Source organism: Streptomyces humicola (assembly GCF_024436035.1).
GTDB classification, from domain to species: Bacteria; Actinomycetota; Actinomycetes; order Streptomycetales; family Streptomycetaceae; genus Streptantibioticus_B; species Streptantibioticus_B humicola.
Genome location: NZ_JANFNG010000007.1, coordinates 56739 through 249081 on the forward strand (window position 1 = coordinate 56739; position 192343 = coordinate 249081).

General features: G+C 69.1%; 191 protein-coding genes, 4 tRNA genes and 3 pseudogenes (1 of these 198 running past the window's edge). 144 read left to right on the forward strand and 54 right to left on the reverse strand.

Going from position 1 to position 192343, the window contains the following annotated elements; translation table 11 throughout:
• Positions 1-517 carry the 3' portion of a c-type cytochrome biogenesis protein CcsB gene (gene ccsB, locus NGB36_RS11735; protein ID WP_255920151.1) on the forward strand. It extends 578 nt beyond the left edge of the window, so 517 of the gene's 1095 nt are visible here — the last part of the coding sequence; the start codon falls outside the window, past its left edge; the stop codon is at positions 515-517.
• 33 nt (positions 518-550) lie between these two features.
• On the opposite strand, the gene NGB36_RS11740 is transcribed toward ccsB, so the two are convergent.
• Positions 551-874, reverse strand: coding sequence for a PLD nuclease N-terminal domain-containing protein (locus tag NGB36_RS11740; RefSeq protein WP_255920152.1), 324 nt, complete (start codon positions 872-874; stop codon positions 551-553).
• 98 nt (positions 875-972) lie between these two features.
• Here NGB36_RS11740 and NGB36_RS11745 point away from each other — a divergent pair, with 98 nt between their 5' ends.
• The 8 genes from NGB36_RS11745 (at position 973) to NGB36_RS11780 (ending at position 8393) form a co-directional block, all read left to right on the forward strand.
• Positions 973-2433, forward strand: coding sequence for a menaquinone biosynthesis decarboxylase (locus NGB36_RS11745; protein ID WP_255920153.1), 1461 nt, complete (start codon positions 973-975; stop codon positions 2431-2433).
• Positions 2430-3353: a menaquinone biosynthesis prenyltransferase MqnP gene (mqnP, locus tag NGB36_RS11750; protein ID WP_255920154.1), complete on the forward strand. Its 924-nt coding sequence runs from the start codon at positions 2430-2432 to the stop codon at positions 3351-3353. The genes NGB36_RS11745 and mqnP overlap by 4 nt, the downstream gene beginning before the upstream one ends.
• A 49-nt stretch (positions 3354-3402) precedes the next feature.
• Entirely contained in the window at positions 3403-4200 is a 798-nt protein-coding gene (locus NGB36_RS11755) for a UbiX family flavin prenyltransferase (RefSeq protein ID WP_269470079.1), read from the forward strand.
• Between the two features lie 84 nt (positions 4201-4284).
• A complete protein-coding gene (locus NGB36_RS11760; protein WP_255920320.1) occupies positions 4285-4740 on the forward strand; it encodes an Lrp/AsnC family transcriptional regulator in 456 nt (151 codons plus the stop codon).
• A 68-nt stretch (positions 4741-4808) separates the two neighbouring features.
• Complete coding sequence (mqnE, locus tag NGB36_RS11765; RefSeq protein ID WP_255920155.1) at positions 4809-5972, forward strand: aminofutalosine synthase MqnE; 1164 nt, start codon at positions 4809-4811, stop codon at positions 5970-5972.
• 109 nt (positions 5973-6081) lie between these two features.
• A complete protein-coding gene (locus NGB36_RS11770; RefSeq protein WP_372509415.1) occupies positions 6082-6600 on the forward strand; it encodes a GNAT family N-acetyltransferase in 519 nt (172 codons plus the stop codon).
• 59 nt (positions 6601-6659) lie between these two features.
• The gene (locus NGB36_RS11775) at positions 6660-6974 is read left to right on the forward strand and encodes a DUF4229 domain-containing protein (RefSeq protein WP_308288837.1); all 315 of its coding nucleotides are present in this window, start codon (positions 6660-6662) and stop codon (positions 6972-6974) included.
• A 93-nt stretch (positions 6975-7067) separates the two neighbouring features.
• Entirely contained in the window at positions 7068-8393 is a 1326-nt protein-coding gene (locus NGB36_RS11780; RefSeq protein ID WP_255920157.1) for a dicarboxylate/amino acid:cation symporter, read from the forward strand.
• Between the two features lie 274 nt (positions 8394-8667).
• Here NGB36_RS11780 and NGB36_RS11785 read toward each other — a convergent pair whose 3' ends face one another.
• Both NGB36_RS11785 and NGB36_RS11790 read right to left on the reverse strand, forming a co-directional pair.
• Positions 8668-9087, reverse strand: a complete 420-nt coding sequence (locus tag NGB36_RS11785; RefSeq protein ID WP_255920158.1) for a VOC family protein — start codon at positions 9085-9087, stop codon at positions 8668-8670.
• A gap of 67 nt (positions 9088-9154) precedes the next feature.
• Entirely contained in the window at positions 9155-9802 is a 648-nt protein-coding gene (locus NGB36_RS11790) for a hypothetical protein (protein ID WP_255920159.1), read from the reverse strand.
• Positions 9803-10098: 296 nt separating this feature from the next.
• Between NGB36_RS11790 and NGB36_RS11795 the strand changes: the two genes are divergently transcribed.
• The gene (locus NGB36_RS11795; protein ID WP_255920160.1) at positions 10099-11997 is read left to right on the forward strand and encodes an AMP-dependent synthetase/ligase; all 1899 of its coding nucleotides are present in this window, start codon (positions 10099-10101) and stop codon (positions 11995-11997) included.
• A 115-nt stretch (positions 11998-12112) separates the two neighbouring features.
• On the opposite strand, the gene NGB36_RS11800 is transcribed toward NGB36_RS11795, so the two are convergent.
• The 3 genes from NGB36_RS11800 to NGB36_RS11810 form a co-directional block, all read right to left on the reverse strand.
• Positions 12113-13297 carry a lipase family protein gene (locus NGB36_RS11800; RefSeq protein ID WP_255920161.1) on the reverse strand — a complete coding sequence of 395 codons (1185 nt, stop codon included), beginning with the start codon at positions 13295-13297 and terminating at the stop codon, positions 12113-12115.
• A gap of 94 nt (positions 13298-13391) precedes the next feature.
• Positions 13392-14441 carry an AraC family transcriptional regulator gene (locus NGB36_RS11805; RefSeq protein WP_255920162.1) on the reverse strand — a complete coding sequence of 350 codons (1050 nt, stop codon included), beginning with the start codon at positions 14439-14441 and terminating at the stop codon, positions 13392-13394.
• 157 nt (positions 14442-14598) lie between these two features.
• Positions 14599-14802: a cold-shock protein gene (locus NGB36_RS11810; RefSeq protein ID WP_255920163.1), complete on the reverse strand. Its 204-nt coding sequence runs from the start codon at positions 14800-14802 to the stop codon at positions 14599-14601.
• A gap of 299 nt (positions 14803-15101) precedes the next feature.
• Here NGB36_RS11810 and NGB36_RS11815 point away from each other — a divergent pair, with 299 nt between their 5' ends.
• On the forward strand, positions 15102-15965 hold the full coding sequence (locus NGB36_RS11815) for a menaquinone biosynthetic enzyme MqnA/MqnD family protein (RefSeq protein ID WP_255920164.1): 864 nt from the start codon (positions 15102-15104) through the stop codon (positions 15963-15965).
• A 72-nt stretch (positions 15966-16037) separates the two neighbouring features.
• On the opposite strand, the gene NGB36_RS11820 is transcribed toward NGB36_RS11815, so the two are convergent.
• Complete coding sequence (locus NGB36_RS11820) at positions 16038-20435, reverse strand: FtsK/SpoIIIE domain-containing protein (protein WP_255920165.1); 4398 nt, start codon at positions 20433-20435, stop codon at positions 16038-16040.
• Positions 20436-20818: 383 nt separating this feature from the next.
• On the opposite strand from NGB36_RS11820, the gene NGB36_RS11825 reads away from it, so the two are divergent.
• Positions 20819-21118 carry a WXG100 family type VII secretion target gene (locus tag NGB36_RS11825; RefSeq protein WP_255920166.1) on the forward strand — a complete coding sequence of 100 codons (300 nt, stop codon included), beginning with the start codon at positions 20819-20821 and terminating at the stop codon, positions 21116-21118.
• Positions 21119-21212: 94 nt separating this feature from the next.
• Here NGB36_RS11825 and NGB36_RS11830 read toward each other — a convergent pair whose 3' ends face one another.
• Complete coding sequence (locus tag NGB36_RS11830) at positions 21213-22868, reverse strand: serine/threonine-protein kinase (RefSeq protein WP_255920167.1); 1656 nt, start codon at positions 22866-22868, stop codon at positions 21213-21215.
• Positions 22869-23995: 1127 nt separating this feature from the next.
• On the opposite strand from NGB36_RS11830, the gene mqnC reads away from it, so the two are divergent.
• From mqnC to NGB36_RS11860, 6 genes are all read left to right on the forward strand, one after another.
• Positions 23996-25192, forward strand: a complete 1197-nt coding sequence (gene mqnC / locus NGB36_RS11835; RefSeq protein ID WP_255920168.1) for a cyclic dehypoxanthinyl futalosine synthase — start codon at positions 23996-23998, stop codon at positions 25190-25192.
• Positions 25193-25201: 9 nt separating this feature from the next.
• Positions 25202-25855 carry an amidohydrolase family protein gene (locus NGB36_RS11840; RefSeq protein WP_255920169.1) on the forward strand — a complete coding sequence of 218 codons (654 nt, stop codon included), beginning with the start codon at positions 25202-25204 and terminating at the stop codon, positions 25853-25855.
• Positions 25856-26169: 314 nt separating this feature from the next.
• Complete coding sequence (locus tag NGB36_RS11845) at positions 26170-27576, forward strand: GlnX family signal transduction membrane protein (protein WP_255920170.1); 1407 nt, start codon at positions 26170-26172, stop codon at positions 27574-27576.
• Positions 27577-27636: 60 nt separating this feature from the next.
• Positions 27637-28329: a demethylmenaquinone methyltransferase gene (locus NGB36_RS11850; RefSeq protein WP_255920171.1), complete on the forward strand. Its 693-nt coding sequence runs from the start codon at positions 27637-27639 to the stop codon at positions 28327-28329.
• Positions 28330-28439: 110 nt separating this feature from the next.
• Positions 28440-29759: a geranylgeranyl reductase family protein gene (locus NGB36_RS11855; protein ID WP_255920172.1), complete on the forward strand. Its 1320-nt coding sequence runs from the start codon at positions 28440-28442 to the stop codon at positions 29757-29759.
• A 211-nt stretch (positions 29760-29970) separates the two neighbouring features.
• Complete coding sequence (locus tag NGB36_RS11860; RefSeq protein ID WP_255920173.1) at positions 29971-30663, forward strand: DUF4232 domain-containing protein; 693 nt, start codon at positions 29971-29973, stop codon at positions 30661-30663.
• A 112-nt stretch (positions 30664-30775) separates the two neighbouring features.
• Here the strand turns inward: NGB36_RS11860 and NGB36_RS11865 are convergent, their stop codons facing one another.
• Positions 30776-31603, reverse strand: a complete 828-nt coding sequence (locus NGB36_RS11865; RefSeq protein ID WP_255920174.1) for a C40 family peptidase — start codon at positions 31601-31603, stop codon at positions 30776-30778.
• 600 nt (positions 31604-32203) lie between these two features.
• On the opposite strand from NGB36_RS11865, the gene NGB36_RS11870 reads away from it, so the two are divergent.
• The 18 genes from NGB36_RS11870 (at position 32204) to NGB36_RS11955 (ending at position 53595) form a co-directional block, all read left to right on the forward strand.
• Entirely contained in the window at positions 32204-32563 is a 360-nt protein-coding gene (locus tag NGB36_RS11870; protein WP_255920175.1) for an NADH-quinone oxidoreductase subunit A, read from the forward strand.
• Positions 32564-32615: 52 nt separating this feature from the next.
• On the forward strand, positions 32616-33170 hold the full coding sequence (locus NGB36_RS11875; protein WP_255920176.1) for a NuoB/complex I 20 kDa subunit family protein: 555 nt from the start codon (positions 32616-32618) through the stop codon (positions 33168-33170).
• The gene (locus NGB36_RS11880) at positions 33167-33910 is read left to right on the forward strand and encodes an NADH-quinone oxidoreductase subunit C (RefSeq protein ID WP_255920177.1); all 744 of its coding nucleotides are present in this window, start codon (positions 33167-33169) and stop codon (positions 33908-33910) included. Before NGB36_RS11875 ends, NGB36_RS11880 begins: the two co-directional genes overlap by 4 nt.
• Positions 33910-35256, forward strand: coding sequence for an NADH-quinone oxidoreductase subunit D (locus tag NGB36_RS11885; RefSeq protein WP_255920178.1), 1347 nt, complete (start codon positions 33910-33912; stop codon positions 35254-35256). The genes NGB36_RS11880 and NGB36_RS11885 overlap by 1 nt, the downstream gene beginning before the upstream one ends.
• A 235-nt stretch (positions 35257-35491) precedes the next feature.
• Positions 35492-36226, forward strand: coding sequence for an NADH-quinone oxidoreductase subunit NuoE (gene nuoE, locus NGB36_RS11890; protein ID WP_255920322.1), 735 nt, complete (start codon positions 35492-35494; stop codon positions 36224-36226).
• Entirely contained in the window at positions 36226-37578 is a 1353-nt protein-coding gene (nuoF, locus tag NGB36_RS11895) for an NADH-quinone oxidoreductase subunit NuoF (RefSeq protein ID WP_255920179.1), read from the forward strand. Before nuoE ends, nuoF begins: the two co-directional genes overlap by 1 nt.
• Complete coding sequence (locus NGB36_RS11900; RefSeq protein ID WP_255920180.1) at positions 37575-40085, forward strand: NADH-quinone oxidoreductase subunit G; 2511 nt, start codon at positions 37575-37577, stop codon at positions 40083-40085. Before nuoF ends, NGB36_RS11900 begins: the two co-directional genes overlap by 4 nt.
• Before the next feature lie 41 nt (positions 40086-40126).
• Positions 40127-41446: an NADH-quinone oxidoreductase subunit NuoH gene (gene nuoH / locus NGB36_RS11905; protein WP_255920323.1), complete on the forward strand. Its 1320-nt coding sequence runs from the start codon at positions 40127-40129 to the stop codon at positions 41444-41446.
• Positions 41447-41546: 100 nt separating this feature from the next.
• Positions 41547-42125 carry an NADH-quinone oxidoreductase subunit NuoI gene (gene nuoI, locus NGB36_RS11910; protein ID WP_372509419.1) on the forward strand — a complete coding sequence of 193 codons (579 nt, stop codon included), beginning with the start codon at positions 41547-41549 and terminating at the stop codon, positions 42123-42125.
• Positions 42122-42970, forward strand: a complete 849-nt coding sequence (locus NGB36_RS11915) for an NADH-quinone oxidoreductase subunit J (protein WP_255920182.1) — start codon at positions 42122-42124, stop codon at positions 42968-42970. Before nuoI ends, NGB36_RS11915 begins: the two co-directional genes overlap by 4 nt.
• Positions 42967-43266 (forward strand): NADH-quinone oxidoreductase subunit NuoK, encoded by a 300-nt coding sequence (gene nuoK, locus NGB36_RS11920; RefSeq protein ID WP_255920183.1) that lies wholly within the window; start codon positions 42967-42969, stop codon positions 43264-43266. The genes NGB36_RS11915 and nuoK (NGB36_RS11920) overlap by 4 nt, the downstream gene beginning before the upstream one ends.
• Before the next feature lie 15 nt (positions 43267-43281).
• The gene (nuoL, locus tag NGB36_RS11925) at positions 43282-45177 is read left to right on the forward strand and encodes an NADH-quinone oxidoreductase subunit L (protein ID WP_255920184.1); all 1896 of its coding nucleotides are present in this window, start codon (positions 43282-43284) and stop codon (positions 45175-45177) included.
• Between the two features lie 5 nt (positions 45178-45182).
• Complete coding sequence (locus NGB36_RS11930; RefSeq protein WP_255920185.1) at positions 45183-46796, forward strand: NADH-quinone oxidoreductase subunit M; 1614 nt, start codon at positions 45183-45185, stop codon at positions 46794-46796.
• A complete protein-coding gene (gene nuoN / locus NGB36_RS11935) occupies positions 46793-48475 on the forward strand; it encodes an NADH-quinone oxidoreductase subunit NuoN (RefSeq protein ID WP_372509416.1) in 1683 nt (560 codons plus the stop codon). Before NGB36_RS11930 ends, nuoN begins: the two co-directional genes overlap by 4 nt.
• A gap of 238 nt (positions 48476-48713) precedes the next feature.
• Positions 48714-49961 (forward strand): carboxylate--amine ligase, encoded by a 1248-nt coding sequence (locus tag NGB36_RS11940; protein WP_255920186.1) that lies wholly within the window; start codon positions 48714-48716, stop codon positions 49959-49961.
• Positions 49958-51124 carry an FAD-dependent oxidoreductase gene (locus NGB36_RS11945; protein ID WP_255920187.1) on the forward strand — a complete coding sequence of 389 codons (1167 nt, stop codon included), beginning with the start codon at positions 49958-49960 and terminating at the stop codon, positions 51122-51124. Before NGB36_RS11940 ends, NGB36_RS11945 begins: the two co-directional genes overlap by 4 nt.
• 132 nt (positions 51125-51256) lie before the next feature.
• Positions 51257-52258 (forward strand): polyprenyl synthetase family protein, encoded by a 1002-nt coding sequence (locus NGB36_RS11950; RefSeq protein ID WP_255920188.1) that lies wholly within the window; start codon positions 51257-51259, stop codon positions 52256-52258.
• 125 nt (positions 52259-52383) lie between these two features.
• The gene (locus NGB36_RS11955) at positions 52384-53595 is read left to right on the forward strand and encodes a LolA family protein (RefSeq protein WP_255920189.1); all 1212 of its coding nucleotides are present in this window, start codon (positions 52384-52386) and stop codon (positions 53593-53595) included.
• A 33-nt stretch (positions 53596-53628) separates the two neighbouring features.
• Here the strand turns inward: NGB36_RS11955 and rarD are convergent, their stop codons facing one another.
• From rarD to NGB36_RS11985, 6 genes are all read right to left on the reverse strand, one after another.
• Complete coding sequence (gene rarD / locus NGB36_RS11960; RefSeq protein WP_372509420.1) at positions 53629-54534, reverse strand: EamA family transporter RarD; 906 nt, start codon at positions 54532-54534, stop codon at positions 53629-53631.
• A 152-nt stretch (positions 54535-54686) separates the two neighbouring features.
• Positions 54687-56669 carry an APC family permease gene (locus tag NGB36_RS11965; RefSeq protein ID WP_255920191.1) on the reverse strand — a complete coding sequence of 661 codons (1983 nt, stop codon included), beginning with the start codon at positions 56667-56669 and terminating at the stop codon, positions 54687-54689.
• Between the two features lie 84 nt (positions 56670-56753).
• Positions 56754-57833 carry a 2-oxoacid:ferredoxin oxidoreductase subunit beta gene (locus NGB36_RS11970; RefSeq protein ID WP_255920192.1) on the reverse strand — a complete coding sequence of 360 codons (1080 nt, stop codon included), beginning with the start codon at positions 57831-57833 and terminating at the stop codon, positions 56754-56756.
• Positions 57820-59742 carry a 2-oxoacid:acceptor oxidoreductase subunit alpha gene (locus NGB36_RS11975; RefSeq protein WP_255920193.1) on the reverse strand — a complete coding sequence of 641 codons (1923 nt, stop codon included), beginning with the start codon at positions 59740-59742 and terminating at the stop codon, positions 57820-57822. Before NGB36_RS11975 ends, NGB36_RS11970 begins: the two co-directional genes overlap by 14 nt.
• A gap of 209 nt (positions 59743-59951) precedes the next feature.
• Positions 59952-60611, reverse strand: coding sequence for a response regulator transcription factor (locus NGB36_RS11980; protein WP_255920325.1), 660 nt, complete (start codon positions 60609-60611; stop codon positions 59952-59954).
• 101 nt (positions 60612-60712) lie between these two features.
• Entirely contained in the window at positions 60713-61876 is a 1164-nt protein-coding gene (locus NGB36_RS11985) for a sensor histidine kinase (RefSeq protein ID WP_255920194.1), read from the reverse strand.
• 196 nt (positions 61877-62072) lie between these two features.
• Between NGB36_RS11985 and NGB36_RS11990 the strand changes: the two genes are divergently transcribed.
• The 11 genes from NGB36_RS11990 (at position 62073) to htpX (ending at position 72508) form a co-directional block, all read left to right on the forward strand.
• The gene (locus NGB36_RS11990) at positions 62073-62471 is read left to right on the forward strand and encodes an NADH-quinone oxidoreductase subunit A (protein ID WP_255920195.1); all 399 of its coding nucleotides are present in this window, start codon (positions 62073-62075) and stop codon (positions 62469-62471) included.
• Positions 62462-63082, forward strand: coding sequence for an NADH-quinone oxidoreductase subunit B (locus NGB36_RS11995; protein WP_255920196.1), 621 nt, complete (start codon positions 62462-62464; stop codon positions 63080-63082). The genes NGB36_RS11990 and NGB36_RS11995 overlap by 10 nt, the downstream gene beginning before the upstream one ends.
• Positions 63079-63909: an NADH-quinone oxidoreductase subunit C gene (locus tag NGB36_RS12000; protein WP_372509417.1), complete on the forward strand. Its 831-nt coding sequence runs from the start codon at positions 63079-63081 to the stop codon at positions 63907-63909. The genes NGB36_RS11995 and NGB36_RS12000 overlap by 4 nt, the downstream gene beginning before the upstream one ends.
• The gene (locus NGB36_RS12005) at positions 63906-64868 is read left to right on the forward strand and encodes a complex I subunit 1/NuoH family protein (protein ID WP_255920197.1); all 963 of its coding nucleotides are present in this window, start codon (positions 63906-63908) and stop codon (positions 64866-64868) included. Before NGB36_RS12000 ends, NGB36_RS12005 begins: the two co-directional genes overlap by 4 nt.
• Positions 64865-65440: a NuoI/complex I 23 kDa subunit family protein gene (locus NGB36_RS12010; protein WP_255920198.1), complete on the forward strand. Its 576-nt coding sequence runs from the start codon at positions 64865-64867 to the stop codon at positions 65438-65440. The genes NGB36_RS12005 and NGB36_RS12010 overlap by 4 nt, the downstream gene beginning before the upstream one ends.
• Positions 65437-65985 carry an NADH-quinone oxidoreductase subunit J family protein gene (locus NGB36_RS12015; protein WP_255920199.1) on the forward strand — a complete coding sequence of 183 codons (549 nt, stop codon included), beginning with the start codon at positions 65437-65439 and terminating at the stop codon, positions 65983-65985. Before NGB36_RS12010 ends, NGB36_RS12015 begins: the two co-directional genes overlap by 4 nt.
• Positions 65985-66389: an NADH-quinone oxidoreductase subunit NuoK gene (nuoK, locus tag NGB36_RS12020; RefSeq protein WP_255920200.1), complete on the forward strand. Its 405-nt coding sequence runs from the start codon at positions 65985-65987 to the stop codon at positions 66387-66389. The genes NGB36_RS12015 and nuoK (NGB36_RS12020) overlap by 1 nt, the downstream gene beginning before the upstream one ends.
• Entirely contained in the window at positions 66386-68389 is a 2004-nt protein-coding gene (locus tag NGB36_RS12025) for an NADH-quinone oxidoreductase subunit 5 family protein (protein WP_255920201.1), read from the forward strand. The genes nuoK (NGB36_RS12020) and NGB36_RS12025 overlap by 4 nt, the downstream gene beginning before the upstream one ends.
• A gap of 3 nt (positions 68390-68392) precedes the next feature.
• Complete coding sequence (locus tag NGB36_RS12030) at positions 68393-69976, forward strand: complex I subunit 4 family protein (RefSeq protein ID WP_255920202.1); 1584 nt, start codon at positions 68393-68395, stop codon at positions 69974-69976.
• Positions 69973-71517 (forward strand): NADH-quinone oxidoreductase subunit N, encoded by a 1545-nt coding sequence (locus tag NGB36_RS12035; protein WP_255920203.1) that lies wholly within the window; start codon positions 69973-69975, stop codon positions 71515-71517. Before NGB36_RS12030 ends, NGB36_RS12035 begins: the two co-directional genes overlap by 4 nt.
• A 130-nt stretch (positions 71518-71647) precedes the next feature.
• Positions 71648-72508: a zinc metalloprotease HtpX gene (gene htpX / locus NGB36_RS12040; RefSeq protein ID WP_255920204.1), complete on the forward strand. Its 861-nt coding sequence runs from the start codon at positions 71648-71650 to the stop codon at positions 72506-72508.
• Positions 72509-72584: 76 nt separating this feature from the next.
• Here the strand turns inward: htpX and NGB36_RS12045 are convergent, their stop codons facing one another.
• The 5 genes from NGB36_RS12045 to NGB36_RS12065 form a co-directional block, all read right to left on the reverse strand.
• Positions 72585-72986, reverse strand: a complete 402-nt coding sequence (locus NGB36_RS12045; protein ID WP_255920205.1) for a YccF domain-containing protein — start codon at positions 72984-72986, stop codon at positions 72585-72587.
• A gap of 480 nt (positions 72987-73466) precedes the next feature.
• Positions 73467-75128: an ABC transporter ATP-binding protein gene (locus NGB36_RS12050; RefSeq protein WP_255920206.1), complete on the reverse strand. Its 1662-nt coding sequence runs from the start codon at positions 75126-75128 to the stop codon at positions 73467-73469.
• Between the two features lie 288 nt (positions 75129-75416).
• Positions 75417-75548, reverse strand: coding sequence for a hypothetical protein (locus tag NGB36_RS12055; RefSeq protein WP_255920207.1), 132 nt, complete (start codon positions 75546-75548; stop codon positions 75417-75419).
• 224 nt (positions 75549-75772) lie between these two features.
• The gene (locus NGB36_RS12060) at positions 75773-76222 is read right to left on the reverse strand and encodes a hypothetical protein (protein ID WP_255920208.1); all 450 of its coding nucleotides are present in this window, start codon (positions 76220-76222) and stop codon (positions 75773-75775) included.
• Positions 76223-76268: 46 nt separating this feature from the next.
• The gene (locus NGB36_RS12065) at positions 76269-77555 is read right to left on the reverse strand and encodes an LCP family protein (protein ID WP_255920209.1); all 1287 of its coding nucleotides are present in this window, start codon (positions 77553-77555) and stop codon (positions 76269-76271) included.
• Between the two features lie 288 nt (positions 77556-77843).
• Between NGB36_RS12065 and NGB36_RS12070 the strand changes: the two genes are divergently transcribed.
• Positions 77844-78479: a LuxR C-terminal-related transcriptional regulator gene (locus NGB36_RS12070; RefSeq protein WP_255920210.1), complete on the forward strand. Its 636-nt coding sequence runs from the start codon at positions 77844-77846 to the stop codon at positions 78477-78479.
• On the opposite strand, the gene NGB36_RS12075 is transcribed toward NGB36_RS12070, so the two are convergent.
• Positions 78470-78958, reverse strand: a complete 489-nt coding sequence (locus NGB36_RS12075) for a YajQ family cyclic di-GMP-binding protein (protein ID WP_255920211.1) — start codon at positions 78956-78958, stop codon at positions 78470-78472. The genes NGB36_RS12070 and NGB36_RS12075 overlap by 10 nt on opposite strands.
• Positions 78959-79126: 168 nt before the next feature.
• Here NGB36_RS12075 and NGB36_RS12080 point away from each other — a divergent pair.
• A tRNA-Tyr gene (locus NGB36_RS12080) sits at positions 79127-79212 on the forward strand.
• A 166-nt stretch (positions 79213-79378) separates the two neighbouring features.
• A complete protein-coding gene (locus tag NGB36_RS12085; RefSeq protein ID WP_255920212.1) occupies positions 79379-79690 on the forward strand; it encodes a hypothetical protein in 312 nt (103 codons plus the stop codon).
• Positions 79691-80053: 363 nt separating this feature from the next.
• Here NGB36_RS12085 and NGB36_RS12090 read toward each other — a convergent pair whose 3' ends face one another.
• From NGB36_RS12090 to NGB36_RS12100, 3 genes are read right to left on the reverse strand one after another with little or no spacing between them, the layout of a single operon-like run.
• Complete coding sequence (locus tag NGB36_RS12090) at positions 80054-80851, reverse strand: inositol monophosphatase family protein (RefSeq protein WP_255920213.1); 798 nt, start codon at positions 80849-80851, stop codon at positions 80054-80056.
• Positions 80844-81704, reverse strand: a complete 861-nt coding sequence (locus tag NGB36_RS33415) for a DUF5919 domain-containing protein (RefSeq protein WP_255920214.1) — start codon at positions 81702-81704, stop codon at positions 80844-80846. Before NGB36_RS33415 ends, NGB36_RS12090 begins: the two co-directional genes overlap by 8 nt.
• A gap of 15 nt (positions 81705-81719) precedes the next feature.
• Complete coding sequence (locus NGB36_RS12100) at positions 81720-82205, reverse strand: winged helix-turn-helix domain-containing protein (RefSeq protein WP_255920326.1); 486 nt, start codon at positions 82203-82205, stop codon at positions 81720-81722.
• A 182-nt stretch (positions 82206-82387) separates the two neighbouring features.
• Between NGB36_RS12100 and NGB36_RS12105 the strand changes: the two genes are divergently transcribed.
• From NGB36_RS12105 to NGB36_RS12160, 12 genes are all read left to right on the forward strand, one after another.
• Positions 82388-82717, forward strand: coding sequence for an SCO3933 family regulatory protein (locus tag NGB36_RS12105; RefSeq protein WP_255920215.1), 330 nt, complete (start codon positions 82388-82390; stop codon positions 82715-82717).
• Between the two features lie 4 nt (positions 82718-82721).
• Positions 82722-84098, forward strand: coding sequence for an FtsK/SpoIIIE domain-containing protein (locus tag NGB36_RS12110; RefSeq protein WP_255920216.1), 1377 nt, complete (start codon positions 82722-82724; stop codon positions 84096-84098).
• An 84-nt stretch (positions 84099-84182) separates the two neighbouring features.
• Positions 84183-84377 (forward strand): hypothetical protein, encoded by a 195-nt coding sequence (locus NGB36_RS12115; RefSeq protein WP_255920217.1) that lies wholly within the window; start codon positions 84183-84185, stop codon positions 84375-84377.
• 32 nt (positions 84378-84409) lie between these two features.
• Positions 84410-85075: a DUF2637 domain-containing protein gene (locus NGB36_RS12120; protein WP_255920218.1), complete on the forward strand. Its 666-nt coding sequence runs from the start codon at positions 84410-84412 to the stop codon at positions 85073-85075.
• 14 nt (positions 85076-85089) lie between these two features.
• Positions 85090-85278, forward strand: a complete 189-nt coding sequence (locus NGB36_RS12125) for a mobile element transfer protein (RefSeq protein ID WP_255920219.1) — start codon at positions 85090-85092, stop codon at positions 85276-85278.
• 20 nt (positions 85279-85298) lie between these two features.
• Entirely contained in the window at positions 85299-85649 is a 351-nt protein-coding gene (locus NGB36_RS12130) for a hypothetical protein (RefSeq protein WP_255920220.1), read from the forward strand.
• A gap of 92 nt (positions 85650-85741) precedes the next feature.
• Entirely contained in the window at positions 85742-85924 is a 183-nt protein-coding gene (locus NGB36_RS12135) for a hypothetical protein (protein WP_255920221.1), read from the forward strand.
• Positions 85925-85929: 5 nt separating this feature from the next.
• Positions 85930-86127: a hypothetical protein gene (locus tag NGB36_RS12140; protein ID WP_255920222.1), complete on the forward strand. Its 198-nt coding sequence runs from the start codon at positions 85930-85932 to the stop codon at positions 86125-86127.
• Positions 86124-87512, forward strand: coding sequence for a replication initiator protein RepSA (repSA, locus tag NGB36_RS12145; protein WP_308288839.1), 1389 nt, complete (start codon positions 86124-86126; stop codon positions 87510-87512). The genes NGB36_RS12140 and repSA overlap by 4 nt, the downstream gene beginning before the upstream one ends.
• A gap of 2 nt (positions 87513-87514) precedes the next feature.
• On the forward strand, positions 87515-87739 hold the full coding sequence (locus NGB36_RS12150; protein WP_255920223.1) for an excisionase family DNA-binding protein: 225 nt from the start codon (positions 87515-87517) through the stop codon (positions 87737-87739).
• Positions 87739-88962 (forward strand): tyrosine-type recombinase/integrase, encoded by a 1224-nt coding sequence (locus NGB36_RS12155; RefSeq protein WP_255920224.1) that lies wholly within the window; start codon positions 87739-87741, stop codon positions 88960-88962. Before NGB36_RS12150 ends, NGB36_RS12155 begins: the two co-directional genes overlap by 1 nt.
• 307 nt (positions 88963-89269) lie before the next feature.
• Positions 89270-89668, forward strand: a complete 399-nt coding sequence (locus NGB36_RS12160; protein ID WP_255920225.1) for a GNAT family N-acetyltransferase — start codon at positions 89270-89272, stop codon at positions 89666-89668.
• 336 nt (positions 89669-90004) lie between these two features.
• Here NGB36_RS12160 and NGB36_RS12165 read toward each other — a convergent pair whose 3' ends face one another.
• Positions 90005-91066, reverse strand: a complete 1062-nt coding sequence (locus tag NGB36_RS12165) for a protein kinase domain-containing protein (protein WP_255920226.1) — start codon at positions 91064-91066, stop codon at positions 90005-90007.
• A gap of 65 nt (positions 91067-91131) precedes the next feature.
• On the opposite strand from NGB36_RS12165, the gene NGB36_RS12170 reads away from it, so the two are divergent.
• Entirely contained in the window at positions 91132-91902 is a 771-nt protein-coding gene (locus NGB36_RS12170) for a transposase (protein WP_255918566.1), read from the forward strand.
• On the opposite strand, the gene NGB36_RS12175 is transcribed toward NGB36_RS12170, so the two are convergent.
• The gene (locus tag NGB36_RS12175) at positions 91886-92503 is read right to left on the reverse strand and encodes a serine/threonine-protein kinase (RefSeq protein WP_255920227.1); all 618 of its coding nucleotides are present in this window, start codon (positions 92501-92503) and stop codon (positions 91886-91888) included. The genes NGB36_RS12170 and NGB36_RS12175 overlap by 17 nt on opposite strands.
• A 505-nt stretch (positions 92504-93008) precedes the next feature.
• Between NGB36_RS12175 and NGB36_RS12180 the strand changes: the two genes are divergently transcribed.
• Positions 93009-93590 (forward strand): SH3 domain-containing protein, encoded by a 582-nt coding sequence (locus NGB36_RS12180; RefSeq protein WP_255920228.1) that lies wholly within the window; start codon positions 93009-93011, stop codon positions 93588-93590.
• A gap of 1295 nt (positions 93591-94885) precedes the next feature.
• Here the strand turns inward: NGB36_RS12180 and NGB36_RS12185 are convergent.
• Entirely contained in the window at positions 94886-95158 is a 273-nt protein-coding gene (locus tag NGB36_RS12185) for a PAS domain-containing protein (protein WP_255920229.1), read from the reverse strand.
• Here NGB36_RS12185 and NGB36_RS12190 point away from each other — a divergent pair.
• The 4 genes and pseudogenes from NGB36_RS12190 to NGB36_RS12205 all read left to right on the forward strand — a co-directional run.
• Positions 95156-95609: pseudogene (locus tag NGB36_RS12190) on the forward strand (cation diffusion facilitator family transporter); the annotation flags it as partial. The gene NGB36_RS12185 and the pseudogene NGB36_RS12190 overlap by 3 nt on opposite strands.
• Before the next feature lie 45 nt (positions 95610-95654).
• On the forward strand, positions 95655-95963 hold the full coding sequence (locus NGB36_RS12195) for a thioredoxin domain-containing protein (RefSeq protein ID WP_255920328.1): 309 nt from the start codon (positions 95655-95657) through the stop codon (positions 95961-95963).
• Between the two features lie 47 nt (positions 95964-96010).
• On the forward strand, positions 96011-96667 hold the full coding sequence (locus NGB36_RS12200) for a class I SAM-dependent methyltransferase (RefSeq protein ID WP_255920230.1): 657 nt from the start codon (positions 96011-96013) through the stop codon (positions 96665-96667).
• A complete protein-coding gene (locus NGB36_RS12205; protein WP_255920231.1) occupies positions 96664-96960 on the forward strand; it encodes a sulfurtransferase TusA family protein in 297 nt (98 codons plus the stop codon). The genes NGB36_RS12200 and NGB36_RS12205 overlap by 4 nt, the downstream gene beginning before the upstream one ends.
• Positions 96961-97611: 651 nt before the next feature.
• On the opposite strand, the gene NGB36_RS12215 is transcribed toward NGB36_RS12205, so the two are convergent.
• Complete coding sequence (locus tag NGB36_RS12215) at positions 97612-97866, reverse strand: hypothetical protein (RefSeq protein WP_255920232.1); 255 nt, start codon at positions 97864-97866, stop codon at positions 97612-97614.
• 94 nt (positions 97867-97960) lie between these two features.
• A pseudogene (locus tag NGB36_RS12220) lies at positions 97961-98164 on the reverse strand (site-specific integrase); the annotation flags it as partial.
• A 443-nt stretch (positions 98165-98607) separates the two neighbouring features.
• Here NGB36_RS12220 and NGB36_RS12225 point away from each other — a divergent pair.
• Complete coding sequence (locus NGB36_RS12225) at positions 98608-99402, forward strand: right-handed parallel beta-helix repeat-containing protein (RefSeq protein WP_255920233.1); 795 nt, start codon at positions 98608-98610, stop codon at positions 99400-99402.
• Between the two features lie 239 nt (positions 99403-99641).
• Here NGB36_RS12225 and NGB36_RS12230 read toward each other — a convergent pair whose 3' ends face one another.
• Positions 99642-100511, reverse strand: coding sequence for an SDR family NAD(P)-dependent oxidoreductase (locus NGB36_RS12230; protein ID WP_255920234.1), 870 nt, complete (start codon positions 100509-100511; stop codon positions 99642-99644).
• A gap of 58 nt (positions 100512-100569) precedes the next feature.
• On the opposite strand from NGB36_RS12230, the gene NGB36_RS12235 reads away from it, so the two are divergent.
• Positions 100570-101286 carry a TetR/AcrR family transcriptional regulator gene (locus NGB36_RS12235; RefSeq protein ID WP_255920235.1) on the forward strand — a complete coding sequence of 239 codons (717 nt, stop codon included), beginning with the start codon at positions 100570-100572 and terminating at the stop codon, positions 101284-101286.
• A 479-nt stretch (positions 101287-101765) separates the two neighbouring features.
• On the opposite strand, the gene NGB36_RS12240 is transcribed toward NGB36_RS12235, so the two are convergent.
• Positions 101766-102314, reverse strand: coding sequence for a DinB family protein (locus NGB36_RS12240; RefSeq protein ID WP_255920236.1), 549 nt, complete (start codon positions 102312-102314; stop codon positions 101766-101768).
• A 487-nt stretch (positions 102315-102801) separates the two neighbouring features.
• Between NGB36_RS12240 and NGB36_RS12245 the strand changes: the two genes are divergently transcribed.
• Positions 102802-103083: a hypothetical protein gene (locus NGB36_RS12245; RefSeq protein ID WP_255920237.1), complete on the forward strand. Its 282-nt coding sequence runs from the start codon at positions 102802-102804 to the stop codon at positions 103081-103083.
• A gap of 126 nt (positions 103084-103209) precedes the next feature.
• Here the strand turns inward: NGB36_RS12245 and NGB36_RS12250 are convergent, their stop codons facing one another.
• Positions 103210-103854, reverse strand: coding sequence for a methyltransferase family protein (locus NGB36_RS12250; protein ID WP_255920238.1), 645 nt, complete (start codon positions 103852-103854; stop codon positions 103210-103212).
• A 136-nt stretch (positions 103855-103990) separates the two neighbouring features.
• Positions 103991-104342, reverse strand: a pseudogene (locus NGB36_RS12255) (class I SAM-dependent methyltransferase); the annotation flags it as partial.
• 22 nt (positions 104343-104364) lie between these two features.
• Between NGB36_RS12255 and NGB36_RS12260 the strand changes: the two are divergent.
• Entirely contained in the window at positions 104365-105381 is a 1017-nt protein-coding gene (locus NGB36_RS12260) for an MASE1 domain-containing protein (protein ID WP_255920239.1), read from the forward strand.
• Positions 105382-105589: 208 nt separating this feature from the next.
• Here the strand turns inward: NGB36_RS12260 and NGB36_RS12265 are convergent, their stop codons facing one another.
• A complete protein-coding gene (locus NGB36_RS12265; protein WP_255920240.1) occupies positions 105590-105802 on the reverse strand; it encodes a hypothetical protein in 213 nt (70 codons plus the stop codon).
• On the opposite strand from NGB36_RS12265, the gene NGB36_RS12270 reads away from it, so the two are divergent.
• Positions 105801-106175, forward strand: coding sequence for a DUF4232 domain-containing protein (locus tag NGB36_RS12270; RefSeq protein WP_255920241.1), 375 nt, complete (start codon positions 105801-105803; stop codon positions 106173-106175). The two genes, NGB36_RS12265 and NGB36_RS12270, sit on opposite strands and share 2 nt — an antisense overlap.
• A gap of 91 nt (positions 106176-106266) precedes the next feature.
• Here the strand turns inward: NGB36_RS12270 and NGB36_RS12275 are convergent, their stop codons facing one another.
• The 3 genes from NGB36_RS12275 to NGB36_RS12285 form a co-directional block, all read right to left on the reverse strand.
• Positions 106267-108624 carry an ArnT family glycosyltransferase gene (locus tag NGB36_RS12275; protein WP_255920242.1) on the reverse strand — a complete coding sequence of 786 codons (2358 nt, stop codon included), beginning with the start codon at positions 108622-108624 and terminating at the stop codon, positions 106267-106269.
• Between the two features lie 75 nt (positions 108625-108699).
• Positions 108700-109365: an NAD(P)H-binding protein gene (locus NGB36_RS12280; RefSeq protein WP_255920243.1), complete on the reverse strand. Its 666-nt coding sequence runs from the start codon at positions 109363-109365 to the stop codon at positions 108700-108702.
• A 91-nt stretch (positions 109366-109456) separates the two neighbouring features.
• Entirely contained in the window at positions 109457-110821 is a 1365-nt protein-coding gene (locus NGB36_RS12285; RefSeq protein ID WP_255920244.1) for an amidohydrolase family protein, read from the reverse strand.
• Positions 110822-111060: 239 nt separating this feature from the next.
• Between NGB36_RS12285 and NGB36_RS12290 the strand changes: the two genes are divergently transcribed.
• The 7 genes from NGB36_RS12290 (at position 111061) to NGB36_RS12320 (ending at position 115364) form a co-directional block, all read left to right on the forward strand.
• Positions 111061-111133: transfer RNA gene (locus tag NGB36_RS12290), tRNA-Thr, on the forward strand.
• A 47-nt stretch (positions 111134-111180) separates the two neighbouring features.
• Positions 111181-111253 (forward strand) — tRNA-Met (locus NGB36_RS12295).
• An 88-nt stretch (positions 111254-111341) separates the two neighbouring features.
• Positions 111342-111506, forward strand: a complete 165-nt coding sequence (gene rpmG / locus NGB36_RS12300) for a 50S ribosomal protein L33 (protein WP_004571794.1) — start codon at positions 111342-111344, stop codon at positions 111504-111506.
• A gap of 143 nt (positions 111507-111649) precedes the next feature.
• Complete coding sequence (locus NGB36_RS12305) at positions 111650-112102, forward strand: MaoC family dehydratase N-terminal domain-containing protein (RefSeq protein ID WP_255920245.1); 453 nt, start codon at positions 111650-111652, stop codon at positions 112100-112102.
• A 2-nt stretch (positions 112103-112104) separates the two neighbouring features.
• Positions 112105-112539 carry a MaoC family dehydratase gene (locus NGB36_RS12310; protein WP_255920246.1) on the forward strand — a complete coding sequence of 145 codons (435 nt, stop codon included), beginning with the start codon at positions 112105-112107 and terminating at the stop codon, positions 112537-112539.
• 323 nt (positions 112540-112862) lie between these two features.
• Entirely contained in the window at positions 112863-113927 is a 1065-nt protein-coding gene (locus tag NGB36_RS12315; protein ID WP_255920247.1) for a UDP-N-acetylmuramate dehydrogenase, read from the forward strand.
• Between the two features lie 126 nt (positions 113928-114053).
• On the forward strand, positions 114054-115364 hold the full coding sequence (locus tag NGB36_RS12320) for a hypothetical protein (RefSeq protein ID WP_255920248.1): 1311 nt from the start codon (positions 114054-114056) through the stop codon (positions 115362-115364).
• A 2-nt stretch (positions 115365-115366) separates the two neighbouring features.
• Here NGB36_RS12320 and NGB36_RS12325 read toward each other — a convergent pair whose 3' ends face one another.
• Positions 115367-116380 carry an adenosine deaminase gene (locus NGB36_RS12325; protein WP_255920249.1) on the reverse strand — a complete coding sequence of 338 codons (1014 nt, stop codon included), beginning with the start codon at positions 116378-116380 and terminating at the stop codon, positions 115367-115369.
• Between the two features lie 99 nt (positions 116381-116479).
• Positions 116480-117718 carry a pyridoxal phosphate-dependent aminotransferase gene (locus tag NGB36_RS12330; protein ID WP_255920250.1) on the reverse strand — a complete coding sequence of 413 codons (1239 nt, stop codon included), beginning with the start codon at positions 117716-117718 and terminating at the stop codon, positions 116480-116482.
• A 221-nt stretch (positions 117719-117939) separates the two neighbouring features.
• Between NGB36_RS12330 and NGB36_RS12335 the strand changes: the two genes are divergently transcribed.
• The 48 genes from NGB36_RS12335 to truA all read left to right on the forward strand — a co-directional run bounded on the left by NGB36_RS12335 (position 117940) and on the right by truA (position 156351).
• Positions 117940-118012: transfer RNA gene (locus NGB36_RS12335), tRNA-Trp, on the forward strand.
• A 125-nt stretch (positions 118013-118137) separates the two neighbouring features.
• Positions 118138-118440 (forward strand): preprotein translocase subunit SecE, encoded by a 303-nt coding sequence (gene secE, locus NGB36_RS12340; protein ID WP_255920251.1) that lies wholly within the window; start codon positions 118138-118140, stop codon positions 118438-118440.
• 76 nt (positions 118441-118516) lie between these two features.
• Entirely contained in the window at positions 118517-119413 is an 897-nt protein-coding gene (gene nusG / locus NGB36_RS12345) for a transcription termination/antitermination protein NusG (RefSeq protein WP_255920252.1), read from the forward strand.
• A 237-nt stretch (positions 119414-119650) separates the two neighbouring features.
• Positions 119651-120121, forward strand: coding sequence for a helix-turn-helix transcriptional regulator (locus tag NGB36_RS12350; RefSeq protein WP_255920253.1), 471 nt, complete (start codon positions 119651-119653; stop codon positions 120119-120121).
• A gap of 10 nt (positions 120122-120131) precedes the next feature.
• Positions 120132-120542: a VOC family protein gene (locus tag NGB36_RS12355; RefSeq protein ID WP_255920254.1), complete on the forward strand. Its 411-nt coding sequence runs from the start codon at positions 120132-120134 to the stop codon at positions 120540-120542.
• A gap of 162 nt (positions 120543-120704) precedes the next feature.
• Positions 120705-121139, forward strand: a complete 435-nt coding sequence (gene rplK / locus NGB36_RS12360) for a 50S ribosomal protein L11 (protein WP_255920255.1) — start codon at positions 120705-120707, stop codon at positions 121137-121139.
• Between the two features lie 87 nt (positions 121140-121226).
• A complete protein-coding gene (gene rplA, locus NGB36_RS12365; RefSeq protein WP_255920256.1) occupies positions 121227-121949 on the forward strand; it encodes a 50S ribosomal protein L1 in 723 nt (240 codons plus the stop codon).
• A 552-nt stretch (positions 121950-122501) separates the two neighbouring features.
• Positions 122502-123062, forward strand: coding sequence for a 50S ribosomal protein L10 (gene rplJ, locus NGB36_RS12370; RefSeq protein ID WP_255920257.1), 561 nt, complete (start codon positions 122502-122504; stop codon positions 123060-123062).
• A gap of 90 nt (positions 123063-123152) precedes the next feature.
• Positions 123153-123542: a 50S ribosomal protein L7/L12 gene (gene rplL, locus NGB36_RS12375; protein ID WP_255920258.1), complete on the forward strand. Its 390-nt coding sequence runs from the start codon at positions 123153-123155 to the stop codon at positions 123540-123542.
• Positions 123543-124155: 613 nt separating this feature from the next.
• Positions 124156-127641 (forward strand): DNA-directed RNA polymerase subunit beta, encoded by a 3486-nt coding sequence (gene rpoB / locus NGB36_RS12380; RefSeq protein WP_255920259.1) that lies wholly within the window; start codon positions 124156-124158, stop codon positions 127639-127641.
• A gap of 169 nt (positions 127642-127810) precedes the next feature.
• Positions 127811-131710 carry a DNA-directed RNA polymerase subunit beta' gene (locus tag NGB36_RS12385; RefSeq protein ID WP_255920260.1) on the forward strand — a complete coding sequence of 1300 codons (3900 nt, stop codon included), beginning with the start codon at positions 127811-127813 and terminating at the stop codon, positions 131708-131710.
• Between the two features lie 102 nt (positions 131711-131812).
• Entirely contained in the window at positions 131813-132511 is a 699-nt protein-coding gene (locus tag NGB36_RS12390; protein WP_255920261.1) for a DUF4097 family beta strand repeat-containing protein, read from the forward strand.
• 843 nt (positions 132512-133354) lie between these two features.
• On the forward strand, positions 133355-133726 hold the full coding sequence (rpsL, locus tag NGB36_RS12395; RefSeq protein ID WP_031519741.1) for a 30S ribosomal protein S12: 372 nt from the start codon (positions 133355-133357) through the stop codon (positions 133724-133726).
• Positions 133727-133729: 3 nt separating this feature from the next.
• Positions 133730-134200 carry a 30S ribosomal protein S7 gene (gene rpsG, locus NGB36_RS12400; protein ID WP_255920262.1) on the forward strand — a complete coding sequence of 157 codons (471 nt, stop codon included), beginning with the start codon at positions 133730-133732 and terminating at the stop codon, positions 134198-134200.
• A gap of 38 nt (positions 134201-134238) precedes the next feature.
• Positions 134239-136341, forward strand: coding sequence for an elongation factor G (gene fusA, locus NGB36_RS12405; protein WP_255920263.1), 2103 nt, complete (start codon positions 134239-134241; stop codon positions 136339-136341).
• Positions 136342-136550: 209 nt separating this feature from the next.
• A complete protein-coding gene (gene tuf, locus NGB36_RS12410; RefSeq protein WP_255920264.1) occupies positions 136551-137744 on the forward strand; it encodes an elongation factor Tu in 1194 nt (397 codons plus the stop codon).
• A 493-nt stretch (positions 137745-138237) separates the two neighbouring features.
• Positions 138238-138546: a 30S ribosomal protein S10 gene (gene rpsJ / locus NGB36_RS12415; protein ID WP_073492397.1), complete on the forward strand. Its 309-nt coding sequence runs from the start codon at positions 138238-138240 to the stop codon at positions 138544-138546.
• A gap of 13 nt (positions 138547-138559) precedes the next feature.
• Entirely contained in the window at positions 138560-139204 is a 645-nt protein-coding gene (rplC, locus tag NGB36_RS12420; RefSeq protein ID WP_255920265.1) for a 50S ribosomal protein L3, read from the forward strand.
• Between the two features lie 8 nt (positions 139205-139212).
• Positions 139213-139890 carry a 50S ribosomal protein L4 gene (gene rplD / locus NGB36_RS12425; protein ID WP_255920266.1) on the forward strand — a complete coding sequence of 226 codons (678 nt, stop codon included), beginning with the start codon at positions 139213-139215 and terminating at the stop codon, positions 139888-139890.
• On the forward strand, positions 139890-140225 hold the full coding sequence (rplW, locus tag NGB36_RS12430; protein WP_255920267.1) for a 50S ribosomal protein L23: 336 nt from the start codon (positions 139890-139892) through the stop codon (positions 140223-140225). Before rplD ends, rplW begins: the two co-directional genes overlap by 1 nt.
• 50 nt (positions 140226-140275) lie before the next feature.
• Positions 140276-141112, forward strand: a complete 837-nt coding sequence (rplB, locus tag NGB36_RS12435; RefSeq protein WP_255920268.1) for a 50S ribosomal protein L2 — start codon at positions 140276-140278, stop codon at positions 141110-141112.
• A 12-nt stretch (positions 141113-141124) separates the two neighbouring features.
• Positions 141125-141406: a 30S ribosomal protein S19 gene (gene rpsS, locus NGB36_RS12440; RefSeq protein WP_004571826.1), complete on the forward strand. Its 282-nt coding sequence runs from the start codon at positions 141125-141127 to the stop codon at positions 141404-141406.
• A 46-nt stretch (positions 141407-141452) separates the two neighbouring features.
• A complete protein-coding gene (gene rplV, locus NGB36_RS12445; RefSeq protein ID WP_255920329.1) occupies positions 141453-141800 on the forward strand; it encodes a 50S ribosomal protein L22 in 348 nt (115 codons plus the stop codon).
• Positions 141800-142639, forward strand: a complete 840-nt coding sequence (rpsC, locus tag NGB36_RS12450; RefSeq protein WP_255920269.1) for a 30S ribosomal protein S3 — start codon at positions 141800-141802, stop codon at positions 142637-142639. The genes rplV and rpsC overlap by 1 nt, the downstream gene beginning before the upstream one ends.
• Before the next feature lie 5 nt (positions 142640-142644).
• A complete protein-coding gene (gene rplP / locus NGB36_RS12455) occupies positions 142645-143064 on the forward strand; it encodes a 50S ribosomal protein L16 (RefSeq protein WP_255920270.1) in 420 nt (139 codons plus the stop codon).
• Positions 143064-143288 carry a 50S ribosomal protein L29 gene (rpmC, locus tag NGB36_RS12460; RefSeq protein ID WP_255920271.1) on the forward strand — a complete coding sequence of 75 codons (225 nt, stop codon included), beginning with the start codon at positions 143064-143066 and terminating at the stop codon, positions 143286-143288. Before rplP ends, rpmC begins: the two co-directional genes overlap by 1 nt.
• Positions 143288-143572 carry a 30S ribosomal protein S17 gene (gene rpsQ, locus NGB36_RS12465; protein WP_255920272.1) on the forward strand — a complete coding sequence of 95 codons (285 nt, stop codon included), beginning with the start codon at positions 143288-143290 and terminating at the stop codon, positions 143570-143572. The genes rpmC and rpsQ overlap by 1 nt, the downstream gene beginning before the upstream one ends.
• Before the next feature lie 101 nt (positions 143573-143673).
• Complete coding sequence (rplN, locus tag NGB36_RS12470; RefSeq protein ID WP_255920273.1) at positions 143674-144042, forward strand: 50S ribosomal protein L14; 369 nt, start codon at positions 143674-143676, stop codon at positions 144040-144042.
• A 3-nt stretch (positions 144043-144045) separates the two neighbouring features.
• A complete protein-coding gene (rplX, locus tag NGB36_RS12475) occupies positions 144046-144369 on the forward strand; it encodes a 50S ribosomal protein L24 (RefSeq protein ID WP_255920274.1) in 324 nt (107 codons plus the stop codon).
• On the forward strand, positions 144369-144929 hold the full coding sequence (gene rplE / locus NGB36_RS12480) for a 50S ribosomal protein L5 (RefSeq protein ID WP_255920275.1): 561 nt from the start codon (positions 144369-144371) through the stop codon (positions 144927-144929). The genes rplX and rplE overlap by 1 nt, the downstream gene beginning before the upstream one ends.
• A 2-nt stretch (positions 144930-144931) precedes the next feature.
• Positions 144932-145117 carry a type Z 30S ribosomal protein S14 gene (locus tag NGB36_RS12485; protein ID WP_003956452.1) on the forward strand — a complete coding sequence of 62 codons (186 nt, stop codon included), beginning with the start codon at positions 144932-144934 and terminating at the stop codon, positions 145115-145117.
• A 210-nt stretch (positions 145118-145327) separates the two neighbouring features.
• Positions 145328-145726, forward strand: coding sequence for a 30S ribosomal protein S8 (gene rpsH, locus NGB36_RS12490; RefSeq protein ID WP_255920276.1), 399 nt, complete (start codon positions 145328-145330; stop codon positions 145724-145726).
• 22 nt (positions 145727-145748) lie between these two features.
• Positions 145749-146288 (forward strand): 50S ribosomal protein L6, encoded by a 540-nt coding sequence (gene rplF, locus NGB36_RS12495; protein ID WP_255920277.1) that lies wholly within the window; start codon positions 145749-145751, stop codon positions 146286-146288.
• Positions 146289-146291: 3 nt separating this feature from the next.
• On the forward strand, positions 146292-146675 hold the full coding sequence (gene rplR / locus NGB36_RS12500; protein ID WP_255920278.1) for a 50S ribosomal protein L18: 384 nt from the start codon (positions 146292-146294) through the stop codon (positions 146673-146675).
• A 46-nt stretch (positions 146676-146721) separates the two neighbouring features.
• Positions 146722-147327, forward strand: a complete 606-nt coding sequence (rpsE, locus tag NGB36_RS12505; RefSeq protein WP_255920279.1) for a 30S ribosomal protein S5 — start codon at positions 146722-146724, stop codon at positions 147325-147327.
• A 2-nt stretch (positions 147328-147329) separates the two neighbouring features.
• On the forward strand, positions 147330-147512 hold the full coding sequence (gene rpmD / locus NGB36_RS12510; RefSeq protein ID WP_255920280.1) for a 50S ribosomal protein L30: 183 nt from the start codon (positions 147330-147332) through the stop codon (positions 147510-147512).
• A 1-nt stretch (position 147513) separates the two neighbouring features.
• Positions 147514-147969, forward strand: coding sequence for a 50S ribosomal protein L15 (gene rplO / locus NGB36_RS12515; RefSeq protein ID WP_255920281.1), 456 nt, complete (start codon positions 147514-147516; stop codon positions 147967-147969).
• A gap of 326 nt (positions 147970-148295) precedes the next feature.
• On the forward strand, positions 148296-149615 hold the full coding sequence (gene secY, locus NGB36_RS12520) for a preprotein translocase subunit SecY (protein WP_255920282.1): 1320 nt from the start codon (positions 148296-148298) through the stop codon (positions 149613-149615).
• Positions 149615-150274, forward strand: a complete 660-nt coding sequence (locus tag NGB36_RS12525; protein ID WP_255920283.1) for an adenylate kinase — start codon at positions 149615-149617, stop codon at positions 150272-150274. Before secY ends, NGB36_RS12525 begins: the two co-directional genes overlap by 1 nt.
• A 97-nt stretch (positions 150275-150371) precedes the next feature.
• The gene (gene map, locus NGB36_RS12530; protein ID WP_255920284.1) at positions 150372-151208 is read left to right on the forward strand and encodes a type I methionyl aminopeptidase; all 837 of its coding nucleotides are present in this window, start codon (positions 150372-150374) and stop codon (positions 151206-151208) included.
• 170 nt (positions 151209-151378) lie between these two features.
• Positions 151379-151600 carry a translation initiation factor IF-1 gene (gene infA, locus NGB36_RS12535; protein WP_014144336.1) on the forward strand — a complete coding sequence of 74 codons (222 nt, stop codon included), beginning with the start codon at positions 151379-151381 and terminating at the stop codon, positions 151598-151600.
• Positions 151601-151660: 60 nt separating this feature from the next.
• Positions 151661-151774: a 50S ribosomal protein L36 gene (gene rpmJ, locus NGB36_RS12540; protein ID WP_003956441.1), complete on the forward strand. Its 114-nt coding sequence runs from the start codon at positions 151661-151663 to the stop codon at positions 151772-151774.
• Positions 151775-151964: 190 nt separating this feature from the next.
• Entirely contained in the window at positions 151965-152345 is a 381-nt protein-coding gene (gene rpsM / locus NGB36_RS12545; RefSeq protein WP_255920285.1) for a 30S ribosomal protein S13, read from the forward strand.
• Between the two features lie 69 nt (positions 152346-152414).
• Positions 152415-152819: a 30S ribosomal protein S11 gene (gene rpsK / locus NGB36_RS12550; protein WP_014144338.1), complete on the forward strand. Its 405-nt coding sequence runs from the start codon at positions 152415-152417 to the stop codon at positions 152817-152819.
• Between the two features lie 26 nt (positions 152820-152845).
• Entirely contained in the window at positions 152846-153472 is a 627-nt protein-coding gene (gene rpsD / locus NGB36_RS12555) for a 30S ribosomal protein S4 (protein WP_255920286.1), read from the forward strand.
• 165 nt (positions 153473-153637) lie between these two features.
• A complete protein-coding gene (locus tag NGB36_RS12560) occupies positions 153638-154657 on the forward strand; it encodes a DNA-directed RNA polymerase subunit alpha (RefSeq protein ID WP_255920287.1) in 1020 nt (339 codons plus the stop codon).
• A 95-nt stretch (positions 154658-154752) separates the two neighbouring features.
• Positions 154753-155265 carry a 50S ribosomal protein L17 gene (gene rplQ / locus NGB36_RS12565; protein WP_255920288.1) on the forward strand — a complete coding sequence of 171 codons (513 nt, stop codon included), beginning with the start codon at positions 154753-154755 and terminating at the stop codon, positions 155263-155265.
• 231 nt (positions 155266-155496) lie between these two features.
• On the forward strand, positions 155497-156351 hold the full coding sequence (truA, locus tag NGB36_RS12570) for a tRNA pseudouridine(38-40) synthase TruA (RefSeq protein WP_372509421.1): 855 nt from the start codon (positions 155497-155499) through the stop codon (positions 156349-156351).
• On the opposite strand, the gene NGB36_RS12575 is transcribed toward truA, so the two are convergent.
• Positions 156348-157295, reverse strand: coding sequence for a hypothetical protein (locus NGB36_RS12575; protein ID WP_255920290.1), 948 nt, complete (start codon positions 157293-157295; stop codon positions 156348-156350). The two genes, truA and NGB36_RS12575, sit on opposite strands and share 4 nt — an antisense overlap.
• 90 nt (positions 157296-157385) lie before the next feature.
• Between NGB36_RS12575 and NGB36_RS12580 the strand changes: the two genes are divergently transcribed.
• The 5 genes from NGB36_RS12580 to NGB36_RS12600 all read left to right on the forward strand — a co-directional run bounded on the left by NGB36_RS12580 (position 157386) and on the right by NGB36_RS12600 (position 162499).
• Positions 157386-159176 (forward strand): ABC-F family ATP-binding cassette domain-containing protein, encoded by a 1791-nt coding sequence (locus NGB36_RS12580; RefSeq protein ID WP_255920291.1) that lies wholly within the window; start codon positions 157386-157388, stop codon positions 159174-159176.
• Positions 159177-159402: 226 nt separating this feature from the next.
• Complete coding sequence (gene rplM / locus NGB36_RS12585) at positions 159403-159846, forward strand: 50S ribosomal protein L13 (RefSeq protein ID WP_255920292.1); 444 nt, start codon at positions 159403-159405, stop codon at positions 159844-159846.
• Positions 159847-159935: 89 nt separating this feature from the next.
• The gene (gene rpsI / locus NGB36_RS12590; RefSeq protein ID WP_372509422.1) at positions 159936-160391 is read left to right on the forward strand and encodes a 30S ribosomal protein S9; all 456 of its coding nucleotides are present in this window, start codon (positions 159936-159938) and stop codon (positions 160389-160391) included.
• A gap of 151 nt (positions 160392-160542) precedes the next feature.
• Entirely contained in the window at positions 160543-161901 is a 1359-nt protein-coding gene (gene glmM, locus NGB36_RS12595; RefSeq protein ID WP_255920294.1) for a phosphoglucosamine mutase, read from the forward strand.
• Positions 161902-161971: 70 nt separating this feature from the next.
• Positions 161972-162499: a hypothetical protein gene (locus NGB36_RS12600; protein ID WP_255920295.1), complete on the forward strand. Its 528-nt coding sequence runs from the start codon at positions 161972-161974 to the stop codon at positions 162497-162499.
• Between the two features lie 13 nt (positions 162500-162512).
• On the opposite strand, the gene coaA is transcribed toward NGB36_RS12600, so the two are convergent.
• Positions 162513-163478 carry a type I pantothenate kinase gene (gene coaA, locus NGB36_RS12605; protein WP_255920330.1) on the reverse strand — a complete coding sequence of 322 codons (966 nt, stop codon included), beginning with the start codon at positions 163476-163478 and terminating at the stop codon, positions 162513-162515.
• 34 nt (positions 163479-163512) lie between these two features.
• The gene (locus NGB36_RS12610; RefSeq protein WP_255920296.1) at positions 163513-164976 is read right to left on the reverse strand and encodes an NAD(P)H-hydrate dehydratase; all 1464 of its coding nucleotides are present in this window, start codon (positions 164974-164976) and stop codon (positions 163513-163515) included.
• Between the two features lie 784 nt (positions 164977-165760).
• Here NGB36_RS12610 and NGB36_RS12615 point away from each other — a divergent pair.
• Positions 165761-166393 (forward strand): HAD family hydrolase, encoded by a 633-nt coding sequence (locus NGB36_RS12615; protein ID WP_372509418.1) that lies wholly within the window; start codon positions 165761-165763, stop codon positions 166391-166393.
• Here the strand turns inward: NGB36_RS12615 and NGB36_RS12620 are convergent.
• A complete protein-coding gene (locus NGB36_RS12620) occupies positions 166354-166650 on the reverse strand; it encodes a hypothetical protein (RefSeq protein ID WP_255920298.1) in 297 nt (98 codons plus the stop codon). The genes NGB36_RS12615 and NGB36_RS12620 overlap by 40 nt on opposite strands.
• Positions 166651-166860: 210 nt before the next feature.
• Here NGB36_RS12620 and NGB36_RS33140 point away from each other — a divergent pair, with 210 nt between their 5' ends.
• Positions 166861-167244 (forward strand): cold-shock protein, encoded by a 384-nt coding sequence (locus tag NGB36_RS33140; protein ID WP_308288841.1) that lies wholly within the window; start codon positions 166861-166863, stop codon positions 167242-167244.
• A 26-nt stretch (positions 167245-167270) separates the two neighbouring features.
• Here the strand turns inward: NGB36_RS33140 and NGB36_RS12630 are convergent, their stop codons facing one another.
• Genes NGB36_RS12630 through NGB36_RS12645 form a run of 4 tightly spaced genes read right to left on the reverse strand, consistent with a single transcriptional unit; the run spans position 167271 to position 170718 of the window.
• Positions 167271-168122, reverse strand: coding sequence for a 1,4-dihydroxy-6-naphtoate synthase (locus NGB36_RS12630; RefSeq protein ID WP_255920299.1), 852 nt, complete (start codon positions 168120-168122; stop codon positions 167271-167273).
• Positions 168119-168823 carry a futalosine hydrolase gene (locus NGB36_RS12635; RefSeq protein ID WP_255920331.1) on the reverse strand — a complete coding sequence of 235 codons (705 nt, stop codon included), beginning with the start codon at positions 168821-168823 and terminating at the stop codon, positions 168119-168121. The genes NGB36_RS12630 and NGB36_RS12635 overlap by 4 nt, the downstream gene beginning before the upstream one ends.
• Positions 168824-168843: 20 nt before the next feature.
• The gene (locus tag NGB36_RS12640) at positions 168844-169308 is read right to left on the reverse strand and encodes a hypothetical protein (protein ID WP_255920300.1); all 465 of its coding nucleotides are present in this window, start codon (positions 169306-169308) and stop codon (positions 168844-168846) included.
• A gap of 27 nt (positions 169309-169335) precedes the next feature.
• Positions 169336-170718, reverse strand: coding sequence for an MFS transporter (locus NGB36_RS12645; RefSeq protein WP_255920301.1), 1383 nt, complete (start codon positions 170716-170718; stop codon positions 169336-169338).
• Positions 170719-171073: 355 nt separating this feature from the next.
• Between NGB36_RS12645 and NGB36_RS12650 the strand changes: the two genes are divergently transcribed.
• The 3 genes from NGB36_RS12650 to NGB36_RS12660 all read left to right on the forward strand — a co-directional run bounded on the left by NGB36_RS12650 (position 171074) and on the right by NGB36_RS12660 (position 176750).
• Positions 171074-171970, forward strand: a complete 897-nt coding sequence (locus NGB36_RS12650; RefSeq protein ID WP_255920302.1) for a DUF3027 domain-containing protein — start codon at positions 171074-171076, stop codon at positions 171968-171970.
• Positions 171971-172064: 94 nt separating this feature from the next.
• Complete coding sequence (locus NGB36_RS12655; protein ID WP_255920332.1) at positions 172065-175226, forward strand: sacsin N-terminal ATP-binding-like domain-containing protein; 3162 nt, start codon at positions 172065-172067, stop codon at positions 175224-175226.
• A gap of 90 nt (positions 175227-175316) precedes the next feature.
• Positions 175317-176750 carry an APC family permease gene (locus tag NGB36_RS12660; protein ID WP_255920303.1) on the forward strand — a complete coding sequence of 478 codons (1434 nt, stop codon included), beginning with the start codon at positions 175317-175319 and terminating at the stop codon, positions 176748-176750.
• Between the two features lie 84 nt (positions 176751-176834).
• On the opposite strand, the gene NGB36_RS12665 is transcribed toward NGB36_RS12660, so the two are convergent.
• On the reverse strand, positions 176835-177641 hold the full coding sequence (locus NGB36_RS12665) for a G1 family glutamic endopeptidase (protein WP_255920304.1): 807 nt from the start codon (positions 177639-177641) through the stop codon (positions 176835-176837).
• 338 nt (positions 177642-177979) lie between these two features.
• Here NGB36_RS12665 and NGB36_RS12670 point away from each other — a divergent pair, with 338 nt between their 5' ends.
• Positions 177980-178981 carry a DISARM anti-phage system protein DrmE domain-containing protein gene (locus NGB36_RS12670; protein WP_255920305.1) on the forward strand — a complete coding sequence of 334 codons (1002 nt, stop codon included), beginning with the start codon at positions 177980-177982 and terminating at the stop codon, positions 178979-178981.
• 24 nt (positions 178982-179005) lie between these two features.
• Here NGB36_RS12670 and NGB36_RS12675 read toward each other — a convergent pair whose 3' ends face one another.
• From NGB36_RS12675 to NGB36_RS12685, 3 genes are all read right to left on the reverse strand, one after another.
• The gene (locus NGB36_RS12675) at positions 179006-179608 is read right to left on the reverse strand and encodes a YbhB/YbcL family Raf kinase inhibitor-like protein (RefSeq protein ID WP_505016738.1); all 603 of its coding nucleotides are present in this window, start codon (positions 179606-179608) and stop codon (positions 179006-179008) included.
• Between the two features lie 84 nt (positions 179609-179692).
• Positions 179693-182107: an HAD-IC family P-type ATPase gene (locus tag NGB36_RS12680; RefSeq protein WP_255920308.1), complete on the reverse strand. Its 2415-nt coding sequence runs from the start codon at positions 182105-182107 to the stop codon at positions 179693-179695.
• A 13-nt stretch (positions 182108-182120) separates the two neighbouring features.
• Positions 182121-182375 (reverse strand): DUF2530 domain-containing protein, encoded by a 255-nt coding sequence (locus NGB36_RS12685; RefSeq protein WP_255920333.1) that lies wholly within the window; start codon positions 182373-182375, stop codon positions 182121-182123.
• A gap of 250 nt (positions 182376-182625) precedes the next feature.
• Between NGB36_RS12685 and NGB36_RS12690 the strand changes: the two genes are divergently transcribed.
• A complete protein-coding gene (locus NGB36_RS12690; RefSeq protein WP_255920309.1) occupies positions 182626-184086 on the forward strand; it encodes an NCS2 family permease in 1461 nt (486 codons plus the stop codon).
• A 72-nt stretch (positions 184087-184158) separates the two neighbouring features.
• Here NGB36_RS12690 and NGB36_RS12695 read toward each other — a convergent pair whose 3' ends face one another.
• Positions 184159-184362, reverse strand: a complete 204-nt coding sequence (locus tag NGB36_RS12695) for a BrnA antitoxin family protein (protein WP_255920310.1) — start codon at positions 184360-184362, stop codon at positions 184159-184161.
• A gap of 135 nt (positions 184363-184497) precedes the next feature.
• Here NGB36_RS12695 and NGB36_RS12700 point away from each other — a divergent pair, with 135 nt between their 5' ends.
• Genes NGB36_RS12700 through thpR form a run of 3 tightly spaced genes read left to right on the forward strand, consistent with a single transcriptional unit; the run spans position 184498 to position 186967 of the window.
• A complete protein-coding gene (locus tag NGB36_RS12700) occupies positions 184498-184938 on the forward strand; it encodes a MarR family winged helix-turn-helix transcriptional regulator (protein ID WP_255920311.1) in 441 nt (146 codons plus the stop codon).
• A 46-nt stretch (positions 184939-184984) separates the two neighbouring features.
• Complete coding sequence (locus tag NGB36_RS12705; protein WP_255920312.1) at positions 184985-186364, forward strand: MFS transporter; 1380 nt, start codon at positions 184985-184987, stop codon at positions 186362-186364.
• Between the two features lie 30 nt (positions 186365-186394).
• Positions 186395-186967 (forward strand): RNA 2',3'-cyclic phosphodiesterase, encoded by a 573-nt coding sequence (gene thpR, locus NGB36_RS12710; protein WP_255920313.1) that lies wholly within the window; start codon positions 186395-186397, stop codon positions 186965-186967.
• 182 nt (positions 186968-187149) lie between these two features.
• Here thpR and NGB36_RS12715 read toward each other — a convergent pair whose 3' ends face one another.
• Positions 187150-188133: an aldo/keto reductase gene (locus tag NGB36_RS12715; RefSeq protein ID WP_255920314.1), complete on the reverse strand. Its 984-nt coding sequence runs from the start codon at positions 188131-188133 to the stop codon at positions 187150-187152.
• A 102-nt stretch (positions 188134-188235) separates the two neighbouring features.
• Entirely contained in the window at positions 188236-189354 is a 1119-nt protein-coding gene (gene serC / locus NGB36_RS12720) for a phosphoserine transaminase (RefSeq protein ID WP_255920315.1), read from the reverse strand.
• 91 nt (positions 189355-189445) lie between these two features.
• Between serC and NGB36_RS12725 the strand changes: the two genes are divergently transcribed.
• Positions 189446-192268, forward strand: coding sequence for an FAD-binding and (Fe-S)-binding domain-containing protein (locus NGB36_RS12725; RefSeq protein WP_255920316.1), 2823 nt, complete (start codon positions 189446-189448; stop codon positions 192266-192268).
• Positions 192269-192343: the final 75 nt, after the last annotated feature.

Sequence of the window (192343 nt, forward strand, 5' to 3'; positions counted from 1 at the left end):
CCTGTACGCCGCCTCCGACCAGCTGGTGCCCGCCCTTCACTCGTACTGGCTGTGGATCCACGTCAGTTGCGCGATGATCTCCGGCGCCATGTTCATGCTCGGGGCGCTGGCCACCTTCCTCTACCTCTTCCGGGACCGGTATGAGATCAAGGTGGCGGCCGGTCAGGGCTGCGGCAGGTTCGGCTCGATGTGGGAGCGGCTGCCGGCCGCCTCGACGCTGGACAAGTTCGCCTACAGGGCCAACGCGGCAATCTTCCCGCTGTGGACGTTCACCATCATCGCCGGGTCGATCTGGGCCGAGGCGGCGTGGGGCCACTACTGGCAGTGGGACCCGACGGAGACCTGGTCGTTCATCACCTGGGTCGTCTACGCCTGCTACCTGCACGCCCGTGCCACCGCCGGGTGGAAGGGCCGCAAGGCCGCCTACATCTCCCTGGTGGGCTTCGGGTGCTTCCTGTTCAACTACTTCTGCATCAATATCTTCGTCGTCGGCATGCACTCGTACGCCGGCGTATGAGGCATAGGAACGGTACGAACAGCTGACGCCGCGTCACTCGTTCCGGTCGCGGCGAAGCCGTTCGTCGAGCGAGCGCAGGAACTCGGGGTTGTCGTCGGGAGCGACCCAGTGGACCGGCTCGGCGGGCGGCACGTGCTCGTCGTGGAGGGGATCGTGCCGCCTCGCGCGGCTGCGCGGCCGTCCCGCGACGAGCCAGGCGACCGGGCCGACCAGTACCGGGCCGAAGAGCAGAATCACGATCACCCACGCGGGCTTGGGCAGATGGCGGATCTGCCCGTACGGCGTGCCGAGGCAGTCGACGAACGCATAGATCCACACCGCGAGCAGCATCAGCAGGGACGGCAGATAGCTGGTCATCCTCGAAGCTCCCCCGTGCAGCGGCATTACCGGTTGCGTCGGACCGTGCCCGGCCCCCGTGGCAACTCCAGGTTAATGCGTGGCGGATACTGGAACGCATGGCTTACGACGATCTTCGCTCGTTTCTGAGGGCGCTCGAGAGGGACGGCGACCTCAAGCGCGTCAAGGCCGAGGTCGACCCGTATCTGGAGGTCGGCGAGATCGTCGACCGGGTGAACAAGGCCGGCGGCCCCGCCCTGCTCTTCGAGAACGTACGCGGCTCGTCGATGCCGCTCGCGATGAACGTCTACGGCACCGACCGCCGGCTGCTCAAGGCGCTCGGGCTCACGTCGTACGACGACATCAGCGAGAAGATCGCCGGACTGCTCAAGCCCGAGCTGCCGCACGGGTTCACCGGTGTGCGCGAGGCATTCGGCAAGCTCGCCGGGATGACGCACGTGCCGCCGAAGAAGGTGAAGGCCGGTGACGCGCCCGTCCAGGAGGTCGTGCTCACCGGCGACGAGGTGGATCTGGAGCGGCTGCCCGCGCTGTTCACCTGGCCGCAGGACGGCGGGTCGTTCTTCAACCTGGGCCTGACCCACACCAAGGACCCGGAGACGGGCATCCGCAATCTGGGCCTGTACCGGCTGCAACGGCACGACCGCAACACGATCGGCATGCACTGGCAGATCCACAAGGACAGCCGCAACCACTACCAGGTCGCGCAGCGGCGCGGCGAGCGGCTGCCGGTGGCGATCGCGTTCGGCTGCCCGCCGGCGGTGACGTACGCGGCGACCGCGCCGCTCCCCGGCGACATCGACGAATACCTCTTCGCCGGTTTCGTGCAGGGCAAGCGGGTCGAGATGGTCGACTGCAGGACGGTGCCGCTGCAGGTGCCCGCGGCCGCCGAGGTCGTCCTGGAGGGCTGGCTGGAGCCGGGGAAGACGCTGCCCGAGGGGCCGTTCGGCGACCACACCGGTTTCTACACGCCGCAGGAGCCGTTCCCCGCGCTCACCATCGACTGCGTGACGATGCGCAGACGCCCGCTGCTGCAGTCGATCGTCGTCGGGCGCCCGCCGACCGAGGACGGCCCGCTGGGGAAGGCGACCGAGCGCTTCTTCCTGCCGCTGCTGAAGATCATCGTGCCGGACATCGTGGACTACGACCTGCCGGAGGCAGGCGGTTTCCACAACTGTGCGATCGTCTCGATCGACAAGAAGTACCCCAAGCACGCCCAGAAGGTGATGCACGCCATCTGGGGTGCGCACATGATGTCGCTCACCAAGCTGATCGTCGTCGTCGACGCCGACTGCGACGTGCACGACTACCACGAGGTCGCATGGCGGGCCTTCGGCAACACCGACTACGCGCGCGACCTGACCGTCGTCGAGGGGCCTGTCGACCACCTCGACCACGCCTCGTACCAACAGTTCTGGGGCGGCAAGGCGGGCATCGACGCCACCAGGAAGCTGCCCGAGGAGGGCTACACCCGCGACGGCGGCTGGCCCGAGATGGTCCTGTCGGACCGGGAGACCGCCGCCAAGGTCGACCGCCGCTGGAAGGAGTACGGGCTGACGTGAGTGCGGATTCAGCAACCTCAGATCTCTTCGACCCGGAACCGGCACCGCCGGGGAAGGTCAGGGCCTTCCTGCGGCTCGTCCTCATCGAGCACTCGGTCTTCGCCCTGCCGTTCGCGTACATCGCCTCGCTGACGGCGATGCAGCGCGAGACCGCCTCGGTCCACTGGTGGCAGTTGTTCCTCGTCACCGTGGCGATGGTGGGGCTGCGCACCTTCGCGATGGCGTGCAACCGGATCATCGACCGCGAGATCGATGCCCGCAATCCGCGCACCGCCGGGCGTGAACTGGTCACCGGCGCGGTCTCGGTGCGCTCGGCATGGACGGGCGCGCTGGTGGCCGTCGTCCTCTTCCTCGGCGCGGCGGCGCTGCTCAACCCGCTGTGCCTGGCGCTGGCGCCGATCGCCGTCGTGCCGATGGTGGTCTATCCGTACGGCAAGCGGTTCACCAACTTCCCGCACGCGATCCTCGGGCTGGCCCAGGCGATGGGGCCGGTCGGTGCCTGGCTCGCGGTCACCGGCACTTGGTCGTGGCAGGCGGTGATCCTGGGGCTCGCCGCCGGCGTCTGGATCGGCGGCTTCGACCTGATCTTCGCCTGCCAGGACGTCGCCGCCGACCGCGCGCACGGCGTCAAGTCCGTGCCGGCGCGATTCGGCATCGCCGCGGCGCTGTACGGCGCGCGCGCCTGCCATCTGGTGACATCGGTGCTGCTCGCCTGGTACGGGGTGGCCACCGGCGCCGGCACCTTCTGGTGGATCGGCCTGATCATCGTCGTCGTGGCGTTCCTTTACGAGCACTCGATCGTCAAGCCGCACGATCTGTCCCGGCTCAACAGGGCGTTCTTCACCGTCAACGGATTCATCGGCATCGCCCTGTTCCTGTGCGCGCTGCTCGACCTGATGGTGCGCGGCCTCGCGCTGTGACGCCGGCGGATAGGCTCGCGGTGTGGACGGTGTCGGCGGTGTGCACGGTATGCACGGTGTGGGAACGCAAGGCGAGGGGCGCATCCTGAACCAGGAGCGCCGGCCCTGGATCGTCGGGGTCTCGGGCGCCTCGGGCACGCCGTACGCGGCCGCCGTGCTCCGTGCGCTGTTGCACGCGGGCGAGGCCGTCGACCTGGTGATCAGCCGTGCCGCCCGCCTCACCCTCCTTGACGAGACCGGCATCTCCTTCCGTGACGCGCACTGGCGCGAGGATCTCGGGCGCTGGCTGGCGCGCGGCGCCGACGGCACCCCGGACGCGTTCGGCACCGGCCCGTCGGACCTGCCGGGCCTGTCGCACGTGCGGTACTGGGCCGCCGGGGATCTCGCCGCCGGGCCGTCCTCCGGCTCGTACCCGGCAAAGGGGATGCTGATCGTCCCGGCCAGCACCGCGTGCGTCGCCGGGGTCGCCCTCGGCCTGTCCAAGGACCTGCTGCAGCGCGCGGCCTCGGTGACGCTCAAGGAGCGCCGCCCGCTGGTGGTGGCCGTGCGCGAGACGCCGCTCGCCGGGCAGACGCTCCGGCACCTCGTCGCGCTCGACGAGGCGGGTGCCGTGGTGCTGCCGGCCTCCCCTGCCTTCTACGCCGGTGCGGTCACGGCGCAGGATCTGGTGGATTTCGTCGCGGGACGGGCGCTCGACGCCGCCGGTGTGCAGCACAAGCTGTACCGCCGCTGGGAGGGCGAGATCGGCGGAGGCCGCCCCCACCGGAGCCGGCCGGACGGCCACCAGGTCGATCAGCAGGACCACCAGGAGGACGGCCAGCAGGACGACCAGGATGCGGTTACCTGACCCGACGTGCCTTAGATTCTTATCGGCACCTTCGATTCCTCGGTAGGTGCCGGACCAGCGATGCGATGGGAAGGCTCCGGGTACATGGACGCGGTGGACAGGCAGCTCATCCAGGCTCTCCGCGAGAACGGAAGGGCCTCCTACGCCGAGCTCGGCCGGCTCGTCGGACTCTCCGGCCCCAGCGTCACCGATCGCATCAACCGGTTGGAGCAAGCCGGGGTCATCACCGGCTATCGGGCCACCGTCAACCCGGCGGCGCTCGGCCTCGGAGCCACCGCTCTCGTCGGCATCCAGCTGAGCGACGCCGCCGATCACGAGGACGTGGCCCAGCGGATGAACGATCTGGAGGAGATCGAGGACTGCTGGTTCATCGCGGGTGACGATTCGTTCATGCTCAAGGTCCGCGTCCCGGACGTCGACGGGCTCGAACACACCATCAGGCGGCTCTCCGGAATCAAGGGCGTGGCACGGACCCGTACCACCGTCGTGCTGTCGACGAAGTGGGAGAACCGGGTCGGGGAGCTGCCCAGCGAGGCCTGACCGGTGGGGGGTCGGAGGCAGGGCGTAGTCTCGGTCGGGCAGTGTGATTGAAGGAGGCGGGAGACGGCATGGACGCTGGGCTCAAGCGTGAGCTGGAGGAGAAGGTCTACGCGGGGGAGCGGCTCTCCCGCGAGGACGGGATCGCCCTCTACGAGTCCGACGATCTCGCCTGGCTCGGCGGTCTCGCCCACCACGTGCGCATGCAGAAGAACGGTGACGTCGTCCACTTCAACGTCAACCGTCATCTGAACATGACGAATGTGTGCACCGCCTCCTGTGCGTACTGCTCGTTCCAGCGCAAGCCGGGCGAGAAGGACGCCTACACGATGCGCATCGAGGAGGCCGTCCGCCTCGCCAAGGCGATGGAGGGTGACAACCTCACCGAGCTCCACATCGTCAACGGCCTTCATCCGACGCTGCCGTGGCGCTACTACCCGCGCTCGCTCAAGGCGCTGAAGGAGGCGCTGCCGAACGTCTCGCTGAAGGCGTTCACCGCCACCGAGATCCACCACTTCGAGACCATCTCCGGCCTGTCCGCCTCCGACATCCTCGACGAGCTCATCGACGCCGGGCTCGAATCGCTTACCGGTGGCGGCGCGGAGATCTTCGACTGGGAGGTGCGGCAGCACATCGTCGACCACGCCACCCACTGGGACGACTGGTCACGCATCCACCGCCTGGCACACTCCAAGGGGCTGAAGACCCCGTCCACCATGCTCTACGGGCACATCGAGGAGCCGCGCCACCGTGTCGACCACGTGTTGAGGCTGCGCGAACTGCAGGACGAGACCGGAGGCTTCCAGGTCTTCATCCCGCTGCGCTACCAGCATGACTTCGTCGACATGAAGGACGGCAAGATCCGCAACCGGCTGCAGGCGCAGACCACGATGGCTTCGGGCGCCGAGGCGCTGAAGACCTTCGCCGTCTCCCGGCTGCTCTTCGACAACGTGCCGCACGTGAAGGTGTTCTGGGTCATGCACGGCCTCGCGACGGCGCAGCTCGCGCTCAACCACGGTGCGGACGACATGGACGGTTCGGTGGTCGAGTACAAGATCACGCACGATGCCGACGACTTCGGCACGCCGAACAAGCTCACCCGTGAGGACATCCTGGAGCTGATCCGGGACGCCGGCTTCCGCCCGGTCGAGCGCAACACGCGCTACGAGGTCATCCGCGAGTACCCGGGTCCGGACCCGGAACGGCGCGAGTCGCCGCAGCCGATGCGCGTCTGACGTTCGACACCGTCCGACCGTCGGACGTACGTCACCATCTGTTACGTCACCATCTGTTCTGCGAAACGCGTTGGACGACCGCGTGGCGCGTAAGGGATACTCGGCGCTGATGTCTCTTACCTTCCTCCGTGACCCCGACCTCACGCCCGAGCGCCGTGACGAGATCGTCCGCCTGTGGACCGAGGTCTCCACCGCGGGCGGCGCGGTCGGCTTCGTCCCGCCGGTGACCCTCGACGAGGTCCGCGCGGTCGCCGATGTGCAGCTCGACGCCACCGCGCGCGGCGCCCTGCGACTGCTCACCGCGTACGAGGACGGCCGCCTGGCGGGCACGGTCTTCCTCAAGCTCAATACGCACCGGCTGATGCAGCATTGGTGCACCTTCGTCACGGTCATGATCGACCCCGCCCTGCAAGGCGGCGGGCGCGGCGACCAGATGCTGCGCGAGGCCATCCGCATGGCGCGTGACCTGGGATTCCTCGCCGTTCAGCTGGACTGCCGGGGCGGCACCGGCGTCGACGCGTTCTATGCGCGCTTCGGCTTCAAGGAGGTCGGCCGGGTTCCGGAGATGATCCACATGGGCGGCGGGGAATACCGTGACTCCATTGCCATGTGGCTCCCGCTGAATTGATCGACACCGTTCCATGCTTCACTGGTGGGGACCGAACGGAACGAAAGAGTGGAATCGCCGTGAGCTGGAAGCCGAGCCCCATGCTCCGATACACCGCGATGCGCGCGGGACTTTTCGTCGTGTGCTTCCTCGCCATCTGGGGCCTGGTCTACCTGCACGTTCTCCCCGCCGGACTCGGCAAGTCCAACCTGCTGTGGGTGATGCTGCTCGCGCTCGTCATCTCCGCCCCGCTCAGCTACGTGCTGCTGCGCGGCGCCCGTGACGAGGCGTCCGTGCAGGTCTCGGAGCGTGTGGAGCGCACCCGGCAGGCCTTGGCCAGTCAGGCGAGCGTCGAGGACGAAGCGGACGAAGCGACCCGTAGCACGCAAAGCTGACTTATGTGATGTGACGGTGCTCACCGTCCTCCGTCGCCTCAACTCAAAGAATCACTTTGGGTTTGTCAAAGACGGAGTGTTAGCGTGCGATCCATGTCCAATACATCCAGTCGCCCCGATGCGCCCGCGTCCCGCCGAATACCCCGGATGCCCTTCTGGGCTCAGATCCTCCTCGGCCTGGTGTGTGGCGCGCTGCTCGGCTGGATCGCACACAGCCAGGACGTCCTGTGGCTTGGCGCGACGTTGAAGCAGACCGGCTCGCTCTTCATCCAACTGCTGAAGCTCGCGATCGCCCCGCTGGTCTTCTTCGCCATCGTTGTCTCCATCACCAACCTGCGGAACGTCTCCAACGCCGCACGGCTGGCCACCCGCACCCTGCTGTGGTTCATGGCCACCTCGCTCATCGCGGTGATCATCGGCCTGGCCATCGCCCTGATCACCCACCCGGGCGCAGGCACCGGCCTGACCGCCGCGAACGGCGCCAAGCCGCAGCACACCGGTTCCTGGCTCGACTTCATCACCGGCATCGTCCCGACCGACGTGATCACGCCGTTCACCCAGCTCAACGTCTTGCAGATCGTGTTCATGGCCGCCGTCGTCGGTATCGCGGCGCTGCAACTCGGTGAGAAGGCCCAACCGTTCCTCACCCTCAGCGAGACGACCCTCGCGCTGCTGCAGAAGGCGCTGTGGTGGGTCATCCGCCTCGCCCCGCTGGGCACGCTCGGCCTCATCGGCAACGCGATCAACGCCTACGGCTGGGGGCTGATCAAGCAGTACGCGACCTTCACCGCCGACGTCTACGTCGGCTGCCTGCTCGTGCTCTTCGGCGTCTACCCGCTGCTGCTCACGCTGGTCGCCAAGGTCAGCCCCGTTCAGTTCTTCCGCGGCGCGTGGCCGGCGATCCAACTCGCCTTCGTCTCCCGCTCCTCGGTGGGCACCATGCCCGTCACCCAGAAGGTGACCGAGCGGCTCGGCGTGCCCCGCGAGTACGCCTCGTTCGCGGTGCCGTTCGGCTCGACGACGAAGATGGACGGCTGCGCCTCGATCTACCCCGCGCTCGCATCGGTCTTCATCGCCGAGGTCTTCGGCGTCCACCTGGGCATCCGCGACTACCTGCTGATCGTCTTCGTCTCGGTCATCGGCTCCGCCGCCACCGCCGGCCTGACCGGCGCAACGGTGATGCTGACGCTCACCCTGTCCACCCTGGGCCTCCCGCTCGCCGGCGTCGGCCTCCTGCTGGCGATCGACCCGATCCTGGACATGATGCGGACGGCCACGAACGTTGCCGGCCAATCGGTATGCACGTTGCTGGTCGCCGCGCGGGAGGGAATCCTGGACCGCGACAAGTTCGGCTCGGTGCACGGGGATCTGGACTTGGACCGGACGGGGGAGGCTGAGTCGGCTGCGGTTGCCGTGTAGCGAGGGCGTGACGCGCTCGCCACGAGTGTTCGCTCCGGGATGGTCAGAAGCCGGCCCGAAAAGGATATACCACGCGGGTGACATGCAACGATCGACCGAACATACCTAGAACGGCTAACACAATGAGGTGGGCCGGCCTGATGGCCGTGTTATCGGTCCCGCTGAGCGGCATGGCGAGCAGGGCCGTGGCCGGCTCGGGGATCGTTCCCCATGGCGTCACCATGGCGATGCCCCCCGGGTTCGCCGCGCGCGGCGTCGCGTCGCGTGTCGGGCGTCAGGCCGCGCAGGCGGCGACCAGTTCGATCTCGAAGCCGTCGTCGTTCTCCAAGTACGCCGCGTAGCGCAGGTCGCCTCCCGCGTGCGGGTGGCGGTCGGGGAAGAGGAGGCGCCAGCCGTGGTGCTGGGCCTCGGCGGTCAGGGCGTCGACCGCGGCGGCGTCGGCGACGTGGAAGGCCAGATGGTTCAGGCCCGGGCGGAGGCGGTCATGGTGGTCGGCGCTCATCGCCGGTGACTCCTCGACGACCAGGTAGGTCGCGCCGAGCCGCCAGCTGCGCCCGCGGTCCCACTCCTGGTACGGGGTGTAGCCGAGCGCGCCGAGCGCGCCGAGCAGCCAGCTGAAGCTGGTGATGGCGCGCTGCAGGTCGGGCACCCACAGCTCCACGTGGTGGAGCGTTCCGGTGACGTGATGCGGCATTGCGCCATTGTGCCGAAGGGGCGCCCGGCCGGAAGCCGGGCGCCCCTTCGCGGGAGGTTACGGGGTGTCAGCCGTTGCCGCCGACCTCGGTGGGCATGCCGGACGTCCTGCTCTGCTCTTTCTGCAACTCGCTCTGCAGCTCGTTCTGCATGTCCTGCTGGGTCGCCTGGCTCAGCTGGTTCTCCAGGCTCTGCGCGTTCAGAGCGCCCTGCCCGCCCTGCTCGCCCTGCGACTTCTGCAGGGCGAGCGGGTGGTGGCCGTGGTGCTTGACGACGTGGCGGTGGTGGTGCTTCGCCTTGGGGTGGTGGCGGCGCGGCCCGGTGGTGTGGACGAGCCCATCCTTGCGGTGGTGGAGGCGGCGCGGGTGGACCACTTTCCCGTGGCGTGCGCACCAGACCGGGGACTTGTCGACGCGTGAGATGAGGACGGAGCTGATCCACATCGCGGGACGTTCGTTCAGCCTGTACCAGAGCCGGTGACCGCGCACCGACTGCCCGCTGGTCCTGCACAGCAGCGGAACGATCTGGCCGTCACGCAGATGCGCGATAACCGTGTAGTTGGTGCCGGGCCCGGACCTGGCCACGCCCCCGTGGTGGGCGAGGACTTTGCCGCGGGCCAGCGGCGGGGTGTGCTCGGCCTGTGCGGCCTGAGCCGGGATTGCGGAGACGCAGAGGAGCGCGGCGACTGCGGAGGCTGCTGCGGCTAGGCGACGCATTGTTACCTCAGTTCCTGGGTCGAAGCCTAATGTCGAAGGGGTGTGCCCAGCATGCGCGGGCAACGTCACCGAATGCCCTCAGTCGGGCCGGGGGACACGTCCAATCGCCCGGACGGGCGTAGCGATTCACGCTCTTGGGGGGCTCGCGGTGGTGGTGGCCTGGTGGTGGGGGCGTGGTGGCGGCGGGGTGGAGATCGCCGCTGATCCATTGGCGGGACCTGTACCCAGGAGTAAGTTTCCGGCAGTAACCACCTCGGCCGACCGCGGGCCGCAACGCCGCGCCACCGGAGACGCCCATGTCCCGTACCGTGCCACCGAACACCACATCTCCCGAGCCGGAGCTGACCCGCGAGGGCGGCCGCGTCGTCGGTGCGGCCACGCCCGCGCTCGTACCGCCCGTCACCTCCGGAAGCCTCGCCGAGATCCCGTTCCGCAACGCGGAAGAGGCACCCGCCGAGGTCGTGATCAGCCGCAAGGATGACTCCGGCATCTGGCACGACGTCACCTGCGCGGCCTTCCGGGAAGAGGTGCTCGCCGTCGCCAAGGGCCTGATCGCCTCCGGGGTCGGGCCCGGCGACCGGGTGGCGATCATGGCTCGTACCACCTACGCCTGGACGCTGCTCGACTTCGCGGCCTGGGCGGCGGGCGCCATCACCGTCCCCATCTACCCGATCTCCTCGGCCTCCCAGGCCGCCTGGATCCTCGAGGACTCCGGCGCGACCGCATGTGTCGTGGAGAACGTCGAGCAGGCGCGGCTCATCACGGGCATACGAGGCCAGCTCCCGGCGCTGCGCGAGCTGTGGCAGATCGACACCGGGGCGATCTCTCAGCTGATCTCAGCAGGTTGGGGCACCGCCGACACCGAGGTCGGCCGGCGCAAGGCGGCCGTCGGCCCGCAGCACATCGCCACCCTCATCTACACCTCCGGCACGACCGGCCGTCCCAAGGGCTGCGTGCTCACCCACGGCAACTTCTTCGCCGAGGTCGACAACGCCGTCGAACTGCTCTTCCCCGTCTTCAAATCCGTCAGCAGCGAGCCCGCCTCCACGCTGCTCTTCCTCCCGCTGTCGCACGTCTTCGGCCGGATGGTGGCGGTAGGTTGTCTGCGGGCGCGGGTGCGGCTCGGGCACGCAGCGAGCATCGCCACCGAGGACCTCCTCGCCGATCTCGCCGGTTTCCAGCCGACGTTCCTGCTGGCGATCCCGTACGTCCTGGAGAAGGTCTACAACACCGGCCGCGCGACCGCCGAAAGGATGGGCCGGGCCTCCTCCTTCGACCGGGCCGCGCGGATCGCCCGGCGGTACGGGGAGGTGCTCACCGCGCAGGTGGCCGACGGGGGACCGCCCCCGCCGATGAAGCTGCGCGCCGCGCACGCCCTGTACGACCCGCTGGTCTACCGGCGGATCCGCGCCGCGCTCGGCGGCAAGGTGCGCTACGTGATCTGCGGCGGTTCGCCGCTCGGCAAGCGGCTCGCAGCGTTCTACGCGGGCGCCGGCGTCGAGGTGTTCGAGGGCTACGGCCTCACCGAGACGACGGCCGCCGCCACCGTCACTCCTCCGCTGAAGCCGCGGCTCGGCACGGTGGGCCGTCCGCTGCCCGGCAGCGCGGTGCGCATCGCCGACGACGGCGAGGTGTGGCTGAGCGGTGGCCAGCTCTTCGCCGGTTACTGGAACGGCGGCGAGCTCCAACCTGCCGACCGGGGCGGCTGGTTCGCCACCGGGGACATCGGAGAGCTGGACGACGACGGCTACTTGGCGATCACCGGCAGGAAGAAGGAGATCCTCATCACGTCCGGCGGGAAGAACGTCGCTCCCGCGCCGCTCGAGGACCGGATCCGGGCTCATCCGCTCGTCGGCCAGTGCATGGTCGTCGGCGACCACCGCCCGTACGTGGCCGCGCTGATCACCCTTGATCCGGACGGGCTCGCGCACTGGCGCAGCGTGCGGAAGAAGGAGACGCTCAGCCTGGAGGCGATCACGCACGACAGGGATCTGCTCGCCGATCTGCAGCGTGCGGTGGACGAGGCGAACTCGCTGGTGTCGAGGCCCGAGTCGATCCGGAGGTTTGTGGTGCTGGCGGAGGAGTTCACCGAGGACAACGGGCGGCTTACCCCGTCGATGAAGCTCAAGCGGAGGGTGATCGCCGCGGACTTCGCCAAGGAGATCGAGGGGCTCTACGCGCAGGACGCGCGCTGAGCCCCTCGGGGTTCTCGGTTCCTCGTTGCCGGCTCTCGGGCCTTGGCCCTTGACCCTTGGCCCTTGGCTCCTGGCCCTCGGGCCTCGTTCCTTCGTTCCTTCGTTCCTTCGTTCCTCAGCAGTTTCCGTTCGTCGGTTCGGAGGCGAAACGGTCGGCCAGCCAGTTCATCGCCGGCGGTGATCCCACGATGGCGCCCTCGACGTGGCCGAGGAGCGGCAACGCCTGCCACTGCACATCGGCTCCCTTGGCGCACCAGTCACTGCGCAACTGCGCGCCGACGGCGTACGGGATGAGTTCGTCGGCGGTCGCCTGGTAGAGGTAGACGGGGGCGTCGGGGGCGCGTGTGCCGAGCTGGTCGGCGCGCAGCGCACGCAGCCAGTCGGGCTGGTAAAGCGGGTTGGTCACCGTCACCTGGTCGATGCTCTTGAACGCTTCTGCCACCGCGTCCTCCCCCACGCACTGCGTTTTGTCGAAGGCGACGTAGGCGCGGCTTTCTGCGTTGAGGTACTTGGCGAGGTCGAGTTGCGGATACGCGGTGTCGTGGCCGATTGCGGCCATGAGGATCAGGCCTGCGCCGATGCCGCCGTTGTTGTAGTCGGCGACCTTGAGCAGATCGGCCGGGACGCCGCCGGTCGCAGTGCCTTTGACGTTCAGGTCGGGTGCGTACGAGCTGTGCAGCTCCGCTGCCCAGCTGGAGGCCTGCCCGCCTTGCGAGTAGCCCATGATCCCGACCGGACTGCTTGCGTCGAGGCCGGTGCCGGGCAGGCGCTCGGCCGCGCGGGCGGCGTCGAGGACGGCCTGTCCCTCGGCGCGGCCGACGGTGTACGTCTCCACGCCCGGACTGCCCACCAGCTCGTAGTCGGTGACGGCGACGGCCCAGCCGCGCAGCAGTGCCTGGTTGATCAGCGTGCCCTCGGCGGTGGTGCCGGTCGGGAACCCGGCGGACGGCACGCACTGCGGTGCGATGCCGACGGTTCCGACGGCGTAGGTGACGAGCGGGCGCGGGCCGGTTCGGCCGTCGTCCGGGACGAGCACCGTGCCGGAGACGACGTTCGGCTGCCCGGTCGCGCTCGTCGAGCGATAGAGGATTTTCCATGCCTTGGCGTTCGACGGGGTGACGGGATTCGGCATGAAGCGGATCGGCTGGGCGCTGACGACGTCACCGGGTGCACCGGCAGGCTGCGCGGCGGCGGAGGGCGTGGGGCCGGTGAGCGCCGCCGTCAGGGTGACGGTCAGCAGGGCGGCCGCGGCCGTCAGCGCGCGTGCGCGACGCATGCGTCGTGCGGGGCTGCTGTGCATGCGGGCTCTCCCTAGTGTCGGCGGGACGATGGGGAAGACTCGTGGCCCAAGGACCGTAGTGAGCGGCGAACCGGAAGCGGGCTGACCGGGCAGCTCAGCTTCGTTGATCCTGGATCGCACCGGCGCCGTACGCGCCGCGGAACGCGCCGGGTGTCGTGCCCGTCCAGCGGCGGAACGCCCTGAGGAATGCGGTGTCCTCGGAGAAGCCGAGCCGCGCGGCGAGCTCGGCGATCGGCTCACGCCCCTCGACGAGCCCCGCGATCGCGGCCTCCTGGCGCGCCTGGTCCTTCAGCCGCTGGAACGACGTGCCCTCCTTGAGCAGCCTGCGCCGCAGCGTCGCCGGGCTCACGGCAAGACGCGCCGCAACCTCGGCGGCCTGCGGCAGGCGGCTCGTGGCCGCATCGGCGCGCAGTGGGCGGGCGAGGGCGGAGCGCACCTGCTCTGCGACGGTGGTGTCGTAGGAGCGCCTGCTCAGAAGATCGGCGGGTGCGCGACGGAGCAATTCGTCGAGCTCGTGCTCGTCACGTACGACGGGTGCGGTCAGCCAGTGCGCGTCGAAGGCGGCGCCGGTACGGGGCGCGCCGAAGCGGACGGGGCAGCCGAAGAGCGCCTCGTACTCCTCGCGGTGCGGCGGCGGGGGATAGGCGAAGTCGGCGCGCAGCAGTGGAATGCGGTGGCCGATCAGCCAGTTGGAGAGGCGGTGCCAGATGACGAGGAGGCACTCGGCGAGGAAGTGGTCGGGGTCGTCGCCGAGCCGGCTGCGGACCGTGAACCGTGCCTCCCCGCCGACATCGGCGGTGGTGACGGCGAGGTCGGGACCGCCGGGGAAGAGCCCGTAGAAGCGGACGGCGCGGTCGAGGGCGGCGCCCAGGTCGCGGCAGGACAGGCTCGCGCAGCACATCATGGCGAAGGTGCCACGGCGGCTCGGGACCCTGCCGAGTCCGAGGAATTCATCATCGGTCGCATGGAACAACACCCTGATCAGACGGGTGAATTGGTCGGGTGTGACGCGGCCGCAGTCGTTGCCGACGAGTAATGGCGGGATGCGGGCGCGCTGCAGCAGCGGGGCGGTGTCGAGACCGAGGCGCTGCGCGCCGCGCAGGGCCGCCCGGACCCGGTGCACCGAGATGGATTGCATGGCCATGACGTCAACGTGCCCGTGGCGAGCGGCGAGGTCAATCGGCATGACGCTCCGCGCGCGGGACGAACCTGGACGGGGAACGAACCTGGACGGGGAACGAAACGGCAGGAGCCCCGCGCCGTGCGCGGGGCTCCTTGGGTACTGCTGGTCGATGACGCGATTACGCCGGGGTGACGTTCTCCGCCTGCGGGCCCTTCGGGCCCTGGGTGACGTCGAAGGTCACGACCTGGTTCTCCTCGAGGGAGCGGAAGCCGCTCGCGTTGATCGCGGAGTAGTGAACAAAGACGTCGGGGCCCCCGCCGTCCTGGGCAATGAAGCCGAAGCCCTTTTCAGCGTTGAACCACTTCACGGTTCCGGTAGCCATAAAGCCCTCCTTGGGCCAAGGGTTGCCCTAGCTCCAGAACCTGCGATGAAGTCTGAAAACTACAAAAGCCTGCGGCGTCACATGCTCCGCAGGCTCTGTACTGCAAGGGAAACCAAACTGCAACTTGCGGACGAGAGTAGCACGGGGGATCTCGGCGCGGAAGGGTCCGAAGATCTCCTGTCCTCGTCGTGTCGCGGTCGGTCGTGTGGTCGTGTCGCACGGCGTCGTTTCGCGCGGCGTCGGCGCGGGAGGCGTGGCCCGGCGGCAGGAGCCACAAGGGCCGGGTCTAGCCTCCTCATGTGGATACGGCAACCCCTCACCCCCGGCCGACCCGCCCCCGCGTCGGCCACATCCAGTTCCTCAACTGTCTCCCCCTCTACTGGGGGCTCGCCCGAACGGGGACGCTGCTCGACCTGGAGCTGACCAAGGACACCCCGGACGAGCTCAACGACAAGCTGGTCCGCGGCGAGCTCGACATCGCCCCGATCTCGCTGGTCGAATTCCTCCGCAACGCGGACGATCTCGTTGCCCTCCCCGACATCGCCGTCGGCTGCGACGGCCCCGTCATGTCGTGCGTGATCGTCAGCCAGGTCCCGCTGAGCGAGCTCGACGGTGCGCGGGTCGCCCTCGGCTCCACCTCCCGTACCTCGGTGCGCCTCGCCCAGCTGCTCCTCGCCGAGCAGCACGGCGTCGCGCCCGACTACTACACGTGTCCGCCCGACCTCGCGGAGATGATGCTGGAGGCGCAGGCCGCCGTGCTCATCGGCGACGCGGCGCTGCGGGCCTCCCTCCACGACGCGCCGAGGCTGGGCCTGCAGGTCCACGACCTGGGGCAGATGTGGAAGGAGTGGACCGGGCTGCCGTTCGTCTTCGCCGTCTGGGCGGCCCGCCGCGACTATCTCGCCCAGCGGCCGCGCGCAGTGCATGAAGTGCACAAGGCGTTCCTCGCCTCCTGCGAGCTGTCGCTCGAAGAGGTCGAGAAGGTCGCCGAGCAGGCCGCGCGGTGGGAGCCGTTCGAGGCGGAGCTGCTGCGGCGCTACTTCACCACGCTCGACTTCTCGCTCGGCGCCGAGCAGCTCGTCGGCATCCGCGAGTTCGCCCGACGGGTCGGCGAGACCACCGGCTTCCCGGCCGACGTCAAGGTCGAGCTCTACCGCCCTTGATGTCGGCCGATCCGCGGCCGTAGCCCGCCCGCGGCCGCCGGAGGGCCCGTGCGTCCAGGTGCCGCCGCGCCGCTACAGCGCGGTGAGCGGCACCTGGACCGTACGGGCCTCGCCGTCGCCGAGGTGCAGCAGCCCGCGCCCGGGCTGGACGGCCTGGCCGATCGCGCTCCGCTGCAGCCGGACGCCGATCAGGTCGGCATCCGACATGTTCTGCGGCGAGAGCAGCAGACCACGCCGGGCCTTCTTCATCTCCACCTGCCACCCGGAGAAGCCGCCGCACACGTCGTCCGCGTCACCGGCGATCACCACGGCGATGTCCTTGCTCATCGAGCGGCGCACCACCTGGCTGAGGAGCTCGCCCGCATCGCACTGGCGCAGCAGCTCCGCGTCGTCGACGATGATCGCCGCCGGGCCCTGCACCCGGTCCAGCGCCTCCTGCATCTCGGCCTCGGAGATCTCCTCCTCCGTGAAGTAGCCGATCACGCCCGGTGCCTGCTTCAGACGGCGCAGCGGAGACTGGCGGCGCGGCGCCGCCAGGATCACCTGGGTGCCGACCGACATCAGCGAGCGCGTCATCGTCAGCAACGCGGTGGAGCGCCCCGAGCGCGGCGGGCCGGCGATGACGAACGCCGGATTGCCCTGACGCAGATCCGGGCCCATGGCGGTGAGCTGGTCGCCGCCGACCGCGGTCAGCGCCCACAGCGGGCTGCTGACGGCCTGGTCGGCGACGTCCCGCAGCTCCCACGCCTCCTCGAAGCTGATCCGGCTCGGCAGCACGTCCACCCGGAACGGGCGGCGCGACCGCGGCACGTTCGCCCAGCGGCCCTTCGCCCATTCGGCGATGGTGCCGATCGCCGCCGCCTGTGCCTGACCGCTGGGGTCCTCGGTGAGCAGTGCGACCTGTGCCTCGACGGCGCCCTGACGGAAGGCGCGGCCGGGCGCCATCTTCTCCGGGACCTTGCGCGGGTTGAGACCGATGACGGAGAAGTCGGACGGGTCGCTCAGCTGGAACGCCAGCTTGTTCTCGGTCAGCGTCGAGATCCGGCCGATGAGCACCGTGCGGTCACCGGAGATGATCACGTGGATGCCGACCGAGGCACCTTCACGCATCAACTGGAAGATGGTGTCCGTGAGCGCACCCGAATTCATCTCGCCGAGCGAGGGCAGGAAGCCCTCCCAGCGGTCGAGCAGCAGCACGATGTGCGGCAGCCGCTCGTTCTCCGGAACGCCGAGACGCTGCTCGTTGATGTCGGTGAAGCCGCGCTCACCGAGCCGCGCCATGCGCCGCTGCACCTCGGCCGACAGGTTGTTGATGAGCCGTTCAGCGCGATCGGGCTCGTTGGCCCTGACCACGGCACCGCAGTGCGGCAGCTGGGTCAGCGCAAGCAGCGCACCGTTGCCGCAGTCCAGACCGTAAAGGTGCAGATCCGCGGGCGAGTTGGCGCGCGTGAGCGAACCCGCGATGGTGCGCAGCGCTTGCGAGCGGCCGCTGCGCGGCGAACCCGCGATGATCAGGTGGCCGAACGTCGGCAGCTCGATCGAGGTGGTGCGGCGTGCCTGCTGCGAGGGCAGGTCCTCGACGGCGAACGGCGCCGGGAGCAGACCGTCCCGCGACAGGTAGCGCGGCGGCTCCAGGTCGTCCAGCGTGGTGGACTCGGGGAGCGCGGGCAGCCACGGGCTGTGCTGCGGCGGCAGCCCCAGCTGCTCGTTGGCGCCGATGATCGCGTCGACGAGAACCGCGAGGTCGGTGAGCAGATCGTCGTCGTTGGACTTCGGGCCCTGCGGGCGCTCCGGCGCCGGCTTGCCCAGCGCCTCCCACCCGACCGGAACCGTGAACGGCGTGGGGGCCGTCGTTGCGACCTGGCCCGGCCGCCGGCCGCCGACCCGTCCCGACTGGAACGGCAGCAGCGAGGAGGCGCCGAGGCGCACATATGCGCGGCCCGGCGTGGACTTGGCGATGTGGCCGGCGTCCGGCGCGTCGATGACGTCCGAGGACTCGGAGGCGTCCGTCACGCGCAGTGCGATCCGCAGGTTGGTGTTGGCGCGGATCTCGGGCGAGACGACGCCGGACGGGCGCTGCGTGGCCAGGATCAGGTGAATGCCCAGCGAACGACCTCGCTGGGCGATGTTGACCAGACCCGTGACGAAGTCCGGCAGCTCGCGCGCCATCGATGCGAACTCGTCGATGACGATGAGCAGACGCGGCATCGGCGCGAGCGACGGGTTGGTGCGCATCGCGACGATGTAGTCCTCGAGATCCTTGGTGCCGGCCGCGGCGAGGATGTGCTCACGGCGGCGCAGCTCCGCGCCGAGTGACTCCAGCGCCCGCTCCACCAGGTGCGTGTCGAGGTCGGTGACCATGCCGACGGTGTGCGGCAGCTTCACACAGTCCTTGAACGCCGATCCGCCCTTGTAGTCGACGAGGACGAAGGTCATCGCGTCCGGCCGGTTGGCGACGGCGAGCGAGGCGACGATGGTCTGCAGCAGCTCCGACTTACCGGAACCGGTGGTACCGGCGACCAGGCCGTGCGGCCCGTCCCGCACCAGGTCGATGGCGAACGGCCCGTCGAAGGATGCGCCGACCACCGCGCTCGTGGAGCGGCCGCTGAGCGACCAGCGCGCCGCGATCCCGGCCGTCGTCGGCGGCTCGAGGTCGATGACGTCGAGCAGCCGGCAGGCGTCGGGCAGCGCCGCGCCGTCGTCGCCGCTGACGTCACGTATCGGGGCGATCGAACGGGCGACCTGCTCGCACCACTCGGGCGAGACGCAGTCGGGACGCACCTGGGCGACCGGCTCCCGGCCGGCCATCGAGACCGACAGCAGCCCGTAGTAGTCCTCCTCGACCAGCGCCTGGCACTCCTCGGGCAGCAGCCGCCGGTCGGCGTCGAGGCAGATCAGATGGATTCCGACCTTCGGGCCGTCGCGCAGGATCTGCGTCAGGCCCGGCAGCGCGCGCAGCCGCCGCGAGCCGTCGAGGACGACGAGCGTGGTCGGGCCGCTCCAGATCTGGTTGGCCTGCATTCCCGCCTCACGTGCCGCGTCCTGACGGGCGGTGACCTGGGCGAGCAGCTCGCTGATGCGGCGGGCCACGCTGTCGGCGTCCGTGCCGATCAGCGCCATCGCCGACTGGCCCTCACGGGCGCGGGCGTGCGGCAGCCACCGTACCCACTCCCAGCTGTGCCGCCCGCTCGGGTCGGTGAGCACGCAGACCGAAAGGTCGGCAGGGGAGTGAAGCACCGCGGCCTGGGCTATCAGCCAGCGGCCGATGGCCCGCGGCACCTCACCGCGTCCCGCGATGCCGAGCACGCCGTGGACCGTCATCGGCACCGCGACCGGCACGTCCATCAGGTTGCGGTGCGAGGTGCGCCGGTGCTCCTCCTGCGCCGGGTCGGAGACCTCGACCTCCGACGGCAGCGTGCCCGTGCCGACCCGCAGCAGCCCGTAGTCGGCGTCGGCGCGCCGACGCTCCCACAGCCGCATGCCGGGCCCGGTCGCGGTGATCAGCACCTGGGCCGGGTCGGGGCACAGATCGCGCGCCGCGCCTGTCTCGGCGGCGATCGCCTTGCGTGCCTGCCGCTCGATGGAGTCCTTCTGCTTCTCGTAGTCGGCGAGGGTGTGACGGAACGACTTCTTGCCGTGCTTACGGTCGTTGACGTAGTTGCCCACCATGGTCAGAGGGCTCAGGAGTGCCATGAACAGATACGTCGTCTGATGCATCGTCATGGCCATCACGCCGGAGCCGACGAGCGGCACCGCCGCCATGATCCACGGCAGGGGACGCGCCTCACCCTGCTTGGGCTTGGCCGGCAGGCTGAACTTCGTCGGGCGCGGCGGCGGGGTGATGCGTGGCGGCCGGTTGTAGTCCAGGCCCGTGCCGTCCTCCGAGGGCTTCAGCGCGGCATCGGGGAACGACGGATGCTGCAACTCGATCAGCGACTGGCCCACGCCGATGACGCTGCGCCGCCGCCAGGGCTTGGTGGAGGTGAGCGGCTCGCCGTCGAGTGTGACGGAAGCGCCCGCCGACGGGTGCACGGTCACCGTGCCGTCGATCGCGACGTCCACCTCGACTGCGGTCTGCGGCAATTGCGGGTCGGCGAGGCGGATCCACGCATCGGCTCCGGAGCCGACGACGGCCACGCCGGGCCCGAGCCGGTACACGCCACCGGCATCGGGGCCGCCCACGACCCGTACCTCGACGGTGCCCTGGGCATCGGGCGACTGCACCGGCGCCGGCGCGGCTATCGAGACCAGCGCTCCGTCCCGTACGGGCGAGGCGTCGAGGCTCACCTCGGGGTCGAGCATGAAGCCGTTGATGTGGAGGGCGGGCGGGCCCTGCCCGTCGTCGGGCCGCCCGAGCTGCTGGGCGATCTCGGTGGCGAGCGCGCCGACCGGCGCCGCGGGATCGGCGTCGACCAACATGTCCGAACGGTCCGCGCGGACCGGGTCGATGACGCTGAGCTGCAGTTCCACGGCCGTCCCCCTGGGCGATGAATCTTGATGCATACGTGCGTGCGCGATGCCTGCGCGGCGCCTGCGCATGTCTGGTGCATGTGTGTGCGAAGCCGCTCGGCATGTGGTGAGGACCATGATGCCTGACGGGTACGACAGCCGCCCAGGCGAGGCCGGGGGAAGACGTGTGGGAACGTGGGGGAAAGGTGAATGTGTGTTGACGGTATGGGGACGGTGCCTGGCTGCGGCCGCGCGGCCGGAACTGGGGGATGCAGCGCCGCGTCCCCATCCGTAAGCTGAACAACCGGCAAGGCCAAGCAGGTTGTCATGAAACCTGCTAAAAACGATGTAGCCAGGAGCCACGGGGGACAGGCCCTGAGGCGTGAATTGAGGGGTTAGCCGAGATGGCAAACGTAAATGTCACTTACGAAGAGATGCAGGCAGCTGCCACGAAGCTGACCAACGGGCAGAACGAGATCACCAATCAGTTGCACGCGCTTCAGAGCTACGTCCAGCAGTTGGTGCAGCACGGCTACGTGACTGACCGCTCCTCGAAGGCGTTCGAGCAGTCGTACGCCGAGTTCAACAAGGGCGCGACGCAGACCATCGACGGCCTGACCGGCATGGCGAAGTTCCTGCAGCAGGCGGCCGACGCCTTCCGCCAGGCCGACGAGAGCCTGGCCCACGGCATCGGCAAGGGCTGAGCACGCATCTGGGTACTGGCGCGCAGGCGCTGGCACGTTGAACGGTGCGCCGCCGAGGCATTGGCCTCGGCGGCGCACCGCCGTCTTTTCGGGGTCATCCCCCCGACACGTTGCAGATCTCGGGCGCAGCCGCATACTCCAACTGCCCGTTCGCAGCCTTCACGACCGATGCGGCGACGTAGCAGTCACCGGACTGCACGTCCTCGGCCGCGGTGAAGACCGCCTCGGGATTGGCCGGCGACGTCTCCTTGAGCTGGCCGCCCTGGGTGCCGATCGCCGCCTGCGCGGCGTAAGCAACCACCGATTGCAGGCTCTTCGGGGCCTTCCACGTCACCTGCACGGTCCCGTTCACCTTCCGCGCTGTCACGTCCTGGGGCATCAGCGCGGCCAGTTCGCTCTGCGGCACGGACTTGCCCTGCGCGGGAAGCGCCGGAAGCGCTGAGCTGCCGGACGCGGATGCCGACGCCGACGGCGACGCAGATGCGTGCGCGTTGGCCTTCGACGCCTTGTTCTGCTGCAGATACCACGTGATCCCCGTGGCCGCCGCCGCGAAGAGGACCAGGACCGTGCCCGAGACGATCCACATGCGGCGGCGCCGCTGCGCCTCCGCCTCCGCCTCCGCGCCTATCCGTTCCGCCTCCGCCTGCTCCTCCGGCGTGATGTCGTCCGCAGGGTCCCAGCCCGGCAGCATCGGCTCGGGCTCCGGTTCCGGATCCAGCGCCGGTACCCGCGCGGCGTACCCGGCGGGCAGCATCATGCGGAGCACGCGGTGCACCTCGTTGAGCGGAGGGCGGCCCTCCGGGTTCACCGACATCATGCGCGTGATGAGGTCGAAAAGCTGCGGCGGTACGTCATGCCGGTTCGGCGGCGGGAACTCGCCGCGCAGCACCTCGTTGTAGAGCGCGGACCAACTGGTGCTTCCAGCCTCGGCATAGGCCGGAAGGCCGTTGAGAAGCGCGTACAGCGTCGCGCCGAGGCTGTAGATATCGGCGGACGGGCCCGGCTTCTCCCAGCCGAACATCTCGCGCGCCGCATACATCGGGTCGAAGAGGGCACCGAGCTGCGGTGCGGACCGCTGAATGATGCGCGCGATGCCGTGATCGGCGAGCAGCGCGTCGCCGGCCTCGTTGAAGAGGACGTTCGACGGGCGTACGTCCAGATGCAGGACGCCACGGCGGTGCGCGGAACTCAGCGACAGCGCCAGCCGTATACCGATGACGATGGCCTCGTCCACCGGGAAGGGACCCGAGTTGTTCAGCCGTGACTGGGCATTTCCTCCCTGGCAGAACTGCTCCACGAGATAGGGGCGGTTGTCGGGGGTGAACCCCGCATCCTCCACCACCACGGAGCACGGGTGCTTCGCCGCGGCACCCGCGGAGAGCAGCTCGGAGTGCGCGGCCAGGCGCAGTCCCTCGTCCTCCACCGTCAGATTGAGGACTTTCAGTGCGACCTCCTGCCCGGTCGCGTCCTCGCGGCAGAGCAGCACGCTGCTGTGCCGGCCGGTTCCGGCCCGCCGCAGCAGTTGAAACCCTTCCGGCAGCCGGCCGGACAACCCGTCCGCCTCAGCGGCGAGCCCGGCGTAACCCCCGCCGCCCGACGACCCCGTGCCGTAATCGGCCCGTTCGGCCCACGCGCCGCCACCGGTCCCGCCGGGGCCACCCACCCCGGCGCCACCGCCGAAGCTTCTGTCCCCACCCAGGCTCCCGGCGCCGCCCATGTCATTCCGGCCCCATCCCGGCGTCCGGTCCACTGACCCTCCCGTACCTACGCACTTCAATGCTCAACGGCCCCCGTATGCCCGGCCGCGCGCCCAACGTACCGCGCACGGCGTGCCACCTGGTCAGTCAAGGGGCCCCGCGGACTTGTTCGGTACACGATCGGAATCAGCCGTCCCACCGGCCGGAGGCCAGGGGGAGGATGACGGCGCCGTCACGGATCGGCCTCGCGCGGCTGAGTCCCGCAGCGCGGGCATGCCCAAGTGATGCAAGTATTCGATGTTCCCCCGTCCCCTGATGAGGATCTGCTGATGTCTCAGCCGCCGCGGCCACCGCCGTCGGGACAGCCGTCGTACGGCTACCCCAGCATGGCCAGCGGCCAAGTCCTCAGGGGTGGGGTACACCAAATCCCTACACACAGTCCGGTCAATATCCTCAGGCCGGGTACCCGCAGCAGCAGCCGTGACTCCGTATCTGTACCTCCCGGCCGACACGATCAGTGTCGAACAGACCGCATATGGGCAGGGCCCCGGAATACCCGGCAGTGAAGTGCTGTGGCAGAACGACACCCTTGTTGTGGCGGCTACATCTGATGCTGCAGGTCAAACCGGTGACTATAACGTCGGGGTTGCGGTATTCCGTTGACGACGAGGGGTCGAGTCATCCGGGCTGGTGACGAACCCGAAAGCACCTCTGCAGGCCATCGAGGCCGCAGGGATCGAGCCAACGTGCGCCGTAACCACTGAATTCGGTCGGGGCTCGGTTGTCCGAAGGGGATCGGTGTGTCCAGCCACGTGTACCGACTGTCAATTCTGCAGGCGCCCGGTCTCGGCGGTCGTCGGCTGGGTGGGAGAGATTCCCGGGTGCCGGCTCGTCCGGTCCTTGTCGCCGACTGACTGATTCACATCATGCTCAGCTGAGCGCGGCCGACGCCTCCGATCGCCTCGTAGGCGGCCCGCGGCGGTACGACGCGGTCGGCACCCCTGGGGGCCGGGTCGCGCGCATTTCGGCGGAGTCTCCCCCTCAGGGCTGCAGACGTGGGTTCCCGCAGGGTCGGCGGCGCCGCCCGTGAGGCCGGAACGACGGCGCCCGGTGGCCCCCGAAAGGGCCTGGCGTAGTCTGGGCACGTCCGTCGCATGACCCCTCCCGAAAGGACGCCGCGGTGCCCGACAAGGCCGACCTGCAGTCCGTACTCGACCGTGCCGTCGCAGGGGGGCGGGTCACGCCTGAGGAGGCGCTGGAGCTGTACCGGCATGCGCCGCTGCACGCGCTGGGGCAGGCGGCGGACGCGATCCGCCGCCGCCGTTACGCAGGTGTCGAGCACATCGCCACGTACATCATCGAGCGCAACATCAACTACACCAATGTCTGCGTGACGGCCTGCAAGTTCTGCGCCTTCTACGCGCCGCCGAAGAGCGACAAGGGCTGGACCCGCGATCTCGACGACATCCTGCGCCGGTGCGCCGAGACGGTGCAGCTGGGCGGTACGCAGATCATGTTCCAGGGCGGGCATCACCCTGACTTCGGTGTCGAGTACTACGAGAAGCACTTCGCCGCGATCAAGAAGGAATTCCCGCAGCTGGTGATCCATTCGCTGGGGGCGTCCGAGGTCGAGCACATGGCGAAGGGCTCGGGCGTGAGCGTTGAGGAGGCGATCCGGCGCATTCACGCCGCGGGGCTCGACTCATTTGCGGGGGCGGGTGCCGAGCTGCTGCCGGAGCGGCCGCGTACGGCGATCGCGCCGCTGAAGGAGTCCGGCGAGCGGTGGCTGGAGATCATGGAGACCGCGCACCGGCTCGGGGTCGAGTCGACGTCGACGATGTTGATGGGCACGGGCGAAACGAACGCCGAGCGGATCGAACATCTTCGGATGATCCGAGACGTACAGGACCGCACAGGAGGCTTCCGTGCGTTCATTCCGTACACCTATCAGCCGGAGAACAATCATCTGCGCGGACGCACGCAGGCGACGATCTTCGAGTATCTGCGGATGATCGCGATCGCTCGCATCTTTCTCGACAATGTGGCGCACATCCAGGGCTCGTGGCTCACTGTCGGCAAGGAAGCCGGGCAGCTGTCGCTGCACTACGGCGCCGACGACCTGGGGTCGGTGATGCTGGAGGAGAACGTGGTCTCCTCGGCCGGCGCCAAGCACCGCTCCAACCTGATGGAGCTGATCCATCTGATCCGTACGGCAGGGCGGGTGCCGGCGCAGCGCGCGACCACGTACGAGCACCTGGTCGTGCACGACGACCCGGCCAATGACCCGGTCGACAAGCACGTCGTGTCGCATCTGTCCTCGACCGCGATCGAGGGGGGCACCGCCCACCCCGAGCTCAGGCTCATCGACGCGAACTGAGGGACCTCCGTGCTGACGATCCACGCGGCGAGCTTCGTGCTGCCGTTCGGCGGCGCGGAGCCGCTGTCCGATGGCGCGGTGGTGATCGATGGTGATCGGATTGCCGGATTCGGATCGTACGAGCACGTGGTGAGCGAATGGCCGTCCGCGCGTGTGCGGCGGTGGCCGGGCGTGTTGACGCCGGGGCTGGTCAACCGGTTCGGGCCGGAGCTGCTCGAAGCCGCCTACCACCCCGATCCACGGGAGGCGGATGCCCTGGGTGAACGCCCCCTCATGGGCGAGGAGTTGACGGCCCTCGCGCTCACCGATGCCCGATGGGGCGAGAGCGCGCGGCGCGGACTGCAGCGCATGCTCCGCCACGGCACGACGGCAGTTGCCGGACCCTTCAGCCGCGCAACGGTACGGGCCGCCGTGGCGCGCTCGGGTCTCGTGGTGGTCGCGCGGACGGCCGCACCCCAAGGGACACCGGATCCCGACCCGTTGACGGGAGGCGTGGACCCCGCCGCCGTCGTGACCGGACCGCTCGTCGCCGGCGGCCACGCCGACCTCGCCGCCTTCGACGTGCTGGTGAGCGGTGACCCGTATGCAAGCCTCGCGGAGCGGGGCGCGGGCAGCTGCGCGGCCACTGTCCTCGCCGGGCGGCTTGCCTTCCGACGCAGCTGACGATGCGAGGGGCGTCAACGACTCGTCAATATGGAGGCATTGAGCGCTAAGGGCCTGTCAAGAGACGGCGCAACCCCGTGCCCGGGTCGGCAAGGTGATCAGCCGGAACGGCTGAGTGGCCGGATTCCGAGGGGCGACGGGGGAGGCGCAGCACGATGGCTGGGACCATCACTGCGGGGTCCGATGGTGCCGTTGGCGTTCCGCTGCCGCAGGGGCCGGCGGCCGCTCGGGGGCCCGTCCAGCCGCCGCGGCCGCCGCAGCCGCCACCGCGACCGGCTGCGCGGCCGCCGCACCGCCGAGGCCCGTCCGGCCCGTTGGCCCGCGCCGTCCGCATCCGCTGGACGACCCCGGCTATCCTGCGCGCCGCGCTCACCGGCTGTCTCGCGCTGACCATCGCCCTCGGCGCGCTCTGCTCCGTCGTCCCGCTGCACACCGGCGGCAGCTGGAACACGATCAAGCAGCAGCTGGCGCCGCAGGTCCGGGATGCGTCGAGCCTGTATCTCGCGCTCACGGACATGGACGCGCAGACGGCGAACATCCTCGTGTTCGGCGACAACAAGTCGCTCGCGTCACAGCGCGCGAAGGCGAACACCATCTACGGCCAGGACCTCCACACGGCGAGCACCGCCCTGCAAGGCGCCACCGTCTCGGCCGGCAGTAACGCTTCCGCACAGGCCACGCTCGTACAGATCCTCGACGGGCTCGGCCTGTACGAGGCGCTCTCCTCCCGTGCGACCTCGCTCAACGACGAGGCGAGGGCCCCGAGCGGGCGCCCGTCCCCCGACGCCCTCGACGCGTACCGCCGGGCCACCGATCTGATGCGGACCCAGCTGCTGCCGTCGGCCCAGAAGCTCATCGACGCCAACAACTCCGCGTTCACCTCGACCTACGGCGACGAGCGCGGACTCCTGTCGGACGTCCGCCTCGCCGCGCTCGCCCTCGGGCTGCTCACGCTCGCTGCGCTCGTGGCCCTCCAGCTCTTCCTGGCCCGCCGCTTCCGCCGCCGGATCAACCCCGCGCTCGCCGCCGCGACGCTGCTGTGCCTGACCGTCATCGGCACAACGTTCAGCCTGGCGGGCGACGAGCGGTACGAGCTGTACTACACCCGGCACGAGGCCTTCGACTCCGTGGTCGCGCTCTCCTCCGCCCGCGCCCTCGGCTACGACGCCAACGCCGACGAGAGCCGCAACATCCTCGACCCGGCGATGTCGGGGCAGTACTCGAACGCGTTCCTCGAAAAGTCGCAGCAGATCGCCGACCTGAGCGGCGCCGACCTGGCGACGTACTCGACTCGGATCGCCGCCGCCCGACGGGCCTACCTCGCCAACCATGACGACGTGCGCTTCACCGGCTATCTCGGTGCCGAGTTCCGCAACCTCACCTTCACGGGTGAGCGTGCGGCGGCGGAGAAGATCCTCAGCGCCTGGGTGCAGTACCAGGGCGACGACCACACCACCCGCGGCTACCTCGCCGCCGGGCAGCTGGACCGCGCCATCGACTACAACACCAGCTACGCGGTGGGCGGCTCCAACTGGGCCTTCGACCAGTGGGACGCCGCCATGCAGGTGGACATCGCCATCAACGCCGACGCCTTCTCCTCCGGCGTCTCGGACGGCGAAGGGGAGCTCGACACCGGGCTCGTCGTGATCGCCGTCGCGACGGCGGCGGCGCTCGCCCTCGCGGTGATCGGCGTACGGCCGCGGCTCGCCGAGTTCCGCTGAGACGGGAGCCCGTGCGACCCCTGCGCGTCCTGGCACGCGGCCGACGTGAAGAATGGGAGCGTGACCCGAGCCTCCCTGGAGAAGCAGCCGTCGGAAGTCGCCGCGATGTTCGACGGCGTCGCGGCCCGCTACGACCTGACCAACGACGTGCTGTCCCTGGGCCAGACGCGGCTGTGGCGCAAAGCGGTCGCTGCCGCCGTCGGCGCACGGCCAGGCGACCGGGTGCTCGACCTCGCGGCCGGTACGGGCACCTCGTCCCTCCCCTTCGCGGCAGCCGGCGCCCAGGTCGTGCCGTGCGACTTCTCGCTCGGCATGCTGCGCGAGGGCAAGAAGCGGCACCCCGGTCTGCCGCTGACCGCGGGCGACGCGACGAGGCTGCCGTTCAAGGACGGCGCCTTCGACGCCGTCACCATCTCCTTCGGCTTGCGCAATGTCCACGACACGGACGGCGCGCTCGCCGAGATGCTGCGGGTGACCCGTCCCGGCGGCCGGATCGTGATCTGCGAATTCAGCCACCCGACGTGGCGGCCGTTCCGAACCGTCTACACCGAGTACCTGATGCGGGCGCTGCCCCCGGTGGCCACCGCGGTCAGCAGCAACCCGGACGCGTACGTCTACCTCGCCGAGTCCATCCGCGCCTGGCCCGACCAGCAGGGGCTCGCCGCCCGCATGGGCAGGGCCGGCTGGTCGCGTGTGGCCTGGCGCAACCTGACCGGTGGCGTCGTCGCACTTCACCGGGGCATCCGCCGGTGATACCCCGGGAATAGCCCCATAGACTCGACCCGCATCCGCAGCAAGCATCCACAGCAAGTGCCAGCACTTGTCAGCGCCAGAAGCCCCCTCGCGTCCCGGGAGAGCCCATCGTGACCGACACCGTCGCAGCCCCCTCCGAGCACCGCGCCGATGTGATCGTGGTCGGGGCCGGGCCCGCCGGCTCGGCCACCGCCTACCACCTCGCCAAGTCGGGGCTCGACGTCCTGCTCCTGGAGAAGACGGCGTTCCCACGCGAGAAGGTGTGCGGTGACGGCCTGACGCCGAGGGCGGTCAAGGAGCTCGTCGGCATGGGCATCGACATCTCCGAGGAGGCCGGCTGGCTGCGCAACAAGGGGCTGCGCATCATCGGCGGCGGCGTCCGGCTCCAGCTCGACTGGCCGGATCTCGCCTCCTACCCGGACTACGGGCTGGTCCGCAAACGCGACGACTTCGACCAGCAGCTCGCCCGCAACGCCGAGAAGGCCGGGGCGCGGCTGTACGAGCGGTGCAACGTCTCCGCGCCGATCCGCGACCCGCGCACCGGCCGGATCACCGGTGTCGAGGCGAAGCTGGGCGAGGAGAAGGCACCGGCGGCCTTCCACGCCCCGCTCGTCGTGGCCGCCGACGGCAACTCCACGCGCCTGTCGCTCGCCATGGGCCTGCACCGGCGCGAGGACCGTCCGATGGGCGTCGCCGTCCGTACGTACTTCACCTCGCCGCGCCACGACGACGACTATCTGGAGTCGTGGCTGGAGCTGTGGGACCGGCGCGGCGGCCAGGACGGGTCCCCCATGTCGAAAGACCAGGGCAGGTTGCTGCCCGGCTACGGCTGGATCTTCGGCATGGGCGACGGCACGTCCAACGTCGGGCTCGGCGTCCTCAACACCTCTCCCGCCTTCAAGGACCTCGACTGGCGCGAGATTCTCAAGGCGTGGTGCGCCTCGATGCCCGAGGACTGGGGCTACACCCCGGAGAACATGACCGGGCCGATCCGCGGCGCGGCGCTGCCGATGGCCTTCAACCGGCAGCCGCACTACACGCGCGGTCTTCTGCTGGTCGGTGACGCTGGGGGTCTGGTCAACCCGTTCAACGGTGAGGGCATCGCCTACGCCATGGAGTCGGGCCGAATCGCCGCCGAGGTCATCGTGCAGGCGCACGCCCGGGCCACGACCGCTCAGCGGGAGCTCGCCCTGCGCTCGTACCCGCGCATCCTCAAGGAGACCTATGGCGGGTACTACACGCTCGGGCGCGCCTTTGTGAAGGCGATCGGCAATCCGACGATCATGAAGATGATCGCTCAGCGTGGTCTGACGCATCCGGTGCTGATGAAGTTCACACTGAAGCTGCTGGCGAACCTGACGGATCCCACGGACGGCGATGCGATGGACCGCATCATCAACGCGCTCACCAAGGTCGCACCGAAGGCCTGAGCCCGAGCCTGAGCCCGGGCGGCCGCCGGTAGCGGCCGGTAGCCGCCGGGGTCCGTCGGTCGCCACCGGTGTGTCGTAAGTGTCCCGGTGTCGGCCGGGTTCTGCTACAGCCGGGTAACTGGGGTGGTCATCGCACTTCTGTGCGGGCATGGTCGTAAGAGGGGACCAGCCCGTTTCACAGGGGATTCACCCGTTCAGAGGGGAAAGACCGATGCGCTCCATGACCACCAACCGGGGGATACGTTCCGCCGCGACTCAGGTCGCCGTGCTCGCCGCAGCAGCGCTCGCGCTGACGGCTTGTTCGTCGTCAGGTACGTCCGGTTCGTCCGCCGCGGCGTCCTCGCCGTCGGGCGCGGCCTCGTCCGCGTCGGGCGCGGGCGGCACGGGGGCGTCGAGCGCCACCAACGCCTCCGCCACATCCTCGGGCTCCACAGGGGCCGCAGGCTCCGGCGCGACGGCCATTCAGGGCCGCTCGGCATCGGGTGTCGCAGGGTGTTCGTCGAGCCAGCTCAAGGTGGCCCAGGAGAACCCCAGCGTGGGCGCGGGGCAGTACTACTCCACGCTGGTCTTCACCAACGTCTCGGGGACGACGTGCACCCTGACGGGGTACCCGGGCGTCTCGTACGTCGCCACCGGCGGCGTTCAGTCGGGCAATGCGGCAGTGAGGGCAGGCGGCAGCGTCGCCACGGTCACCCTCCGCCCGGGAGGGACGGCGAGCGCGACGCTCCACGACAGCAACGGCATTTCCGGATATTCGCCCCAGCAGTGCGACCTTTCGCCCGCCCAGGGGTTGCGCATCTACCCGCCGAACCAGAAGGCGGCGCTCTTCCTCCCCTGGAAGACGCAGCACTGCGCGGGCCTGAGCATCCACCCGCTGACCATCGGGCCGGTGCAGAAGAGCTGAAAAGAAGCTGAAAAGGGCGTAAGCAGAGCTGAAATACACGAAGGGCCGTCAATCCGGGCAGGATTGACGGCCCTTCGTCATGCTTGAGCGGATTTGTGATGCATACCCAAGATCAGGCGACGTGGGTGGCGAAGTCCGGCTCGGAGTAGCTCAGCGGCTTGAGGACGATGCCTTCGCTCGGGTTCTGCGCGGCGATGAAGTTGCCGTTGCCGACGTAGACGCCCACATGGTAGGCGCTGCCCTGGCCGCCCCAGAAGAGCAGGTCGCCGGGTTGGAGGTTGCTGAGCGAGACGGGGGTGCCGGTGTCGGACTGGTCCTGCGAGGTGCGCGGCAGGTCGATGCCGATCGTCTTGAACGCCGCCTGCGTCAGGCCGGAGCAGTCGTACGAGTCGGGGCCGGTCGAGCCGTAGACGTACGGCTTGCCGACCTGGGCCTCGAGGAAGCTGATGACGCCGGCGATGGAGCCGCTCGCCGAGGAGACCGAGCTCGAGACGGCGGAGGAGGCCGAGGAGGCGCTGGACTGGGCCTGCTGGGCAGCCTTTTCCGCGGCGGCCTTCGCGGCTGCCGCGCGCTGCTGGGCGGCCTTCTCGGCCGCGGCGCGCGCCTGGTCGGCGGCCTTCTGTGCCTGCGCGGCCTTCAGGGCGTCGGCGGAGGCCTGGTCCTGGGCGGCCTGCAGCTCGTAGTTGACGGCCGCTTGGGCGGTGGCGTCGGCGGCGCGCAACTGGGAGAGGTCGAGCGTCTGGGTGACCTCGTTGATGGCGGGCAGTTCGCCGGTGGTCTCCGCCGAGGCGGGAGAGGCCGCCGCGGTCAGCGCGGCGACGGAAAGGACTCCGCCGGCAACGCCCGCTCTTTTCGCCCAGTTTGGGCGCGTATGTCGGGCATGCCGGCGGCTGCGTATGCGGGGTTCGGACGTCGCGATCCGGTTCTCCGTGAGGGACATGGCAAATATGGCTACCAGGAAATCTTGGTTGCTTACAAAAAACGTAACCTTCACCACAGTTGTCGCCGACCGGGTTGCAATGTCCGATCTTGATCTTGTGGCGAAACGGTGAACGGGTAAGCGGAGGTGGCGATTCCGGTAGCTCGTGCACGCGTTCACGCGGGTCAGCTCGGCGAGTCGCGATTCACTCGGATGGACGGCTGCGCCTCTATCACGTGTGCCGCGTCCGCCGCCAATTTTGCGCGCGTGCCAATGACTTGATAAAGGGCCAGCCTTCCCGACCTGCGGTTACCCGGCCGAACGTGACCGGAAGTGATCGTTTGGGAGCTTCACGTATGAGGATCGACGCTCATGCGACTTCATGATCGTTCACCAGGTGGTGGAGATCACAAAGCTGTTGGCGTATCCCGTGTCGCAGATCACAGAGGTGGAGGCATAGGATGCAGGCGGTTCGGGCTTGTGAACTGCCTCACATGGGCACGATCACCGGTGCGCTTGGTCCGCTTCGCGCACTTCGTGAACTTCGTGCTGTGAGAAGGAACATGGGTCCGTGCTCGGTCCGTCATGTCAGTCAACGCCGACTGGAAGGAGCGGAGGACGGTGAACGCCTACGCGCCCATCCTCGTGCTCGGAGGCCTCGCCGCGGGGTTCGCGATCTTCTCCGTGGTCATGGCTTCGCTCACTGGCCCGAAGCGGTACAACCGGGCCAAGTTGGACGCCTACGAGTGCGGTATCGAGCCGACCCCGCAGCCGGCCGGCGGCGGGCGCTTCCCCATCAAGTACTACCTGACGGCGATGCTCTTCATCGTCTTCGACATCGAGATCGTCTTCCTCTACCCCTGGGCCGTCAGCTTCGACTCCCTGGGGCTCTTCGGGCTTGTCGAAATGCTGCTGTTCGTCCTCACCGTCTTCGTCGCCTACGCCTACGTGTGGCGCCGCGGCGGCCTGGAATGGGACTGAAAAGCAGGAGCAAAATAGAAGAAGCCAGGCATTTGAGACAGGGGCACATCGCATGGGTATCGAGGAGAAGCTGCCGAGCGGCTTTCTGCTCACGACGGTGGAGCAGGCGGCCGGCTGGGTGCGGAAGGCGTCGGTGTTCCCGGCGACCTTCGGTCTGGCCTGCTGTGCGATCGAGATGATGACGACGGGCGCCGGGCGCTACGACATGGCCCGCTTCGGTATGGAGGTCTTCCGCGGATCGCCTCGCCAGGCCGATCTCATGATCGTCGCGGGCCGGGTGAGCCAGAAGATGGCCCCGGTGCTGCGGCAGGTCTACGACCAGATGCCGAACCCGAAGTGGGTCATCTCGATGGGCGTGTGCGCGTCGTCCGGCGGGATGTTCAACAACTACGCGATCGTCCAGGGCGTCGATCACATCGTCCCGGTCGACATCTACCTGCCCGGCTGTCCGCCCCGCCCCGAGATGCTGCTGGACGCGATCATCAAGCTCCACCAGAAGATCCAGGGCGAGAAGCTCGGGGTCAACCGTGAGCAGTCGGCCCGCGAGGCGGAGGAGGCGGCGCTCAAGGCGGTCCCGACGATCGAGATGAAGGGGCTGCTGCGATGACTGACGGCAACGGCGCCAACGGCGTGAACCCGGACAAGGATGTCAACGCGACCAACCTTCCCGGACAGCGAGGCGAGGCCGGCGAGGCGGTGCGCGTCCAACGCGGCATGTTCGGCGCCGACAACGGCGGTGACACCTCCGGCTACGGCGGCCTCGTGCGGCCGGTCCGGATGCCGGGCCCGGCCGTCCGGCCGTACGGAGGAGACTTCGACGAGATCGCCGACGAGCTCGAAGGCGCCCTGGAAGAGCAGAGCCTGCTCCCCGAGAACGCCATCGAGAAGACGGTCGTCGACCGCGGCGAGATCACCTTCCACATCGCCCGCGAGCACCTGCCCCGCGTCGCGAAGACCCTGCGTGACGACCCGGCGCTCCGCTTCGAACTGTGCACCGGCGTCAGTGGCGTCCACCTGCCAGGTGACAAGGGGCGCGAGCTGCACGCCGTGTACCACCTGCGATCGATCACTCACAATCGGCTGATCCGCCTGGAGGTATCGGTTCCGGACGCCGACCCGCACATCCCGTCGATCGTCTCCGTCTATCCGACCAACGACTGGCACGAACGCGAGACGTACGACTTCTTCGGGATCGTCTTCGACGGCCATCCGGCACTGACCCGGATCATGATGCCCGACGACTGGCAGGGCCACCCGCAGCGCAAGGACTACCCGCTCGGCGGCATCCCCGTCGAGTACAAGGGCGCCCAGATCCCGGCTCCGGACCAGCGGAGGTCGTACTCCTGATGACCGCATCGAATGCAACCCCGCACGCTCCGCAGCAGGCGGAGGAGCGCGAGACCACCGAGGGCCGGGTCTTCACGGTCACCGGCGGTGACTGGGACGAACTCGCCGAAACCCTGGGCAAGGCCGACGACGAGCGGATCGTCGTCAACATGGGCCCGCAGCACCCGTCCACCCACGGGGTGCTCCGCCTCATCCTCGAGATCGACGGCGAGACCGTCACCGAGGCCCGCTGCGGCATCGGCTATCTGCACACCGGCATCGAGAAGAACCTCGAATACCGGACGTGGACGCAAGGCACCACGTTCGTGACGCGCATGGACTACTTGACGCCGCTGTTCAACGAGACCGCCTACTGTCTCGCCGTCGAGAAACTCCTCGGCATCACCGACCAGATCCCGGACCGCGCCAACGTCATCCGCGTGATGATGATGGAGCTGAACCGAATCTCCTCGCACCTCGTCGCCATCGCGACCGGCGGCATGGAGCTCGGCGCCACCACGATCATGATCTACGGCTTCCGGGACCGGGAGCTGATCCTGGACGCCTTCGAGCTGATCACCGGCCTGCGGATGAACCACGCGTACATCCGTCCCGGCGGCCTGGCCCAGGATCTGCCGCCCGGCGCTGTTGATCATGTGCGCGAGCTTGTGAAGAAATTCCGTAAGAACCTGCCGGAGTACGACAAGCTCGCCACCGGTAACCCCGTCTTCAAGGGCCGCATGCAGGACGTCGGCTACCTCGACCTGGCCGGCTGCATGGCGCTCGGTGCGACGGGGCCGATCCTGCGCGCCGCGGGCCTGCCGCACGACCTGCGCAAGGCGCAGCCGTACTGCGGATACGAGACCTACGACTTCGAGATCCCGACCGCCGACACCTGCGACTCCTACGGGCGCTTCCTCGTCCGGCTCGCCGAGATGCACGAGTCCCTGCGGATCATCGAGCAGTGCCTGGACCGGCTGGAGCCGGGCCCGGTCATGGTCGCGGACAAGAAGATCGCCTGGCCCGCGCAACTCGCGCTCGGCCCGGACGGCCTCGGCAACTCCCTCGACCACATCAAGAAGATCATGGGCACCTCGATGGAGGCGCTCATCCACCACTTCAAGCTGGTCACCGAGGGGTTCCGGGTCCCGCCGGGACAGGCGTACTCGGCCGTCGAGTCGGCCAAGGGCGAGCTCGGTGTGCACGTCGTGAGCGACGGCGGCACCCGGCCGCAGCGGGTGCACTTCCGTGACCCGTCCTTCACCAACCTGCAGACCATGGCTGCGATGTGCGAGGGCGGCATGGTCGCCGACGTCATCGTCGCGGTGGCGTCCATCGACCCCGTGATGGGAGGCGTCGACCGGTGAGCGACACGTCCCTGGCCTTCGGCATGGGGAACCCCACGGCCCCTGGGCCGCAGATGACGACAGGGGGCACTCCCGGACGGAGTCTGGGGCAGGCCGCACCTCTGCGCCGCGGGGGCGGCCGTGCCCGTGGCGGAGCCTCCCCCTGCCTGCGGCGGGAGGTACCCCCTGATGGTGCCAGTAGCCGCTGGCGCGGCGGAGCGAAAGAGGAGGCGCTGTGACGGACGTGCATCTGGGGATGCCTGAGCTCCCCGCCCCGGACTACCCGGCGGACGTACGGGAACGCCTCGAAGCGGACGCACGCGAGGTGATCGCCCGCTACCCCGACTCGCGTTCGGCGCTGCTTCCGCTGCTCCACCTCGTCCAGGCGGAGGAAGGGCACGTCACCCGCACCGGCATCCGCTTCTGCGCAGAGATGCTGGGGCTGACCACCGCCGAGGTCAGCGCCGTCTTCACCTTCTACACGATGTACCGGCGCAAGCCCTCCGGCGACTACCAGGTCGGCGTCTGCACCAACACCCTGTGCGCGGTGATGGGCGGCGACGCCATCCTCGAAGCGCTCCAGCAGCACCTCGGCATCGGCAACGGCGAGACCACCGAGGACGGCAAGATCACGCTCGAGCACATCGAGTGCAACGCGGCCTGCGACTACGCACCCGTCGTCATGGTCAACTGGGAATTCTTCGACAACCAAACCCCCCAATCCGCACAGCAGTTGGTGGACGACCTGCGCGCCGGCCGGACCGTCGAGCCGACCCGCGGTGCGCCCCTGTGCACATTCAAGGAAACGGCCAGGATCCTCGCCGGGTTCCCGGACACCCGCCCCGGCGCCGTCGAGGCCACCGGCGGCGCGGGACCTGCCTCGCTCGTCGGACTCCGGCTCGCCAAGGGCGAGCAGCCGCCGCCCGGCACCGATAGGGCGGCACCCGAGGCGGGCCCGACCGTCGTACCGCCCCGTGAGGAGGGCCAGTGATGACCGTCGACTCGCCCGAGAAGGTCCTGGCACCCGTGCTCTCCGCCTTCTGGGACCAGCCGAACTCCTGGACGCTGGAGACCTACCGGCGCCACGAGGGCTACGAAGGCCTGCGCAAGGCGTTCGCCATGCGCCCCGACGACCTCATCGCCCTGGTGAAGGACTCCGGCCTGCGCGGCCGCGGGGGCGCAGGCTTCCCCACCGGGATGAAGTGGCAGTTCATCCCGCAGGGCGACGACAAGCCGCACTATCTCGTCGTCAACGCCGACGAGTCCGAGCCGGGCACGTGCAAGGACATCCCGCTGATGTTCGCCAACCCGCACGCGCTCATCGAGGGCATCGTGATCGCCTGCTACGCGATCCGCTCGCACCACGCCTTCATCTACGTGCGCGGCGAGGTCGTCCCCGTTCTGCGCCGCATCCACCACGCGGTCGCCGAGGCCTATCAGGCCGGCTACCTCGGAAAGAACATCCAGGGGACCGGTTTCGACCTGGAGTTGACGGTGCACGCGGGTGCCGGCGCCTACATCTGCGGTGAGGAGACGGCACTGCTCGACTCGCTCGAAGGCCGCCGCGGCCAGCCGAGGCTCCGCCCGCCCTTCCCCGCGGTCGCGGGCCTGTACGCCTGCCCGACCGTCGTCAACAACGTCGAGTCGATCGCGTCCGTGCCCTCGATCCTCGTCCGGGGCAAGGAGTGGTTCCGCTCGATGGGCAGCGAGAAGTCGCCCGGCTTCACGCTCTACTCGCTCTCCGGCCATGTCGCCAACCCCGGCCAGTACGAGGCACCGCTCGGCGTCACCCTGCGGCAACTGCTCGGGATCAGCGGCGGCATGCGCCCCGGGCACCGGCTGAAGTTCTGGACCCCCGGCGGATCCTCCACCCCGCTGCTCACCGACGAGCACCTCGACGTCCCGCTCGACTACGAGGGCGTCGGCGCCGCAGGATCGATGCTCGGCACCAAGGCGCTGCAGTGCTTCGACGAGACCACATGCGTGGTGCGGGCGGTCACCCGGTGGACCGAGTTCTACGCCCACGAGTCCTGCGGCAAGTGCACGCCCTGCCGCGAAGGGACGTACTGGCTGGTCCAGTTGCTGCGGGACATCGAGGCGGGCAAGGGCAAGCACGAGGATCTCGACAAGCTGAACGACATCGCCGACAACATCAACGGCAAGTCCTTCTGCGCCCTCGGGGACGGCGCCGCCAGCCCGATCTTCTCCTCCCTGAAGTACTTCCGCGAGGAGTACGAGGAGCACGTCACCGGCAGGGGCTGCCCCTTCGACCCGGCCCGCTCCACGGCCTGGGCCGACGACAACAACCACTTCACCGCTTCCCAGGGGGTGCTTGCCAAGTGACCGTCACGACCAACGCACCCACCGGGGAGGCGGCTGTGCCGCCCGAAGACCTCGTCACCGTCACCATCGACGGGATCCAGGTCTCCGTCCCCAAGGGCACGCTCGTGATCCGTGCCGCCGAAATGATCGGCATCGAGATCCCGCGCTTCTGCGACCACCCGCTGCTCGACCCGGTCGGCGCCTGCCGTCAGTGCATCGTCGAGATCGAGGGCCAGCGCAAGCCCATGGCGTCCTGCACCATCACCTGCACCGACGGGATGGTGGTCAAGACGCAGCTGACCTCGCCCGTGGCTGAGAAGTCGCAGCGCGGCGTGATGGAACTGCTGCTCATCAACCACCCGTTGGACTGCCCGGTCTGCGACAAGGGCGGCGAGTGCCCGCTGCAGAACCAGGCGATGAGCGCAGGCCAGGCCGACACCCGCTTCGAGGGCAGGAAGCGCACCTATGAGAAGCCGATCCCGATCTCCTCGCAGATCCTGCTCGACCGCGAGCGGTGCGTGCTGTGTGCGCGCTGCACCCGGTTCTCGGAGCAGATCGCGGGCGACCCGATGATCGAGCTGCTGGAGCGGGGAGCGCTGGAGCAGGTCGGCATCGGCGACGGCGACCCGTTCGAGTCGTACTTCTCAGGGAACACCATCCAGATCTGCCCGGTCGGTGCGCTCACCTCTGCCGCCTACCGCTTCCGTTCCCGCCCGTTCGACCTCGTCTCGTCGCCGGGCGTCTGCGAGCACTGCTCCAACGGCTGCGCGACCCGCACCGACCACCGGCGCGGCAAGGTGATGCGGCGCCTCGCGGGCAACGACCCCGAGGTGAACGAGGAGTGGCTGTGCGACAAGGGCCGCTTCGCCTTCCGTTACGCACAGCTGCCCGACCGGCTCTCGCTCCCGCTCGTACGCGACCGGGACAGCGGGGAACTGCGCGAGGCCGGGTGGCCGGAGGCGCTGGACGCGGCCGCGCGCGGGCTCGCGGCAGCGCGCGGGCGCGCCGGCGTTCTCACTGGCGGGCGGCTCACCATCGAGGACGCCTACGCCTACGCGAAGTTCGCGCGCGTCGCGCTCGCCACCAACGACATCGACTTCCGGGCCCGGGTGCACAGTGCGGAGGAGGCCGAGTTCCTCGCCGCGCAGGTGGCCGGACGCGGTGTCGCAGCGTCGGCCAGCGCCTCCGGCGCGGGCGACGGTGGCGGTGTCACCTACACCGCGTTGGAGAAGGCGCCGGCGGTGCTGCTCGCCGGGCTCGAAGCCGAGGAGGAGGCGCCGATCGTCTTCCTGCGGCTGCGCAAGGCGCACCGCAAGCGCGGCATGCGCCTCTTCTCCCTGGCGCCGTTCGCGACCCGCGGTCTGCGCAAGGCGGGCGGTGTGCTGCTGCCCTCGGCGCCCGGCACCGAGCCGGAGTGGCTCGACGCTCTCGCCTCCCGGGCCGGTCTCGACGAGGACGGTGAGCGGGCCGCCGACGCACTGCGCGCCGAGGGCGCGGTGATCCTGGTCGGCGAACGGCTCGCCGGTGTGCCCGGTGCGTTCACCGCCGCCGTGCGGTGTGCGGCGGCCACTGGCGCGCGGCTTGCGTGGATCCCGCGCCGCGCGGGGGAGCGGGGCGCCGTCGAGGCCGGTGCGCTGCCGGGGCTGCTGCCCGGCGGGCGTCCGGTGACCGACCCGAGCGCACGTGTGGAGGTCGCCGAGGTGTGGCGGATCGCCGAGCTCCCGCACCGCTTCGGCCGGGACGCGGGGCAGATCATCGACGCTGCGTCGAGCGGCGAGCTCGCGGCGCTGCTCGTCGGCGGCGTCGAGGTCGCCGACCTGCCGGATCCGGCGAAGGCGCGGGAAGCGCTCGACCGCGTCGGCTTCCTCGTCAGCCTGGAACAGCGGCCGAGCGAGGTGACCGAGCGCGCCGACGTGGTGCTGCCGGTGGCCGCGGTCGCGGAGAAGGCGGGGACCTTCCTCGACTGGGAGGGCAGGGCCCGGCCCTTCGAGGCGGCGTTGAAGCCGGACGTCGCGCCGTCACCGCACAAGCTGCCGGACGCCCGGATCCTCACCATGATCGCCGACGCGATGGACGACGTGCATCTGGGTCTTCCCGATGTGCGCTCGGCCCGCGCCGAACTGCGCAGGCTCATCGGCCGCAGCGGCCCGTACGCGGCCGAACCGGCTGTGTCCACCCGCCCGTTGCCGCACCCGGAGGCCGGTGAGGCGGTGCTCGCCGGTCACCGGCTCCTGCTCGACCAGGGCAGGCTGCAGGACGGCGAGTCCGCCCTGGCCGGTACGCGCCACGAAGCGGTGGCAAGGCTCTCGGCGGAGACGGCCAAGGAGGTCGGCGCGGAGGACGGCGACACGCTCACCGTCACCGGCCCCGCCGGGTCCGTACAGCTGCCGCTGCGGATCACGCCGATGCCTGACCGCGTGGTGTGGCTGCCGCTCAACTCCACCGGCGGCGGTGCCCATGAGGACCTCGGTGCGATCCCCGGCCAGGTGGTCGGAATCGCAGCGCCCGCCACGGAGGTGGCCAAGTGATCACGACAGCAGCCGACAGCCTCGCGGCCGAGAACCTGACGATGTTCGGCACCGATCCGTGGTGGCTCGTCGTCATCAAGGCCGTCTTCTGCTTCGCCTTCGCGATGCTCACCGTGCTCTTCTCGATCGTCTGGGAGCGCAAGGTCGTCGCGTGGATGCAGCTGCGCATCGGCCCGAACCGCCACGGCCCCTGGGGGATGCTGCAGTCTCTCGCCGACGGCGTGAAGCTGATGCTCAAGGAGGACGTGGTCGTCAGCGGCGCCGACAAGGTCGTCTACATCCTGGCGCCGATCGTCTCGGCGATCCCGGCCTTCATGGCGTTCGCCGTCATCCCGTTCGGCCCGGCCGACAACGAGATCTCCGTCTTCGGCACCCGCACCCCGATGCAGCTCACCGATCTGCCGGTCGGTGTGCTGTACGTGCTCGCCGTCGCCTCCGTCGGGATCTACGGCATCGTGCTCGCCGGCTGGTCGTCGGGGTCGACGTATCCGCTGCTCGGCGGGCTCCGTTCGACCGCGCAGATGATCTCCTACGAGATCGCGATGGGCGTGGCGTTCGCCTCGGTCTTCCTCTACTCGCACTCGATGTCGACGTCGCAGATCGTCTCCTCGCAGCAGAGCCGCTGGTACATCCTGCTGCTGCCGGTTTCGTTCCTCATCTACATCGTCTCGATGGTGGGCGAGACCAACCGTGCGCCCTTCGACCTCCCGGAGGCCGAGGGCGAGCTGGTCGGCGGCTTCAACACCGAGTACTCGTCGATCAAGTTCGCGTTGTTCATGCTCGCCGAGTACGTCAACATGGTCACCGTCTCGGCGATCGCGACGACGCTCTTCCTCGGCGGCTGGCGCGCCCCCTGGCCGATCAGCACGGTGTGGGCCGGAGCCAACCACGGCTGGTGGCCGCTGCTGTGGTTCACCATCAAGGTGCAGCTGCTGCTCTTCCTCTTCATCTGGCTGCGCGGCACACTCCCGCGGATGCGCTACGACCAGTTCATGAAGCTGGGCTGGAAGGTCCTCATCCCGGTCTCCGTGGTCTGGCTGATGCTCGTCGCCTCGGTGCGGGCGCTGCGCAACGAGAACTACAACTTCCAGTCCGTCCTGCTCTACGTCGGCGGCGCGGTTCTCGCGCTGGTGCTGCTCTCGCTCGTCGTGGACGTCTTCCGCGACCGCGGGCGGAAGAAGGCCGAGGCGGAGCGGAAACTGCAGCCCGAGGAGCGGTTCGACCCGATGGCGGGCGGCTTCCCCGTACCGCCGCTGCCCGGACAGACCCTGCCACCCGTACCGCGTCGGCGCCCCCGTGGGGAGCGGCAGTTGGTGAGCACGGCGGAGAACACCAATGGCGAGGAGGGCGACGATGCCTGACATCGGCAAGACCCCTGACAGCGGCGAAGGCAGGCCCGGAGAGAGGGAATCCCGGTCCCTGCTGGGCCCGGTCGCGGGTTTCGGCGTGACCTTCAAGGCCATGTTCAAGAAGCGGCTGACCGAGCAGTACCCCGAGTACAAGAAGCCGACCGCACCCCGCTTCCACGGCCGTCACCAGCTCAACCGGCACCCCGACGGCCTGGAGAAGTGCATCGGCTGCGAGCTGTGCGCCTGGGCGTGCCCGGCGGACGCGATCTACGTCGAGGGCGCGGACAACACCGACGAGGAGCGCTACTCGCCCGGTGAGCGCTACGGCCGCGTCTACCAGATCAACTATCTGCGCTGCATCCTGTGCGGCCTGTGTATCGAGGCGTGCCCGACGCGGGCGCTGACCATGACCAACGAGTACGAACTCGCCGACCGCACCCGCGAATCGCTCATCTACACCAAGGAGGAGCTGCTCGCGGGGCTCGAGGAGGGGATGGTCGCCACTCCGCACGCGATCTACCCGGGAGCCACCGAGGACGACTACTACCTCGGCAAGATCACCGAGGCCGCGCCCGGCACGGTCCGCCAAGTGGCCGTCTCCAATGGCGAGAAGCCCGACCGATCCGACGACGCCGCCAAGGACACCAAGGGCGCCAAGGATGCCAAGGACGGCAAGGAGGTGGACGCGTGAGCACCTCCACGGGTGAGGCGATCCAGTTCTGGATCCTCGCGGTCGTCGCCGTCCTCGGCGCGATCGGCACCGTGTCCATGAAGAAGGCCGTGCACAGCGCGCTGAGCCTCGCCGGGACGATGATCGTGCTCGCGGTCTTCTACCTCGCACAGGGCGCGTACTTCCTCGGCGTCGTCCAGATCGTCGTCTACACCGGCGCGATCATGATGCTGTTCCTCTTCGTCGTCATGCTCGTCGGCATCACCGCCGCCGACTCGCTCAAGGAGACGATCAAGGGGCAGCGGTGGGCGGCCGCCCTGTGCGGACTCGGCTTCGGCATCCTGCTGATCGCCGGGCTCGCCAACGCCTCGCTGCACAGCTTCGCCGGGCTCGGCGCGGCGAACTCCGGCGGCAACGTCGAGGGGCTCGCCAGGCTCATCTTCACCACCTATGTCTGGGCGTTCGAACTCACCGGCGCGCTGCTGATCACGGCCGCGGTCGGCGCGATGGTGCTCACCCACCGCGAGCGCACCCAGCGGGCCGCCACCCAGCGGGAGCTCTCCGAGCAGCGGGTCCGCGAAGGCGCGCAGGTCACGCCGCTTCCCGCGCCCGGCGTGTACGCGCGGCACAACGCCGTGGACATCCCCGGCCTGCTGCCCGACGGCACCGCCTCCGAGCTCACCGTCAACCCGACGCTGCGCGCCCGCGGGCAGATCCGCGACGTCAGCGGCGAACGGCTCGCCCAGCTCGCCGAGCTGGAGCAGCGTTCCGAGAACTGGCTGGAGCGGGACGAACACGAACGCGACGGCGGACACCGCGCCAACGGCGTGAACAGCGCCAACGGCTCGAACGGAGGGGGCCAGTGAATCCGGTCAACTACCTGTATCTCGCGGCCCTGTTGTTCACGATCGGCGGGGCCGGCGTGATGATCCGGCGAAATGCGATCATCGTCTTCATGTGCGTCGAGTTGATGCTCAATGCCTGCAATCTGGCCTTTGTCACCTTCGCCCGGCTGCACGGCAACCTCGACGGCCAGATCTTCGCCTTCTTCACGATGGTCGTCGCGGCGGCGGAAGTCGTCGTCGGTCTCGCGATCATCGTGACGTTCTTCCGCTCCCGCCACTCGGCCTCGGTCGACGACGCCAGCCTGATGAAGCTGTAGATAGGGGCAGTTGACGTGGATCACCTCATCGGAGCCCTCGTCGGGGCACCATTGCTCGGCGCGGGCATCCTGCTGACCGGCGGCCGGCGTCTCGACCGCACCGGCCACTGGATCGGATGCCTGCTGTCGGCCGCCTCGTTCGTGATCGGCGCGCTGCTCTTCGCCGACATGCTGGGCAAGTCCGGCAGCGCGCGGACCATGACCTCGCACCTGTTCAGCTGGGTGCCGGTGGCGGGATTCCAGGCGAACGTCTCGTTCCAGCTCGACCAGCTGTCGATGACCTTCGTGCTGCTGATCACCGGTGTGGGCACGCTCATCCACATCTACTCGGTCGGCTACATGGAGCAGGACGAGAACCGCCGCCGCTTCTTCGGCTATCTCAATCTCTTCCTCGCGGCGATGCTGCTGCTCGTCCTCGCCGACAACTACCTGCTGCTGTATATGGGGTGGGAGGGCGTCGGCCTCGCCTCGTACCTGCTGATCGGCTTCTGGCAGCACAAGCCGAGCGCGGCGACCGCCGCGAAGAAGGCGTTCATCGTCAACCGCGTCGGCGACATGGGTCTGTCGATCGCGATCATGGTCATGTTCGCCACCTTCGGCTCCTTCTCCTTCGGCCCGGTCTTCTCCCACGCGACGAGCGCGAGCCAGGCGAAGCTCACCGTGATCGGCCTGTTGCTGCTGCTCGGCGCGTGCGGCAAGTCGGCGCAGGTGCCGCTGCAGTCCTGGCTCGGGGACGCGATGGAGGGCCCGACTCCGGTCTCGGCCCTGATCCACGCGGCGACGATGGTGACCGCGGGCGTCTATCTGATCACCCGGTCCAGCGCCATCTTCAACGCGGCGCCCGCCGCACAGCTCGCCGTCACCGTCGTCGGCGCGGTCACGCTGCTCTTCGGTGCGATCGTCGGGTGTGCGAAGGACGACATCAAGAAGGCGCTCGCCGGGTCGACGATGTCGCAGATCGGCTACATGATCCTGGCGGCCGGCCTCGGCCCGATCGGCTACGTCTTCGCGATCATGCACCTGATCACCCACGGCTTCTTCAAGGCGGGGCTCTTCCTCGGCGCCGGTTCGGTGATGCACGGAATGAACGACGAGGTCGACATGCGCAAGTTCGGCGGCCTGCGGAAGTTCATGCCGGTCACATATGTCACCTTCGGCCTCGCCTATCTGGCGATCATCGGCTTCCCGGGCCTGTCCGGCTACTGGTCGAAGGACAAGATCATCGAGGCGGCCTTCGCGAAGGGCGGTACGGACGGCTGGATCCTCGGCGGTGTGGCGCTGCTCGGCGCGGGCATCACCGCGTTCTACATGACCCGCGTGATGCTGATGACCTTCTTCGGTGAGAAGCGGTGGGTGCCCGATGCCGATGGCCACGAGCCGCACCCGCACGAGGCGCCGAGGACCATGACCATCCCGATGATCATCCTCGCCTTCGGCTCGGTCTTCGCGGGCGGGCTGTTCAGCCTCAACTCGTCGTTCCTGCACTGGCTGGAACCGGTCACCGGCCACACCGAAGGCCACTCGCCGGTCTCCACGGTGCTGATCCAGGCCGCCACGCTCGTCGTCCTCGCCCTCGGGCTCGGCCTCGCCTGGGTTCAGTACGGACGCCAGGCAGTGCCCGCGGTCGCCCCGCGCGGCTCGCTGCTCACCCGGGCCGCACGCCGCGATCTGCTCCAGGACGATTTCAACCACGTCGCCCTGGTCAAGCCCGGCGAATATCTCACTCGCGGTCTGGTCTACCTCGACCACTCCGTCGTCGACGGCGTGGTCAACGGCACGGCGGCGTCCGTAGGCGGCCTGTCCGGCCGGATGCGACGCCTGCAGAACGGCTATGTGCGTTCGTACGCGGTCTCGATGCTCGGCGGTACGGCGGTGCTGGTCGCCGCGACCCTGCTGATGAGGGGTGTCTGATACCCATGTCGTCCTTTCCCCTCCTTACTGTCACGGCCGTGGTGCCCGCGGTCGGTGCGATCGCCACGGCCGCCGTCCCGGCCGCGCGGCGCACCGCCGCCAAGTGGCTCGCCCTGGCCTTCTCGCTGGCGACACTGGTGCTCGCGGGCGTCATCGCGGCCCGGTTCACGCCGGGCGGCGCCCGCTACCAGCTCAGCGAATCGCACGCGTGGATCGCCGACTTCGGGGTGCGGTACGAGCTCGGGGTGGACGGCATCGCGGTGGTGCTGATCGGCCTCACCGCCCTGCTCGTCCCGTTCGTGATGCTCGCCGGATGGCACGACGCGGACGTCCTGGAAGAGCACAGGCCCAATCGCAACTGGCGTCCGACGCAGGGCTTCTTCGCGCTGATCCTGCTCGTCGAGGCGATGGTGGTGATCGCCTTCGAGTCCACGGACGTCTTCCTCTTCTATATCTTCTTCGAAGCCATGCTCATCCCGATGTACTTCCTCATCGGCGGCTTCGGGGACCGGGCGGGCGCGCACAGCGAGGACGAGCAGGCCAAGCAACGCTCGTACGCGGCCGTGAAGTTCCTGCTTTACAACCTCCTCGGCGGCCTGATCATGCTCGCCGCGGTGATCGGCCTGTACGTCGTCACCGCCCACCAGCTCGGCCACGGCACCTTCTCGCTGCCGCAGATCCTGCAGGCGCGGGCCGCAGGCCAGTTGCACATGTCGACGACGGCCGAGCGCTGGATCTTCCTCGGCTTCTTCTTCGCCTTCGCCGTCAAGGCGCCGCTGTGGCCGCTGCACACGTGGCTGCCCAACGCGATGGGCGAGGCGACGGCGCCGGTGGCGGTGCTGATCACCGCCGTGGTGGACAAGGTCGGCACCTTCGCGATGCTGCGCTACTGCCTGCAGCTCTTCCCCAACGCGTCCAACTGGGCGACGCCGGTGATCCTGGTGCTCTCGCTCATCAGCATCGTCTACGGCGCTCTGCTCGCCGTCGGGCAGCGCGACATCAAGCGCCTGGTCGCCTACGCCTCGATCTCCCACTTCGGCTTCATCATCCTGGGCATCTTCGCGATGACCTCGCAGGGCCAGAGCGGCGCGGCGCTCTACATGGTCAACCACGGCGTCTCCACCGCCGCCTGGCTGCTGGTGGCCGGCTTCCTGATCAGCCGCCGCGGCTCGCGCCTGATCACCGACTTCGGCGGTGTGCAGAAGGTGGCCCCGCTGCTGGCGGGCACCTTCCTCGTGGGCAGCCTCGCCATCCTCTCGCTGCCGGGGCTCGGGCCGTTCGTCAGCGAATTCCTGGTGCTGGTCGGAACATTCACCCGTTACCCGGTGCTGGGCGTCATCGCCACCTTCGCGATCGTGCTCGCCGCGCTGTACGTGCTCGTCCTGTACCAGCGCACCATGACCGGGCCGGTGAAGGCGGGCATCGAGTCCATGAAGGACCTCAGGCTCCGTGAACTCGTGGTCGCCGGGCCGCTGATCGCACTGCTGATCTTCCTCGGCGTGTATCCGAAGCCGGTCACGAACTACATCAACCCGGCGGTCAAGGACACGCTCTCCGACGTCCACAAGACCGATCCCGCGCCGCAGATCAACGCCGTAGCGAAGGAGACCGCCAAGTGACGACCGCGACGGCAGCCAGTATCCACAGCCTGTGGACAACGCTGGCGGACTCGACGCCCGGGGCGGCTGGTGCATCCACGAGCACGCTCTTCCCGGCGCCGAAGATCGAATACGCCCAGCTCTCACCGGTGCTGATCGTCTTCGGGGTGGCGATCCTCGGAGTCCTGGTGGAGGCGTTCCTGCCACGCCGCACCCGCTACACCGCTCAACTCGGCCTGTCCGTCGTCGGGTTGGCAGCGGCCTTCGCGGCTGTCGTCGCGCTCGCCGCCGACGGCTACGCGAGCACCAAGTCGCACATCGCGGCGATGGGTGCCGTCGCCGTCGACGGCCCGGCGCTCTTCCTGCAGGGCACGATCCTGCTGGTCGCGCTGGTCGCCGCGTTCACCTTCGCCGAACGCCGCCTCGATCCGGCCGCGCACGGCAGCCGTGTCGACTCCTTCGCCGCCCAGGGCTCCGCCGTCCCCGGCAGCGACCAGGAGAAGGCAGCAGTGAAGGCCGGGTTCACCACCACCGAGGTCTTCCCACTGCTGCTCTTCGCCGTCGGCGGCATGCTCGTCTTTCCCGCGGCCAACGACCTGTTGACGCTCTTCGTCTCCCTCGAAGTCTTCTCTCTCCCCCTCTACCTGCTGTGCGCTCTGGCCCGCCGCCACCGGCTGATGTCGCAGGAGTCCGCCGTCAAGTACTTCCTGCTCGGCGCCTTCTCCTCGGCGGTTCTGCTCTTCGGCGTGGCGCTGCTGTACGGGTACGCGGGAACCGTCTCCTACGGCGGCATCGCGGACGTCGTCAACGGCAGCGCCAAGCTCACCCCGGCACTCGCCAACTCGACCGCCACCGATGCGCTGCTGCTGATCGGCGGGGCGATGGTGGTGGTCGGCCTGCTCTTCAAGGTCGCGGCCGTCCCCTTCCACATGTGGACACCGGATGTCTACCAGGGCGCGCCGACCCCCGTCACCGGCTTCATGGCGGCCGCCACGAAGGTCGCCGCGTTCGGCGCACTGCTGCGCCTGCTCTACGTTGTTCTGCCCGGCCTGCGGTGGGACTGGCGGCCGGTGATGTGGGGCGTGGCGATCCTGACGATGGTGATCGGCGCGATCGTCGCGGTCACGCAGACGGATGTGAAGCGGCTGCTGGCGTACTCCTCGATCGCCCACGCCGGCTTCATCCTCGCCGGCGTCGTCGCGGTCTCGCCGGACGGCGTCTCCTCGGTCCTCTTTTACCTGGGCGCGTACTCGTTCGTCACGCTGGGCGCGTTCGCGGTGGTGACGCTGGTCCGGGACGCGGGAGGTGAGGCGACGCACCTGTCCCGGTGGGCGGGGCTCGGCCGGCGCTCCCCGCTGGTGGCCGCGGTCTTCGCCGTCTATCTGCTGGCCTTCGCGGGCATCCCGCTGACCTCAGGCTTCGCCGGGAAGTTCGCGGTCTTCAAGGCGGCGGCCGAGGGCGGTGCGCTCCCGCTGGTCATCATCGGTGTGATCTCCTCGGCGATCGCCGCGTTCTTCTACATCCGGGTGATCGTGCTGATGTTCTTCAGTGAGCCGCGGCCCGGCGGACCGTCCGTCGCCATCCCGAGCCCGCTCACCTCGGGCGCGATCGGGCTCGGCGTCGCGGTCACGCTCGTGCTCGGCGTCGCCCCGCAGTACTTCCTGGACTTGGCGAGCAAGGCGGACGTCTTCGTCCGCTGACCTCTCGCCGATCTTTCGCTGATCTCTCGGGTATCTCGCAAAGATTGTGCGCCCCTGGGTGTCCGCCCAGGGGCGCACAATCTCCCAAGACTGCACAATGTCCTGAAACGGCTTGCTGGAACGGTCAATTCGGAAGTAGCGTCCTTGCCCGGCTCGCGGTCGGCGGGAGCCATCGGCGCCCGTGGCCGAGGGGGGACATGTGGCGAGCAGACCGTCATCAGTGGTGCTGTCATGGCCTGTGGACAGATCCGTCCCCGGCCTGATCGTGAAGATCGGGAACTATCCGCTCCACCACGGCGGAGTCGGCGCGATCCGCAGCCTCGGGCGGCTCGGCGTGCCGATGTACGCCGTCACCGAGGACCACTACACCCCTGCCGCCGCATCGCGCTACCTGACCAGGGCCTTCGTCTGGCCGACCACCGGCCTCGAACGGCAGGAGTCCCTCGTCGACGGGCTGCTCGCCATCGGCCGCGGGATCGGGCGGCCCACGGTGCTCTTCCCGACCGACGAGGAGGCCGCCGTCCTCGTCGCGGAGCATGCCGAGGCGCTGCGGCAGCGGTTCCTGGTGCCGCACGTCCACCCCGCGCTGCCGCGGCGCCTCGCCAGCAAACAGGGGCTGTACGAGCTGTGCCTGGCGCATGGGGTGCCCGCACCGTACACGGTGTTCCCCGGCTCCCGCGCCGACGTCGAGGAGTTCGCGGCGACGGCCCGCTTTCCGGTCGTGGCCAAGAACCGCGAGGCCTTCGAGCGCCGCCGCGCACCTGCCGTGCACGGGACCACTCGCATAGCCGGCCCGCGTGAGCTGCTCGCACTCGCCAGGGGCTGGGGTGAGCGGCCCGGCGTGATCCTGCAGGAGTATCTGCCGCGTGAGACGGCGGAGGACTGGATCGTCCACGCCTATACGGATGCCGGCTCGGCGCCGTGCGTGCTGTTCACCGGGGTCAAGGTCCGTTCCTGGCCACCGCATGCGGGCATGACGGCCTGTGCGTACATCGTCCCCAACCCCGAACTCGCCGGACTCGCCACGGAATTCATCAAGCGGATCGGTTTCAGCGGGATCGTGGACCTCGACTGGCGGTACGACCGCAGGGACGGCCGCTACAAGCTGCTCGACTTCAACCCCCGCATGGGCGCACAGTTCCGCCTCTTCGAGAACGAGGCGGGGGTGGACGTGGTCCGTGCACAGCACCTGGATCTCACGGGCCGTCATGTGCCGGTCGGCGAGCAGCTGAACGGGCGACGCTTCCTGGTGGAGAACATCGACGTGGCGGCGCTGCTCGCCTACCGGCGCAGCGGCTGCACGACACCGCACGCACCGCGCCGGGCGACCCACACCGAGCTCGCCTGGCTCGCCCGTGACGACATCAAACCGTTTCTGACCATGCTGGCACGCTTCGTCCGGCCATCGGTGAAACACCTGTACCAGATGTGGCGTACATCGCATTCGGCCGTTCGCTCGTCCGTTCCCGGAGGGGGTCCGCAATGACACAGTCCGCGGTGGTGATCGGGGCCGGCCCGTACGGCCTGTCGACCGCAGCGCACCTGAAGGGGCGCGGGATCCCGGTCCGGATATTCGGTACGCCGATGTCGAGCTGGCGGGAGACGATGCCGACCGGCATGATCCTCAAATCCACACCGAAAGCCTCGACGATCTCGGCACCGCGGCCGGGCCACACGCTGCAGGACTTCTGCGATGCGACGGGGGAGCGGCGGCTGGTGACGGAGCGGGATCTCGTCACGCTCGAGGCGTTCGTGCGGTACGGGCGGTGGTTCCAGGAGCGCCTCGTGCCCGAGGTCGAGCAGGTGCAGGTCGTCTCCGTCGACGACGGCCGCAACGGCGGATTCGAGCTGAAGCTGGACTCCGGAGAGGAGCTCTCGGCGCGGACGGTGGTGGTCGCCAGTGGCCTGAGCAGCTTCGCGCACATACCGGCCGGGCTTACGGGCGGGCCGGTCTCCCACAGCTCGCGCCACGCCGATTTCGGCCGTTTCGCCGGGCGGGAGGTCGTGGTGATCGGGGCCGGCCAGTCGGCGCTGGAGAGCGCCGTGCTGCTGCGCGACGCGGGCGCGTCGGTGCGCGTGGTGGCCAGGCGGGCGGGATCGGTCGGCTTCGGCGCCCCGCCGACGTCCGGATTCCAGTGGAAACCGGATTCGCCCGTCGGGCGGGCGTGGTCGCTGTATGCGTTCAGCGATGTGCCGGGACCGGCGGCGTTCCGGTTTCTGCCGCGGGCGACGCGGCTGTGGCTGGTCCGCAACGTGCTCGGCCCGCGCGGGGCGTGGTGGCTGGCGCCGCGCTTCACGGGGATCCCGGTCATGCAGGGGTGCGAGGTCGACGCGTGCCGCGAGGTGCCGGGGGCGGTGGTGCTGGTCACGCGGGACGCACAGGGGCGGGTCGGCGAGATCGAGGCCGATCATGTGATCGCGGCGACGGGGTACCGGGTCGATCTGGAGACGCTCGGCTTCCTCAGCCCCCAGGTGCGGGCGCGCCTCGCGCGGGTGGGCGGGTCGCCCCGGCTCGACGCGGGCTTCGAGTCGTCGGTGCGGGGGCTGTACTTCACGGGTCTGGCGGCGGCGGCGACGTTCGGGCCGGTGCTTCGGTTCGTCTGCGGTGCGGGGTTCGCCTCGCGCAGGATCGCCTCCCGCCTGCGGTGAGGCGCACCCCTGGCGTAGGCTCACCCAGCCCGGGAGGCAACCCCCGCAAGGGGACCGGATACGCTGCCATCAATGGCACGACGGTGCCAGTGATGGCGGGCGTGACCCGATTCAGCGACAGGAGTTCCCCTCGTGACAGTCGTCGGGCCCTTCGGGCTGAGCGTGCGCGACCAGGTCCTCGACACCGACATCCGCGCCGGCCTGGCGGACATCGAGGAGGGCCTGCTCGAGGCCACCAAGAGCGACGTGCCGTTCATCACGGAGGCGGCCCAGCATCTGGTGCGGGCGGGCGGCAAGCGGTTCCGGCCGCTGCTGGTGCTGCTGGCCGCGCAGTTCGGGGATCCGCATGCGCCCGGCGTGGTGCCGTCCGCCGTCGTCGTCGAGCTGACGCACCTGGCGACGCTCTACCACGACGACGTCATGGACGAGGCCGCGGTGCGCCGGGGGGTGCCGAGCGTCAACGCCCGCTGGGACAATTCGGTCGCTGTCCTGACGGGTGACTTCCTCTTCGCCCGAGCCTCGCACATCCTCGCCGATCTCGGCCCGGAGGCGGTCCGCATCCAGGCGGAGGCGTTCGAGCGCCTGGTCACCGGGCAGATCCTGGAGACCGCGGGACCACAGGCCGGACGGGACCCGATCGACCACTACCTCGACGTGCTCGCCGGCAAGACGGGCTCCCTGATGGCGGTGGCGGGACGTTTCGGTGCGATGATGTCGGGCGCCGATGAGTCCGTGATCGACACCATGACCCAGTTCGGTGAGCGGATCGGCGTCGCCTTCCAGCTCGCCGACGACGTGCTCGACATCGCCAGCGACAGCCGCGAGTCGGGCAAGACCCCCGGCACCGACCTGCGCGAGGGCGTGGCGACCCTCCCGGTGCTGCATCTGCGCGCGCGGTGCGCCTCCACCGACGACCACCGCCTCATCGAGCTCCTCGACAGCGACCTCAGCGACGAGCTGCGGCATGCCGAGGCGCTGCGGCTGCTGCGCGCTCACCCGGCGCTCGAACAGGCCCGCCGGGACACCATCCGTTACGCCGACGCCGCCCGTTCGGCGCTCGCCCCGCTGCCCCCCGGCCCGGTGAAGCAGGCGCTTGAAGGACTGTGCGACGCCGTGGTGTTCCGCGCCGGCTGAACCTCCGGGACCGGTCTCGGGGTTCGTCATACCGAGGGTGTACGCGGAGTTGATTCCGTGGGCTGATGTGGCGGAGGGCCGGACTTGGTGGGATGGGATGCGACCACCCAGCAACGGAGGTAGCAATGCCAGCGATCCAACCGCCGCAGCCGGACGACGAGTTCGATGGGGACGGCACCGGCCGCCGCCGGAAGCTGGTGCGCTACGGCGTGCCGGTCGCCGTCGCGGGCATCGCGGCGACCACCATCGGCCTGGGCACGGCGCTCGCGAGCACCAGCAGCGGCCCGTCGTTGCCGCACATCACGGCAGAGCAGCTGCTCGACAAGATCGCCACATCGAAGGTGCAGACGCTCTCCGGCACGGTCCGCGTCAGTACGGACTTCGGCCTGCCGGACGCGCTCATGAGCGGCGTGACGGGCGGTCTGACGAGCGGCGGCGCGGGCGGCAAGGGCGGCGCGTCCGCGGACCCTCAGCCCAGGCTCGCCGAACTCCTCTCCGGCACGCACACCCTTCAGGTGGCCGCTGACGGTCCGACGCGGCAGCGTGTGTCGATACTCGACGGATCCTCCGACTACAGCGTCGTCCACAACGGCGATCAGCTGTGGGCGTACGACAGTGCCACCAACTCGGTCTTCCACACCACACGTCCGCAGGGGCGGGAGAGCTCCGCCGGCCCCGCCACCCGCGAGAACCGCCAGGACATGCCCGCGACACCCCAGCAGGCCGTGCAGCAGGCACTCACGTCGGTCGACCCGACGACATCGGTGAGCGTGGGCGGCACCGCCCAGGTGGCGGGTCGCAGCGCGTACGAGCTGGTGATCAAGCCGAAGCAGGCCGACAGCACTGTTGACGCGATACGCGTCGACGTCGACGCGAGCAACGGGGTGCCGCTGTCGTTCACCCTGACACCCAAGGACGGCGGTCCGGCGGCTGTGGACATCGCGTACACCACGGTCGACTTCGGCAGGCCCGCCGCCTCCACCTTCGACTTCACCGTGCCGAAGGGCGCCAAGGTCACAGAGGGAACGAAGGGGCTGGGCGCCGACCAGCAGCAGCCGGGCCTCAATGGTGCGGGCGGCAGCGCCGAACGGCTCGGCCAGGGCTGGACGACGATCGCCGAGCTCAAGGCGGGCAAGGGGCAGGGCTCCGCCGCGAACGGCAAGGAGCTCTCCTCCCTCAGCAGCCTGGGCATCGGCCACCAGGTCAGGGGGGCCTTCGGCAGCGGCACAGTGATCAGCACCCGCCTGGTCAACGCCTTGATCACCGACAAGGGCACGGCATACATAGGCGCGGTCAGCCAGGGCGCGCTGATACGGGCCGCCGACGCGGGCAGGTAGCCGCCGGGCGGGACGGGTGCGGCCGAAGGCGCTCTACGCGGGCGTCTTCGGCTCGGCCTCCGGGGCTTCCCGGACTTCCCGGGTCACCACCCGTGCCACCACGGCCTGACGGCCGCGGCGTGCGGTACGCAGGGCGTCATAGGTGAGCATGACCAGCGCCAGCCACACCAGCGCGAATCCGGCCCACCGCTCGGGCGGCATCGCCTCATGGAAGTAGAGCAGCCCACACAGGAACTGCAGAACCGGCGCGAGGTACTGCAGCAGGCCGAGGGTGGTGAGCGGTACGCGGACCGCCGCCGCGCCGAAGCACACCAGCGGTAGCGCGGTGACCACCCCGCACGCCACGAGCAGCGCGGCGTGCCCGGCGCCGTAGTGGGTGAAGGTGTTCCTGCCCGTGGAGCCGAGGATCAGCAGATAGGCGAGGGCGGGCAGGAACTGGACGGCGGTCTCGGCGGCGAGGGATTCGATGCCCCCGAGGCCGATCTTCTTCTTCACCAGGCCGTAGGTGCCGAAGGAGAAGGCGAGGATGAGTGCGATCCACGGCAGTCGTCCGTAGCCGATGGCCAGCACTGCGACGGCGCCCGCTCCGATGCCGACCGCCGCCCACTGCACGGGTCGCAGCCGCTCGCGCAGCACGAGGACGCCGAAGCAAATGGTGACCAGAGGGTTGATGAAGTAGCCGAGCGACGTCTCGACCACCTGGCCGGAGTTGACGCCGTAGATGTAGAAGCCCCAGTTGACCGAGATGACGGTGGCCGCGATCGCGATCAGGCCGAGCCGTCTCGGCTGCCGCAGCAGCTCACGTATCCACGCCCAGCGGTGCAGCGCGAGCACGATCAGCGCGACCGCCGCAAGGGACCAGACCATGCGGTTGGCCAGGATCTCGATCGCCGACGCCGGCTCCAGGAGCGGCCAGAAGAGCGGGACGAGGCCCCACATGCCGTAAGCGGCGAATCCGTACAGCAGTCCCGCGCGCTGCTGGTTCAAGGCCCCTCCCGGTCACGTACACAACCCACCCGACGACGGTAGCGGGACCTGCCCGCGCCTGTCATTCGTGTTTCGCCATACGGTCATGACAGGTGAGCCGCCCTCTACACCGCTTCCGGAGGCCTTCCGGCAGCCCTGCTCGCCACCGCCTTCTCCACGTCGAACGGCAGCACCGTCACGGCGACGTTGGGCAGGTCCTCGACCGTGCGCGCCATTGCGTCGCCCGTGCCCCGGTGCAGGATGCGGCCGATGACGGGCGCGTAGGTGCGCCGGGGCACCAGAAGCGTCAACGCCGTCTCCCCGTCGTGTGTGACGCGGGCCGCGAGGTCCAGGACGGCGCGCCGCAGCCGCCGGTCCGGGCAGGCGACGACCTCCAGCGGCACGGTCGTGCCGGCCGTGTCCTCCCAATGCGCCATCAGGTCGCGCGTGTGCTTCTCGTCGATCATGAAGTGCACGGCCCGGATCTCGTCAGGGCGGAGCCGGTGGGCGTAGCGCAGCCCCTTGAGCACCGCGAGGTCGAGGCTGTCGACGAGCACGTAGACGATGTGCCTGCGCCATGTGGGGCGGTCGGCGCCGGTGCTCGGCGTCGCCTGCTCCAGCGCCGCCGCCTCGGCCCGGTACTGCCGGTTGATCCGCATCAGCGCCCACACCCCGAGCGGGAAGAGCACGACGACCACCCACGCGCCCTCGGTGAACTTGGTGATCGCGAAGATGACCACGATGAGCGCCGAGACGGTCGCCGCGGCGGCGTTGACGGCGATCTTCCAGGGCCGCCCCGGTTCCCGCCGTCGCAGGTGATAGGCGGTCAGACCGGCACCGGCCATGGTGAAGCCGGTGAAGACTCCGATGGCGTAGAGCGCCACCAGCCGGTCGACGCTGCCTCCGGTCACCACCAGCAGCGCGAGTGCGAGCGCCGCAAGCACGATGATCCCGTTGGAGAAGGCGAGCCGGTGGCCGCGCCGGGTCAGCTGACGCGGCAGGAACTGGTCCTCGGCGACGAAGCTGGCCAGGAACGGAAAGCCGTTGAACGGGGTGTTGGCCCCCGTGTAGAGGATCAGCGCGGTGGCCAGCTGGACGTAGACCAGGCCCACGGTGCCGATCCACCCCGTGCCGAAGAGCAGGTGCGCTTCCTGTGCGATGACGGTGGGGTTGCCGCTGGTGTAAGGGATGGCGTGGGTGAAGTGGGCGAGGACGGAGACGCCCATCACCATGATGCCCAGCGCGATGCTCATCGCGATCAGCGTGCGGCGGGCGTTGACGCCCTGGGGGTGGCGGAAGGCCGAGACACTGTTGGAGATCGCTTCGAGGCCGGTGAGCGACGAACCGCCGTTGGCGAAGGAACGCAACACGATGAAGAGCGTCGTTCCGTAGAACAGTCCGCTGCCGGGCGTGCCGAGGCTGAGCGCACCGGCGGCGTGCAGGTTGGCTTGCGGCAGGTGGCCGTGGAGCAGATACCGGACGAGCCCGACGACCAGCATCATCGCGACCGCGAACATGAACAGGTAGGCAGGAGCGGCGAAGGCCCGCCCCGCCTCACGGATGCCACGCAGATTCCCCCAGAAAAGGATCAGCACGACGATGACGTCGATCGGCGTCTTGAGGTGGTCCAGCCCCGTGTAGCCGCCGCCGACCAGGTGCGCCAGGGAGATGAGGGCGTCGGTGCCTGCGGCGGTCTGCACGGCCACGGTGACGATGTAGTCGATGAGAAGGGCGACGGCGGCGATCTGGGCGATGTTCGGCCCGAAGTTCTCTCTGGCCACGACGTAACTGCCGCCCGCCTGGGTGTAGACGGTGACCACGTCCCGGTACGAGAGCGTCAGCAGGAGCAGGACGAACAGGATCGCCAGGGTGAGCGGCAGCAGCATGGTGAACGCGGCGACACCGATCACCGGGATCAGGATCCGCAGCATTTCCTCCGACCCGTATGCCGTGGACGACATGCAGTCGGAGGCGAGCACACCGAGCGCGAGGGGGTTGGAGAGCTTCTCCTCGGAGAGCTGCTCGGTGATCAGCGGGGGGCCGAGCAGGAGACGCTTGACCCGGTAGGAGACGCGGTCGCGCGGTGGGGCGGGTTCCGTGGTGGCCATAGACATACACATACGGGTGCCCGGTCGCTGTGTCCCGCAGACGCAGCGACCGGGCACCCGTACGGGCCGCCGGGCGGCCGATCCTCAGCCGACGACCGTCCAGGTGTCGGTGCCGGCGAGCAGAGCGGCGAGGTCGCCTTCGCCGTTCTGCTCGACGGCGGCGTCGAGCTGTTCGGCCATCGCGGTGTCGTAGACCGGGCGGTCGACGGTGCGGAGGACGCCGATGGGGGTGTGGTGGAGGGTGTCGGGGTCGGCGAGGCGGGAGAGGGCGAAGGCGGTGGCGGGGGAGGGGGCGTGGGCGTCGTGGACGAGGACCTGGTCGGCGGTCTCGTCGGTGACGGTCACGACGGTCAGCTCGCCGGTGGCCCGGTCGCGGATGACGCCCTTTTCGCCGCCTGTGCCGAAGCGGATGGGTGCGCCGTGTTCGAGGCGGATGAGGGCTTCGTCGGCGGTGTCGCGGTCCTTGAGGGAGTCGAAGGCGCCGTCGTTGAAGATGTTGCAGTTCTGGTAGATCTCGACGAGGGCGGTGCCGTGGTGGGCGGCGGCCTGGCGCAGCACGTCGGTGAGGTGTTTGCGGTCGGAGTCGATGGTCCGCGCCACGAACGACGCCTCGGCACCGAGCGCGAGGGAGACGGGGTTGAAGGGCGCGTCGAGGGATCCCATCGGCGTCGATTTGGTGATCTTGCCGACCTCGGAGGTGGGTGAGTACTGGCCCTTGGTCAGTCCGTAGATGCGGTTGTTGAACAGGAGGATTTTGAGGTTGACGTTGCGGCGCAGGGCGTGGATGAGGTGGTTGCCGCCGATGGACAGCGCGTCGCCGTCGCCGGTGATCACCCATACGGACAGGTCGCGCCGGGAGGTGGCCAGGCCGGTGGCGATGGCGGGGGCCCGGCCGTGGATGGAGTGCATCCCGTAGGTGTTCATGTAGTACGGGAAGCGGCTCGAGCAGCCGATGCCGGAGACGAAGACGATGTTCTCGCGCTTGAGGCCGAGTTCGGGCAGGAAGCCCTGGACGGCGGCGAGGATGGCGTAGTCGCCGCAGCCGGGGCACCAGCGCACTTCCTGGTCGGACTTGAAGTCCTTCATCGTCTGCTTGGTGTCGGCGGCCGGGACCAGCGACAGCGCCGCGGCGTATGGGTTGGGCTGCGGTTCAGTCGACGACATCGATGGCCTCCTTAAGGGCGTGGGCGAGCTGTTCTGCCTTGAAGGGCAGGCCGGTGACCTGGGTGTAGGAGCGGGCGTCGACCAGGTAGCGGGCACGGATGAGCGTGGCCAGCTGCCCGAGGTTCATCTCGGGGATGATCACGTGGTCGTAGGCCTTCAGGACCTTCTCCAGGTTGGCGGGGAAGGGGTTGATGTGGCGCAGGTGGGCCTGGGCGATCTGCCGCCCCGCGCCGCGGACGCGGCGTACGGCGGCGGTGATGGGCCCGTACGTCGAGCCCCAGCCGAGGACGAGGGTGGTGGCCTGGTCGGTGGGGTCGTCGACGGTGATGTCGGGGACGGTGATGCCGTCGACCTTGGCCTGGCGGGTGCGGACCATCAGGTCGTGGTTGGCTGGGTCGTAGGAGATGTTGCCGGTGCCGTCCTGCTTCTCGATGCCGCCGATGCGGTGTTCCAGGCCCGGCGTGCCCGGGATCGCCCAGGGGCGGGCGAGGGTGGCGGGGTCGCGCAGATACGGCCAGAAGCTTTGCGTGCCGTCGTCGGCGGTGTGGTTCGGCTCGGTGGCGAAGTCGACGCGCAGGTCGGGCAGCTCGTCGAGGTCGGGGATGCGCCAGGGCTCGGAGCCGTTGGCCAGGTAGCCGTCGGAGAGCAGGAAGACCGGGGTGCGGTAGGTCAGCGCGATCCGGGCGGCCTCCAGCGCGGCGGTGAAGCACTCGCCGGGGGTGGCCGGCGCCACGACCGGTACCGGTGCCTCGCCGTTGCGTCCGTACATCGCCTGCAGCAGGTCGGCCTGCTCGGTCTTGGTCGGCAAACCCGTCGAGGGGCCGCCGCGCTGGATGTCGACCACCAGCAGCGGAAGCTCCAGGGAGACCGCGAGCCCGATCGTCTCGGACTTCAGCGCGATGCCCGGCCCGGAGGTGGTGGTCACCGCGAGCGAGCCGCCGAAGGCGGCCCCGAGTGCCGCGCCGATACCGGCGATCTCGTCCTCGGCCTGGAACGTGCGCACGCCGAAGTTCTTGTGCTTGGACAGCTCGTGCAGGATGTCGGAGGCCGGGGTGATCGGGTACGAGCCGAGGAACAGCGGCAGCCCCGACCGGCGCGATGCGGTGACCAGCCCGTATGCCAGCGCCAGGTTCCCCGAGATGTTCCGGTAGGTACCCGGCGGGAATGTGTCCGCCGCCGGAGCCACCTCGTAGGTGACGGCGAAATCCTCCGTCGTCTCGCCGAAATTCCAGCCCGCCCGGAACGCCGCGATATTCGCCTGGGCCAGCTGCGGCTTCTTGGCGAACTTCTTGCGCAGGAAGGTCTCGGTGCCCTCGGTCGGCCGGTGGTACATCCACGACAGCAGGCCCAGCGCGAACATGTTCTTGCTGCGCTCGGCCTCCTTGCGGGTCAGCTCGAACTCCTTAAGCGCCTCGACCGTCAGCGAGGTCAGCGGCACCTCGTGCACCGCGTACGCCGACAGCGAGCCGTCGTCCAGCGGGCTGGCGTCGTAGCCCACCTTGGCCATCGCCCGCTTGGTGAACTCGTCCGTGTTGACGATCACCTCCGCGCCGCGCGGCAGATCGCCGATGTTGGCCTTGAGCGCCGCCGGGTTCATCGCCACCAGCACATCCGGCCGGTCCCCGGGGGTGAGGATGTCGTGGTCGGCGAAGTGCAGCTGGAAGGAGGAGACCCCCGGCAGCGTCCCTGCAGGGGCCCGGATCTCCGCCGGGAAGTTCGGCAGCGTCGACAGGTCGTTGCCGAACGACGCCGTCTCGGAAGTGAACCGGTCACCGGTCAGCTGCATGCCGTCCCCGGAGTCCCCCGCAAACCGGATGATCACCCGGTCAAGACGCCTGATCTCCTTGCCGGGCTCGCGCTGTTCTCCGAGAACTGCCTGATCGGCTGAGCTACTGACCTGGCTGGCCACTGAACTGGACCTCCTTCGAGGCGGCGCTCCTACCACAGGTAATGGTACGTGGGTAAGGGACACCTTCCCTTTAGGGTTTAAACGCTTGCCCTTCGTCATTTAGTCCTAGGCACTAGGGTCTCCATTGAGGCCGGAGGGACCGTGCGGCGCGGGCGGCACCGTGGCGGCCTTGCGGCGGCCTCGCGCCTATCTGACACCATGTCAGATGATCAGGAGTTGAGGTAGGTCAGTACGGCGAGCACCCGCCGGTGGTCGCCCTCGCTCGGCGCGAGCCCGAGCTTGAGGAAGATGTTGCTGACGTGCTTCTCCACCGCGCCGTCGGAGACCACGAGCTGCTTGGCGATCGCGGAATTGGTACGGCCCTCGGCCATCAGCCCCAACACCTCGCGCTCCCGGGGCGTCAGCCCGGCCAGCACATCCTGCTTGCGGCTCCGGCCCAGCAGCTGCGCGACCACCTCGGGATCGAGCGCGGTGCCCCCTTCGGCCACCCGTACCACCGCGTCAACGAACTCACGGACCTCGGCCACCCGGTCCTTGAGCAGATAGCCCACACCGCGGGTGGACCCGGCGAGCAGCTCGGTCGCGTACTGCTCCTCCACGTACTGGGAGAGCACCAGCACCCCGATGCCGGGATGGTTGCGGCGCAGTGCCACGGCCGCGCGCAGGCCCTCGTCGGTGTGGGACGGAGGCATCCGTACGTCCGCCACGACGACGTCCGGGGGCTCGCCTGACCCGGCCATCGTGCCCACCACGTCGAGCAGCGCCTCGGCGTCCCCCACGCCGGCGACCACGTCATGCCCGCGGTCGGTCAGCAGCCGGGTCAGGCCTTCCCGGAGCAGCACCGAGTCCTCGGCGATGACCACCCGCACGTTGTCCTCCACGACTCGCGTTCCCCCACATGCTGTGACGCCGTGACCGGGCTGTACGTCGTACAGCCCGGTACAGCATCGCAGGATCCGGCTGCGGGGCGTCAGGAACGCCAGGGCAGTTCGGCGGTGATGCGGGTGGGTCCGCCGGGCGGGGAGTCGACGACGAGGAGGCCGTCGACGGCGTCGAGGCGTTCGGCGAGGCCTGCGAGGCCGGTTCCGGCTGCTGCCGAGGCGCCTCCGCGGCCGTCGTCGGCGACCTGCAGCAGCAGCCGCTGCTCCGCGCGCCACAGGTCGACGCTCGCGCTGCTCGCTCCGCTGTGTTTGCTGACGTTGGTGAGCAGCTCGGAGGCGGTGAAGTAGGCGATGCCCTCGATCGCGTCGGCCGGCCGGGCGGGCAGGTCGACCGTCACCCGTACGGGGACGGTGCAGCGGGCCGCGACGGAGGAGAGTGCGGGGCCGAGGCCGCGGTCGGTGAGGATGGCGGGGTGGATGCCGCGGGCGAGGTCGCGCAGCTCCTGGAGGGCGGTCTTCACCTCGCCGTGTGCTTCGTCGACCATGCGGGCCGCTGCCTGGGGATCTTCCAGGAGCTTTTCCTTGGCGAGGCCGAGGTCCATGGCGAGGGCGACGAGGCGGGCCTGTGCGCCGTCGTGCAGGTCGCGTTCGATGCGGCGCAGGTCGGCGGCTGCGGTGTCGACGACGATGCCCCGGTCCGACTCCAGCTCGGCGATCCGCCGCTCCAGGTCGCTGGAGGGCGACAGCAGGCCGCGGGCCATCGCCCGATCCACGGTGCACAGGCCGCGCACGACCCACGGCAGCACCGGCCAGCCGACGAAGAGCAGTACTAGGGCTACGGTGAAGGTGAGAACGCCCCAGGGCAGTCGGATGAAGAAGTAGAGGGCGTGCCGCCAGGCCACCGGATCCTTCAGCGTCGTCCACAGCCAGGGGAAGAACCCGACCGTGTCCGGCCGCAGCGACCGCGGCTCCTCGATCCGCACGCCGAGCAGGCCTCGTACACGCGCCCGCTCGACGCGGCCGAGCCCGCGCAGACCGGCGAGACCGGCCGCGAGCAGCGGCAGGCCGATCACGGTCACCGAGAATCCGACGCCCAGGTAGAGGACGGCGACCACGTAAACGAAGCCCAGCAGGTCCACCGGGAGATTGAGCAGGAGGTGCGCGATCTCCTTCCAGGTGGCCGGGTGGAAGGCGAACCCGGGGCGCGGCAGCGGATCGTCCTGGCGCTGGTTGCGGGCGTCGGGGGTGGTCATGAGGAAAGCGTGCCGGGCGCTCAGGCCGGGCGCCATGGTGTGCGTAGGTAGGACAAGGTGGGGTTATCCCCACCCGAGGGAGAGCCGAGGGGGGATGCGGCGGCGTCCCTCATCGTGGGCAGGGCCTAGACTCCGTTCGTACAGATCGTCTAAAGATTCATCTCAATCGCTGGACCAGAAGGAACGAGGGGCGGACGTGCCGGAGGCGAGCAGCACGTACCTCGCGGCGGGCTATTTCCACACCTATTCGGTTGTCGGCCTGGTCGCGGCCGTCGGCGTGCTCTTCGTCGCGGTGGCGTTCGGGGCCGGACGGCTGCTGCGGCCGGTGGCGCCCACGCACGAGAAGCTGCTCACGTACGAGTGCGGCGTCGACCCGGTCGGCGAGGGTTGGGCGCACACCCAGATCCGCTACTACATCTACTCCTTCCTGTATGTGATCTTCGCGGTGGACGCGATCTACCTTTTCCCCTGGGCGACGGTGTTCGCGGCACCCGGCTTCGGCGGCACCACGCTCGTCGAGATGTTCCTCTTCATCGGGTTCCTCGCCGTCGGCCTGTTGTACGCATGGAAGAAGGGCGTCCTGGAATGGACGTGACCCAGCGGGCCGCCGAGCCGCAGTTCGTCCCCGAGCCACGCAGGCTCGGGACCTTGGCACGCCTGGCCCCGGAGCCGATGAAGGTGGTCCTGAACTGGGGACGCCGCTACAGCCTGTGGGTCTTCAACTTCGGCCTCGCCTGCTGCGCGATCGAGTTCATCGCGGCGTCGATGGCGCGCCACGACTTCATCCGGCTCGGCGTGATCCCCTTCGCGCCCGGCCCGAGGCAGGCCGACCTGATGGTCGTCTCGGGCACGGTGACGGACAAGATGGCCCCTGCCGTCAAGCGGCTCTACGAGCAGATGCCGGAGCCGAAGTACGTCATCTCCTTCGGCGCCTGCTCGAACTGCGGCGGCCCGTACTGGGACTCGTACTCGGTGACCAAGGGCGTCGACCAGATCATCCCCGTCGATGTGTATGTGCCGGGCTGCCCGCCCCGGCCCGAGGCGCTGCTGCAGGGGATCTTGAAGCTGCAGGAGAAGATCGCACATGAGTCGCTCGGCGAGCGCCACGACGGGGCCGCGGCGCCGCGTCCGTCGGCCGCCGCGCTGACCAGTGATCTCGTCGCGCCGCCGACGCCGGGCGTGGCCCCGCGGGAGGACGCGCGGTGAACGGCTTCGACCAGCTGCCGGAGGCCGTTGCCGAGGTCTTCGGCGAGGGAGCCACGGCGAAGGAGACGTACGGCCTGCTCACCGTCGATGTCGCTGCCGACGCCTGGACCAACTCCCTGGAGATCGCCCGGGCCGCCCTCGGCTGCACGTATTTCGACTGGCTGAGCGCGGTCGACGAGCCCGGCGAGGGTTTCCGCGTCTGCGCGCACCTCGTCGCGCTGCCGGACGCCGACTCCGGGCACCCAAGCGTGCGCCGCCTGGTGCTGCGCACCACCGTGCCGCACGACGCTCCCGCGCTCCCCACCACGACCGGCGTCTATGCCGGCGCGGCATGGCACGAGCGCGAGACGCACGAGATGTTCGGCATCGACTTCACCGGCCACCCGCACCTCGTCCCGCTGCTGCTCCCCGATGGGTTCGAGGGGCACCCCCTGCGCAAGGACTTCGTGCTGGCGGCGCGCGTCGCCAAGGCGTGGCCGGGGGCGAAGGAGCCGGGGGAGTCCGAACATGGCGGGCCCAGGCGCCGCCAGATGCTCCCACCCGGCGTGCCCGACCCCAATGAGTGGGGTCCGGTCAAGGGCCAGCTGCCGCCCGCGCCGGCCCGCCCGGCCCGCGGCGCGCGTGCAGCCGCCGCGGGGGAGCGCCCGCCGCGCCGCGCCCGCTCGGTGAGCGAGGGCTCCGCCAGCCAGCCGACGGAGCGCCCGGCCCCGCGCAAGCGCACCGCCGACGCACCCTGGCAGCAGGCAGCACCCGAGGCACCCGGCACCGCAGGCGGAACAGACGGAACAGACGGAACAGACGGAACAGACGGAGGTGAGAGCACGTGAACGACGTCCTCGACGTCGCGCTGCGCCTCGTCGCCGTCCTTGTCGCCTTCCTCGTGCTGCCTCTGGTGATCGGGCAGACCGAGCACAAGGTGATGGCCCATATGCAGGGCCGCCTCGGCCCGATGTACGCAGGCGGATTCCACGGATGGGCCCAACTCGTCGCCGACGGGGTGAAGTTCGCGCAGAAGGAGGACGTGGTCCCGGCAGGCGCCGACCGCCGCATCTTCCAACTCGCCCCAGCGGTCGCCCTGTTGCCGTACCTCCTTGTGCTGATCGCGATCCCCGTGGGCCCGCACGGGCTCGTCGGCACGGTGGTCGACGCCGGACTGTTCTTCGTGCTCGCCGTGATGGGCGTCGGTGTGCTCGGCTCGCTCATGGCGGGCTGGGCTTCGGCCAACAAGTTCTCCCTTCTCGGCGGCTTGCGCACCGCCGCTCAGCTGATGGCGTACGAGCTGCCGATGCTGCTCGCCGCCTCCTCCGTCGCGATGGCCGCGGGGACCATCTCGCTGCCCGGCATCCTGGACGCCTTCCACTGGTGGTGGATCCCGTGGCAGATCATCGGCGGCCTGGTCTTCTTCACGGCCGGGCTCGCGGAACTGCAGCGGCCTCCGTTCGACATGCCGGTCGCCGACTCGGAGATCATCTTCGGCGCCTACACCGAGTACACCGGGCTGCGCTTCGCGCTGTTCCTGCTCGCCGAGTACGCGGGCATCGTCGTGCTCTGCGGGCTGACCACGGTGCTCTTCCTCGGCGGCTGGCACGGGCCCATGGCCGGCAGCCTCGGCTGGCTGTGGACGCTGCTGAAGACGGCGCTGCTGGCCTTCGTCGTCATCTGGCTGCGCGTCAGCTACCCGCGACTGCGTGAGGACCAGCTGCAGAAGCTCGCCTGGACCGTTCTCATCCCCCTTTCCCTCGCTCAGATCGCGCTCACCGGCGTCGTGAAGGTGGTGACGTCATGAGCCCCGTTCCCGGCCGCGGCCTGGCCAAGGGCCTCGCCGTCACCCTGCGCACGATGACCCGCCGGTCGGTCACCGCGCAGTATCCGGACGCCCAGCCCGAGCTGCCCCCGCGCAGCCGGGGTGTGATCGGCCTGTTCGAGGAGAACTGCACGGTCTGCATGCTGTGCGCCCGCGAGTGCCCCGACTGGTGCATCTACATCGACTCCCACAAGGAGACCGTCCCTCCCGCGGCCCCTGGCGGACGCGAGCGCAGTCGCAACGTCCTGGACCGCTTCGCCATCGACTTCTCACTGTGCATGTACTGCGGTATCTGCATCGAGGTGTGCCCCTTCGACGCGCTGTTCTGGTCGCCGGAGTTCGAGTACGCCGAAACCGACATCCGCGAGCTCACCCACGAGCGCGACAAGCTGCGCGAGTGGATGTGGACGGTGCCGGCGCCGCCCCCGCTGGACCCCGGTGCCGAGGAGCCCAAGGAGATCGCCGCCGCCCACAAGGCCGCGGAGAAGCTCGCGGCAGCCGAGGCCCCTCAGCCGCCGCAGGAGCGGCAGGAACCGCAGGAGGGGGACGCGTGACCCTCGCAGCAGGCCATCCCGGTTTCCTCTCCCCGACCGGGGTGGAAGTCGCCTTCCTCCTCGTCGGTGTCGCCACCCTCGGCGCGGCCCTCGTGACCGTCACCACCAAGCAGCTGGTGCACGCCGCGCTGTGGCTCGTCGTCGCCCTCGGCGGACTGGCCATCGAATACCTCCTCCTCACCGCGGAGTTCATCGCCTGGGTACAGGTGCTGATCTACGTGGGCTCCGTCGTCGTCCTCCTCCTGTTCGGGCTCATGCTCACCAAGGCCCCCATCGGCCGCTCTGCGGACGCCGATTCGGGGAACCGCTGGGCCGCGCTCACCGTGGCGGCCGCCGCCGCGGCGACTCTGGTCTGGGTCGTCGTCGACGCCTTCCGCTCCACCTGGATCGACCTGAGCGGTGCCGCGCAGGGGTCGGCCAAGGTCACCGGAGCGAGCCTGTTCCGCAACTGGGTGCTGCCGTTCGAAGCGCTGTCGGTGCTGCTGCTCGCCGCTCTCGTCGGTGCGATCGTGCTCTCCCGCCGCAAGAACGGAGCGCCCAGCTGATGCACCTCGGCTATCCCGCCGTGCTCGCCGTCCTCCTGTTCTGCGTCGGCCTCTACGGCGTCCTCGCCAGGCGCAACGCGATCCTCGTCCTGATGTCCGTCGAGCTGATGCTCAACGCCGTCAACCTCAACCTCGTCGCCTTCGACGTCTGGCTGCGCGACACCCTGCATGCCGGCCAGGCGCTCACCCTGTTCACCATCACCATCGCCGCCGCCGAGATCGGCATCGGCCTGGCGATCGTGCTGCTCGTCTATCGCAACCGCGGCACCTCGGACGTGGACAAGCTCACCGATCTCGCCGACACCGGAACCGAACCCGACTCCGACAGCATCGCACCCACCACTGACAACGCCGCCGAAACAGCCGCCGACCAGGCTCTTCCCGCCGGGGGGCAGACCGCGTGACCCTGACGACCCTCGCCGCGCTCGTCCCGGCACTGCCGTTTCTCGCAAGCATCGCCGGGATGCTGCTCGGGCGCCGCGCGCCGGGCTTCGTCCAGCCGATGGCCGTGCTGCCGACGCTCGCCTCATTCGTCCTCGCCGTGATCGTCGCCGTCAGACAGGGGACGGGCCCGGCGACCGACGTCGGCACCCGGCTCACCCCCACCGGCTCCGTCCCGGTCGACCTCGCCCTGCACCTCGACGGGTTCGCCGTCCTGATCGCCGTCCTGGTCGGTCTCGTCGCGACCTGCGTGCAGGTGTACTCCACCGGCTATCTGCGCGACGACCCGCGCTACCCCTCGTATGCCGCGCTGGTGTCGCTGTTCACCTCGGCGATGATGCTCGTCGTCTACTCGGGCGACCTGATGGTGCTCCTCGTCGGCTGGGAAGTGATGGGCATCTGCTCGTACTTCCTCGTCGGCCACTACTGGGAGACCCCGGAGGCCCGTTCGGCCGCGGTCAAGGCGTTCCTCGTCACCAAGCTCGGCGACGTGCCGTTCCTCATCGGCATCTTCGCGCTTGCCGCCGACGCCGGAACGTTCCGGATCAACGGCATTCTCACCACGGCCGCCTCCGGTGGCCTGCACCACCCCACCGTCATCGCGCTTCTGCTCCTCGCCGGGATCGCGGGCAAGTCCGCGCAGTTCCCGCTGCACACCTGGCTCCCGGAGGCGATGGCAGGCCCCACGCCAGTCTCCGCCCTCATCCACGCGGCCACCATGGTCGCGGCCGGTGTGTACTTCGTCGCGCGCCTGCTGCCCGTCTTCATGCTCTCCACCGCCGCCTTGGCGGTGCTCGCCGCAATGGCCGCGATCACCATGATCGGCTCGGCGCTCGCCGCACTCGCCCAGGACGACATCAAGCGCGTCCTCGCCTACTCGACCATCGGGCAGCTCGGATACATGACCGCCGCCCTCGCCGTCGGCAACCGCAGCGCGGCCGTCTTCCACCTCCTCACCCACGGCGCGTTCAAGGCCCTCCTCTTCCTCGGTGCCGGCGTCGTCATCCACGCCGCCGGCACCAACTCCCTTGCCGCGACGTCGCGCATGGGCGACCTGCGCCGCCGCGTCCCGGACGCCATGTGGACGATGGGGATCGGCCTCGCCGCCCTCGCCGCGCTGCCGCCCTTCTCCGGTTTCTTCTCCAAGGAGTCCGTGCTGCGGGCCGCTGAGGACGCCGCAAGCGGCCACGTCGGTCACGTCCCGTCCGCGATCGGCTGGACCGTCCTCGTCGCCGGGCTGCTCACCGCGCTGCTCACAGCCGCGTACGCCACGCGCCTGTTCCTGCTCGCCTTCCTCGGGAGCGCGCCCAGGATCGCAGAAGCCCCCGAGGGCGGGGCGGCGCACGACGCTCACGCGATGCCGCCTGTCATGATCACCGTGCTGTGGGTTCTCGCCATCCCCTCACTCGCCCTCGGCGTCACCGGCGGGGTACTCCCCGCGTGGTTCGACGGCACCCCACTCACCCCTACGCTCGCCACCTCCGTCCTCGGCATCGGCCTCGCCCTCGTCGGCGTCCTCACCACCTATGCGGCCTGGCGTGCCGCCGCCGCCCGCCGGGCGGCCCTGGCCGCCCCGCCGGCCCACACCGAGATCGAGCCCGCCGCCACCGAGGCCTACGCGATCGCCCACCACGAGCAGGTGTACGGGGACATCGCCGCCGCCGCGGACCCTGCCGACCCCGGCCGCCTCCTCCTGGGCAGGCTGCACCGGCATGCGGCCCACGGGTTCCATCTCGACGCCGTCTACACGGCGCTCTTCGTACGCCCCGTGCTCGCCGCCGCCGGCCTCGTGCGCTTCCTCGACCGCGAGGTCGTCGAGACGTATGTGCAGGGCGCGGGCGCCACCCCCGGGCTGCTCGGCGCGATCGTCCGTCGCGTGCAGACCGGCAATGTGCAGACCTACCTCAGCGCACTGCTCGCAGGCGCCGTCGTCCTCGCCGTCCTCGTCGCCGCCGGAGCATGAGCTGTGAACGACACCTTCCTCCGCTGGGTTCTGATCACCCTCCTCGTCCTGCCGCTCTTCGGAGCGCTCGGTGCGCTCTTCCCTGCACCCCCCGGCCTCAGGGGACGTAACCAGGACCAGGCCGTGCTCCGCCACGGCGTGTCGATCACCGGCATCGTCCTGCTGCTGACCGTCATCCTCGCGGCCGGTTTCGACTACGCGCACCCGGCCCGCATGCAGGCGAGCACCGACCTCAGCTGGATCTCCTCCCTCGGCATCCGCCTCCACCTCGGCGTGGACGGAGTCTCGCTCCCCCTCCTCGTGCTGACCGCGCTGCTGACCTTCCTGTGCGCCCTCTACTCGTACTTCAAGATGCCCGAGGGCCCCTCACCCAAGGGCTTCGTCGCACTCCTCCTCGTCCTGGAAACGGGCACGCTCGCCACCTTCGCCGTGCTCGACCTGATGCTCTTCTTCCTGGCGTTCGAGATGGTGCTCATCCCGATGTACTTCCTCATCGCCCGCTGGGGCGGCGAGGGCAGGGACCGCGCCGCCTTCCGCTTCATCCTCTACACGGTGCTCGGCTCCGTGATCATGCTGCTCGGCCTCCTCCTCATCGGTCTCAAGGCGGGCACATTCGACATGGTGGCACTCGCCTCTGACAACGGCTCAAAGCTCAGCCACACCACGCAGTTGATCGCCGTGCTCGCCATCGGCATCGGCCTCGCCGTCAAGGCCCCCATGTGGCCGCTGCACAGCTGGCTCCCGGACGCCCACACCTCCGCGCCCACCGTCGGCTCGGTGCTGCTCGCCGGCGTCCTGCTCAAAATGGGCACCTACGGTTTCGTCCGGATCATCCTGCCCGTCGCCCCGCAGGGCGCCCACACCTTCGCCCCCTACCTCGCGGCCTTCGCCGTCGTCGGCATCATCTACGGGTCCCTCGCCTGCCTCGCCATCGGCCGGCAGGGCTCGGGCGGCGACCTGAAGCGCCTGATCGCCTACTCCTCCGTCGGTCACATGGGATTCGTGCTGCTCGGCATCGCCACCCTCACCCCGACCGGCGTCAACGGCGCGCTCTTCGCCAACGTGGCCCACGGCCTCATCACCGGCCTGCTCTTCTTCCTCGTCGGCGCCATCAAGGACCGCTACGGCACGACCGACCTCGACCGCCTCTCCGGCACCACCGGCGCCGCCCTCTACGGAGCCGCCCCGCGCCTCGGCGGACTGCTGGCGTTCGGCGCCGTCGCCTCCCTCGGCCTTCCCGGGCTCGCCGGATTCTGGGGCGAGATGCTCGCCATGTTCGGCTCCTTCCACCCGGCAGCGGGCCTCAGCCGTCCCGCGTATCTCACGTTCATGGGCCTCGCCGCCTTCGGCACGCTGCTCACCGCCGCATACATGCTGCTCGTCGTGCGCCGCGTCTGCATGGGCGAGCCCACCGCGGCGCCCACCGGGCAGCCGGCCACGCCGCGCATGCTCGCCGACGTCCAGGGCTACGAGTTCGCCTCCTGGACGCCGCTCGTCGCCCTCACGCTGCTCGCCGGGCTGTGGCCCGCCGCCCTCCTCGGCCTCACCGACCCGGCCGTCCATGCCCTCCTGGGAGGCAGCCGATGACCGCCCCCGCCGGAGGCCTCATCCAGTCCGTCGACTGGATCGCGCTCGCCCCGCCCGCCATCACCGCCGTCGTCGCGCTCCTCGTCCTCGTCGCCGACCTCTTCCTGCCCGCCGTCAGAAAACCGCTGCTCGGCCAGGCCGCCGTCGGCGGACTCGTGCTCGCCGGGCTCTCCCTGCTGCCCCTCCTGCACGCCGGCCGGGCGACGTTCTGCCTGACCACCGGTTCGCACGACTGCAGTTACGTCGCCGACCACTTCACCCTCGTCATCCAGCTGCTCGTGCTCGGCGGGGCACTCCTCGTCGCCCTGCTCTCCCTGAACAGCCAGGACGACCTTCCGGCCGGGGAGTTCTGGTTCCTGCTGCTCTCCTCGACCGCCGGAGCGGCCCTGCTGCCCGCCGCTCGCGATCTCGCCACGCTCGTCATCGCCCTCGAAGTCGCCTCGCTGCCCGCCTTCGCGCTCGTCGGCCTCAAGCGCGGCGACCGGCTCTCCAGCGAAGCGGCCCTGAAGTTCTTCCTCTCCTCCGTCACCGCGACCGCCGTGATGCTGCTCGGCGTGAGCTTCGTCTACGGAGCCACCGGCACCCTCCACCTCGCAGCACTCGCCGACGGCCTCGGCCACACCCCGCGCCAGCTGGACACCCTCGCCAGGACCGGCGTGGCCCTCACCCTCGTCGGCTTCGCCTTCAAGCTCGCCGCCGCGCCCTTCCACTTCTGGGTCCCCGACACCTACACGGGAGCTCCGCTGCCTGTCGCCGCCTACCTGTCGGTCGTCGGCAAGGCATCGGGCTTCTCCGGGCTCATCCTGATCACCGTCATCGCGTTCAGGCACTACGCCGACGTATGGGGCCCAGCGCTCGCGGTGCTCGCGGCGCTCACCATGACCGTCGGCAACACCGCCGCGCTGCGCCAGCGGCCCGGCCATCCCCGCAGCGCCGTGCGACTGCTCGCCTGGTCCTCGGTCGGCCAGGCCGGGTACCTTCTCGTACCGCTCGCCGCGGCCGGGTACGTGGGACCGGGCTCGGACCCGGCCCGCCACATCGGCGCCACCGTCTCGTACGCGCTGATGTACGGCGTGGTGAACCTCGGCGCCTTCGGGGTCGCCGCCCTCGTCGCGCGGACGAGCGCGGGCAACCGCATCGCCGACTACCGGGGCCTGTACGCCACACGCCCGCTCGCAGCGCTGGCGATGGCCTTCTTCCTGCTCTGTCTCGCGGGGCTGCCACCGGGCATCGTCGGGCTCTTCGCCAAGGTTGTCGTCTTCTCGTCGGCGGTCGACGCCGGACTCGGATGGCTCGCCGTCGTCATGGCCGTCAACGTGGTGATCGCGCTCTACTACTACCTTCGCTGGACGGCGCTGCTGTTCGCACAGCCGGATGCGGTGCCGACGGGAGCCGAGGCCGGGGGAGCACCCGCAGCGGTACCGGCGCTGCGCGCTCCTGTCTCGCTGACCGCCGCCATCGCCCTGACCGCCGTCGTCGGACTGGTGCTGTCGGGCGCACCCCAGATCGTCCTCCGGTTCACCTCGGGCACGCTCTTCTGATCGGGCACAGCCCCAGCACAGTGGACGGAAGGGAACCCGCGGCCTTCGCGTGGCGTTGACCCGGTACGGGAGGTTCCACTGGAGAGGTGGATGCCGTCAAGAGTTCCCCGCACGTCTGGGAGGGCGTACCGTGCACCGCCGGCACAACGGGCTGAAGACCGCTGTTCTTCTCGGAGCGCTGTCCGCGATCATCCTGATCATCGGCAGCTTCTTCGGCAGGAACGGCCTGGTCATCGCGCTTGTCGTGGCGCTCGGCACCAACGCCTACGCGTACTGGAACAGCGACAAGCTGGCGCTGCGCGCGATGCGCGCCCGTCCTGTCAGCGAATTCGAGGCGCCCGCCCTCTACCGGATGGTCCGCGAGCTCTCGACGGCCGCGCGCCAGCCGATGCCGCGGTTGTACATCTCCCCGACCGAGGCGCCGAACGCGTTCGCCACGGGCCGCAATCCGCGCAACGCCGCGGTGTGCTGCACGGAGGGCATCCTGCGGCTGCTCGACGAGCGTGAGCTGCGCGGCGTCATCGGGCACGAGCTCAGCCACGTCTACAACCGCGACATCCTCATCTCGTCGGTCGCGGGTGCGCTGGCCTCGGTCGTGATGTTCCTCGTCAACTTCGCCTGGCTGATACCGATCGGCCGCTCCGAGGACGACGAGGGCCCGGGTATCGTCGGCATGCTGCTGATGATGATCGTCGGTCCGCTGGCCGCGTCGCTCATCCAACTGGCCGTCAGCCGTTCCCGTGAATACGAGGCCGATGCCTCCGGCGCCAGACTCACCGGCGACCCGCTCGCGCTCGCCTCCGCGCTGCGCAAGCTCGAAGTCGGTACGCAGCAGTTGCCGCTGCCGCCCGAGCCGCGTCTGGAGACGACGAGTCACCTGATGATCGCCAACCCGTTCCGTGCCGGTGACGCGTCCAAGCTCTTCTCCACCCACCCGCCGATGGCCGAGCGCATCGCACGCCTGGAGGATATGGCGGGTTATCGCCGATGAGCCGGTGGCGATGAGCCAATGAGCCGGTGAGCCGGTGACGCAGGCGGCCGCGATCGCACAGGCGGCTGGCCGCCGGTCAGAGTGTGCCGAACTTCCGGTCGGTCGAGACGATCTCGCGTCCGAGTGGCATGAGGGAGATGGGGATCATCTTCAGGTTCGCCCATCCGAACGGGATGCCGATGATCGAAACGAAGAGCGGGATGCTGGTGAGCAGGTGGCCGAGCGCGAGCCACCACCCGGCGAAGACGATCCAGATCACGTTGCCCACGAGCGACGGTACCCCGGCGCCCGGGCGATCGACCGTCGTCCGCCCGAACGGCCACAGCACGAACCCGGCGATCCTCAGCGAGGCGATGCCGAAGGGGATGGTGATGATCAGAACGAAGCAGATGATGGCCGCTACGGCATAGCCGATGGCCATCCAGATGCCGCAGAAGAGCAGCCACAGCACGTTGAGAACGAACTCAACCACCTTCATGAACGCCAACCTCCACGAGTCCCACGCTACGCCTCGACCTCGATCACGCACGGTCGGCGACGAGCGGTTCCCCTCGTGCCGCGACGACACGCGACGACAAGGGGCCGGCGGACGGGACGACACGCGACGACAAGGGGCCGGCGGACGGGCTGCCGGCCCCTTGCCCCCCTCGCGACGCCTCACCGGGCGTCGGTCACCCGAGGCGGCTCAGGCTCAGGCCAAGGATCAGTAGCCGTAGTCGCCACGGCCGAAACCGAATCCGTAGTCGTGGTGATGGTGTCGGCGGTGGTGATGCCGACGCCGGTGGCCGCCCCAGAATCCGAAGATGCTCATGTCGACCCTCCCTTCTGAAAGTCGCTCGGATGTACGTCTAATGGTCTACGCAATCCGGCCAAATACCTCTCAATCGGTCGGGTGCCATCCGGGCGACATCCGGGCGACATCCGGGCGCCTCGGACGGGATGGCCTCGGCCAGGACGGCTACGACGCTCCCGAGCTCACCCGCTGCCGCTGCTGCCCGCCGGAGGCCGTCCGCGGAAGGGTGTGGATGACGTCGGCACCGCCGGCGAGCCGGTGGTCGTGCGTGAACAGTACGGTCGTACGCCCTGTCATCAGCCGCCGCAGCGGCTCCAGTATGTGCGCGGCGGCCTCCGCATCGAGTCCGGCGGTCGGCTCGTCGAGGACGAGGACGGGCGTCCCCCGGAGGAACGCACGGGCTATGGCGATGCGCTGTGCCTGCCCGCCGGAGAGTTGGAAGCCGTCCTCCCCGATGACGCTGTCGTAGCCGCGCGGGAGGGCGGTGATGAAGCCATGGGCGTCGGCGTTGTGCGCGGCCTCGACCATCTCCTCCTCCGTCGCTCCCGGCCGTCCGTAGAGGATGTTGTCGCGGATCGTGGCGTGGAAAAGCTGGGCCTGTTGTGGCAACAGGGTCACCGCGTCGCGCACCGATGCCAGCGTGCAGTCTCGCAGGTCGACGCCGTCGAGCCGGATCGTGCCGGCGGCGGGGTCCATGAAGCGCACCAGGAGCTTGGCGAGCGTGGACTTGCCCGCACCGCTCGGCCCCATCACCGCCAGGATCTCGCCGGGGGCCACGCTGAAGTTCACATCCCGCAGCACCGCCACCGCGCCTTCGCCGGGGTAGATGGCCTCGACGTTCTCGCAGCTCAGCAGCCCGTGGACGGGACGCAGGTCGATGGCGTCCGGCCGTTCCCTGGCGGGTGGGCTCGTGCCCAGCAGCTCGATGACGCGCTCGGCGCCCGCGGTCGCCGCGCCGAACACGCTCGCCAGGCGGGACAGCTGCTGCACGGGGCCGAACAGCTCGGTCAGGAAGGCGGCGAAGGCAAGCAGTCCCCCGATGGTGAGCGCTCCCCGGCTCAGCTCCAGCACGCCCAGGCCCACGACGGTGAGTCCGGCGACGACCTCCAGCACATCGAGGACGGCCGGGTAGGCGTAGGCCACCCGTGCGGTCGCCAGATCGGCGCGCAGCAGCGCCTGGCCTTCGCGCCGAACCCGTGCGATTTCCCGTTCCTGCTGGTTGTACGCGTGCGCCAGGGCGGAATTGGCCAGGCTCTCCTCGACGACGGCGGTCACGCCGCCGTTCCTGCGCCGTGCCTCGCGCGACCGTATCTGGATGCGCCGGCTGAAGGAGCGGGCCGCGAAGAAGAACAGCGGCGAGATGACGAAGGCAGCCACCGCCAACTGCCAGCTCAGATACACCGCGGCGCCGGCGAAGAAGACCAGACTGACCAGGGCGGAACCGACCTTGACCACGCCGGTGGCCACCAGTTCCTCGATCCGGTAGATGTCCGCCGTCAGCCGGGCGACCACATCGCCGTGCCAGCGCTTGCGATGCGTGTCCGGGGGGAGGGTGTGGAGGTGCTCGACGGTGGCGGTGCGCAGGCGCAGCATGAACCGCTCGGCCACGCGGGCCGCCGTGTAGTCGCCGAGGAACGTCGCGACCGCCGAGGCCGCCGCGGTTCCGGCCATCGCCGCCGCCACCGGCCAGAAGTGCGAGAACTGCCGGGGGACGAGAACGCCGTCGACCAGGTCCTTGAAGAACCAGATCAGGACGACCTGGCCGGCCGACCCGGTGACTAGCAGGGCGGCAGCAAGGACCAGCCAGTAGCGGTCCGGACGGGCCACGGGCCAGAAGCGGCGGAAAACGTCTCGAGGTGCCACGGCGGGCGCTGCGGCCACCGGCCCTGGCTCGTCGTCTTTTGTGCCACTCGCGCCACGCTTGAGGTCCGCGCACACGTTCTGTCATCTCCATCGGAGCATCGGAGATTCATCGGACGGAGATCCATCGGAGCGGAGGCCGGCGACGCCTCGCTGGCCCCCGCGGTGATGTCCCGGTTGCCGTTCAGCAATATCTGCCGTTCAGCAACGTCTGCCGTTCAGCAATATCTGCCGTTCAGCAACCTCCGACGTCGGCTACCAGCAGTAGTCCCCTCGGCCGCCGTAGCCATAGTCGCCTTCGTCGTCCCAGCCGTAGCCGTAGCCATGGTCACGGCCGTGATCGAAGCGGCGACCCCGGAAACCACCGAAGAATCCGAAGATGTGCATGACAACCTCTTTCATTCGTATGGACGACGGCGCACGCCGCCGTATCTCTCATACGAACAACACTACGCATTCGGGACATATGCCGCTCACTCGAGTGGCCGACATCGTGCTCCGGATCGGGTCAAGAGATGCCAAAGAGCGTCAACGCTGGTGACGGCGCGTCGGACCCGAGTCACCGTCAGTTGACGGCCCGTACTGGCACCCCGTCGACGACGCAGAATGGCTCAATGCTCCGGCGTCTCGTCCGGCAGGGCCTGGCCGAGCTCCCGCGCCTGCTCGGCGTAGACGTGGTGCAACAGGCGATGCGTCTCGCGCGCCAGCCGCAGCCGCTCCTCCTCCACGCGTGAACGCTTGCGGTTGGCGCGGACGAGGTGGAGCGTGCCGCCGGCGGCGATACAGGCTCCGACGTCGCTGGTGACGTTGGTGTAATTGCCGCCGATCAGCTCGGCGTTCGCGCTGGGGGCGAGGATGCGTGTCAGTGGAAGGATGATCAGATAAATACCCAGCGCGATAAGGAAGATGACGTGGGCCTTACTGGACAGCGCTCGGGGCACCCAGGCCAGGGCGCGGTCGAGACGGCTCTGCGGGTGGGCGACCTGGGTGAGTGACTCCCTCGGCTCCTCGTCGCGCGCGGATACGCCGGACGACGTGCCCTCGCCGTTTCCCGTGCTCATGGTCCCTGTCTCCCCGGTGCGCACGGGGGCGAACCGCCCTCCTGGGTCAGGGCGCGGAGTTGGGGACGCCTGGGCTGTCGGCGTACGCGTGGGCGGGGGTCATGGGGACGCCGTGGACGGCGACGGTGTCGAGGGCACTGACCTGTGCGCAGGCTCTCGCGCTGCCGTTCTGGGCGCGGGAGCCGGTGATGGCGGCCGCTGCGGACGCGGAGGTTCCGCCTCCGTCGCCTCCGTCGCCCGCGTCTCCCGCACCGCCCGCCGGGCCCGAAGGCCGAGTGGTGGTGTGCCCCTGCGCGTCGTGGGCGTCCGCCCTGGACCTCCCGCTGCCGGGCCCGCTCAGCGATCGGTCGTAGATGATCGCGTCGAACAGCTTCCGCGCGGCAGGGGCGACCAACACCCGGCTGCTGTCACGGGGGTCGGGGACGGTCTGCATCGTAGTGAACGTGACCCGGCCGGCCGGCACCTTGTTCATGTCCGTGGCCAGGCCCAGCAGGCTGGGGATGCTGGCGAGCCCCTTGTCGACGGTGACTGCCTTGGTCGCCGCGTCCGCGAGCCCGTAGAGCGCGGCGGGTTCGGTGAGGGTGCCCGCGCTCTTCAGGGTGCGGATCATCGAAGCGAGATACACGTGCTGGGCGACGGTACGGCCCAGGTCGCTGCCGTCACCGAAGCCGTGCCGGGTGCGGAGGAACTCCAAGGTCGAGACGCCCTTGAGGGTGTGGGTGCCCCTCGACAGCTTCAGGTGCGAGTACGTGTCGTAGACGTTGTTGCTGACGCAGACCGGGACGCCGCCGATGGCGTCCGACATGTTCACCACGCCGGAGAAGTCGACCATGACGAAATGGTCGATGGGTATGCCCGTCAGTTCGTGCACGGCCGCCACCTGACAACCGGGACCGTAGGCCAGAGCTGAGTTGATGATCGTGGGGCCGGCGGGCACCGCCCCACCGGTGCCGGGGGCCTTGCACGTCGGCAGAGCGGTCAACGTGTCCCGCGGCACGCTCATCACCGTTGCATTGGACCGGTCCGCCGCAACGTGCACGATCATCTCCACGTCCGCATTGCCCGGTCCGCTGCCGCAGTCCCCACCCAGCCGGCAGTCCTCCGGGGTGGACCGCGTGTCCGACCCGATCACCAGGATGTTGATCGGCGTCCGTCCGAACGCATCCGGCTTCTCCGTCCCCCCGCCGAATATCGGCACGCCCTTGATGTTGCCGTTGAGCTGCTCGTACACCAGCGCACTGACCCCGGCCACGACCAGCACAAGCGCCGACGCGACGGCTGCGAGAGCCTTCCCGACGGTGCGCGGAGCCGCCCGGCTGCGCGATGCGCTCATCCTCACCCGCCTAAGGGCCGCGAGAGGACGCAACCCGAGTAGGGCCTGTAGAGCATTTGGAGCATTCCGGGCCTTTAGGGGCCTTTATAGGAAAGCCTGAGGAAATCTGACGGGCTCCGCCAGTCGGGGCAAGTCGGCATCGTCACCGACAGGCATATGAGCAGGTCACGGTCGCGTGCGCGATACGCCCCGGACCTGCCGTCACGAGCGCGGCGGGCAGCGGACGGCCAGCAGCACCGCCGTCGCCGTCAGGCAGCGCCGCGGGTCCCGGCGAGCAGCAGGAAACCGATGGCGGCCTTCGCGGTCGCCGCCGAGGTCGCCGATGCCGAAGCCCTGCTGGCGGCGATCGAGGAACACCGGCCGGATCTCGCGGTCGTTGACGTCAGGACGCCGCCGGGCTTCACCGACGAGGGGGTACGCGCGGCACTGGCGATGCGTCGGCAGTGGCCGAAGAGGACGGTCGTCCCGCCTTCCCAGTACGTGGAGCAGCGGTACGTGGCCGACGTCCTGACGACCGACACCAGCGGCGTCGGCTACCTCCTCAAGCAACGGGTCGCGGACGTAGAGGAGTTCGGGGCGGCGGTGCAGCGGGGGGCGGCAGGCAGTACGGCCCTCAGCGACCCGCTGGAGCGGCTGGCACCACGCGAGCGTGAGGTGCTCACGCTCATGGCCGAGGGCCGCTCCAACGCCGGTATCGCCGAGTCCCTGGTCGTCAGCGACAGCGCGGCGGCCAAGCACATCAACAACATCATCGCCAAGCTCGACCTGCCCACGGCCGACAGCGACCATCGGCGGGTCCTCGCCGTCCTCGGGTTCCTGGGCGCCTCCCGGAACCGAAGGCGGACGCAGGGAGGACGGAACGAGGGCTGCCGTCGGGGCCCCTCACGGTTTTTGTGCAGGTCAGGGACGTTTGATCACCGGTAGTTGACGAACTGCACCGCGAAGTCGAGATCCTTGCCGCGCAGCAGCCCCTGCACGGCCTGCAAGTCGTCCCGGCTCTTCGACGAAACCCGCAGCTCGTCGCCCTGCACCTGGGCCTTGACGCCCTTCGGCCCCTCGTCCCGGATGATCTTGGCGACCTTCTTGGCGTTCTCCTGGGAGATGCCCTCCTGGATCGTGGCGAAGATCTTGTATTCCTTGCCGGATGCCTGCGGCTCACCCGCGTCCAGGGCCTTCAGCGACACACCGCGCTTGACGAGCTTGCCTTCGAAGACGTCGAGGATGGCCTTGACCCGTTCCTCGGAGTTGGCCCGCATCTCGATCTTCTCGCCCGACCACTCGATCGATGCGCCCACGTTCTTGAAGTCGTAGCGCTGCGCAATCTCGCGCGCGGCCTGGTTGAGGGCGTTGTCGACCTCTTGCCGCTCGACCTTCGAGACGATGTCGAAACTGGAGTCGGCCATCTTCAGTTGGCTCCTTGCGTCGGGATACGGACGGTGAGCGCAAGCCTAGCCACCGCAGCCCGCCACGGGGCCGATCAGCCGAGTGGCGGACCACCCCCTGCCATCAGGTATCGTTTACGTCGTTGCCACGGAGCAACGCCGGAGAGGCGTGCGCCGGGCACCTTCCTAGGCGGTGTGCCCGAGCGGCCAAAGGGAGCAGACTGTAAATCTGTCGGCTTACGCCTACGCAGGTTCGAACCCTGCCGCCGCCACCAGGAAGAATCGGCCCTTGACCAGCAAGAACGGTCAGGGGCTGATCGCTTTCCTGATCACTGCGGCTCCCCGCTGTTCCCCGTGGTTCCCCGCCTCATCTGGCACGCGTGTGGCACGAGCGTCCCACGACTTCTATTCAGCCCGGGGCAGCTAGGGGATCATCTGTGCATGGTCGATGACGAGACTGGGGACGCAGCGGGCGAGTCGCACGAGGAGCTGAGCGGTGACGAGCTGGTCGAGGGGTCGCTGGGGTCATCAGCTTCGCTACTGACGGGGCGGATCCGCGGGCGGCTACCCATCCCCGGGGTCGGCGAGTTGACCTATCGCGGCAACCTCTGGAGACGTGTGCACAGGGTGGAGTTCCGCCCTTACGGACAGTCCGAGGTGATCCGATTCTCAGCGGACCGAGCCACGTTCTTCCAGATCGCGGACAGTGAGACCCTGGAAGAGGCCATGGCGATCATTGAGCGCTGTCTCTGACCGAGGCTCCGCACGTGCTCACGCGGGCGGCGTAGCGGCTTTGGGCTGGAGCTGCCATGGGGCGAGAGATCGGGGCCCGTAAGCTGTTGGCGACTCGGGCGGTCTGTGGACCTGCCCGTTAAGGCCCGATGTGGGCCCCGATCTTCGAGGCTCGCCCCATGGTGGCTGCGTAAAGCCGTGGAGCCGGCCGCCCCAGCCCCGTCGGGTCTCTTCACTCATGGCGTGATCGCTTCAGCCGCGCGCCCGGCGGAGCCGGGGCCGGAGCGGGGCGAAGACATGAGCGTCGGCCCCGGCGGTGAGCCGGGGCGCGCGCGGCGAGCGGGAGCGAGCCGCCTTGATGAGGTAGAGAAACCTGTAACAGGTCTAAGCGTCGGACGTTGCATCGCGGAGCAAGTGCAGCACTTCATCTCGGAGCGCAGGCGCAACCGCGATTGTGGCGGCGGAGTTCTCGTTGTGGGCACTGCCGTCCAAGTCGACTACGAGGGCACCGGCTTCCTTTGCGATGGCCACGCCCGCAGCGGTGTCCCATGGGTGATTCGACAGCATGATGCTTGCATCCAGCTTGCCAGCCGCGACCCACGCAAGATCGATTGCTGCTGATCCGAGCATGCGCACGCGCTGAGCGCGCTCAGAGAGGAGCCTTGTGATTGCCAGGCGGACTCGATTTTTCGTCGCAGCTTCGATACCTACGGCGTAGTCGCCAACGCTGACGATGGCGTCATGAAGCTGGGTTTTGCGGCTGGCGAACACCTGCCGTTCGCCGCAGAAGGAGCCGAGCCCTTGTGCGGCACTGAACCGAGATGCAAGAAATGGCAAGTCGATCACTCCGAGCACCGATTCGCGATTGCTTAGCAAGCCGAGAGAGATGCCGCAGAGGGGGATTTCACTTAGAAAGTTCGCCGTTCCGTCGAGGGGGTCGAGGACCCAAGTGAAATCTCGCCCTTCCCCGTAGGAACCGTTCTCTTCGCCAAAGAATCCGATATCTGGCGTCTCTTTGGCAAGGAACTCGCACAGCTCAGACTCTACGGCTAGGTCAACATCGGAGACCATGTCGCGGTCCCCCTTGGATTGAACGGTTTTCGCTGGAGCTGCTAGAACCCTCTTTCTGGCTCTATCTACTGCTTCGTGGGCGACGGGGAGGAGTGAAGCTAGGTCAGGCATCGACTTCCCTTCTCTCCCACAGTGAGTTAAAGACCTGTTCGAAAATTTGATGCAATCCGCCATTGGCCCAACGCTTGCGAATCATGAACGTCGGCGAATCTACTCCTCGCGTCTCGGGCAGATACGGTTGCGCTATGCACAGCCCCTGATCGGCAAGGATGATGTTGAACCTGATGGGTTCGTCGTAGACCGCCATCTCCAGCCGTTGCTGTGCTTCGTCGGACAACCGAGGCCGCACGCGTTCTTGCAAAGTCATGATGTTGAGCGCTGTGAGCGCTGAGAGTTGTCCCGAGGGAAATCCCTCCTCGCGCTCACGCTCCCTGATGTATTGACCGTACGGCTTAAGGAAGAGGCACTTGAACGCGGTGCCCTCCTCGATCATTTCCCTGATCGCGCTATCTGAATAATGCTGGCAGATAAGATTAAGCGAAAGCCCGGCAGCCTTTACTTCGCCGGCCTCCCCGAAGACATCGGATAGTGGGACCCTAGCCAAGAACTCCGATCTACTGGAGTAGACGGCCGTGACATCCGCGAATTGGTCGCCAATCAGTTTTCCCAGAGGGTCATTTGGTTGACCTTCTGCTGACGTTTTGGCCGAGCCATGTCCGATCAGGCCCACTGCTACGAGAACGTCACCGGGTGGAACAGTACTGCTCTCCCAAGCCTCAACCGCTTCGGGCGTAACCGGCCAAGACAGAATAGAGGAAAGAAGTTCAGCGAACTCGCCATGGCTCAAGTTACCGGCCTCCCGAGTTGCCGCGATTTGGTTTCTCGCGAGGGCCGCGACATCCGGCCTGTAGGAAGTCCTTCCCTGCAAAGAGATCAAAGACGCGGTCTTCTCGTCGCGGGTCACGCTCTCCCCCGATGGTCATCGGTCTCCGCTCGCGCGCTGGCGCTCGCCTGTGTTGTTCTGTCGTGCGGTGTCGTGCGGGTACGGCTGTCCCGTCCGAGCGTAGAGATCGATCAACCGGGCTTGCACTAGACCAACCGTCCGCCTGAGTTCGCCGACCTCCTCGCGCAGCGCATCAATGTCGGATGATGACTGCTGGACGGAGAGCCCTGATACCTCCTCGCGTAGTTCACTCAGGTCGCGTGCTAGGTCGTCCAACCCGATGCGCGCGCTGCGGCTCTGGTCTGGCGTCGCTCGCACATAGACGGCCTTGCCTGGCTGACCGTAGACCAGCCCCTCGTTTCGAAGCTCCTTGATCGCAGCGCGCACCACTGTGGTGGATGCCTTGTAGCGCTCTACGAGCTGCACGGTTGACGGCAGCGGCCCCCCAACTGGCAGTGCACCGCTCGCGATCTGCGACCGAAGATCGTCTGCGACGCGCTGGTAGGCGGGGCGCCCGATCATGTCGGTCACAAAGTGCCTCCCTTACGCACATGGCTCAACAAGCCACACCTAGTGCATCACAGTGCGCCGACACCTTCTAGGTGCGACCCAAGGTTGGTCGGCTTACAGCCTTGACATCCTTGTGCACATAGCTCAACCTTGTGTGTAAGGTCCTCAAGTCGAGCCTCACTCAAGGAGTTGGAATGCCGTCCTTCAAGATCGACACATCGACCGCTGTCGTGTTCGTGGCGACCGCGCCGACTCCGAAGCTCGTCAGCAAGCAGACCGGTGAGATCGCGGTTGACCGGGAGACCGGCGCGAAGCTGATGACCGTGGGCCTGCTGATCTCCGACGAGGGCGAGGGGAACCTGTACCAGGTGACCGTCCCCGAGACCGGGATCCAGGCGGACTTGGCGCCGGGCACGCCGGTGTCGGTGATCGGGCTCCGGGCGCGGGACTGGGAGAACACCTTCAACGGCCAGACCCGGCACGGGATCTCGTTCCGCGCCGTCGCGATCACGGCGGGGGTCTGACGCCATGTCGGATCTCGCGACGCTGCTGGAGGTGGCCGGGCCGCTGGCGGGTGCTGGCGGTCTCGGCTACGCCAAGGTGCGGGCACCGGGCGTGTACTGGTCCCTGGTGGGCCTGCCGTTGACCTGGGGCCGCTTCACCTTCTCCTACCGGTCCACGATGGACGTGTGCGGTCTGACGGTGCGGCCGTCCGCCCTGCGCGCGTTCGTCGTGCGCAACGTCGCCCGCCGTGAGGTCCTGCCGGTTCCGCCGAAGGTCCGCTGGGTCCGCGGTACCTCGACCGGCCTGCGGGTACGGCTGCGGCTTCCCGCCGGACTGGAACCGGCGGACGTGGCTGCCGCATCCGAACGGCTGCGGCACGCCTGGGGCGTTCACGCGGTGCGCGTGACTGAGGTCAAGCCGGGCGTGGTCGAGCTGCGAATGACCGGTTACGACGTGCTGGGCCGGGTGCGCCTGCCGCGCCGCCTGCCGTCCGGCCCGATGCTGGTCCCGGTGGCGATGCGGGAGGACGGGACCGTGTTCGTCCGCGACTACCGGCAGATACCGCACGCCCTGACCTTGGGCGCGAACCAGTCAGGCAAGTCGATGTATCAGCGCAACCTGATCAAGGGCCTGTCCCGGCTGCCGGTGGCGCTGGTGGGCATCGACTGCAAGCGCGGTGTGGAACAAGCCCCGTACGCGCCCCGCCTGTCGGCGCTGGCCACCAACCCGGAGCAAGCCGCCGGACTACTCGATGCGCTCGTGACCGAGATGGAAGCCCGGTTCGACCTGCTCAAGGCGTATCAGGGCATCGCCCCGACCATGCCGGATGCAGAGATCACATCCGACATCTGGGGCCTGCCCGCGGAGGTGCGGCCGGTGCCGGTCGTGGTCCTGGTCGACGAGGTGGCCGAGCTGTTCTTGACCGCCACCAAGAAGGAGGAGGAACGCCGGGACCGGATGGTCACGCAGTTGATCCGCCTCGCGCAGCTTGCCCGCGCGGTCGGCATCTACCTGGAGGTCTGCGGGCAGCGCTTCGGCTCCGAGCTGGGCAAGGGCGCCACCATGCTCCGCGCACAGCTCACCGGCCGCGTGGTGCACCGCGTCAACGACAAGCAGACCGCCGAAATGGGCCTGGGGGACATCTCACCCGAGGCGATGTTCGCCGCGACCACGATCCCCGTGGACAAGCCCGGTGTGGCCGTGGCCGGTGACTCCTCCGGCGGCTGGTCCCGCATCCGCACCCCGCACACCACCCTCGCCGACACGGCCGCCGTGTGCCGCCAGAACGCGCACCTTGTGCCGGACCTTCCCGCCCTCGCCCCCTGGCGCCCCGTCGCCCCGGCCGTTGCCGATCCGGTCGACGCGCCGTCGCTGGTCAAGCCCCACGTGGTGACCGACTAACACCCCCCTCTCTACCGGTCGGCGTGACCGCCTCACGCCAAGTCCCTACCCCCGCCATGCCCGAAACCGAAAGGAGTGATCGCCATGGCCGCTCGCAAAACCACCCGCCGCGCCCTCACCGAGCCCGCCGCCCCGCCCGCGCCGGACCCGTGCCCGGTCTGCAAGGGCGCCGGAGAGGTCGCCAACACGGTGCGCGTCGGCCGCAGGCATCGCGTCGTCGGCCAGCAATCCGGCTTCTGCCTGGCCTGCTTCGGCACCGGCGAAGCCCCCGCCACCTGACCACCACGCCCCCTCGAAGGAGGTGAACGACCATGCACCGACTCCGATTCGACGCCGTAATCATCCAAGCCGTGATCGCTGGAGCATTGTCCTTCGCCCACCTGCACGACATCGCCAACGCCGCTGGACAACACGGCTGGAAAGGCTGGGCCTACCCCGTCAGCGTCGATCTGCTGCTCGTTGCCGCATGGCGTCGCATGCGGACCCTGCGCGCCAACGGCCAACCGGCCCGCGCCGCCTGGACCTGGTTCGCCATCTCCCTGACCGCCTCATTGGGCGCCAACGTCGCCACCGCCGGACTGCTCGACCTGCGGCACGTCCCCGCCGTCCTGCGCATCCTGGTCGCCGGATGGCCCGCCCTGGCCTTCCTCGGCGGCACCCTCCTCGCCCACACCCACACCACCACCCCGGCACCCGCCACCGAACCCGCCCCCGCACCGGTCGAGGAAGGCGCAGAGCCGGTCACGGTCGAACGCGCCCCCGACCCCGCCCCGCAACTGCCGCCGCCCACGCCGACACCCGCCCCGGCCGCGACCACCGCCGCCGCGAGTGTGCCGGTCGCGTTGGTTGACCACGCCCGCAAGGTCGCCGACGCCCACCACGCCCGCACCGGCAACCGGATCGACACCGAAACCCTGCGCGCCCGCCTCGGCATCACGCCCGCCCTGGCCGACGCCATCGCCACCCAACTCACCTGACAGGAGGTCAGAGCATGCCGCGCCCGAACCGCTTCTACGACGTGATCCGCATCGGACCCGTCCAGGTCGGCACCCACCACGACGGCCGCGGACGCACCAAGCACACCGCCGCCTGCACCGCCCCCGGCTGCGGCTTCAGCGCCGACTACGTCGACCGCTCCGCCGCCGAACTCGCCGCCCGCACCCACCACTGCAACCCCTGACCCCGGAAGGACAACCCGCCATGCTGCTCCGCCCGACGTACCCCAAACCCGACACCTACACCCCACCGCCGGTCACTCCCACCGCGATCGTCCCGGCCGCTGGCGCGCCCGCCCCGGCCCCGGCTCCTGCCCCGGTTCCGGTCGCGGTACCGCCTGCCCCGGCACCGGCACCCACGCCGGTCTCGTCCGTCCCAGCGGTGCGGCTCACCCCGGCCGGACTGGTCACCGTCGCCGCCGGTGGTGCCGGTGTGGTTCTCGTCGTTGGCGCGGTCCTGGTCTCCCTGCTGCTCGCGGTCGCCGTCACCGGCGTCTCCGTCGCCGTGGTCGCGGTCGTCCTGCGCCTGCTCATCAAGGACCTGCACAAGCACTGAACGGCCCCGGGGCGGCTCTCTCGCCAAAGATCCGCCGCCCCGGCGCCTGCACCCCCTTCCAGACCCAACGGACCCGAAAAGGGAGCCCCATCATGCCTCAGCACGCCCAGAACACCCGCGTCTGCCGCGACTGCGACGGTTTCCCCACCGTCGCCATCACGACCGGCACTCGCCACGCCGACGGCACCCGCGCCACCTTCCGCGTCACCTGCCCGACCTGCAAGGGCACCGGCTACATCGCCCCCGCCTCCGTGCTCGCCCGCGCCGGGCGGTGACCGCCGTGGCTGACCTCACCCCGACCCCGGACCGCCCCGGCCTGCACGTGAGCAAGCCGTCCCCGTCCGCCCCCGCCCGAGGATCCGCCGTCTGCCACTGCGGCGCCCGCGCCACCGCCACGGGTGACGTCCAGGTCAAGGCGCTGGTGGGCGGCTACACCGCCAACCACGGACCCGCCCACCAGAAGGAGGGGCGTAAGTGACCGACGCCGCCACCATGGCGGGCCTGGACCCGACCACCCTCAACGACCTGTTGCGCGTGGTCGGGTCTCCCGGCTTCGACCGCATCCAAGAACAGATCCGCCGCACGGGCGGCTGCTCTGATCCCATCCGCCTTGCGGGTACAACCAAAACGGTCGACCCGGCCACCGGCACAGTGCTGCACTACTACGCGACCGACGAGGAACCCGGCGGCGTCCTCCGCGTCGCCTGCGGCAACCGCCGAGCCTCCCGCTGCCCCTCCTGCGCCTGGACCTACGCCGGGGACACCTATCACCTCATCCGCGCCGGGCTGACCGGTGACCCCGCGAAGGGCATCCCGCAAACGGTGCGCGATCACCCGCGGGTCTTCGCCACCCTCACCGCCCCGTCCTTCGGCCCTGTCCACAACCGCCCGGCGTCCGGTCGCTGCCGCTGCGGTACCCAGCATGCCGACGACGCCCCGGAGTTGGGCACGGCCCTGGACCCGGAGACCTACGACTACGCCGGGGCGGTGTTGTGGAACAACCACGCCTCCGACCTGTGGCGCTACTTCACCATCTACCTGCGCCGCGAGATCGCCCGCCGGGCCGGACTCACCCAGAAAGCCGCCCGCGAACAGTCCCGCGTCAACTTCGGCAAAGTCGCCGAATACCAAAAACGCGGAGCCGTCCACTTCCACGCCGTCATCCGCTTCGACGGCCCCGACGGCCCCGACTCCCCGCCCCCCACCTGGGCCACCCTCGACCTTCTCACCGACGCCATCCACGCCGCCGCCCGCCGCGTCGAAGTCACCGTAGACCCCGCCGGGCAACACCCCGCCCGGGTGCTGCGGTGGGGCACACAGCTCGACATCCAGCCCATCGGCGCGTTCGGCAACGGCGAAGAGATCACCGAACAAGCCGTTGCCTCCTACGTGGCCAAGTACGCCACCAAAGCGGCAGAGACCACGGGCACGATCGACCGGCGCATCGGCAACGTTGAAGCCCTCGACTTGTTCGACCTGCCCGACCACACCCGGCGCCTGATCGAAGCCTGCCTGACCCTCCACGCCGACTACCCGGGCCGCAAGCTCCGCGACTGGGCTCACATGCTCGGCTTCCGCGGCCACTTCTCGACCAAATCCCGCCGCTACTCCACCACCCTCGGCGCGCTGCGCCAGACCCGTGCCGACTACCGCGCCGCGCAGGAACGCGCCCGCCTCGGCCTGCCCGACCCCGACGACAACCCGGAGGCAACAACCCTCGTGCTCGCCCACTGGACCTACGCCGGACACGGCCACACCGCCGGCGAATCCTGGCTCGCAGCCAACATCGCCCGCGACATCCACGCCAACCGCGAGACCGCCCGCGAAGCGCTCGCCGACATCGACGACACGGGGGAGTGGTGACCATGGCAGATCGCCTGCTGACCGTGGCACAGGCTGCTGAGCTGCTCGGAACGCTTGAAACGTCCGGGGAACGTTTCCCACGCCGACTGATCGAACAACGTCGGATCGCGTTCGTGAAAGTCGGCCGCTACGTGCGCATCCCCGAGAGTGCCGTTGAGGCGTACATCAAGGCCAACACCGTCGAGCCGGTCACGGCTCGCTCTCGGCGACTGCGGGCGGTGGTCTGATGCCCAACAGCAAGGGGCGCCGCCGTCGCTTTGGTGCCGTCCGTCAGCTCAAGTCCGGTCGCTGGCAGGCGCGATACCGCGATCCCGCTACCGGAGAGCTGCAGGCCGCGCCCTACACGTTCGACACCAAGACGGACGCGGATGTGTGGCTTACAACCACTGAGGCAGAAATCATCCGGGGCACCTTCCGCGATCCCGATGCGGGAAAGATCACCGTAAAAGAGTGGGGAGAGCGCTGGTTTCAGGCGGCTTCGCCCCACCTGAAGCGTCGAACCGTCACCCTCTACGCGGGATTGCTCCGCCTGTGGATCTATCCCCGGATGGGCGCCTACGAGCTGTCGGCGGTTCGCCCGATTCATGTCAAGGAATGGTTGCTCAGCCTCCAGAAAGCGGGCCTGAGCGCGTCGCGCATCCGCACGGCGTACCGCGTGCTGTCGCAGGTCTTCGCCTCCGCCGTGGACAACGAGCTGATCGCCGTTACTCCGTGCCGGGGGATCAAGCTGCCGCGACTGCCCGAGACTGAACCGCACATCCTCAGCACGGCGGAGATCGAGCGTCTGATCTCGCACCTTCGCCCGCCGCATGACCTCCTGGTCAAGCTCCTGGCCTATGCCGGGCTGAGGATTGGGGAGGCCTTTGCTCTGCGCCGAATGGATGTCGACCTGGCCAACGGGATGATCTGGGTTGATGAAGCGCTCCTGGAGGATGCTGGTCAGCAGTTCTTCGACACCCCGAAGTCCCACCAGAAGCGCCCCCTTGCCTTGCCCACCTACCTGGTCAAGCATCTGCGTGCCCACCTGGACGCTCGTGTTGAGGACGAGCCTGAAGCACTGCTGTTCCTCGGCCGTACGCGCCGACCGCTTCGCTACAAGTCGTGGCGCCGTACACACTTCGACAAGGCTGTCGACCTTGCCGGACTGAAGGACGTGACGCCGCAGGATCTCCGTGCTACGCACGCATCGCAGGTCGCCGACCGCCACGGTGTCATGGCTGCGGCCAGACGTCTCGGCCATGCCAATGCCAGTGTGACCACTCGGCACTACGCCCGTTCGCGTGACGGCCAGGATGCCGAGATCGCCAAGCAGCTCAACGCCGATCATCAGAAGGCGCAGCGGGCGCGTACCAAGAAGGCCAAAGCTCCAAAGCGCCCCAACGGCAACGTGGCACGGAAGTTGCACGACCACAGCAACGAAGATCCAAAATCCACAGAGCAAGGCGCCTGACCTGCGCGGACGGCTCCGCATTCAAGATCAATCGCCACAGTCTGTAAATCTGTCGGCTTACGCCTACGCAGGTTCGAACCCTGCCGCCGCCACACGGAAGAAACGGCCTCTCACCAGCGGAAACGCGGGTGAGAGGCCGTTCTCGTTGATCAAGGCAGGTGAGGGCGAAAAAGGGCTTCTGTCCCGGTATGTCTCACCTCAATCCCACTGTTGATCATTGTTTGTGGGGCATGTGTGGGGCACGGATCGGCCCCGGCCGGGCCTACTCCCACTGGCGTAGTGCCTGGTCAATGCGCTGATTGGCGAGGTGAGCCGCACCGTCCAAGCACTTGGCGTAGACCCCCGGCGGGCCGAGGACGAGGCCAGCGCCCGCGGCTGCCGCGCGGCCGTGCTCTACACGATCACCTTCCAGGTCCCCGGCTTCTACCGGAAACGAGGGTGGAAGCACCTGGGAGAGGTCCCCTGCGATACGCCGGGCACCAGCCGCGTCTTCATGACCAAAGAACTCGCTGAGTCACTCAAACTCGCTGACACCGCCCAGCCTTCGTTGTCACAGGACATCCTGGCTGTGGCCGATGCACCTGATTGCCCAGATGGCCTGGTCAAAGCCCAGCGCGGGCTGATCGCGGTTAAGCAGGAGTCCAAGCTCCTCGCCTCGCTCCCCGCTGGGTCACCGAGCGCGTCGATGCCGGTCAAGCGCCGCTAGAACTTGCGTGCTAGGCGGCTTTCCTCGTTTAGGAAACCGTGCATCCGAAGAAAACTTTCCTGGAAATTAGACTTGCTTAATTCAGGCAAGTTTTCCTAGCGTTACAGGTTGCCTCATGCCACGATGGGAAGCGTGGACCCCGATGACATGATCCCGGATGCCCTCCTCGACCAGGGACTGCAGGCGCTGCGTGACCGGCTCGGACCTACCTGGAGCGTGACCGTTAAGCCCGACTCGCACGAGTTCAGAGGTGGAAGTCCATGGAACGAGGTCGAACAACTAGCCATGCGCCGATGGAGGTTGTTCTGGGCTCCCTTGAATTCAGCGTACAGCTGATCACTGTTGGTGGATGTTGGCGGAGGCGATAGTGCCGTTGCTCACGGTATACGTACCGGTGAAGTACCGGTGAGATCCGTCGGTTTGTGTGGCGTCGATTTTAACGCTCACGGTGTCGCCGGACACGGAGGTCACCGTGACGGAATCCGACGCGGTGTTCGAGAAGCCATTTACGAAGGAATCGTACGATGTCCCCAGGTTCTTGCCACCCAGCCCCCATGCGCGCGCGTAATCGTGAGCGTTGATGGCGGCGTAATAGTCCTGGACGACCTGTTGGACACCCGGGGTTGTTGGGGCATTCGAAGCCGGTGGTGGTGCTGGTGGTGTCACTGTCCCGCCGTTGCTGGGCGGTGACGGCGCTGGGGTGGGAGCGCCCTGGGTCGGCGGACGGGTAGGCGCGCCCTGCGCCGGCGGGGGGTTGGTCTGGGCTGTGGCGGGAGGCCTTTGTGTGTTATGGGCGCTGTTGATCAACTCCACCGCCGACAAGCCGCCTCCTATGACGGCCGCTATCAGGGAGAGGGCCATGATCAACAAGCGGGCGCGTGGTTGCCGCCTACGCTGGCCGGCGCCGTGTCCGGCCTTCCCGGTTGGGCCGGGGCCGCTTGTGCCTGCCGTTCCTGCGGCCGCAGACCGCGGTGTCGTGGGCGAGCGGGTTATCGGGGGTTGGGCTTGTGCGGGGGTCGGCGGGGACGGTGCCGTGCGTATCGTTTCGGGTCTGCGGTGGTCGAGGGGCGCTGTCGGGCGTGGAGGTGTGGCCGTCGATCCGGTGGCCAGGTCGCTGAGCGCCGTTTGTAGCTGCTCGGCGCGTGGGCGGTGATCGGGGTTCTTGCGCAGTAGCGCCTCAATCACCGGAGCCAGCGGTCCGGCGTGGCGTGCTTGCCCCGGCCGTTCGTTAATCACCGCTTGCAGGGCGTCGGAGGTGGTCGATCGGCGGAAGGGGGAGTCCCCCTCCACAGCGGCGTATAGGGTCGCGCCCAGCGACCAAAGATCGGAAGCTGGGGTGGGAGGATGGCCCATGACCTGCTCCGGCGAGAGGTACTCGGGTGATGCGACGGCTCCCAATGTGCGGACGGGATCGCTCCTAAGGGTTGTCCCGTAAGTAATCTTGATGTGGGATGATCTTGGGTGTGGCTGGTGTGATCACGGCGTCGGAGCCCTCCTGGATAGAGCCGTTCTCCGGACTGAGCCCGCGCGCCTTCGGGAAGTTGGTGACCGTGCTGCGGCGTGAAGGCGCCGATGCGCCGGGGCGAGGCCGGCCGTGGAGTCTTCCACTGGAAGACCGTGTGCTGCTGGTGGCGGCCTACTGGCGCACGAACCTGACCATGCGCCAACTCGCCCCGTTGTTCGGTGTGTCGAAGTCCGCCGCGGACCGGATCATCGATCACCTTGGCCCGCTGCTGGCGCTGCAGCCGCGTAAGCGGTTCCGCAAGGACGCGGTGCTCATCGTGGACGGCACCTTGGTCCCCACGCGCGACCACACGGTGGCCGAGCAGTCGAAGAACTACCGGTATTCGACCAACCACCAGGTCGTGATCGACGCCGACACCCGGTTGGTCGTCGTAGTCGGCCGGCCGCAGCCCGGCAACCGTAACGACTGCCGGGCCTGGAGCGAGTCCGGCGCGAAGGAGGCCGTGGGGAACACCACGACGATCGCCGACGGCGGGTACATCGGCACCGGCCTGGTCATCCCGCACCGGCGACGGAGGAAGGGCGAGGAATTGCCTGCGTGGAAGCAAGAACACAACAAGTCCCACAAACGGGTCCGCGCCCGCGTCGAGCATGTCTTCGCCCGCATGAAGGGCTGGAAGATATTGCGCGACTGCCGGCTCAAGGGCGACGGCGTGCACCACGCCATGCGCGGAATCGCCCACCTGCACAACCTCAACCTCGCCGGATAGGCGAAGCGCACCCACAGCCGACCACACCCACACTAGGCCGTAGATCATTTACGGGACAGCCCTTAGCCCCGTAGACGGCCAGGCCGAAATCGCTGAGGGCCACTCGGCCACTGCGTTCCAGCAGGACATTAGTCGGTTTTATGTCTCCGTGCGGGATGCCGAGACGATGGGCCTCGCTCAGGGCGGACAGCATCTGGAGCCCGAGGCGTGCCGCCCAGTACGGCGGCACAGTGCCCTGGGTGGCTAGAACCTCGGCCAGTGACGGTCCGCCGATCAGCTCCATGACGATCCACGGTCGCCCATCCTGCTCGAGGACGTCCAAGATGGTGGCGACGTTAGGGTGCTTGAGTCGACTGGCCGCTCGGGCCTGCTGCTGCATGCTGCGGTACAGGGCGAGGCGTTCCTCTGGCGAGAGACCGGCGAGGATCAGCTCTTTCACTGCTACGTCGCGACCCACGGCCAGGTCCTGGGCGCGCCAAACAATTCCCTTAGGGCCGCGGCCAATCTGCTCGATCAGCCGGTACCTATTGACCAGCAGGGGATCTTGGCCTCCTGACGGTCGAGCACTCGAGCCGGTCCCCGGACCGTCGTGCCCGCTCACGGTGCTTCCTTTCCAGGGCGTCGATGGCCGTGCTTATCCATTGTGCCTCCCGGTCAGCTGATCGGACGTGTTCGGCTGTTCTGCTGCGGCAGCGACGACACAGCGAGCAGGGTCCTCGGATTTCGATTAGGACCTTTGGCCCAACCCTTCTCGACTTTGCCCGTGATACACACCAAGTAGGGATGCTGATCAAGTAGGGATGCTGATCAAGTAGGGATGCTGGCCAAGGCTTTTGCACGAAAGAGTTAAGGGTCTTAACAGTGGAGGCGACAACTTCTCCAAACCGCTTCGGCCCCAAACAATCGATGAGTCATCAATAAGCTGCCGGATGAGGCACCGACGCTGGATGGATCATCACTCAGGGTAGCCATCTCTCTCGCTAGCGTCCACGGCGTCATTTCCTTCACGTCGTTGTGCCGTGACGGACCACCAACGTCGAGACGCCAGATGCCAAGTTGGTGGCTCGATCGCCATATTCATACGGGGGAGAAACGGAGAGCAGTTCATGACTCAGCGGAATCCGCTTTTCAAGCGGAACTCTCCTAAAGGCGGCGGGTCGGATCCGCGCCGGGTGCTCTGGGGTGACGGAGCCAGCACCACCGGCGAGGTGTTCATTCCTACCCACACAGTGCCTGCGTGGGGTCTCGAAATGTGGAACACCCCCGACATGGCGCACGATCCCGCCGACATGATCGCGCCTGGAACGCAAGTACAGGTCCTTGAACGAAGGGCCAACGGGGTTGTGCGTCTGCAGGCACCCGGCCGCTCACCAGGCTGGACCGATGGGCGCCAGCTGCAGGAGATCCCCGGCTCCGCTCCTGCAGACAGCACCGCCGACTTTACACAGCCGCTCAAAGCCGCGCTGGCGACCAGTTCACGCCTCCTTCAAGAATTTAAGACTGGGCGCATCGACGCCGATTCATTTCGCGTCCAAGCGTTCCGAGCCGGCCTCGTGGTACTCGACGAAGAGGCGTGGATGTGGGACTTCAGGAGTGGTTGGTTCCGTTACGACGGGATCGTGCTCAGTCATATGGCACTACCCGCTGAGGGGCGGGACGGAAATGAACGGAACGAGGAACGGTTATGAACCCATGGGATGCGGTCAATGACCTGGTAGACATGGAAAAAATGGGGGACCTCCTCAAGTCGTATCAAAATTCCCTGGAGCTCAAACGAATTTACCTGGAAAGGTGTGAGCGATTCCTCACCTCCGGAAAGTACGCTGAGCATGGACTGACTCCCCAGACCGCGCAAGAAGAGATCAAGCTTCTGGAGGAAAGTATCGATCTATACGAGAGGCGAATCACCTGGTGCCGGCAAGTGTTGGACAAGGGTCCAGAGGCCTGTCGCGCCGGGCTTCAGCAGGTGGCAGCCGACACGCCCGATTGGATGAAGCAGATGGAGCAGGCGCTTGAGCCTCCGCCCGAACCGCCGGCTCCTCCGCCCCAACCGCAGGTTGTTCGTCGTGTGCCCGGTGGGGGTGGTGTAGGCGCCGACGCGGCGACCGGGGACGCCCCTGCACCTCAGGGACCCGTGGCCGGAGAGGCGGGCGGAGCCGGCGCCCCGGCCGCTGGCCCCGAGCCTCCTCCCATCGACCTCCCGGCACCGAACGTGATTCGGGTACCCGGCGGCGTGGGCCCTGAGGTTCCCACCGGCGGCCCTGCGGCAGCGGCCCCCGAGCCTCCCACCATCGACGCTCCGGCACCGAACGTGGTTCGGGTACCCGGCGGCGTGGGCCCTGAGGTTCCCACCGGCGGCCCTGCGGCAGCGGCCCCCGAGCCTCCCACCATCGACCTCCCGGCACCGCAGATCGCACGGGTGGGCGTAGCGACGGGAGAGGAAATAGCGGGTACAGGCGTCGCCGAAGCTGAGGCCCTTAGCCTGGGCAGGCTACTTGTGGGCGCCTTGATCGTCGGGGTCCTCGCGCTAGGTGCAGCAGCAGGCGCCTATACGGCATACAACCATTTCACCTCGCGACCTCCGATGTCGTCGCAGCATTATTTCCCTCTCACGGGGGACTACAACGGAGCCGTAACCCTCGAGGGAAGCTCCACCGGAACGACGGCAAACTGCTCCAAACCTCAGTGCTATGTCACGATCGTCAAGACGACTGCGCACGGTATCCAGGTGACGTTCACATCCACAGCTTGGCAACCGGCATTCAATGGAGCAACCAGTTACTGGAACCAAAAAGTTGGCCCGATGGCCGCCTCACTTACCCGGGACGGAAAAGTCCAGGGATCCGGTACGACGACCCTCGCCGATACCAGCGGACAAACTGTGACAGTAAGGAATGGCTACACACTGAATGGAAATATCAGCGGCCTCAACAGCGATTCCCCCTCGTACAACCTCACTATCAACTTGTCCGGTCTAGAAACACTACACATGACAGGCGCGAGAATCGGACCACCTTCTTCTTGACCGGCTTTCCAGGACCCTTCGCGCCACGGTGCCTTCTTCCTCTGGGTCTTCGAGTTCATACGCCTCGGTGAACTGCTTGCCCAGCAGGTGTCCCGCCAGCGTGTCACGCAGCCCGCGCACGGCGGTGTTCACGCGGACCACGCGCAGCTGATCGTCGAGGACGAGCAGTGCCACCGGGGACTGGGTGAACACAGGTCGCTGACTCGGCCCCAGCCCGGCCCGGCGCGACATCCCACCCGCGACGCCCGCGAGAAGCGCGCCCTGCGGATCATCGCTGCCTCCTTCTTCGCTCTCGCGCTCTACGTCACCATCGACTCCGTACGCGCGCTGACCGGCACCGGCGAAGCCCACCACCCGCTCCCCGGCATCCTGCTCGCCTCTCGGTCAGTCAGCGCAAGGCCGGCCGGGAACTCGGCTCCGCCTCCGCAGTCGCTGACTCCAAGCAGACCCTCCTCTGCACCTACCTCTCCGCTGTGCTCCTGGCCGGCCTGGTGGCCAATCTGCTGCTCGGCTGGTCCTGGGCCGACCCGATCGCCGCCCTCGTCATCGCCTCCGTCGCCGTCAAGGAAGGCCGCGACGCCTGGCAGGGCAAGGGCTGCTGCGCAGCCCCTCCACTGCTGAGCCGCCCGACCTGAGCACCGAGGCGGACCGGTGCGGCTGCCGCCCCGGCTGCGACTGCTGCCCCTTATCCCCGCGCCAAGGCCCCCAACCGCGTGATCCTGGAGCCATGGACATCGAACTGCAGGTCGTGCCCGACTGCCCCAACACCGAGCGGGCGGCCGAACGCCTGCGCGAGGCGCTTACCAACCTCGGCCTGACCCATGTCGCGATCACCACCCGCGTGATCACCAACCAGAACGAGGCCGAGGCGGCACAGTTCACAGGCTCGCCGACCATCCTGATCAACGGACGCGATCCCTTCGCCGAGCCCGGCCAGGCACCAGCGCTGACCTGTCGGCTGTACCCAACCCCGGACGGCCTTGCCGTCACCCCCACAGCCGACCAGCTGCGACAGGCCCTGACCAGCGTCCTCTAGGCTGCCCGACGCATAGGACACCGCGGGGGCGAGGAGAGCAGGACGACGTGAGTGACGAGCTGGCCGACGCCCAGCGGCAGCACTGGCAGAACACCTACACCGCTCACCCGGGCATGTACGGCGAGCAGCCCTCCGCACCCGCCGTCCACGCAGCCGAGGTATTTCACGCAGCCGGAGCACAGGACGTCCTCGAACTGGGGGCCGGGCACGGCCGCGACGCCCTGTACTTCGCCCGCCAGGGCTTCACCGTTCAGGCCACCGACTTCAGCCCCATCGGCCTGGAACAGCTCCAGCGCGCCGCCCAGTCTCAGGGCGTCGCTGAGCGGGTGACCACCGCGGTGCACGACGTGCGCGAACCACTGCCGCTGCCCGACACCTCCGTCGACGCCGTGTTCGCGCACATGCTGCTGTGCATGGCACTTTCCACCAAGGAGATCCACGCGGCGGTGGGCGAGATCCGCCGCGTACTGCGGCCCGGTGGCACCTTCGTCTACACCGTCCGGCACACCGGCGATGCCCACTACGGGGCCGGCACCGCACACGGCGACGGCATCTTCGAACACGGCGGCTTCGCCGTGCACTTCTTCCCCCGTCACCTCGTCGACTCCCTCGCCGACGGCTGGACCCTCAACGAAGTCCACGCCTTCGAGGAAGGCGACCTGCCCCGCCGCCTCTGGCGCGTCACCCAGTCGCTGCCCCGATGAGCCAACACCCGACGCCCGCGGCGGACATCACCGTCGACGGCACCGGCCTGTTGTGCGTCACGCTGCTGCTCCGTCTTCGCCAGTGGATCGACAGCGCAGAACCGGGCACCGTCGTGCACGTGATTGCCACCGACCCGGCCGCACCACTGGACCTCCCGGCCTGGTGCCACCTGGTCGGGCACGACTACCTCGGCCCCGTGCCTGGCGATCAGCCGGCGTTCGCGCTCCGGCTGTCCGCCGACGTACGTCCTACTCGGCCGGAGGCACCCTGGCCCCCCGACTTGGCTCCATGACGTCGGATCCGAGTCCAGCCGCCTCAACCAGACTCGGGGCGAGGTGCCGTAGGCATTCCGCAACCTCTGATAGCCGGGGTTACCAGTACGCGACGTGCCCGGCCTCTTCAGCGTCGGTCGGCTCTCCGACGTGTTCGGCGCCCCGGCCAGCAAAGATCTCGTGCGGCCGGTCGCCAGCCCGTCCGTTGATTCGGCGATACGTCAGGGGCGGCGCGTGGCGAGCGCCCAACTGGCAGGGCCGCGTGGGCCAGCCGTGACGGGTTTCGACGACTCGATTCCCTCCTGTGTCCCGGGGGGTCGACGGCCGGAAAGCTGCCAGGTCGGAGGGCGGGTAGACGGCCCGCCGTAAGTCTGTCGGCTTACGCCTACGCAGGTTCGAACCGTGCCGCCGCCACACGACAGAATGGCCTCTGACCAGCGGAAACGCGGTCAGAGGCCGTTGTCATTTGATCGACCACAGGGCCGAGTGAAATGGTCGTGATACCCCACTCCGTCTCACCGGGGTCGCGCTATGGGTCAGCGTCTGTGGGGCATGTGTAGGGCAGAAAGAGGCTTTGCCGGAAGGCTTTGTCGGGCCGTCCCGCCGACGTAGGCGACTGGCGAGCCCGCCAGCGCCGTCGTTCGCCCTTGCGTGTCCGGCCGGCGAGCCGGTCAGCCCGTGAGCTGCGCGATAGCCCAGGCCGCCAGACCCAGAATGAGCAGGGCGATCACGACCCACGCCAGCACCGGACCCGGACCCCAGCCGCGACGCAGCGGCTCCCGCTCAGGGCCTGACAGCTCGGAGAAGGACGACTCGGCGGGTGTGCTCGCCCCCGGCCACATCGCGTAATCCGCCGGAACCTCAAGACCCTCGTCCGGAACCTCGGTCCGCGGTTTGCCTTCGCGGCGGGCATCGTGCTTTGCCATCGCATCCACCTCGTATTCGTTCCGTACCCGGGATGCCGGTAGACATGCAGTGCGGAGACCGTCAGAGCCCACTTTCCCGTGCGAGCACCTAGGGCTACTCCCACTCGCGTAGTGCCTGGTCAATGCGCTGATTGGCGAGGCGGGCAGCGCCGTCGAGGCACTTGGCGTAGACCCGGAGCAGTACGGCGACGCTGTGCCCGGCGCGCTGCGCCACCTCCATGGGGTCCACTCCGGAGTTGAGCCACAGCGAGACGCAGGCGTGTCGCAGGTCGTAGGGGCGCTTCGCGAGCGGCGAAGACGAGGGTCAGGAAAAATCACGCGATACCGCACATCCGTCCGGGCCCGGCATCGCGGTCGGCGGATTGCTTCCAGCGGCGCCAGCCCGAACGGGCAGAGGTGGCAAGTTGGCCAGACCACCAGAGACTGATCGGTCTCGGTGTGCGTGCACCTATCGGTTCAACAGCTACGACCGTTCGATGGACGTAGTGCCTGCCCCCGGTACGCCTGCCGCAGGCCGGGATATCCGTCCTCGCGGGGTGTGCGCAGACTGCTCACCCGGACAGCAAGGCGAGCGGGGCGCGAGCATGGGCTGTGCCTCGCCGTGGAGCGAGAGAGCGGGGAGAGTTCATGCGAGCAGCCGTGGTACGGCGATGCCGGGTGAGGGCTGCTGCGGCGGCGGTGACAGCGGGGGCGGTCGGCCTGGTCGGGGGGATCCCGGCTGCGGCTGGATCCCGGACCGTCGTGGTGCACTGCAACGAGAACCCCGGCGCCCTGCAGCCTGCGATCAACGCGGCTCCGTCGGGTTCGACGCTGTTGGTGGAAGGAAAGTGCGTCGGTAACTTCACCATCAGCAACACGAGCTTGGCCTTGGTCGGCGGCAGACACGCGGTCCTCGATGCTGGGGGCTTGGGTATCGTCGTCACCATCCTCGGCGCCAGTACTCGGGTGCGCCTGCAGGATCTCACCATCGTTCACGGCAACGACGCTGGCATCCAAAACGCCGGCGGCACCATGGAGCTGATCCGCGCCGCGGTACGCGACAACACCGGTGATGGCATCCTCAACAATGTCGGCACGATGACGCTGACCCGCTCCACAGTATGCAGCAATAGCAGCCAGTTCAGTGGGGGCATCGGCAACATGGCTTCGATGACGCTGAACGACTCGACAGTGTGCAACAACGGCAGCCAAGCCAACGGCGGCGGCATCTTCAACGAGGGCCCTATGACCCTGCACGACTCAACGGTACGTCACAACGGCGGGATCAACGGCGGCGGCATCTTCAACTTCAGCGCTGGCACGCTCACGCTGGACCGTTCCCGGGTACGCGACAACACCACCGCCAACAACGGCGGCGGCATCTACAACCAGGGCACGACGAAGCTGAAGGACTCCGCGGTAGAGCGCAACATCGCAACGGTCGACGGAGGCGGCATCTACAACACAGGCACCGTGACGTTGCAGCGCTCCAAGGTGCGCGACAACCGCCCGGACAACTGCGCCCCGGCCGGGAGCGTCCCCGGCTGCACCGGCTAAGCGCAACGATTGATCATGAATAGGCCAGCCCCGGATCTCTGACCTGCGCCGACCCTGGTGTCGGTTGTCGTCGTCTGTCAACGCTGGTCCACGTCGGACGGCCCGGAGACGGCCCGGGTCACTGGCCTGCTGTCGTACCCAGACACCTCGCCACACTGCCCCGGCGCAGCCGGATTTCCTTGACGAACTACATAGAGGCGCCCCCGCGGACCTGGCGTTGGGTTACCGGGGTCCGGAGGTCAGTATGTCGAGTCGGGGGGGAAGGGGGCGGGGTAGGGCTCGGCGAAGTCGGCCGAGCGGGCGACCTGACGCCACTTCAGGTCGTCCTCGAGCAGTTGACGGTCCATTTGGATGGAGCCTTCGGCCGCGTTGACCCCGAGCGGCAGGTGGTGGGGGATGTCGCGCCGCTTGGCGATCTGCACGAGGATCTCGGCGGCCCGGACGGGATCGCCGGCGGGGCCGTCGCTGTTCTGTCGCAGGCGCGTGTGGACGGCGCCGACCGTCTCGGCGTATGCCGCCGGGATGTCGTGGACGACCATCGAGGATCCGGCCCAGTCGGTGCGGAATCCGCTGGGTTCGATGACCAGCACCTTCACGCCGAAAGGGGCAGTCTCGGCGCGCAGAACGCGGCTGAATCCGTCGATGGCGAACTTGGCCGCCTGATACGAGGCGATACCTGGGGAGCCGCCGACTCTGCCGCCCATGGAGGAGAACTGCATGACCAGCGCGCCCTTCTGCTCACGTAGGAGCGGAAGCGCGGCCTTCGTGACGTTGTACACGCCCCAGAAGTTCGTCTCGAACTGCGCGCGGAAGTCGCTGTCCTGGGTGGTCTCGATCGGCGAGACGTTGGCGTAGCCAGCGTTGTTCACCAGGACGTCGATGCGGCCGAAGCATGCCTGCGCCTCGGTGAGGGCCGTGCGTGCGGCGGCTGGGTCGGTCACGTCGAGCGCGATTGGGCGGATCCGTTCGCCGAACTGCTCTGCCAGGTCGGCCAGCTGCTCGGGGTGTCGGGCGGTCGCGGCCACGAAGTCGCCGGCTTCGAGCGCCGCGCGGACGAGGGTGCGGCCGAAGCCGCGGGAGGAGCCGGTGATGAACCATGTCTGCTGCATGAGATTACTAAAACACTGTTGCGTTAATAACGCAACAGTGTTCCGCTATCATCGACGTGTGGACACCTCCGAGTTTCAGCGCGCTCGCTCGCCCGAGGCCAAGCGCCTGCGCGAGGCCTCGATCCTGGAGGCCGCCCGAGCGCTCGGGCGGGAGCGCGGCATCAGGAACGTCACCCTGACGGACATTGCCGCCGCTGTGGCGATGCACAAGTCGGCGCTGCTGCGCTACTTCGAGACACGCGAGGAGATCTTCCTTCGCCTGACCGCAGAGGGCTGGCAGGAGTGGTCGCAGGCGCTGTCTGAGCGGCTGCGAGAGGAGGTGGATCCGGGCCCGGCGGCCGTGGCGCAGGCATTTGCCGCCACGCTCGCTGACCGGGGGATGTTCTGCGACCTGCTCGCCCACGCGCCGCTCAACCTTGAGCGCAACGTTTCACTCGACGCGGTACGCGACTTCAAGCTCGCCACGCTCGCCGCCCGTGCGCCGATCATCGCAGCCCTCCGCGAGCACCTGCCCGCATTGAGTGACCAGGACAGCGTCGATCTGATCGCGACCGCTGTCGCGCTGGCCGGGGCGATGTGGCAGATCGCGAATCCGGGTCCGGATGTCGCCGCTCTCTACCGCAGTGACCCCCGCCTTGCCCACGCTGTCGTGGAGGTCGAACCCCGCCTCGCCCGGATCCTGACCGCGACGGTCAGCGGTATGGCCACGGGGGAGCGTGAGCAGTCAGGGACAGAAGCTACGTGGCGGCCGAGGCGCAGCAAGAACGCGGGGTAGCGTCACCGCTGCATGGAGTCCCCAAGCGAGCAGTCCGTGACGAGACATCGCAACGTGACACATCCTCTAAGGAGGGCCTTGAAGTCGCAGAGGAGGTAGTTGCTCGACTATCGATCCGGGAAGATCCGGGCCATTTGCGGGCCAACTGCTGCTCTTTGTGCTCCGCTTGACGCGTAGTGCCACGTGAAAGGCATGATCAGCGCGAACTGCCCGACACCCTGTAAATCTGTCGGCTTATGCCTACGCAGATTCGAACCCTGCCGCCGCCGCACGGAAGATATCGGCCCCTGACTGACCAGCAAGAACGGTCAGGGGCCGATCACTTTCCTGATCACTGTGGCTCCCCGTCGTTCCCCGTAGTTCCCCGCCTCTTCAGGCACGCGGCGGGCACGGGTGGCATGGGGGCGCGAGCATGCCGCGGAAAGGGGAGGCTGGCCGTGCCTCGTCATCCACGGTGTGAGGGTATAAAGCTTGCCGGGTCACACGCCTATGGAGCCGTCGATGCGTTCGCGCAGCAGGTCGGCGTGGCCGTTGTGTCGGGCGTACTCGGCGATCATGTCCACCATGATCCTGCGCAGCGAGATCGGCTCGCCGGTCCTCTTCCGGACCCCTGTTTCGTCCAACGACGCTGCGGCAGTGGTGATCTGTCGGGACCGGTCGCATTCTGCCCGCCAGACGGCGAAGGCCTCGTCGACATCACCATCCAGGCGGTCGAAGTCCTGGTCGGGGTCCTCGTCGGAGTAATAGAGCATCGGGACGTCCTCGTCAGCGAACTGGATGCGGAACCACCAGCGCTCGACGCCGGCCAGGTGCCGTGCCAAGCCATGCAGGGACAGCGCGGACGGCGGAACCGCCTTTTCAGACAGCCGATCCGGCGGCAGACCAGCGCACTTGAGCTCGAAGGTCGCCCGGTGCCAGTCCAGGACTGCGCTTAGCGTCTCCCGCTCGCCGCCAACGGCGGGCGGGTCGGGGCGAGGGTCACTGTTCCACCGGGGCGCATAGTGCTTGGGTGCGGGGGCGTCGGTCATCGTCTGCCCTTCCTAGTCGGGGACGGGCTGAGTCTGGCAGGCATGACTGACACAGGGCCTTATTTGCTTTGGGCGGGAGCTGGCATGGGGCGAGAGATCAGGTTGCGTCCGCGGGCCGTGTCCTCGCCATCCCGACTACGCCACGCTTGACGTCGCGGCCGCCTCGGCTTGGACGCGCTCGGTCACGTCCACCCACTCGCCTGAGATCTCTCCGATGGCCGCTTCAGCCTCGGAGAGGGAGCGTCCTCGTTCGGCGGCGGACATGCCGGCGGCGATGCTCTGCCACTTCGCGAAGACGTTCAGCAGCTCGTGGGCCGGTGCTGTTGCTCAGCATCGGATTGCCCGGTGCTTCGCAGATGGATTCGATGGTCCACGTCTGATCTTGCGTCCCGGTCGCCGAGCAGCGCGAGGCATTTCATATTAGGTTTCGGTGACTGTAAGGAGTCGACTTGTTGCTATAGGTATTCGATCGATCTACGGAGAAGACATGCGCAAGCTTCATAAGACTGCTGTAGTGGCCTCTGCACTCGCCGGCGTCGGCTTCCTCGGCGCCGGCACGGCCTATGCAGACGGCGGGCCGGGTGGCGACATCGGCGTCACGCAGAGGGTCTCGGGCAAGTCGTACGACCTGAACCTCGACGTTCTCGGCGAGGTCGGCATCGGGAACGGCCTGGCGGGCAACGCGCTCAACGGGGAGGGCAACCCGGGCGGGCAGGTCACCCCGCTGGGCTCGACCACGGGCCAGCCCAACAACGCCTTCGGCAGGTAACCGAGGAAGGGCGCCGGCAGGGCGAGCCACTGGCTCACGCTCGGGCCCGTTGTCCTTCCTCTTCAGGGCCCGGGCGCGGGCCGGTTCGCGGTGTCGGTCGGCTCATGCCTACGCAGGTTCGAACCTCTACGGCTGTTGGCTGCCTGTACGGGGGTGGGGAACCCGGGCGGGGCGCGTCCACGGGATGAGCGCCGGGACGCGGGCGCGGTACGCATCGTAAGAAGCGCCGAACTGACTGGCCATCATGCCGTCCTCGATCCGGACCCGGCGCAGCAGCCAGGGCACGGCGACCACCAGGAAGACAATCCAGACGCCGAAGCCGCAGGCCAGCATGCCGCCGACGATCAGTCCGAGGAGGCCGGTGTAGATGGGGTGGCGGACCAGCCGGTAGGGACCGTCGGTGCGCAGCTCGTGGTGCTCCTGGACCATCGGGATGCTGGCCCACATCGTGCCCAGGACCCAGCGGGCCCACAGCAGCAGACCGGTGGATATCACGGCGAGCAGGGCGCCGAGGAGTGCGAGCTCGGGCTGCCAGTACTGCAGGTGGTGCCAGAAGGAATGCGGTGAGTGTCTGACCAGCGCGGAGAACAGATAGGCGCCCAAGATCAGCAGAGCCCGGCCGGGCAAGGTGCGACGCAGTCCGCGCGCCCAGCCGCCCACACCGGCCTGGCTCTTCACACCGAAGTAGACAGCGCCCGCAATCCAGGCCACGACGAAGATCAGGACGCAGACCCCGGTGAGGGTGACGAGTACGGAATGAAGAGAGCCCATGGCCCAAGCGTGCTCTGCGCGGGCAGTGGGTCACCACCACCCACGGGCTGAATCAGGGGTCTCCACCCACGGGTGGAGACCCTTTGCTCGACAACGCCCCTGTGTGACGCCAAGTACCGGTGCGGTGCCCCTGGCGCTACGTCCGGGGGTCGCGGCGGAACAGTGCCGTCCAGAGGAAGAGCTCGCCGAACCAGGGGGACTGCGACGGTTCGTCGCGCATGCGGCGCAGGTCGACTTCCGCCAGGTCGGAGAAGATCCAGCGAAAGGACTCCGGCGTGTACGCGAGGCCGCCGTGGAGGTGGGACTGGCGGTAGAGGTCGGCGTGGGCAGCTCGGATCCCATCGCGCCGGCTGCGAAGCAGGTGAGGGCGAAATGGCCGCCGTGCGTGAGAGTGCGGTCGAGGAGTGCGAGGTAGCTGGTGCGGCGGTGCGGCGGTGCGGCGGTAGGTGGTGGAAGCAGCCGGATTCGTAGATCAGTGACCCGTGCCCCCCGGCGAGGGACCATGGGGCCATGAAAGGCCGTGCAGTGGCAGCTGCGCTGCTCTCCGGGCGGCTTCAGCGGTACGGCATCGCGGGTCTGCGGATCGTCGCCCTCGCTGCTGCTTACTTCGGTGCCGCGAAGCTGGGTCTGCTCGAGCAGCTGGTGAGAGGCGTGGTCACGCCTCTGTGGCCCCCGACCGGCATCGCGTTGGCCGCTCTTCTCCTGCTCGGCCCCAGGATCTGGCCGGCGATCGCGATCGGGGCGTTCGCGGTCAATGCCACGCTCGGGCTGCCGGCCGTGGCCGTAGTGGTGATCGTCATCGGCAACACGCTCGCCCCTCTCTGCTCGTACGCGCTGCTGCGTCGCGTGGGCTTCCGTATCGAGGTGGACCGGCTCCAGGACGCGCTCGCGCTCGTCTTCCTCGGGGCCCTGGCCGGGATGCTGATCAGCGCGACCCTGGGCAGCGGAATACTCGTGCTCTCCGGCGTCCTGCCGGCCAACGGCTTCTTGCCGGCGTGGTCGGTGTGGTGGACCGGCGATGCCACGGGCGTGCTCATCGTCACCCCGGGACTGCTGGCACTGCGTGCTGCCCGCCTGCCGGGGGGAGTGCGGCCCCGGCGATGGGTCGAGGCGGCAGCGTTGCTGATGGGCACGCTGGGCATCGGGTATCTGGCGACGCGGACCTCGAACCTGCTGTTTCTCGTCTTCCCCTTCCTGGTCTGGGCCGCGTTCCGCTTCCAGCGCGCGGGCGCCGCACCGTGTGCGCTGGCCGTGTCCACGCTGGCGATACTGGCCGCCACCCGCATGACCGGGCCGTTCGCCGGACACAACCTGTTCACCAATATGGTCACGCTCCAAGCCTTCGACGGTGCCACCGCGCTGACTGCGCTGCTCCTCGCGGCAGTGGTCACCGAGCGGAAGAAGACCCGCTGGGAAATCGAAGCGGCCTGCGCACGGCTCTCGGACGTGGTGTCCCGTCTGCCACCGGACCTGATCGAGCGTCGCCGGCCACCACCGTCGCCCCCGCCTGTCCCGGGAGCGCGGTGACGCATTCGTGACGTTTGCGACCGGGCCGGTGCGGGCCAGGCGAAACTGATCGCTCGCGCGGGGCGTGATGACGCACGTAGGTCACTTCGCTGACGCGTCCACAACACGCTGGAGGATTCGTGAACCCGCGCCGGGCCGCACTCGTCCGCGGCACTGCCGCCGCCCTCACCACACTGGTGGTCGCCCTCGGAGCCGTCGGCTGCGGCGGTCAGGCCGGCGGCAGCAGCAGCGTCGGCAACGGCAGTGGGCCGCGTGCGACGCCGTCGCGTTCTGCGGCCTCCGCAGCCTCCTCGGCCTCTGCCTCTGCCTCTCCGTCCGCGGTCGTGGTCGGCGACGCCTCAAGCGTCAGCAGTGCCTCGACCCGTTGCCGGACGGGTGAGCTGAAGGCCGACATCCAACTGCAGAAGGAGGGCTCGGCCATGGTGATCCTCACGAACAAGGGTTCGCACACCTGCACGGTCGACGGCTATCTCGGCTACGGCGGGCTGCTGGCGGACAACAGCGTGGTGAACGTGCCGACGAAGCGCGAGGCCTACCCGGGCGCATCGGTGCGGACCACGCTCAAGCCGGGCACCAGTGCCTTCTCCGGCCTGAAGTGGGCGAGCTGCGACAAGGCCGATGCGAGCTGCAAGGTGCTGGCCGGTGTGCAGGTCACCCCGCCCGACGAGACGACGCAGCTCACCGCGACCGTCATCGGCCTGAACGGCAAGCCCGTGGACCAACTGCCCGTCTCTGCCCCGGGATTCACCGTGGGCTCGCTCCAACCGTCCAACGAGGGCGTCGTCTTCCCGTGATCCAGCCGGATGAGGAGGCGCCTCGACCACGCCGAGGGCCCTCGATCACATGAGGTGGCCGAGGGCCCGGGCAAGGGTGGGTGACAGTGCGTCAGTGCGTGGGGGAGCACTGGTAGAGGGAGCCGGAGGACTCCTGCGAGCCGCCGCCGTAGTAGCGGGCTGGGACGATGGCGCACTTCGCCTTGACCCATGAGATGATACTCGTCGCCGAGTCGGCCGAGCCGGCTGAACCGTTGCCACCGCCGAAGAAGGCGCCGATTCCGCGCCCGCCGCTCACCAGCACGTACTGCACCTTGCCGGAGTGCACCAGCTGCTGGAACTGACTGAGCGTCGGGGACGGCACGTCGCCGGTGAAGCCGCCGATCGGCAGCACCTCGGCGTTGGCGGCGACGATGTACGGGGACGATGCGCTCCAGCTCGTCGTGGCGAAGACGTACTCCGCCTTGCCCCGGTGCGCCTCGGTGTAGTCGAGCAGCTCACGCTGCTGCGCCGTGAGCGTGCCCGAGCTGTCGCCGAATCCGCCCATGCCCCCGGCGCGTCCGGCGCCGTGCGAGCCCTGGCCCTGGCCCTGGCGTGCGCCGCCCGCCAGCGCCGCCCATGGCATCTCGGCCGCGCGGCCGCCGGCCGCCGCCCGGGCGAAGCCTCCACCGCCGTGCCCGCCCATGCCCGAGGGGCCGACGGCGCCCATCATCGTGTTGCTGTACGCCGGGTTGAACACCTGGACCGCCCAGGCGCCGGGCGCGATGAGCACCGCCGCGAGGCCCGCGAGCAGCCCCGCAAGGGCGATCCGGCCGCGCGTGGCCAGGCGGGCGCCGGGCCTGGCGAGCGCGAGCAGCACCACCGCGGCGAGGCCCAGCACGATCGACACCGGCGCCAGCCAGGGCAGGAACGACGGGAACTGCAGCGAGATGAACGCGCCCCACGCCGCCGTCGCGCCGACCGCAGCCGGGAGCGCCCAGGCTCGACGTCCCCCGGCGCGATAGGCCCGCCACATCAGGGTGATCCCGCCGCCGGTGAGTGCTGCGAGCGGCACCGCGATCACGCCCATGTAGTACGTGTGGCCGCCGACGCTGCCAGCGCTGAAGACGAGGAAGTACGTCACCAGCCAGATGCCCCAGAGCAGGAAGCCCCCGCGGATCTTGTCGGTGCGCGGCTTGCCGCGGCGCCACGCCAGGCCGCAGACGATGGCGATGGCCGCCAGCGGATAGAGCCAGCCGGTCTGCGAGGCGAGTGACGAGCCGAACATCTTCCCCCAGCCGTCCTGGCCGCCGAAGCCGCCTCCGCCGTGCATGCCGCCGCCGGCGCCCGCGGCGGCCCCGGCTCCCGTACCGCCCGCCTGGGCGCTCATGCGGCCCGCTCGGGTGAACCCGGAGCCCGAGCCGCTGCCGAACCCGCCGCCGGATCCGCCGGCGTGGCGGTGGTGGAACGCACCGCTGCTGCCGGAGCCGGACTGCCCCTGGCCCTGTCCCTGTCCCTGGCCAAGGCCAAGGCCAAGGCCAAGGCCCGCGCCGGACTGCGGCGCGGCACCGGCGTTCCGGGCGCCGCCACCGTGGCCGCCGCCCTGCGTGGCGCTGACGCTTCCCGTGGAGGCGGCGCTGATGCCGAGCGAGGAGAAGCGGTTCAAGAAGTTGTAGCCGACAACCATGCTGAGGGCGGAGTTGTTGGTCGTGCCGTCCACGTACGGGCGGTCCTTCGCCGGGGTGAGCGTGACGGCCACGATCCAGGACGCCGAAACGGCCACCATCACCAGCCCGGCGACGCAGACATGGGCGATCCGCTTGCGCAGGACGTGGGGTGCCGAAACCAGGTACACCACCGCGAGCGCGGGCAGCACGGCCCAGGCCTCCAGCATCTTGGCCTGGAAGCCGACCCCCACCCATACGCCGGCGAGGATCAGCGATCGCAGACGCCCGTTCTCGGCGGCGCGCTGGGTGGCGTCGGCGGCGAGCAGGACACAGAGCGTGAACGCCGGATCCTCGACAGCGGTACGGAACAGCCCCGCGGCTGCCGGTGTGAGCAGAAACGCGACGCAGGAGATGAGCGCCGCATTGACACCGGCCCACCGGCGGATGACGCGGAACAGCACCAGGACGCTTGCGACGCCCTCGATGACCTGAGGAAGGGTCAGCGCCCAGGGGTGGAAGCCGAAAATGCGAGCGGAGAGCGCCTGCGGCCACAGAAATCCGGGCAGCTTGTCAAGGGTGATCGAATTGCCGGGGTCGAACGATCCGAAGAAGAAGGCCTTCCAGCTGTCGGTCATGCTCCGCGCGGCGTTGGCGTAGAACATGTGGTACTGGCTGTGGTTGATGTCCCAGGCGTAGAGCAGGACGGCGAACGCGGCGATCGCCAGCAATGCCGGGCGCGAGTACGCGGGTTGGTCGACCGGCGATCTCCACAGGCGGCGGGCGGTGCCGGCGGGGACGGCCGGGGTGAGCACAGTCGTAGCCATGCATCGCAGTCTTCGGCATGCGCAACGGTGCTCTATGCCATGGCAGCTCGATTCAAGGAACTTCTCATGAGTTCCTCATGGGCGCATGGACAACCTTTTAACTGCTTGACCGACCGTTGTCGTGCCGCTAATCAGTTCCAGCGTCCGGCCGGCCGTCCCCGGCTCGTCCAGCAGAGCGAGGAGCACCGCGGCCACGTCGTCCCGCGGCACGGCGCCGCGGCCGGTGTGGTCGGCCAGCTCCACCAGGCCGGTGCCTGCGTCGTTCGTCAGTCGGCCGGGCCGCAGCACCGTCCAGTCCAGGCCGCTGCGTGCCCGTATGTCCGCATCGGCCGCGCCCTTCGCCTCCAGGTATGCGGCGAAGACGTGATCCGTGCCCGGGGGCGGTGGGCTGTCGGCGCCCATCGCCGAGACGACCAGGTGCCGCCGTACGCCCGCGCGCTCTGCCGCGTCGGCGAAGAGCACCGCCGCTCCATGATCCACGGTGTGTTTGCGGGCCGCTCCGCTGCCGGGCCCCGCACCTGCTGCGAAGACGGCCGCGTCGGCTCCGGCGAGGTGACCCGCGACCTCCTCGACCGTGGCCGACTCCAGATCGCAGACGATCGGCTCGGCCCCCGCCGCCCGCACGTCGTCGGCCTGATCCGCGGAGCGGATGATGCCCGCGGCGCTGTCACCGCGCGCGGCCAGCAGTCGTTCCAGCCGCAGCGCTATCTGTCCGTGTCCACCAGCGATCACGATGTGCATGAAAGGACCGTACGCCGGGCCACTGACACTCGCGCCCGGAACCGCTGATCGTCGCTCGGGCTCGGGCTCGGGCTCAGGCTCGGGCTCGGGCTCAGGCCGGCGAACCGCCGCTGCGCCACTGCCGCGGCAGGTCCATCGCCTCGGTCACCGCACAGTCTGCGTACTCGCGCACCGCACTCGTCCGTGAGACCACCCGCCCGCGGTGGATGACGATCCTGCTGTACCCGAGCGACAGCACGCCCTCCATCCGCTGCCCGCGCACCGCGAGCAGGTCCGCAGGGAACCCCGCCTCCACGCGCACCTCCGGCAGCCCGAGCACCGCCCGCGCCTCTGTGCTCACCGCTTCGTAGGCCGCCCACGGCGCGCACTCGCCGTACGAGGCGAGCAGGAAGGCGGCCTCGACCGGATCGGCCCGTCCGACCGGGTTCGCCGCGTCCCGCAGCGCCCCGCTGCCGGCAGCCACCCGCACGCCCGCGCCGCGCAGCGTGCGCACCACGCCGGGCCCGGACGCGCCGCGCGGGCCTTGTTCGAGCGCCCCGCAGCCGCCCTGCGGCAGGCACACCACCGAGACTCCGGCGGCCGCCAGCTGCCCCGCGGTCCGCACGGCAACGTCCTGCGGCAGCCGGGCGAGCCCGGCACACGGCCCGATCGTCACTCCGGGGCGCAGCCCGCCCGCCATGGCCGCGAGCCGCGCGAGCCGTGCCGGGTCGTCGCCGTCGGTGTGCAGGTCCACGGGGCATCCGAACTCCGCGGCGACCCCCAGCACCGCCTCCGCGTAGCCGGCCGGGTCCGGATCGAGGTCCGGGCATCCCCCGACCACCTCCGCTCCCATCTTCAGCGCGTCGCGCAGCATCGCGAGCCCGTCGGCACCGGCGGCGCCGGTGAGCACCCGGGGCATCGCCACCGTGCCCAGGCAGACGAGCCCGCGCAGCGAACGCCGCGCCTTGAGCACCGCCTCCAGCGCCTGCAGCCCCTGCACATCGCCGATCCGTACGTGTGTACGCAATGCCGTGGCGCCGTGGCCGAGTTGGAGCAGGGCCGCCTCGGTGACGCGGCGTTGCACGTCCTCGGGGTCACCGCTCGGCGGCCCGCCTCCGTCGGCGGTGAGGGCGGAGTCGAGGTGGGCGTGGGGCTCGGCGGGCGCGGGCAGCAGCAGATATCCGCTCAGGTCGACGCGCGCCCCCTCGGCCGCGGCCGGTTGCGTGAGGCTTCCGGCGGTGCCGACCGCCTCGATCCGTCCTCCGCACAGGCGCACGTCCACGACGCGGCCGTCGCCGAGCCGGGCGCCGGTGAGCAGGAGTTCGTGCGTCGGGCCCTCGTCCGGCCCGTCGCACCCGGCCGGCTCCGCCCGCTCGCCCCGCTCCGCCCGCTCGCCTCTGTCGTCGGGGCCGTTGCCCGTGGTGCCTCCGTCGGGCTTACGAGGCTGATGGGGCTGCGGCGGCACGCTCTCGGTCATCGCGCTCCTCCGGTCAGGGTCGGCGACGTCGGGCCGGCGCACAAGATCACTCAGCATGAGCCTATGGGCCAGGGCGTGGCGAGACGCGCAGGAGGGCAATAGTCGTACCGGAGCTGTCGATTGGGAGCGAGGCGCAGGTGGCTGCTGTGGTGCCCGGGACGAGGGCTGGTGCGCCGCTCGACCACCGCCGATACGGATTTCACGATCAGGCGGTGGACCGTGTAATGTCTTCCTCGCTCGCCCCAATAGCTCAGTCGGCAGAGCGTCTCCATGGTAAGGAGAAGGTCTACGGTTCGATTCCGTATTGGGGCTCTGGTGTGACGGTTTTCCCGCCTTCGGGCGGGGCGGCCGCTCATCACAGCGGCGTAGCTCAGTCGGTAGAGCAAGCGGCTCATAATCGCTGTGTCACCGGTTCAAGTCCGGTCGCCGCTACACTGTGTAGCCGATTGTGGGATCGGTCCTCCAATCGGCTACTCTTGCTGCGTTCACCCGTCTGTCTTGTCCGTCAAGGAGCACTCACGTGGCTGCCACCGACGTCCGCCCGAAGATCACGCTGGCCTGCGTGGAGTGCAAGGAGCGGAACTACATCACCAAGAAGAACCGGCGCAACGACCCGGACCGTCTTGAGATGAAGAAGCACTGCCCGCGTTGCAACGCGCACACCGCGCACCGCGAAACGCGCTGAGCCAGGCCCCACTGCAAGGCCTACAAGGCCGTCCCCGCTTCCGGGGGCGGCCTTGCGTCGTTCCGCCGACCCAGTCGCTGCCACGGCCACAGACACGGCCACAGACACAGAACACAACAGAACCCGGTCAACCGGAGGTGCCGATGCCGCTGGACCAGTCCTTCGTCGGGCGTACGTACCCGCCCACCGAACCGTACGAGGTGGGCCGGGAGAAGATCCGTGAATTCGCCGAGGCGATCGGCGACGCGAATCCCGCGTACACCGACCAGCGGACGGCGAAGGCGCTCGGCCACCCCGATGTGATCGCGCCGCCCACCTTCCCCTTCGCGATCACCTATCGCGCCGCGGCCCAGGTGGTCAATGACCCCGATCTGGGCCTGGACTTCAGCCGCGTGGTGCACGGCGACCAGAAGTTCACCTACATCCGCCCGGTGCACGCGGGGGACCGGCTCTCGGTCACCTGCGCGATCGAGGCGATCAAGTCGATGGCGGGCAATGACTTCATCACCATCACCGGCACGGTGCACGACCAGTACGGCGGGCACGTGGTGACGTCGACGATGATGCTCGTGGTGCGCGCTGCGGAGGGCGAGTGAGCATGGCGACGAGGCTGAAGTACGACGAGGTCGAGGCCGGGACGGAGCTCCCGCCGCTGACGGTTCCCGTGACGCGCGCCACGCTGGTGCAGTATGCGGGCGCCTCCGGCGATTTCAACCCGATCCACTGGAACGAGAAGTTCGCCAAGGAGGTCGGTCTCCCGGACGTGATCGCGCACGGCATGTTCACCATGGCCTCCGCGATCCGGGTGGTGACCGACTGGGCGGGCGACCCGGGCGCGGTCGTCGAGTACGGGGTGCGCTTCACCAAGCCGGTCGTGGTGCCCAATGACGACAAGGGCGCGGTCATCGAGGTGTCCGGCAAGGTCGCGGCGAAGCTGGACGACGAGGCGCGCACCGTGCGCGTGGACCTGACAGTGACGGCCGGGGGCCAGAAGGTGCTGGGCCAGCCGCGCGCGGTGGTGCAGCTGGCCTGAGCGCCGCGGCCGGTGCGAGTCGGTGCGAGCCGTCGTGAGCCGTCGTGAGCGGTCGGGCCCAAGAACATGGGGCGGGAGGGCGGAACCGGCCTCGCGCGTCGGCAGCCTGCCCCCGGCGCTGCGGACCGGCGCTGTGGACCGACGCCGCGGCCGTCGTCCTCGGCGCGGCCACCGCTGTGCTCATCCCGGGAATCATCCCGCGAAGCGACCGGCCGCAGCCGGACCTCCTCCGGGACGAGGAGACCGCCGCGGTGGCGCAACCCGCCTGACGGCCGACCTCCGCCCGTCAGCCGTTCGCCGAGCCGGCGAGGCGCACCCGTAGGGTGGAGCGCGTGCACGAGACCTACGACGCCCCGCTCGCCCCGCTGACGACCTTCCGGCTCGGCGGCCCGGCCACCCGCCTCGTCACCGCGACCACCGACGACGAGGTGATCGAGACCGTCCGTTCCGCGGACGATTCCGGTACGCCGCTGCTCATCATCGGCGGCGGCAGCAACCTCGTCATCGGCGACGAGGGATTCGACGGCACCGCCCTGCGCATCGCCACCCGCGGCTTCGCCCTCGACGGCACCGCCCTCGAACTCGCCGCGGGCGAGACCTGGACCGAGGCGGTCTCGCGCACCGTGGAGGCCGGCCTCGCCGGGATCGAGTGCCTGGCCGGAATCCCCGGCTCCGCCGGTGCGACGCCGATCCAGAACGTCGGAGCGTATGGCCAGGAGGTCTCCTCGACCATCACCGAGGTGATCGCCTACGACCGCGCCGGCCGCGAGACCGTCACCCTCACCGGCGCCGAGTGCGGCTTCGCCTACCGCGACAGCCGCTTCAAAGCGGACCCGTCCCGCTACGTCGTGCTCCGCGTCCGCTACCGGCTCGAAGACGCCGACGGTCTGTCCGCCCCCGTCAAGTACGCGGAGGTGGCCCGTGCCCTCGGCGTCAGCCCCGGTGAGCGCGTCCCGGTCGCCACGGCCAGTGAGACCGTGCTGAAGCTGCGCGCCGGAAAGGGCATGGTGCTCGATCCCGAGGACCACGACACCTGGTCGGCCGGGTCCTTCTTCACCAACCCGATCCTCCCGGACGCCGACTTCGCCGCCTTTCTCGGCCGGGTGCGCGACCGCCTCGGCCCCGACGTGCAGCCGCCCGCCTTCCCTGACGGGGAGGGCCGCACCAAGACCTCCGCGGCCTGGCTGATCGACAAGGCCGGGTTCACCAAGGGCTACGGCACCGGGCCCGCCCGCATCTCCACCAAGCACACCCTCGCGCTCACCAACCGCGGTACGGCCCGCACCGAGGATCTGCTCGCCCTCGCCCGCGAGGTCAGGGACGGGGTGCAGACCGCGTTCGGTGTGACCCTCGTCAACGAGCCGGTGATGGTGGGTGCCCGGCTGTAGCGCGGGAAGCGCCAGGACGGCCGCGGCTTCGAGGCGTTAGAGGCGTTCGTCTTCGATCGCTTTCGACGTCCTCGATACTGAGTCGAGATCTTTTCGAGACCTGACGTGACCATCAGGACCCTGCTCATGAGATTCTCATCCAAGCGCCCACAGGCGGGCGGACGGGAAGGACGGGACGTGCGGAACGCGGGCAACGCGGGAACGACGAGTACCGCGGAAAGGGACGCGGCACAGGTCGGGCGAATAGCCGGCTCGCCACTGCGGTGGCACCACGCACTGCTCGTCGCGTGGACGCTCGCATGGTTCATCGTCGCCGAACGTCACGGGGGCGTGTCCTGGCATTACCTCAAGCAGGGCGAGGAACTGCTCTTCGGCCAGATGGGCGGCGGCGGCCTCGCCCTCTACGCCAACAACCCCCAGCTGCAGATAGGCCCCGTCAGCTTCCTCGTCGCCGGCCTGTTCGCCCCTTTCCCCGACGTGATCGGCGAGAAGCTCGCCGAGGCCACCATGTCCGGCCTCGGCCTCTACATGCTCGTCCTCGTCGGGCGCACCGCCGCCGAGCACTACCGAGGCACTGGGCTCAACCACAAGCGCCTCCAGCAGCGCGTCCTGATCGCCGGGCTCGCCTTCATCCCCATGTGGGTCGAGGTCTCCGTGCGGTTCGCGCACCTGGACGACGTGCTGGCGCTGTTCTTCACCACGCTCGCCGTGCGCTCCCTCGTCCGCGGCAACGCCACTGCGCTCGGCGTCTTCCTCGCCCTCGGGGTCGACTCCAAGCCCTGGGCCGTCGGATTCCTGCCGCTGCTGCTCGCCCTGCCGAGAGCGACCTGGCTGCGCTCGTGCGTGGTCGTGATCGGCGTGGTCGCCGTGGCATGGCTGCCGTTCTATCTGACGCACATGAACACCTTGAACGCGGCGCACTTCACCATCCCCAACCAGCCCGCCTCGTCGCTGCGCTGGTTCGGCGCGACCGACCCCGTCACGCCCTGGTGGGACCGGCCCGCCCAGATGGCACTCGGGCTCGGCCTCGGCACCTGGGCGGCACGCAGGGGCCGGTGGCCCGCCGTCGTGCTGCTCGCGGCCGACGCGCGCATCGTGCTCGACCCGAGCGTCTACACGTACTACAACGCCTCCGTGCTGCTCGGCACCCTGATCTGGGACGCGATAGGACAGCGCCGGCTCGTGCCGTGGGTGAGCTGGATCGCGCTGATCACGCTCTACGGCAGCGCCCTGTTCGTGCCGTCGGACTCCACGCGCGGGCTGATCCGGCTCGCCTTCGCCGTCGGCTCCGCGGCGTATGTGCTGTTCTCGCCTGTGCGCCCGCCGCGGCAGGGGCGGCGTAGACGGCAGGGACGCAGCCCTGGCGACGCGTCCGCGCAGGTCCCGGCGCAGTCCACCGGCGCCCACGACCGCCTCTACACCGTCCGGACGGCCTGAGGCTACGAGTCCAGCCAGTCGTCGATCCCAGCGAGCAGCCGCTGCCGTACATCCTGCGGCGCCTGCGAGCCGCGCACCGACTGGCGCGCCAGCTCAGCCAGCTCCTCATCGGCGAAGTCGTGCGCCTCGCGCGCGAGCGTGTACTGCGCCGCCAGGCGCGAGCCGAACAGCAGCGGGTCGTCCGCGCCGAGCGCCAGCGGAACCCCCGCCTCGTACAGCGTGCGCAGCGGCACGTCCTCGGGCTTCTCGTAGACGCCCAGCGCCAGGTTGGACGCCGGGCACACCTCGCAGGTGATCTGCCGTTCGGCGAGCCGTGCCAGCAGCCGCTCGTCCTCGGCCGCGCGCACCCCATGGCCGATCCGACCGGCGTCGAGGTCGTCGAGGCAGTCGCGGACGCTGGAGGGGCCCGACAGCTCGCCGCCGTGCGGAGCCGCGAGGAGCCCGCCGTCGCGCGCAATGGCGAACGCCCGGTCGAAGTCACGGGCGAGGCCGCGCCGCTCGTCGTTGGAGAGCCCGAAGCCCACCACGCCGTGGTCCTTGTACCGCACGGCGAGGCGGGCGAGCGTCCTCGCTTCGAGGGGATGCTTCGTACGGTTGGCGGCGACGAGGACGGCGATGCCGATGCCGGTCTCCCGCGCCGCGCGGGCCACCGCGTCCAGGATGATCTCCAACGCCGGGATCAGACCGCCGAGCCGCGGCGCGTACGAGGTGGGGTCGACCTGGATCTCCAGCCACCCGGAGCCGTCCTTGACCTCCTCCTCGGCGGACTCCCGCACCAGACGCTGGATGTCCTCGGCAGAGCGCAGCACCGAGCGGGCGATGTCGTACAGCCGCTGGAAGCGGAACCAGCCGCGCTCGTCGGTCGCCCGCAGCCTGGGAGGCCGGCCGCTGGTGAGGGCGTCGGGAAGGTGCACTCCGTACTTGTCGGCCAGTTCCAGCAGGGTGCCCGGCCGCATCGAGCCGGTGAAGTGCAGGTGCAGGTGTGCCTTGGGCAGCAGGGAGACATCGCGAGCCATTCCGTGATCCTGCTATACGGGAGCCCCCGCCGGAAGCCGCTTTGTGATGCGCGGTCTGAAGGACGGGGGCTCGCCGAATGCGTGAGCGGTGCTCGGGCGTCAGTCGCGCGCCTCGCCGAGCAGCTTCTGGATACGCGAGACGCCCTCGACGAGGTCCTCATCGCCGAGCGCGTACGACAGCCGCAGATAGCCCGGGGTGCCGAAGGCCTCGCCCGGTACGACCGCGACCTCGGCCTCCTCGAGGATCAACGCGGCCAGTTCGACGGTGTCCGCCGGGCGCTTGCCACGGATCTCCCTGCCGAGCAGCGCCTTGACCGACGGGTAGGCGTAGAACGCGCCCTCCGGCTCGGGGCAGACCACACCGGGGATGTCGCTGAGCATCCGCACGATCGTCTGCCGGCGCCGGTCGAAGGCCTCACGCATCGTCGCGACGGCCGTCAGGTCGCCGGAGACCGCGGCGAGCGCCGCCGCCTGCGCCACGTTGGAGACGTTGGACGTGGCGTGCGACTGCAGGTTGGTGGCCGCCTTGACGACGTCCTTGGGGCCGATCAGCCAGCCGACGCGCCAGCCGGTCATCGCGTACGTCTTGGCGACGCCGTTGACCACGATGCACTTGTCGCGCAGCTCGGGCACGACCACGGGGAGGGACGAGAAGGTCGCGTCGCCGTAGACCAGGTGCTCGTAGATCTCGTCGGTGAGGACCCACAGCCCCTTCGCGGCGGCCCAGCGGCCGATCTCCTCGACCTGCTCGCGCGTGTAGACCGCACCGGTCGGGTTGGACGGCGAGACGAAGAGCAGCACCTTGGTGTTGGGGGTGAGCGCCGCCTCCAACTGCTCGACGGAGACCCGGTAGCCGGTCGTCTCGTCGGCGATGACGTCCACCGGCACGCCGCCGGCGAGGCGGATCGACTCGGGGTACGTCGTCCAGTACGGCGCCGGGACGAGCACCTCGTCGCCCGGGTCGAGGATCGCGGCGAACGCCTCATAGATCGCCTGCTTGCCGCCGTTGGTCACCAGCACCTGTGAGGCGTCGACCTCGTAGCCGGAGTCGCGGAGCGTCTTGGCGGCGATGGCGGCCTTGAGCTCGGGTAGGCCGCCCGCGGGGGTGTAGCGGTGGAACTTCGGGTTGCGGCACGCCTCCACGGCGGCCTCGACGATGTAGTCGGGCGTGGGGAAGTCGGGCTCGCCGGCGCCGAAACCGATGACCGGGCGCCCTGCTGCCTTCAGCGCCTTGGCCTTCGCGTCGACGGCGAGCGTCGCGGACTCGGAGATCGAGCCGATGCGGGCCGAGACCCGCCGGTCGGTAGGGGACGTAACGGGGGGAGTTGCTGCGGTCATGGCTGCCATCGTCGCAGACGGCGGCGGGGAGCGGCACGCGGGATTCCACGGGTCGCCTCAAGGAGTGAGACGCGAGCCGGGCACGCCGCAGGCGCTGTGCGGCGGTTGTCGTTCGACGGCCAGGCTGCAAGCACGTACACTCTTCCCTCGTGGTCCTCGCGGACAATCCGTGCTGCACACGCAGTGCTGCGGCGCGGATGCTGTACGTTGGGGGGCGTCAAAGGGTCGTAGCTCAATTGGTAGAGCACTGGTCTCCAAAACCAGCGGTTGGGGGTTCAAGTCCCTCCGGCCCTGCTACACGCATCGTCGCCAGGGGTGCGTGCGCGCGTACGCTTGCTAGTGACATGAACTATGAGACGCAACGCCGTGCGGCCGGGCAGGGCGCGGCACGGCCACGACCCGGATTCAGGTGAGGACGAGTGACGGAAGCCCTGGGCTCCACCGCGACGCCTGAAAGTGGTCGTCCCGAGAGCGAGACCGAAGAGCTCGACGCGAAGGCAAGGAAGAAGCGGGGTGGCAAGCGCGGCAAGAAGGGCCCGTTCGCGCGCATCGGCCTCTTCTACCGGCAGGTCATCGCGGAGCTGCGGAAGGTCGTCTGGCCCAAGCGCGACGACCTGATGCAGTACACCACCGTGGTGATCATCTTCGTAGCCGTCGTCATCGGCATCGTGACCGTGATTGACTGGGGATTTACCGAACTCGTCAAGTACGTCTTCGGCTAAGACCCCGCGGAGGGCGCCCGAGCGGGGCGCCCGTTCGCATGTTCCACCCCATTGAAGTCAGGAAGAAGCAGCCATCGTGTCTGACCCGAACCTGTACGACGTCGACCAGCCCGCCGAGGGCGAGGAGGCCGGCGAGGCTGCGGTGACGCGAGACGTGGCCGAGGCCCAGGGCGACGACACCGAGCTCGACATCGTCGAGGCCGCCGACGACGACCAGGCCGAGGCTGCCGATGCCGCCGCCGGTGTCCCTGCCGAGGAGGCAGCGGTGCACGAGACGACGGAGCCCGAGGCTCAGCAGGAGACCGAGGGCGAGGTCGAGGGCGAGGAGGCCGGCGAGGCTGCGGCGGAGGCCGAGCCCGCCGTCGACCCGCTGACCGCCTTCCGCGAGGAGCTCCGCTCCCAGCCCGGCGAGTGGTACGTGATCCACACCTACGCCGGCTACGAGAACCGCGTGAAGTCCAACCTGGAGCAGCGCGCCGTCTCCCTCAACGTCGAGGACTACATCTACCAGGCCGAGGTGCCCCAGGAAGAGGTCGTCCAGATCAAGAACGGCGACCGCCGCACCGTCAAGCAGAACAAGCTGCCCGGCTATGTGCTGGTGCGCATGGACCTGACCAACGAGTCCTGGGGCGTCGTCCGCAACACCCCGGGCGTGACGGGCTTCGTCGGCAATGCGTACGACCCCTACCCGCTGACCCTGGACGAGGTCGTCAAGATGCTCGCCCCGGAGGTCGAGGAGGAGGCCGCAGCCGCCGCCGAGGGCGGGGAGGCAGCGCCGAAGAAGAAGGTCGAGGTCCAGGTGCTGGACTTCGAGGTCGGCGACTCGGTCACAGTCACCGACGGCCCGTTCGCGACGCTGCAGGCGACGATCAACGAGATCAACGCCGACTCGAAGAAGGTCAAGGGCCTCGTCGAGATCTTCGGCCGCGAGACGCCGGTCGAGCTGAGCTTCGACCAGATCCAGAAGAACTAACCGATCTACGCCACGAAAGAGCCCCTGACCAGCGGTTTCCCGTTGATCAGGGGCTCTCTCGCGTGCGCTGGGGGCCGTCACGGGGCCGTAGGCCGTCGCCAGGCCTTCCGGTAGACCTCATCCACCGCCTTGCGGGCGCGGGTCTCACTGGTGGTACCTGGCCCGCTTCGCGGCCACGCCGCTGTGGTAGCCCGGCTGAGCGCCGGGTGCCACCGGGGCGGTTGGTACGCTCGCGGCATGAACCCGCAGGACCTGGCCAACCTCGCGAACCTGCGCCGAGCGCGGGATCTCATCGACCGGGAGTACGCCCGCCCACTCGACGTGCCGACAATGGCACGCCACGCGCTGATGTCCTCGGCGCACTTCTCGCGCCAGTTCCGTGCCGCCTATGGTGAAACGCCCTACAGCTACCTCATGACCCGCAGGATCGAGCGGGCGATGGCGCTGCTGCGCGGCGGCGTGAGCGTGACCGACGCCTGCATGGCGGTCGGTTGTACCTCCCTGGGCTCGTTCAGCACCCGTTTCACCGAGCTGGTCGGCGAGACCCCCAGCGCGTACCGCAGCCGGGAGCACCGCGCCGTGTCGGCGATGCCCGCGTGCGTGGCGAAGGTGCGCACCCGGCCGGTCAAGGGCGCGCCGAGCACTGGGGCGCCGAACGGCGGCAGGTCGAGCAGGACCCGAGAAGCGAGCCCCGAAGCCGCCGCCTAGCGTTGGCTGCATGACCATCGCACTCCAGTACTGCCACATCACCGTCAACGACCCCGACGAGGCGCTCGCCTTCTACCGTGACGGGCTCGGCCTGGAGGTCCTCAACGACGTCGCCTCGGGCGACTACCGCTGGATCACCCTGGGCAGCACGACCCAGCCGGGCCCGGAGATCGTGCTCAGCGAACCGCACGCCGGCCGCTCCCAGGCCGACGGCGACGCCCTGCAGGAACTGCTGACCAAGGGCGTCCTGCCGATGACCGTCTTCCGCACCGATGACCTCGACGCGACCTTCGAGAGGGTCCGGGCGTCCGGCGCCGAGGTGCTGCAGGAGCCCATCGACCAGCCCTGGGGTCCGCGCGACTGCGCGTTTCGCGATCCCTCGGGCAACATGGTCCGGATCTCACAGGCGCCGAAGGCGTAGCCCGCCGAACCGCGGCCGGCGCCGATCAGGATCAGCCGACGGCCGATTACAGGGCTCGCCGCGATACCCGTTATCGTAGTGCGGTATGCCTCCATCCAGCCGATGCCGCCGGCTGATGCGGATGGACGGCGGAAACTCTCACTCAAGGACCCGGAGAGAGCAATGCCTCCCAAGAAGAAGAAGGTCACGGGGCTGATCAAGCTCCAGATCCAGGCCGGCGCCGCCAACCCGGCCCCGCCGGTCGGCCCGGCGCTGGGTCAGCACGGCGTCAACATCATGGAGTTCTGCAAGGCCTACAACGCCGCGACCGAGTCGCAGCGTGGCATGGTCGTGCCGGTGGAGATCACGGTCTACGAGGACCGTTCCTTCACCTTCATCACCAAGACGCCGCCGGCCGCGAAGCTCATCCTCAAGGCCGCGGGCGTGGAGAAGGGCTCCGGTGAGCCGCACGTGAAGAAGGTCGCGAAGATCACCCGCGACCAGGTGCGTGAGATCGCCACGACCAAGATGCCCGACCTGAACGCCAACGACCTGGACGCCGCCGAGAAGATCATCGCCGGCACCGCCCGTTCCATGGGCGTCACGGTCGAGGGCTGACGAGGGCCGAGCCCCCGCAAGACCTCCGTGGGAGGGCCAGGCGCTGGCCCGTGACCACGAACTCCACACTGATACCGAGGAGCAGCAGTGAAGCGCAGCAAGAGCCTCCGGGCTGCGGACGCCAAGATCGACCGGGAGCGGCAGTACGCCCCGCTCGAGGCCGTGCGTCTCGCCAAGGAGACCGCCAGCACCAAGTTCGACTCGACCGTCGAGGTCGCCATGCGTCTGGGCGTCGACCCGCGCAAGGCCGACCAGATGGTCCGCGGCACCGTGAACCTTCCGCACGGCACCGGCAAGACCGCCCGGGTCCTGGTCTTCGCGACCGGTGACCGCGCCGAGGCCGCGCGTGCCGCGGGCGCCGACATCGTCGGCGCCGACGAACTGATCGACGAGGTGTCCAAGGGCCGCCTGGACTTCGACGCCGTCGTCGCCACCCCGGACCTGATGGGCAAGGTCGGCCGTCTGGGTCGCGTGCTCGGTCCGCGGGGTCTCATGCCGAACCCGAAGACCGGCACCGTCACCCCGGACGTCGCCAAGGCCGTCACCGAGATCAAGGGCGGCAAGATCGAGTTCCGCGTCGACCGCCACTCCAACCTGCACTTCATCATCGGCAAGACGTCGTTCGGTGAGCAGCAGCTGGTGGAGAACTACGCGGCGGCGCTGGAGGAGATCCTGCGTCTGAAGCCGTCCGCCGCCAAGGGCCGCTACATCAAGAAGGCCGTCGTGAGCACCACGATGGGCCCCGGCATCCAGCTCGACCCGAACCGCACGCGCAACCTCCTCGTCGAAGAGGACGCCGCCGCGGTCTGATCACCGGCGTACGCAGGGGGGCCCGGGGCTTTGCGCCTCGGGCCTCCTGCGCGTGCGCCAGCGCGCTCTCCTCGAATCGAACATAAGACCGAATGGGGGGGTCCCGTGAGGAATCGATTCCGCAGAGGTGCGGCGCTCGCCGCCGTCGTGGCGCTAGGCGCGCTGTCGGCCTGCAGCAGCAGCGGGGGAGTCAAGGCCGCTCCCGCGCCCGGCTGATCCCTGCATCCGACACCCTCGACTACGCAGCCCTGCTGAAAGGCGCGGGGACGGGCCAGACGTCCTGATTTGCCTCGCCGCGGGCGGCTCACGTACTCTCTTGCGGAAGCCAAAGACCGCTGGTCGCTGTCGTGCCTGCCCGCAAGGGGCCGGGCGCGGTGGCCGAAGGATCCGCTAACGGCGGACGGCCCGCGTAGGTGACACAAGGATGAGCTCCCGGAACGTCTGTTCCGGTGGAGTGACGCCCCGTGCGCCTGCGCCGGGGCGTTTCGTGCGTTTCCAGTCGCCTCCTTCACTCCTTGCGGTCCGCAATCACCCGGAAGGAGGCCGAGGCTCATGGCGAGGCCTGACAAGGCTGCCGCGGTTGCCGAGCTGACGGACAAGTTCCGCAACTCCAACGCCGCTGTGCTCACCGAGTACACCGGTCTCACCGTGGCGCAGCTCAAGGAGCTGCGTCGTTCGCTCGGTGAGAACGCCAATTACCGCGTGGCGAAGAACACGCTGACCAAGATCGCGGCCAACGAGGCCGGGATCACCGCGCTCGACGACCTGTTCACGGGTTCGACGGCGATCACCTTCGTCTACGGCGACCCCGTCGCCTCGGCAAAGGGACTGCGGGACTTCGCCAAGGAGAACCCCGCTCTCGTCATCAAGGGCGGTGTCCTTGACGGCAAGGCGCTGTCCGCCGACGAGATCAAGAAGCTCGCGGACCTCGAGTCCCGTGAGGTGCTGCTCGCCAAGCTGGCCGGTGGCATGAAGGCGTCCATGGCCAAGGCCGCGGCGACCTTCCAGGCCCCGCTCTCGAAGTTCGTCCGTACCGCGGATGCGCTGCGCAGCAAGGTCGAGCAGGGCGGTGCCGGTACGCCGGCTCCCGCCGCCGAGGACGCGGCCGAGTAATCACCCGGCCCCAGCCCTCGCAGCGGGCCCGTCACACGCCCGCCGAAACATCCCCCCGGCACCAGCCGACTTAGTGGAAGGACCGCCACCATGGCGAAGCTCACCCAGGACGAGCTGCTCGAGCAGTTCGGCGAGATGACCCTCATCGAGCTCTCCGAGTTCGTGAAGGCCTTCGAGGAGAAGTTCGACGTCGAGGCTGCCGCTCCGGTCGCCGTTGCCGCCGCTGGTGGTGCCGCTGCCGGTGCCCCGGCCGAGGCTCCCGAGGAGAAGGACGAGTTCGACGTCATCCTCACCTCCGCCGGTGACAAGAAGATCCAGGTCATCAAGGTCGTGCGCGAGCTGACCTCCCTCGGCCTGAAGGAGGCCAAGGACCTGGTCGACGGTGCGCCGAAGCCGCTGCTCGAGAAGGTCAACAAGGAGGCTGCGGACAAGGCCGTCGAGGCCCTCAAGGGCGCCGGCGCCGGTGTCGAGGTCAAGTAAGACCCGGCACACGCACCGACCTCGTGTCGTGCCTCTTTCGAGGGGCTGATCAGCCGCAGGGCGGCCACCCTTTCGGGTGGCCGCCCTGCGGTGTTTCGGCCTGTGACGGAACGGATCCGTGCCGTCGGCGGTGAGCACAGGTATGGTGATCTTCGCCGGTTCGTTCCGGGGCGTCGGAGGCTCGCTGTGAGCATCCCCGCGGGGCGGGGGCCTTGACGAACCGGACGCAGCGCGCAATTCTCAGGACGCGTCGCGATGTCGTTCCGCCTCTCAGGGGGTGGGAGGAATGGAACGGCGGCGATGAGGGAATGACTGTGGTCGAGCGCAGGACCCAGACCTTGGGGTCCGCCCTGAGGCGGGCCCTACCGGATGACGAGGGGGAGATGATTCGGTCTCCGAATCACTGCTCTGGACATCAGTGTGCCGAGTGGCTACACTGACCCTTTGCGCTGCCTGTTAGCTGCCGTCTGGCCCGTCACCAGCGGCATGCCCACGTCTGAGTATCGCCGATGGAGATGTCCCCGACCTTCCGGTCGCCGGAGTTCGCCATCCATGCTCAGGGGCGGGGACCGGTACGCGCGTAGTGAGTCCGAGCCCTCGGAAGGACCCCCTCTTGGCCGCCTCGCGCAACGCCTCGACTGCTAATACGAACAACGGCGCAAGCACCGCCCCGCTGCGCATCTCCTTTGCGAAGATCAAGGAGCCCCTCGAGGTCCCGAACCTCCTCGCGCTGCAGACCGAGAGCTTCGATTGGCTGCTCGGCAATGCCGCCTGGAAGGCTCGTGTCGAGGCCGCTCTCGAAAGTGGTCAGGACGTCCCCACCAAGTCCGGTCTGGAGGAGATCTTCGAGGAGATCTCCCCGATCGAGGACTTCTCCGGGTCGATGTCGCTGACTTTCCGCGATCACCGCTTCGAGCCGCCCAAGAACTCGATCGACGAGTGCAAGGAGCGCGACTTCACGTACGCGGCCCCGCTCTTCGTCACGGCCGAGTTCACCAACAACGAGACCGGCGAGATCAAGTCCCAGACGGTCTTCATGGGCGACTTCCCGCTCATGACCAACAAGGGCACCTTCTGCATCAACGGCACCGAGCGTGTCGTCGTCTCGCAGCTGGTGCGTTCGCCCGGCGTCTACTTCGACTCCACCATCGACAAGACGTCCGACAAGGACATCTTCTCGGCGAAGGTGATCCCGTCGCGTGGCGCGTGGCTCGAGCTCGAAATCGACAAGCGCGACATGGTCGGTGTACGCATCGACCGCAAGCGCAAGCAGTCGGTCACCGTGCTGCTCAAGGCCCTCGGCTGGACCAACGACCAGATCCTCGAGGAGTTCGGCGACTACGAGTCGATGCGCGCCACCCTGGAGAAGGACCACACCCAGGGCCAGGACGACGCGCTGCTCGACATCTACCGCAAGCTGCGTCCGGGCGAGCCCCCGACCCGCGAGGCCGCGCAGACCCTGCTCGAGAACCTGTACTTCAACCCGAAGCGCTACGACCTGGCCAAGGTCGGCCGCTACAAGGTCAACAAGAAGCTCGGCGGCGAGCAGCCGCTCGACCAGGGCGTGCTGACCGTCGAGGACGTCATCGCGACGATCAAGTACCTGGTCAAGCTGCACGCCGGTGAGACCGAGACGGTCGCTGCCAACGGCGAGACCATCCCGGTCGAGGTCGACGACATCGACCACTTCGGCAACCGCCGCCTGCGCAACGTCGGCGAGCTCATCCAGAACCAGGTCCGCACCGGCCTGGCCCGCATGGAGCGCGTCGTCCGCGAGCGCATGACCACCCAGGACGTCGAGGCGATCACGCCGCAGACGCTGATCAACATCCGGCCGGTCGTCGCCTCCATCAAGGAGTTCTTCGGCACCAGCCAGCTGTCCCAGTTCATGGACCAGACCAACCCGCTGTCGGGTCTGACCCACAAGCGCCGCCTGTCGGCGCTGGGCCCGGGTGGACTCTCCCGTGAGCGGGCCGGCCTCGACGTGCGTGACGTGCACCCGTCGCACTACGGCCGCATGTGCCCGATCGAGACGCCTGAAGGCCCGAACATCGGTCTGATCGGCTCGCTCGCCACTTACGGCCGGGTGAACGCGTTCGGCTTCGTCGAGACCCCGTACCGCAAGGTCGAGAACGGCCGCGTCACCGAGGACGTGCACTACCTGACCGCCGACGAGGAGGACCGCTACCTCATCGCGCAGGCCAACGCTGCGCTCACCGAGGAGGGCACCTTCGCCGAGGGCCGTGTGCTGGTCCGCCGTCGTGGCGGCGAGGTCGACCTCGTGCCGTCCGAGGACGTGGACTACATGGACGTCTCGCCGCGCCAGATGGTGTCGGTCGCGACCGCCATGATCCCGTTCCTGGAGCACGACGACGCCAACCGCGCGCTCATGGGTTCGAACATGATGCGCCAGGCGGTGCCGCTGCTGAAGGCGGAGTCGCCGCTGGTCGGTACCGGCATCGAGTACCGCGCCGCGGTCGACGCCGGTGACGTCATCACCGCCGAGAAGGACGGCGTGGTCCAGGAGGTCTCCGCGGACTACGTCACCGTCGCCAACGACGACGGCACCTACACCACCTACCGGGTGGCCAAGTTCAACCGCTCCAACCAGGGCACCTCCTTCAACCAGAAGGTGGTCGTGGACGAGGGCGCCCGCGTGGTGGTCGGCCAGGTGCTCGCCGACGGCCCGTCCACCCAGGCCGGTGAGATGGCGCTCGGCAAGAACCTGCTGGTCGCGTTCATGCCGTGGGAAGGCCACAACTACGAGGACGCGATCATCCTGTCGCAGCGCCTCGTCCAGGACGACGTCCTCTCCTCGATCCACATCGAGGAGCACGAGGTCGACGCCCGTGACACCAAGCTCGGCCCCGAGGAGATCACCCGGGACATCCCGAACGTCTCCGAGGAGGTCCTCGCCGACCTCGACGAGCGCGGCATCATCCGCATCGGTGCCGAGGTCGTCGCCGGTGACATCCTGGTCGGCAAGGTCACCCCCAAGGGTGAGACCGAGCTGACCCCGGAGGAGCGCCTGCTGCGCGCGATCTTCGGTGAGAAGGCCCGTGAGGTCCGTGACACCTCGCTGAAGGTGCCGCACGGCGAGACCGGCAAGGTCATCGGCGTGCGCGTCTTCGACCGCGAGGAGGGCGACGAGCTGCCGCCGGGCGTGAACCAGCTGGTCCGCGTCTACGTGGCGCAGAAGCGCAAGATCACCGACGGTGACAAGCTCGCCGGCCGCCACGGCAACAAGGGCGTCATCTCCAAGATCCTGCCGGTCGAGGACATGCCGTTCCTGGAGGACGGCACCCCGATCGACATCATCCTCAACCCGCTCGGCGTCCCCTCCCGGATGAACCCAGGCCAGGTCCTGGAGATCCACCTGGGCTGGCTCGCCAAGCAGGGCTGGGACGTCACGGGCATCGCCGAGGAGTGGGCGCGCCGCCTGCAGGCGATCGAGGCCGACAAGGTCGAGCCCGGCACCAACGTCGCCACCCCGGTCTTCGACGGCGCCCGCGAGGACGAGATCGCCGGCCTGTTCCAGTCGACGATCCCGAACCGCGACGGCGATCGGATGGTCCTCCCGTCCGGCAAGGCCCGGCTCTTCGACGGCCGCTCCGGCGAGCCGTTCCCGGAGCCGATCTCCGTCGGCTACATGTACATCATCAAGCTGAGCCACATGGTGGACGACAAGCTGCACGCCCGTTCCACCGGCCCGTACTCGATGATCACGCAGCAGCCGCTCGGTGGTAAGGCCCAGTTCGGCGGCCAGCGCTTCGGCGAGATGGAGGTGTGGGCGCTGGAGGCGTACGGCGCCGCCTACGCCCTGCAGGAGCTGCTGACCATCAAGTCCGACGACGTTCTCGGCCGTGTGAAGGTCTACGAGGCCATCGTCAAGGGCGAGAACATCCCGGAGCCCGGCATTCCCGAGTCCTTCAAGGTGCTCATCAAGGAAATGCAGTCCCTCTGCCTGAATGTGGAGGTGCTGTCCTCGGACGGTATGTCCATCGAAATGCGTGACACGGATGAAGACGTCTTCCGCGCGGCGGAGGAGCTCGGTATCGACCTGTCCCGGCGTGAGCCGAGCAGCGTCGAAGAGGTCTGACGGGTTGGCCGGGTCCCGCCCGTCACCCGACCGCCACCCCGGTCGGAGTCCCTTCGGGACACGTGACATTGGTCCCCGGCCGCACCCCGGACCCGTTCAGACCCTGTTTGACACTCGACCCCGGCAGCATCGATTTTCGGGGCAAGCCCGAAGGTGGGATTGACACAAAGTGCTCGACGTCAACTTCTTCGACGAGCTGCGGATCGGCCTGGCCACCGCGGACGACATCCGTCAGTGGTCGCACGGCGAGGTAAAGAAGCCGGAGACCATCAACTACCGCACCCTCAAGCCCGAAAAGGACGGCCTCTTCTGCGAGAAGATCTTCGGCCCGACCCGGGACTGGGAGTGCTACTGCGGTAAGTACAAGCGCGTCCGCTTCAAGGGCATCATCTGCGAGCGCTGCGGTGTCGAGGTGACTCGCGCCAAGGTGCGCCGTGAGCGGATGGGCCACATCGAGCTGGCCGCGCCCGTCACGCACATCTGGTACTTCAAGGGCGTCCCGTCGCGCCTGGGCTACCTGCTCGACCTCGCCCCGAAGGACCTGGAGAAGGTCATCTACTTCGCCGCCTACATGATCACGTGGGTGGACGAGGAGCGCCGCACCCGTGACCTGCCCTCCCTGGAGGCCCAGGTCTCGGTGGAGCGCCAGCAGATCGAGCAGCGCCGTGACGCCGACGTCGAGGCCCGCCAGAAGAAGCTGGAGGCGGACCTCGGCGAGCTGGAGGCCGAGGGCGCCAAGGCCGACGTGCGCCGCAAGGTGCGCGAGGGCGCGGAGCGCGAGATGAAGCAGCTGCGCGACCGCGCGCAGCGCGAGCTCGACCGTCTCGACGAGGTGTGGAGCCGCTTCAAGTCCCTCAAGGTCCAGGACCTCGAGGGCGACGAGCTGCTCTACCGCGAGCTGCGTGACCGCTTCGGCACCTACTTCATGGGTGGCATGGGCGCCGCCGCGCTGCAGAAGCGCCTGGAGTCCTTCGACCTCGAAGAGGAGGCCGAGAGGCTCCGCGAGATCATCCGTACCGGCAAGGGCCAGAAGAAGACCCGTGCGCTCAAGCGCCTCAAGGTCGTCTCGGCGTTCCTGCAGACCCGCAACAGCCCCAACGGCATGGTGCTGGACTGCGTCCCGGTGATCCCGCCGGACCTGCGCCCGATGGTGCAGCTGGACGGTGGCCGCTTCGCGACCTCCGACCTGAACGACCTCTACCGCCGTGTCATCAACCGCAACAACCGCCTCAAGCGTCTCCTTGACCTCGGTGCTCCCGAGATCATCGTGAACAACGAGAAGCGGATGCTGCAGGAGGCCGTCGACGCGCTGTTCGACAACGGCCGCCGCGGCCGGCCGGTGACCGGCCCGGGCAACCGCCCGCTGAAGTCGCTCTCCGACATGCTCAAGGGCAAGCAGGGCCGCTTCCGGCAGAACCTGCTCGGCAAGCGCGTCGACTACTCGGCCCGTTCCGTGATCGTCGTCGGCCCGCAGCTGAAGCTGCACCAGTGCGGCCTGCCCAAGGCGATGGCGCTGGAGCTCTTCAAGCCGTTCGTGATGAAGCGCCTGGTCGACCTGAACCACGCGCAGAACATCAAGTCGGCCAAGCGCATGGTCGAGCGCGGCCGCACGGTCGTGTACGACGTGCTGGAAGAGGTCATCGCCGAGCACCCGGTGCTGCTCAACCGTGCGCCGACGCTGCACCGTCTCGGCATCCAGGCCTTCGAGCCGCAGCTGGTCGAGGGCAAGGCCATCCAGATCCACCCGCTCGTGTGCACCGCGTTCAACGCGGACTTCGACGGTGACCAGATGGCCGTGCACCTGCCGCTGTCCGCGGAGGCGCAGGCCGAGGCCCGCATCCTGATGCTGTCCTCGAACAACATCCTCAAGCCCGCCGACGGCCGGCCGGTGACGATGCCGACGCAGGACATGGTCCTGGGTCTGTTCTTCCTCACCACCGACCACGAGGAGCGCGAGGTCAAGGGTGAGGGCCGGTCGTTCGGCTCGGTCGCCGAGGCGATCATGGCGCTCGATGCCCGCGAGCTGTCGCTCCAGGCACCGGTCGACATCCGCTTCCCGCTCGGCACCGTGCCGCCGCGCGGCTGGACCCCGCCGGCCGCCGAGGAGGGCGAGCCCGAGTGGCAGCCGGGTGACCCGTTCCGGCTGCGGACGACCCTGGGCCGTGCGCTCTTCAACGAGCTGCTGCCCGAGGACTACCCGTTCGTCGACTACCCGGTGGGCAAGAAGCAGCTCTCCGAGATCGTCAACGACCTCGCCGAGCGCTACCCGAAGGTCGTCGTGGCGGCGACGCTGGACAACCTGAAGGCGGCCGGTTTCCACTGGGCGACCCGTTCCGGTGTCACCGTCGCCATCTCCGACGTCGTCGTCCCGGAGGCCAAGCGCGGCATCCTGGACGTCTACGAGGCGCAGGACGAGAAGGTCCAGAAGCAGTACGAGCGCGGCCTGATCACGAAGGAAGAGCGGTCTCAGGAACTGATCACGATCTGGACCAAGGCGACCAACGAGGTTGCCGAGGCCATGAACGAGAACTTCCCGAAGACCAACCCGATCTTCATGATGGTCGACTCGGGTGCCCGCGGAAACATGATGCAGATGCGTCAGATCGCGGGTATGCGGGGCCTGGTGTCCAACGCGAAGAACGAGACCATCCCGCGGCCCATCAAGGCGTCGTTCCGTGAGGGTCTCACCGTGCTGGAGTACTTCATCTCCACCCACGGTGCCCGTAAGGGCCTCGCCGACACCGCGCTGCGTACCGCCGACTCGGGTTACCTGACCCGTCGTCTGGTGGACGTCTCGCAGGACGTGATCATCCGCGAGGAGGACTGCGGCACCGAGCGCGGCCTGAAGCTGGCGATCGCCGAGCGCGGCGAGGACGGCGTGCTGCGCAAGGCGGCCGGCGTCGAGACCAGCGTGTACGCGCGCAGCCTCGCCGAGGACATCGTCGTCGACGGCAAGGTGCTGGCCCCGGCCGGTACCGACCTGGGCGACGTGCTCATCGAGCAGCTGATCAAGCACGGCGTCGAGACGGTGAAGACCCGCTCGATCCTGACCTGCGAGTCCACCGTGGGCACCTGCGCGATGTGCTACGGCCGTTCGCTCGCCACCGGCAAGCTGGTGGACATCGGCGAGGCGGTCGGCATCATCGCGGCTCAGTCCATCGGTGAGCCCGGCACCCAGCTCACGATGCGTACCTTCCACACCGGTGGTGTGGCCGGTGACGACATCACCAAGGGTCTGCCGCGTGTCGTCGAGCTCTTCGAGGCCCGTACCCCGAAGGGGCTGGCCCCGATCAGCGAGGCGGCCGGCCGGGTCCGCATCGAGGAGACCGAGAAGACCCGCAAGGTCGTCGTCACCCCGGACGACGGCAGCGACGAGATCTCCTACGGAGTCTCCAAGCGCGCCCGTCTGCTGGTGGAGGAGGGCGATCACGTCGAGGTCGGCCAGAAGCTGATGGCCGGCACCGAGAACCCGCACGACGTGCTGCGGATCCTCGGCCAGCGTGCGGTGCAGATCCACCTCCTGGGCGAGGTCCAGCAGGTCTTCAACTCGCAGGGTGTGTCGATCCACGACAAGCACATCGAGATCATCATCCGGCAGATGCTGCGCCGGGTGACGATCATCGAGTCCGGCGACGCCGAGCTGCTGCCCGGCGAGCTGGTCGAGCGCGGCCGCTTCGAGCAGGAGAACCGTCGTGTGGTCGCCGAGGGCGGACACCCCGCCTCCGGCCGTCCGCAGCTGATGGGTATCACCAAGGCCTCGCTGGCGACCGAGTCCTGGCTGTCGGCCGCCTCCTTCCAGGAGACGACCCGGGTGCTCACCGACGCGGCGATCCACGCCAAGTCGGACTCGCTCCTGGGCCTGAAGGAGAACGTCATCCTCGGCAAGCTCATCCCGGCCGGTACGGGCCTGTCCCGCTACCGCAACATCCGGGTCGAGCCGACCGAGGAGGCCAAGGCCGCGATGTACTCCGCCGTCGGCTACGAGGACATCGACTACTCGCCGTTCGGCACCGGCTCCGGCCAGGCGGTGCCGCTGGAGGACTACGACTACGGGCCCTACAACGCCTGACGCCGTAGCGCTCTGAGTCACTGACAGGGCGGCCGTCCCCCGAAAGGGGGTACGGCCGCCCTGTCGCCGTTTTCAGGCGCTCCGGCGGGCAGGCTGGTAGCCATGAAGCGCATCTCCCCCAAAATCCGTCCAGGGGTGCCCCCTGTCCTCTGCGCCGTCGCCGGGCTGGTGCTCACCGCCTGCTCGGGCATCGACGTCGAGCAGGAGCACCACAAGACCGTCAGCTACGGGGTGAGCACACCGGTGCGCAAGCTGGTGGTGAAGGGGAGGACGGGCGACATCCATGTGACGGGCGGCGGCGGGGGCACCGTCAGCGTCACCGAGACGCAGGACTACCGCAACGCGCCCCCGCACACCACGCACGCGACGTCGGGATCCACGTTGACGCTGACGTACGACTGCTCGGACTGCGGCGTGAGCTACGACGTCCACGTGCCCGCGGGCACCGCCGTCGACGTCACCGACGACACCGGCAGCGTGACGCTGAGCGGGCTCGGCGGCCCGGTCCAGGCGAGCACGGGCACCGGCGACGTCACCGCTGACGGGCTGACCTCATCGCAGGCCAGGCTCACCGCGGAGACCGGGGACGTCCACGCCGGGTTCGACGCCTCCCCCGCGACGGTCTACGCCACGGCCGACACCGGGAACGTGGGCGTCACCGTGCCCCAGGGCGGCGCGTACGCGGTCGACGCCGTCGCCGACACGGGGGACGTACGGGTGAACGTGACGACGGCGGGCGACAGCGCGCACAGCATCACCGCGCACGCGGGCACGGGCGACGTCACCGTCGGGGCGGCGTAGGGGTCGCGCGGCCCAAGGGCGTTCCTCTGCCGGCCGGTGCTTTCGGACCGTCCCTGCGGACGATCCGACGGGCCGTTGGCCAGGACGAAGCTGGTGGGCGAAACCAACCACCGTACGGCCTCAGGACTGTGATGTACCGTCAAGGTGATGTGCTGTCATGCGCGTACCCCGCCGGGCTCACCTTCCGGCCCGCCTCCGGTACCGAACGGGCGCGCCGCGCTCGAAGTGCGCCGCGGGGGCGACCTGCTCTGGACGTATGTGGACACCGCCTTCGCGGGGTGCTGCTGGGCGCCCTGCGCGGGGGCGGGGGCAGGGACGGGGACGGCGGTCCCTGGGCGCTGGCGTGGGGGAGGCTGTCGCCTCACGGCGCTCCGCCCGCGGTCGCCTTCGGCGGCGGATCGTGGCACCGCCGCACCGCACCCTGTCGGTCACGGTGCGGGTGGCGGGCGCTCGGTCCTGGGCGGCACATGCCGGTGGCGACTTTCGTATGGTGACGGCGGCGACGGCGGGACCGGCCGGGACCTGGCGATTGGTGCATCACATCCATCCGTGATCCACCTGTGAGAACCTGCGCGTCCCATTTGTTTTGACCCGAGCCGATGCGCTAGGTACGCTCTGACCTTGTGCCTGGGGTGTCCCCGGGTTCTTGTGCGTGCCGTACGACCGCACGAGCCAAGGGACGACACGACCGCGCGGCATCAACACGATGTGGACCTGTCCGCCCAGCGGGCACGCGCAACGGTTCCGACACACCCGACCGCGTGGGTCGGGAAACGTGCGGTGGCCAACCAGAAAACCCCAGGTTAGCGTTATCGAGACTGGCACACAGAAACCGGAGAAACGGTGCCTACGATCCAGCAGCTGGTCCGCAAGGGCCGGCAGGACAAGGTCGACAAGAACAAGACGCCCGCGTTGAAGGGATCCCCGCAGCGCCGTGGCGTCTGCACGCGCGTCTACACGACCACCCCGAAGAAGCCGAACTCGGCCCTCCGTAAGGTCGCGCGCGTGCGCCTGACCAGCGGGATCGAGGTCACGGCCTACATTCCGGGTGAGGGTCACAACCTGCAGGAGCACTCGATCGTGCTCGTGCGCGGCGGTCGTGTGAAGGACCTGCCGGGCGTCCGCTACAAGATCATCCGTGGTTCGCTCGACACCCAGGGTGTCAAGAACCGCAAGCAGGCCCGCAGCCGCTACGGCGCCAAGAAGGAGAAGTAAGACATGCCTCGTAAGGGCCCTGCCCCGAAGCGGCCGGTCATCGTCGACCCGGTCTACAGCTCTCCGCTTGTCACCGCGCTGGTCAACAAGATCCTGCTGAACGGCAAGCGCTCCACCGCCGAGCGCATCGTCTACGGCGCCCTGGAAGGCCTGCGCGAGAAGACCGGCAACGACCCGGTCATCACGCTCAAGCGCGCCCTGGAGAACGTCAAGCCGACCCTCGAGGTCCGCAGCCGCCGCGTCGGTGGCGCGACCTACCAGGTGCCGGTCGAGGTGCGCCCCGCGCGCTCCTCCACGCTCGCCCTGCGGTGGATCGTGGGCTACTCGCGCGCCCGTCGCGAGAAGACCATGACCGAGCGCCTGATGAACGAGCTGCTGGACGCCTCGAACGGTCTTGGCGCCTCCGTCAAGCGCCGCGAGGACACCCACAAGATGGCCGAGTCCAACAAGGCCTTCGCGCACTACCGCTGGTAGTCGCTACCCCATCGAGAACCGAGAGAAGACTGAGCCAGATGGCCACCACTTCACTTGACCTGGCCAAGGTCCGCAACATCGGGATCATGGCCCACATCGACGCGGGCAAGACGACGACCACCGAGCGGATCCTGTTCTACACCGGTGTCTCCTACAAGATCGGTGAAGTCCACGACGGCGCTGCCACCATGGACTGGATGGAGCAGGAGCAGGAGCGCGGCATCACCATCACGTCGGCCGCGACCACCTGTCACTGGCCGGTCGACGGCGACGACTACACCATCAACATCATCGACACCCCGGGCCACGTCGACTTCACCGTCGAGGTGGAGCGCTCGCTGCGCGTCCTCGACGGTGCCGTGACGGTGTTCGACGGTGTCGCCGGTGTCGAGCCGCAGTCCGAGACGGTGTGGCGTCAGGCTGACCGCTACAACGTCCCGCGCATCTGCTTCGTCAACAAGCTCGACCGTGTGGGTGCCGAGTTCCACCGCTGCGTCGACATGATCGTCGACCGTCTCGGTGCGACGCCGCTCGTCATGCAGCTGCCGATCGGTGCCGAGGCGGACTTCAAGGGCGTTATCGACCTGGTCCGGATGAAGGCTCTTGTGTGGTCCGCCGAGGCGACCAAGGGCGAGATGTACGACACGGTTGACATCCCGGACACCCACCTCGAAGCCGCCCAGGAGTACCGCGACAAGCTGCTCGAAACGGCCGCCGAGGCCGACGAGGAGCTGATGGAGCTGTACCTGGAGGGCCAGGAGCCCACCGAGGAGCAGCTGGTCGCCGGCATCCGCCGCGCCACCATCGCGGGCAACCTGACCCCGGTCTTCTGCGGTACCGCGTTCAAGAACAAGGGCGTCCAGCCCCTGCTCGACGCGATCGTGAAGTACCTGCCGTCGCCGGTGGACGTCGAGGGCGTCAGCGGCCACAAGGTCGGTGACGAGGAGACCACGATCTTCCGCAAGGCTTCCGAGGACGAGCCGTTCTCCGGCCTGGCGTTCAAGATCATGAGCGACCCGCACCTCGGCAAGCTCACCTTCGTCCGCGTGTACTCCGGCCGCATGGACACCGGCACCCAGGTGCTGAACTCCGTGAAGGGCAAGAAGGAGCGCATCGGCAAGATCTACCGGATGCACGCCAACAAGCGTGAGGAGATCCCGAGCGTCGGTGCCGGCGACATCGTCGCCGTCATGGGCCTGAAGGACACCACCACCGGTGAGACCCTCTGCGACGCGCAGAACCCGGTCATCCTCGAGTCCATGAACTTCCCGGCTCCGGTCATCCAGGTGGCCATCGAGCCGAAGTCCAAGGGCGACCAGGAGAAGCTGGGCGTGGCGATCCAGCGCCTCGCCGAGGAGGACCCGTCCTTCCAGGTCCACACGGACGAGGAGACCGGCCAGACCATCATCGCGGGCATGGGAGAGCTGCACCTGGACGTGCTGGTCGACCGCATGAAGCGCGAGTTCAGGGTCGAGGCCAACGTCGGCAAGCCGCAGGTCGCGTACCGCGAGACGATCCGCAAGGCCGTCGAGCGGGTCGACTACACACACAAGAAGCAGACCGGTGGTTCCGGCCAGTTTGCGAAGGTGCAGATCGCGATCGAGCCGCTCGAGGGCGACGGCTACGAGTTCGAGAACAAGGTCACCGGTGGCCGCATCCCGCGGGAGTACATCCCGTCCGTGGACGCGGGCTGCCAGGAGGCCATGGAGTTCGGCGTGTTGGCCGGCTACCCGCTGACCGGTGTCAAGGTGACGCTGCTCGACGGCGCCTACCACGACGTCGACTCGTCCGAGCTCGCGTTCAAGATCGCCGGTTCGATGGCGTTCAAGGACGGTGCTCGCAAGGCCAGCCCGGCTCTCCTCGAGCCGATGATGGCCGTCGAGGTCACCACGCCCGAGGAGCACATGGGCGATGTGATCGGTGACCTCAACTCGCGCCGTGGCCAGATCCAGGCCATGGAAGACCGCAGCGGTGCCAAGGTCGTCAAGGCCCTCGTTCCGCTCTCGGAGATGTTCGGTTACGTCGGCGACCTGCGCAGCAAGACCTCCGGCCGAGCCAGCTACTCCATGCAGTTCGACTCCTACGCCGAGGTTCCGCGGAACGTCGCGGAGGAGATCATCGCGAAGGCCAAGGGCGAGTAACGCGCGTTCCGCGCACGCCCTTAGGCTTGACGGCAGGCGGTTCGGGGCATTCCGTCGCAGACCATCCGGTGTGCGACGGGTGCCCCGGCAGTCGGCACCCAATCCGCGGGTTGGCACAGTTACGGCCCTTCGGGGTCCTCACCAACCCGGCAAGTTGAACTGGCGCATACGAGTTATCGCGCACAGAACCAGTCCACAGGAGGACCCCAGTGGCGAAGGCGAAGTTCGAGCGGACTAAGCCGCACGTCAACATCGGCACCATCGGTCACATCGACCACGGTAAGACGACCCTTACCGCGGCGATCACGAAGGTGCTGCACGACGCGTTCCCCGACCTCAACGAGGCCTCGGCGTTCGACCAGATCGACAAGGCGCCGGAAGAGCGCCAGCGCGGTATCACCATCTCCATCGCGCATGTCGAGTACCAGACGGAGAGCCGTCACTACGCCCACGTCGACTGCCCGGGTCACGCGGACTACATCAAGAACATGATCACCGGTGCCGCCCAGATGGACGGCGCGATCCTGGTGGTCGCCGCGACCGACGGCCCGATGCCGCAGACCAAGGAGCACGTGCTCCTGGCCCGCCAGGTCGGTGTGCCGGCGATCGTCGTCGCACTGAACAAGGCCGACATGGTCGACGACGAGGAGATCCTGGAGCTCGTCGAGCTCGAGGTCCGTGAGCTCCTCTCCGAGTACGAGTTCCCGGGCGACGACGTCCCGGTCGTCAAGGTCTCCGCGCTGAAGGCGCTGGAGGGCGACAAGGAGTGGGGCCAGTCGGTCCTCAACCTGATGGCGGCCGTCGACGAGTCGATCCCGACTCCGGAGCGCGACGTCGACAAGCCGTTCCTGATGCCGATCGAGGACGTTTTCACGATCACCGGCCGCGGCACCGTGGTGACCGGTCGCATCGAGCGTGGTGTCCTCAAGGTCAACGAGACCGTCGACATCATCGGCATCAAGCCGGAGAAGACCACCACCACGGTCACCGGCATCGAGATGTTCCGCAAGCTGCTCGACGAGGGCCAGGCCGGTGAGAACGTCGGTCTGCTGCTCCGCGGCATCAAGCGCGAGGACGTCGAGCGCGGCCAGGTCATCATCAAGCCGGGTTCGGTCACTCCGCACACCGAGTTCGAGGCCCAGGCCTACATCCTGTCGAAGGACGAAGGTGGCCGCCACACCCCGTTCTTCAACAACTACCGCCCGCAGTTCTACTTCCGTACCACGGACGTGACCGGCGTCGTGACCCTTCCCGAGGGCACCGAGATGGTCATGCCGGGCGACAACACCACCATGTCCGTCCAGCTGATCCAGCCGGTCGCCATGGAGGAGGGCCTGAAGTTCGCCATCCGTGAGGGTGGCCGGACGGTCGGCGCCGGCCAGGTCACCAAGATCGTCAAGTGACCTGACGACGCCTCACGGCAGTCGAACGCCGAGCCCCGTACGCCGTAACGGTGTACGGGGCTCGGCGTGTTCAGGGGCCTTCGGGCGCGTGGCCCGGCATTGCCGTGCCTGGAGGGGGTCGGGGGCGTGCCACCCCGGAAATCTCACGGTGCCCCCCGATCACGCGCCGATTGGACTCCACCGGGGCACATATGGCACAGTGTCCAAGTTGCTCGGTTGAGTGCCGATGTCGCGCGCCTCCCGTCGGGAGGACCGGAAGCGAGTCCCACAGTACTCGTCGCCCCTCATCAGGGGCGGACGTACGGGAATCTTCCGGGAAGCACGGTGCGGGGCTCGCCAGGCGCCCGGTGGATGAGACTTCCCCATACCCCCTCCGAGGGCTCTCCTTGTGTGGAGAAATGCGGGGCGGGGTACGACACGCCCGACCGCGTGGGTCGGGGAGGTGCGTCACCGGAGCCCAGAGCGTTACGAGAGACAGGACTACGGAGTAGCCATGGCGGGACAGAAGATCCGCATCCGGCTCAAGGCCTACGACCACGAGGTCATCGACTCCTCGGCGAAGAAGATCGTCGAGACGGTGACCCGTACTGGTGCGCAGGTCGCAGGCCCGGTGCCGCTGCCCACTGAGAAGAACGTGTACTGCGTCATCAAGTCGCCGCACAAGTACAAGGACGCGCGCGAGCACTTCGAGATGCGCACGCACAAGCGCCTCATCGACATCCTCGACCCCACGCCGAAGACCGTCGACTCGCTCATGCGTCTCGACCTGCCTGCCGGCGTCGACATCGAGATCAAGCTCTGAGGTGACGCGCGAGATGGCTAAGCAGATTAAGGGCGTCCTGGGCGAGAAGCTCGGCATGACCCAGGTCTGGGACGAGAACAACCGCATCGTCCCGGTGACCGTCGTCAAGGCCGGCCCCTGCGTCGTGACCCAGGTGCGCACCAACGACACCGACGGCTACGAGTCGGTCCAGCTCGCCTTCGGCGAGATCGACCCGCGCAAGGTGAACAAGCCCCTCAAGGGCCACTTCGCCAAGGCCGACGTGACCCCGCGCCGCCACCTGGTGGAGATCCGCACCTCCGACGCCTCCGAGTACACGCTCGGCCAGGAGATCACCGCCGACGTATTCGAGGCGGGCACCAAGGTCGACGTCACCGGCAAGAGCAAGGGCAAGGGCTTCGCCGGTGTCATGAAGCGTCACAACTTCAGGGGACTCGGCGCCGGCCACGGCACCCAGCGCAAGCACCGCTCGCCCGGCTCCATCGGTGGCTGCGCCACCCCGGGCCGCGTGTTCAAGGGCCTCCGTATGGCGGGCCGCATGGGCAACGAGCGGGTGACCACCCAGAACCTGACCGTCCACGCCGTTGACGCGGAGAAGGGCCTGCTGCTCATCAAGGGCGCGGTTCCTGGTCCGAACGGCGGCCTCGTCCTGGTCCGTACCGCGGCCAAGGGGGCCTGAGGTAACCGATGAGCACCATTGACATCCTTTCGCCGGCAGGCGACAAGGCCGGGACCGTCGAGCTCCCCGCGGAGATCTTCGACGCCAAGGTCAGCATCCCGCTGATCCACCAGGTCGTCGTCGCCCAGCTGGCCGCTGCCCGCCAGGGCACGCACAAGACCAAGACCCGCGGCGAGGTCCGCGGCGGTGGCAAGAAGCCGTACCGCCAGAAGGGCACCGGCCGCGCCCGCCAGGGTTCGACCCGCGCTCCGCAGTTCGCCGGCGGTGGCGTCGTCCACGGCCCCGTGCCGCGTGACTACTCGCAGCGGACCCCCAAGAAGATGATCAAGGCTGCCCTCCGTGGCGCCCTGACCGACCGGGCCCGTCACAACCGCATCCACGTCGTCACCGGCGTGGTCGACGGCGACGCCCCGTCCACCAAGGCCGCCAAGGCCCTGCTGGGCAAGATCAGTGAGCGCAAGAACGTGCTCCTGGTCGTCGAGCGCGCCGACGAGACCGCATGGCTGTCGGCCCGCAACCTGCCCCAGGTCCACATCCTGGAGGCCGGCCAGCTCAACACGTACGACGTGCTCATCTCCGATGACGTGGTCTTCACCAAGGACGCCTTCGAGCGTTTCGTGGCCGGTCCGGTCGCGTCCAGCAAGGCCGTCGCCTCCGAGGCTGAGCTCGAAGGGAGCGACGCCTGATGAGCGAGCAGACCGCTGCAGCCGCCGTCACCAGCAAGACCTACACGGACCCCCGTGACGTCCTGCTCAAGCCGGTGGTCTCCGAGAAGAGCTACGCGCTGCTGGACGAGAACAAGTACACGTTCGTCGTCGACCCGCGTGCCAACAAGACCCAGATCAAGCAGGCCGTCGAGACGGTCTTCTCGGTCAAGGTCACCGGGGTCAACACGATCAACCGGCAGGGCAAGCGCAAGCGCACCCGCACCGGTTTCGGCAAGCGCAAGAACACCAAGCGCGCCATCGTGACCCTTGCTGAGGGCGACCGTATCGACATCTTCGGCGGCCCGGTCTCCTAACGGAGCTGGGACCGTCCAGAAGTCCGGAATTTTCCGAGGACTGAGAGACAATGGGTATCCGCAAGTACAAGCCGACGACTCCGGGCCGTCGTGGCGCCAGCGTCGCCGACTTCGTCGAGATCACGCGGTCCACGCCGGAGAAGTCGCTGGTCCGCCCCCTGCACAGCAAGGGCGGCCGTAACAACGCCGGTCGTGTGACCGTCCGTCACCAGGGCGGTGGCCACAAGCGCGCCTACCGCGTGATCGACTTCCGTCGTCACGACAAGGACGGCGTGCCGGCCAAGGTCGCGCACATCGAGTACGACCCGAACCGCACCGCGCGCATCGCGCTGCTGCACTACGCGGACGGCGAGAAGCGCTACATCCTCGCCCCGGCCCGCCTGAGCCAGGGCGACCGAATCGAGAACGGCCCCGGTGCCGACATCAAGCCGGGCAACAACCTCCCGCTGCGGCACATCCCCGTGGGTACGGTCATCCACGCGGTGGAGCTGCGGCCGGGCGGCGGGGCCAAGCTGGCCCGTTCCGCGGGCTCCAGCATCCAGCTGCTGGCGAAGGAGGGCGCCTACGCCCACCTGCGCATGCCGTCCGGTGAGGTCCGGCTGGTCGACATCCGCTGCCGTGCCACCGTCGGCGAGGTCGGCAACGCCGAGCAGTCGAACATCAACTGGGGCAAGGCCGGCCGCATGCGGTGGAAGGGCGTCCGCCCGACCGTTCGTGGTGTGGCGATGAACCCGGTCGACCACCCGCACGGTGGTGGTGAGGGCAAGACCTCCGGTGGTCGCCACCCGGTCAGCCCGTGGGGTCAGAAGGAAGGACGTACGCGTTCGCCGAAGAAGGCGAGCAGCAAGCTCATCGTCCGCCGCCGCAAGACGAACAAGAAGCGCTAGGAGCGGGTTCAGATGCCGCGCAGTCTCAAGAAGGGGCCCTTCGTCGACGACCACCTCGCCAAGAAGGTGGACGTACAGAACGAGGCAGGCACCAAGAACGTCATCAAGACCTGGTCCCGCCGCTCGATGATCGTCCCGGCCATGCTGGGCCACACGATCGCGGTGCACGACGGCCGCAAGCACGTCCCGGTGTTCGTCACCGAGTCGATGGTCGGCCACAAGCTCGGCGAGTTTGCGCCGACCCGCACCTTCCGCGGCCACGAGAAGGACGACCGCAAGTCGCGTCGTCGCTGATCTGCGGAAATAGCGAAGACCTATGACTGACACCGAAGGGACAACCATGGAAGCCAGGGCCCAGGCGCGGTACATCCGCGTCACGCCCATGAAGGCCCGCCGCGTGGTGGACCTCATCCGTGGCCTTGACGCCACGGAGGCTCAGGCGGTCCTGCGATTCGCTCCGCAGGCCGCGAGCGTGCCCGTGGGCAAGGTGCTCGACAGCGCCATCGCCAACGCCGCGCACAACTACAACCAGCCCGACGCCAATTCGCTGTACGTCAGCGAGGCATACGTGGACGAGGGCCCGACCCTGAAGCGGTTCCGGCCGCGCGCCCAGGGCCGTGCCTACCGGATCCGCAAGCGCACCAGCCACATCACCGTGGTCGTCGCCAGCAAGGAAGGGACCCGGTAATGGGCCAGAAGGTTAACCCGCACGGGTTCCGGCTCGGCATCACCACCGACTTCAAGTCCCGGTGGTACGCCGACAAGCTGTACAAGGACTACGTCAAGGAAGACGTCGCCATCCGCCGGATGATGACGCAAGGCATGGAGCGGGCCGGCATCTCCAAGGTGGAGATCGAGCGCACCCGCGACCGCGTCCGCGTCGACATCCACACCGCCCGGCCGGGCATCGTCATCGGCCGTCGCGGCGCGGAGGCCGACCGCATCCGCGGCGACCTGGAGAAGCTCACCGGCAAGCAGGTGCAGCTGAACATCCTCGAGGTCAAGAACCCGGAGACCGACGCTCAGCTGGTGGCCCAGGCCGTCGCCGAGCAGCTGGCCTCCCGCGTCTCCTTCCGTCGTGCCATGCGCAAGAGCATGCAGAGCACGATGAAGGCCGGCGCCAAGGGCATCAAGATCCAGTGCGGTGGCCGTCTCGGCGGCGCCGAGATGTCCCGCTCCGAGTTCTACCGCGAGGGCCGGGTTCCGCTGCACACGCTGCGCGCCAACGTGGACTACGGCTTCTTCGAGGCCCGTACCACCTTCGGCCGCATCGGCGTGAAGGTGTGGATCTACAAGGGCGACGTGAAGAACATCGCCGAGGTGCGCGCCGAGGGTGCCGCCGCCCGTGCCGGAAACCGCCCGTCGCGGGGCCCCGGCGGCAGCGACCGCCCGCAGCGCCGCGGCGGCGAGCGCGGGGGCCGTGGCCGCCGTCAGCAGGGCGGTGAGGCCCAGGCCGCCGCCAAGGCTGAGGCACCGGCCGCCGAGGCTCCGGCCGCAGCGCCCGAGTCCACCGGAACGGAGGCCTGACCCCAATGCTGATCCCCCGTAGGGTCAAGCACCGCAAGCAGCACCACCCGAAGCGCTCCGGCATGGCCAAGGGCGGCACCGAGCTGGCGTTCGGTGAGTACGGCATCCAGGCCGTCACCCCCGCCTATGTGACGAACCGGCAGATCGAGTCCGCTCGTATCGCCATCACCCGTCACATCCGCCGTGGCGGCAAGGTGTGGATCAACATCTACCCCGACCGTCCGCTGACGAAGAAGCCGGCCGAAACCCGCATGGGTTCCGGTAAGGGCTCGCCCGAGTGGTGGGTCGCGAACGTCAAGCCCGGCCGGGTGATGTTCGAGCTGTCTTTCCCGAACGAGAAGGTTGCGAAGGAGGCGCTGACCCGCGCCGCCCACAAGCTTCCGATGAAGTGCCGGATCGTCCGGCGCGAGGCAGGTGAGTCGTGATGGCGGCCGGAACCAAGGCTTCCGAGCTGCGCGAGCTGAGTGAAGAGGATCTCGTCACGAAGCTTCGCGAGGCCAAGGAGGAGCTGTTCAACCTCCGCTTCCAGGCGGCTACCGGGCAGCTCGAGAACAACAGCCGACTCAAGGTTGTCCGCAAGGAGATCGCCCGGATCTACACCCTGATGCGTGAGCGCGAGCTCGGCATCGAGACGGTGGAGAGCGCCTGATGAGCGAGAAGAATGTGACTGAGACGAAGCAGGAGCGCGGTTTCCGCAAGGTCCGTGAGGGCCTGGTCGTCAGCGACAAGATGGACAAGACCGTCGTCGTCGCCGTCGAGGACCGCGTCAAGCACGCGCTGTACGGCAAGGTCATCCGCCGTACCAACAAGCTCAAGGCGCACGACGAGCAGAACGCTGCGGGTGTCGGCGACCGTGTCCTCCTGATGGAGACCCGGCCGCTGTCCGCGACCAAGCGCTGGCGCGTCGTCGAGATCCTCGAGAAGGCCAAGTAAATCCCTGAGGGGCTCATCCCTCAGGACCGTTCCGTCAGGCTCGGTGAGGGGCCGCACCCCGGCCCCTCACCGGGAACCGACGCGACAATCAGGAGATAGACGTGATCCAGCAGGAGTCGCGACTTCGCGTCGCCGACAACACGGGTGCCAAGGAGATCCTCTGCATCCGTGTTCTCGGTGGCTCGGGCCGCCGCTACGCGGGAATCGGTGACGTCATCGTCGCCACCGTCAAGGACGCGATCCCCGGTGGCAACGTGAAGAAGGGCGACGTCGTCAAGGCCGTCGTCGTGCGGACCGTCAAGGAGCGGCGCCGTCCCGACGGCTCCTACATCCGCTTCGACGAGAACGCCGCCGTCATCCTCAAGGCAGACGGCGACCCTCGCGGTACCCGCATCTTCGGGCCGGTCGGCCGTGAGCTGCGCGAGAAGAAGTTCATGAAGATCATCTCGCTGGCGCCGGAGGTGCTGTAACCGATGAAGATCAAGAAGGGCGACCTGGTACAGGTCATCACCGGCAAGGACAAGGGCAAGCAGGGCAAGGTCATCCAGGCCTTCCCGCGCGAGGACCGCGTCCTGGTCGAGGGTGTCAACCGGGTCAAGAAGCACACGAAGGTCGGCCAGACCGCTCGTGGGTCGAAGACCGGCGGCATTGTGACCACCGAGGCCCCCATCCACGTCAGCAACGTTCAGCTGGTCGTGGAGAAGGACGGCAAGAAGGTCGTCACCCGCGTCGGCTACCGCTTCGACGAGGAAGGCAACAAGATCCGCGTTGCCAAGCGGACCGGTGAGGACATCTGATGACTGCCACCACCACGACGCCGCGCCTGAAGCAGCGGTACCGCGACGAGATCGCCCCGAAGCTGCGTGACGAGTTCGCGTACGAGAACGTCATGCAGATCCCGGGCCTGACCAAGATCGTGGTCAACATGGGTGTGGGCGACGCCGCCCGCGACTCCAAGCTGATCGAGGGCGCGATCCGCGACCTCGCCACGATCACCGGTCAGAAGCCGGCCGTGACCAAGGCCCGTAAGTCCATCGCTCAGTTCAAGCTGCGCGAGGGCCAGCCGATCGGTGCCCACGTCACCCTCCGCGGTGACCGCATGTGGGAGTTCCTCGACCGTCTGCTGTCGCTGGCGCTGCCGCGCATCCGCGACTTCCGCGGCCTGTCGCCGAAGCAGTTCGACGGGCGCGGCAACTACACCTTCGGTCTCACGGAGCAGGTCATGTTCCACGAGATCGACCAGGACAAGATCGACCGGGTCCGGGGTATGGACATCACCGTGGTCACCACGGCGAACAGCGACGACGAGGGCCGCGCGCTCCTTCGTCACCTCGGCTTCCCGTTCAAGGAGAACTGACCGTGGCGAAGAAGGCTCTGATCGCTAAGGCCGCCCGCAAGCCCAAGTTCGGTGTGCGCGCGTACACCCGCTGCCAGCGCTGCGGCCGTCCCCACTCCGTCTACCGCAAGTTCGGCCTGTGCCGCGTGTGCCTTCGTGAGATGGCCCACCGCGGTGAGCTGCCGGGCGTGACAAAGAGCTCCTGGTAACAACCGACTTCGGTTGTGCCGGTGCTCTCGTAAGCAGCTGGTCGGCGAGGGCCCGACCCCGACTGCCGTAAGGTTGAGGGGTTGGGCGCCCGCCGCTCAACTAAAAGTCTTACTACGCCGTAGGTCCCCGCACCGCACCCGTCCCCAGCGTGACTGGGGGAGAGGGATGGCGCATATAGGAAACCCCGGCGAGAGAGGCCTAAGGCCATCATGACCATGACCGACCCCATCGCAGACATGCTCACGCGTCTGCGGAACGCGAACTCGGCCTACCACGACGATGTCGTGATGCCGTACAGCAAGATCAAGTCGCACATCGCGGAGATCCTCCAGCAGGAGGGCTACATCACCGGCTGGAAGGTCGAGGACGCCGAGGTCGGCAAGAACCTCGTCCTGCAGCTGAAGTTCGGGCCCAACCGTGAGCGCTCGATCGCCGGCATCAAGCGGATCAGCAAGCCGGGTCTGCGGGTCTACGCAAAGTCCACCAACCTGCCAAGGGTGCTCGGCGGCCTCGGCGTGGCGATCATCTCCACGTCGCAGGGTCTGCTGACCGACAAGCAGGCAGGCAAGAAGGGCGTGGGCGGGGAAGTCCTCGCCTACGTCTGGTAACTCGGGAAACGGAGGTAAAGCCATGTCGCGTATTGGACGGCTGCCCATCCAGGTTCCCGCCGGCGTGGACGTCACCATCGATGGCCGGACGGTCCAGGTGAAGGGCCCCAAGGGTGCCCTCTCCCACACCGTTGCCGCGCCGATCGAGATCGCCAAGGGCGAGGACAACACCCTGGTGGTGTCGCGCCCGAATGATGAGCGTGAGTCGAAGGCCCTGCACGGCCTGTCGCGCACGCTGGTGGCGAACATGATCACCGGCGTGACCACGGGCTACAGCAAGGCCCTCGAGATCAGCGGTGTTGGCTACCGCGTCGCGGCGAAGGGCTCCAACCTGGAGTTCTCGCTCGGCTACAGCCACCCGATCCTCGTCGAGGCCCCGGAGGGCATCACCTTCAAGGTCGAGTCCCCCACCAAGTTCAGTGTCGAGGGCATCGACAAGCAGAAGGTCGGCGAGGTCGCCGCGAACATCCGCAAGCTGCGCAAGCCCGACCCGTACAAGGCCAAGGGCGTGAAGTACGCGGGCGAGGTCATCCGCCGCAAGGTCGGAAAGGCTGGTAAGTAAGCCATGGCATACGGTGTGAAGATCGCCAAGGGTGACGCCTACAAGCGCGCCGCCGCCAAGCGTCGCCACATCCGCATCCGCAAGCGGATCTCGGGCACGACGGAGCGTCCGCGCCTGGTCGTCACCCGGTCCAACCGGGGCATCGTCGCCCAGGTGATCGATGACGTCGCGGGCCACACGCTCGCGTCCGCCTCGACGCTGGACGCCTCGATCCGCTCCAGCGAGGGCGACAAGACGGCCAAGGCCAAGCAGGTCGGCGCACTGGTCGCCGAGCGGGCCAAGGCCAAGGGCATCGAGGCCGTCGTGTTCGACCGCGGTGGCAACCAGTACGCGGGGCGCATCGCCGCTCTGGCGGACGCCGCCCGCGAGGCCGGGCTCACGTTCTGAGCCGGTTCTTCCGTAGCTACGGACGCAACTGAGAGAGGTAATTCCAATGGCTGGACCCCAGCGCCGCGGTGGCGGCGCCGGTGGCGGCGAGCGGCGGGACCGGAAGGACCGGCGGGACGGCGGCGCTGCTGCCGAGAAGACCGCTTACGTCGAGCGTGTCGTCGCGATCAACCGCGTCGCCAAGGTTGTCAAGGGTGGTCGTCGCTTCAGCTTCACCGCGCTGGTCGTGGTGGGCGACGGCGAGGGCACCGTGGGTGTCGGTTACGGCAAGGCCAAGGAGGTGCCGGCCGCCATTGCCAAGGGTGTGGAGGAGGCCAAGAAGCACTTCTTCAAGGTCCCCCGTATCCAGGGCACCATCCCGCACCCGATCCAGGGCGAGAAGGCCGCCGGCGTCGTGCTGCTCAAGCCGGCGTCGCCCGGTACCGGTGTGATCGCCGGTGGCCCGGTACGTGCCGTCCTGGAGTGCGCCGGCATCCACGACGTGCTGAGCAAGTCGCTCGGCACCGACAACGCGATCAACATCGTGCACGCCACGGTGGAGGCGCTCAAGGGGCTGCAGCGCCCCGAGGAGATCGCCGCCCGTCGTGGTCTGCCGCTGGAGGACGTTGCTCCCGCCGCTCTGCTGCGGGCGCGTGCCGGGGCGGGTGTCTGATCATGGCCCGTCTGAAGATCACGCAAAGCAAGTCCTACATCGGTAGCAAGCAGAACCACCGTGACACCCTGCGTACGCTCGGGCTCAAGCGCCTGCACGACGTGGTCGTCAAGGAGGACCGCCCGGAGATCCGCGGCATGGTGCACACCGTGCGCCACCTCGTCACGGTCGAGGAGGTTGACTGAGATGGCGGAGGAGAAGCCGCTGAAGGTCCACAACCTCCGTCCGGCTCCGGGCGCCAAGACCGCCAAGACCCGTGTGGGTCGTGGTGAGGCGTCCAAGGGCAAGACGGCCGGTCGTGGTACCAAGGGCACGAAGGCCCGCTACCAGGTTCCGGAGCGCTTCGAGGGCGGGCAGATGCCGCTGCACATGCGGCTGCCCAAGCTCAAGGGCTTCAAGAACCCGTTCCGGGTCGAGTACCAGGTCGTGAACCTGGACAAGCTGGCCGCGCTCTACCCGCAGGGTGGCGAGGTCACGGTGGCCGACCTGGTCGCCAAGGGCGCGGTTCGCAAGAACCAGCTGGTGAAGGTGCTCGGCAACGGTGAGGTCTCCGTGGCGCTGCAGGTGACGGTCGACGCCGTCTCCGCTTCCGCCAAGGAGAAGATCACCGCTGCCGGCGGCACTGTCACCGAGCTCGTCTGAGCTCGATGTTCAACCATCCGGGGATGTCCCGCTGATCGTGTGATCGTGCCGATCGTGGGACATCCCCGGGCTTGGTTCGCCTTGCGCTCTCCCAGGCTCTGCGGACGGCCTGTCGTGCCGGAGGCGCGCGCCTTGATCGAAGCCTCGGCCGGCCTCCTCCCGCTTCGCGGGGGACCCCCTCCGCCTGGTTGCGCGCGCCGCTCACAGGTTGGTCATTCCTCGGATCGCTTCCTCGCCGGTAAGGTGGCGAGGACAGGCCCTATCAGTCGACCCCTCACCCCGTCACCTTCCGTGTCGCGCGGCGCGGAAGACGCAGGAGGCACCACGTGCTCACCGGTTTCGCCCGGGCATTCAAGACGCCCGATCTGCGCAAGAAGCTGCTGTTCACGCTCGGCATCCTTGTGCTGTTCCGGCTCGGCGCCTCTGTACCGCTGCCGGGGGTCAACTACGCGAACGTCAACGAGTGCATCAAGGAGGCCGGCGGCAACGGCGGTCTCTTCGGCATGATCAACATGTTCAGCGGCGGCGCACTGCTGCAGCTGACGATCTTCGCGCTCGGCATCATGCCGTACATCACGGCGAGCATCATCCTGCAGTTGCTCACCGTGGTCATCCCGCGCCTCGAGGCCCTGAAGAAGGAGGGCCAGGCCGGGCAGACGAAGATCACCCAGTACACCCGGTACCTGACGCTTGCTCTCGGCGTGCTCCAGGGCACCGGCCTGGTGGCCACCGCGCAGAGCGGCACTCTCTTCCGCACCTGCACCGTCGGTAGCCAGATCGTGCCGGACACCTCGATCTTCCGGACCTCGGTCATGGTCATCACGATGACCGCGGGCACCGTGATGATCATGTGGCTGGGTGAGCTCATCACCGACCGCGGCATCGGCAACGGCATGTCGATCCTGATGTTCACCTCGATCGCGGCCGGATTCCCGAGCGCGCTGTGGGGGATCAAGAAGTCCGGCAAGATCTTCGCCGGCTGGGGTGAGTTCGGCCTGGTGATCGTGGTCGGCCTGGCGATGGTCTGCCTCGTCGTCTTCGTCGAGCAGGCGCAGCGCCGCGTCCCGGTGCAGTACGCCAAGCGGATGATCGGCCGCCGTTCCTACGGCGGTACCTCGACGTACATCCCGCTGAAGGTGAACCAGGCGGGTGTGATTCCCGTCATCTTCGCTTCGTCGCTGCTCTACATTCCCGCGCTGATCGTTCAGTTCAGCGGTGACTCGACCTCGTCCTGGGCTCAGTGGATCAGCACGAACCTGACAAAGGGCGACCATCCGGTCTACCTGACCCTCTACTTCTTGTTGATTGTTTTCTTCGCCTTCTTCTACGTGGCGATTTCCTTCAACCCCGAGGAAGTTGCAGACAACATGAAGAAGTATGGTGGGTTCATCCCGGGCATCCGGGCCGGCCGTCCCACCGCGGAGTACCTCGGCTACGTGCTCAACCGCATCACGTGGCCCGGTTCGCTGTACCTGGGGCTGATCGCCCTGGTTCCTACGGTGGCCATCGCGTTCTTCCAGGGGAGTCAGAACAACTTCCCCTTCGGTGGCACCAGCATCCTGATCATCGTGGGTGTCGGCCTGGAGACCGTGAAGCAGATCGAGAGCCAGCTCCAGCAGCGTAACTACGAAGGGTTCCTCCGCTGATGAGAATCGTCCTCGTCGGGCCGCCTGGCGCTGGTAAGGGCACGCAGGCCCAGTACCTGGCCAAGAACCTGTCGATCCCGCATATCTCCACCGGCGACCTCTTTCGTGCCAACATCAGCCAGGGCACGCCGCTGGGCAAGCAGGCCCAGGAGTACATGAACGCCGGCCGCCTGGTGCCGGACGAGGTCACCGTCGGGATGGCGGAGGACCGTTTGAGCCAGCCGGACGCCCAGCACGGTTTTCTGCTGGACGGCTTCCCGCGCAACATCGGCCAGGCCGAGGCGCTCACCTCCTTCCTGTCGGAGAAGGGCCTGACGCTCGACGCCGTGCTCGACCTCGAGGTCCCCGAGGAGGAGGTCGTCAAGCGGATCGCCGGCCGCCGGCTGTGCCGCAAGGACGGCGCCCACGTCTTCCACGTCGAGTACAACCCGCCGAGGACCGAGGGCGTGTGCGACATCTGCGGCGGTGAGCTGTACCAGCGCGACGACGACACCGAGGAAGCGGTGCGGGTGCGGCTGGACGAGTACCACACCAAGACCGAGCCGATCATCGACTACTACAAGGCGCAGGACCTGGTGGTGACGATCTCCGCGCTCGGGGGCGTGCAGGAGGTCACCGAGCGGGCGATGAACGCGCTCGGAAGGACCGAGGCCGCGTAGCGTCGCGAGGCATATGTACGCAGGCCGGCCGCGGTGTCCTGGACGCCGCGGCCGTACTGTTGGAAATCCGGACCCGGACAGCGGAAGGCCCATATCCATGGTGGAGATCAAGACCCCGGAGCAGATCGCGAAGATGCGCGAGGCCGGGCTGGTCGTCGCGGCGATCCACCGTGCCTGTGGTGAGGCGGCCGTTCCGGGGACCAGCACCAAGGAGCTCGACGAGATCGCCGCCAAGGTGATCGCCGACCACGGCGCCAAACCGAACTTCCTCGGCTACGGCGGCTTCCCCGGCAACATCTGCACCTCGGTCAACGACGTCGTCGTCCACGGCATCCCGGGCCGCGAGACCGTCCTGAAGGACGGCGACATCATCTCCATCGACGCCGGGGCGATCGTGGACGGCTGGCACGGCGACGCCGCCTTCACCGCGTTCGTCGGGTCGGGTCACGCTCCGGAGCTGGTCGAGCTGAGCCGGGTCACCGAGGAGTCGATGTGGGCCGGGATCGCCGCCTTCCGCAAGGGCGACCGCCTCGTCGACATCTCGCGCTCCATCGAGAACTACATCCGCCGCCAGCCGCGCCCGGCCTCCGGCACGTACGGGATCATCGAGGACTACGGCGGCCACGGCATCGGCACCCAGATGCACATGGACCCGCACCTGCTCAACTACGTCACGCGCAAGCGCGGGCGCGGTCCCAAGCTGGTGCCGGGCATGTGCCTGGCGATCGAGCCGATGGTGAGCCTGGGATCGGCGACCACGCACGTCCTCGAGGACGACTGGACGGTCAAGACCGACGACGGCAGCTGGGCCTGCCACTGGGAACACTCGGTCGCGCTCACCGAGCAGGGCCCGCTGGTGCTCACCGCCGTGGACGGCGGCAAGGCGAAGCTGGCCGAGTACGGCATCCAGGCCGCGCCCGACCCCCTTGGATGACCGCGCCGACCTCCTGGCGTAACGATCTTTCCCGCTGGGCACACTGCACTCCAACGGACCCTCGATTCGTCATTCCGTGTGGGCTGGCGTAGACTGATGCGTCGGCTCACGTATGCGCATGTCCAGGCACACGCGAGCCGATCAAGGTAGCCGATCTCGAAAGGCGAAGCGTGCCCAAGAAGCAAGGGGCCATCGAAATCGAGGGCACCGTGATCGAGTCTCTGCCGAACGCCATGTTCAAGGTAGAGCTCCAGAACGGGCACAAGGTCCTCGCGCACATCAGCGGCAAGATGCGCATGCACTACATCCGCATCCTGCCCGACGACCGGGTCGTGGTGGAGCTGTCTCCGTACGACCTGACGCGCGGTCGGATCGTCTACCGCTACAAGTAGATCTCAGCCGGCGTCCCGCTCCCGTGGGACGGTGGCACGACCCGGAGAACCTCACATCCCATGAAGGTCAAGCCGAGCGTCAAGAAGATCTGCGACAAGTGCAAGGTGATCCGCCGCCACGGCCGGGTCATGGTCATCTGCGACAACCTGCGCCACAAGCAGCGCCAGGGCTGACGCACGACCTGCACTCGCAGTTCTCCGCGCGACGCACAACGCAATACGTACATACGCAGTCACCCGACCCCTCGCGCCTGGCGCGGGGACGTCACCCCCGGTCGGAGGCCGGGGACCCGGCTCGGAAAAGCCACACATTCCGGGAACGGTGCTGCGGAAGACCTCCGAATAGCCACCAGGAGCCAGATTCATGGCACGCCTCGCAGGCGTTGATCTCCCGCGCGAGAAGCGCGTCGAGGTCGCTCTGACCTACGTCTTCGGCATCGGGCGTACCCGTGCCCAGGAGACCTTGAAGAACACCGGTGTGAACCCGGACACCCGCGTCCGCGACCTCGCCGAGGAAGACCTCGTCAAGATCGGCAAGTGGGTCGACGAGAACTACACGACCGAGGGTGACCTCCGCCGTGAGGTTCAGGCGGACATCCGCCGCAAGGTGGAGATCGGCTGCTACCAGGGCCTGCGTCACCGCCGCGGCCTGCCAGTGCACGGTCAGCGCACCCACACCAACGCTCGCACCCGCAAGGGCCCGCGTCGCGCCATCGCCGGCAAGAAGAAGCCGGGCAAGAAGTAGTCCGAAGCAGGACCACGCCGCAAGCGGTCCGTGCTGTAGGACCGATCACCTCCACGGGAGTACATACCTATGCCTCCGAAGGGCCGTCAGGCCGGCGCCAAGAAGGTGCGCCGCAAGGAGAAGAAGAACGTCGCCCACGGGCACGCTCACATCAAGAGCACGTTCAACAACACCATCGTTTCGATCACCGACCCGACCGGGAACGTGATCTCCTGGGCCTCCGCCGGCCACGTCGGCTTCAAGGGCTCGCGCAAGTCGACCCCGTTCGCCGCGCAGATGGCCGCCGAGTCGGCCGCCCGCCGTGCCCAGGAGCACGGCATGCGCAAGGTCGACGTCTTCGTCAAGGGTCCGGGGTCCGGCCGTGAGACCGCGATCCGCTCGCTGCAGGCCACCGGCCTGGAGGTGGGCTCGATCCAGGACGTCACCCCGACCCCGCACAACGGCTGCCGCCCGCCCAAGCGCCGCCGCGTCTGACCAGCTGAAGTAGGAGAACCAAGACAATGGCGCGTTACACCGGGGCCGACTGCAAGCGTTGCCGTCGGGAGAAGCAGAAGCTCTTCCTCAAGGGGAGCAAGTGCGAGAGCGCGAAGTGCCCGATCGAGATCCGTCCTTACCCCCCGGGTGAGCACGGTCGCGGGCGCACCAAGGACAGCGAGTACCTGCTGCAGAAGCGCGAGAAGCAGAAGTGCGCTCGCATCTACGGCGTCCTTGAGAAGCAGTTCCGCGGGTACTACGAGGAGGCGAACCGCAAGTCCGGCAAGACCGGCGAGAACCTGCTGCGCATCCTCGAGTCCCGCCTCGACAACGTGGTCTACCGGGCCGGCTTCGCCAAGTCCCGCGACCACGCCCGTCAGCTGGTCCGTCACGGCCACATCCTGCTGAACGGCCGCAAGATGGACATCCCGTCGGCTCGGGTTTCCCCGAACGACATCATCGAGGTCCGTTCCTCCTCGCGTCAGATGACCCCCTTCGTGGTCGCTGCCGCCGAGGCCGGCGAGAAGACGGTTCCGGCGTGGCTGGAGGCCAGCCCGTCGAAGCTGCGGATCCTCGTGCACTCGCTGCCCGAGCGCCAGGTGATCGACACCCAGGTGCAGGAGCAGCTGATCGTCGAGCTCTACTCGAAGTAAGGCGGGGGTCTGGGGGTCGGCCCCCAGATGGCCGCAGCATCGGGCAGGAGCCTCCCGGCGATACGGGTGGGGCGGTACGCGGCCGGTCATTCGGCCCGTACCGCCCGTACCCTTGTCAGTACAGCGGGCGTCATATAGCGGGCGCCCACGACTGAAGGATCGAACATGCTGATTGCTCAGCGTCCCTCTCTCACCGAAGAGGTTGTGGACGAGTACCGCTCCCGGTTCGTCATCGAGCCGCTGGAGCCGGGCTTCGGCTACACCCTCGGCAACTCCCTGCGTCGTACCCTCCTCTCCTCGATCCCCGGCGCTGCTGTCACCAGCATCCGGATCGACGGCGTGCTGCACGAGTTCACCACCGTGCCGGGCGTCAAGGAGGACGTGACCGACCTCATCCTCAACATCAAGAGCCTGGTCGTCTCCTCCGAGCACGACGAGCCGGTCGTGATGTACCTGCGCAAGCAGGGGCCCGGTCTGGTCACCGCCGCCGACATCGCCCCGCCGGCCGGTGTCGAGGTGCACAACCCGGACCTGGTCCTCGCCACCCTCAACGGCAAGGGAAAGCTGGAGATGGAGCTGACCGTCGAGCGCGGTCGCGGCTACGTCTCCGCGGTCCAGAACAAGCAGCAGGGCCAGGAGATCGGCCGGATCCCGGTCGACTCCATCTACAGCCCGGTGCTCAAGGTCACCTACAAGGTCGAGGCGACCCGTGTCGAGCAGCGCACCGACTTCGACAAGCTGATCGTCGACGTCGAGACCAAGCAGGCCATGCGCCCGCGTGACGCGATGGCCTCGGCCGGTAAGACGCTGGTCGAGCTCTTCGGGCTCGCCCGCGAGCTCAATGTCGACGCCGAGGGCATCGACATGGGCCCGTCCCCGACGGACGCCGCGCTCGCCGCGGACCTCGCGCTCCCGATCGAGGAGCTCGAGCTGACCGTCCGTTCCTACAACTGCCTCAAGCGCGAGGGCATCCACTCCGTGGGCGAGCTCGTGGCGCGCAGCGAGGCCGACCTGCTCGACATCCGCAACTTCGGTGCGAAGTCGATCGACGAGGTCAAGGCGAAGCTGGCCGGCATGGGCCTGGCCCTCAAGGACAGCCCGCCCGGATTCGACCCGACCGCCGCGGCCGACGCCTTCGGCGCGGACGACGACGACACGGGCTTCGTCGAGACCGAGCAGTACTGATGTGGTGGGGGGACGCCATCCGACACAGTCCCCCCACACCCCCCACCTGACACCGGTACCTGATACGGCCGGTGCAGAGATTGAGGAGAAACACCATGCCGAAGCCCACCAAGGGCGCCCGTCTGGGCGGCAGCGCCGCGCACCAGAAGGCGATGCTGGCGAACCTCGCCCGGTCGCTCTTCGAGCACGGCCGGATCACCACCACCGAGGCCAAGGCGCGTCGTCTGCGGCCGTATGCGGAGCGGCTGATCACCAAGGCGAAGAAGGGCGACCTGCACAACCGTCGCTTGGTGCTGCGGGACATCACCGACAAGGACACCGTGTACACGCTGTTCTCGGAGATCGCTCCGCGGTACGAGAACCGCCCGGGTGGCTACACCCGCATCACCAAGATCGGTAACCGTCGTGGCGACAACGCGCCGATGGCGGTCATCGAGCTGGTGGAGCCGCTGACCGTGGCCCAGCAGGCCACCGGTGAGGCCGAGGCCGCGACCAAGCGCGCGGTCAAGGAGCAGGAGGCCGAGCAGGCCGAGGCCGCTGAGGCGAAGGCCGACGAGGCGGCGGAAGAGGCCGTCGAGGACGCCAAGCCCGAGGCCGAGGAAGGCTGACGCTGACGCCTGCGGTGTTGTCGTGAGCGACGCACGCGAGTAGGTGGAGTGGGCGGCCGAGGAACGAGGCCGGCCGCGGAGCCTGTGAGCGGGCGGAGAAGCGAACGAAAAGGTGCAGTGACGGACCCGCACCGCCCCATCGGGCGGTGCGGGTCCGTTCGCTTGTGTATGCGGTGCGGTGCGGTGCGGTGCGGTGCGAGTGCGAGTGCGAGTGCGAGTGGAGTGAACGTGATCGAGGAAGGTCCGGCCGAGGGCCGGGTCAGGGTGCGGCTGGACCTGGCGTACGACGGCACCGACTTCTCCGGCTGGGCCCGGCAGCGCGAGCGCCGGACGGTCCAGGGCGAGCTGGAGTCGGCGATCACGACGGTGCTGCGGCTGCGCGAGCCGGTCGAGCTGACGGTGGCGGGCCGCACCGACGCCGGAGTGCACGCGCGCGGCCAGGTCGCCCACGTCGACCTGGGGCGCGAGGTGTGGGACCGGGAGTCGACGAAGCTGCTGCGCAGGCTGGCCGGGCGGCTGCCGCACGACGTCCGGGTGTGGCGGGTCTCGGAGGCCCCTGCCGGGTTCAACGCGCGCTTCTCGGCGATCTGGCGGCGCTACTCCTACCGGGTCGGCGACCACCCCGGCGGGGTGGACCCGCTGCTGCGCGGCCACGTCCTGTGGCACGACCGCCCGGTGGACGTGGACCTGATGAACGAGGCGGCCGGGCGGCTGCTCGGGGAGCACGACTTCGCCGCGTACTGCAAGAAGCGGGAGGGCGCCACGACCATCCGCAGGCTGCTCGAACTGCGCTGGGAGCGGGCGAGCGACGGTCCGTTGGCGGGGCTCGCCGTGGCGACGGTGCGGGCCGACGCCTTCTGCCACAACATGGTTCGGGCGCTGGTCGGCGCGATGTTGCTCGTGGGTGACGGGCACCGGCCGGTGGGTTTCCCGGGCGAGGTGCTCACGGGGAGGGTGCGCCACTCGGCCGTCAATGTGGTGCGGCCGCACGGCCTGACCCTGGAGGAGGTCGGCTACCCGGCCGACGAGCTGCTCGCCGAACGGGCGGCCGAGGCGCGCAACAAGCGGTCGCTGCCGGGCTGTTAGCCGCCCGCTTCGTTCTCTCCGCGCTGCACGATCCGCTGGAAGGCGAAGTCAGCGATGTCGGTGCCGGCCTGCGGCGCCTGGGTGTCACTCGAGGTGACCGCTGAGCCGTTGGTGAATCCTGCGATGGTGAAGTAGGCGTAGCGGCCCACCGAGTTGGCGCTCGTCGAGCACGCGGTGGCATGGCAGAACGACGGGACCCCGCCGCCCGCGAGCGGCTGGACGTAGCCGGTGTACTGGGCCTTGGCGTTGTCGGCAGACGACTTGCTGTTGAAGACCGCGACGCCGACGGTGACGGCGATGCCGTTGCGCGTGTACGTGGCGCGCAGCACCTTGTCGCAACCGTTGCTGTCGAGGACGCCCGCCAGGCCGCCGGCGGCGACGCCGGAGCAGCCGGTGGCCGAGTCGGTGGTGGCGCGGGTGTACTGGCGCCCGTTGATGGTCAGCTGGGTGCCGAAGAAGAGCCCGGTGGGGGTGAGCGGCGCGGTGTCCTTCTTGGGGTTGGAGAGCACCGCCAGCGGGTTGGGCGGGGGCGGGGGCGTGACATCGGAGAAGGTCGGCGTCGGCTGCGGCGGGGCGCCGGCGGCGTTCTGGCCGCCCGTCGAACCGCCGGATGCGGCCTGCTTGTTGTGGTTGTCGGAGCTGATGACTGCGGTCGCCACGATGCCGGCGATGACGGCGGTGGCCAGGACACCGCCGCCGATCATGTAGAGCTTGCGACGGCGGCTGGCGGATTCCGTGCGCTCGGCCAACGCCGACCAGTCGGGCTGGTTCTGGCCGCCGCGCGGCTGCCGGGTGCTGCCGTGTCCGAGGCCGTCGGACGGCGGAGTCCAGGCGGATCCGGAGGGTTGCTGGGGCGATCCTTGCGGGTATCCGTATCCGCCGACGTTCGGGTATCCGTATCCGCCGGGCCGTGGCTGGTTCGGCTGCTGAGGACCTTCCGTCATGGCGGGCATCCTATTCGGTCGGACAATCGCAACGTCACCCCGCAGAAAACCGCTTTGGGCGCGGAGGAAACGCGGGCGAGAATCCAGCCCATGGGACATGTCGAGGCCGCGCACCTGGAGTACTGCCTGCCGGACGGCAGGGTGCTGCTCGGCGACGTCTCGTTCCGGGTGGGGGAAGGCAGTGCCGTCGCCCTGGTGGGGGCGAACGGAGCGGGCAAGACGACGCTGCTGCGGCTGATCGCGGGGGAGCTGACGCCGGACGGCGGGAGCGTGACGGTCGGCGGCGGACTCGGGGTGATGCGCCAGTTCGTGGGGGTCCGGGGGCCATCCTGCGATGGACGCGGCGTGGGCTCCGTGCGCGACGACCGTACCGTGCGGGACCTGCTGGTCTCGGTCGCGTCGCCGCGCATCCGCGAGGCCGCGCAGGCTGTGGACACCGCCGAGCTGGAGATCATGGCGCAGGACGACGAGCCGGCGCAGCTGGCGTACGCGCAGGCGCTCAGCGATTGGGCCGAGGCGGGCGGGTACGAGGCCGAGACCGTCTGGGACATGTGCACGACGGCGGCGCTCGGCGTCCCGTACGAGCGGGCGCAGTGGCGCGAGGTGGCCACGCTCTCCGGTGGTGAGCAGAAGCGGCTGGTGCTCGAAGCGCTGCTGCGCGGCCCCGACGAGGTGCTGCTGCTCGACGAGCCGGACAACTATCTCGACGTGCCGGGCAAGCGGTGGCTGGAGGAGCAGCTGCGGGCCACGCCCAAAACGGTGCTCTTCGTCAGCCACGACCGCGAGCTGCTGGCGAGGGCCGCCGACCGCATCATCAGCGTGGAGCCGGGGCCCGGTGGCAGCGATGTGTGGGTGCACGGGGGCGGCTTCGCCACATACCACCAGGCGCGCAAGGAGCGGTTCGCGCGCTTCGAGGAGCTGCGCAGGCGATGGGACGAGGAGCATGCGAAGCTCAAGCAGTTGGTGGTGAGCTACCGCCAGAAGGCTGCGTACAACTCGGACATGGCCTCCCGGCTGCAGTCGGCGGTGACCCGGCTGCGGAGGTTCGAGGAGGCGGGTCCGCCGCAGGAGCCGCCGCGCGAGCAGGACATCCGGATGCGGCTGCGCGGCGGCCGTACCGGGGTGCGGGCGTTGACCTGCGAGGGGCTTGAGCTCACCGGTCTGATGAAACCTTTCGACCTGGAGGTCTTCTTCGGCGAGCGGGTGGCCGTGCTGGGGTCGAACGGCTCCGGCAAGTCGCACTTCCTGCGGCTGCTCGCGGGCGGGGACGTGGCGCACACGGGGATGTGGAAGCTGGGCGCGAGGGTCGTCCCCGGGTACTTCGCCCAGACCCTCCCCCTGCCTTCGGCGGGTGGTACCCCCTCCCTGCCTTCGGCGGGTGGTGCCCCCTCCCTGCCTGCGGCGGGTGGTGCCCCCTCCCTGCCTGCGGCGGGTGGTAACCCCTGCCCGCCTTCGGCGGGTGGTACCTCTTCACACCCCGAGCTCCTCGGCCGCACCCTCGTCGACATCCTCTGGACGGAGCACGCACGCGACCGCGGCAAGGCGATGAGCGCGCTGCGCCGCTACGAGCTGCAGCGCCAGGGCGATCAGCGCTTCGAGAACCTCTCCGGCGGCCAGCAGGCACGCTTCATGATCCTTCTGCTGGAGCTGGCCGGGGCGACGGCGCTGCTGCTCGACGAGCCGACCGACAACCTCGACCTGGAGAGCGCGGACGCCCTGCAGGCGGGGCTCGAAGCCTTCGAGGGCACGGTGCTCGCCGTGACGCATGATCGCTGGTTCGCGCGCTCCTTCGACCGTTTCTTGATCTTCGGCGCGGACGGACGGGTCCGGGAGGCGCCGGAGCCGGTGTGGGAGGAGCCGCGGGTCGAGCGCCATCGCTGAACGGTGGGCGGGGCGCGTTTTGACCGGTGAGGGGCGGGGCGGGTATTCTGCCAGTTCGTTATGCGTATTGGCTTGCTCGTTCTCACGTGAGAGGCCGTTACGCCGGTCCACCGGGCCGATGACCAGCGGCAGCCACGGTTTGCGTCACCGTGTGCTGCCTAGGCTGTCGTGATCGTCCGGGTGGCCTTGTCAGGACCCACTCACTGAAGAAGCGAAGGCTACGACCGTGCGTACGTACAGCCCCAAGCCCGGCGATGTCCAGCGCCAGTGGCACGTCATCGACGCGCAGGACGTTGTCCTGGGCCGTCTGGCCTCCCAGGCCGCGTCCCTTCTCCGGGGCAAGCACAAGCCGGTGTACGCGCCCCACGTCGACACCGGTGACTTCGTCATCATCGTCAACGCCGACAAGGTGCACCTGTCCGGCAACAAGCGGACCCAGAAGATGGCCTACCGCCACTCCGGCTACCCGGGTGGTCTGAAGTCCGTCCGCTACGACGAGCTGCTGGAGAAGAACCCCGCCAAGGCCGTCGAGAAGGCCGTCAAGGGCATGCTCCCGAAGAACACCCTGGGCCGTCAGATGCTCTCGAAGCTGAAGGTCTACGCGGGCCCCGAGCACCCGCACGCTGCACAGCAGCCTGTTCCGTTCGAGATCAGCCAGGTCGCGCAGTAGTCCGGCCACCAGCCAGTACAGAAGCATCGAGGAGAATCGTGGCTGAGACCACCGCCGAGGCCCCGCTCGGGGCCGACGAGCCCACTGAGATCGTGGAGAACATCGAGATCCCGGAGGAGTACACCTCCGAGTCCCTGGCGTCCCGGTTCGGCGAGCCGCAGCCGGCTGCCGGCACCGGCCGCCGCAAGGAGTCCGTCGCCCGCGTGCGCATCGTCCCGGGCAGCGGCAAGTGGAAGATCAACGGTCGCACCCTGGAGAACTACTTCCCCAACAAGGTGCACCAGCAGGCCGTCAACGAGCCGTTCAAGGTTCTCGAGCTCGACGGCCGCTACGACGTCGTCGCCCGCATCAGCGGCGGCGGCATCTCCGGCCAGGCCGGTGCGCTGCGCCTGGGCGTCGCCCGTGCGCTGAACGAGGCGGACGTGGACAACAACCGCGGCCCGCTGAAGAAGGCCGGCTTCCTGACCCGTGACGCCCGCGCCACCGAGCGCAAGAAGGCGGGTCTGAAGAAGGCCCGCAAGGCGCCGCAGTACAGCAAGCGCTGATCCCGCTTCGGTGAACCGCCCCGGAGGCACTCTGTGCGCCTCCGGGGCGTTCGCTTACCGGGGCGCCGCTGAAGTGGGTATAGCGCGGATATCGGGGGTTTGACGGTGGACTGGACCGGGGCGTAAGCCACGCACTCTCGGAGGAAACACAGTGGGACGACTCTTCGGCACGGACGGTGTGCGCGGCGTCGCCAATGCCGACCTGACTGCCGAGCTCGCGCTCGGCCTGTCGGTCGCGGCGGCGCACGTGCTGGCGGAGGCCGGCACGTTTGAGGGTCACCGGCCGGTGGCCGTCGTCGGGCGTGATCCGCGCGCGTCGGGAGAGTTCCTCGAAGCGGCCGTCGTGGCCGGCCTCGCCAGCTCGGGCGTGGACGTCCTGCGGGTCGGTGTGCTGCCCACCCCGGCGGTGGCGTATCTCACCGGCGCGCTGGGCGCCGACCTCGGGGTGATGCTCTCCGCCAGCCACAACCCGATGCCGGACAACGGGGTGAAGTTCATCGCCCGCGGCGGGCACAAGCTGGACGACGAGCTCGAGGACCGGATCGAGGAGACGTACCGCGCGCACGCCGCCGGGGAGCCCTGGGAGCGGCCGACCGGTGCGGGCGTCGGCCGGGTACGCGACTACGGCGAGGGCTTCGACACCTACGTCAACCACCTGATCGGTGTACTCCCCAACCGCCTCGACGGGCTGAAGATCGTCTTCGACGGTGCGCACGGCGCCGCCTCGCTCGTCGCGCCCGAGGCGTTCGCCCGCGCGGGCGCCGAGGTCACCACGATCGGCACCGAGCCCGACGGCCTCAACATCAACGACGGCTACGGCTCCACCCACCTCGGCCGGCTCAAGGCCACCGTCGTCGAGCGCGGCGCCGACTTCGGCATCGCGGTCGACGGCGACGCGGACCGCTGCCTCGCCGTCGACGCCTCCGGCGAGGAGGTCGACGGCGACCAGATCATGGCCGTGCTCGCCCTCGCCCTGCGCGAGACGGGTGCACTGCGCAAGGACACCGTCGTCGGCACGGTCATGTCCAACCTCGGCTTCAAGCTCGCCATGGAGCGCGAGGGCATCGAGCTGATCCAGACGGCGGTCGGCGACCGCTATGTCCTGGAGGCGATGAAGGACGGCGGCTTCGCACTCGGCGGCGAGCAGTCCGGCCACGTGATCATCCTCGACCACGCCACCACCGGCGACGGCACCCTCACCGGCCTGATGCTCGCCGCGCGCGTCGCCGCCACCGGACGTACGCTCGCCGAGCTGGCCGGCGTGATGGAACGGCTGCCGCAGGTGCTCGTCAACGTCCCCGACGTCGACAAGACGCGCGTCGCCTCCACGCCCGAGCTGACCGCGGCGGTCGCCGAGGCCGAGCGCGAGCTGGGCACGACAGGACGGGTGCTGCTGCGCCCCTCCGGAACCGAGCCGCTGGTGCGCGTGATGGTCGAGGCGGCCGACATCGACCACGCACGCGCGGTCGCAGGACGCCTCGCGGATGTGGTGAAATCGACGCTCGGCTGAGTGCGTTGACCGAGGGCACGCACGCGGGCACCCCGCGGGTGCCCCACGATCCAGGGGGATGATCCAGTTCATGACAGATGGACCACAGCCCGGCCCGGGTGGCTTCGGCGCGCCCGAGCCCGGGTACGGCGGAGTCCAGGGCTACGGCTACCCGGCTCCGGCCTACGGGCCGCCGATCCAGCCACCGGCGATGCCCCCCGCGCCCGCCTACGGCTACCCGCCGCAGGCCGCCCCCGCCGGTGCTCCCGCACCTGGGACACCGCTGGTCAGCATCGGTGATATCAGCGTGCTCAGCGATTCGATCATGACCCCGGCCGGTGCCCTGCCGCTCAGGGGAGCGGTCTGGACCGTTACCGACATGTCGCGGACCGAGGAGAAGATCCCACCGGTCGCGATCGTCCTGGCGATCCTCTTCTTCGTCTTCTGCCTGCTCGGCCTGCTCTTCCTGCTGATGAAGCAGAAGGTGACCACCGGTCACGTGCAGGTGAACGTCAACAGCGGGGGGCGATTCCACTCGACGATGATCCCGGTCAGCTCCCCGCAGGCCGTCGCCGACATCATGGGGCGCGTCAACTACGCCCGCTCCGTTTCGATGTGATCGTCCCGACCCATCAGAGCTTGCGCAAGGAGAGCCGCTGCACCTTGTGGTCGCCGCCCTTGCGCAGCACCAGCGTCGCACGCCCGCGCGTCGGCGCCACGTTCTGCTCGAGATTCGGTCTGTTGATGGTGCGCCAGAGCATGCGGGCGTAGTCCAGCGCCTCCTCCTCCGACACCTGCGTGTACTTGCGGAAGTAGGAGAAGGGGTTCTGGAAGGCGGTCTGACGCAGCATCCGGAACCGGGACAGATACCACTGCTCGATGTCCTCGGTGCGTGCGTCGACGTAGACGCTGAAGTCGAAGTAGTCGGCGAGGCCGACGCGGGTGCGGCCGTCCTTGCCCGGCAGCGCGGGCTGCAGCACGTTGAGCCCCTCGACGATGAGGATGTCCGGGCGGCGTACGACCAGTTGCTCGCCGGGCACGATGTCGTAGATCAGATGCGAGTACACCGGCGCGCGGACCTCCTCCTTCCCGGCCTTCACGTCGGCGACGAAGCGGGTGAGGGCGCGCCGGTCGTACGACTCGGGGAAGCCCTTGCGGGACATCAGCTCCCGCCGGTGCAACTCGGCGTTGGGGAAGAGGAATCCGTCGGTCGTCACCAGTTCGACCCGAGGGTGCTCGGGCCAGCGCGCGAGAAGTGCCTTGAGTATGCGGGCCGTTGTGGACTTGCCCACCGCGACGCTGCCCGCCACGCCGATGACGAAGGGCGTGCCGGCCTGGCCGCCCTCCTCGCCGAGGAAGGTGTTGAGTGCGCCGCGCAGACTGCCCGTCGCGGCGACGTAGAGATTGAGCAGCCGGGAGAGCGGCAGGTAGATCTCGCGGACCTCGTCCAGGTCGATCCGGTCGCCGAGCCCGCGCAGCCGCTCGACCTCCTCGGCGGTGAGCGGCAGCGGGGTCCGCTCGCGCAGGGCGCTCCACTCGGCGCGGGTCAGGTCCACGTACGGGGTCGGCTCTGCGCGGCGGCGCTGCTGCTCCTTCAGTGATGGCACGCGCTCAATTGTGGCCCCGGGCCCGCTACGCCCCCTGCTCGGGGTGCACCGAGTGCCACACCTCGGGGATGCGCTCGGCGAGTTCGTGGGAGCCGAAGGGCACGTCGGCGTAGCGGCCCGCGAGCCCGTGCAGGTAGGCGCCGACGGACGCGGCATCCCGTGCCGTGAGCCCTGCGGCGAGCAGCGAGCCCGTCAGACCGGAAAGCACATCGCCGCTGCCCGCGGTCGACAGCCACGCCGTGCCCGTCGGATTGACCCGCACGGGATGGCCCTGCTCCGCCACCAGTGTCGTCGACCCCTTCAGCAGCACGGTGGCCGCGAACTCCTCGGCGAGCCGCCGCACGTGGGCCAGGCGGGCCGTCTCGACGTCCTCACGGGCGGCTTCGAGCAGCGCGGCGGCCTCGCCCGCGTGCGGGGTGAGCACGGTGGGCGCCGTGCGCTCGCGGATGGCACGGCGGTCCGCGAGGCGCAGGCCGTCCGCGTCCACCAGCACCGGCACGTCCGAGGCGAGCACCTCCGCGACGGCCTGGCGCCCGCGCGCGTCGTCCCCGAGCCCCGGCCCGACCACCCACGCCTGCACGCGTCCCGCCTTCGACGGCGGACCCGCCGAGACCAGCGTCTCCGGGTAGCGCGCGATCACGGCGTCGGCCGCGGGCCCGACATACCGTACGGCGCCCGCGCCCCCGCGCAGCGCCCCGCCGACCGCGAGCACGGCCGCGCCAGGGTAGCGCTCGGACCCGGCGACGACGCCGACGACGCCGCGCCGGTACTTGTCGCTCTCGCCGACGGGCGTAGGCAGCAACGCCGCCACGTCCGCGTGCTGCAACGCCTCCAGCTCGGGGTCGGGCAGGTACGGGCCGAGGCCGATGTCGATCAGGCGCAGCGCGCCGGTGTGCTCCGCGGCCGGGTCGATCAGCTGGCACGGCTTGTATGTGCCGAAGGTGATCGTCGCGTCGGCCCGCACGGCGTCGCCGTGCACCTCGCCCGTGCTCGCGTCGACGCCGCTGGGCAGATCGACGGCGACGACGGCCACGCGTGCCTCGTACGCGGCGCGGGCGAGGCCCGCGGCCTCCGGGCGGAGCCCGCCCTTGCCGCCGATGCCCACGATCCCGTCAAGGACGAGGTCCGCGCGGGCGATCAGCGGGGGCGCGTCCGCGGGGGTGACGGTACGGCCGCCTGCGCGGCGGAACGCGGCGAGACCGCCGGGGTGGGTCTTTTCGGGCGCGAGCAGGACGGCGGTCGCTCCTGCGCCGCGGCGGGCGAGGCGGGCGGTGGCGTAGAGGGTGTCGCCCCCGTTGTCTCCGCTGCCGACGAGGGCGACGACGCGGGATCCGTAGATCCCGCGCCTGCGCCCGGTGCGCCCGAGCAGGTCCGCGCATGCGGCGGCGAGGCCGGCTGCGGCGCGTTGCATCAGCGTGCCGGGCGGAACACGCGTCATGAGTGTGTGTTCCGCTTTTCGGACGGTTTCAACGGTGTACGCGTGGCGCATGTGCGTGATTTTCTCACCGGCGGTGACGCTCCGCGGGTGCGTTTCGGTTGGCGTGGGGGTGTTTTCCCCGCCGCCCGCCCGTTTGCCGTGATCACCCGGGTCACGTGCGCCTTGGCGCCGGTGGCGTGACTGGCCTGGTCACGTGTCTGAGGTCACGTGCCCGGGCTCACGTGGGCCTCGGCACCGCTGGCGTGATTGGTCTGGTCGCGTGTCTGGGGTCGCGTTGCGCCGTGGCGTTGTTGGGGGGTCGGTGCCGCTGTGGGGTGCCTCCTGGGCGCTCGAACGTCAGGTGGCCTGTTTGTGTGCCGCGCGGTTGTTCTCGTCGCCTGCGGGGGCACCCCTGCGCGTCCCCTCTTTTGCCGTCGGGCGGCTGCGGGCCGGTGGTCCTTTCTGCTGACACCTCTGTGAGCGGGGGCCGCAAAGGATGAACCCGAACCCTCTCGTGCTGTCGGGTGGCAGGCGCGGAGCCGGCCTGGGAGGGGGTGCGCAGGGGTGTCCCCGCAGGCGACGAGAACGATTCCACGGTCAGTGTGCGTACGAGGTGACGTTCGAGCGCCGAGGAGACACCCCACAGCGGCCCCGACTCCACCCACCCACGCAGCGCCCACGTGACCCACCTAGTCACGGCAACGGGCGGGCGGCGGGGAAAACACCTACGCAAGCCGCAATGGCAGGAAACACGACCCCCAAGGCCCAGCGCCCAGCGCAGCGTCACGCAACCGCGGGCGGGAGGGGAAAACACCCGCCGCCGGAGTCACGCGCCGCGACCTGCACAATGGGGCGCATGGCCATAACCGTGGGGTTCGACCTCGACATGACCCTCATCGACTCCCGCCCCGGCATCAAGGCCGCCTACGACCAGCTGTCCCGGTTGACCGGCGTCTTCATCGACTCGGATCTTGCGATCACCCGCCTCGGCCCCCCGCTCGACGAGGAGCTCGCCTACTGGTTCCCGGCCGAGGACGTTCCCCGCGTAGCGGACGTGTACCGGGAGCTGTACATCAATCACGCCATCGAGCCGACCCCCGCCATGCCCGGTGCGCGGGAGGCCATTGCCGCGGTACAGGCGGCCGGCGGGCAGGCCATCGTCGTCACGGCCAAGCACGAGCCGAATGCGCGGCTGCACCTGAAGCACCTGCGTATCGAGCCGGACGCGGTGATCGGCTGGCTGTGGGCGGAGGCGAAGGCCGAGGCCCTGCGGGAGCACGGTGCGGCGGTGTACGTCGGCGACCACATAGGGGACGTCCGTGGCGCCCGTACCGCTGGGGCGCTCTCCGTCGCCGTGGCCACGGGGCCGTGTGACGCGGATGAGCTGCGCGCCGCCGGAGCCGATGTCGTGCTCGGCGGCCTCGGCGAGTTCCCCTCGTGGTTCGCCGGCTACGTCGCGGATGACGAGGCGAGTGCCTCCTGTGCCTGACGCGCCTCACGACGCTGGGCGAGCGCGGAGCGCAGCAGTCCGCCGAGCGCCAGGGCGAAGCCGACGCCCATGAGCATGCAGACGAAGTAGGCGACGGTCGGCAGCGGGTGCGAGCCGATGAACAGGGGGGTGATGGTGGCGAGCGTCGCCACCGCCCCGATCACGAACAAGATCGCGCCAATTCGTACGAGCAGGTCGCCCGGCTTGCGGGCGGAGGTTCCTGGGGCCGTCCGGCGGGGAAGGGGTGAGGTAGTCACCCGACAAGGGTAGGCCGGGCAGGTACGCGGGTCGGAGCGGCGGCAGGATGGGGCGGCAGCGTCTTGTCACGGGCGTCCGGACCATTAGCCTGGTGGGAGGCGGGTCTGAAGGAGGCCCGCTGCACTGCTATCCGGGCTGAACGGGGCGTCCGCGCATGCCTGTATGCGGTGGATTCGGTGGTTTTTCATAGAACGAGGACGAGGTCGGACGTGCCAACCGGCAAGGTCAAGTGGTTCAACAGCGAGAAGGGCTTCGGCTTTCTCTCCCGCGACGACGGCGGTGACGTCTTCGTTCACTCGTCGGTGCTGCCCGCCGGGGTGGACTCACTCAAGCCGGGACAGCGTGTGGAGTTCGGCGTTGTCGCGGGCCAGCGCGGCGATCAGGCGCTGTCCGTGGTGGTTCTCGACCCGGCGCCGTCGGTTGCGGCCGCGCAGCGCCGCAAGCCGGATGAATTGCTGCCGATCGTCCAGGACGTGACCACGCTGCTGGAAGAGGTGGCCCGCTCGCTGCAGCGCGGCCGCTATCCGGAGAAGGCGCACGGCCGCAAGATCGCGGGCGTGCTCCGTGCGGTCGCCGACCAGCTGGACGTCTAGCGCTTCAGGAGTTCACGCTCAGGAGATCACGGGAAATTCAGCGCATCCGGGCCGAGGGGCGGCACCAGCCCCTCGGCCGCCGCGCGCGTGAGCAGCCCGCGTACGGCGGCGTAGCCGTCCTCGCCGAGAGCGTCGGTGAACTCGTTGACGTACAGGCCGATGTGCTGGTCCGCCACGGCGGGGTTCATCTCCTGTGCGTGCGTCAGCACGTACTCACGGGATGCGGCCGGGTCGTCCCAGGCCATCCGTACCGAGGCGCGCGCCGCGTCGGCCAGTCGGCGCAGCACCGGCTCGCCGAGCGACCGCTTGGCGATGATGGCGCCCAGCGGAATCGGCAGCCCGGTGGTCTGCTCCCAGTGCTCGCCCATGTCGGCGAGGCAGGTCAGCCCGTACTCCTGATAGGTGAACCGGGCCTCGTGGATGACGAGTCCCGCGTCCACCCGGCCGTCGCGCACGGCGGGCATGATCTCGTGGAAGGGCATGATCTCGACCGCGCCGACGCCGCCCGGCACCTCCGCGGCCGCCCACAGCCGGAAGAGCAGGTAGGCCGTCGAGCGCTCGCTGGGCACGGCGACGGTCCGGCCGGCGAGCCCGGCCGCCGTACCCCCGTCACGGGTGAGCACCAGCGGTCCGCAGCCGCGGCCGAGTGCTCCGCCGCACGGCAGCAGCGTGTACTCGTCGAGCACCCACGGCAGCACGGCGTACGAGACCTTGAGGATCTCCAGCTCGCCGCGCTCGGCCATGCCGTTGGTGATGTCGATGTCGGCGAAGGTCACATCGAGTGCGGGCGCGCCGGGCACCAGGCCGTGCGCCCAGGCGTGGAAGACGAACGTGTCGTTGGGGCACGGCGAGTACGCGATGCGCAGCGCGTTGCTCAAGGCGCGGCCTCCTGTTCCAGTGCGGGCGTGAGCTTGCCGAACGCGTCGGTGAGCGCCGTGAGCGCGTCGCCGATCCGCCAGGAGGCGCGGTCGCGTGGGCCCACCGGGTTGGAGATCGCACGGATCTCGAGGACGGGCAGCCGGTGGGCGGCGGCGGCCTCCGCGACGCCGAATCCCTCCATCGCCTCGGCGAGCACGGACGGGTGACGGGCCGCCAGTTCGGCGGCGCGACCGGCGGTGCCGGTCATCGTGGAGAGGGTGAGGACCGTCCCGTACCCGGCGCCGAGCGCGTCGGCGACGGCGCGGGAGAGCGCGGCGGGCGGCAGGTGCCGGGAGGTGCCGAAGCCGAGGTCGGCAACGGGGATGAAGCCGTCGGGTGATTCGGAGCCGAGGTCGGCGGCGATGATCGCGTCCGCGACGACGACGGAGCCGACGCGCGCCGCGGGGGCGAACCCGCCGGCGATCCCGGCGCAGATGACGATGTCGTACGGTGCGTGGGCGAGCGCGGCGGCGGTTCCCGCGGCGGCGGCGCCCGGCCCGACCCCGGCGGCGAGCACGTCGGCGACGACTCCGGCGCCCTGGACGCTCGCCGCACTGCGGCCTCCGGGCAGCAGGTGCTCCTGCACGTCGCGCGCGCCGCGCAGGCCCCGGACCGCGGCATCGCGCTCGCCCGCCACCGCGGTCACCACCAGCAGCCGCATCGGCTCGCCGTCCCGGCGGTTCAGCTCTGCAGCTCCATCTTGAACTTCCACACGCCGAGCGCGCCGCTGTTGTCGCCGGCGCTCTCCACGACGTTCATCACGATGCTCGACGAGGACTGGCCCGTCGACTGGTCGACGAAGAGCGACTGGCCGCTGAAGGAGCGGTAGGTGTCCTTGATGATGTTGGTCTTCTGCGTCGAGTCGCCGACGATCAGCCAGCCGTTCTTGGCGATGGCCGGGTCGACGCCGAGGTGGACGGTGTCGGTCTGGCGGACCTTGACGGTGTGCGTCGGCGCCTTGGCGAGGCACGACTGCAGGATGTCCGAGGTGAGGGGCTTGCCGTTGTTGTAGCAGGCGGCCTCGGTGTTGACGGAGCCCTTGCCGACGGTGACGGTGGCCAGCGGCGTCGGTTTCGAGCAGGCGGACAGGGCGAGCAGCCCGAGGGCGACCGCGCTGGCGGCGGCGGCACTGCGGCGAATGGTCATGGGGGTGAGGCTACCGGTCGGTCCTGCTCACACCGCGCGGGGGTGCGGCGTGCCGCGCCTGGCCGCCGTCAGCAGTCCTCGCACGCTGAAGACCGCGCCGAGCGCCAGCAGCGCCGCACCCACCGCGAGCCCCACCGCGCCGATCAGCGGCATCACGATGCCGAGTCCGCCGCCGACCACCCACGCCAGTTGCAGCACCGTCTCGGAGCGTGCGAACGCCGATGTGCGCACCTCTTCCGGTACGTCGCGCTGGATCGTCGCGTCGAGTGCGAGCTTGCCCATCGCCTGGGTGAGGCCGGCCACGGCGGCGACGACGGGGACGGTGATCGTCTCGTAGGCGACGGCACCGAACGCGGTGACACCGAGCGCGACGAGCAGCACAGTGGTGATGATCAACTCGGGGGCGCGGGAGCGCAGCCAGGAGCCGAGGAGATTGCCGAAAGCGTTGCCGCCGCCCGCGGCGACGGCGACGAGGCCGAGCGAGAAGGCCGCGCTCAGCCCGCCGAGCGGATGCTCGCGCAGTACGAAGGCGAGGAAGAAGGTGAGCAGCCCGGACAACCCGCGCAGCGCGGCGTTCGCCTGCAGCGCATGGAAGACCGGCTTGCCGACGGTGCGCAGGCCCGGGCGCCGCAGCGACCTTGCCGCGCCGGCCGTCGGCTTCTCGTCCGCGGAGAGCCGTGCCTTCGCCTCGCCCCTCGCCGAATCCACCGCATGCGGCAGCGAGAAGCACAGCGGCGCCCCGACCACGAAGATCACGAAAGCGCCGTAGAGCGGCCAAGCGGGCCCGATCAGGTGGAGCAGGGCGCCGACGGGGGCGGCCACCGCCGTCGACGCCAGCCCGGCGAGCGTCACCCGCGAGTTCGCCTTGACGAGCGAGATCCGCGGCGGCAGCACCCGCGGTACGACGGCGCTCCGGACGATGCCCATCGCCTTCGACGCGACGAGCACGCACAACGCGGCCGGGTAGAGCGCGAGCCCGGCGGTGCTCACCACGCCGGCCATCGTCCAGGCGAGTACGGCACGGGCCATCATCGAACCGGCCATCGCGGCTCGACGGCCGTGCGGTATGCGGTCGAGCATCGGGCCGATGAGCGGCGCGAGCAGGGTGAACGGAGCCATCGTCACCAGCAGGTAGAGCGCGACGCGCCCGCGGGCCTCGCCGGTGGGAACCGAGAAGAAGATGGTGCTCGCCAGCGCGATGGTGATCATCATGTCGCCCGCGGAGTTGACCAGGCTCAGCTCGATGAGCTGCCCGAGCCCGGTTTCGCCCGCGCCCTGGGCGTGTGTCAGACGGCGGATCCGGTCGCGGACGAGGTGCCCCCCGCGGGTGAACGCGCGCCCGGTCGCGCGGCCGGCCCGCTGCATCCGCCCGCCGCGCCCGTTCCTCCGGACGGCACCCACGTCAGGCATCCTGCCCCTATTTGCCCCCCGGATCACGGAGGAGTTCCCCCTCCCCCATAGCCCTTCGGGCATGGCAGGCACCCCCTCCGAAGACCAGGGGCGGGAGGGAGTGCGGGCGCAACACCTGTCCCACCTCCACGTACCTGCGTGCAACGCACCCCCGACTTCCCCGCGCCGAGCGCGGGACGGTACCGTGCGCACCCGGGCGATCCCGCAGAATGGGATGCGACAGGTGCGCCGTCCGCCCGAGGACGACCCCGCAGGACGTCGACGCGGTCCGCAGGTCCGCTCCGTCCGGCCCGGCCCTTCGGTCGGCGCACTCGTGAGACGGCGTAGGAGAGAATCGATTCTTGTGAGTGCAGCGATGCGAAGCCGGACCCCCGACCGCCTGTGCGCCGAGGCGGTCGCCCTCGCCCTCGCCGCGGCCGAGGAGACCGCGGGACAACAGGGCGTCGGCGAGTACCTCGGGGCGGTGGCCGAGGGGGACCGCGTCGTCACGCACTCCTTCGCCTGCACCGATCCCGCCTACCGCGGCTGGCGGTGGGCCGTCACCGTGGCCCGCGCATCCCGCGCCAAGCAGGTCACCGTCGACGAGTCCGTGCTGCTGCCCGACGCCGATGCGCTGCTCGCACCCGAATGGGTTCCGTGGAGCGAGCGGCTGCGCCCCGGAGACCTGGGCCCCGGCGACCTGCTGCCCACCGAGGCCGACGACCTGCGCCTCGAACCGGGCTGGCTGGGCGACGACTCGCCGCCGCCGAACTCGGTGCTGTCCGAACCGATCGCCGAACTCGCCGCCGCCGAGGACCTGGACGTCACGACCCCGGCGACGCCGCGCACCCCCGGCGCGGGCGACATGGCCGCGCTCGCCGAGGAGCTCGGCTTGCGCCGCGCCCGCGTCCTGTCCCGCTACGGGCTGTACTCCGCCGCCGACCGCTGGGACGAGTCGTACGGTCCCAAGTCCCCCATGGCGCAGGCCGCTCCGGCGCACTGCGTCACCTGCGGCTTCCTGGTGCCCATCGCCGGTTCGCTGCGGCAGGCGTTCGGCATCTGCGCCAACGAGTTCAGCCCGGCCGACGGTCATGTCGTCTCGCTCGGCTACGGATGCGGCGGGCATTCGGAGGCCGCCGTGATGCCGCGTCCCCCGCGCCCCGCGCCCCCGGTCCTCGACGAGATGCACATCGAGCCGATGCACCTGCACCCTGAACGCGGAGGCGGTTCCGTCGAGGAAGCGGGATCCGAGGAGGAGCTCGGCCACTCCTGATCCTCCGCGGCCGTCGGCGACGCGATAACGTCGCCGCCGCAGGGAACGTTCCCTGCCGAGGCGAGAGGGAGACGATCACGTGGGCGGTACGGCGATGGTGCGGGGCGAGACGGGCGGAGCCGACCCGTTCGGGACCGCACGGCTGCGTCGCAGCGTGCTCGATGCGTGGATCGCGTCCCCGGCCCGCTTCCGGGAGGACGCCAATGCCGAGGAGGACCTCGCGCTCGGCGGCTACCGCGACCGCCTGGTGGTGGAGCTCGCGCAGAACGCCGCCGACGCCGCCCTGCGCGCCGGTGTGCCCGGGCGCCTCCGGCTGACCCTGCACCCCGCGGATGCGCCGGGCGAGCCGACGGTGCTCGCCGCCGCCAACACCGGCGCACCCCTCGACGCCGCGGGCGTCGAATCGCTCTCCACACTGCGCGCCTCCGCCAAGCGCGACGAGGCGCCGGCGGCGGTCGGCCGGTTCGGCGTCGGATTCTCCGCCGTGCTCGCGGTGAGCGACGAGCCCGCCGTCGTCGGCCGCTCCGGCGGCGTGCGGTGGTCGCTCGCCGAGGCGCGGGAGCTGACCGAGCGGGCAGCCGAGTCGAGCCCGGTGCTCGCCGACGAGCTGCGGCGGCGTGACGGCCATGTCCCGTTGCTGCGGCTGCCGTTGCCGGCCGAGGGGGTCGCACCCGACGGCTACGACACCGTGGTCGTGCTGCCGCTGCGGGACGGCGCCGCGGAGGACCTGGCGAGCCGGCTCCTCGCCGGGATCGACGACGCTCTGCTGCTCACCCTGCCCGGCCTCACCGAGGTCGTCGTCGAAACCCCCGAGACCACCCGTACGCTGACGCGACGTCAGATCAGGCAGGACGTCGTCGTCGAGGACACCGCCTCCGGCGTCACCCGCTGGCGGGTGGCCGGCGCGGGCGGCCCGCTCGCCCCGGCACTGCTCGACGGCCGCCCGGTCGAGGAGCGGCTGCGGCCGTACTGGCAGGTCACCTGGGCGGTGCCGGTCGGCATGGACGGCGCACCCGACCGCCCCCGCACCGGGCCCGTCGTGCACGCGCCCACCCCCACCGACGAGCCGCTCGGCGTGCCGGCGCTGCTCATCGCCTCGCTCCCGCTCGACCCGACCCGCCGCCATGTCGCGCCCGGCCCGCTCGCCGACTTCATCACCGAGCGCGCCGCGGAGACGTATGCGACGCTGCTCGCGGAATGGCAGCCGATCACCACCGGCACCATCGACCTGGTGCCGGGCCCGCTCGGCCGGGGCGAACTCGACGCCGAACTGCGCAGGCAGCTGCTCGACCGCCTGCCCGGCACCGCCTTCCTGCCGCGCGCCGCCGACGAGGAGCGGCGGCAGGCCCTCACGCCCCCGGAGCCCGACGGCGAGGCCGAGGCGCTCCGCCCCGACCGTGCCGAGCTCATCGAGGGTGCCTCGGCCGCCACCGTCACCGTGCTCTCCGAGGTCTTCCCCAGCCTGCTCCCGGCCGGCCTGGAGCGGCGGGCGGAGCTGCGTTCGCTCGGCGTCGCGCGGATCCCGCTCGGCGACGCCATCGACCGTCTCGCCGGCACCGAGCGGCCCCCGCACTGGTGGCACCGGCTCTACGACGCGCTCTCCGGCACTGACCCGGACCGCCTAAGCGGCCTGCCCGTACCGCTCACCGACGGCAGGACCGTCGTCGGGCCGCGCCAGATCCTGCTGCCGATGGCCGAGGGCCCGCTCCCCGAGGGGCTGGGCCGGCTCGGTCTGAAGGTCGCCCACCCCGAGGCTGCGCATCCGCTGCTGGAGAAGCTCGGCGCGCTCCCCGCCACCCCGCGCGCGGTGCTCACCTCCCCGCAGGTCAGGGCGGCCGTCGCGGCATCGCTCGACGAGGGCGAGGCATGGTACGCCGATGGCGACGTGGGCGGCGCACCGGACGCCGAGGAGCTCGCCGACATCGTCCTCGCGCTGGTGCGCGACGCCAACCTCTCGCCCGGCGACGAGCCGTGGCTCGGCGCGCTCGCGCTCCCCGACGACGAGGGTGAACTCACCCCTGCGAGTGAACTCGTCTACCCGGGCAGCCCGTTCGAGGAGATCATCCGAGCGGATGAAATGGCCTTGTTGGACCCGGAGTTGGCCGAGCGCTGGGGTGAACAGCCGCTCACCGCCGTCGGCGTGCTCGCCACCTTCGCCCTGGTGCGCGCCGGCGACGTCGTCCTCGACCCCGACGACCTCGAACCGCGCCAGGGCGACTGGGCCGAACCCGACGACGTCGGGCTCCTCGACGCCGTCGACGTGTGGTGCGAGGACGTGCTCGACCAGCTGCCGCACACCGATGTGCCGCCCGTCGCCACCGAGATCATCGCCGTGCGCGACCTCGACCTCGTCGACGACGACGCCTGGCCGCAGGCGCTCGCCCTGCTCGCCCGCCCGCCGCTGCGCGACGCGATCACCGCCCCGGTGCGGGTGCTGCTGCCCGACGGGACGACGCAGTCGGTGCGCCCGTATGCGGCATGGTGGCTGCGGGACCACCCGGTGCTCGACGGCCGTCGCCCGGTCGGGCTGCGTGCCTCCGGCGGCGATCCGTTGCTCGCCGGGCTCTACGACGAGGCCGAGACGGCGCAGGTGGACGAGCAGGTACTGCGCGCGCTCGGCGTGCGCACCTCCGTGCCCACCCTGCTCGGCGAGCCCGGCGGCCCCGCCGAGCTGCTCTCGCGTCTCGCCGACGCGGGCCGTCCCGTCACCGCTTCCCAACTGCGTGCGCTCTACGCCGCGTTGTCCGAGCTCGACCCGGATTCCGTCACCCTCCCCGACGAGCTGCGCGCCGTCGTCGACGGCCGGGTGACGGTGATCGACGCCGCCGACGCCTTGGTTACCGACGCTCCCGACCTGCTGCCGCTCGCCACCGGGCGCCCGCTGCTCCCGGCGGGCCCGCGGTGGGCCGCCGACCTCGCCGAGCTGTTCCAGGTGCGCCGCCTGAGCGAGGCGTTCCCGGCCCCCGTCACCACGCACGGTGAACCGCACACCGTCCCGGACGCTGTGCGCGAGCTGCTGCCCGGCGCGCCCGCCTCGTATCTCGAACACGAGGAGCTGCTGGTGGAGGGTGCCGAGGGCGGCATCGAGCTGGACTGGCGGTATGTGGACGGGCTGCTGCACGCGTCCACGCTCGAAGGCGTCGCGGCCGGGCTCGCCTGGGCGGCGGGGGAGTGGCAGCGGCGGTTCGAGGTGGCGGCGCTGCTGGAGGACCCGTCGCGCACGCAGGAGCTGGCGACGGCCCGCTGGTTCGACTGACGGAGAGCCCTTGGGTTCGAGGGGTGACCTCGGTCTTTACGGGGAACCACCTTGGCCTCAGGCCCGTACGTCCTGACCAAGGGAGCTGCCGTGGACACGACGCCGCGCACAGACGGTAACGCACCGGCCGCCGGCCCCGAGCGCCTGCACCGCGGTGCGCTCGGGCTCGCCGACATCACCGCGTCGACGATGGCCAACATCGGCCCGGCCATGAGTTTCTTCTTCGGCTTCGCCCTCATCGCGCAGACCGCAGGGGTCGCGGCGCCGCTGACGATCCTCGCGGCCACCGTGGTCGTCGCCCTGCTGGGGAACACCCTCGCCGAGTTCTCCCGCTCGATCCCCTCGACGGGCTCGTTCATCACCTTCATCGGCAAGACGTTCGGGCCGGTCGCTGCGATCACGACGACCATCGTGGTCTCCCTCGGCTACATCATCGCCGTCTCCTCGGTGGTGGCGATCTCCGGCGGCTGGACCTCGGTGATCATCGCGCACTACTTCCATGTGCACATCGCCTGGCAGTGGTTCACCGCGGTGCTCACCGCCGGCGCCTTCGTGCTGATGGTCAAGGGCGTCTCGGTCTCCACCAAGTGGGCGGGCGCGCTCTTCGCCTTCGAGATGGGACTGTTGCTGCTGGTCAGCGTGTGGGTGCTGATCAAGCACGGCGGGCATCTGACCGCGGCCCCGTTCGAGCCGGGCCATCTCGCCGGCGGCATCAAGGGGCTCGGCCTCGGCTTCCCGCTCGCCGTCTACCTCTTCGTCGGCTGGGAGAACTCGGCGGCGCTCGCCGAGGAGACCAACAATCCGCGAGCCGCCGTGCCGAAGGCGATCTACCTGTCGGTGGCCGCGATGGCCGTCAGCTATCTGCTCTTCTCCTACGTGACGGTGGTGGGCTTCGGCTATGACACCGCCAAGCTCGGGGCGTCCAAGGTGCCGTTCGTCGACGTCGCCCAGGGGGTGCTCGGCGGCGGCGCGGTGCTGGCGTATCTCGCCGGGTTCACCTCGATCGTGGGATCGCTGATCTCCGCGGCCAACTCGCAGTCACGGCTGATCTTCAACTCGGGGCGTGAGGGCCTGCTGCCGTCCGCCGTTGCCCGGGTCACCCCCAACACCCGTACGCCGTGGGCGAGTTTCGTCGTCTATCTCGTCATCGCGCTGGCTCTTGCCTTCGGCTGGGGCTGGAACATCGACCCCGTCACCTTCTTCGGCGACTCCGCGACCCTCGGCACCATCCTGATCGTCGTCACCTGGCTCGTCGCCAACCTGGCGCTTCCGGTGTACTACCGGCGCAACCACCGTGATCTGTTCTCGCCGCTGCGTCATCTGGTGCTGCCGTTGTGTGGCGTCGTCGCCATCGGCTATCCGCTCTACCAGCTGGTCAAGCCCGGTCAGCCCGCTCCGTTCAACTCGTTCCCGTTGATCAGCGCCGCCGTCATCGTCGTGGCAGTGGTTTACGCACTGATCCTCAACGCCCGCGACCGCACCCTCGGCGAGCGGGTGGGCTCGATCGTCGCCGACCTCGACTGACGGCATCACCGCCGGCATGAATGAATGCGCCCCGCCGTCCCGGTGGACCGGCGGGGCGCACTCGTCACTGGGGGTCGGGTCAGATCAGGAGTGCTTCCAGGTGTCGGAGAAGCTTCCGCCGGAGATCGAACCCGGTTGGGCACGCACGGTGCTGCCGCTGCTGTTGACCATGACGATCTCGGTCGGCGAGGTGCTGCCGAGCGAGGCGCCGCCCGCGGTGGCGCCGCTGAAGTTGACGGTGCCGAAGTTCGCGAGGCTGGCGATCGAGCCGTTCACTTCGGGGGCCTCCGCGATGACCTCGGCGGAGCTGTCCTGGTAGCCGGAGGAGCCCGCGTGCGTGGTCGACTTCGTCCAGCCCCGGGTGCTGTCCTTCAGGGTCATGGTGAAGGTTCCGTTGCCGTTGTCCGTGACGGTGGCGGTCATGCTGTCGCCGCCCGCGACAGTGACCCCTGAGTACGCGCTCTCCGATGCCGGGAGCACCTCCCACCAGGCGCCGTACGTCGCCTTGCCGCCGATGCAGTCGGCCTCGGTGCCGGTCTGTTCGAGCGCGGAGTTGCTGTATCCGTCGAGCCCCACCCAGAACGAGGAGTACGTGGTCGACGAACCGCAGGTGACGGAGGGCTGGACCCACGAGGATGAGACGGACTTGTAGGCGCCCGAGGAGCCGGTGGCGGCGTAACCGGACCAGTTGGTGGATTCCACGGAGCTCGTGGTCGACTGTCGTATGCCGTGCAGGGCGTGGCTCTCGTGGCTCGCTATCGCCTGGGTGATCTGCGCCGGGTGCTGCGGAGCCGACGTCGGGGTGGCCGCGAGCGCTGGGGTGGCCAATGCTGCGGCCGCGACACCGGCAGCAGCGACGGTGAGCATGCGGGCGGACGGTCTGAAGGACATGGATGTCTCCCTCAAGGCAGGGTGTGGAGGGACGCCGTTCGGAGCGGGCCCGCGATCTCCGGACGGTGAACGACAGTTTGTGCGACGGTGGATGGAGCCACAAGGCGTGCGGAAACGTTCAGTCTTGCGGGAATTGGCGACGCAACAGTGGCGCAACATGACCGGTCCTGCGCGCCCGTGCTGCACCCCGTCTGAGGATTTCCTGGGCATTTCCTATGGACAACGGCGCGTCAAGGTCGAGGAAACAGCCGGTCAATGGACTGTTTTCGGCCCGGCCCGGGTAAGAGGCTGAGTGCCGTCTCGCGGCGCGACAGATTCCGGAAGGACAGGAAGTCCCCATGGAACTCAGACCCCTGGTCACCACCGCGGATCGCCCGGCGCCAGGGAACGGCGCGAACGCCGGCGCCAGTGCCGCCGCCGAACCCGTGACGCCGCACATGGCCCGGCTGCTGCGCAACGGCCCCTTCCACGAGGCTCTGCGCGCCGCCATCGCCGCAAGCGGCCTCAGCCTCGACCGCATCCAGGACCGCCTGCGCCGCCGCGGCACCACGGTGGCGCCCGCCACCCTCAGCTCCTGGCAGTCCGGCCGCTACCGGCCCGAACGACCGCAGTCACTCGCCGCACTCGCCGTCCTCGAAGACGTGCTGTGCCTCCCGCCCGGCGCGCTCGCAGCGCTCCTCGGCCCGCCTCGGCCCCGCGGACGCTGGCTCCCCGCCACCACCGAGCACCCGCGCCTCGCCGACGTCTGGTCCCGCAACCGCGACCTCGTCGACGCGCTGAGCCTCGTCGACACCCAGTGGGACGAGAGCCTGACCCGGCTCAGCTGCCACAACCGGCTCGAGATGGACGCGCAGGGATGCGAACGCTCCATGTGGAGCCGCCGCCTGCTGCGCGCCGAACGCGACGGCGCCGACCGCTGGATCGCCGTCTACCGCCTCGACAACCCCGGCCCGCCGCCCCGCGTACGCGCCGAGGCCCCCTGCCGCACCGGCCGACTCGTCGAGGTGCCGGAGGACGGCCTCGTCGTCACCGAGGTGCTCTTCGACCGGCCGTTGGAGCGCGGCGAGACCGTCATCGTGGAGTACACCTTCGAACACCGCTCCCCGCGCCCGTACTCCACGCGCATCGAGTCCACCATCCACGTGCCGATGCGCGAACACCTCCTCGAAGTCCACTTCGACCCGGCAGCCCTCCCCGTGGCCTGCCACTCCTTCCGTACCGCCGAACTCGACTCCCGCCCCCAGGAACGGCTGCTGCGCCTGGATGCCTCCGGAGCCGTCCACGCGGTCGCCCTCGCCGCGGGACCGTGCCGCTTCGGCATCCGCTGGGACTGGGCGTGATGTAAGCGGCGTGAGCAGCGGGGCTCAGCGCCGGGTGTAGGGCGCGACGAGCGACGCGGACGCGAGGGCGCGGCGCTGGATCTCCTTCAGCGTCTGCTGCGGAGGTGTACGTCCGTCGAAGGATGCCGGCATCGGGGAACGGAGGGCGTACAGCGTCAGCCGGTAGTGGTGGGTGGTGCCGTGCGGCGGGCACGGCCCGAAGTAGGCCGCCATGCCGAAGTCGTTGAGGGCCGCGCGTGCACCGTGCGGCAGCTGGGGCGCCGCGATGCCGCGCGCCGTCGCGGGAACGCCGAGCAACAGCCAGTGAATCTTGTTGACGTCCAGATCGACCAAGGCGAGCGCGAGCTCGGCGGTGCGGGCCGGCACGTGAGAGAAGGTCAGTTCCGGCGAGGAGTCCTCCCGCGTGTCGCAGGTCATGGCGGGACTGAACGCCCCGGACGGATCGAAGCCGTGCCCCCGGCTCACGCCGAGGGAGCTCTGCGCACCGAGGGCAGGATTCGCCGTTCCCGAGCTCCCGGAGCTCCCCGAGCTCCCGGAGCTCCCCGAACAGGCTGCACACGCCAGCAACGCCGCCACGGCCACGGCCTTGGTCACGGCAGAGATCCGCATTTCTCGCATTCCACGCATGCCGACCACTGTACGGATGCGTGTGCGCGCGTTCCGCCATCGCCGCACGGTCGAGGAATCGCCGCCTCGTAGAGCCGACGGCGGTCACGCAGGCCTGCGGTCGATCCAGCGCCAGATCGCCTCCAGTACCGCCGCTGCCACGACGGCGATGGCCACCGCCGTCCACGGCGCCTGTGCACCCACCAGCTTCAACGTGAAGAAGGTCTGCAGCCGCGGGGTGGCCAGCACCACCACGAACGCCAGGCCCATCGCCGCGACCAGCAGCACCCGCCACCAGGTGTACGGTCGCGCGACGATGGCCAGCACCCACATCGAGATCAGGAAGAGCGTCAGCGTCGCCACGCTGGTCTCGGCCGCCAGCGCGCCCGCGCCCGCATAGCAGTGACGTGCCATCAGATAACAGGCGAAGGTGGCGACGCCCGTGACGATCCCCATCGGCAGCGCGAAGCGCATCACCCGGCGCACGAAATGCAGCTTGGCGCGCTCCGTGTTGGGCGCGAGCGCGAGGAAGAAGGCCGGCACGCCGATCGTCAGTGAGCTCAACAGCGTCAGATGGCGGGGCAGGAACGGGTACGGCACCCGCCAGATCACCACGAGCAGAGCCACGAGCACCGAGTAGACGGTCTTGGTCAGGAAGAGGTTGGAGACGCGGGTGATGTTGCCGATCACCCGGCGTCCCTCCGCGACCACCGACGGCAGTGACGAGAAGCTGTTGTCGAGCAACACGATCTGCGCGACCGCACGCGTCGCCTCGCTGCCCGAGCCCATCGACACGCCGATGTCCGCGTCCTTCAGGGCCAGCACGTCGTTGACGCCGTCGCCGGTCATCGCCACGTTGTGCCCGCGCGACTGCAACGCGCCCACCATGTCCCGCTTCTGCTGCGGGGTGACCCGGCCGAAGACCGAGCCGCTCTCCAACGCCGCGGCCATCGCGTCCCGTTCGGGCGGAAGCCGTCGTGCGTCCACCGGGTGCTGCGCCCCCGGCAGTTCCAGCTTGGCGGCGACCGCTCCGACCGACACCGCGTTGTCACCGGAGATGACCTTGGCGGCGACCTCCTGACGGGCGAAGTAGCGCAGGGTGTCGGCGGCATCGCCGCGCAGCCGCTGCTCCAGGACGACCAGTGCCGTCGGCGTGACGTCGCTCCCCACCACCGGATCGTCCAGCCCCCTCGTCGTCCGCGCGAGCAGTAGCACCCGCAGCCCCTGAGCCCCGAGCGCATCGACCTCGGCGAGTTCGGGGTGGCCCGGCGGCAGCAGGACGTCTGGGGCGCCGAGCAGCCAGGTACTGCCGGTGTCGCCCGGCTCCTCCAGGGTGGCACCGCTGTACTTGCGCGCCGAGGAGAACGGCAGCGCGCGCGTGCACCGCCAGCGCTCCCCGTTCAACTCCCCGTCCAACGGGTAGGCGTCAACGATGGCCTGCAGGCTGGCGTTGGGCCGCGGATCCGCGCTTCCGAGCACGGCGAGCACCCGCCGCACGTACGCCTCCTCGGCCCCGCCCAGGGTGCGCAGCTCGGTGACGTCCATGCCGCCCTCCGTCAGCGTGCCCGTCTTGTCCAGGCAGACGACGTTGACCCGCGCGAGCCCCTCGATCGCCGGGAGCTCCTGGACCAGGCACTGCTTGCGGCCGAGCCGGATCACGCCGATCGCGAAGGCCACCGACGTCAGCAGCACCAGCCCTTCCGGGACCATCGGCACGATCCCGCCGACCATGCGGCGCACCGCCTCGCGCCAGTCGTGCTGCTGGACGTAGAGCTGGCTGATGATCAGGCCGATGGCGACCGGGATCATCATCCACGTCACGTACTTGAGGATCTGGCTGATGCCGGAACGCAGTTCGGAGTGGACGAGGGTGAAGCGGCTCGCCTCCTCGGCCAGCGCCGCAGCATAGGCCTCGCGGCCGACCTTCGTCGCGGTGAAGGCGCCGCCGCCCGCGACGACGAAGCTGCCCGACATCACGGGGTCGCCCGGCTCCTTGAGCACGGGGTCGGCCTCGCCGGTGAGGAGCGACTCGTCGATCTCGAGCCCGTCGGCCTCGACGACCTCGCCGTCGACGGCGCATTTGTCGCCGGGGCCGAGCTCGATCACGTCGCCGAGGACGATCTGCGAGGTGGACAGCGGGGCGGCGATGCCGTCCCGGCGCACCATCGGCCTGGCTTCTCCGATCAGGGCGAGGCTGTCGAGGGTCTGCTTGGCGCGCAGCTCCTGGATGATGCCGATAAAGGTGTTGGCGATGATCACGAAGCCGAAGAGGCCGTCCCGGAGCGGCCCGACGACGAGAATGATCAGGAAGAGGACACCGAGGATCGCGTTGAAGCGGGTGAAGACGTTGCCGCGGATGATGTCCGCGGCCGAACGGGATGAGCGCACCGGGACGTCGTTGACCTCGCCGCGGGCGACGCGCTCCGCCACCTGTGCCGACGTCAGGCCGCGCAGGGCTGCCCTGCTGCGGCGGTCAGGCCCGACGACTCCCGTCTCCGCGTCATCGGTGCCGTTGGTCATGGTTCAGACGGTGTCACGCACCCGCATCGCGCGCACGCCGTATCGCGTCGCGCCGCCTCCGTACGTACCACAGGCCGACGAGGCCGAGGCAACCCCCGGTCAGGCAGGACCAGATCCACCACGCGTGGCCGTTTCGGGCGAACCATCCGTAGAAGGGGAGCTGGGCGAGGAAGAGGACGAACCAGACAATGGTGCCGCTGGTAACGATCGCGACGTCATTGGCTTCGAGCGGCTCGGGCGTCTCGTGCTGGGGCGTCCACTTCGTCAGGCGCATGTGCACAGACTACGGGGGCGGTGCACATGCGCATCGCGGCAGCGGGCGATGGGCGGTCCACGACGGTCCCCGCGAGGTCTACGCGCGGAGATGGCTCTTCAACGTTCATCGATTCATACTGAAGCGGTCCGACTGTGGCCTAGACCTGTCGTCGGATCCTCCAAATTGATCCATAGCGAACATCCATAGATAACAGATCCATCCATGGCGCCATCGCGCCAACCTGCACCACCGAAGGACCCCAATGCCTCGTTCGGCGACCACTCCGGTCGACGCCGTGCCCCCCAAGGCCCCGCATCGTCCCACCAACGGCCTGGACCGGTTCTTCAAGATCTCCGAGCGTGGCTCCAGCGTCTACCGCGAGGTCCGCGGCGGCATCGCCACCTTCTTTGCGATGGCGTACATCATCGTGCTGAATCCGATCATCCTCGGCAGCGGCGTGGACAAGTACGGCCATCACCTCAACCACGGCCAGCTCGTCACCGCGACCGTGCTGACCGCCGCCCTCACCACACTTCTGATGGGCGTCATCGGCAACGTCCCGATCGCGCTCGCCGCGGGGCTCGGCGTCAACAGCGTCGTAGCGCTGCAGCTCGCACCCAAGATGACCTGGCCCGACGCGATGGGCATGGTGGTGCTCGCAGGCATCGCGATCATGCTGCTGGTCGCCACCGGCCTGCGCGAGCGCGTCATGAACGCCGTCCCGGTGGCGCTGCGCAAGGCGATCGCGATCGGGATCGGCCTGTTCATCTTCCTCATCGGCCTCGTCGACGCCGGATTCGTCAGCCGCATCCCGGACGCCGCGCACACCACCGTCCCGCTTCAGCTCGGTGGAAACGGTCACCTCAACGGGTGGCCCGTGCTCGTCTTCATCCTCGGTGCGCTGCTCACCCTGGCCCTGATCATCCGCAGGATGCCCGGCGCGATCCTGATCAGCATCGTCGCGATGACGGTCGTCGCGCTCGTCATCGACGCGATCGCCAAGGTGCCCGCAGGCTCATGGGGGCTCACCGTGCCCAGGTGGCCGGGTAACCCCGTCGCCACCCCCGACTTCGGGCTGCTCGGGAAGGTGTCCATCTTCGGCGGCTTCCACGAGGTCGGCATCGTCACCGGCGTGCTCTTCGTCTTCACGGTGCTGCTGTCCGGCTTCTTCGACGCGATGGGGACGATCCTCGGCGTCGCCGACGAGGCACACCTGCTCACCCCATCCGAGGAGCTGCCCGGGATGAACCGGGTGCTCTTCGTGGACGGCATAGCCACCGCACTCGGCGGAGCCACCTCGGCCTCGGCCAACACCTGCTTCGTGGAGTCGACGGCCGGCGTCGGCGAAGGGGCCAGGACCGGGCTCGCGAGCGTTGTCACCGGGCTGCTGTTCGTGTTGTCGCTGTTCCTGACGCCACTGGCCACGATGGTGCCGGCTCAGGCGGCGACCCCCGCACTCGTCGCGGTCGGCTTCCTGATCCTCGCCAACGGCATCCGCGACATCGACTGGAGCGACTTCACCATCGCCGTGCCGGCGTTCCTGACGATGCTGATGATGCCGTTCACGTACTCGATCACCAACGGCATCGGCATCGGCTTCGTCACCTTCTGCCTGCTGCGCATCGCCGCCGGGCGCGGCCGCGAGGTGCCGCCCGCGCTCTACGTGGTGGCGGCGGTGTTCGCCTTCTACTACCTCATGCCCGCCTTCGGCCTGGCGAAGTAACGAAGCAGCGAGCAACAGAGCAGCGAGCAACAGAGCAGCGGGCAACAGAGCAGCGGGCAGACGTACGTTTCGTCAGCTGGCGTAGAAGCGGCGCGTCTCGTCCACCGCCGTCTTGAACCGCTCGTCGAAGTCATCGCGGACGAGCGTCCGGACCACGTAGTCCTGGACGCTCATTCCGCGTTTCGCGGCATGATCGCCGATCCGTTCCAGCAGCTCTGCGTCTATCCGCAGGCTGAGCACTTTCGAGAGGTGTGCGCCCGATCCACCAGATCCCATGCGTCCTACCGTCCTCGGAGGCCGCCCGCACGCGCGTCATTTTCCGGAACGAACTCACTCGGACGGGTGAGTTCGCACACAGCGGCGTTTGAGGGCGGAAAGGGGTTTCCTTAGAGAGGCTAATGAGATAGTCTAATGAACGTGACCAAACTGTCCGAGGACGACCTCGCCGCGGTGAGCGCCCTGCGATCGGCCGTGATGCGCCTGTCGCGGCGGCTGCGCCACCAGCGCGTGGACGAGTCGCTCAGCCCGACCGAGATGTCCGTACTGGGTACTCTTGCGCGCTGCGGCTCCGCCACACCCGGCGAACTCGCGCGCAAGGAACACGTGCAGCCGCCGTCGATGACCCGCATCGTGGCCATGCTCGAAGCCAAGGGCCTGGTCCGCCGGGATCCGCACCCGGAGGACCGCCGTCAGATCGTGGTCAGCCGCACCGAGCAGGCCGAGGCGATCCTCGCGGACGCCCGACGCAAACGGAATCTGTGGCTGGCCCAGCTCGCCGAAGGGCTCGACGACGACGAATGGGCGACGCTGCGCGAGGCGGCCCCGGTACTGGAGAAGCTGGCGCACCTGTAGGACGACGACCCCTCACCCCTCGCCCCTCACCTAAGGAGACCCACCCTTGAGTTCGGCCCCCGGAGCAGACGCCGCACCCGGATCGAACCCCATACCCGCCCCCTCAGCCACCACCCCCACCACAGCGATCAAGCGCCAGACCTTCAGCTCGCTGAAGGTCCGCAACTACCGGCTCTTCGCCACCGGTGCCGTCGTCTCCAACACCGGCACCTGGATGTCCCGCATCGCCCAGGACTGGCTGGTGCTCAGCCTCACCGGCTCCTCCACCGCGGTCGGCATCACCACCGCCATGCAGTTCTTGCCGATGTTGCTCTTCGGCCTCTACGGCGGCGTCATCGCCGACCGCTACCCGAAGCGCAAGCTGCTGATGCTCACCCAGTCCACGATGGGCGTGCTCGGCCTCGCGCTCGCCGCGCTGACGCTCACCGGCCAGGTGCAGGTATGGCACGTGTACGCGATCGCCTTCCTGCTCGGCATGGTGACCGTCGTCGACAACCCGACGCGCCAGTCCTTCGTCGTGGAGATGGTCGGCCCCAAGGACGTGCGCAACGCCGTCAGCCTCAACTCCGCCAACTTCCAGACAGCCCGGCTCGTCGGACCCGCCGTCGCAGGCGTGCTGATCTCCGCGGTCGGCAGCGGCTGGGCGTTCCTGTTCAACGGCCTGTCCTTCGGGGCGCCGCTCATCGGCCTGATGCTGATGCGACCGAGCGAGCTGTACGAGGTGGAGCGCACTCCCCGTGGCAAGGGACAGCTGCGCGAGGGCCTGCGCTACGTCGCCGGGCGGCCCGAGCTGATCTGGCCCATCGTGCTTGTCGGCTTCATCGGCACCTTCGGCTTCAACTTCCCGATCTGGCTCTCGGCCTTCGCCCACAGCATCTACCACGCGGGAGCGAGCACGTACGGCATGTTCAACACCGCGATGGCGGTGGGATCGGTGATCGGGGCACTGTTGGCGGCGCGCCGGGCCACGACGCGGATGCGGCTGCTGCTCGGGTCAGCGATGATCTTCGGCGTGCTGGAGATGTTCGCCGCGATATCGCCGTCGCTGTGGCTGTTCGTCGGGCTGCTTGTGGTGATCGGCATGTTCGGGATCACCGTCAACACCACGGCCAACTCCTCGGTGCAGCTCGGCACGGATCCGGTGATGCGCGGACGGGTGATGAGCTTGTTCATGATGGTCTTCGTCGGCGGTACGCCGCTGGGCGGACCGCTGGTGGGCTGGGTCACGGACACGTTCGGCCCGCGCATCGGGTTCCTCAGCGGCGGGCTGGTCTCGGCCGGGTCGGCGCTGGTGATCGCCGCGGTGCTGGTGAAGGCCGGAGGCCTCCGGGTGAGGGTCGACCTGCGTGGCCGGCGGGTGAGGTTCGTGGAGCGGGAGCCCGCCGGGGAGCGGGAGCGCGAGTCCGTCGTCGCCGGCGTCGGGTGATTTTCCCGCCCGCCCGGTCACACTGATCACGTGAGACTCTTCGTGGCGGTGACGCCACCCGACGACGTGCTCCGGGCGCTGGCCCGCGCAGCGGATGCCGCCAGAGACGTCCCCGACGCCTCGCGGCTCCGCTGGGCGCAGCCCGATTCCTGGCACCTGACGCTCACCTTCCTCGGCGAGGTCGACGCATCCGACGTCCCCGAGCTCACCGAACGCCTGGAACGGGCTGCCCGCCGGCATACCGTCATGACGCTGGGCCTCACCGGAGGCGGTCGCTTCGGCGACCGCACGCTGTGGGCGGGCGTCAGCGGCGACACCGCCGAACTCGGGCGGCTCGCCGCCTCTGTCGCGGCGGGTGCCCGCCGTACCGGGATCGAAGTCGAGGACCGCGCCTTCCGCGCCCACCTCACCCTCGCCCGCGCCCGCCCGCACCACAGGACGAACCTGCGCCCCTACGTCGACGTCCTGGCGCCGTTCGCCAGCCGCCCGTGGACCGCGGACCGGATCGAGCTGATCCGAAGCCACCTGCCGGAGCCGGGCGCGGAGGGGGCACAGCCTCGCTACGAAACGATCGGCACCTGGCCGCTCGGGCAGTCGAAGTGACGGTCGCGGGGGCAGCGCGAAAGCCTGCGACCCCCGCCAGCTACCCTCGATGCGTGGATCCCAAGACCCGTACCCGAGTGATGACCGCCGCCCTGGTGCTGATGCTCGCAGTGGTGGTCGCGGCGGCCGCGATCCGCTGACTGCCGATCACGTGATCACGGCCGGCGGCCGGCACACCACCGCTACCAGGCGAACGCCTCCGGCGACGGGCCCGGCCCCGGGAAGATCCCGTCGAGCTCGGCGAGGAAGTCATCGGAGAGCTTCAGCTCGACCGCCCGCAGCGCCGATTCCAGCTGCTCCTGCGTGCGGGGTCCGACGATCGGGCCCGTGACGCCCGGACGGGTGAGCAGCCAGGCGAGCCCCACCTCACCGGGCTCGTGGCCGTGCTTGGCGCACAGGTCCTCGTACGCCTGGATCTGCTCGCGCAGCGCCGCGTTCTTCAGCGCGTCCGCCGAGCGACCGGTCGCCGAGCGCCCGCCGCTGGCCTCGCGCTCCTTGCGGATCGCGCCGCCGAGCAGGCCGCCGTGGAGCGGCGACCACGGGATGACCCCGAGACCGTATGTTCGGGCCGCCGGGATGACCTCCATCTCAGCGCGCCGCTCCGCGAGGTTGTACAGGCATTGCTCGCTGACCAGGCCGAGCGAGCAGCGGCGCGCGGCCGCCTCGTTCGCCTGGGCGATGTTCCAGCCGGCGAAGTTGCTCGATCCCGCGTAGAGGATCTTGCCCTGCTGGACGAGGACGTCGATGGCCTGCCAGATCTCTTCCCACGGGGTGTTCCGGTCGACGTGGTGGAACTGGTACAGGTCGATGTGGTCCGTGCCGAGCCGCTTCAGGCTCGCCTCGGCCGCCCGCCGGATGTTGAGCGCCGACAGCCGGCCCTCGTTGGGCCACTCGCCCATGTCGCCGTAGACCTTGGTGGCCAGGACGGTCTTCTCCCGCCGGCCGCCGCCCTTGGCGAACCAGGAGCCGATGATCTCCTCAGTGCGGCCTTTGTTCTCGCCCCAGCCGTACACGTTGGCGGTGTCGAAGAAGTTCAGGCCCGCCGCCAGGCCTGCGTCCATGATGGTGTGGCTGTCGGATTCCGTGGTGATCGGACCGAAGTTCATGGTGCCGAGCACCAGGCGGGATACCTTCAGACCGGTGCGTCCGAGCTGCGTGTACTCCATGGGTGACAAGCCAAGCTCTTGGAGTGCGCTCGAAGCAAGGGCGGCAGGGCTCCCCCCTCCCTCTGTGGCCGAAGGGCACTGGGGAAGGGGGGAACCCCGCGCTCAGAGGCGCTCGATGACGTAGTCGATGCAGGCGGTGAGCGCCTCGACGTCGGCGGGCTCGACGGCCGGGAACATCGCCACACGCAGCTGGTTGCGGCCGAGCTTGCGGTACGGCTCGGTGTCGACGATGCCGTTGGCACGCAGCGCCTTGGCGATCGCCGAGGCGTCGATGGAGTCGGCGAAGTCGATGGTGCCGACGACCTGGGAGCGCTTGGCCGGGTCGTGGACGAACGGGGTGGCATGGTCGGAGGAGGTGGCCCATCCGTACAGCCGCGAGGAGGAATCGGCGGTGCGCTTGACCGCCCACTCCAGGCCGCCATGACCGTTGATCCACTCCAGCTGCTGGCCCAGGAGGAAGAGCGTGGCCAGCGCCGGGGTGTTGTACGTCTGGTTCTTGCGCGAGTTGTCGATCGCGGTCGGCAGGTCGAAGAAGGCCGGGATGTGGCGGCCGCTGTCTGCGATCTCGGCGGCACGCTCCAGAGCGGCGGGGGAGAAGACCGCGAGCCACAGTCCGCCGTCGGCGGCGAAGGACTTCTGCGGGGCGAAGTAGTAGACGTCGGTTTCGGCGATGTCGACGGGCAGGCCGCCCGCGCCGGAGGTGGCGTCGACCAGGACGAGCGCGTCGGAGTCGGCGCCCGCGACCCGCTTGATCGGCATGGCGACGCCGGTCGAGGTCTCGTTGTGGGTGAAGGCGTACACGTCCACACCGGCCTCGGCGGCCGGCTCGGGGTGGGTGCCCGGCTCGGTGGAGATCACGCTCGGGTCGGCGAGCCACGGCGCGCGCTGGGCGGCCTTGGCGAACTTGGAGGAGAACTCGCCGAAGGACAGGTGCTGCGACTTGTTGCGGATCAGTCCGTGGGTCGCGATGTCCCAGAAGGCGGTGGAACCGCCGTTGCCGAGGACGACCTCGTAGCCGTCGGGCAGCGAGAACAGCTCGGCGATGCCCTCACGGACTGTGCCGACGAGGTTCTTGACCGGCGCTTGGCGGTGGGAGGTGCCGAGCAGGGAGGTCCCGGTGGCCGCCAGGGCGTCGAGCGCCTCCTTACGCACCTTGGACGGGCCCGAGCCGAAACGACCGTCGGCGGGCTTGATATCAGCGGGAATCTGGATCTCAGCCACGAGTCGAAGCGTAAACCGTTACGGCTCGGTTTCGGGTCGTGGTCCACCGGATGAGACGTATCGGGTCGGGCGCGTCGGGCAGGCTGGCCCCATGAACGATCCACGCATCGACGATCTTGCGGCCGCGCTGCGCGGAGCAGCGCGGGGCGAGGTCGCGTTCGACACGGCGAGCCGGGCGCTGGTGACGATGGACGCATCCAACTACCGGCGGGTGCCGCTCGGCGTGGTCACCCCGCGCGACGCGGACGACGTCGCCGCCGTGCTCACCGTCTGCAAAGAGCACGGCGTGCCCGTCGTGCCACGCGGCGGCGGCACGTCGATTGCGGGCAACGCCACCGGGACGGGGGTCGTGCTCGACTTCACCCGGCACATGAACCGGATCGAGGCCGTCGACCCGGCGACGCGCACCGCCGTCGTCCAGCCCGGTGTCATCCTCGACGACCTGCGGCGTCAGGCCGCGGCGCACGGGCTCACCTTCGGCCCCGACCCGTCCACCCACAGCCGCTGCACCCTCGGCGGCATGATCGGCAACAACTCATGCGGCTCGCACTCGGTCGCCTGGGGAACCACCGCCGACAACGTGCACGACCTCGACGTGCTCACCTACCGCGGCGACCAGCTGCGGCTGGGCCGCGGGGAACGCACCCACGGTCTGCCGCCGCACCTTGCCGGCGGCATCGCCGCACTCACCTCCGCCAACCTCGCGCCGCTGCGGACCGGCTTCCCCGAACTGCCGCGTCGCATCTCCGGTTACGCCCTCGACCAGCTGCTCCCCGAGAAGGGCCCCGACCTGGCGCGCGCCTTCACCGGGAGCGAGGGCACGTTGGGGGTGCTCACGGCGGCGACGGTACGGCTGGTGGAGGCGCCGGCCGCGCGCGTCCTCGTCGTCCTCGGCTACCCGGACGAGGGCGCGGCCGCCGACGCCGCACCGCACCTGCTGCCGCTGGGACCGCTCACCGTCGAGGGCATGGCCGCCGATGTCGCACGGGACGCGGCGTCGACGCTGCCGCGCGGCGCCGCGTGGCTCTTCGTCGAGGTCGGCGGCGACAGCCCGGACGAGGCGCGGGCGCGCGCCGACCAGGTGCGCCGCGCGGCCGCCGACGCGACCACGGACAGCGCGGTCGTCACCGACGCCGCACGCCAACGCGGCCTGTGGCGGCTGCGTGAGGACGCCTCCGGCACCGCGACCCGCATGCCCGACGGGAGCGAGGCATGGCCGGGATGGGAGGACTGCGCCGTGCCGCCCGCCCGGCTCGGCGCCTATCTGCGCGCATTCCGCGGTCTCTTGGCCGACCACGGTCTGCGCGGCGCCCCGTACGGCCACTTCGGCGACGGCTGCATCCACGTGCGTATCGACTTCGACCTGATGAGCACGGACGGCATCGCGCGCTTCCGGCGTTTCTCGGAGGAGCTCGCGGACCTGGTGGTCGCGCACGGCGGCTCACTCTCCGGCGAACACGGCGACGGCCAGGCCCGCGCGGAACTGCTGCCACGGATGTACGGCCGGCAGATGGTGGACCTGTTCACCGCATTCAAGGACCTGTGGGACCCGGACGGCGGCATGAACCCGGGCATGCTGGCGCGTCCCGCCCGCATCGACGAGAACCTGCGCTTCTCCGTGCTGCCCGCACGGCCGCCGGCCGTCGCCTTCGCCTACCCGCACGACGGCGGGGACTTCTCGGCTGCGGTCCGGCGCTGTGTCGGGGTCGCGAAATGCCGCAATCCAACAGCCGTTTCGGACAGCGTGATGTGCCCCTCGTATCGCGTCACCGGCGAGGAAAAGCACTCCACGCGAGGCCGGGCCCGCCTGCTCCACGAGATGCTCGCCGGCGAGGTGGTCACCGACGGGTGGCGCTCACCGGAGGTCCGCGACGCGCTCGACCTGTGCCTGTCGTGCAAGGGCTGCCGCTCCGACTGCCCGGTCGGCGTCGACATGGCCACGTACAAGGCGGAGTTCCTCCACCACCATTACGCCGGCCGCCTCCGCCCGGCATCCCACTACACGATGGGCGGGCTCCCCGTCATGCTGCGCGCCGCGTACCCCTTTGCGCGCCCCCTCAACGCCCTCGCCCGCACGCGGCTTTCCTCTCTCGCCAAGCGCATGGCCGGGATCGCACAGGAACGCGCGATCCCCCAGCTGGCGGCCGAGCCGTTCACCCACTGGTGGCGGCGCCGGGCTCCGGCGGCCGGCGGACGCACAGTCGTGCTGTGGCCGGACACCTTCACCAACTATTTCCACCCCCAGGCCGGGCGCGCCGCGGTCCGCGTGCTGGAGGACGCGGGGCTGCGGGTCGCGCTGCCGCCGGGGCGCGTGTGCTGCGGGCTGACGTGGGTCTCCACCGGTCGGCTGGACCGTGCCCGCATGGTCATGCGGCGCACCGTCCGCACGCTCATGCCCGTGCTCGACGCGGGGCTGCCGATCGTCGGCCTCGAACCCAGCTGCACGGCGGCGTTGCGCACGGATCTGCCCGAACTGCTCGGCACGGCCGCGGCGAAGAGGCTTGCCGCCTCGGTGCGGACGTTTGCGCAGGCGCTGGAGGAGTACGCGCCGGACTGGGCTCCGCCGCGGATCGACCGCCCGGTCGTCGGGCAGACCCACTGCCATCAGCACGCGGTCCTCGGCGACATGGCCGAACGGCGGTTGCGTGAACGGGCGGGGCTCACGGGCGAGTTGGCGGGCAGGTGCTGCGGGCTCGCGGGCAACTTCGGCTTCGAGCGGGGGCACTTCGAGGTGTCCGCTGCTTGCGCGGAGGAGCGGTTGCTTCCCGCGGTCCGTCATGCGGTCCGTGATGCGCCCGACGACGTGATTGTCCTGGCGGACGGCTTCTCCTGCCGCGTGCAGCTTGCGCAGCTGGGCGGTGTACGTGCGGTTCATCTCGCGGAGGTGTTGTCGCCTCCGGCGCGGTTCGCCTGATTCCCGCGGTTGCGGCTGGGGTGGGGTGTTTTTCCCGCCGCCCGCCCGTTGCCGTGATCGGGTGGGTCACGTGGG

Coding starts and splice junctions, on each gene's coding strand:
- NGB36_RS11995 (WP_255920196.1), top strand. CDS start 62,462: ATGGACGTGACCCAGCGGGCCGCCGAGCCGCAGTTCGTCCCCGAGCCA.
- NGB36_RS12205 (WP_255920231.1), top strand. CDS start 96,664: ATGAGCCAACACCCGACGCCCGCGGCGGACATCACCGTCGACGGCACC.
- rplF (WP_255920277.1), top strand. CDS start 145,749: ATGTCGCGTATTGGACGGCTGCCCATCCAGGTTCCCGCCGGCGTGGAC.
- NGB36_RS11740 (WP_255920152.1), bottom strand. CDS start 874: ATGACCAGCTATCTGCCGTCCCTGCTGATGCTGCTCGCGGTGTGGATC.
- rplC (WP_255920265.1), top strand. CDS start 138,560: ATGGCTAAGCAGATTAAGGGCGTCCTGGGCGAGAAGCTCGGCATGACC.
- NGB36_RS12155 (WP_255920224.1), top strand. CDS start 87,739: ATGCCCAACAGCAAGGGGCGCCGCCGTCGCTTTGGTGCCGTCCGTCAG.
- NGB36_RS12090 (WP_255920213.1), bottom strand. CDS start 80,851: ATGCCTGACCTAGCTTCACTCCTCCCCGTCGCCCACGAAGCAGTAGAT.
- NGB36_RS12060 (WP_255920208.1), bottom strand. CDS start 76,222: ATGAGCACGGGAAACGGCGAGGGCACGTCGTCCGGCGTATCCGCGCGC.
- rpmD (WP_255920280.1), top strand. CDS start 147,330: ATGGCCCGTCTGAAGATCACGCAAAGCAAGTCCTACATCGGTAGCAAG.
- NGB36_RS12700 (WP_255920311.1), top strand. CDS start 184,498: ATGAACGTGACCAAACTGTCCGAGGACGACCTCGCCGCGGTGAGCGCC.
- NGB36_RS12265 (WP_255920240.1), bottom strand. CDS start 105,802: ATGGCCGAGCCCTCCTTCTGCAGTTGGATGTCGGCCTTCAGCTCACCC.
- NGB36_RS11790 (WP_255920159.1), bottom strand. CDS start 9,802: ATGCGTCGCCTAGCCGCAGCAGCCTCCGCAGTCGCCGCGCTCCTCTGC.
- NGB36_RS12615 (WP_372509418.1), top strand. CDS start 165,761: ATGGCCATAACCGTGGGGTTCGACCTCGACATGACCCTCATCGACTCC.
- nuoF (WP_255920179.1), top strand. CDS start 36,226: ATGACCGTCGACTCGCCCGAGAAGGTCCTGGCACCCGTGCTCTCCGCC.
- NGB36_RS12305 (WP_255920245.1), top strand. CDS start 111,650: ATGCCGCTGGACCAGTCCTTCGTCGGGCGTACGTACCCGCCCACCGAA.
- NGB36_RS12675 (WP_505016738.1), bottom strand. CDS start 179,608: ATGCGTGGAATGCGAGAAATGCGGATCTCTGCCGTGACCAAGGCCGTG.
- NGB36_RS12105 (WP_255920215.1), top strand. CDS start 82,388: ATGCCGTCCTTCAAGATCGACACATCGACCGCTGTCGTGTTCGTGGCG.
- NGB36_RS12180 (WP_255920228.1), top strand. CDS start 93,009: ATGACTCAGCGGAATCCGCTTTTCAAGCGGAACTCTCCTAAAGGCGGC.
- NGB36_RS12650 (WP_255920302.1), top strand. CDS start 171,074: ATGCGAAGCCGGACCCCCGACCGCCTGTGCGCCGAGGCGGTCGCCCTC.
- NGB36_RS12355 (WP_255920254.1), top strand. CDS start 120,132: ATGACCATCGCACTCCAGTACTGCCACATCACCGTCAACGACCCCGAC.
- NGB36_RS11800 (WP_255920161.1), bottom strand. CDS start 13,297: ATGCACAGCAGCCCCGCACGACGCATGCGTCGCGCACGCGCGCTGACG.
- nuoK (WP_255920200.1), top strand. CDS start 65,985: ATGCACCTCGGCTATCCCGCCGTGCTCGCCGTCCTCCTGTTCTGCGTC.
- NGB36_RS12325 (WP_255920249.1), bottom strand. CDS start 116,380: ATGGCTCGCGATGTCTCCCTGCTGCCCAAGGCACACCTGCACCTGCAC.
- NGB36_RS12070 (WP_255920210.1), top strand. CDS start 77,844: ATGGCGGCCTTCGCGGTCGCCGCCGAGGTCGCCGATGCCGAAGCCCTG.
- NGB36_RS11970 (WP_255920192.1), bottom strand. CDS start 57,833: ATGTCGTCGACTGAACCGCAGCCCAACCCATACGCCGCGGCGCTGTCG.
- NGB36_RS11760 (WP_255920320.1), top strand. CDS start 4,285: ATGGACGCGGTGGACAGGCAGCTCATCCAGGCTCTCCGCGAGAACGGA.
- rplK (WP_255920255.1), top strand. CDS start 120,705: ATGCCTCCCAAGAAGAAGAAGGTCACGGGGCTGATCAAGCTCCAGATC.
- nuoE (WP_255920322.1), top strand. CDS start 35,492: ATGCCTGAGCTCCCCGCCCCGGACTACCCGGCGGACGTACGGGAACGC.
- rpmC (WP_255920271.1), top strand. CDS start 143,064: ATGGCGGCCGGAACCAAGGCTTCCGAGCTGCGCGAGCTGAGTGAAGAG.
- rplX (WP_255920274.1), top strand. CDS start 144,046: ATGAAGATCAAGAAGGGCGACCTGGTACAGGTCATCACCGGCAAGGAC.
- NGB36_RS11780 (WP_255920157.1), top strand. CDS start 7,068: ATGTCCAATACATCCAGTCGCCCCGATGCGCCCGCGTCCCGCCGAATA.
- NGB36_RS12390 (WP_255920261.1), top strand. CDS start 131,813: ATGAAGCGCATCTCCCCCAAAATCCGTCCAGGGGTGCCCCCTGTCCTC.
- NGB36_RS12320 (WP_255920248.1), top strand. CDS start 114,054: ATGAGATTCTCATCCAAGCGCCCACAGGCGGGCGGACGGGAAGGACGG.
- NGB36_RS11985 (WP_255920194.1), bottom strand. CDS start 61,876: ATGACCACCCCCGACGCCCGCAACCAGCGCCAGGACGATCCGCTGCCG.
- rplJ (WP_255920257.1), top strand. CDS start 122,502: ATGGCGAGGCCTGACAAGGCTGCCGCGGTTGCCGAGCTGACGGACAAG.
- NGB36_RS11825 (WP_255920166.1), top strand. CDS start 20,819: ATGGCAAACGTAAATGTCACTTACGAAGAGATGCAGGCAGCTGCCACG.
- NGB36_RS12035 (WP_255920203.1), top strand. CDS start 69,973: ATGACCGCCCCCGCCGGAGGCCTCATCCAGTCCGTCGACTGGATCGCG.
- rpmJ (WP_003956441.1), top strand. CDS start 151,661: ATGAAGGTCAAGCCGAGCGTCAAGAAGATCTGCGACAAGTGCAAGGTG.
- rplO (WP_255920281.1), top strand. CDS start 147,514: ATGGCGGAGGAGAAGCCGCTGAAGGTCCACAACCTCCGTCCGGCTCCG.
- NGB36_RS12310 (WP_255920246.1), top strand. CDS start 112,105: ATGGCGACGAGGCTGAAGTACGACGAGGTCGAGGCCGGGACGGAGCTC.
- rplE (WP_255920275.1), top strand. CDS start 144,369: ATGACTGCCACCACCACGACGCCGCGCCTGAAGCAGCGGTACCGCGAC.
- NGB36_RS11745 (WP_255920153.1), top strand. CDS start 973: ATGGCTTACGACGATCTTCGCTCGTTTCTGAGGGCGCTCGAGAGGGAC.
- NGB36_RS12250 (WP_255920238.1), bottom strand. CDS start 103,854: ATGGGCTCTCTTCATTCCGTACTCGTCACCCTCACCGGGGTCTGCGTC.
- NGB36_RS11930 (WP_255920185.1), top strand. CDS start 45,183: ATGTCGTCCTTTCCCCTCCTTACTGTCACGGCCGTGGTGCCCGCGGTC.
- NGB36_RS12640 (WP_255920300.1), bottom strand. CDS start 169,308: ATGACCATTCGCCGCAGTGCCGCCGCCGCCAGCGCGGTCGCCCTCGGG.
- NGB36_RS12560 (WP_255920287.1), top strand. CDS start 153,638: ATGCTGATTGCTCAGCGTCCCTCTCTCACCGAAGAGGTTGTGGACGAG.
- NGB36_RS12130 (WP_255920220.1), top strand. CDS start 85,299: ATGCTGCTCCGCCCGACGTACCCCAAACCCGACACCTACACCCCACCG.
- NGB36_RS12665 (WP_255920304.1), bottom strand. CDS start 177,641: ATGTCCTTCAGACCGTCCGCCCGCATGCTCACCGTCGCTGCTGCCGGT.
- NGB36_RS12120 (WP_255920218.1), top strand. CDS start 84,410: ATGCACCGACTCCGATTCGACGCCGTAATCATCCAAGCCGTGATCGCT.
- NGB36_RS12690 (WP_255920309.1), top strand. CDS start 182,626: ATGCCTCGTTCGGCGACCACTCCGGTCGACGCCGTGCCCCCCAAGGCC.
- NGB36_RS11810 (WP_255920163.1), bottom strand. CDS start 14,802: ATGGCTACCGGAACCGTGAAGTGGTTCAACGCTGAAAAGGGCTTCGGC.
- NGB36_RS12115 (WP_255920217.1), top strand. CDS start 84,183: ATGGCCGCTCGCAAAACCACCCGCCGCGCCCTCACCGAGCCCGCCGCC.
- rplL (WP_255920258.1), top strand. CDS start 123,153: ATGGCGAAGCTCACCCAGGACGAGCTGCTCGAGCAGTTCGGCGAGATG.
- NGB36_RS11965 (WP_255920191.1), bottom strand. CDS start 56,669: ATGGCCACCACGGAACCCGCCCCACCGCGCGACCGCGTCTCCTACCGG.
- rpsD (WP_255920286.1), top strand. CDS start 152,846: ATGGCGCGTTACACCGGGGCCGACTGCAAGCGTTGCCGTCGGGAGAAG.
- NGB36_RS11880 (WP_255920177.1), top strand. CDS start 33,167: ATGACTGACGGCAACGGCGCCAACGGCGTGAACCCGGACAAGGATGTC.
- NGB36_RS12715 (WP_255920314.1), bottom strand. CDS start 188,133: ATGGAGTACACGCAGCTCGGACGCACCGGTCTGAAGGTATCCCGCCTG.
- rplV (WP_255920329.1), top strand. CDS start 141,453: ATGGAAGCCAGGGCCCAGGCGCGGTACATCCGCGTCACGCCCATGAAG.
- NGB36_RS12270 (WP_255920241.1), top strand. CDS start 105,801: ATGGTGATCCTCACGAACAAGGGTTCGCACACCTGCACGGTCGACGGC.
- NGB36_RS11805 (WP_255920162.1), bottom strand. CDS start 14,441: ATGGCCATGCAATCCATCTCGGTGCACCGGGTCCGGGCGGCCCTGCGC.
- NGB36_RS12085 (WP_255920212.1), top strand. CDS start 79,379: ATGGTCGATGACGAGACTGGGGACGCAGCGGGCGAGTCGCACGAGGAG.
- NGB36_RS12055 (WP_255920207.1), bottom strand. CDS start 75,548: ATGCACATCTTCGGATTCTTCGGTGGTTTCCGGGGTCGCCGCTTCGAT.
- NGB36_RS12330 (WP_255920250.1), bottom strand. CDS start 117,718: ATGACCGCAGCAACTCCCCCCGTTACGTCCCCTACCGACCGGCGGGTC.
- rpsM (WP_255920285.1), top strand. CDS start 151,965: ATGGCACGCCTCGCAGGCGTTGATCTCCCGCGCGAGAAGCGCGTCGAG.
- NGB36_RS12275 (WP_255920242.1), bottom strand. CDS start 108,624: ATGGCTACGACTGTGCTCACCCCGGCCGTCCCCGCCGGCACCGCCCGC.
- NGB36_RS11865 (WP_255920174.1), bottom strand. CDS start 31,603: ATGTCCCTCACGGAGAACCGGATCGCGACGTCCGAACCCCGCATACGC.
- NGB36_RS12610 (WP_255920296.1), bottom strand. CDS start 164,976: ATGCGCCACGCGTACACCGTTGAAACCGTCCGAAAAGCGGAACACACA.
- NGB36_RS12350 (WP_255920253.1), top strand. CDS start 119,651: ATGAACCCGCAGGACCTGGCCAACCTCGCGAACCTGCGCCGAGCGCGG.
- rplD (WP_255920266.1), top strand. CDS start 139,213: ATGAGCACCATTGACATCCTTTCGCCGGCAGGCGACAAGGCCGGGACC.
- NGB36_RS12695 (WP_255920310.1), bottom strand. CDS start 184,362: ATGGGATCTGGTGGATCGGGCGCACACCTCTCGAAAGTGCTCAGCCTG.
- NGB36_RS12135 (WP_255920221.1), top strand. CDS start 85,742: ATGCCTCAGCACGCCCAGAACACCCGCGTCTGCCGCGACTGCGACGGT.
- NGB36_RS12195 (WP_255920328.1), top strand. CDS start 95,655: ATGGACATCGAACTGCAGGTCGTGCCCGACTGCCCCAACACCGAGCGG.
- NGB36_RS12215 (WP_255920232.1), bottom strand. CDS start 97,866: ATGGCAAAGCACGATGCCCGCCGCGAAGGCAAACCGCGGACCGAGGTT.
- rpsK (WP_014144338.1), top strand. CDS start 152,415: ATGCCTCCGAAGGGCCGTCAGGCCGGCGCCAAGAAGGTGCGCCGCAAG.
- NGB36_RS11885 (WP_255920178.1), top strand. CDS start 33,910: ATGACCGCATCGAATGCAACCCCGCACGCTCCGCAGCAGGCGGAGGAG.
- NGB36_RS11755 (WP_269470079.1), top strand. CDS start 3,403: ATGCACGGTGTGGGAACGCAAGGCGAGGGGCGCATCCTGAACCAGGAG.
- rplR (WP_255920278.1), top strand. CDS start 146,292: ATGGCATACGGTGTGAAGATCGCCAAGGGTGACGCCTACAAGCGCGCC.
- NGB36_RS12670 (WP_255920305.1), top strand. CDS start 177,980: ATGGAACTCAGACCCCTGGTCACCACCGCGGATCGCCCGGCGCCAGGG.
- NGB36_RS12010 (WP_255920198.1), top strand. CDS start 64,865: ATGAGCCCCGTTCCCGGCCGCGGCCTGGCCAAGGGCCTCGCCGTCACC.
- rpsC (WP_255920269.1), top strand. CDS start 141,800: ATGGGCCAGAAGGTTAACCCGCACGGGTTCCGGCTCGGCATCACCACC.
- NGB36_RS12245 (WP_255920237.1), top strand. CDS start 102,802: ATGCGCAAGCTTCATAAGACTGCTGTAGTGGCCTCTGCACTCGCCGGC.
- nuoI (WP_372509419.1), top strand. CDS start 41,547: ATGTTCAAGAAGCGGCTGACCGAGCAGTACCCCGAGTACAAGAAGCCG.
- NGB36_RS11945 (WP_255920187.1), top strand. CDS start 49,958: ATGACACAGTCCGCGGTGGTGATCGGGGCCGGCCCGTACGGCCTGTCG.
- NGB36_RS12635 (WP_255920331.1), bottom strand. CDS start 168,823: ATGCGGCTGCTGGTGGTGACCGCGGTGGCGGGCGAGCGCGATGCCGCG.
- NGB36_RS12725 (WP_255920316.1), top strand. CDS start 189,446: ATGAACGATCCACGCATCGACGATCTTGCGGCCGCGCTGCGCGGAGCA.
- NGB36_RS11770 (WP_372509415.1), top strand. CDS start 6,082: ATGTCTCTTACCTTCCTCCGTGACCCCGACCTCACGCCCGAGCGCCGT.
- NGB36_RS12285 (WP_255920244.1), bottom strand. CDS start 110,821: ATGACCGAGAGCGTGCCGCCGCAGCCCCATCAGCCTCGTAAGCCCGAC.
- NGB36_RS12280 (WP_255920243.1), bottom strand. CDS start 109,365: ATGCACATCGTGATCGCTGGTGGACACGGACAGATAGCGCTGCGGCTG.
- rarD (WP_372509420.1), bottom strand. CDS start 54,534: ATGTGGGGCCTCGTCCCGCTCTTCTGGCCGCTCCTGGAGCCGGCGTCG.
- rpsJ (WP_073492397.1), top strand. CDS start 138,238: ATGGCGGGACAGAAGATCCGCATCCGGCTCAAGGCCTACGACCACGAG.
- NGB36_RS12150 (WP_255920223.1), top strand. CDS start 87,515: ATGGCAGATCGCCTGCTGACCGTGGCACAGGCTGCTGAGCTGCTCGGA.
- rpsS (WP_004571826.1), top strand. CDS start 141,125: ATGCCGCGCAGTCTCAAGAAGGGGCCCTTCGTCGACGACCACCTCGCC.
- rpsE (WP_255920279.1), top strand. CDS start 146,722: ATGGCTGGACCCCAGCGCCGCGGTGGCGGCGCCGGTGGCGGCGAGCGG.
- NGB36_RS12100 (WP_255920326.1), bottom strand. CDS start 82,205: ATGATCGGGCGCCCCGCCTACCAGCGCGTCGCAGACGATCTTCGGTCG.
- NGB36_RS12240 (WP_255920236.1), bottom strand. CDS start 102,314: ATGACCGACGCCCCCGCACCCAAGCACTATGCGCCCCGGTGGAACAGT.
- NGB36_RS11860 (WP_255920173.1), top strand. CDS start 29,971: ATGCGCTCCATGACCACCAACCGGGGGATACGTTCCGCCGCGACTCAG.
- rplW (WP_255920267.1), top strand. CDS start 139,890: ATGAGCGAGCAGACCGCTGCAGCCGCCGTCACCAGCAAGACCTACACG.
- rplQ (WP_255920288.1), top strand. CDS start 154,753: ATGCCGAAGCCCACCAAGGGCGCCCGTCTGGGCGGCAGCGCCGCGCAC.
- map (WP_255920284.1), top strand. CDS start 150,372: ATGGTGGAGATCAAGACCCCGGAGCAGATCGCGAAGATGCGCGAGGCC.
- NGB36_RS12125 (WP_255920219.1), top strand. CDS start 85,090: ATGCCGCGCCCGAACCGCTTCTACGACGTGATCCGCATCGGACCCGTC.
- rplP (WP_255920270.1), top strand. CDS start 142,645: ATGCTGATCCCCCGTAGGGTCAAGCACCGCAAGCAGCACCACCCGAAG.
- rplB (WP_255920268.1), top strand. CDS start 140,276: ATGGGTATCCGCAAGTACAAGCCGACGACTCCGGGCCGTCGTGGCGCC.
- NGB36_RS11795 (WP_255920160.1), top strand. CDS start 10,099: ATGTCCCGTACCGTGCCACCGAACACCACATCTCCCGAGCCGGAGCTG.
- NGB36_RS12260 (WP_255920239.1), top strand. CDS start 104,365: ATGAAAGGCCGTGCAGTGGCAGCTGCGCTGCTCTCCGGGCGGCTTCAG.
- NGB36_RS12110 (WP_255920216.1), top strand. CDS start 82,722: ATGTCGGATCTCGCGACGCTGCTGGAGGTGGCCGGGCCGCTGGCGGGT.
- mqnE (WP_255920155.1), top strand. CDS start 4,809: ATGGACGCTGGGCTCAAGCGTGAGCTGGAGGAGAAGGTCTACGCGGGG.
- NGB36_RS12045 (WP_255920205.1), bottom strand. CDS start 72,986: ATGAAGGTGGTTGAGTTCGTTCTCAACGTGCTGTGGCTGCTCTTCTGC.
- NGB36_RS12680 (WP_255920308.1), bottom strand. CDS start 182,107: ATGACCAACGGCACCGATGACGCGGAGACGGGAGTCGTCGGGCCTGAC.
- fusA (WP_255920263.1), top strand. CDS start 134,239: ATGGCCACCACTTCACTTGACCTGGCCAAGGTCCGCAACATCGGGATC.
- NGB36_RS12230 (WP_255920234.1), bottom strand. CDS start 100,511: ATGCAGCAGACATGGTTCATCACCGGCTCCTCCCGCGGCTTCGGCCGC.
- NGB36_RS12575 (WP_255920290.1), bottom strand. CDS start 157,295: ATGACGGAAGGTCCTCAGCAGCCGAACCAGCCACGGCCCGGCGGATAC.
- NGB36_RS11785 (WP_255920158.1), bottom strand. CDS start 9,087: ATGCCGCATCACGTCACCGGAACGCTCCACCACGTGGAGCTGTGGGTG.
- NGB36_RS11955 (WP_255920189.1), top strand. CDS start 52,384: ATGCCAGCGATCCAACCGCCGCAGCCGGACGACGAGTTCGATGGGGAC.
- rpsH (WP_255920276.1), top strand. CDS start 145,328: ATGACCATGACCGACCCCATCGCAGACATGCTCACGCGTCTGCGGAAC.
- NGB36_RS12600 (WP_255920295.1), top strand. CDS start 161,972: ATGACAGATGGACCACAGCCCGGCCCGGGTGGCTTCGGCGCGCCCGAG.
- NGB36_RS11875 (WP_255920176.1), top strand. CDS start 32,616: ATGGGTATCGAGGAGAAGCTGCCGAGCGGCTTTCTGCTCACGACGGTG.
- NGB36_RS12655 (WP_255920332.1), top strand. CDS start 172,065: ATGGTGCGGGGCGAGACGGGCGGAGCCGACCCGTTCGGGACCGCACGG.
- nuoH (WP_255920323.1), top strand. CDS start 40,127: ATGTTCGGCACCGATCCGTGGTGGCTCGTCGTCATCAAGGCCGTCTTC.
- rpsQ (WP_255920272.1), top strand. CDS start 143,288: ATGAGCGAGAAGAATGTGACTGAGACGAAGCAGGAGCGCGGTTTCCGC.
- NGB36_RS12525 (WP_255920283.1), top strand. CDS start 149,615: ATGAGAATCGTCCTCGTCGGGCCGCCTGGCGCTGGTAAGGGCACGCAG.
- rpsG (WP_255920262.1), top strand. CDS start 133,730: ATGCCTCGTAAGGGCCCTGCCCCGAAGCGGCCGGTCATCGTCGACCCG.
- NGB36_RS12645 (WP_255920301.1), bottom strand. CDS start 170,718: ATGCCTGACGTGGGTGCCGTCCGGAGGAACGGGCGCGGCGGGCGGATG.
- NGB36_RS12185 (WP_255920229.1), bottom strand. CDS start 95,158: ATGTCGCGCCGGGCCGGGCTGGGGCCGAGTCAGCGACCTGTGTTCACC.
- NGB36_RS12065 (WP_255920209.1), bottom strand. CDS start 77,555: ATGAGCGCATCGCGCAGCCGGGCGGCTCCGCGCACCGTCGGGAAGGCT.
- NGB36_RS12580 (WP_255920291.1), top strand. CDS start 157,386: ATGGGACATGTCGAGGCCGCGCACCTGGAGTACTGCCTGCCGGACGGC.
- NGB36_RS12075 (WP_255920211.1), bottom strand. CDS start 78,958: ATGGCCGACTCCAGTTTCGACATCGTCTCGAAGGTCGAGCGGCAAGAG.